A 230,686-nucleotide genomic window follows, 5' to 3' on the forward strand; every position below is an offset into this window, starting at 1 on the left:
AAGCAACCCGCAAGGCGATGGGCCAGATCACCGGCGCGCTGATCGGTATCACGCTGGTGCTGATCGCGGTGTTCATCCCGATGGCGTTCTTCGGCGGTGCGGTGGGTGCGATTTATCGCCAGTTCTCGCTGGCGATGGTGGCCTCGATGGTGTTCTCGGTGCTGATGGCGTTCACCCTGACCCCGGCGCTGTGCGCCACCATCCTGAAACCGGTGGAAAAGGGTCACCACCACGAAAAGTCCGGCTTCTTCGGCTGGTTCAATCGTCGCTTCAACAAGACCGCCGCCGGTTATCAGGGCTTCATCGCCAAGATGCTGGGCAAGGCCGGCCGCTACATGATCCTGTACGTGCTGATCGTGGCGTGCGTGGGTCTGCTGTATGTGCGTCTGCCGGCGTCCTTCCTGCCGAACGAAGACCAGGGCTACATCATCACCAACGTGCAGCTGCCGCCTGGCGCCAGCACCGGTCGTACGCTGGAAGTGATCAAGCGCATCGAAGACTATTACCTCAAGGATCCGGCCGTCGAGCACGTGGTGGCGATTGCCGGCTTCAGCTTCTCGGGTAGCGGTCAGAATGCAGGTCTGGTGTTTACGCCGCTGAAGGACTGGGCTGATCGCGACAAGTCGCAGTCGGCCGATGCCATCGCCGGCAAGGCTTTCGGCGCCTTCTCGCAGATCAAGGATGCGATCGTGTTCCCGCTGAACCCGCCGCCTATCCCTGAACTGGGGAATGCCACCGGCTTCACCTTCCGTCTGCAGGATCGCGCCGGTCTGGGACATGCTGCACTGGTCCAGGCCCGCAATCAGATCCTCGGCATGGCGGCACAGAGCAAGGTGCTCGCAGGCGTCCGTCCGGAAGGTCTGGAAGATGCGCCGCAGCTGCAACTGGATATCGACCGCGACAAGGCCAATGCGCTGGGCGTGCCGTACTCGACCATCAACAGCGTGCTGTCGACAGCGCTGGGCTCGTCTTACGTCAATGACTTCCCGAATCAGGGCCGTCAGCAACGCGTGATCGTGCAGGCCGATGCCAATCGTCGCCTGCAACCGGAAGATCTGACCAACCTGTACGCCAAGAACTCCGGCGGAACCATGGTGCCGTTCTCGGCCTTCACCACCTCCAAGTGGATCAACGGTCCGGTGCAGCTGATTCGCTACAACGGCTATCCGGCGATGAAGATCGCCGGCGGTGCAGCACCGGGCCGCAGTACCGGTGAGGCGATGGACGAGATGGAAGGCTTCGTCGCCAAGCTGCCGGCAGGTTTCGGCTTCGAGTGGACCGGACAGTCGCTGGAAGAAAAGACCTCCGGTTCGCAGGCGCCGGCGCTGTATGCACTGTCGCTGATCGCCGTGTTCCTGGTGCTGGCTGCGCTGTACGAAAGCACTTCGATCCCGCTGGCGGTGATGCTGGTGGTGCCGCTGGGTATTCTCGGCGCGCTGCTGGGCGTGACGCTGCGCGGCATGCCTAACGACGTGTACTTCAAGGTCGGCATGATTGCGGTGGTCGGCTTGTCAGCCAAGAACGCGATTCTGATCATCGAGTTCGCCAAGGACCTGCAAGCACAAGGCATGGGTCTGATCGAAGCGACGCTGGAAGCGGTGCACCTGCGCTTCCGTCCGATCATCATGACTTCGCTGGCCTTCATCCTCGGCGTGCTGCCACTGGCGATCGCCAGCGGCGCCGGCTCCGCCAGCCAACGCGCCATCGGTACCGGCGTGATGGGCGGGATGATTACCGCGACCGTGCTGGCCGTGTTCCTGGTTCCGGTGTTCTTCGTCGTCGTGCGTAAAATTTTCAAAGGCAGCGATCGTCAACGTGAGTTGGACGCAGCCAATCACAAGATCGATGTGGAGGACAAGAATGCTTAATTTTTCAACACTGCGCTTGCGCCATCTGAGTGCAGTCCTGCTGGTGGCCGGCGTCATGTCCGGCTGCACGCTGGCGCCCACCTACGAGCGCCCGGCGGCGCCGGTGGAAACCAGCTATCCGGCAGATGCCGGCGGCAAGGCCGATCTGGATGCGTCCAGTCTCGGCTGGCGCCAGTTCTTCCCAGATCAGCGCCTGCAAGCGCTGATCGCGGCGGCGCTGGAAAACAACCGCGATCTGCGTACCGCCGTGCTGAACATCGAAGAAGCGCGCGCCCAGTACCAGATCACGCGCGCCGACCTGCTGCCCAACCTGAACGTTTCCGGCTCGGCAGCGCGTAGCCGCACTGCGGCCAGCCAGTCGCTGACCGGCCAGCCTTACATCAGCAACAGCTATCAGGTCGGCCTGGCAGTGCCTGCCTTCGAGCTGGACTTCTTCGGCCGCGTACGCAGCCTTAAGGATGCAGCGCTGGCGACCTATCTGTCGACGGAAGAAGCCCGCAAGTCGGCCCAGATCAGCCTGATCGCGCAAGTGGCGCAGGCTTATCTGACCGAGCGCTCTTATGCCGAGCAATTGCTGCTGGCGCAACAGACGCTGGAATCGCGTCAGTCCAACATCGATCTGGCGCAAAAGCGTTTCGACGTCGGCGCTTCATCGGCACTGGATCTGCGCCTGTCGCAAACCTTGGTGGAATCGGCGCGGGTCTCCAAGGCTCAGCTGGAACGCCAGCGCGCACAGGCTGAAAATGCGCTGACGCTGCTGGTCGGCAAGAAGATCAATGAACTGCCGGCGGCGCCCACGCTGTCGCAGGAACAGATCGTCACCGACATCCCGGCCGGCCTGCCGTCCGACCTGCTGACCCGTCGTCCCGACATCCGTTCGGCCGAACAGAGCCTGCTGGCTGCCAACGCCAACATCGGCGCCGCACGCGCAGCCTTCTTTCCGAAGATCTCGCTGACCGGCTCCTTCGGCAGCGCCAGCAGCACGCTGGGCGGCTTGTTCGAATCGGGCTCGGGCGCCTGGAGTTTCGGTCCGCAGCTGTCGCTGCCGATCTTCGACTACGGCCGCAACAGCGCCAATCTCGACCTGGCTGAAGTGCGCAAGAACAAGGCCATCGTGACCTACGAGAAGACGATTCAGACCGCCTTCAAGGAAGTCGCCGATGCCCTGGTGGCACGCGGCAGCCTGGACGAAGAGATCAAGGCGCAGGAAGCCTTCCTCACCGCCCAGCAGGATCGCCTGAAACTGACCGACCTGCGCTTCAAGAACGGCATCGCCTCCTCGCTCGACCAGCTCGACGCGCAACGCGACCTGTTCTCGGCACAGCAAGCACTGATCCAGGCGCGCCAGTTGCGTCTGAACAATGCGATCGATCTGTACAAGGCTTTGGGTGGCGGGCTGAATGAAAATTCTGAGCCCTCTAAAAGCAAGCAATAATTTAGGTATGTCTTGACAGTTAACTGATATGAGTTATAAGAGCAGGCTTCGCGCCTGCTCTTTTTTTAATTAACCTCAATGACAAGACAATCAAACCCGCCAATTCATCTGCAATACCGCCCGGACATCGATGGCTTGAGGGCTGTAGCGGTATTATCAGTGGTAATTTTCCACGCGTTTCCGGAGATGCTGCGGGGAGGATTTGTCGGGGTAGACGTATTTTTCGTCATATCTGGATACCTCATTTCTGCGATCATTTTTGAGAGCTCAAGCAAGGGACACTTTAGCTTTCGTGAGTTCTACATCAGACGAATACGTAGAATTTTTCCTGCCCTGATCCTGGTTATGAGCGCAAGCCTCCTGCTCGGATGGTATGTGTTGCTTAGTGACGAATACAAACAACTCGGGAAACATATCGCTGCCGGGGCGAGTTTTATATCCAACTGGATTCTTTTTGCCGAGACCGGGTATTTTGACAATTCAGCTGACACCAAGCCCTTACTGCATTTATGGAGTCTGGGAATCGAGGAGCAGTTTTATATTATTTGGCCAATACTGGTCTGGTTATTGTGGAAACGCAGAGCATTGTTTTTGGCAGCAGCGGTCTCCGTTCTACTTTTGTCTTTTGCCCTAAATGTTCGGGCAGTCTCGCTCAACCCGGTGGAGGCATTCTATCTACCTCATACGAGATTCTGGGAGTTGCTTGGCGGCGGACTTCTAGCATATTTATCTCGCAACCAGAGTAGTTCATCATTGGCATCGCGGATACGCCAATATGGCTGGGTTCCACCGATAACGGAACCTTCAATCAGGAACATTTGCTCCTTGTTTGGAGCCGTATTGCTGGCATATGGTTTTGAACACATCAATAAAGAGCTGCCATTTCCCGGAAAATGGGCAGCCCTTCCTGTCTTGGCAACCATTCTGCTGATATATGCCGGACCAAACGCCTGGTTCAATCGGACGGTTTTATCAAATCGCCTTGCTGTCTGGATAGGCTCAATCAGTTTTCCCCTTTACCTTTGGCATTGGCCGCTGCTTTCTTTCGCAAGAATTATTGAGAGTAAAACTCCAGAACCTGCCGTTCGCTTGTTTCTGGTCGCAGCCGCAGTATTTTTAGCATGGCTGACCTATCGACTAATTGAACGCCCGATTCGCTTCAAAAGTAGCGGTACCTGGACAGCCGCGGCTTGCGCCATATTGATCACCATGATTGGATGTGCTGGATACGTTACATACCAAAACGAAGGATGGCCATACCGCACATCGATTCGCGACTATGCGAATAACAGGAACGAACTGATAAGAACGGCGGAGATAGATAAACAATGCCTTGAATACGCTGGCGCGACCGGCCCCTTGCTTCCCTATTGCCGGTTTAGCAATATGCGCTCTGCTTCAACATTTGCCATCGTGGGTGACAGCCATGCTCATGTCGCGTTTCCCGGCATCGCAGAGCATCTTCAACTGCGACATATCAATTCGGTATTGCTGGCAAACAGTAGTTGTCCCCCTTTGCTTGGGGTGCCTATTTATGGTCAGACGGAATCAGAAAAGCTTGATTGCGCACGCCGAATTAGGGAATTGATTGATCTTGTCATCGCAAAAAAAGATATTCAGAAAATCTTTCTTATTATGCGTGGCCCCATTTATTTCACTGGAACAGAACCACTTACAGGACCGCTTGATGTATTACACGGCAGAGCCGTTTCGGTTGAAACCTATATGGAAGGCTTGCAGCAAACCATCGATGAATTGAGCAGACACAACAAACAGGTGTTCTTGCTGTTGGAGAATCCGGAATTAGAGCATCCGCCAGAGCTGTGCCTGCCACGTCCTCTCAGGTGGGATACTAAAAATTGCGCTCTTGAGAAATCTGCAGTGATGTTACGTCAACAGTCTTACATCACCTGGGCCCGAAATTTGAAAAATGTCACCCTGATTGAAAGCCTTGATACGTTCTGCCCAAATTCCGAATGCCGGATATTCGATAGCAAGGGAACTCTCATGTACGCAGACGACGATCATCTGTCAGTTGCGGGCAGCAGATTTCAGGTCACCAATTTATTGTCGAAATATCTCGACAATTAGATTCGTGAGTCGTCATGAACACTGAGACAACAAGCATTCAAAGGCAACGATGCTGTCGGAAGATACATGAGTATTTCCAAGTCTCTCATTCAGCCCGGGCCTCTGACGTTTTTGAGATGACGGGAAAGTTGAGGCGTGTACGCTTCAGTTGAGCAGGGTCTTGCATCCTCCGAGAGGGCGAGTAAATCCGGTGGCGGCGCCGATGAGACCATCAGCCTTAATGCGCATTGACGATAGGCCCGTTGACCATTACCAATAACGACAGATGGGCGAAGCATGCCCTACGCTCTTTTTCATACAGATGAAAGAGGAAGATATGAATTAGCCATGGTGAATATTTTGGCAAACTATCGAACCAGCATAGGGGACAGTAATTGCAAGGTCCTGGTTGTCGCCCCCTGATGCTGCTGTGCAAATCCTGCGGCGGCCTTGCTCATGGCAGAGACCAGCGCGAAATCAGTCAACAGCATGTTCGTGCGCGTCAGCATGTCACCGGCGTCCTCTACACGCAAAGCCGCCCCTGCGCCAATCGCGTCCTCGGTCACCATCAGGAAATTGAACGTATGCGGCCCGATCAATACCGGCTTGCCCAGGGCCAAGGCCTCGATCAGATTCTGCCCGCCCAGCGGCAACAAGCTGCCGCCGATAAAGGCAATATCGCAGGCGGCGTAATAGGCGAACATTTCTCCCATGGAGTCGCCTAGCAGAATGTCGGTATCCAGCGGCAAGGTGGCCTCGCCCATGGACGATCGCTGTACCACTTTCAGTCCCCGCGCTTCAGCCAATGCGGCGACTTCGCCAAAGCGCTGCGGATGACGCGGCACCAGCACTGTGAGCCAATTGCGCTGCGTGCTATTTTTCAATGCAGCGAAAATCAATTCTTCTTCACCCTCGCGCGTGCTGGCGCACAAGAGCACTTTCCGCGCACCGATTTGCCGGCGCCAGGTCGCGCCGAGTTCCAGCATCGAAGCCGGCGGCATCACGTCGAATTTCAGGCTGCCGGTGACGTGCACCTCGCGCGCGCCAAATTCGCTCAGGCGCTGCGCATCGGCAGGAGATTGCGCGGCGACGCAATCGATGGCTTCAGCGGCGGGCCGCAGCAGGCTGGCAAAATGCTTGCCGCGCCGTAGCGAGCGCGCCGACAAACGGGCATTGGCCAGCAGCATAGTCACGCCTTGGCGGCGACATTGCGCGACCATATTTGGCCAAACCTCGGTTTCCATCAAGATGCTGATGACGGGCTTGAAGTAGCGCAGAAAGCGCGCGCACATCCAGCCGGTATCGTAGGGAAAGAAGCTTTGGATAACGCGCTCGCCGTGCGTGGCAAAGAGTTGTTTGCCGGTGGCGCGGCCGGTGGCGGTCATGTGTGTCAGCAAGACGTGGTGCTGCGGATATTCCTGCAGCAAGGCATTGATGAGCGGTTCTGCGGCGCGGGTTTCGCCGACGGACACCGCATGCACCCAGATCAGCTTGTTGCGCGCCTGAGGCGGTATCGCATCAAGCTGCCGGTAAAAACCGATCCGTTCCGGAATGTGCTGGCGGTAGCCCGGCTCTTTTCTGCCACGTCGCCAAAGACGCAGCAGAACCAGCGGCAGAGCGATCCACCACAACATCGAATAAAACAGGCGCATCAGCGTCAGACCAGTGGGTGCCCGGCAAGCCGGGTGAGGATGGCCAGCGGGCTGGAGGAAGGATCGTATTGCTTGGCGGCCGCCAGATGCAAGGTCTGCTCCAGCATGTATTGGCCCGACATCACCGAGTGCGAAGCCTGATCCGAAAAACAGACCCAGACCGAGCCGGCGGCGAAGGGCATGGTGATCTGCCCGGCGTTCTTTTGATATTCCAGATCGCCCTTCATGCCGTCATGCAGTTGCAGCATCAGATGATCGTATTCACTGCGCAGCGATTTGGTGACATGCAGCGCTTTCAGCGCACTGGCTTGCCAGCGCGAATAGGGCTTGGCGCGCGGCAGAAATTTGGCCGCCACGGTTTCGAAAGGCTCGCCAACGCGCCACACGCGCGGCACGCCATCAGGGTTGATATTGCAGAACACGCGCAGGATGCGTTCGCCGTAATTGGGACGCGAAGGAAAGGCATCGACATGCAGACGCCGGTCGTCGGCACGCCAGGATTGCGTGCGTGTTTCGACCTGGGTCGGACGATAGCTGGTCGGCGCCAGGCGCAACTGGCCGCGATACTTCGGCAACAGCGAATAAACCAGCGTCTGCGCCTGCTCACGAAAACGTCCGATCATCAGCGCCAGCGCCAGCTGATTGTCAACGCCGGCAGCAGCGCCCTTGAGATGACCGCGTTCATCCAGGCTGATGTTGCGCTTTTTGGGGTCGCGGATTTCCGGCGTCAGGAGAGACAACTCGGACTCCAGCAATTCAAACGCCAGATGCGGGAAATACAAGACCTTGCCGGCTTCGAGGCCGGCAATCCATTCCTGATTGGGTGCATTGACCTGCCAGTCGGCCAGATCGATTTCGATGATTTGGGATTCCATCCCGCTATTATGCCCGCTTGCAGCAGCCGCGTGTATCCATGCGATCTGCCGCAAAAGCCCCTGCGGCAAGGATGTTAAGACTTTATCCGAGCGATTTGATGTGCATCAAGCAAGTGCTCCCGACGGCGTCGAAGCTGGCGACAAAGCTGTCGGAGACTGGCACAAGAGGAATTTCAAATCTGCATCAGGCCAGCACTTGCCCGATGGCTGCGAGCACTTGCGGCACATCCGGCGCAGCGCCGGTGTCGCCCAGATTGACGATGCGCGGAGACCAGTTCCCTTCGGTTTTCCAGCGCGGGGAATCGCAATACAACTCGACCGTGGGGCGGCAATAAGCTGCAGCAATATGAGTTAACCCGGTGTCCAGGCCCACCACCAGATGAGCACGCTGCACCAGCAACACAGCTTCCATCATGCTCAGTTGCGGCAATACGATGGCGCCGGGAATCTGCGTCGCCAGTTCTTGCGCGGCGCTCTTTTCACGCGTGCTTCCCCACGGCAGCAAAACCGGCAAGCCGCGCGCCTGCAAAGCGTTGCCTACTTCCACCCAATTGGCCTGCGGCCACTGCTTGGCGGCGCGTGCGGTGCCGTGAAAGAACACGGCATAGCCTTGATCCGGCAACCATTCGTGAGGAATATCCGCCGGCGGCGCCTGCATAGCAAAGTCGGCTGAGTCGGCATCACCGATCTGATAGCCGAGCGCGACGGCGGCAACCTGGCGCGCGCGCATCACAGCATGCGTATGCAAGCCGACCTTGACGCTTTGCGTATGAAAAATCCGGGACAAAGGCTCATAACCGGAACCTTCGGTGGCATTGGCCAGACCGACACGCTTGCCGCCGGGAGCCAGTCGCGCCATGCGCATCACGATACTGGTCTTGAGCAAGCCCTGCGTATCGAATACAAAGTCGTACTCGAATTCGCGTAGCTGGCGATGGAAGGAAGAAATCTCTGCGCGCGTCGCCGCGCTTGACAAACTTTTACGCCAGCGGCGCAGCGCGATGGGGATGATACGCGCGACATTTGGATTCAACCGTACCAGGCTGGTGTAGGCCTCTTCCACCACCCAGTCGATCTGCGCATCGGGAAAGTGGCGCCGGATGTCCGCCACCATGGGCATGTTATGCACGACGTCCCCCAGCGAGGACACGCGGACGATCAAAATTTTCAAGGCTGACCCACTGTGACTGTTATTGGCTTGTGGGCCAGCATCTTACTCCGATCAGAACGGCAAGACCACATCCGGGCGAGCCGCCAGAATCACGCGCTTGAACTCGGCCTGAATCCGCGCCAGCGCCTCCTCGGTTTCAGCTTCGAAACGCATCACGACCACCGGCGTGGTGTTGGATGACCGCGCCAGACCGAAGCCATCCGCATATTCAACACGCAGACCATCGATGGTGATGATGTCTTTCGCATCGGTAAATTTGGCATCGCTGGCCAGCTTGGCGATCAGTGCAAAATTCTCGCCCTCTTGCAACTGCAACTGCAGCTCAGGCGTGCTGACCGATTCAGGCAAGGCATTGAGCAAGGCCGATGGATCGGCTTCACGGCTCAGCAATTCCAGCATGCGCACGCCGGCGTACAAGCCATCATCAAAGCCGAACCAGCGATCCTTGAAGAAGATATGGCCGCTCATCTCGCCACCCAGCGGCGCACCGGTCTCACGCAGCTTGGCCTTGACCAGCGAATGCCCGGTCTTCCACATCAGCGGCTGACCGCCGCGGGCGCTGATCCACGGCGCCAGATGGCGCGTACATTTGACGTCGTACAGGATCTCCTTGCCGGGATGGCGCGTGAGCACATCGGCGGCAAACAGCATCAACTGGCGATCCGGGAAAATGATCTGACCACCCTTGGTCACCAGACCGAGACGATCGCCGTCGCCATCGAAAGCCAGACCGATTTCATTATCGGTCTCTTGCAGGCAACGGATCAGATCTTGCAGGTTTTCCGGATGTGCCGGATCGGGATGGTGATTCGGGAAAGTACCGTCGACCTCGCAGAACAGCTCAGTCACTTCGCAGCCCATGGCGCGATAGATTTCGGCAGCGAAAGCACCTGCCACGCCGTTGCCGCAGTCGACCGCAATCTTCATCGGCCGCGCCAGCTTGACGTCGCTCAGCATGCGTTTGATGTAGGCGTCCTTGATGTCGTGGGTGCTGTAGCCGCCGCTGCCTTGCGGGAATTCGCCCTTGACGATGGCGTGATATAGCGCCTGAATGGTGTCGCCGTGAATCGCCTCGCCGGCCAGCACCATCTTGAAGCCATTGTAGTCAGGCGGATTGTGGCTACCGGTCACCATGATGCCGGATTGCGAATCGAGCACATTGGTGCCGAAATACACCATGGGCGTCGCCACCATACCCAGATCGATCACGTCAACGCCTACCGATTGCAAGCCTTGCGCCAACGCAGCAGACAACTCCGGGCCGGACAGACGGCCATCGCGTCCGATAACGACCGATTTCTGACCTTTTGCCAGCGCAGCAGCGCCGAAGGCCTGGCCGATCCCACGGGCAACGTCGGCATCCAGCGTTTTGCCGATGATGCCGCGGATGTCGTAGGCTTTGAATATAGATTGGAATATCCCGTTCATATCATCCTTAATAGCGCCAATCGGTTCAATTTTACGTAACTGAAATTAAATATGTCAGCCAACTTCTTGAGTGGCGGCCAAGTATACCCAGTCGACGATGTCTGTCGAAGATACATAACCAGATACTAAGCGCCCGAGAATCTCCCTGATATGAGCAACCTCATTCGCAGCCACAGCCTCAAACAGACGATGCAATGCTGGCTCCAGTTCACTCCACGGCAAATAATCTTCGTGCGCTTTCATGATACGGGGATGAATCGTACGTTGAGGACTTTCGCCGATCAGCAGCTCTTCATAGAGTTTTTCTCCTGGACGCAAACCGGTAATTTCTATTTCAATATCGCCATGAGAATCATGTCCCGCTTCCTTGACCGCCATTCCGGACAATTCGATGACGCGCCGAGCCAGATCCATGATTTTGACTGACTCGCCCATGTCGAGCACAAACACTTCGCCACCTTCCGCCATAGCGGCGGCCTGCACTACCAATTGTGCAGCCTCAGGAATAGTCATGAAGTAGCGTGTAACTTCAGGATCGGTCACCGTTACAGGGCCGCCATCCCTGATCTGCTGCCGAAACAAGGGAACAACGGATCCCGACGATCCCAATACATTACCAAAACGCACCATTGAGAATCTCGTTTTGTTTGACTGTTCTATCCCGTCAGGGTCTTTGCCAATCCCGAATATGGGATTAGGACAAGCTGATAAGGCCTGGAGAATCAATTCGGCAAGCCTCTTGCTGGCACCCATGATATTCGTAGGACGAACTGCCTTGTCTGTGCTGATCAAAACGAAATCGCTCACGCCCTCTTCAACAGCGACACGCGCCAGATTGTAAGTTCCTAGCACATTGTTTCGAATGCCTTCGGCCGGATTGTGTTCCACCATCGGAACATGTTTGTATGCCGCGGCGTGATAAAGCGTTCGAGGCCGCCAGGTCTTGCAGATTTCCTTAATGCGGGGATAGTCACGAACATTTCCCAACAATGGCACAAGTATAACTGGCACTCCATGAAGCTTTGCCTGCCTCAGCAACTCTTCGTGGATGGAATAAAGGCTGAATTCGTTGTGATCAATTAATAAAAGACAAGAAGGACGTGCATCCAATATCTGCCGGCACAATTCGCTGCCAATGCTTCCCCCCGCACCGGTAACCATCACGGTTTTGTCTGTGATGTTACGGCTGATCAGCGCCCAATTGGGCGGCACAGGGTCACGTCCAAGCAAGTCCGCGATATCCAATTCCTTGATATCAGATACTGCGACGCGCCCTCTGACGATATCAGTAAGGTCGGGCAACGAGCGGACATGCACCTGATAGCGGCGCAAATTCGCCAGAATCTGATTTCTGCGAGCGCGCCCGATTGCAGGCAACGCTAGCAAGACATCCGTGATGCCGTAAGAACTAATCAGATTTTCCAGATCGTTCGGAGCATAAACCCTCCGTCCGTTGACGGTCTTTCCTTCTAATTGCGGATCATCATCAAGAAAACCGATAACCGCCCCAGGTTTTTTCTGCTGGAGCGCAGCTGCGACTTGCGCCCCCGCCTCACCCGCACCATATATCACAATGCGCGAAGCATCCTCATGGCGCTCCGGAAGAATATGATTTAACCAGAAGCGCGCTCCAACACGGCTGCCGCCCACTAAAATCAGCAGAAGAAGCGGCTGAAGCACGCCCACAGACCGCGGCACACCTGGAAAATTCAACCAAAGCAGAAGGCAAAAAAAACAGAGGCCATAGGTCCCGATACCCTTGGCAATCGCGAACATCGCAGACATCCCCGTAAACCTGAAGATTGCTCTGTAAAAGCCAAGTCGTACGAAAATAGGAAAGGCAAGCAGTGGCGCAATCTGATAGACATGCCACTGGTACCCCCGAGGCCAGTACCACGTATCAAGTCTCAACGAGAATGCCAGCCATGTGGCCAATAGCGACATCGCTACATCCACAGCGATGACAATTACCTGCTTGATATTTTTTGGCAGACGAATGAGACGACTCTGCATACCCAACTAACTAAATATTTTTATAAAACTGCAAGATCAATTCCTGCATCGATGAATTCGGAAACAAGCCAGTTTCATTTCCGCTTATTGAACACAATACGTCCCAGCTGCAGCATCAGGCCTACGACGGTTCCGATTGCCAGGCCAACGATCAACAACAGCGGTTTACGCGGCTCCACGGGGCGCGACGAAACGTAAATTGGCGTAACGAGTCGGGTATGGTGATTTTTTAGCAAGGCGCTCTCCAGGGTGTCGATTTTTGCGGACAAATTGACGAGTTCGTCACGCTTCGCCAAATACACGGTCTGGTAAAGGCCTGTGCTTTCCATTTTGGCCATGAAGTCGCGATTTTCCTGCAGTCGCTTGCGCAGATTATCAAGACTACGCTTCAGGTTCTCTTCAAACGGAGCAGCAAGCTTTTCCTGTTGAGCTCGGATCATTTCGAACAAGGCATCTGCGCAGCCCTTTGCGACGTCCTGATTGGGCCTTCGAACGGAAAAATCCACAACATTCGTCAATGACCTTGGGGCCTTTGCAACCACGATACTGGCGAGCGTTTCCTGGGCATAAGAACTATCTTGAAAACCGCATTTATCCGCAATGTCCTTTGTATATGCGGAAGGCTGGCGCAACCGTTCTATCAAAAGCGCGGGCGCCTCGACCTCGCCGGTTCTGCCGTCGCTGGTGGTGATCTGCTCCATTTCCACCAGCATACTCGCCTCATACTTTGGCGGAGTAAATGCCGCTACACCCCATGCAGCCACGCCGCCAAGGACGATACAAGATCCGATGACCTTCCAGCCCTTTCTGACAAACTCAATCATATCCCCCAAACGAATTTCATCGTCTTGCTGCGAATGCGGCATGTCGCTCATTCTTTTATTCCTTGCTCATGAAAAAAATTCAGTACGGCTGCCCATCAATGGGATACCCCTTCTCGCAGCACTACCTTAACGGCGGTCAGCCATAAGATTTTCAAATCGAAGTAAAACGAACGCCGCCGCAAGTACTCAACTTCCAAAGCTACCTTCTGTGGAAGCGGCAATTCATCCCGGCCATTCACTTGAGCCCATCCGGTCAAACCGGGAACCAAAAGGTCAACACGATTCTCGGATCGCAATTTAATCAGATCATATTGATTAAACAAGGCTGGCCTTGGGCCGACAAAGCTCATATCCCCTCTAAAAATACTCCAGAGCTGCGGCAACTCGTCCAGACTACTACGTCGCAAAAATGAGCCAATGGAGGTCAAATACATGTCCGGGTCACTGAGCAAATGGGTGGCCACCGCCGGCGTCCCGATTTTCATGCTGCGGAACTTGGGCATTTTAAAGATTCTGTTGTGCCGGCCGACCCGGTCCGACCAGTAAAGCACCGGCCCCGGGGAAGTTACGCGAACCATGAACGCCACCACAAGCAAGGGCAGCAACAAGAAAACTGTTGCTACAGCCGCTAAGCACAAATCAAATATTCTTTTCATTTTTACGACTTAGAAACATGATCAGACGATCCTAGATATGCCCGTGCCGTTTCGTGCAGACCTGCATCCAAACTAAGCGGGGGCACCCACTCCAGCATCGCTCTTGCCTTACCTGAGTCCACCTTCAGCGATGAAAGCAAGCGAACGGAAATATCACGTTTTCCCATTGCAGTTGCGGCTAAATCCAGCATCCGCGGAGGAACAGAGAAAAGTCTGGCAGGTTTGCCCAAGGCCATTCCCAACCTGCGCAACAGATCACTCGTTGAGATATCCTCGCCATCCGCAACCAAAAATGTCTGTCCTCCCGCCTTGGAGTGCGTGACGCACACTTTGATCAGATCAGTCAGATTGTCTAGCCCTACAAACGAACGCCTGTTGTCGACAGCAGCCAAGGGTAACGGAACGCCTCTGTCGAGCCATTTCATCATGATATTGAAATTACCAGGAGCGCCCGGCCCATATATCAAAGGAGGCCGAACAACCACCACGTCCATGCCGCCGCTACTTGAGATTTGGGCCAGTCCTTGCTCTGCTTCCCATTTTGAAATGGCATAAGCGCTAGCAGGAGCCGGAATATCGTTTTCGGTAAATCCCTTGTCAGCTGTTTGCGCTCCATTCACACCTATAGAACTGATGAAAATAAAACGCCGAACACCTGCGCTTTCAGCCTTGCGTGCCAATTGCAAAGAGGCAGCCGTATTCACGATTCTGAATTCTGCCAAGGGATCTGAGGTCTGCTCTCTGAGAACATGAGCACGAGCTGCCAGATGGACCACAACTTCCGCACCAGCCAATATCAAAGTCCAGTCAGTCCCGGCATCAATATTCCCGCACGCACAAACCTCATCGGCAGCAATACCCACCCCGTCCCGATCTGAACGGACGACCGCGACCACAAAATACCCCGTTTCTCTGAGTAATTTGCACAATGCCCTGCCGACAAATCCGTTTGCCCCAGTAACGACAACGCGCATCATTGCTCCAAGGATGCGGCCTTAGGTCGAGAAATAAACTGCCGTCCTCTCGATATCAGCTTGCGGACAGCAAATAGCGTCACGCTGGAGGATAAGTTGTGTTTGCGCAATGCCCGCAATATTTCACCGTTTTGCTTGACGATATTGCTGATGCTCTTATTGGTTGTCCCTCCCAGTCTCATCTTCACAAATACGCCTTCAATATATTGCGACGTGACTGAACGCGCCTCAAGAAAACGCATCATCAGCTCGACATCGGCGGCAATACGATATTCCAGATCGAATCCGCCACATTGATCGTAAACCGTCTTCTTTACAAAGAAGGTCGGGTGAGGAGGGCACCAGCCAAACGAAAACGATCCTTTGCGAAATGATGAAGATCTCCAATAGCGGACAATTGAAGAGGTATCTTCTGTGCGGACGTAACAAAGATCACCGTATACGGCATCAGTATGCCCTCCGGCAAAACCCTCGACCACCTTCTGCACTACGCCGTCATGCGCATAGATATCATCGGCATTAAGAAAACCTACGATATCACCTGATGCCAAGGCAATGCCTTTATTCATGGCATCATAGATTCCCTTGTCGGGCTCCGACACAAGCTTTGTGACATGCGCCTGATTTTCGGCAATGCGTTGAAGCGTCTGGTCCGTCGATTTGCCGTCAATGATGATGTATTCGACATTGTCATAAGTCTGTGCCGCAACCGAACGAATGGTGTCGCAAATCGTGTTCTGATTGTTGAAGACTACAGTGATGATTGATACCTTAGGCCTAAACATTACTTGAGTTTCCATAAATATCTTCTTGCCGCCATCAAGCCGCTAACGACAAATTGTTGCCGGCTACATCTAGAATTCCGACAAAGGTATCGTTGAACTGCACCTGATTCCATTGTGCTGCGTGGTTGAGACCTGCCGCTCGCAATCTTTCACACAGATCATCATCGGTCCACAGAGCCTCCATCGCTGCTGCCATATCATCAGTAGATAGTGGGTCAAAGAGCAAGGCAGCGCCCCGCACCTGCTCGGGCATCGCATAGATGTTTGAAACAGCGGCAGGACAGCCACAGGCGAATGCCTCCAGCGGTGGAATGTTCGTCGGGCCAAAGAAGGTTGGCATCATGAGCGCTCTGGCTCGACGATAAAAACCCGACAGATAGACATCGGGAATGAAACCCGGAAACAACACTCGGCCGCCAAGTCCCAACTCGTCGGCATGAGCCTTAACCTGTTCATACAAATGACGCCGGCCGCCGCTGAAAACGAGATGCAGATCAGAATGCCGTTCCGCCACGCGTGCAGCTGCATCCAGCAAGCGACGATGGTTTTTGTGCTCCCAGAACTGGGCGGGATAGAAAATAAACTTTGCAGGTAGGCGATATTTTTCGGCGAAATCAGCCGGTTCCGGCAATGTGATGTACGTCGGCACGATATACGGCAGGACAAAAATCTTATCGGGATTACCACCGTAAGAATCCAAGACATGCTGCTTGCCCAGTTGCGAATCCACCAAAACCAGCTTGGCCTGCTTCACCAGACTTCCAAAACGATGCTCTCGAATTCTGAACCTACCTGCTTTGGATACTTCGGGGAAGTGCGATTCATAGCGATGCATCAGATCGTGCACGGTGCCAATCGCAGGCAACGGGACCTGATAAGTTAGCGCGTCCTGAGCCGGAAACAACCACATCTCACAATCCAGTGCCACGAGGCCACGAACAACGGGATTGAGAGCAGATAATTTCTTGCAAATCCACGCAGGCATGCCAGACACAAGAAATAAAGTCGCCATGCGCATGCCGACCCTTCCCGACCGCATACGCGATGCACGATACGGATATTGGGCCAAAATGGGTTCCCACAGAGGCTCAACATACGCGACTTCAACTCGTGCACCGCATTGACTATATTGCCGAAGGCCCTCAAGTAAGGATTGCGCGTACTGAAACATTCCTCCGGCGTTAGGAGAGATTCCGAGAAAAATACCAATGGACTTCATTTAGACAATACCGCACAGACACCCCATGTTTGCTCCGATGCCGCTTGACCGGTCATCCATTCACACGATGAGACAAAATTAAGGCCGGCATCACGCGCGAGCATCTCGATTTCCGTAAGGAACAGATACCGCATGCGGTGCGTTTCACTCAACTCTTCCACGAAGGTAGTCTTCTTGTCACGAATAAAAATGTCATAGCGCACGTCCACATAGTTCTCAATCATATTGACTGAAGGAGTTGCCACGCGGGTGACTGCAATTTCATCGGACTCCATTCGTTTCATGCGAACAGATGGCCGTTCGGTTAAGACGGCCGGCCCATGCCAAAAGTCGAATATGAAAGCACCACCATCCTTAAGATGTTGAGCCGCGTTTTGGAACATTGCTCTCAAATCAGCATTGGTCGACTGGTAACTTACAACATGGAATAACGAAATCACGATATCGAACTTGAGGCCCGCTTTATAGGTGCGAACGTTGCCCGAATCAAATGTCAATCGTTCCCGCATTGCCGGTAGCGCTTCTACCCGCTGTTTGGCGGCCGCAAGCATGTCATCACTCAAATCAATGCCGTGGACTGTATATCCCTTTTCCACCAGGCGCTGCGCATGAATTCCGGTACCGCAGCCCATTTCTAAAATACTCTCAGCTCTTGGCACGTGCTTGCGCAGCAACGAGGCAATAAATTCAACCTCACCTGCATAGTCCTTGTCGCGATACAACAAATCGTAGTAACGAGCGTAGGCCCCAAAAACACTCATTTCAAAATCTCCTTGAGCTTCGCAGCCACTTCTTCCATCTGCACCTCGGTCAACGCCATGCCGCTTGGGATATAGAATCCTCGTTCGGCAATGCGCTCTGCGACCGGATAACTCTCCCCTTTGAACAGCCCCATCTTTCTCAACACCGGCTGCAAATGCATAGGATAAAAGAAGGGGCGACAGCCTACTCCCTTTTCTGCGAGCCTGCGCATTCCCTCTATGGCATCAAAACTCACGCTGTCATCGAGTACCACTCCGAATACCCAATAGATGTTTTCTGCATAGCTGGTCCTCGTCAAAGGAAGCTGAATTCCACTCACACCGGAAAGCAGATCAGTGTAAACGGCTCCCATCCGACGCTTACGTAACACGAACTCATCCAGCCGCTCCAACTGAGCCACGCCCAGCGCAGCTTGCATGTTGGTCATACGCATATTCCAGCCAAGGCGCTCGTGTACAAAACGGCGCGGCGGCTCAAAGCATAAGTTACGTAAAGAGCGGATTTCTTTGGCAATTACCTCATCATCGGTCAACACCATGCCACCTTCGCCGGTGGTGATGTGTTTGTTGGGATAAAAGCTGAATACACTGATATCTCCAAAGCTTCCACAGGGCTTGCCGTTATAGGTTTGCCCATGCATTTCCGCTGCATCTTCAATTACAGCGAGGCCTCGATCTTGAGCCAGCGCCAGCAAAGGAGCGACATCGACTGGCAAGCCATAGATATGGACAATCATCAGAGCCTTGGTGCGAGGCCCAACTTTTAGACGTACTTGTTCGACCGTCATGTTCCACGTATCGGGATCGCAATCCACAAGCACGGGTATTGCGCCTCTACGGACGATCTGGCTGATGCAGGAAATAATGGTAAACGTCGGCAGGATTACTTCATCGCCCGGCTGCAGATTCAGTGCTTCAACCGCGAGATCAAGTGCAGCCGTTCCATTGGATACGGCAATAGCAAACTTGCGCCCCATTTTTGCAGCGAATTGCTCTTCAAACTGCTTGATGTAAGGTCCTTCTGAAGATATCCAGCCGGTATCGATGCATTCAGCCAGATATTTCTTTTCGTTGCCGTTTAGCAGCGGTTCATTTACTGGGATCATTATTGTTTGTCCTCAATCAACTTCACTTGATTATGCTCGATAGGTCCGAATCTGGTTTTGTCTCGCTCTCCGGCATATGGCCCCTGCTTGACTTCAATGATTTCTGCTTCTTCAACGACATAGAATCCGTGACCGCCATAGGCCAGTAAAATGACATCTCCGGCATTCAGTTCGGTGCTTTCCAGATACTCCTGAGCTTCGGAATAAAAATCTACTCTCACCTTGCCAGACTTGATGAAGAGGACTTCTTTTGTAAATTGCACTTCGCGCTTCACCGGATTGTGAACGTGCGGTTGAATCACATAGCCCGTTGGCCGCTTCATGTACGCCAGTTGCTGGGAAAAATCATCTGGCGTGAAAAATTCAATGCCGTCTTTTCGATACTGTGTTCGGATGATGATGGCCAACGTCATCGAATCCTTGGTAATGTTCTGAATCATTTTTCAATCCAATAACCGCAATAACAATTTCTATAAGATGAGAACAGGTAGTTCTTCTCTGCCAACACTTCCATATCGCTCAGATCGACTCCACCAATTTCTCAAACGCTCGCCACTGATGTTCTTTTGTGTAGCAATTCTCAATATTCTTGCGACCAGACTCCGCCATTGCAAACCAACCGCCGTAATCGGCAAGAATCATTTCGATCTTCATGATTGCATCATCCGCATCGACATAAGTTTCAAAATCGCGGCCTGCCGTCATCCCTTCGGGATAGATACCCGCATCGGACAACATGAGTGCACCGCATCCCATCGCCTCCCAGCACCGCATATTCCCACGGTACTGGCTCGCCATGTCGATCGCAGCATTAATCACGATCTTGGCATTGCCAAACAACTCGTACAGTGAACGTCCAAATACGGGCGGACGAGTTACCTTACGCAAGTCAGAGTCGATAGCTAAGTCTGAAAATGCGCGGCGAAACAGGAAATTATGATTGACAATTCGCGCGGCCTTTCCGAGAAGGAAATGAAAACGCACATCGTATCGATCTCCAAGTTTCGAGATCCGCTTCAGCAAGTCGTTTCTCTTGACATGATGGCGACTGTAACCACCTGCAAACGCGATATCAACCTGGCGATCGCGCCCTTTGACATATTCCGATGCGGCAGGGTCATGTGCAGGCTCAAACCAAGCGGTTTTGAGTCCCAGCTTTTGCCACTGCTCCAACAATCCCTGGAAATTACAGAGGCAACGGTCATGTGAGCTCAGATCGGCGCCTTTTATCGGAGACGCAATCCAGCAAAGAGATGCCTTGACGGTACCCGGCAAACGACGAATGAACTTAGAATCGTAAGTTATCGGACCATGATTATAAAAAACCTCTGTCCGATGATCTTCAATTTGAGCCAGAACAATTTCTTCCGTAGAAGCACTGACCGGCATGCCCTTTTCTTTAGCCCAAGTGCGCTGAGAGTGCATATCATCGGGAACAGAGATAAATGCCCACTCCTTGCGCTGATCAATAGGCTCCAAAATGTGTGACGACAGAAAACGATCCGACAACAAATGTTGACGGATTTGCTCTGAATCAGCTGACGAAGGCCAGCCGTGCTTTGTAGAAAAGTACTGAAGATAAGCATCGCCGAGAGGCATCAATTGGAATAAACGCATCAACTGACCTCTTTCAAATTCAATACTTTTTGCTGGGCCCCGCTCGTCCAGAACGCCGAACACATGACCAGCACCAGAAAACCACCGGTTAGCAAGGTGGTGAACCAGGATGAGTTCGCCAAATTCACGAGGCTGGGCACTGCAATCACGCACATCAACCTTACGTTGCGCGGCGGCACGACCATATCGAATACTCGAAGGCAAAGTCCTACGATGGCACCAATAAGAATTACACCTAACAGCCCGGCTGCGGCCAACCCATCAGTCGCGAAGAAGTTGGCGTTTGCATTCATGTCCAGGCCCATGAATTGACCGATTACCTGGCCAATCTGCATCGAATACGGATATCCGAAAAGTTTACCCAAAATATTGATATGCGAATAAAGCGTGACTGTGCTTTGGCTGAAAAAATCATAGTAAGCACCGGTAAGTGCTCCCACCATTCCGAAAATTCGCATGTAAACAAGCGCCACGAAGTTTTCATAAAGCACAGAGTCGTCTTCGGTGAGGAAGATGCCCAAGATCAGCGGAGCAATCATCATGACTATGCAAAATAAGGATACTCCGGCAGCGCTTGGTCTTTTCTTGCGGAACACCAGAAAATACATCATAGGAATCACACCTATCGACAACAATACCGACTTGAGCGCAAAGGTGGCGTAAATAAATATCTGGCCTAACACCCCCAACACCAGTAGTGCGTAGCGTCGATGGATAAGTCCTACTCCTATCAGGAATGGATTCAGCGCGCCAGACATGATGCCCGTGACGTAGCCAACCTGCGTTCCCTCCGCTGCAATATCAGCCAAAGCGCGTTGACCGTAGACATCCGTGATGTCGGCCAGCGAAAGGGCATCCCGGAAAACATAAAATACGTAAGCGACCGATACAATATAAGTCAGGATGAACAGCCGAGAAAACCAACGACGCGGCAAACGAATCTCAATGCGGGCGGTAGAGACTCCCGAACAGACAAAGAGCAGCAGCATACTCACGCATAGCGCAGTTGCAAGCAGCAGCATATCCTCCCGATACCCTTGCATCACCGGATATAGCAGTGCCGGTACATAGATAAAGTAATAAACGAACCAAATTACGAAAAGCGACAGGCGGCGGAGCGCCATGGGAAACAGCACCACCGGAATCATTGCCAGGACGAAGCAATAAAGCAATTCGCCGACGTTGTAGTCTCCCAGTGGAAAGCCGAGATAATCCCAACGTCTGAGCTTAAAGACGTAGACGTAATAAAGACAAACAAAATAGATAGCAGATGCCAGGACAACCCCTATCCTAGCCTTCGATATGCTGACATCTGCCACCCGCACGATCCGAATTTCACTGTCGTTCATCCCCGTCCTTTCGCAACGGGGGACAACAATACATACGACAAAGTAATATGTATCAAGTAAAGCAAGGATGAAATCACTCCAAACAAGATGACGGCACTCATCGATCCCAACTTCATCTTGATGATGAAGAGCCACATTAGAGCCAAAGCCGCTAAGCGCGCTATATCCCACAGTAATTGCCATCCTTGCTTACCCATAATTACGAGGGTCATGTTGAAAGGAGTGGTGATGAAGGTAATGTAATACAGAGGCGCCAGAACCTGGACAAAGCGGCCAGCCACTTCCCAATCTTGTCCAAGAATCCACACCACAAGCTTCGGCCCGGCAAACAGGCAAATGATCATCGGAACAAGACCCACGAGGGCATTGAAGCGCGCAATTTCCATCAGTTTCACGCGGGGGGCACCATCTGCATCATTGTTCGCAAGAAAAGACATGAAAGCCTGAGACTGAGCGGTCGCCAGCATTGTGATAGGCGCACCGAGGGCTCGATCAATCAGCGCATAATTTCCAGCCTCTCCAGCGTGAAACACTGCTAGCAGCATGACACTGGTAAATGAGCTTCCGAGGACATTGATCAAGGCGCTCGGCATAGAAAGAAGAGGCAAATGTCTATGTATCCGACAAACTGCCAATGTCCGCCTTCCCATCGCAGGCAAAGCGCGCAAAAAGCGCGCGACCTCCGACTTGACGGAAAAAATCAAAAGCGCAGCCCGTCCGCAGGCATCCGCCACCACGAGACTCAAGGTTGACGGAAGCACCGCTCCTGCGCCTATGCTGACTGCCACGTAGGCACCTGACTGTCCGATTTTTCCATTCGCGATCTTCGATAGGGTCTTCAGCCGCAAGCAGACGTTGTTAACCACTTGTCCCAAACCGGACAATAGCAAGGTCAATGGAATAAGAAATACATAAGCGCCGAACTTCAACACCAGTGCTGGAAACGCAAACCACAGAGCTGTAACAATAACCAGCGAAAGTGCCCCTGTAACGAAACACAGCACCAAACATGCCTTCACGATATGTCTGAGCTGATGTCGTTTCGCCGAAAGAATTGCAATTTCAAACCGCAAGGAAGATCCCACCAGCAACAACGTAACGATGGAAAGCATCGACTGCAAGGTGCCAAAAGCATCCGGAGAATATAAGCGCGACATAACAGGCAGCGCGGCAAAGGCAATGCCTTGCGCTATAATCGCGCCCCTCAGCATGACGGCCGTATTCCTGGAAAATTGAGACACGATATTAGATGCCCGACCGCTGACGAACGGCCTCAATGAAATCGGACGAAATTGTCTGTTGAAAATCAATTTCCGGTTCGAGATCGCTACGCGACGGCGCCCCCAGAACACGTATTTGTCGCTGGCCCGGAAAGCAAATACGAGGAACCTGCCCCAAGAAGCAGCCCCAGATGCTAAAGCCCGACCCAGAGGAGATCAATGCCGTAGCCTGCGCTATAGAAAGCAAATCGGTCACTGCGGCTTGCTTGGGAGCTCTGGCAACATTATTCAACGTCAGCACCGCCTGCAAATCACCATCATCCCCATCCGAATACACCAGTGCAGGTACTTCCCTGCCCAATGCTGAACGCAACTGGAGCAGCATTTCGGCGTACCACTGGACAGGCAGGCGCGTGTTCTTTGAGCCTTCTCGAATCGACGCGTCATTCGATGCCACGCTGAAATCACCTAATCTGATGTGAATCGCAACATGAGCGGCTTCAATAGTTGTTGGCCGATAGCGGGACTTGGTCATTGCGATAAGCGCTTCAAGCAATTCGGGAGAACGACCTTCAATCTCCTTGAAATGCTGCTCGAAGTTGCCGCTGACAAGATTTTCAAACACCACCAATTGGCGCTGCTGGCGATGCACTTTCCCGCTCTCGCCCAACTCGACCGCATTAATCTTCGGCAAGCTTGCAATCAGCCAAGCTCTCCGCAAACCGGTGACGTAATGTGGAAAGTTGAAAAACCTCTGGTATTCGCGCTTATCACGCTCACGGCGGAGATAGGGCCCTATACGCAAATGATTCCAATTGGGGGATAGCATCGGAATCGAATTATCTCGGCACCAGACTTCGCATCTGGCCCAGGCCAGCAGACTGTGCGCCAGACCGAAACGACCTACGAGAGGCAAAGCGAAAGTGCTCGACTCAGTCATTTTCACGGCCGATCAATGTGTGCCAGCACAGAACTCAACCACGGAATCAACAACATATTGCTGTTGCTCAGCCGTCAGTTCCGGAAAGATCGGAAGCGACAAGCAGGTCTCCTGCAAGGCAAAGGCGTTGGGGAAATCGGCATGCTGATGCCCATAGCGTTTGTAAGCAGGCAAAAACGGCAGCGAGACGGGGTAATTGATAACGGTCTGAATTCCTTTTTCGGAAAGGAACTGCGCCAGTTCGTTACGCCGCTGATGACGGATGACATAGAGATGGAACACGTGCTCTCGCTCGGGTGCACACATCGGCAAAGTCAAGCCAGGAATACCCTTGAGCTTCTCATGATAAACGCCAGCCACGCGCTGCCGCGCTTTTGTCCATTGATCCAGATGAGGCAACTTCACATCGAGAATAGCCGCCTGCAAGCCATCCAGCCGGCTATTGATCCCCTCAATTTGATGATCACCTTTACGAACTCCGCCATGACGGGCAAACATTGTCATGTAATGAGCCAAATCAGCATGTGCGGTGACCACAGCACCTGCATCGCCCATCGCACCAAGATTTTTCCCCGGGTAAAACGAAAAACTGCCCGCAACGCCAAACGTACCGACCGTCCGGCCGTTGAAGGTGGCAAGGTGTGCTTGTGCACAATCCTCAAGCACCCACAGATTGTGTTCTTCTGCCAATTTCATGACGCTGGCCATGTCAGCCGGCTGCCCGTATATATGAACAGGAATAATCCCGACCGTACGGCTCGTGAGCTTCTGTTTAATGCAATCAGGATCAATCGTATAAGTATCCTGGTCCACATCGCAAAATACTGGTGTTCCTCCAGCTTGAGTCACGGTCTCACTGGTAGAAATCCAAGACATGGCAGGCACAATGACTTCATCGCCAGCCTTGAGTTTCAAGCCTATCATCGCGATATATAGTGCATCAGTTCCATTGGCGCAGGAAACGCAATGCGGTGAGCCGACGCGACTCGCAAAATTCTTTTCAAAGCTTTCTACCTGAGCTCCGCGGATGAATGAGGAATTCTCAATCACATCAGCAATCGCCTGATCAATTTCTACTTTGATAGTCTGATATTGCGCATGCAGATCCACAAAAGGGACACTTGGATTTTTCATAGAGGCGTAAATAAATCGTTCAAATAGAGGTCTCGGAGAGAGGGCTTCCCTCATCCATTCCGCGAACCAGTTTCGCGGGATTCCCGGCGTATATTCCAGAGATTGAAATATCTTTTGTCACCACGGCTCCTGCGCCGATGACGACGTCGCTGCAAATACTCACAGGAAGGATCGTGGCGTTACTGCCAATGGAGACCCGGTCACCGATTTTCGTGGGTTTCCAGAGTTGCTTATTTCCCCTGGCAGGCCCTCCCGTGGAAAACAGGTCATTGATGAACATGACGCCATGGGCTATCACGCATGCCTCGCCGATGTCGACCAACTCGCAGATAAAACTATGGGACTGTATGCGAGAACCACGCCCAATCCGCACATCTTTCTGAATCTCAACAAACGGGCCGACAAAAACGCCGTCCTCCAAAATGCATCCATATATATTTGCAGGTTGCACAATGGTGACATTCTCACCAAGAATAACGTCGCGAATTGCAACCTCCTTCAGATTGGGTTTCCCCGGCTTGCTCACGAACGTTCTCCAAGCCGGCAGAACTTAGGACGGAATCTGAGAGGAACTTCACGGCCTGACTCAATAGATTCATAAATGGCATTGATCAACTCCAAGCTGCGGCGCCCTTGCAAGCCATCGACCAGATGCTGCCGCTCCCCGCGAATGGCGTCAACGACATGTTCGTAATACGCTTGATGGCCGAAACCATACACATTAGGCGGATTCACCGAATACTTATCCATTACATCTTCATCGCCAGCCTGCGGCTCAACAAAGCTCCAGACCTTCATTTTGTTTACAGCAAAACCGGCGATCTCCACAGAACCACCTTCGCCCAGAATAGAGATAGACCCCTCCAGGTCATTGGGTCGCACCGCAGTCGTCGCCTCAATAATGCCAAGAGCACCGCTTTTGAATTTAAGAACTACAACGGCAGTGTCTTCTGCTTCGATGTTTGCAAGTGCAGTCGCCCCTTTCGCGAAAACACTATCCACATCACCCAGCATCCATTCCAGCATATCGACGTGGTGACTTGCCTGATTGGCAAGAACTCCGCCATCCATTGCCCACGTCCCGCGCCAAGGCGCCTGATCGTAATAAGATTGCGTACGGCACCAACGCACTCGCACGGTACCCAGTGATATCTTGCCGAACCGCCCCTGCTCCAGCGCCTCGCGCAACTTGACAACCGGAACATTGAAGCGATTTTGCTTCACTACGAACAGCTTCACTCCTGCAAAATCGCAAGCCTGAATCATTGCATCAGCATCATCCAAAGTCAGAGCCATCGGCTTCTCGACCACAATGTGCTTGCGGTATTGCGCAAGCTGAACCACGTGCTTGGCGTGACTACCACTTTCGGTCAGAACTACCACGACATCGATATCTGCCGACCGCATCATCTCGTGCATGTCCGCAAAATACGGCACCGAAAACTGTTCTCCAATTTTCTGAGCCTTCGGCAAATCGATATCACATACCGCGGCCAACTCAGCGCCGTAGATTTGCTTCAGCCCGAGCAATTCAGAGTGACGTTTCGCAATGCGTCCGCAGCCGACCAAGGCAAATTTGAGCATTACTACGCTCCTAAAATGAAAGAATGAAAGAGTTTCAAAAACACACGGACAAAATGCTTACCGGCATTACAAGGCTATTCAACACTCACATTGATGCTGTAGCCATGGTGCTTCAGTAAAGCATGTTGCTTCGCCTGCTCCAGATCATGAGTGACCATTTCTGCGCACATTTCCTGCACTGTAATTTCTGGTACCCAGCCGAGCTTTTCTTTTGCCTTTGCAGGATCACCCAACAATGTTTCTACTTCCGTGGGACGGAAATATCTAGGATCAATCCGAACAACGATGTCACCCACTTTAAGTGCAGGAACCTTGTCACCGCTTATAGCGGCCACAACCGCGCATTCTTCGATACCGCTGCCAGTGAACTCCAGGGTGACACCTAATTCCGCAGCGGACCAAGTAATGAATTGACGCACGCTGTACTGAACTCCAGTGGCTATCACGAAGTCCTCAGGAGTATCCTGCTGAAGCATCATCCATTGCATCCGCACATAATCTTTGGCATGCCCCCAATCGCGCAGCGCATCAAGATTCCCCATATACAAGCATTCCTCCAGTCCTTGACCGATGTTAGCCAAGCCCCGGGTAATCTTGCGAGTTACAAAAGTCTCGCCCCGGCGAGGACTTTCGTGATTGAACAAAATGCCGTTACAAGCATAAATACCGTAAGCCTCGCGATAATTCACCGTAATCCAGTAGGCATAAAGCTTGGCGACAGCATACGGACTACGGGGATAGAACGGCGTCGTTTCCTTCTGAGGAATTTCCTGAACCAAGCCATACAGCTCGCTGGTGCTTGCCTGGTAAAAACGGGTTTTCTTCTCAAGACCAAGAATACGAATGGCTTCCAGTATTCGCAAAGTTCCTATTGCATCTGTGTCCGCAGTGTATTCAGGAGACTCAAAACTCACGGCAACATGACTTTGCGCACCGAGGTTATAAATCTCATCAGGCTGCGCCTCCTGAATGATACGAACCAGATTACTGGTGTCGGTCAGGTCGCCATAATGCAGCTTGAGTCGTGCATTCTCAATGTGTGGATCCTGATAAATATGGTCAACTCGCTGCGTGTTAAAAAGACTCGCTCTCCGCTTGATACCGTGGACAACATAGCCCTTATCCAAGAGGAATTCAGCCAAATAAGAACCATCCTGTCCGGTAATCCCGGTAATTAAAGCGACTTTCGGTTGCATTGATGTATCGTCTTTCATTGGTAAATATTTTTCAGAAAATCCTCATACGCCAGCCGCAGCCCGCTCTCAAGAGCAATCGTAGCCCCCCAACCAAGCTGATTCAAACGACCACTATCCATCAGCTTGCGAGGCGTGCCATCTGGCTTACTTGGATCGAACAATATCTCACCGCCATAGACGACAACCTTCGCGATGGTAACCGCCAACTCCTTTATGGTGACGTCGCTGCCACAACCAACGTTGATATGACTCAGCATAGGCTGCGTATGCGCGTCATAACGAGGCTTATCCAGATTCATGATATGGATGCAGGCAGCAGCCATATCGTCCACATATAGAAATTCTCGCATTGGAGTTCCGGTACCCCATATGGTCACAGACGGCGCGTCATTTTGCTTTGCCTCATGAAACCGCCGGATCAGGGCGGGGATGACGTGACTATTTTCAGGATGATAATTATCGCCAGGGCCATACAAATTTGTCGGCATGGCACTCCGATAATCAATGCCATGACTCGCACCGTACTGGCGATTGTAGCTCTCGCAAAGCTTGATACCCGCTATCTTGGCTATGGCGTAGGGCTCATTGGTAGATTCAAGCGGCCCCGTCATCAACGCGTCTTCGCGCATTGGCTGAGAAGCCTCTCTCGGATAGATGCAACTCGACCCCAGAAACAAGAGCTTCCTCGTTCCGCTCCTGAATGCAGCGTCGATAATATTTGCTTCTATCATCAAATTTTCATAGATGAACTCGGCCGGATAGGTATTGTTCGCGTGAATCCCGCCGACTTTTGCAGCAGCCAAATAGACCTGATCCGGACGCTCTTCCTCAAAGAAAGCTTTGACTGCGGCCTGGTTAGTCAGATCAAGGGAATGACGATCCCTAGTGACCAGCTGTGTTGTACCGGCGTCATCGGCCAGCAGTTGACGAGCAATAGCCGAACCCACCATACCGCGGTGCCCGGCAATAAAAATCTTAGGCATTAGAAAAATTCCATCTTTTACTGTTGCTGCTTAGCTCGGAACGGCGGACATACCAGAACCTGACAGATCAATTATCATCAAGTTGATGTGCCACTTGATTTTTACGGACTTCTTTTTTTAAGAGCGCAATTTCTTCTTTTAATAGCTCGTACTCCAATAGTTTCAACCTCAAAAACGAGGCGGTCAAAATAGCTTTTTCAGCAATACCTGCAGGAGTGAGCAGATAAACGTAACCAAGCTTATTCTTGCTGCCTTTAAAATTCTGAATTTTGACGTGCCCTTTTTCGACCAAGGACTTCAAGCAATAATTGACACTCCCCAAACTCACATCTAATTTCTTGGCCAAGTCTCTTTGATTTATTTCGGGGCTATCTTGTAGATTCTTCATTATTCGAAGGCAAATATCTTGCTTCACACGGTCTCGACGATCTGACATATTTGCCCCTCCCAATAAAGCCAAGGTCGCCGGCATTCACCCAAAATAAAGGCAACATTCGTTCAATGAGTGAACGAATTGTGCCATATTCTGGTGCTTACAGTCTATTTACAAGTCGGTTAAAACTCACATATAAAGCGATAACATCTCCAACTACTGGCATATTCTGGCGAACTCAAGCATGACCAATAATCGACCTACTGAATCAGTGACTTTTTTTGCATTAGGAGATTTACAAGGTTGCAACTGTCAACTGAAGCAATTGCTCAAGCGGCTCCCTTCGCCCCCGCACGATCACCTCCTCCTCTTCGCCGGCGACCTCATCAATCGCGGCCCGCAATCCCTGGAAACCCTGCGCACCGTGCGCGACATGGGCGAACGCGCCAACTCCGTGCTTGGCAATCATGATCTGCATCTGCTGGCGGTGGCCAATGGCATACGGCCGGCGCATGCCAGCGATACGCTGGACGATATCCTCAATGCGCCCGATCGGGAGGAGCTGATCGACTGGCTGCGCCATCGGCCGCTGGCAATTCATGAGCAGGGGCATCTGCTGGTGCATGCCGGGGTGTTGCCGCAATGGAGTCTGGATCAGGCGCTGGCGCTGGCGCATGAGGTGGAAACCATGCTGCGCAGCGACGATTGGGTTAACTTCCTGCGTCACATGTACGGCAATCAGCCGGCGCGCTGGTCCGACGATCTGCAAGGCTATGAGCGCCTGCGCTGCATCATCAATGCCTTCACGCGGCTGCGCTTCTGCCAGGGCGACGGCACCATGGATTTCAGCGTGAAGGAAAGCGCCGGCGCGGCGCCGCCGGGCCTGATGCCATGGTTTGAGGTGCCGGGCCGCAAGACCGAGGATGTGACCGTGGTCTTCGGTCACTGGTCGACGCTGGGCCTGATGCTGCGCCCCAATCTGATTGCGCTCGATACCGGCTGCGTCTGGGGCGGCAAGCTTACTGCGGTGCGGCTTGAGGATCGGGCCTTGTTTCAGGTGGATTGCCCGCAGGCGCAGAAACCGGGCTGATCTCTTCTTCCCCCGCATAGCCAAGGCCGCCCGCGACCACGCGGTGCGCGAGCCTGGCCAGCTCGCGCCGATGCGCGCCGGCCGTCGGTATCACTTCCAGCTGCTTCAATTCCGCGGTCATGCCGCGCGACTTCAGAATCGCCAGAATGCTGTCCACGATGGTGGTGTCGCCGATGAAATTGGCGGCCGGGTGCAGATTGCCGTCGCGATCCAGATAGCGCAGCGCGTAAGGCTGCACCGGCACCCTGGCATCGATGGCAGCCTCAAACAGATTCGCATGAAACGGCAGCAGCGTGCCTTGCGCTGAAGTCGTGCCTTCCGGGAAGAAGGCCACATGCTCGCCGCGCCCTATGCTGTCCACCAGATCCTTGAAGATACGTCGCACGTCGCTGGCCTTGCCGCGCGAGATGAAAATCGTACCGGTCTTGGCGCATAACCAACCGATCAGCGGCCAGGCGCGGATGTCCGACTTTGCAACGAAGCGGCAAGGCTGCAGCGAGTTGACGACGAAGATGTCCAGCCAAGAAACGTGATTCGAAATCAGCAAAGAACGCGGAATGGGATGCGGGCTGTCGATGCGGATGTGTATGCCGCAGATACGCAGCAGGCGGCGCGACCAGCGCCGGATATGCGCCTCTTGCCCTTTGGCACTCGTGAACGGAAACAGAAAGGCGCAGATCGCCATGCCGACAAACAGATGCGTCACCAGACGCAACAGGCGCAATACGAACATGAGGCGATCTAAGTTGAGTGGAGGTAAATGAAATTCAGCAAGACGCAATCAGCAGATGCTTTACGACGTCAAAACAGATCGCCGGATGAAGCATCAGACAAGGCGGACGACATCACTGCCCTCCGCCCTGCATGATCAGCGCTCGAAGGCCAGGTGGCCCGAGACCACGGTCGCCTTCACCACACCCGGCAGTTCATAGCCGAGGAAAGGCGTGTGCTTGCCCTGGCTGGCCAGCGCCCGGCCTTCGACCTTCCACATCGCTTGCGGATCGAAGATGCAGATGTCGGCGCTGCTGCCCACGCTCAGATTGCCGGCCTTCAGACCAGCGACCTTGGCGGCGCGATGGGTGATCTTGGCGACGGCCTTGGACAGCGTTTCCTTGCCGTCGCCGCCATCGTTTTCCTGGGCCCACTTGAGCGACAGCGACAGCAGCAATTCCAGTCCTGTTGCGCCCGGTGACGCCTCGCCGAACGGCAGCAACTTCTCGTCATCATCCACCGGCGTGTGATCCGAGCAGACCACGTCGATGGTGCCGTCGGCGAGTGCCGCGCGAATCGCCTCGCGGTCGCGCTGCGAACGCAGCGGCGGGTTCATGCGCGCGTTGGAATCGAAGAAACCGATGTCCAGATCGCACAGGTGAATGTGGTGGGCGCCGACGTCGCAAGTCACCGGCAGGCCTTCGCTCTTGGCCGCGCGCACCAGTTCCAGACCGGCGGCCGACGACATGCGGCACAGGTGCACGCGGGCGCCGGTGGCGCGCATCAGTTCGAAGATGGTGTACAGCGCAATGGTTTCCGACATCACCGGCACGCCGGACAAACCCAGACGCGATGCCGCCGGACCGCTGTGGGCGATGCCGTGGCGGCCCAGATGCGGATCCTGCGGGCGCAGCCAGACCGTGTAGTTGAAGGTCTTCGCATATTGCAGCGCGCTCATCAACACCGTGGTGTCGAGTATCGGTTCATCAGCCTGCGAAAAACCGATACAGCCGGCGTCGGTCAGCTCGGCCATTTCGGTCAGGGCCTTGCCCTTGAGCCCGGCAGTCAGCGCACCCAGCGGATAAACGTGGGCCTGATTGAGCGACTTGGCGCGATGCTTGAGCATCTCCACCAGACCCGGCTCGTCCAGCACCGGATCGGTATCCGGCGGGCACACCAGGCTGGTCACGCCGCCCTGGATTGCGGCCTGCATTTCGGACTCCAGCGTGGCCTTGTATTCGTAACCCGGCTCGCGCAGGCGCGCGCTCAGATCGACCAGCCCGGGGATGACCGCCAGACCGCTGGCGTCGATGGTTTTGTTGGGCGTGAAGTCAGCCGGCGCCTGGCCGATGCCGACGATCTTGCCGGCCGCCACATACACATCCTGCTGAGCATCGATGCCGTTCGCAGGATCGATCAGTCGTCCGTTTTTGATATGAAGTTTCATCAGTTAATCTTTTCTCGCCAAGTCTTTTAGTCTGCGCAACCCACTCAGTTGCCGGCCACAATTCCCATCACCGCCATGCGTACCGCGATGCCGAAGGTCACCTGCGGCAGGATCACCGCCTGCGCACCGTCGGCCACTGCCGAGTCGATTTCGACGCCGCGGTTCATCGGGCCCGGGTGCATCACGATGGCGTCCGGCTTGGCCAGCGCCAGGCGTTCCGGCGTCAGGCCGTAACTCTTGAAGAACTCTTGCGCCGACGGCAGCAAGGCGCCGCTCATGCGCTCGTTCTGCAGGCGCAGCATGATCACCACGTCGACATCCTTCAGGCCTTCTTCCATGTTGTGGAAGACGCGCACGCCCATCTGTTCCAGGCCGCCCGGCAGCAAGGTGCGCGGGCCGATGGCGCGCACTTCAGGCACACCCAGCGTGGTCAGTGCATGGATGTCGGAACGTGCCACGCGGCTGTGCAGGATGTCGCCGACGATGGCCACACGCAGATTGGTGAAGTCCTTCTTGTAGTGCCGGATCGTGTACATGTCGAGCAGACCCTGCGTCGGGTGCGCGTGGCGGCCGTCGCCGGCGTTGATCACGTGTACGTGCGACTGTTTGGTGTCGATCAGGTGCTTGGCGATCAGGAAGGGGGCGCCGGATTGCGCATGGCGCACCACGAACATGTCGGCGTGCATCGCCGCCAGGTTGTCGATGGTGTCCAGCAGCGACTCGCCCTTGCTGGCGCTCGAGGCCGAGATGTTCAGATTGATCACGTCGGCCGACAAGCGCTTGGAAGCAATCTCGAAGGTGGTGCGGGTGCGCGTGGAGTTCTCGAAGAACAGATTGAACACACTCTTGCCGCGCATCAGCGGCACCTTTTTCACTTCACGGTCACCAATGCTGACGAAGGAAGAGGCGGTGTCGAGAATGTGATTCAGAATCGCTTTGGGCAGACCTTCAATGGTCAGCAAGTGTTGCAGTTCGCCGTTTTTGTTCAGTTGTGGATTAAGCATGGACCACCGTCAGGGAAAAGCCGCCGTCATCGGCGCGTTGCAGTTGCAATGATTGTTGTTTGTCGAGCTTGACCGTGCCGGCCAGGAAGTCGGCGGCAATCGGCAGTTCGCGGTCGCCGCGATCCACCAGTGCCGCCAGCAGAATGCGCGCCGGACGGCCGTAGTCGAACAGTTCGTTGATCGCGGCGCGGGTAGTGCGGCCGGTGTACAGCACGTCGTCCACCAGCAGAATGGTGCTGCCTTCGACGTCGAAAGGAATCTGGCTCGGCTTGACGTCCGAACGCAGGCCCTTTTCAGAAAAGTCGTCGCGGTAGAAAGAAACGTCGATGAAACCGAGACGCTCGCTCAGTTGCAACTCGTCTGCCAGACGCTCGGCCAGCCAGGCGCCGCCCGAATGGATGCCGACGATGGCGACGTTGCTTGCGCCTTGCAGCGCGGTTTTGACTTGCTGTGACAGCTTCCGGTACAGCGCTTCGGCGTCCAGCGACGAAGCGTCCAGCAGCGGCTGGTCGGGCGTATTAGAGTGGCTCATGAGTATCGTCAAAGTATTGCTGCAAAATGATGGCGGCGGCTTGATCGTCGATGCGTTCGCCGCGCTGATGCTGGATCACGGCCGACGAGTAACGCTCGTCCACCAGCACCGTGGTGACGCCATAGCGGCCGTGCAGCTGGTTGGCGAAGCGCCGGCAGCGCACCGACATTTCGTGCTCGGCGCCGTCCGGATGCAGCGGCAGGCCGACGATGCAGCGCGCCGGTTGCCATTCCTTGATCAGGGTTTCGATGGCGGCGAATTTGGCGTCATTGGTGGCGGCCGCGATCACCTGCAGCGGCTGCGCCTGCTTGAGGCCGGTGTTGCCGACCGCGACGCCGATGCGTTTGAGTCCGAAGTCGAAAGCCAGCACTGTTTCCACCGTGCCGGCCTCAGGCGCGTCCCGACTGGCCGCTCAGCATCACCGGGTCGATCCCCAGCAGACGCAGCGCGGCAGCGAATCGCTTTTCCACCGGCAGATCGAAGATGATGGAAGGGTCGGCCTTGACCGTCAGCCAGCCGTTGCGGCCGATCTCTTCTTCCAGTTGACCGGCGCTCCAGCCGGAGCAGCCGAGGCTGACCAGCACCTGATCCGGACCATCGCCATGCGCCACCGCTTCCAGCACGTCCTTGGAGGTGGTCAGCGCGATGTCGTCGGTCACCTGCAGCGTGGAAGAAAACTTGTCGGTGGTCGAATGCAGCACGAAGCCGCGCTCCACCTGCACCGGGCCGCCGAACATCACCGGGCGGCGATACATTTCCGGCATCGCTTCAGGCGTATCGGGGATGATTTCCAGCTTCAGATTGATGCGGTCGAACAGCACGTTCATGGTCATGTCGGTCGGCTTGTTGATCACCACACCGAGCGCGCCGTTCTGATTGTGTTCGCACATGTAGACCACGGTGCCGCCGAATATCGGGTCCAGCATGGACGGCATGGCGATCAGGAAGTGATTGGTCAGATCCAGGTCGAGCGGCGTCAGCTCTTCGCTATCGCCTTCAACCGTGATGTCACCCGAGCGGGTCCGCGCCGGCAGATCGCCGGCCAGATCGAAATCGGGCGTAAAAGAGGTAGTGCGTCGCTTAATCATGCGCGACATTTTAGCAGTTTTAGCTTGGGGCCCTGAGCCACGGCGGCGCTAAATAGCGGCGAGTCGCAGTGAATCGGGCCGACGGCCGCGGTGCACGCTTGCCGGAGCATGGCAAAACGACAAGATTGACCCCGGATTTGTTCGCGACCACCTGCGCGGACGCCACGCAGGCTTCAGTGCGCGCCTCAGTTTCCTTTCAGCAATTGAGCGATTGCCTGCCGCGCGCGCCGCCCCAGCTCGGCCAGATCGACGCCGGGGATGGCGTCTTCGCTGACCACCGAGCGGCCACCGACCAGTAGCGCCTTGAGATAAGGCCGGCCGCCGCCGGCCACCGGGCCGATGGCGGGATCATGCAAACCGAAGTAACGCGGATCGTCGAGACGATACAGCGCAATGTCGGCCTGCTGCCCGACCTGCAAGCCGTCCAGCGCATCGAGCCCGAGCACGCGCGCACCGCCGGTTGTGCCCCAGCGGATCACATCTTCCACCGTCGCCGCGTCCGCCCCGCCCTCGAAGCGGCCGCCGCGAAACTGCGGCTGCGCCTGCTGACCGCGCCGGGCACGCTGCATCAGCCAGGCCGCATGCGTCTCCGACAGCATGTCGGCGGCTTCGTTGGAGGCGGCGCCGTCGACGCCGATGGAAATCGGCACGCCTGCTTCTTCCAGCTGCCGGATCGGGGCGATGCCGCTGCCCAGCCGGCCATTGCTTTGCGGGCAATGCGCGATGCCGGTGCCGGTGGCGCCGAGCAGGCGGATTTCTTCCTCATCCAGCTTGACCAGATGCGCGAACCAGACGTCCTTGCCCAGCCAGTCATGCTGAGCCGCGAACGCCACCGGCGAGCAGCCGTGCATGGCTTGCGCACTGTCCTGATAGCCCACCGTTTCCGACAGATGACTGTGCAGTCGTATGCCCTGGCGACGCGCCTCCGCCGCCATCACGCGCAACTCTTCCGGCGCGGCGGAATACAGCGGCGTGGTCGGCGCCATCACCACCCGCCGCATGGCCTGCGGCGCCGGATCGTGGTAACGCTGCACCAGCCGCGTCACATCCTGCAGATAGCCGTCCAGCGTTTCAGGACGCAAGGCGCTCGGCAGTTCCGCCTCCAGCTGCCGGGTGCGGGTGGCGCCGCCGCGGCACAGCACAAAGCGCAGACCCAGCGCCTCGGCTTCTTCGAACAGAATCTCCGAGGTGTCGTAAGGCATGCCGGGGTAGTACAGATAATTGTGATCGGCAATCGTGCCGCAGCCGGAGCGCAGCAATTCGACCATGCCGATGCGCGCCGCCAGCCGGAACAGTTCTGCATCGAAACGCGCGCGATAGCGATACGGTGTCGCCGCCAGCCACGGCGTCAGCGACAGATCAATGCCTTGCGGATCGCCCTTGAGCAGCGACTGAAACAGATGATGATGCGTATTGACCCAGGCCGGATAGGCGATGCAATCGGTGGCGTCGATCTGCTGTTCTCCGGCTTGCGGCGCCAGCTTGCCGATAGCGGCGATCACGCCGTCGACGATGCGCATGTCGGGGCCGGGCGTGCGCGCAGCGTTTCCGGCAAGCCCGGTCATGATGCTGTGGATGTTTCTGATCAGTGTGGTGCGAGTCATGGTTCTCTCGGTTGGATTCGACGAATGATGCGGATGGGTCAGCTCATCTCGCTTTCATGCCAGCCCGCCAGCGCCAGCCGCGACAAGGTGCTCATCATCCAGAACAGCAGAATGCCGGTGACCGTGATCAGAAACAGCGCGGCGAACAGACGCGGGATGTTCAGCTGAAAACCGGCCTGCAGAATCTGATACGCCAGCCCCGAGCCGGTGCCGCCGGTGCCGGCCACGAATTCCGCCACCACCGCGCCGATCAGCGCCAGTCCGCTGGAAATCCGCAGGCCGCCGAAGAAGTAAGGCAAGGCGCTGGGAATGCGCAGACGGCGCAGCGTCTGCCAGCGTGTCGCCTTGTTCAGCTTGAACAGATTCAGCAGCCCCGGGTTGACGCTGCGCAGCCCGAGCGTGGTGTTGGAGATGATGGGAAACAGCGCCATGATGGTGGCGCACACCACCAGCGCCGCCGTGGTGTCCTTGACCCAGATGATGATCAGCGGCGCAATCGCGACAATCGGCGTGACCTGCAAGATGATCGCGTAGGGGAACAGACTGATCTCGACAAAGCGGCTCTGCACGAACATGAAGGCGATCAGCACCCCCAGCGCCACCGCGAAGGCAAAGGCGAGGAAAGTGATCTTCAGCGTCACCAGCAGCGAGTCGAGCAGCAAGCCCCAGTCCGCCGCCAGCGTCTTGGCGATCAGCAGCGGCGTCGGTACCAGATAGGCCGGCACCTCCAGCAGCGTGCAGACCAGTTGCCACGTCAACAGCAGGAACAGACCGATCAGCAAGGGCGCCATCACGCGCCAGAATCCGGGTTTAGTGATCAAGGGCGTCATGACTGCCTCCTCCCTGGTTGGCCAGCGTCAGATAGTCGGACAGCGTCTTGCAGTACTGCATGAACGGCGCCGAAATGCGAAAGGCATCGTCACGCGGGCCGGGCGCATCGATGGCGACATCGGCGATGATGCGGCCGGGGCGCGCCGCCATCACGATCACGCGGCTCGACAAAAACACCGCCTCGTAGATGCTGTGTGTAACGAACACCACGGTCAGATCCTGCTTGCTCCAGATGTCGCGCAAGTCGGCATCGAGCCGGTTGCGGGTGAACTCATCGAGCGCGCCGAAAGGCTCATCCATCAGCAACAGATTGGGTTGCGTCGCCAGCGCCCGCGCTATCGACGCGCGCATCTGCATGCCCCCCGAGAGTTCACGCGGCAAGACCTTGTGGAAATTGTCCAGTCCGACCAGCTTCAAGGCATCGCGCACCCGTGCATCGCTCTCGTTGCGCGCCATGTGTTTCAGATCCAGCGGCAGCCGCACGTTCTGCTCGACCGAGGCCCAGGGCATCAGCGTCGCTTCCTGAAACACCATCGCCAGCGTGTGGCCGGGCGTGCCCACCGTCGCCAGATTTTTGCCCCACCAGCGGATATGGCCGTGCGAAGGCTCTTCCAGTCCGGCGAACATTTTGAGCAAGGTGCTCTTGCCGCAGCCTGACGGCCCCAGCAGAGACACGAACTCGCCGCGCTTGATCTCCAGCTTCACCTCATCCAGCGCGCGCGTGCCGTTGCGATACGTCTTCTCGACACGCTGCGCGCTCAGCACGGCATCGCTGCCGGCCACGCCAGCGTCGGCGCCCTGTTCCAATGCCGCCAGTTGCGGCATTGCCTGATCATCTCGTTTCATCATGGCTCCTTGCCCGGTCATGGTTGGCAATCAATCCTGCCGGCGAAAAACTTCGCTCTCGCCGTGCTCTTCCAGCAATTGCAGCAGCATCTTGCGCATGATCAGCCCCGGCTTGTCGGAGGCCATGTGGAATTCCTGCTTGCGGCGCACGTCGATGCAGGCATCCGGATCGGTGGCTTCGAGAATCTCGCGGTCTTCCACCAGAATCGGCGCATCCCAGGCGATCAGTTCGGCCTCGGGACAGTCTTCTTCGGTGTCGTTGCGATACAGCCATTGCGCCAGCATGATGGAGCCGTCGTCGATCGGCGTGGCGCAGTTGTAGATGATGTGATGCCGGCCCGAAGCCGGATAGGTGCAGCCGAAACGGCGCGCAAACGGCAGATACCAGCGGTTGAACATGTGACGCATGGTGGTGTCGTCGGTGGTGCCGGTGACGCGGAAACTGGCCGGCACGTTCTTGATCGGCACCAGCGTCTCGGCTTCGAAGCCGTAGTCGGTTTCATTGATTTCATACTTCTCCGGCTTGGGCTGGTCGTACAGGCCGAAGGTGGCGCGATGCACGTAACTGAAGTGCGAGTTGTCGAAGGAGTTTTCCATCATGCGCAGCGCGCTGGTGTCCCAGCGTTCATAGAACTGGAAAATGCGGCGATAGCCCGGCGTGGTTTCTTCCGGGAAGAAGGGAATGTCGCGCAGCGGTTTTTCCAGCGCCACCCAGACATAGCCGTAACGCTCTTCGCAATAATAGGATGGCACCATGGCGCCGGCCGGCACCGCGCCATCCGCATTTTGCGGCACGCGCACGCAGGCGCCGGAGCAATCGAAAGTCCAGCCGTGGTAGCCGCACACGATGTTGCCGTTTTCGACAAAGCCCTTGGACAGCCTGGCGGTGCGGTGGCAGCAGCGATCCTGCAAGGCGGCCGGCTTGCCGTCGGCCTTGAGCCAGACCACGATGTTTTCGCCGAGCAGCGTGAAGGGCTTGGGGCCGTCTTCCAGCATGGAGATCGGCATCAGCGCGTACCAGAACTTGCGCAAGACTTTTTGTTTGGTGACCAGCATGTTTCTACTCCCATGACAGATCCGGAGCCAGGCGGCATGCCAGTGAAGTGCAGGCCGCATCAGTCTTCCGGATGTCCGGCCGGCGCGCCAACACGGTCGCCTTCGCCAGATGATTCGATAAACCGCTTAAAACGCTTTCCTGTTGTTGCGCCCGCTTCAGGCAGCCACACCGGCGGCGCCGAAGGTTTCCCGCACCTTGGCCGCCAGGTAATCGCCGATGCTGCAGGGCGCGTAGCGCGCCGGCCGCTCGGCGGAGCAGCAGGTCGGCAGACATTCGATGATCTGGGCCTGATCGCCGTCCTGAAAGAAGGGCAGCGAATAACGCGGCAGCGGCTTGTCGTTAAGCACCCGATGCGGATTGCTGTGATACAAATCGTTGCTCCAGCGCTGCAGCAAGTCGCCGATATTGACGACGAAACTGCCGTGTATCGGCGCGGCGCGCACCCAGTCGCCGTCGGCATTGCAGACTTCGAGGCCGCCGATATCGTCCTGCGCCAGTATCGTGATCAGGCCCCAGTCGGTATGCGCGCCGGCGCCGATCTGGTTATGCGCGGTCTTCGCCGGTTGCGGCGGATAGTGCAGCAGGCGCTGCGTGGCGATCGGCGTGCGCAAGGCCGGCTCGAAGAAGTCCTCCTCCAGATGCAGCGACAGCGCAATGACGGACAGCAGACGATGCGAGAGCTGTCGCAGCGCGTCGTAATAGCGCTGAGCGTGCTCGCGAAAACCCGGCAGATCCTGCGGCCACAGGTTGTGGCCATAGCGCAGACTGCCCTGCTGCACATAGGGATGATCGGCTGCGATGTCGAAGCCGAACTGAAAGCCCTCCTTCAGATCGGCCGGCGAATCCACATCCAGCGCTTGCGCGCCCATGCGTTCATAGCCATAGCCCGAGGGCGAATGCGACATGTCGAGCGCAGCCTTGGACGCAGGCGGCAGGGAAAAGAAGCGGCGCGTCCAGTCGAACTGGCCATCGACCAGTTGCTGCCGCACGCCGTGATTGACCAGATAGAAGAAACCGACGTCGCGCGAGATCTTGTGGATCTCCCAGGCCACCGCTTCGCGTTTTGCCTTATCGGGAGAAAAGGCATCGGCGAAATCGATGACCGGGAGGCGGCTCGCGGTCTTGGGTGGGGCGTACAGAATCATGGCGTCCTCACGCTGTGGCTTCTGTTTTATCGGCGTCCCGCCTGCGCACAAACGCAGGCCGGGCGGCTCAGTTATTCGCGCGTCCGCCTCAGGGCATGACGTGCATGTCCTTGACGAACCTGGTGGTATAGGCCTTGCGATAGTCGGTATCGGCCTTGAGCAGACCGGTCGCGACCATGGTGTCGTAGGTTTTCTTCCAGCGCTCATCGGTCATGGTGCCGATGCCGTATTTCGCCGCATCGCCGCCGGTCACCACCTTCAGCTCCTTGAGCTTGTTGAGCGCGTAAGCCAGTTGCTCGTCGCTCATGTTCTTGTTGTCCTGCTTGATCAGGGCATTGCCCGGGGCCGGATCTTCCAGATAGCTCTTCCAGCCTTCGGCGGTGGCCTGCACGAAGCGCTGCACCAGCTCGGGCTTTTGCGCCACGGTCTTTTGCAGTGTGATGATGGTGGTGCCGTAAGGCGGATAACCGTCGTTGGCGAACAGGAAGAATTTGCTCTTCACGCCGGCCTTGTCGGCCTGAAACAATTCGGACGAGGGGTAGGCCTGCTGCGCGATGTTGGGATCGGCGAAGAAGGGTTGCAGATTGAAGGTATAAGCCTTGGTCTGCGCATCGGTGTAAGCGAACTTCGACTTCAGCCACGGCCACCAGCTCGACTGGCCGGAGCCGGCCACCAGAATGGTCTTGTTCTTCAGCCCGCCGAGGCTGCCGACGTCGTCGTGCGTCATCATGCCCTGCAGGTCCGACTGGAACGAGGTGCCCACCGTCACCAGCGGCAGACCCTGCTCGACGCCCTTCATCACGGTGAAGTCGTAGCCCATGCTGAAATCGGCCTGACCTGCCACCAGAATCTGCATGTTATTGACCTGCGGACCGCCCATCTTGATGCTGACGTCCATGCCGTATTTCTTGTAGATGCCCTTGGCCACGGCCTGATAAAAACCGCCGTGCTCGGCCTGCGCATACCAGTTGCTCAGCAGGGTGACCTTGTCTTCGGCGCGCGCGAGCGAACTCGCCTGCAGGGCCAGCATGCCGAAGATCGCAACGCTCATACGGATCAATGATGTTCGCTTGTTCATAGCCTTCCTTTCCGGTGGGTTTATGTATTTCTGTGACGACCAAATCCTTGCCAACTGCGCTTTTCCGACGCATTCATTTCTAGAGATCCAGCACCAGCCGCGCACTGCTGCAACGCGAGACGCAGGGCAGAATGCAATTGCCGGCGGCGCGCTCGCGACTGCTCAGCACGCTGTCGCGATGCTCGGGCACGCCTTCCAGTACGGTGCTCTGACAACTGCCGCAAAAGCCTTCGCCGCATGAAGTGCCGATCTCCACGCCGGCTTGCGCTGCCGCGTCGACGATGCTTTGGCCCGGCTGCACCTGACAGCGCACGCCGGACTTCTGCAACACCAGCTCGAACACGGAGGAGACCGGCTCATCCGGCGTTGGCGCAGAAAAGGGCGCTGCGGCAAACAGCTCGAAATGAATATCCGCCTCTTCCCAGCCGAGGCTCTCAGCCTGCGCGCGCACCTGCGCGATGAACGGCGCCGGGCCACAGAGATACAGCGGCGTATTGCGGGCCAAGGCTGCAAGCGCCTTGTGTAAAGCCGCGGCCACCGCCTCTGCATCAAGGCCCAGATGCAGCGTGCAATGCGGCGCCATGCCGGGCTGCATCAGTGCGCTGAGAAAGGCGGCATGTTGCAGACTGCGCGCAAAATAATGCAGCTGAACAGAACGGCCGCGATGCAAGAGATCGGCGGCCATCGCATAGATGGGGGTGATGCCGATGCCGGCCGCGAACAGCACCGGCGGCACCTCGGAGGCCTGCAAAGGAAAAGCGTTCTGTGGCGCACCGCTGCTCAGTTGCATGCCGACGCGGGCCTGCTCATGCAGCCAGCCGGAACCGCCGCGTGTCGCGCTTTCGCGCTTGACGGCGATGCGATAGAAGCGGTCTTCGCCGGGCACGTTGCAGAGCGAATAACAACGCTCCAGGCCATTCGGCAGCGACAGTTTCAGATGCGCGCCGGGCGTCCAGGGCGGCAGTGATGCGCCTGCATTTTCAGCCAGGTTTGCGGCGTGCAAATCAAAGACGCGGATACCCTCGCCGTCTTCGCGTATGGCATGGATGCGCAAGGCGATGCGGCCGTCGACCGGCATAGACACAGCGCCAGACTCAGCGACCGAGGCCGCGGCGAAGCGCTTGAGCGCGGCGTTCATCGTGTTCCTCGCATGCCTCGCACGCTGCAAGCGGCGATCATCAGAACCATGCGAGAAGTTACGCAGCGGCGCTGATCGCGAACGAGATCACATGTAAGAAAGGAAGGAAAACCAGCACATGCAGGTGAGCCCAAAAAAGAACTCGATGCGCTGCAAACAGAAGCAGTCCGGATCATTTTCTCGTGTCCTATAAATTCATACAGGGCTACCGGCTGTTCCGGTAGCGTCACGAGCAATGCCCCGCAGACGATGATGTTCAGATCGCTGCTAGCCGCTTCTACTCAGTTCCAAATCTAGCAAACGGCGTGCCAACCCCGCGCCGAGCCCTGCGCCGCATCGTCGAGCCAGAAAATGGATCAAAAAGCAGCAGATCAGCCGCTTTTGTTGAAGGAAAAACAAAAACGGGGATGAAAGTTTTCATCCCCGGTGCAAAGCCTTGATGCAAATCAGTGCATGAACGGATTTATCGTGATCGCCTCGCCCCAAAATTTGGCATGCACCAATTCACTATCGCGCTTCGCAGCATCCTTGGGGGCTTGCCCCCTATATACATAGATAGAGAGGCAAGCCGGCCGGTTTTATACGCCGTGCTTCTTGAACCACTCCACCGCATGCGCCCAGCCGTCCTTGGCGTCCGCCTCGACATAGCTGGGACGATAATCGGCATTGAAGGCGTGGCCGGAATTCGGATAGACGATGAATTCCGATTTGTTGCCGGCTTTCTGCAAGGCATCCTTCATTTTCTCCACGGTATCAACCGGGATGCCATTGTCCTTGCCGCCGTACAGGCCCAGCACCGGCACCTTGAGAGAAGCCGCGATGTCGATCGGCTGTTGCGGCATCAGGGCGCTCTTGTCGCCCACCAGACGGCCGTACCAGGCAGCGCCGGCCTTGATCCTGGGATTGTGCGCGGAGTACAGCCAAACCACCCGACCGCCCCAGCAGAAACCGTTGATGCCCATGCGATTGGCGTCGCCGCCGTTTTCTGCCGCCCATTTGACGAAGGCGTCGAGGTCGGTCATGACCTGCTCGTCGGGCACCTTGGTGATGATCTCCTTCTGCAGTTCGGCGATGGAGGTGTAGGCCGCCGGGTTGCCCTGACGCACGAAAAAGTCCGGCGCGATGGCCAGGTAGCCGAGCTTGGCGAAACGGCGCGCGATGTCGGCGATATGTTCGTGCACGCCGAAGATTTCGGAGATCACGAAAATCACCGGCAAATTGGTCTTGCCTTCCGGCTGGGCGCGATATGCAGGCACGCGCTGGCCGTTGACGGTGACCGAAATTTCACCCGCAGTCAGGCCGCCGGTGTCGGTCTTGATCATGGTCTGCGCGCATACCGGCAAGACGGCGGCGGCAAAACCGGTGCCGATGGCGGTCTTGAGGAAGCTGCGGCGATCCGGGGTATCGGACAGGCTGCTCTGGCCCAGCAAGCTATCGAGGTCTTTGCGAAAATCGTTCATCGTGGTTCTCCGTTTTCAAGGCTGAGTTCAGGACTGATTTCAGGGTTGGCAGAAGGCATGCAAGACATGGCCACCAAGGCCGATGCGATGAGGCCGGGTACGGCTGAAGCGCTAAGCGAATGAAGCAATGAGGCAATGCTGGCTGGCGGCTGTACAAGCAGAGCCAAAAACAAAAAGCGGCCCGCATGCAGGCCGCTTTCGCAGAACAGATTCTGGATCTGATTCAGGGTCCGGCTCGCATCCCACAGCGGATACTAACCGCAAACTGCGATCAGCGCCGCTGTGGAAAGTCACAATCGCGCCGGCCTGAATCAGCAGCCCGGTGCAAGGCTGCCAGTTGACTATCTCATGCCTGCACCGCCAGCACATTGCCGGAAGTACCGTGCGACAGCTCGGGCGCGCCCGGCGTGACATCGATGGTGCGCTCCTCGGCATAGGCGGATGCTGACGGCAAAGCGGTCTGGCTGGCGTCGAGACGGAACACGCTCACCAGTTGCTGCAGATTGCCGGCCTGGTTCTGCAGAGAGCCGGCCGCAGCAGCGGCTTGTTCCACCAGCGCCGCATTTTGCTGGGTCATGTCGTCGATCTGGATGATCGCTTCATTGACCTGCTCGATGCCGCTGCTCTGCTCGCGATTGGCGTGCGTGATTTCCGTCATCACGTCGGTTACGCGCTTGATGCTGCTGACGATGTCGTTCATGGTGCTGCCGGCCTGTTCCACCAGCTTGCTGCCGTTCTCAACCTTGCCCACCGAGTCGCCGATCAACACCTTGATTTCCTTCGCCGCGCTGGCCGAGCGCTGCGCCAGCGAGCGCACTTCCGAAGCCACCACTGCAAAGCCGCGCCCCTGCTCGCCGGCGCGCGCCGCTTCGACCGCCGCGTTCAGCGCCAGGATGTTGGTCTGGAAGGCGATGCCGTCGATCACGCTGACGATGTCGGCCACCTTTTGCGAAGAAGCATTGATCGACTCCATGGTCGCCACCACTTGCGAGACGATGCTGCCGCCCTGCACCGCGACGTCGGAAGCGGCCAGCGCCAGTTCGTTGGCCTGATGCGCATTCTCCGCGTTTTGCTTGACGGTGGAATTGAGCTGCTCCATCGAAGATGCGGTTTCTTCCAGGGCGCCGGCCTGCTGTTCGGTGCGGCCCGACAGATCCAGATTGCCGCGTGCGATTTCGCTGGAGGCGGTGGTGATGGTCTCAGCACCGACCCGCACCTGCGACACAATGGCGGCCAGCTTGTCGCGCATCACCTTCATCGCCACCATCAGACTATCGGTATCCCCGGCGCGGGTTTCGATATGCACCGCCAGATCGCCTTCGGCAATCTGGCCGGCAATCGCAGTTGCATAGTCGGGCTCGCCGCCCAGCTTCTTCAGCAAACTGCGGGTGATCCAGTAGCCGGCCAGAATCGCCGTCACCACGCCGACGGCGCTGATGATCAGCATCAGCAGCCGTGCCTTCTCATAAGCGTTGGCGCCGGCGGCGGCCGACTCCTGATTCAGACGATCTTCCAGCACGCTCAGGGCCTTGAGCTGCACCTGCCAGCTCTTCTGCACCGGCAGATACTGATCCTTCAGAAATTGCGCCAGCTCGTAGGCTTCACGGCGCTGACCGAATTCCACCGCCTGCACGATCAGCTTGTCGGCGATGTCGGCCTGCTCCTTGATCTTCGGCAGCATGGCCTTTTCTTCGTCGGTGGTGCCGGGTGAACTTTCAAACATGGTCTGCAGCTTCTGCGCCGCCATCTTGTACTTGAGCGACTGGCCGTCGATGTATTGCGCTTCGACGTCCACATCTTCAGGTGCAGCCGGCAGCATCAGATTGCGCAGCGAGATCGAACGCTCGGCCACGGTATCCATCATGTCCTTGACCAGCGCACCCTCGGGATTCTTGATGTTGACCACAGTATTGAAGCGACCCTGCACCTGATGCATGTTGTAGATGCCGAACGCGGTGACTACCACCAGCAGCAGCACCACCCCGCCAAATCCGAGCCCGAGTCGCGAGCCCACCTTCATCCCTGTTGCTTTCATTGCCTCCTCCTTGCTTTTAATTTGATGGAGGCTGGCAACGGCTTGCGTGGAAGGGTTAAGCCGAGTGCAGCAATTGCATCACCGGCCGTATTGAATTGACGCAATGGCGCGCCATCCATGCCGATCCCGCAATGCCGATGCGACTCATGTCCCCTGCCCGCTTGCCGCCGTCACAGCCTCTTGCGACGTCATCCAACTTCGCGCAACCAGCGCCTGCGCGCAACACGAACCGCACCCGTGGCTTCGCCATTCTGAGTACGGATCATGCCTCACCGCGACCACGCAAAACGTCAGTTGCAGTGCTGCCGGTTTTACTGCCTGTTAATTTTTATGCTGTGTTTTTGGGTACTGCTTTGTCTCTGCTGCTTTATTGTTGTGTTTGTCTCTGCTCTGTCTTGATTCTTTTATTCGGGCGCTGCCTGCTCCGCCATCTTGTTATTCTTTCTGTTACTGCAATTGCATCGAGCGCCGCTCAGCTTACATTCAATTGCCCGCGACGCCCGACTTTCATCTGCACTTCATGCTCAGCCAACGGGCTTAATGCGCTTCGTCCCAATTCTTACCGATTCCGACCTCTGCTAGCAAGGGAACTTTCAACTCCGCAACATTTTTCATCAATTCAGGCAGCTTTACTTGCACAAGCGCCAACTCTGACTCCGGTACTTCCAGCACCAGTTCATCGTGCACCTGCATGATCATCTTCGATTGCAGGCCGTCTGCTTCGAGCCAGCCCTGCACCGAGATCATTGCCAGTTTGATCAGATCGGCCGCAGTGCCCTGCATCGGCGCATTGATCGCCGCGCGTTCGGCGCCCTGACGACGCGGGCCATTAGGTGAATTGATTTCAGGCAACCACAGACGTCGACCGAACACCGTTTCCACATAGCCGCGCGCCTTGGCCTGCATACGCGTTTCATCCATGTAGCGTTTGACGCCGGAGAAGCGCATGAAATATTTGTCGATATACATCTGCGCCGCCGAGCGCTCGACGCCGAGATTGCCGGCCAGACCGAAGGCGCTCATGCCGTAGATCAGACCGAAGTTGATCACCTTGGCATAGCGGCGCTGCTCGCTGCTGACCTCACCCAGGCCGACCGCAAAGATTTCTGCCGCCGTGGCGCGGTGAATGTCCTCGCCGTCGGCGAAGGCCTTCAACATGTTTTCGTCTTCCGAGATGTGCGCCATGATGCGCAACTCGATCTGCGAATAGTCGGCCGAGACGATCACGCTGCCGGCCGGCGCCACGAAGGCTTCGCGGATGCGGCGCCCCTCGGCGGTGCGGATCGGGATGTTCTGCAGATTGGGATCGTTCGATGCCAGACGTCCGGTCACCGCTACCGCTTGCGCATAGTTGGTGTGTACGCGGCCGGTGGTGGCATCCACCATCTTCGGCAGCTTGTCGGTGTAGGTCGATTTCAGTTTGGACAGGCCGCGATAGTCCAGCAGCACTTTCGGCAGCGGATAATCCTCGGCCAGTTTCTGCAGCACTTCTTCATCGGTGGAGGGCGTGCCGGACGGCGTCTTTTTCACCACCGGCAATTCCAGCTTGCCGAACAGGATTTCGCCGAGCTGCTTGGGTGAATTCAGGTTGAAAGGCTGACCCGCCAGATCGTAGGCCTGCTGTTCGATTTCCAGCATGCGCTTGCCGAGGTCGTTGGATTGCTTCGCCAATTGCTCGCTGTCGATCAGCACGCCGTTGCGCTCGATTTTCTGCAGCACCACCGAGGTCGGCACTTCGATCTTTTCGTAGATATAGAGCAGCTTGCTGTCATGCGCGATCTGCGGCCACATGTTCTCATGCAGCGCCAGCGTGACATCGGCGTCTTCCGCCGCGTATTCGGTGGCGCGTTCTATCGTCACTTCATCGAAGCAGATCTGCGATGCGCCCTTGCCGCAGACTTCGGTGTAGCTGATGGTCTTGCGCTCCAGATGCCGCGCCGCCAGGCTATCCATGTCGTGCGGGCGATGCGATTCGAAGACGTAGGATTCCAGCAGCGTGTCGTGTTTGATGCCGCGCAGCGCAATGCCGTGATTGGCGAATATGTGGCTGTCGTACTTCAGATTCTGGCCCAGCTTGGGCTTGCTGTCGTCTTCCAGCCAGGCCTTCATCTTGCCCAGCACGAAGTCGCGCGCGAGTTGCGGCGGCGCGTCCTGATAACGGTGCGCCACCGGAATGTAGGCGGCTTTGCCGGCCTCACAGCACAGCGAAATGCCCACCAGTTGCGCCTGCATGGTATCGAGCGAAGTGGTTTCGGTATCGACCGCCGTCAGCTCTGCCTCATCAATGGTCTTCAGCCAGCCGTCGAGTTGTGCTTCAGTCAGCACGGTTTCATATTCGACCGGCACGGCGCTGGCGAACAGGCCGCTTTGCGCAGGCTGTCCGGCGGCAGCGATGTTTTCGCCTGCGACTGCACCGGCCTCAGAACCGGCAGCAGGCGATGCGGTTTCTTCGCTGACCTCCTTGAGCCAGGTGCGGAAGTTGTAGCGCGTGAACAGGTCTTTCAGCGTCGCTTTATCTTGCGGCTGCATGCTCAGCGAGCCGAGAATCGACTCCATGTGCGCCGACAGATCGCAGTCGGTTTTCACAGTCACCAGAACTCTTCCCTGCGGCAGCCAGTCCAAAGCCTTGCGCAGGTTTTCACCGACCACGCCGCTGATCTTGTCGGCATTGGCCATCACGCCATCCAGCGAATCGTATTGCGCGAGCCATTTGACGGCCGTCTTCGGACCGCATTTCTCGACGCCCGGCACGTTGTCGACGGTGTCGCCGATCAGGCTCAGGTAATCGACGATGCGCTCGGGCGGCACGCCGAATTTTGCAATCACGGCGTCGCGGTCCAGCGTTTCATTGCTCATGGTATTGACCAGCGTGACGGTGTCGTTGACCAGCTGCGCCATGTCCTTGTCGCCGGTCGAAACGATGGTATTGAGTCCCGCTTCAGTCGCTTGCACCGAGAGCGTGCCGATGACGTCGTCGGCCTCGATGCCTTCGACCATCAGGATAGGCCAGCCCAATGCACGCACTGCAGCATGAATCGGTTCAATCTGCAGCGCCAGATCGTCGGGCATGGATTTGCGGGTGGCCTTGTATTCTGCGTAGAGATCGTCACGGAAAGTTTTCCCCTTGGCGTCGAACACACAAGCCACGTAACTTGCGGGATAATCATTACGCAGTCGGCGCAGCATATTGATGATCCCGTACAACGCACCGGTCGGCGCGCCTTCCGAGTTACGCATATCGGGCAGCGCATGAAAAGCCCGATAGAGATAACTGGAACCATCAACTAACAACAAGGTTTTTTGCATATGGAACTTAGAGGAAAAAATGTCCCGCGACTGCGGGAGGTGAACGATATTGAACGCGCCACTGCGAAGAAGGCGCGCGAGTCGTGGCATGTACTCACGATTATGGCAGAATTTATCGAGTCCACTGAGCGCCTGTCGGAACTGCGACCGGCGGTTTCGATCTTCGGTTCCGCCCGCACCAAACCCGACGATCCGCATTACGCGTTGTGCATCGACATCGCACGCCGCCTGTCCGACGCCGGCTACGCGGTAATTTCCGGCGGCGGCCCCGGCATCATGGAAGCGGCCAACAAGGGCGCTTTCGACGGCGCTTCGCCATCGGTCGGTCTCAACATCGAACTGCCGCACGAGCAGCACGGCAATGCCTGGCAGGACATCTCGCTGTCGTTCCGCCACTTCTTCGCGCGCAAGGTGGCCTTCGTCAAATATGCCGATGCTTACGTGGTGCTGCCGGGCGGTTTCGGCACATTGGATGAGCTGAGCGAGGCCTTGACCCTGATGCAGACCGGCAAGTCGCGGCTGATGCCGGTGATTCTGGTGGGCAGCAAGTTCTGGTCTGGCCTGATGGACTGGATCAGGACCACGCTGGTCAACGATGGCATGATCTCGCCCAAGGACCTGAACCTGCTGCAAGTGATCGACGATCCGGCCGAAGTGGTCGTCGCGATCCAGAAGTTCTACGCGGAACGCGACAAGCCGGTGGAAACAGAAGAGGATGCAGAACGCCAGAGCGGCATGTATCTGTAACGAGACGCCGGTGCGTCAGCTCGTTGATGAAGACCCGCATGCTTCGGCATCGCGGGTTTTTATTTGCCCTCACATTTGCAAGCCGGCCGCTTTTTCTTGCGGCCGCGCTGAACGTTCGTCGTTTTTTTGCGCCGAAGCCAAGAGCACCAAAAAAATCAGCAGCAAAAGCGCGAAGCTCATCTGGAGTTTATTGCCAGAATGACTATTTTCCCGGATGAAACTTGCAGAAGCGGTATCGATGGTTTTGCTACAATGCCCGCTAACGATGTCCAACCTATAAAGAAGAATCATCATGAACTCACCCAAAGTGTGGTCCAAAGAATGCCTCGCTGCCGTGCTGATCAGCATCAGCGCGGGTCTGGCGTCGCCTCTGGCGATGGCGCAAACGCCCGCCGCACCGTCGGCTGCGCCGGCGCCGCCACCACCTGAACTGGAAAAACTGGAAGAAGGCGAACCGCCTGCCGTGACCATTCAGAAACCGGGTGGCGGTGGCGGCAACAACGGCAACAGCATCAACGAACGCCGCGATCATGGCCAGACCAAGGAAATCGAAGTCAAATCAGGTCCCAGCACGTATTACCTGAAACCGCATCAGCAGGTCGGCAGCTCGACCCCGGGCGATGCGCAAAGCGGCCCGCCGACAGCGGCGCAATGGAAGGTCAAGGAATTCGACTGGGGCGGCAGCAAGCAACCGAAGAAGACCGACGCCGATAGCGACGCCAAGTAAGCCGTCAGCAAGAACAGGCAAGACCGAGGGCACTGCGGGTTCGCTCGCAGCAAGACATAACAAGCCCGGCGCAACAGGCCGGGCAAGCTAAAATGCAGCGCCCAGCGCCGATTCATCGGCGCTCAACCTTTTTGATTTTTCCCCATGGCAGTATTTACTCCGGTCAGTCTGGATGATCTATCCGGCTGGATCACACAATTCCCGCTCGGCAAAGCGCTGTCCATCAGAGGCATTTCTTCCGGCATCGAAAACAGCAATTTCTTCATCAATACGGATAGCGGCGAGTATGTGCTGACGCTGTTCGAAAAGCTCGAAGCGGAACAGTTGCCCTTTTATCTGGAACTGATGCGCCATCTGGCTGAGCGCGGCATTCTGGTGCCGGCGCCGGTGGCCAACCGCGACGGAAAAATCCTGCATCAGCTCAACGGCAAGCCGGCCGCCATCGTCAGCAAGCTGGCCGGCGAATCGCAGCTGGCGCCGCAGCCTGTGCATTGCGCCGAACTGGGCGCGATGCTGGCCTGCATGCATATGGCGGCGGAAGACTTTCCGATTCGCCAGCCTAATTTACGCGGTCTGGAGTGGTGGCTGCAAACCACGCCGACAGTGCTGCCCTATCTGCCGCCCGAGTTGCAGCAATTGCTGAGCAGCGAAGTGAAATTTCAGCAGGACTTCGCCGCCGGCCAGGTCTATGCCGAGTTGCCGCTGGGCCCGGTGCATGCCGACCTGTTCCGCAACAATGCGATGTTCGTCGGCGAAAACCTGACCGGCATCTTCGATTTCTATTTCGCCGGTTGCGACACCTGGCTGTTCGATCTGGCCGTCACCGTCAACGACTGGTGCGTGGATCTGGACAGCGGCGCGCTCGATCTGCCGCGCCTGCAAGCCATGCTGGATGCTTACCGCGCGGTGCGACCGTTTACCGCGGCCGAACAACAAGCCTGGCAGCCGATGCTGCGCGCTGCGGCACTGCGCTTCTGGCTGTCGCGCCTGTACGACTTCTACATGCCGCGTGCCGCCGAGATGCTGACGCCGCACGATCCAGGCCATTTCGAACGCATCCTGCGTCTGCGCATCAGCGAAGCTGTTCCGGCGCTGGCGTGACGCAGATGCGCCGCCCCTATTGATGATTTGAAACGCATGCAAAAACTTCCCGCAAAAACAGGCTGGATCTGGGTCAAGGAAGGCTTTGCGCTGTTCCGCAAGCAACCTGCCGAAATCTCGACGCTGTTTCTGGCCTACATGTTCCTGATGCTGGCGCTGGGCATCCTGCCGGTGATCGGCCAGGTGCTGCCGCTGATTCTGGTGCCGGTGTTCGCCATGGCCTTCATGCAGGCCTGCGCCCAGATCGAACAGGGCCAGCGCGTGTATCCGACGCTGCTGATGATCGCTTTCCGCAGCCCGGTGCTCAAGACCTTGCTCAAGCTGGGTCTGCTCTATGTGCTGGCGGCGATGATTGCGGTCGGCGCCTCCAGCCTGGTCGACGGCGGCGTGTTCTGGCGCGCCATGACCGGCCCCGGCCTTGATCCAACGCAGATTGCCGGCAGCAATCTGCAACTGGCGATGATCATGGCCGGCGTGATCTATATTCCGGCAGCCATGACCTTCTGGTACGCCGCGCCGCTGATCATGTGGCAAAACATGACGCTGGGCAAAGCGCTGTTCTACAGCTTCTTCGCCGTGCGCCGCGCCGGCGCCGCCTTTGTGCTTTACGGCCTGGCCTGGTCCGGCCTGGGCGTGGTGGTGCCGATGGTGATCAGCCTGATCGTCGGCCTGCTGATCGGCAATGCCACGATCATGATGTTTATCCTGCTGCCAATCTCGATAATATTGACCGTAGTCATGTACTGCTCTTTTTACCCGACATACACTCACGTCTTCGGCAAGCCTTACGGCAGCGCGAATGGCGTAACACCAGCCTTCGGAAGCGATTCCGACGACACCACCAGGTAACGCAGCACGAGGGAGCACGGCGCATCGGGGCGCCGCCCTCAAGTTCGTTCACGCCAGCATCGCGCCAGCCGCAGCTTTCCGTCGCTTTCTGCAGTACACCGGGAATCACAACACAGCTTCTTTGACAGGGGTAAAAGATGCGCATGAACACGCCCGTCAGCAATGTGGAACGTCCACTGCTCGACGGCAAATCGATCGTCTCCAAGACCGATCTCAAGGGCAATATCACTTACGTCAATCCATACTTCATCGAAGTCAGCGGCTTCAATGAAGAAGAGCTGCTGGGTGCGCCGCAAAATCTGATCCGCCATCCGGACATGCCGGCCGAGGCTTTCGCCGACATGTGGAAGACCATCAAGAGCGGCACGCCGTGGACCGGTCTGGTCAAGAATCGCAGCAAGAGCGGCGACCACTACTGGGTGCGCGCCAACGTCACGCCGATCCGCGAAAACGGTCAGGTGGTCGGCTATATGTCGGTGCGCACCAAGCCCGAACGGCAAGCCGTAGCCGATGCCGAAAAGCTCTATGCCAGCATCCGCAAGGGTCAGGCCAAGGGCATTGCGCTGGAGCGCGGCGAAGTGGTCAGCACCGGCCTTGCCGGGCGTCTGGCGAAACTGGCGCACATCCCGCTGAAGACCCGCATCACCTTGTCGATGTCGCTGCTGTTGCTGATGCAATTGTCGGTGGCGGTCGCCGGCTTTTTCTCGCGTCACGATCTGTGGGTCGGCGGACTGGCGGCGGCCTCGGTGCTGGTCACGCTGTCCTTATGGGCGGCCTTGCACGGTGCACTGGTGCGGCCGCTGCAGCAGGCGCTGGACGTGACCTACGCCATCACCGGCGGCGATCTGTCGAGCCGCATTACTTCCGACCGTCACGATGAAACCGGGCGCCTGCTGCGCGCGCTGCGCCAGATGAACATCAATCTGACCGCGATCATCGGCGACGTCCGCACCAATGTCGAAACCATCAGCGGCGCCACGCGCGAGATCGCGTCCGGCAATCTGGATCTGTCGCGCCGCACTGAAGCGCAGGCCGCCAATCTGGAAGAGACCGCCTCCAGCATGGAGCAACTGGCCTCGACCGTTAAGCAGAACGCGGCCCATGCGCTGCAGGCCAACCAACTGGCAGACTCGGCCTCCTCGATCGCGCTCAAAGGCGGCGACGTGGTGACCAAGACCGGCGCCACCATGAGCGAAATCAGCGAGTCGTCAAAGAAGATCGTCGACATCATCGGCCTGATCGACAGCATCGCCTTCCAGACCAATATTCTGGCGCTCAACGCGGCGGTGGAAGCGGCGCGCGCCGGCGAACAGGGGCGCGGTTTTGCGGTGGTGGCGAGCGAAGTGCGCAGTCTGGCGCAGCGCTCGGCCGGCGCGGCGAAAGAGATCAAGACCCTGATCGACGACTCGGTGGAGAAGGTGGAAATCGGCAATCGTCTGGTCGACAACGCCAGCAGCACCATGTCCGAAATCGTCGACTCGGTGAAGCGCGTAACCGGCATCATGAACGAGATCACCATCTCCAGCCAGCAGCAAAGCCAGGGCATCGATCAGGTGCATGAGGCGGTGACGCACATGGACGAAGCGACGCAGCAGAACGCGGCGCTGGTGGAACAGGCGGCGGCCGCGGCCGGCAGCCTGGAAGATCAGACCATGCGTTTATTGCAGGCGATTTCGGTGTTCAAGTTCAGCGCCAAATAATGACTGAATATTGATATATTGATCGCCTACCCGCCCGCAGCAAACAAAAAGCCGGATGAAATTTCATCCGGCTTTTTTTACTCCGTCGCAGTTCCCGCATCACTGCACATCGACATCGGAAAACAGCGGCGGCCACGCGCGATAAGCGTCGCGATAACGCTGCAGACGAATCTGCAAGGCAGCGTGCCGCGTGGCATTGGGCTCATATACCGTCAGCCGTGGCGGCTTGCTGCAGACTTCCTGCTCCTGACCGCCGGCCGCCAGCCAGGCCAGACGCGCAGCGCCGAGCGCACCGCCGGCTTCGCTGCCGACATGGGTAACGATGCGCACCCGCAGCACATCGGCCAGCAATTGCGCCCAGTAAGTGCTGCGCGCGCCGCCGCCGACCAGCGACAACTCGCTTACTGCGGCGCCCGCCACCCGCAATGCATCGAGACCATCGGCCATGCCGAAACAGACGCCCTCCAGCACCGCATAGCCGAGCGCAGCGCGTTCGTGTTCCGGCGCCAAGCCATGAAAACTGCCCTGCGCATAAGGATCATTGTGCGGCGTGCGCTCGCCCGATAGATACGGCAGAAACAGCGGCGCGTTGTCCAGCTGATCCTGATTCAAGGCTTCGATCTCGCACAGCAGCGTCTTTTCATCAACGCTGCACAAGCGGCAAAACCAGCGCAGACAACTGGCCGCCGACAGCATCACGCTCATCTGATGCCAGCGCTGCGGCAGCGTGTGACAGAAGGCATGAATGGCGCGCGCCGGATTCGGACGAAAGCGATCGTTCACCACGAACAGCACGCCGGACGTGCCGAGCGACAGAAAACCGTCGCCCGGATTCACCGCGCCGATGCCGACCGCACTGGCGGCGCCATCGCCGGCGCCGCCGGCCACGATGACTTGCGCTGACAACCCCCAGGCCTGCGCCACCTGCGGCAGCAAAGTGCCGGCACAGGCGCTGCCGTCGGCCAGGTCCGGCATCTGCGCGCGTTGCATGCCGCCGGCTTCCAGCAATTCATCGGACCAGTCGCGTTTTTCAACATCGAGCCACAAGGTGCCGGCGGCATCCGACGGATCGGAAATCTTCTGTCCGCTCATTTGCAGACGCAACCAATCCTTGGGGAGCAACACGCAGGCGGTCCTGGCAAAAATCTGCGGTTCATGGCGCGCCACCCACAAGAGCTTGGGCGCAGTGAAACCGGGCATCGCCAGATTGCCGGCCAACTGATGCAGGCGCGGCGCGCGGCGCGTCAGTTCGGCACACTCGGCGGTGCTGCGCGCATCGCTCCACAGAATCGCCGGACGCAGCACCCGGTCTTCGCTATCCAGCAGCACCGCGCCATGCATCTGGCCCGACAGGCCGATGGCGCGGATTTCGCCGAACACCGCCTCGCCCAGTTGCGCGCGCAGCGCGGCCACGCTGTCGCAGGCGGCTTGCCACCAATGCTGCGGGTCTTGTTCCGACCAGCGCGGATGCGGACGCGACACGCTCAAGGCCGTGCCGGCCAGCGCCAGCATCTTGCCGCCGCTGTCGATGACCACGGCTTTGACTTCGGACGTGCCCAGGTCTATGCCCAGATACATGGCGCTCCTCGTTGTTTTTATGGGTGGCGCTATTCTAGCGCTTCACTTGTTGCAGCCAGGCATTTATCCGCCCCAGCGCCGGCTTCAGTACGCCGTGCAAGCGCTGGTCGCCGGCCAGCTCGCCCCACAACAGGCGATCGGCGCAAAAGGCTTGCAGCGGATCACTGGAGTCCAGCATGGCGCGCGTGGCTTCATGATCAAAAATGCCGTCCTGATATTCGTAAGGCAATTGCCCCTGATGCCAGCGCTGCAGAAACACGAAGAACAGCGCCGGCAGCATGGCGGTGGCCTGCGGATCGGCGCCGCGCGCGAAGCATTCCTGCAAGGTCGGGCGGATGAAGCCGGGAATCTTGGAAAAGCCGTCGGCCGCGACGCGCTGGTTGGTGTCCTGAATATTCGGATTGCTGAAACGCGTCAGCGTGGTATCGCGATACTGCGCCAGATCGAGCGGATTCGGCGTCAGGCAGGGAATCACATCCTGCGTGATGTAGTCGTAGGCCATGCGATGAATGTCGGCATGCGCCGTACCTTCGTGGATGTAGTTCAGGCCGATCAGCGTGCCGGCCCAGGCGATGCAGCTGTGGCTGGCATTGAGGATGCGGATCTTGGCTTCTTCATACGGCAGCACCGAGGCCACCATCTCGACGCCGACTTTCTCCAGCGCCGGACGGCCTCCCTTGAAGTCATCCTCGATCACCCACTGGATGAAGGATTCGGCCATCAGCGCGCAGGCGTCGTCGACACCGGTGGCCGCCAGCACGCGCTGCCGCACCTCGGCGGTCGGGCGCGGCGTGATCCTGTCCACCATGGAATTGGGGCTCGATACATGCTGCGCCACCCATTGCTGCAGTTCGCTGTCGCCGCGCAGTTGCAGGAACTGCAGCAGGCCATCGCGGAAGCGTTCGCCGTTATGGCGCAGGTTGTCGCAGTTGAGCAGGGTCAGATCGCCGCCGCCGGCCGCCTTGCGCGCCGCCAGCATCGCGGCAATCGCGCCATAAATGGTACGCCGTGCGCCTTCGATGTCGGCGGCCAGATCGGCGTTGGCGCGGTCCAGCTGGTGACGATGATCCAGGTAGTAACCGCCTTCGGTGACCGTGAATGAAATCACGCGCGTGCGCGCGTCGGCGCCGGTGCTGATCAGCTCGCTGAGCTGCAGATCCCAGGGCACGATGCGCTGCACCGAACTGATTTCTTCATAGCTGCGCCGGCCTTCGGGCGTGACGGTTTCCAGCGTATAGCGCCCGTCCTGCGCCTGCAGGGCTTGCAGCAGCGGCGCCATGTCTTCGCGGATATTGGCCAGCGCCAGTTGCCAGCGCAGATCGGCGGCATCGCCCTGCTGCCGCAGGCGATGCAGATAGACCGCCTGGTGTGCGCGGTGAAACGATCCGGCGCCGATGTGCAGCCAGATCAGATTGTCTTGGGATTGCGCCTCGCTCATCTGCGCTCCTTGTAATGGCGTGTGATTCGAATTCGTGCTTGATGCGACGTGCTCATGCCTGCCTTGTTGATCAGTGCGTGGCGCCTGCGCTGTGCGCCGCAGCCGGCACATCCGTCATGCGCGGCAAGGCTCTGCCATCCTGCAGAAACAGATGGCAGCGCGCCGCATCGGCGGCAAAGCCAAGCACGCTGCCGGCCTGCGGATGCACGGTGTCCGGCACGCGCGAGATCAATGGCTCTTCCGACGTCGCGCCGGCGGCATAGAGGTAAGAAAAATCGCCCAGCAATTCCAGCGCGCTGAAGCTGGCGCTCAGCATCGGCGTCTGCTCCGTCACATGCAGATGCTCGGGCCGCACGCCCAGAGTGACCGCTTGCCCGACGATCAGACCGCTACCGTCGACGCGCGCCAGTTGCGTACCGCCGCCCGGCAATTGCAGCAGCACGCCCTCGCTGCTGACGGCCGCCACGCTGCCGTCGATGAAGTTCATCTTCGGCGAGCCGATGAAGCCGGCCACAAAACGATTGGCCGGATGGTGATACAGCTGCTGCGGCGTGCCGACCTGCTCGATGCGGCCCTCCGACAGCACCACGATCTTGTCGGCCAGCGTCATCGCCTCAATCTGATCGTGGGTGACGTAAATCATGGTGGTCTTGAGATCGTCATGCAGCTTGGAAAACTCCAGCCGCATCTTGACGCGCAGGGCGGCATCCAGATTCGACAGCGGTTCGTCGAACAGGAACACGCTGGGCTGACGGGTAATGGCGCGGCCGATGGCAACGCGCTGGCGCTGACCGCCGGACAAGGCGCGCGGCTTGCGATCCAGCAGATGATCGATGTGCAGGATCCTGGCCGCATGCTGCACGGCGCTGTCGATCTCGGCCTTGGATTTGCCGGCGATCTTGAGGCCGAAGGCCATGTTGTCGTACAGGCTCATGTGCGGATACAGCGCATAAGACTGGAACACCATGGCGATGCCGCGCTTGGAGGCCGGCACGTCGTTCATGCGCCGTTCGCCGATGTTGAGGTCGCCGTCGCTGATGTCTTCCAGACCGGCGATCATGCGCAGCAGCGTGGATTTTCCACAGCCGGACGGCCCGACGAAGACGACGAATTCACCGTCGTCGATATCCAGATTGATGTCGCGCATGACTTCGTTGTCGTCGTAGCGCTTGGCCAGATTTCTGATGCTCACGGCTGCCATGGAATGCTCCTTTTTGCGTTGCCCGATAGGGGCTTGTTCAGGGACTGTCTGCTTGCAAACGCTCAGCGCAGCCAGATCAGTTCGGAAATCAGTTGCGGAAACAGGCGCATGTCGTCGAATACCTTGATGGCGCCGGCCGCCTTGAGATTGCGCGCCATCGCCTTGCGGTCATGCGCCACGCCGGTGAAGCCCAGCACGTGCATGCCGGCCGCCACCGCTGCGCGCACGCCGGTGACGCTGTCGTCCACCGCCACGCAGCGGTGCGGATCGACGCCGAAGCCGGCTGCCGCCGCCAGATACACATCGGGCGCCGGTTTCGGCTTGCCTACCTCGTGCGCGCTGTGGATGTGCCCGGCGAATTGCGGCAACAGGCCGCAACGCTGGAGGCCGCGCGCGATGCGATCCGGGCTGCTGTTGCTGGCCACCGCCTTGGGCAGGCGGATCATCTGCAGTGCATCGGCGATGCCGCTCACGGCCTGCGCCTCGTTGCTGCAGGCCAGAGCCACTTCCTGGTTGATGCGTGCGGCCTGCAGTTCATTGAGGCCGAGCGCAAATTCCGCATTGACTTCATCCAGCAGCAGATCGGTGTACATGCCGAGGCGATTGGCGATGGCGCTGTGCAGCAGCGCGCTGCGCGGGTCTTCTTCCCTGTCGCCGGGATCGCCCTGCGCATCCGCGCTGCCGCCGGCATCGGCAACACTGAGCGCCGGCAGCAGCGGCAACAATTCCTGGTGCAGCACGCGCAGCGCAATGCTTTCGCTGTCGAGCAGCACGCCGTCGCAGTCGCAGACGAGATGAGTAATTGCCTGAGCCATCATCATTTCACCGCGCCAAAAGTCAGGCCGCGCACCAGCTGTTTCTGCGCCAGCCAGCCGAGCGCCATGATGGGCGCAATCGCCAGCAGCGAGGCGGCCGACAGCTTGGCCCAGAACAGGCCTTCAGGATTCGAGTACGAGGCGATGAACACCGTCAGCGGCGCCGCGTTGACGCTGGTCAGGTTGAGGCTCCAGAAGGCTTCGTTCCACGACAGGATGATCAGCAGCAGCGCCGTCGATGCCAGACCCGGCATGGCGGTCGGCAACAGCAGATAGATCATTTCCTGCCAGGCATTGGCGCCGTCGATGCGCGCCGCTTCCAGAATTTCCTTGGGCACATCATTGAAGTAGGTGTAGGCCATCCACACCGCAATCGGCAGATTGATCAGGGTGTAGATGATCAGCAGGCCCGATACGCTGTCCAGCAGGCCGGTATTTTTGGCCAGCAGATAGATCGGGATCAGCACGCCCACCGCCGGCATCATCTTGGTCGACAGCATCCACAGCAGCAGCTTCTGCGTGCGGCCGGTCGGGAAGAAGGCCATCGAGTACGCTGCCGGCACCGCCAGCAACAGCGACAGAATGGTCGAACCCAGCGACACGATCAGCGAGTTCCTGACGAAGGCCAGATAGTTGCTGCGCTCGAACACTTCGCGGAAGGTATCCAGCGTCGGCATGAAAATCAGGCTCGGCATGTAAGCCTGATGCTCGGTCTTGAAGGCCGTGATCGCGATCCAGAAAATCGGGAAGAACAACACGATGGCGCAGGCCCAGGCCAGTACGCCCACCCATAGGGGGCTGGTTTTCTTGTCGCTCATTTTTCGTTCACTCCCTTCAGATTCTTCGCCAGCATGCGCACCAGGAAGAAGGACACGATGTTGGCCAGCACCACCGCAAAGATGCCGCCGGCGGAGGCGATGCCGATATCGAATTGCTGCAGGCCGATGGAATAGACCAGGTAAGTCAGGTTGGTGGTTTCGGTGCCGGGGCCGCCGGCGGTGGTGGTGAAGATTTCAGCGAACACCGACAGCAGGAAGATGGTCTCGATCATGATCACCACCGTGATGGCGCGCTTGAGGTGCGGCAGCACGATGTAGAAGAAGATGCGGATCGGACCGGCGCCGTCGAGCTGGGCGGCTTCCTTCTGATCGCCGTCCAGCGATTGCAACGCCGTCAGCAAGATCAGGAAAGCGAAGGGAATCCATTGCCAGGAGACGATGATGATGACCGACAGCATGGGGTATTCGGCAAGCCAGTCGATAGGCTGCAAACCCAGATGGCGCATGACGAAGGCCAGCATGCCGTAGACCGGATGCATGATCATGTTTTTCCAGATCAGCGCGGCCACGGTCGGCATCACGAAGAAGGGGCCGATCACCAGCAGACGCGCGATGCCGCGTCCGCGGAAGGGCTGATCGAACAGCACCGCCAGCAAGGTGCCGCCGATCACGCTGATCACCAGCACCGAGCCGATCAGCAATGCGGTGTTGGCAATCGAGGGCCAGAAAGCCGGATCTTCCAGCAGAAATTGATAGTTTTCCAGACCGACGAAACCGGTCTGGTCGGGCGCCATCAGGTTGTAGCGATTCAGCGAAAAGTAAATCGTCATCGCCAACGGCACGATCATCCATGCCAGCAACAGCAGCACCGAGGGCGCCTGCAGCAGACGCACCGGCGAAAAGCGCGACGGGCCTTGGGAACGGGTGCCGGAGGAAGCGGGTGAGCGCTTCGTCGCGGTTGAATCTGAAGAGCGTTTGGCGCTTGGCATGGTCGGTGGATGCAGCGGATGAATCGATGACATGGCGGCCTCGATGCGGTTCTGGTTCTGAAAATGAGAGCGACGCATTGCGTCGGCTTGATCCGGATGAGGCTGTTGCGGCGCCCGCAAAAGAGGCGGGCGCGCAATCAGGCAGACGATGCCGCGCGTGGAGCCGGCCATCGTCCGCTCTGCAGACCCGGCTTACTTGAAGTAACGCCCTTGCCGCATCATGCGCACGGCCTGTGCTTGCGAGGCTTGCAGTGCAGCGTCGGCGGTGCTTTTGCCGGCCAGCGCACCGGCAATCGCCTGACCGGTCACGGTGCCGATGGACTGGAACTCCGGAATGGTGGCGAACTGGATCCCGGTGTAGGGAACCGGTTTGAGCGTCGGGCTGTTGGCATCTGCGGTCTGAATCGCGTTGAGCACGAAGTCGGCGTAAGGCGATGCCTTCTTGTACTCGGGCGAAGCATAGGTCGACATGCGCGTGCCCGGCGGCACCAGGCTCCAGCCGTTATCCTTGGCGACCAGCTGGATGTATTCCTTGGAGGTGGCCCAGGCGGCGAACTTCTTGGCGGCATCCTGCGACTTGGACGACTTCGGCACCGCCAGCGACCAGATCCACAGCCAGTGCGATCCCTTATCGGTGGCGGCGATCGGCGACGGTGCAAAGGCGGTCTTGTCGGAGACCTTGGAGTCCTTGCCGTGATACAGCATGCCGGCAGCCACCGTGGCATCTATCCACATGCCGCATTTGCCGCTGGAGAACAGCACCAGGTTTTCATTGAAGCCGTTGGAGCTGGCGCCCGGCGGACCGTATCTGCGCATCAGTTCGACGTAGTTGCCGACCGCCTGTTTCCATTCCGGGGTGTTCAATTGCGGCTGCCATTTTTCATCGAACCAGCGGCCGCCGTAGGCGTTCACCATGGTGCCGATCAGCGCCATGTTTTCGCCCCAGCCTGCGCGGCCGCGCAGGCAGATGCCGTACACGCCTTTGGCCGGCTCATGCAGCTGCGCGGCCAGCTTGCCGATGTCGTCCCAGGTCGGTTTTTCCGGCATGGTCAGCTTCTTTTGCGCGAACAGATCCTTGCGGTAATAGGTCATCGAGCTTTCCGCGTAGAACGGCAGCGCATACATCTTGCCGTCGGTGGTCAGCCCTTCGCGCACGGTCTTGATCAGATCGGCTTCGTCGTAATCGGCCGGCAGCCCGGTCATCGGCGCCAGCCATCCCTTCTTGGCCCAGATCGGCGCTTCATAGGCGCCGATGGTCATCAGATCGAACTGGCCGCTATTGGTGGCGATGTCGGTGGTCAGGCGCTGGCGCAACACGCTTTCCTCCATGGTCACCCAGCGCAGCTTGATGTCGGGGTTGGCTTTTTCAAAGTTGGGCGCCAGCTTTTGCAGCTCGATCATGTCGGGGTTATTGATCGAGGCAATGTTGAGCGTGACCTGCTCTGCCTGAGCGGCGCCGCTTGCAAGAGCGGCGAGGGTTCCCAGTGTTCCTAGTGTTGCGAACAGTGCGATCGTGATTGCAGAACGACGTGGTAAAACGCGGGCGTTGGAACGCATGCTTGTCTCCGTTATGCCTGACGACACGCCCTCCCATCGCTGCTGCAGCGGAACACCGTGTTCCGCATCGCGATTTTTCGTGTCTGTCTTCGGCTTTGTTTTGAGCAAATAATATTTTTGTGAGCAAATAATCAGACATCCCAAAAATAAAGTCAAGCATTTGTCTTTTGATTGAGCAAATGCTTAAATTTGGCAATAATGAGACCCATGCAGCACGCAAAACCGGCAAGATCAGCCGCCGCCTTACAATGTGGGATCACGGGATTTTCCCGTTCCTGCATACATAACAGGCGGAATCAGATCACGGGGCGTCCGCAGCAAAAAAGGGAAATCGATGTCATCCAGCCAATCCAAACTCGATCTGGCCGCACGCGCGGCGTGGATGTATTACGTCGCCGGCAACACGCAGAATGAAATCGCCGAACGGCTTGGCATTTCGCGCCAGATGGCGCAGCGCATGGTGGCCTACGCCGGCGCCTCGAATCTGGTCAAGGTGCAGATCACGCATCCGGTGTCGTCCTGCCTGGAACTGGCGCAGGGCCTGCGCCAGCGCTATGGCCTGGAGGTCTGCAGCGTGGTGCCGAATGCAGTCGATCCTGCCGCCGGCGGCGGCGCACATGATGCCAATCCGCGTGAAGCGCAGGAAGTGCAGCAGATGCTGGCGGTCGCCGGCGCCGAAGTGATGGAGCAATATCTCGGCCGCGAAATGCCGCTGATCGTCAATGTCGGCTCCGGCCGCACGCTCAAGGCCGCCATCGAAAAGATCAGCGAAATGGAGCGGCCGCAGCATCAGATCGTGTCGATGATCGGCGCCTTCGCCTCGGACGGTTCGGCCAATCGCTACGACGTCGCCCTGCTGGCCGCGGAAAAACTGCAGGCGCGCTTTTATCTGCTGCCGGCGCCGCGCGTCGCCGAGAATGAGGCCGACCGCAAGCAATGGTGCAATCACCGCGCCTACAAGATCGTGACCGGTCTGGCCGAGAAAGCCGACGTCACTTTCCTCGGCATCGGCACCATCGCGCTGCAGGGCGCGATGCACGAAGACGGCTTCATCGACGATGCCGAAGTGGCGCAGTTGCAGCAGCAAGGCGCGGTCGGCGAAATGATTTGCCACGCTTTCGATGCGCAGGGCAAGCTGCTGCGTTCGTCGCTGTCCTCGCGCATCACCACGCCGCCGCTGAATGCGCGGCCGGACAAGCCGGTCATCGCGCTGGCCGGCGGCAGCAAGAAGGCGGAGGCTGTGCGCGCGGCCTTGCGCGGCGGCTGGCTCACCGGTCTTGTGACCGATGAAGTGTGCGCACGACATGCGCTGCTGGACCAATAAGAATCTAAACATCAACGACGGCACGCGTCTGAAAGCGCCGTCCATGCCAACAATAACGAGCAATCGCAACGGAGACCTTGCATGAGCCACATGCCCGCAGAATTCGTCATCTTCGGCGAAGCCCTGACCGACTTCATCCGCCAGCCCGACGGCCAATGGCGTGCGTTGCCCGGCGGCGCCTGCTGGAACGTGGCGCGCGTCGGCGCCCGCCTGGGCGTGGCGACCGGCTATGCCGGCAGCCTCAGCACCGACGTGTTCGGCCAGGAGCTGTATACCCTCACGCGCGAAGCCGGCCTCGACCTGCGCTTCACCCAGCAAGTCGCCAAAGCGCCGCTGCTGGCGATGGTCACCTCGACCACGCCGCCCGATTATTTCTTCATCGGCGACGACAGCGCCGACCTGCATTTCGACCCGGCGCAATTGCCGGCAGGATGGATGGACGAGGCCAGAGTCTTGCAGTTCGGCTGCATCAGCCTGACGCGTGAACCGCTGGCCTCGCGCCTGCTGGAGATCGCCACCGAAGCGGCAAAGCGCGGCAAGCGCATCGCCTTCGATCCCAACTGGCGCAAGCTGATGGATCAGCCGGCCTACCACGTTCTGATGCGCAAACTGCTGGCGTTGTCGCATTACGTGAAGGTCTCGGATGAAGATCTGGAGAAGCTGTTTCCGGGGGACGAGCATGCTCTGGCCACCTTGCAGCAGCTGGCGCCGCAGGCCGAAATTCTGCTCACGCGCGGCAGTAAAGGCATGCGCTGGATCAAGGGCGGGCAGCAGATCGATCAGCCGGCGTATCGGGTTGAGGTGATCGACACCGTCGGTTGCGGCGACGCCTCCATGGGCGGCTGGATCGCCAGCATTCTGCGGCAGCCGGATGCGCCGGTGCAGGCGCATTTGCAATGCGCGGCGGCCTGCGCGGCCTTGTCCGCTGCGCGGGCGGGGGCGTATGCGGCGACCTGGGAGGAAGTGCAGGCGTTGGCGGGATCACCAGTCCGCAACGCCCCTGCCTGAGGATTGCAGTGATCTGAAGCCTGCATTTGCGCATCAACGAGGGGCCGGCCGGAATGCTCTATCATGAGCTTTCATTCATGAAATTCATTTCCGGAACACTCACCGCCCGGCCATCACATGAGAGACCTTCCTCCCACTGCCAGCTTGCGCGCCTTTGAGGTCGCGACACGGCACGCCACGTTCACCTCTGCCTCGGAAGAATTGCATGTCACCCAAAGCGCGGTCAGCCATCAGCTGAAGCATCTCGAAGAGATCTGGGAATTGCAGCTATTCCAGCGTGGGAAGTCATTGAGTCTGACGCCTGCCGGCGCAGCACTTGCGCCCATCGTGCGTGAATTCCTCATGAAACTGGAAGCCACGCTGTCCGACCTGAGGGAGCAGAACGGCAGAGTCCGGCTTAAGGTCAGCACCACCTATTCCTTCGCCCTGAAATGGCTGCTGCCGAGATTGCCGGGCTTGTCCCGGCAACATCCGGAAATCCTGGTCACCCTGGAAACCACTGACAAAGCCATCAAATTCTCCAGCGCCGAACCGGATGTTGCGATCCGCTTCGGCAATGGGAATTACCCGGGCCTGCACTCCGAATTCATGTTCAGGGAACAGATTTTCCCGGTGGCCAGCCCTGATCTGCTGCAACGCTTCGGCGCGCCGCGCGAGCCTGCCGAATTGCTGCGCTACCCGCTGCTGACGCGCGATGGCGCGGATCTGGTGCCGAAATGGGAGCTCTGGTTTCAGCAAGTGGGCGTCGGCATTTCTTCCTTGCAGGAAAGCGTCAGATTCGCCGACACCAACATGACCATTGAAGCTGCACTGCTGGGTCAGGGAATCGCGCTGGCGCGAAGCGGGCATGTCGAAGCCGAAACAGGCGATGGCAGCCTGGTCAGATTGTTTGACGTGCCGTTCGCGTCTCCCGTCGCCTACTATTTCGTCTGCCCTAAGGGCGTCGAGGCGCAAGCGCACGTTGTCAGCTTCCGCAACTGGCTGCTGGCGGAAGCCGGCAAGGCTGAACAGGCCTACCGCTAGCACATGAGGATTTACTCATGTCGCAATGAAGAGACTTCGCTTTAATCAGAGCGCCGGGCTGCTTAGTATGGGGCATGCCCTTCCACATCGTTTTACTCGTATTGTTTGCGGCCCTCTTGCACGCGGGCTGGAATGCGCTGTTGCGCAGCGGAGTCGACCGCCTCTGGTCCATGACGGTCATGTGCCTGGCGGTAGCGCTCGCCGGCACTGCAATCGCCGTGTTCCTGCCGGCGCCGGCCAAAGCCAGCTGGATATATGCCGCGCTTTCGGCAGGACTGCATGTCGGCTATAACCTGTTTCTGGTCAGAAGCTATCAGGTCGGAGACCTGGGGCAAACCTATCCGATTTCACGCGGTTCTTCTCCCGTATTGGTCACCGCCGCAGCATCTGCCTTCGCCGGAGAGAGTGCAGGCCCGACCACTTTGCTCGGCATCGCGCTGGTGTCGGGCGGGATTATTTCCCTGGCGTTCAGAGGACGCCGGCTGGCCGTTCCCAGCCTGCCGTATGCTCTGGGAACCGGATGTTTCATTGCCGCTTATAGCGTGGCCGACGGCATTGGGGTGCGTCTGTCCGGCGCACCGATGGCCTATACCGCCTGGATGTGCGCCTTGTGGGGTGTCTTGATGCCGGCGGTATATATCGGCCTGCGCGGCACAAGCAGTTTGTTCGCCGTTCGCCCCGGATTCTGGACCGCCTTCATGGGCGGGCTGGTTTCTCTGCTGGCCTATGGCATCGTTATTTACGCCATGTCCGGCGCGCCCATGGGGGCGGTATCGGCATTGCGCGAAACCAGTGTGCTGTTCGCTGCCCTGATCGGCTATTTTTTCCTGGGCGAGTCCCTGACCTTGCGCAAGATGCTGGCATGTACGGTGATTGCCGTCGGCACCTTCCTCATCGGCTGAACGCGACATGGGCAATCCTCCGCACATCAATAGTCTGTCAGCCCTCGGTTCCCGCTCGCCTGAAGGCCCGGTCGCTTAGTCACGATTCCAGCCATTTCCACTCTTCAAACGCATGGAGGTTTACCAAATGAATACACGCTCTCCCGCTCCGCTCATTCTGATCACAGGCGGCAGCCGTGGCGTAGGCGCTGCCACAGCGCGGCTGGCAGCTGCGCAAGGCTACGATGTCGCCATCAGCTTCATCGCCGGCGAATCCGCAGCGCTCGCAGTGATATCCGATATTGAAGCCCTGGGACGCAAGGCATTGGCGATGCGCGCGGACAGCGCGGATCCGGAACAGGTCGCTCAATTGTTCGCCGCCATTGATCAGAAGTTCGGCCGGATGGATGTTCTGGTGAACAATGCTGCGGTGCTGGCACCGCAGTCGCGTCTTGAGAATCTCGGGTTCGAGCGCATGCAGCGCATCTTCGCGGTCAACGCGATCGGCCCCATTCTCTGTGCGCAGCAAGCCGTCAGGCGCATGGCCTATCGTTACAGCGGCCAGGGCGGTTCCATCATCAATATCTCATCGGCATCCGCCCGGCTCGGCAGCCCGAATGAATATGTCGACTATGCAGCGTCGAAGGGGGCGCTTGAAACATTCACGACCGGCTTCGCCAAGGAAGTCGCGCGGGAGGGAATCCGGGTCAATTGCATTCGTCCCGGGCACATCTACACGGAGATGCATGCCAGCGGCGGCGAGCCGGGGCGGGTGGACCGGGTCAAGGACTCGATCCCCATGGGCCGAGGCGGGCAACCGGAAGAAGTGGCGCGGGCCATCCTGTGGCTGGCCAGCAGCGAAGCGTCCTTCATCACCGGCACCTTCCTGGATGTCACCGGCGGTAAATGAGAAACCGCGAGAGACGGCCAAAGCGCCGGTCACAGGCAGCAGCGCAAGCCGGCAAAGAGCTCAGTTGCCAGCCAGAAGAAATACAGGCATCAGCCGACCTTCTCCAGCTTGGCCACACTCAAGTCCAGCAACTTCATCCCGAACTTGCCGAAGTTGATGTGCGCTCGCGTGCTGCCGCCATCGCCCTCGATGTTCACGATCACGCCTTCGCCGAACTTGGCATGTGCCACACCCTGTCCGATGCGCCACTCAGAGCCCTGACGATTGAAGCCTTGCGCAATCTTGTTATTGCCGGACTCGGGCGTTTCCACCCACGCCGCCTTGGGATGCGCGAACCAGCTGTTGGGCTGCTTCACCACCTTGGACGAAAGCCACTTGATCGAGTCCTCAGGCAACTCATCGAAGAAGCGTGAACGCAGGTTGTAGCGGGTCTGACCGTGCAGCATGCGCGTCTGCGAAAACGTCATGTACAGACGCTTGCGCGCGCGCGTGATGGCGACGTACATCAGGCGTCGCTCTTCTTCCACGCCGCCCTCTTCCTTGGCGCTGTTCTCATGCGGGAACAGGCCTTCTTCCAGACCGGTGATGAATACCGCGTCGAACTCCAGGCCCTTGGCCGAGTGCACCGTCATCAGCTGCAGGGCATCCTGACCGGCTTGCGCCTGATTGTCGCCGGCTTCCAGCGAGGCGTGCGAGAGGAAGGCCGACAGCGGCGACATCAATGTCACCAGCGAAGCATCGGCGTCGATGATCTCGATGCCGTCGCCCAGCGTGATGCCGGTACCGGCGCTGGCCAGCGCCTGCGGGCCGAGGAAGGCCGGCGCATCCAGGCCAAAGCCCTCTTCCGACACGAACAGGGTCGCGGCACTGACCAGCTGCTCCAGATTTTCGATGCGGTCGGCGCCTTCTTTTTCGCTTTGATAATGCGTCATCAGCGTGCTGCGCTCCAGCACCAGCTTGACCATTTCCTGCAACGGCATGTGCTGGCTTTCGAAGCGCGCGCCTTCGATCAGCTTGATGAAGGCATTGAGCGAGGAACCGGCCTTGCCGGCCACATATGGCACGGCGGCATACAGCGAACAGTTGTACTGGCGTGCGGCGTCCTGCAGTTGCTCCAGCGCCTTGGCGCCGATGCCGCGCGTGGGGAAATTGACCACGCGCAGGAAGGCCGAATCGTTGTGCAGGTTGTCCATCAGCTGCAGGTAGGCGATCGCGTGCTTGACTTCGGCGCGCTCGAAGAAGCGCTGACCGCCGTAGACGCGATACGGGATCGCCGAGCTGAACAGCGCGTGTTCCAGCACCCGCGATTGCGCATTGGAGCGATACAGAATCGCGATCTCGCTGCGGCCCCAGCCTTCGGCGATCAGATTCTTGACCTGCTCGATGATCCACTGCGCTTCAGCCAGATCGCTGATGGATTCATAGATGCGGACCTGTTCGCCGTGGCCGGCGTCGGTGCGCAGATTCTTGCCGAGGCGCTTGCTGTTGTTGGCGATCAGCTCATTGGCGGTGTCCAGAATGTGGCCGTGCGAGCGGTAGTTCTGCTCCAGCTTGATCAGATTCTCGACCTTGAATTCACGCTCGAAGGCCGACATGTTGCCGACGTTGGCGCCGCGAAAGGCGTAGATGCTCTGATCGTCGTCGCCCACGGCAAACACGGCGCCGTGCGGACCGGCCATCAGCTTCAGCCACTTGTATTGCAGATCGTTGGTGTCCTGAAACTCGTCCACCAGAATGTGGCGGAAGCGCGCCTGATAATGCTCGCGCAGCGGCTGATTGCGCGATAGCAGTTCGTAGGTGCGCAGCAGCAGCTCGGCGAAATCGACCACGCCTTCGCGCTGGCACTGCTGATCGTACAGCTCGTAAAGCTCCACGAACTTGCGGTTGTAGTCGTCGGCGGCATCCACGTCTTTCGCGCGCAGCCCTTGATCCTTGGCGCTGTTGATGAAGTACATCAGATTGCGCGGCGGATATTTTTCATCGTCGACATTGAGCGCCTTGAGCATGCGCTTGATGGCCGACAACTGATCCTGCGAATCCAGAATCTGAAAGGTCTGCGGCAGACCGGCATCCTTGAAATGCGCGCGCAGCAGGCGATTGCAAATGCCGTGGAAGGTACCGATCCACATGCCGCGCGTGTTGATCGGCAGCATGGCGGACAGGCGCGCGGTCATTTCCTTGGCGGCCTTGTTGGTAAAGGTCACGGCCAGAATGCCGGACTGCGAAGTCTGGCCGGTCTGGATCAGCCAGGCGATGCGCGTGGTCAGCACGCGGGTCTTGCCGGAACCGGCGCCGGCCAGGATCAGCGCGGATTGCGCAGGCAGCGTGACGGCAGCCAGCTGTTCTTCATTCAGATTGTGGAGGAGATTTTGCATCCTGCGATTATAAGGCGGCGCGCGTCCGAGAGCCGCCGATTGCCCGCGCAATAATCGCGCAATAATCGCGCGGCCCTGCGCAGACAGCGTCAAAAAGAGTGAAACGCCATGCGCTATACTCCTGCGCTTCAGATTCTGCGCCCGGTTTTCGCCGGCAGAATCGCGATCCATCAGGGGAGATCTTCCTGCCATGTTCATCCGCGCCATCTGGTTTCCGACTGTTCCGCTGCGCCGTCCGCGCGCCATCCTGCATGCGTTGCAGCACCTGATCGCGCTCGGCTGCTGCGCCTTGCTGCTGTCAGCCTGCGCAGGCTTGCGGCCCGGCAGCGTCGATGCGCAGACGCAGGCCGCTCTGCGCCAGTTGCTGGAATTGCAGAAACAAAGGCTGGACGTCGCCACGCCGGTGGCGCGCAGCAAGTGGAATTCGGGTGCGGCGATCGACGATCCGGCGCGCGAGGCGGCGATTCTCAATGAGGTGGCGGCTCAGGCGCAGAAAAGCGGTGTCGATCCGCAATGGAGCCGGCGTTTCTTTCAGGATCAGTTCGATGCCGGCAAGATCGTGCAGCGCGAACTGCATGCGCAATGGCGTGCGCAAGGCTTGCCGCCTTTTGCCGCGCCGCCCGATCTGGCGCGCGAGGTGCGCCCGGTGCTGGATAAGCTGACGCCGGCCTTGCTGCAATCCTTGCTGCGTCTGCAGGGGCGCTGGTGCGAAACCGGCATGCGGGCCGAGCTGGCGGCTTTATCGTCGCGGATTCTGGCAAAGGACTATGACCGCGCCGTGCGGGAGCGCGCACTGGCGTCACTGTTGTGCCCGGATTGATTTGCGTGCCTGAGCTTGAGCTCACTCGCCGCATCTCAGCGAAGGGCATTATCAAAATGCCATCGTCGCGCAAAAACGACTAATTTCGCGCAAAAATCATGCTGGCCTGCAGCATTTTTTCGAGAAGAGTAAAATTCCAGCTTGCTGTTCACGCGCACACTGGCGCGCGCAGCGCCTCTCCCGACTTTCCCCATCATGTCCGACGATTCTTGTAGTCCATCCACTGCGACAGCGGCCCCGCTATCACCGACCGCTGTCACGCTTCAGATTCTTTCCACCGTACTGTTCACCTTCCTGGTGTATCTGGCCATCGGCATCCCGATGGCGGTGCTGCCGGGCTATATCCACCTGGATCTCGGTTACAGCTCGTTTATCGCCGGGCTGGGTATCAGCGTTCAGTATTTCGCCACCTTCGTCAGCCGCGCCAATGCCGGCCGCATGATCGATACCGTCGGCCCCAAGGCCACCGTGATGCGCGGCATGCTGTTCTGCACCGCCAGCGGCGTGGTGCTGTTTCTGGCGTCGCTGGCGCAGACACTGCCCTTCCTCAGCCTGTGCCTGCTGATCGTCAGCCGCACCTTGCTCGGTCTGGGCGAAAGTCTGGTCGGCACCGGCGCCATCATGTGGGGCATCGGCCGCGTCGGCACACACAATACCGCCAAGATGATTTCCTGGAACGGCATCGCTACCTATGCGGCGCTGGCCATCGGCGCTCCGTTGGGCGTGATCCTCGACCGTTCGCTGGGCTTTGCGGTGATCGGTCTGAGTGGTCTGGCGCTGACGACGATCGGCTACCTGCTGGCGCGCTCCAAGCCGGCCGTGGACGTGGTCCAGGGCGAACGCCTGTCGTTCAAGCTGGTGCTGCGCCGCGTGTTCGCCTACGGCATCGGCCTGGCATTCGGCACCATCGGTTTCGGCTCCATCGCCACCTTCATCACGCTGTATTACGCAGACCATCAATGGGGCAACGCGGCTTACTCGCTGACGCTGTTCAGCGCCGCCTTCGTCGGTTCGCGTTTGCTGTTCGCCAATTCGATCAACCGTTTCGGCGGTTATCGCGTGGCGGTGGTGTCCTTCATCACCGAAGCCATAGGCCTGCTGCTGCTGTGGGTGGCGACCGTGCCGGAAGTGGCCATGCTGGGCGCAGCACTGGCCGGGTTCGGTTTTGCGCTGGTGTTTCCGTCACTGGGTGTGGAAGCGGTCAATCTGGTGCCGCCGGCCAATCGCGGCGCCGCGCTGGCGGCTTACTCGGTGTTCCTCGATCTGGCGCTGGGCTTCACCGGCCCGCTGGCAGGGCTAATCGTCGGCCAGTTCGGTTATCCGCAAGTGTTCCTGTTCGCCGCCATCGCTTCGCTCGGCGCAGTGGCCTTGTCGCTCTCGCTGTACCGCAGCGCGCAACGGGCGGCCTGACGCCCGGCGTCATCTCTGCATGCCCATGCAATGGGGCCGATAGCGGCAAGGCTATCGGCCCCATTGGCATTTTTTCGCTTGCGATCAGGAACAATGTCCGCATGTAAGTAATCAGTCACCTGTTGAAACAGGATGGGGAACATGCCCGATTTGGCATAGAATCGCCATGTTGTTTTAAACCGCTTACGAAAAACCGAACACACAAGGAGCGTCAAAATGGCCAAGAAAAATCCTACCCAGATCAACATCGGCATCAACGACAAAGACCGCAAGAAGATTGCGGACGGTCTCAGCAAACTGCTGGCCGACACCTACACGCTGTATCTGAAGACGCACAACTTCCACTGGAACGTGACAGGCCCGATGTTCAACACCCTGCACCTGATGTTCGAAGGTCAGTACAACGAACTGGCGCTGGCCGTCGATCTGATCGCAGAACGTATCCGCGCACTGGGCTATCCGGCACCGGGTTCGTACAAGGAATTCGCCAAGCTGTCGTCGATTCCTGAAGCCGATGGTGCGCCCAACGCGCAGGAAATGATCGCGCAATTGGTGGCCGGCCAGGAAGCCGTCACGCGCACCGCACGCTCGATCTTCCCGGCCGTCGATGCTGCCTCCGATGAACCGACCGCCGACCTGCTGACCCAGCGCATGCAATTGCATGAAAAGAACGCATGGATGCTGCGCAGCCTGCTGGAAGGCTGATAGCATCGAAGCTGTCTGAGCTTGCGGCGCGCTGCCGCAGCTCAAAAAAAATGCCGCCGTGATCGTGAGATACGGCGGCATTTTTCATTGAGGCGCTACTGCAACATTCGCGCGTAGTGATTCAGTGCATCAAAACAAAGCGGCAAATTCCCGCGCCGCCTGCTCCGCATTGCTCTCGGGCCCGTTCATGTAAACACTGCTGATGGCAGCCACCATGTCCGCGCCCTGTGCAATCAACGGCCGGCAATTCTGCTGCGTCATGCCGCCGATCACCACCACCGGCAAGGGAATTTCCTTCTTCGATTCAGCCACGATTTCGGGCGCGGTCACGAAATCATATTTCTTCACGCGCGAGGGATAGAAACCGCCGAAGGCCACATAGCTGGCGCCGGCCGGATACGCATCACGCGCCAGTTGCAAAGTACCGTAGCAGGAGGCGCCGACAATCTTGCCCTTGCCCACTGCCGCGCGCACTTCAGCCACCGAGGCATCGGTGCCGCCGACGTGGATGCCGTCGGCATCCAGCGCCAGACACAGCTCCAGATAGTCGTTGATGACGAAAGGTACGGCATGCTTGCGGCACAGCGCCAGCAAGGCGCCGGCCTGCTCGCGGCGCAAGTCGGCGTTGGCGCTCTTGTGGCGGTATTGCAGCAGCGCCGCGCCCCCCTTCAGCGCCTGCTCCGTGGCGCTGAGCAGCTTGTCGGTGTCATCCCAGTCGGGAGTGACGATGTACAGGCCCTTGAGGCTTTGTGCGAATTTTTCAGTCATGATTTTCTCCTGCCGAAGGCACAACAAAAGCCGGCACGCGATTCGGAATGCGCTGACCGGCGGCAATGGCGTATGAAGTATTCAGCGCGTGCTGCGTGTAGTCCTGCGCGGCGGCGATAGCATTGCGCATCGGCGTGCCTTTGGCGAGCTCGGCCGCGAGTGCCGCCGCCAGCGTACAGCCGCTGCCGTGGAATTCGTCCGGCAGACGCGGCCAGCTCCAGTGTGCGCTTTCTACCGCTTCTTCGACGTGCTCGGATTGAAAGAAGGTGCCGAACCAGCGATTGACCACATCTTCCTGTTGCGGGCCATGCCCGCCCTTGAGCAAGACATGACGGCAACCGCGCGCCATCAGACGCGCCGCCTGTCGCGCCGGCGTCAGGCCGGCGCCGCACAGGCGATTCGCTTCATTCAGATTGGGGGTGATCACAGTCGCCAGCGCATATAGCGGCTCCAGCACCCGGGCGGCATCGTCGTTCGACAGATTGTCTCCCTTGCCGTTGGCCAGCACCGGGTCGAGCACCACCGGCAGATCAGGCTGCGCCACCCTCAGTTGACGGATCAGCGCCGCGATCACTTCGGCATTGGCGCGGCTGCCGGCGATGCCGAGCTTGACTGCCGAGATGCGGAAGCGGTCGATCAGCGCCTGCGCCTGATGCCGCACCAGCTCTGCATCCAGCGGATGCACGGCAAACACGCTGACATTGTCCTGCACCGTCAGCGCGGTCGGCACCGACAGCGGATGGCAGCCGAGCGCGCTGATGGCCGGAATATCCGCCTGCATGCCGGCGCCGCCGCTGGGATCGGAACCGGAAAACACCAGCACGCAAGGCGGCGCGGCGCGATAAGAAGACTCGGCCAAGGTCATGCGATGCGGCCCGCCATCGGCGACGAAGGCGAAGCCGAGAATCGGCGTGCGATGCGGCCCGCCAGATAGGCTTCACGCCCGGCCTGCACGGCTAGTTTCATGGCGCGCGCCATGCGAATCGGGTCGCGCGCGCCGGCGATCGCAGTATTCATCAGCACGCCATCGCAGCCCAGCTCCATCGCAATCGCCGCATCCGACGCCGTGCCGACGCCGGCATCGACCAGCACCGGCACCCTGGCCTGATCGATGATCAGCGACAGATTCCAGGGATTCAGAATGCCCATGCCGGAGCCGATCAGCGAGGCCAGCGGCATCACCGCGACACAGCCGATTTCTTCGAGCATCTTGGCCTGGATAGGATCGTCGCTGCAGTAGACCATCACGTCGAAGCCGTCCCTGACCAGCGTCTCGGCCGCCTTCAGGGTTTCAGGCATGTTGGGGAACAAGGTCTTTTCGTCGCCCAGCACTTCCAGCTTGACCAGCTTGTGACCGTTCAGCAGTTCGCGCGCCAGTTGCAGCGTGTAGACCGCGTCGGCCGCGTTGTAGCAACCGGCGGTATTGGGCAGGATAGTGAACTGCGAAGGCGGCACCGCATCCAGCAGACTGGGCGCATTCGGGTCCTGCCCGATGTTGACGCGGCGGATCGCCACCGTGATGATGTCGGCGCCGCTGGCATCGGTCGCCAGCCGGGTTTCGTTCAGATCCTTGTATTTGCCGCTGCCCACCAGCAGGCGCGAGCGGTAGGTTTTGCCGGCGATGGTCAGCCCGGCATCTTCCTGTATGGAAGGGATGTCGTTCATGTTCATGTCAATTCCTTTGAGAGCGTGGCGATGACGGGAAGATGGCGCGGCTCAGCCGCCGCCGATCGCCCGCACTACATCCACTTTGTCGGTCTCGGCCAGCGCGTGCGCCGCCCATTGCTGGGACGGCACCACCTGCCGATTCACGGCCACCGCCACTGCGCGGCCGGTCAGCTCCAACGCTGCGATCAGTTGCTCCAGCGTGGCGCCGTCCGGCAGCGGGTGCGGCTTTCCGTTCAGTTCGATCTGCATGGTCAATCCTGTTGAAGCGTCAAGTCTTGGAATAGATCTCGGCGCCCATCTTCACGAACTCCACCGATTTCACCTCCATGCCCTGCTTCAGCGCAGCGATTTCCGAGATGCCTTCCTTGGCGGCGTAATCGCGCACCTCCTGCGTGATCTTCATCGAGCAGAAATGCGGGCCGCACATGGAGCAGAAATGCGCCACCTTGGCCGAATCCTTGGGCAGGGTTTCGTCGTGGAATTCACGCGCCTTGTCCGGGTCGAGACCGATGTTGAACTGATCTTCCCAGCGGAATTCGAAGCGTGCTTTCGACAATGCGTTGTCGCGAATCTGCGCGCCCGGATGGCCCTTGGCGAGATCGGCCGCGTGCGCAGCGATCTTGTAGGTGATGATGCCGTCCTTCACATCCACCTTGTTGGGCAGGCCCAGATGTTCCTTGGGCGTGACGTAGCACAGCATCGCCGTGCCGTACCAGCCGATCTGCGCGGCGCCGATGCCGGAGGTGATGTGGTCGTAGCCCGGCGCGATGTCGGTGGTCAAAGGACCCAGCGTGTAGAACGGCGCTTCGTGGCACTGCTCCAGTTGCAGGTCCATGTTTTCCTTGATCAGATGCATGGGCACGTGGCCGGGGCCTTCGATCATGACCTGCACGTCGTGCTTCCACGCGATCTGGGTCAGTTCACCTAGCGTCTTCAGCTCGCCCAGTTGCGCTTCGTCGTTGGCGTCGTAGATCGAACCCGGACGAAGGCCGTCGCCCAGGCTGAAGCTGACGTCGTAGGCCTTCATGATGTCGCAGATGTCTTCGAAGTGCTCGTACAGGAAGGATTCCTTGTGATGCGCCAGACACCATTTCGCCATGATGGAACCGCCGCGCGAGACGATGCCCGTCATGCGCTTGGCGGTCAGCGGCACGTATTGCAGACGCACGCCGGCGTGGATGGTGAAGTAGTCGACGCCTTGCTCGGCCTGCTCGATCAGCGTGTCGCGGAAGATTTCCCAGGTCAGGTCTTCAGCCTTGCCGTTGACCTTTTCCAGCGCCTGATAGATAGGCACGGTGCCGATCGGCACCGGCGAATTGCGGATGATCCATTCACGCGTTTCGTGGATGTTCTTGCCGGTCGACAGATCCATCACGTTGTCGCCGCCCCAGCGGATGGCCCAGGTCATCTTTTCGACTTCTTCGCCGATGGACGAAGTCACCGCCGAGTTGCCGATGTTGGCGTTGATCTTCACCAGGAAGTTGCGGCCGATGATCATCGGTTCGACTTCAGGGTGATTGATGTTGGCGGGGATGATGGCGCGGCCGCGGGCGACTTCGTCGCGCACGAATTCCGGCGTGATGGTGGCGGGAATCGAGGCGCCGAAGGACTGCCCCGGATGCTGGCGGCCCATCAGGTCGGCCAGCTTGTTGCCCATCGGGCCGGAGGCTTTGAGCTGCTCCAGATATTCCTGGCGGCGCAGGTTTTCGCGGATGGCGATGAATTCCATTTCCGGCGTGATGATGCCGCGGCGCGCATAGTGCATCTGCGAAACATTGCCGCCTTCCTTTGCGCGGCGCGGCTTGCGATGCAGGTTGAAGCGCAGCTCGGCCAGCGCCGGATCGTTCAGACGCTGCTGGCCGTATTCGGAGGTCGGACCGTCGAGCTCGTCGGTGTCGTTGCGTTCCAGAATCCACGGCAAACGCGGCGTGGACAGACCGGCGCGGATGTCGATTTTGACATCGGGATCGGTGTAGGGGCCGGAAGTATCGTAGACGTAGATGGCCGGATTCTTTTCCGAACCGAACATCGCCGGCGTGTCGGACTGGCTGATCTCGCGCATCGGCACGCGAATATCAGGGCGCGAACCGGTGACGTAGATCTTGCGGGAATTCGGTAAAGGCTGGACGGCTGCCTCATCGACCGTGGCGGTCGCGGACAGGAATTTCGGATTGGCGTTCATTTTGGCTCCTTTGCGGTTGGCTTTTGGAGCCAGCAAAGGAGGATACGGAGAGGGACGGATTGCCTTGAAGATTGCCTGACATCAAGATGCAATGCGCCGGTTCCGGCAGCTTCCCTTCGCTGGCATTACCCAGATCAGGTTCAAGGGTATTTCTCACCCGTCAACATCCGGCCTTCGCAACTTGCTGCTGTTGCAAAGTCCGTACAAAGACAGGACCCCTAGCGTTTACACGGCGTTGTTTCAAACGTCGTGGGCCGGATTCTACACCTTCAATTGCGCCGCCTGCATTACAAATTTTCAGGAGTTGCCATCGGGGAAACCTGCGCTACGAAGAGCACGCGCGTTCTCTCGGCGTCAGCGATTTTGCGGTGGGGAGCCGCATTCTGCTGCCGCTCCTTTATAATGGACGGTTTCGCAAAAACACACGTCAAATCATGGAATTAGCCAAGTCTTTCGAGCCTGCCGACATTGAAAAATACTGGCGCGAGGAATGGGAAAAGCGCGGGTATTTCGCCGCCACCACCGCGCCGGAAAAGCCATCGTTCAGCATTCAGCTGCCGCCGCCGAATGTGACCGGCACGCTGCACATGGGCCATGCCTTCAATCAGACCATCATGGATGGCCTGACCCGCTACCACCGCATGCGCGGTTTCAATACCGCCTGGATTCCGGGCACCGATCACGCCGGCATCGCCACGCAGATCGTCGTGGAGCGCCAGCTCGATGCACAAAAGATTTCGCGCCATGATCTGGGCCGTGAAAAATTTGTCGAGAAGGTCTGGGAGTGGAAAGAAAAATCCGGTTCCACCATCACCGGCCAGATGCGCCGCATGGGCGCCTCGACCGACTGGGATCGTGAGTACTTCACGATGGATCCGAAGATGTCGACCGCCGTCACCGAAGTGTTCGTGCGCCTGTTCGAGCAAGGCCTGATCTATCGCGGCAAGCGTCTGGTGAACTGGGATCCGGTGCTCGGCACGGCGGTCTCCGATCTGGAAGTGGTGTCGGAAGAAGAAGACGGTTCGATGTGGCACATCAATTATCCGCTGGCCGATGGCAGCGGCCACATCACGGTCGCCACCACGCGCCCCGAAACCATGCTGGGCGACGTCGCCGTAGCGGTCGATCCCACCGATGAGCGTTACGCACACCTGGTCGGCAAGATGCTCAAGCTACCGCTGAGCGATCGCGAAATTCCCATCATCAAGGATGAATACGTCGACAAGGAATTCGGCACCGGCTGCGTGAAGATCACGCCGGCGCACGACTTCAACGATTACGCCGTGGGCGCGCGCCACAATCTGGAAAAGATCAGCATCTTCACACTGGACGCCAAGATCAATGAAAACGGCCCGGCCCAGTATCAGGGCATGGATCGCTTCGACGCGCGCAAGAAGATCGTCGCCGACCTCGAAGCGCTGGGCCTGCTGGATCTGGTCAAGCCGCACAAGCTGATGGTGCCGCGCGGCGACCGGACCAATGTGGTGATCGAGCCGATGCTGACCGACCAATGGTTCGTGGCGATGAGCAAGCCGGCGCCGGAAGGCACTTACTTCCCCGGCAAATCGATTGCCGAAGTGGCGCTGGAAAAGGTCGCCAACGGCGAGATCAAGCTGATTCCGGAAAACTGGAGCAACACCTACAACCAGTGGCTCAACAATATCCAGGACTGGTGCATCTCGCGTCAGTTGTGGTGGGGCCATCAGATCCCGGCCTGGTACGACGAAGACGGCAAGGTCTACGTCGCCCGCACCGAAGAAGAAGCCAGGGCGCAAGCCGGCGGCAAGAACGTGACGCGCGACAACGATGTGCTGGATACCTGGTTCTCGTCGGCGCTGGTGCCTTTCTCCTCGCTGGGCTGGCCGGAGCAGACGCCGGACTACAAACTGTTCCTGCCGTCGTCGGTGCTGGTGACCGGCTTCGACATCATCTTCTTCTGGGTGGCGCGCATGGTCATGATGACCACGCATTTCACCGGACAGGTGCCGTTCAATACGGTGTATGTGCACGGACTGGTGCGCGACGGCAACGGTCAGAAGATGTCCAAGTCCAAGGGCAATACGCTCGACCCTATCGATCTGATCGACGGCATCGGCGTGGATGAACTGGTGGCCAAGCGTACCGTCGGCCTGATGAATCCCAAGCAGGCCGCGAGCATCGAAAAAGCCACGCGCAAGGAATTCGCGGATGGCATCCCGGCCTTCGGCACCGACGCGCTGCGCTTCACGTTTGCCTCGCTGGCGACGCTGGGCCGCAACATCAATTTCGACCTCGGCCGCTGCGAAGGCTATCGCAATTTCTGCAACAAGCTGTGGAACGCCACGCGCTTTGTGCTGATGAACACCGAAGGTCAGGACTGCGGTTTCGACGGTCACGTCAAGGGTGAATGCAACAAGGAAAAACTGCAATTCTCCAAGGCCGACCGCTGGATCGTGTCGCTGCTGCAGCGCGCCGAAGCGGAAGTGGAAAAGGGCTTTGCCGACTACCGCTTCGACAACATCGCGTCGGCCATCTACAAGTTCGTGTGGGATGAGTATTGCGACTGGTATCTGGAAGTCGCCAAGGTGCAGGTTCAGACCGGCAACGAAGCGCAACAGCGCGCCACCCGCCGCACCCTGCTGCGCGTTCTGGAAGCTGTACTGCGCCTGGCGCATCCGGTCTTGCCTTTCGTCACCGAAGCGCTGTGGCAGAGCGTGGCGCCGCTGACCGACAAGCAACTCGACCCGGCCGGCGACTCCATCATGCGTCAGCCTTATCCGCAAGCCGATCTGGAAAAGATCGACGACGAGGCCGAAGCCTGGATGACGCAGCTCAAGACGCTGACCGATGCCTGCCGCAATCTGCGCGGCGAGATGCAATTGTCGCCGGCGCTGCGCGTGCCGCTGATCGTGGAAGCGGCGAATGCAGACGCCGTCACGTCTTTCCTGCCGTATCTGCAATCGCTGGTGAAACTGAGCGAAACCCAGGTCGTGACGCAACTGCCGGAATCCCCGGCGCCAGTTGCCATCGTCGGCGATGTGAAGCTGATGCTGAAGGTGGAAGTGGATATCGCCGCCGAACGCGAACGCATGAGCAAGGAGATCACCCGCATCAGCGGCGAGATCGTCAAGGCCAACGGCAAGCTGTCCAATGAGAGCTTCGTTGCGCGTGCGCCGGAAGCGGTGGTGGCGCAGGAAAAGGAACGCCTGGCCAACTTCACCGCGACGCTGGCCAAGCTGCAGGAGCAATTGGCCAAGCTGAAGTAAGCGTCGTCTGCAGCAAGGAAGCAAAGAAAGCCGCCGCCTCTTCGGAGCCGGCGGCTTTTTCCTGCCTGCAAATTTACTCTCCGGCAAGACTTTCCCCGCTACCGCCATCGTCAACGGCGGCGTGCTTTTATTTGCGCTTGCCCGGCGCCGGCCGCTTGTCTACACTAGGCCGACAAATTAGAACATCCGTGCTTTTAATGGCAAACGGTCAACCATCAACAGGAGACATGATGAAAACCACGACATCGCGCAGCCCCCTTCTTGCAGCGGCGCTGCTTACCGGCCTGCTGGCCTGCACCTCGGCCTGGGCCGATGGCTCGCCGGTCGGCCTATGGAAAAACATAGACGACGCCACCGGCAAACCCAAGGCGCTGATCCGTATCAGCGAAAGCGAGGGCGAGCTCAAGGGCAAGATCGAGAAACTGTTCCGCGCGCCGGAAGAAGATCAGAATCCCAGGTGTGAAAAGTGCGAAGGCGATCTGAAAGATCAACCCATTATCGGCATGACCATCCTCAGCGGGCTCAAGAAAGACGGCGATGACTACAGCGGCGGCCAGATCCTCGACCCGGCCAACGGCAAGCTCTACAAGAGCAAGCTGAGCGTGATCGAAGGCGGCAAGAAGCTCAATGTGCGCGGCTATATCGGCATGCCGATGCTGGGCCGCACGCAAACCTGGGTGCGCGAAGAATAGTGATATTGCGCAGAGTGTTTCTTTGCATAAAGGCAGCCGCGCGCTGCCTTTATTTTTGTCCTTCGCAAGAATTTTCTTGTTCTATAATCAATTCGGCCGTGAGGTCGAATGTTGTGAAAACAATATAAAAAATAAAGTGCGCTGGCGCTGGATACGGATGTGCTCCGATTCATTTCCGCGCAGAAAACTCAGGTTCTGGTAGGGGAGGACGTATGTTTCGCATGTCGTCTGCATCTATTGTTTTCCGCAAAATGGTCGCGCTCGCATTGCTGGCCGTGGCGTTGTTCTATTCCGCCGCACAAGCATGGGCCGCCACCCCGCCACCGCCGGCCAGCATCGTCCTGATCGGTTTCGCTGCGCCGCTCAGCGAATTCAGTGCCAGGCATGGGCGCAACGCCGCACTGCTGGCGATTGAAGAGGCCAATAAAGATAATCCTCGCATCGCCGGCCAGCCGGTGCAGTTTCAATTGCTGGAGCAGGATGACAAATCCGATGTGGTCGTCACGCCCTACGTTGCGCGTACGCTGGTCGCCAGCAAGGTGATCGGCGTCGTCGGCCACTGGAGCAGCGCCACCACCATGGCGGCCGCGCCAGTCTACAGCGATGCCGGGCTGGCACATATTTCACCGACGGCATGGACCCGCGAGCTGACGCAGAAATCGTTCAAGACCATATTCCAGATGGTCGGCAACAATGCCGCCGGCCTCGCCTTTGCCGCCGACTATCTGGTGCGCGATCAAAAACTGAAACACGTTTTCATACTGGATGACGGCGGCTACCTTGGCACCGCCATGGCCGGCTATTTTTATGAGAACGTAAAAACTGCCGGCGGCGAAGTGGTTCATCGCGCTTCAATCAATAGCAAGACCTCGGATTTCAATCCACCGCTGCAAAGGGCGCAACAATTGCAGCCCGATCTGATTTTCTTCAGCGGGCGTACAGTGCAGAGCGGCGTGCTGACCAGCAACCTGCCGCGCTTCCAGATGCAGCCGGCGTTGCTGCTGACCGACAACGTGGTCAACGAGGATTTTCTGCGCAATGTGGCCAAGACCGAAACACCGGTCATGGCCATCGTGCCAGGCACGCCGGTGCAAAGACGGCCGCGCATGGCGGCGCTGGAAAAGAAATATATCGAACGCTACGATGCAGAGATGACGGCCTTCGGCGCCTATGCCTACGACAGCGTGCATCTGCTCATCGCGGCGGCAAAGAAGTCCAATTCGCTGGATCGCGGCAAGATCGTGGAGGCGCTGCGCGAAATCCGGTATGCCGGCGTGACCGGCAACATAGGCTTCGATGCCAGCGGCGCTTTGCTCAGGCCGGACTACACCTTGTACCGTATCGAACAGAAGAAATGGGTACCGGTAAAGGTGTTCGGCGGCAAGTGAAGCACCGCTGCGGCACACCGCAATTCAGTGATCGAGTACGTTAAGCCGCAGGCTTGTGATGCTGCGCGACATAGCGATCAAGCTGGCGCGCAAAGGCGCGGCCGTCGCTCTGGCTGAAGGCGGCCGGGCCGCCGGTTTCGACGCCGCTGCTGCGCAGTTCTTCCATGAAGTTGCGCATCGTCAGATGCTGCTGGATATTGTCGGCGGAGTACATTTCACCGCGCGGATTGAGCACCGCCCCGCCCTTCTCTATCGCCTCTGCCGCCAGCGGAATGTCGGCACTGATGACCAGATCGCCGGGCTGCGTCAGACGCACGATTTCCTTGTCGGCAACGTCGAAGCCGGCCGGCACCACGATGGATTTGATGAAGCGTGAAGGCGGCACCCGCAGCTGGCGATTGGCGACCAGCGTCACCTGGATGCCGGTGCGGTCGGCCACGCGGAACAGCATGTCCTTGATGACGCCGGGACAGGCGTCGGCATCAACCCAGATCTGCATGTGTAACCTTGAAGTGAAAATGCTGCGAGCGCTGCCGAGAATGCCGCGTCGCGCGAGCGTGTGAATCTTGAACCGAATGAAGGTCGGCAAGCGCAGCAAGGCGCCGAACAGGCGGCGCCATGCTGCTCAGCATTCTCACACAAACGATACGGTCAGGCCGGGCAAGGTGACACCGGAAAATGCCGTGACCCAGGTCTGACCAGGTTCGACCGGATAGGCATCGGTCCAGGTGCCGGTGGTGATGATTTCACCGGCCTGCAATTGACGGAACTGCGTCTGCTTTTGCAGCAACTGATGCAGATGCCACAGCGCGTGCAAGGGACTGTCCATTTCGTCGTTGCAGAAACCGGCAGCGCGCAAGGTGCTGCTGGTGTCGGTATTGCAGGACAGTGAAACGCTGGCGCTGGCCAGAATCTGGCTCAGGTGATGACGCGTGCCGTAGGAGAGCACGTGCGGCTCGCCGATGATCAGCGTGCCGTGCAGGCCGAAGGCGGCGATTGAATCGGCCACCGTGAATTCCCAGTTGGCGAACGGACAGGCAACGATCTCGAAGCCATGCGCCATCCACTCCAGGCAATCGGCCATGTCGTCGAGCGTGGCGTCCGGCGCCGGCGTCTTGCCGAGCTTGAAGACGATTTCCGGCTCGATGCGCGGTTGCATCGCGCCGGCCAGCGATTGCAGGCCGTGATTGTCTTCGGCGAAGCGCACCGTGGTATCGAAAATCGGCGCCCAGATGGTGGTGCGGGTATCGTCGGTGACGCCGTAACGACTCCAGGATTTGTGCACCGAGAATCCGATCTTGCGACCGATGGGCTGTTCGCCTTGCGCGACGCGGACATTGCGGATGCAATGCGCGATATCGTAGGCATCCTCCACCGTCAGTTGCTCGGATTTGGAGATCAGGGGGAGCAGGCGAGAATTTGCCCGCGCATCCAGCAGTTGATGCGCGTACCGACTGGCTTGACTCGACATTAGCATGAGGGGCTCACATCGAAAGATAGTGAATAGCTATGCATTGTCGATGACGATTAGTTTTTGCACAAGTAAAAACTCGCCTTTATACGGGCTCAGGCAAAATATTCATGAGAGGCGTTTGGTGATGCCACAGACTTTCTCGCAGAAAATATTGGCAGACCGGCAAAGCCCTTGCGGGTGGCGGATCAGCTAAGCACAGTCTGGATAAGGCTTTACGCCCAGATGTCCAGCATGCAGACAGACGAAAGCCGGGCCCCATGCAAATTCAGCATGAAGCTCGCGATTTGATTGCGCCATTCCGCGTAATGAATAATTTCAATTGGCGCAAGAGCGTGCCGCACGTGCGCCTCCCGTTTTCAGGCATTGAAAGTGAAATTGGCCGACGCAGCCCCCCAGATGATTCGGGACGGCAGTTCAGGCGCCGTTCCACAGATCGCCATTGGGCCCCGTGCGCGGCGCGGTGACGCCGAAGTGTTGATACGCCGCCGGCGTGGCAATGCGGCCGCGCGGTGTGCGCTGGAGATAGCCTTGCTGGATCAGATAAGGCTCCAGCACGTCTTCGATGGTGTCGCGCTCTTCGCCGATGGCGGCGGCCAGATTGTCGAGTCCGACCGGGCCGCCGTTGAACTTGAACAGCACGGCTTCCAGCAGCTTGCGATCCATCACATCGAAACCGACCGGATCGACATCCAGCATGATCAGCGCGGCATCGGCCATCTCGCGCGTGATCCGGCCCTGGCCCTTGACCTCGGCATAGTCGCGCACGCGACGCAGCAGGCGGTTGGCAATACGCGGCGTACCGCGGCTGCGCTTGGCGATTTCCAGTGCGCCTTCTTCGACGATGGGCGCATTCAGCAAGCCGGCGCTGCGCGTGACGATGCGCGCCAGTTCCGGCGGCGTGTAGAACTCCAGCCGCGCCACGATGCCAAAGCGGTCGCGCAGCGGATTGGTGAGCATGCCGGCGCGCGTGGTGGCGCCGACCAGCGTGAACGGCTGCAGATCGAGACGCACGGAACGCGCCGCCGGGCCTTCGCCGATCATGATGTCGATCTGATAATCCTCCAGCGCCGGATAGAGAATTTCTTCCACCACCGGCGACAGGCGATGAATCTCGTCGATGAACAGGACGTCATTCGCTTCGAGATTGGTCAGCAGCGCGGCCAGATCGCCGGCGCGTTCCAGTACCGGGCCGGAAGTCTGGCGCAGATTGACGCCCATTTCGCGCGCGATGATGTGCGCCATGGTGGTCTTGCCCAGGCCCGGCGGACCGAACAGCAGCGTGTGATCCAGTGCCTCCTTGCGCGCGCGCGCGGCGGAGATGAAGATCTCCAGCTGGCCGCGCACTTTTTCCTGCCCCACGTATTCATCGAGCTGCTTGGGGCGCAGCGCGCGCTCGATCGCCTCTTCATTCGGCGAAGCGGGCGTAGCGGCAATGATGCGCTGTTCGGAAAAATCGTCGGTCTGGATACTCATGATGTCTTGATCCCTGAGGAAACTGGCAAGTGCGGCAGGCGCGCTTCAATGCAAATGGCGAACGGCAGATGAAGGACGCGCTGAAAAAGAACGGAGCAGATGAAGCGGCTCAATGAGCCATGCCTCATGGCCGGCTCTCAAGCTCAGCCTTTGGACAAGGCCTTCAAGGCATGCTTGATGCCATCCGATACGCTGGCATCCTTGGGTACCTGCTTCATCGCCAGCACGGCTTCCTTCTCTGAGTAGCCCAGCGCCAGCAAGGCGTTCAGGATATCCGAAGCGGCATCAGAGTGGACCGCGCCGCCGGCCGCGCCCAGATCGGCGCCCAGCTTGCCCTTGAGTTCCAGCAGCAAGCGTTCGGCGGTCTTCTTGCCGATACCCGGCACGCGCGTCAGGCGGCCGGCTTCCTGCAGCGTGACCGCCTGCGCCAGATCTGCCACCGACATGCCGGACAGGATCGCCAGCGCGGTGCGTGCGCCGACGCCGGAAATCTTGATCAATTCCTTGAACGTATTGCGCTCTTCGGCACTCCCAAAGCCGAACAATACGTGCGCGTCTTCGCGAATCGCCAGATGCGTCAGCAGCACCACTTTCTCGCCGAGGCCCGGCAGATTGTAGAAAGTGCTCATCGGCACGCCGACTTCATAACCGACGCCGTTGCAGTCGACCAGCAGGTTCGGAGGATTTTTTTCGAGCAGGATTCCGGAGAGGCGACCGATCATGATGTACTTGGCTTTGCGTTTGCAAGGGCTTCAAAGATAATGGCGGAATGATACAGCACTGTTCGGATGAACAGTATTACTCCGGCGCCGCCAATCTGTTTTGCCAGCGACAAAAGATGGCAAAAGCTGCCGGCGCAATCAAATGCGTCGGCAGCAACTCAACAAAACCAACAAGGATAAACATGGCGGGTAGCAGCTTTTTTGCATTGATCGACGACATTGCCAGCATTCTGGATGACGTGTCCCTGATGACCAAGGTCGCGGCCAAGAAGACCGCCGGCGTGCTGGGCGACGATCTGGCGCTGAACGCGCAGCAGGTCACCGGCGTCAAGGCCGATCGCGAGCTGCCGGTGGTGTGGGCGGTCGCCAAGGGCTCGCTGAAGAACAAGGCGATTCTGGTGCCGGCGGCCCTGGCCATCAGCGCCTTCGCGCCCTGGGCGGTCACACCGCTGCTGATGCTGGGCGGCGCCTTTCTGTGCTTCGAAGGCTTCGAGAAGCTGGCGCATAAATTCCTGCATGGCAAGGAGGATGGGCAACCGGATGAAACCCCTGCCGCTGGCGTCGAACGCAGCGACAGCGAGCGCCAGACCTATGAGCAGGACAAGATCAAAGGCGCAATCCGCACCGACTTCATTCTGTCGGCGGAGATCATCGCCATCACGCTGGGTACCGTCGCCGGCGCACCTTTGCAGCAACAGATCACGGTGCTGGTCGGCATTGCGCTGATCATGACGGCCGGCGTCTATGGCATCGTGGCCGGCATCGTCAAACTGGATGACGGCGGCCTGTATCTGCTGCGCACCGCAACCGCCAGCGGCTTCGGTCAGATCAAAAAGAAAGTCGGCCGCGCGATTCTGGTGGCGGCGCCTTACATGATGAAGAGCCTGTCGGTGATCGGCACGATCGCCATGTTCATGGTCGGCGGCGGGATTCTGACGCATGGCATTGCAGCCGCGCATCACTGGATCGAAGGCGCAGCAGCGGCGCTGGGAACGACACCGGCAGTGGGCGGCTTGCTGGCGGTCATTGCGCCCTCCGTGCTCAACGCCATTTTCGGCGTGATCGCCGGCGGCGTGGTACTGCTGCTGGTGGAGGCAGTGAAACGCGCGATTGCGCTGCTCAAAAAATAAACCGGCTTAGGAGTAAAGGAGGCTTCAGCAGACTGCAGCGACTGTGACCAAGGCGTCGCCGAGTTTTGCAGCTAGCCGACCAGTCGTCCGCCGCGCACGCGCAAGCCCTTCTTCGCCAGCGCCGGCGCCAGTGCGCCCAGGGCGCTCAAGGCATCGCCGCTGTGTGCATGGCAGATCGCCACACCGAGTGCATCGGCGGCATCGGTGCCGGGCAAACCCGGCAATTTCAGCAAACGCTGCACCATGTCCTGCACCTGCTGTTTCTGTGCGCGGCCATGCCCGGCCACCGCCTGCTTGATCTGCAGCGCGGTGTACTCCGCCACCATCAGGTCGGCCTGCACCAGCGCGCAAATCGCTGCACCGCGCGCCTGCCCCAGCAATAGCGTGGATTGCGGATTGACGTTGACGAACACCTTTTCAATCGCCGCACAGTCGGGCGTGTAGGTTTTGATCACCTCGGAAACGCTGGCCAGGATGACCTTGAGCCGTTGCGGCAGATCGGCATCCGGAGTCTTGATGGTGCCGGATGCGATGTAGCTGAGCTTGCTACCCTGCTTGTCGATGATGCCGAAGCCGGTGGTGCGCAGGCCGGGGTCAATGCCGAGAATTTTCATGGAAGGCAGTCTATACGATAGGGCTCATTCCGGTATCGGAAAAAAACCGGACGAATTTTCAGACAGCGCCCTATCAGCGACGCCATCAGGAGACCGACATGCGCCCAGACTGGGCCTGCTGCAGCCATTGCTGCACCGATGGACGTTGCCATTGCAGCTGCGCATAGCGCAGCATGGTTTCCGGCAGCGCATCGCCATGCAGGGCCAGCCGGTTGATCATCAGAGCCAGATCGGTATCGGCGATGCACCACTCGCCGAACAGGTTGTCGCCATTCCGCACATTCCCCAGCAAGCCGTCGCAGGCCGACACCAGTTTCTCCACGGCCGCTTGCGCCGCGTCGGAAAGCGGCGCAAAACCTTCCTGATAAAAGACCACTTCAGTCGGCCGCTCCTGACGGATCGGCATCAGATCGCTGCGTAACCAGGCTTGAATTTCACGCGCCTTGGCCTTTTGGGCGGGTGCGGCCGGATACACCGCACGATGGCCCGGGGCTGGAAAAAGCTCTTCCAGATATTCAGAAATCGCGGACGATTCGGACAAGAAAAACTCGCCATCGGCCAATGTCGGCACGCGCCGCGTGAGCGATACGCCGCGATATTCCTGCTGCTGATTCTGGCGCGTCGCCAGATCGATCGCCATCGTATCGAAAGACAGTCCTTTTTCCGTCAGCGCCACGAAGGCGGACATGGCGTAGGGACTGATGAACTGGGCATCAATGTAGAGCTTGAAACGCGGGTTGTTCACAGCACGCTCCCTGAATGTTGCCGGGCATGGCCCGGCCAAAGCAGACATCATAAACCGGCGGCACAAAAAAATTGCGCGGATGACGCAAAGCGTCAGCGCGCAACTTCAGAGGCAATCCGGACTTGCCGGGCAGACGCCCGGCAATGATCATGCGATCAGTGACGGAAATGACGCGTGCCGGTCAGCAGCATCACCACATCACGCTCATTGGCGGCATCGATCACCTCCTGATCGCGCATCGAACCGCCCGGATGGATCACGCAAGTCGCGCCTGCATCGACCACCACATCCAGACCGTCGCGGAACGGGAAGAAGGCATCCGACGCCACAGCCGAACCGGCCAGCGTCAGGCCGGCGTTCTGCGCCTTGATCGAAGCGATGCGCGCGGAGTCGATGCGGCTCATCTGGCCGGCGCCGACGCCCAGCGTCATGCCGTTGCCGCAGAACACGATCGCGTTGGACTTGACGAACTTGGCGACGCGCCAGGCGAACATCAGATCCTGCAATTGTTGCTGAGTCGGCTGCTTCTTGCTGACCACCTTGACGTCTTCCAGCAGCACGTTCTTGGCATCCGGCGACTGCACCAGCAGACCGCCGCCGACGCGCTTGAAGTCATAGGCGTTGAGGCCATTGCCGAGAGGGATTTCGAGCAGACGCACGTTTTGCTTGGCGGCGAAAATCTTTTTGGCTTCGGCGCTGAACGATGGTGCGATCAGCACTTCGACGAATTGCTTGGCGACCGCTTCAGCGGCGGCGCCGTCCAGTTCGCGGTTGAAGGCGATGATGCCGCCGAAGGCCGAAGTCGGATCGGTTTGCAGGGCCTTGCTGTAGGACTCCAGCGGATTGGCGCCAACCGCCACGCCGCATGGATTGGCATGCTTGATGATGACGCAGGCGGCGGTGTCGGCGGCGTCGAAAGTCTTGACGCATTCCCACGCTGCATCGGCATCGGCGATGTTGTTGAACGACAGTTCCTTGCCTTGCAGCTGGGTGTAGTTGGCCAGCGCGCCGTCGCTCTTCTTGACGTCGCGGTAGAAAGCGGCCGACTGATGCGGGTTTTCGCCGTAACGCATGTCCTGCACTTTTTCGAAATGCAGGTTCAGCGTTTCCGGATAGGCGCTGCGCGTGGCGTGTTGCTTGTCTTCGCCCAGCGAGGTGAAATAGTTGGTGATGGCGCCGTCGTATTGTGCGGTGTGCGCGAATACTTTCTTGGCCAGCGCAAAGCGTTTCTCATACGGCAGATCGCCATTGGCCTGCAGTTCGGCCAGCACGCCGACGTAGTCGCTCGGGTCGCAGATGACCACCACATCCTTGTGGTTCTTGGCCGAGGAACGCAGCATGGCCGGGCCGCCGATGTCGATGTTTTCGATGGCGTCTTCCAGTGCGCATTCATCCTTGGCGACGGTCTGCTGGAACGGGTAGAGATTCACCACCACCATGTCGATGGTCGGAATGCCATGCGCTTCCAGCGCGGCGACGTGCTCAGGAAAATCGCGGCGCGCCAGAATCCCGCCGTGCACTTTCGGATGCAGCGTCTTGACGCGGCCGTCCAGCATTTCCGGGAAGCCGGTGTAGTCCGCCACTTCCGTTACCTTGACACCGTTGTCGGCCAGCAGCTTGGCGGTGCCGCCGGTGGACAAAATGTTGACGCCCATGGCCGAAAGCGCGCGCGCGAAGTCGAGCACGCCGGCCTTGTCGGAAACGGAGATGAGTGCTTGTTTGATCATGGTAGACAGGACTGTGAGAAATGCATGGAAATGAAAGGATGGATTCCGGTACGGCTACAGATAAGGCCAGCGCCGACGCCGGACTATAAAGCAGACTGGGCTAGAGCAGCCCGTGCTGCTGCAATTTCTTGCGCAGCGTATTGCGGTTGATGCCGAGGATTTCGGCGGCCTGGGACTGATTGCCTTCGGCGCGCGCCATCACGGTCTCGAAGATCGGTTTTTCAACCGTGGCGAGCACCATGTCGTAGACATTCGTTGGCAGTTGTTCGCCCAGATCCCGGAAATATTTTTCCAGGCTTTTCTTGACGACATCCTCAATACTTTCTTTACTCATTACTTGATGTTTCTTTTTTTATCGGACACTGTCGCGGTCTTCCGCATCGCCCATGGCGCGCCGTATCGTGTACATCATGTACGTCATGCGCTGCTGTGCCTGCGGGAAGTGTGTTGCGACAGTCTCTGTCTGTTGATCAATTGCGGCCGATCGGCCGCGTCAAACTGCTTTACTGCACCGCGCCGGACTAGGCGGCAAGCGGCTGATCGGCAAACCCGTATTGTAACCGCTCACCATAGGCCAACTGCGATTCGAAGAAGGCCTGCACCGCCTGCAACTGCAGCCGGCAATCTTCCAGCCGGTTCATGCGCTGGCGGAACTCCTCGCCGCCGGGCAGATCGCGCACATACCAGCCGATGTGTTTGCGCGCCGTGCGCACCCCCAGATAATCGCCATAAAACGCGTAGTGCGCCTGCAGGTGTTCATCCATCAATTGCGCAACTTCACTCACCAGCGGCGCCGGCAGATAAGTGCCGGTGCGCAGGAAGTGATCGATCTCGCGGAAGATCCACGGGCGGCCTTGCGCAGCGCGGCCTATCATCACCGCATCGGCGCCGGTCTGCTGCAAGACCTCGCGCGCCTTCAGCGGCGTGGTGATGTCGCCGTTGGCCACCACCGGGATCCGCACCGCCGCCTTGACTGCTGCGATGGTCTGGTACTCGGCGTCGCCGCTGTAGCCGTCGGCGCGTGTGCGGCCGTGCAGCGTCAGCATGGCGATGCCGCTCTGCTCGGCCAGCGCGGCGATCGCCAGCGCGTTCTTGTTGGCGCGATTCCAGCCGGTGCGAAACTTCAATGTCACCGGCACATCGACCGCGCCCACCACCGCTTCCAGAATGCGGCCGACCAGCGCCTCATCCTGCAGCAGCGCCGAACCGCACCAGCTGTTGCAGACCTTCTTCACCGGACAACCCATGTTGATGTCGATGATCTGCGCACCGCGATCCACGTTGTACTTCGCGCAATCGGCCAGCATGGCGGGATCGGCCCCGGCGATCTGCACCGCCTTGGGCTCCATCTCGCCATCGTGGTTGATGCGGCGCGAAGTCTTTTCGCTCTGCCACAGACGCGGATCCGATGCCGCCATTTCTGACACGGCGTAACCTGCGCCCAGCTGCTTGCACAACTGGCGGAAAGGACGATCGGTCACGCCAGCCATAGGCGCGACAAACACGTTATTTCGCAGGGAATACGGGCCTATGTTCACGGATCGAATGTGGGGAAATGCAGAGGAAGGGCGCTATTTTAGCGCGATTGCGAGCCCTGCCCAACAAGATTTGAGCTTGGTTACAAAGCGTTGCCGACAAATAAACGCAGTTGCCGTATCGACAAGCAGAAGGTCTCCGGCATGCGCGATTGCTGCCGCAAGCTTTCGCGCAAAAACATGAAACGCGAGCCGGATGAAAGTATCAGCATCCGCATCGGTCGCCATTCACTGTATCCGGAATGCTTCGGGAACACTCTTGGCAACTCTGAAATACGAGGAAAATCTTGCCTTCCGGAAAAGGAAACGGCGCCCGCAGGCGCCGCCTTCAAATGCGAACGAGCACAAACTATCAGCGATCAACCTCGTCCAGCGTCTCGCGCGAGAGATGGCCGATCTCGCCCCAGGAGCGCAGATGCGCGCGCTCGCCGTCCCAGTGCAGGCGATTGATGCTGGCGTTGTAGATATCAAACGTGCGCGGCTGGGCAAAGTGGGTCTGACTGGACCAGTGGTGCATGCATTCCAGCACCCCGCCATGGGTGACGATGGCGATGCGCTGATAGTTGCCGCTGGTCACCAGCCGCTGCACTGCATCGACCGAGCGCTGATAAAACTCGCGCATGGTTTCCGCAATACGTTCGCCGGCCGGATAACGGGCATCCGGCTCGCGCGCCTTCCAGACCCGGTAAGCCTCGGGGTAACGCGCTTCGATATCCACATGGCGCAGGCCTTCGAATGCGCCATAGCAACGTTCACGCAAGCCCAGGTCGGTCTGCACCTGCAGGCCGGCCACTTCGGCCACCCCCAGCGCAGTGTCGCGCGCGCGCTGCAGGTCGCTGGCGAAGATCGCATCCAGCGGCTCCTGCGCCAGCGCTGCGCTCAGCGCCTGCACCTGGCGTACACCTGCGGCGTTGAGGGGAATGTCGATATGGCCTTGCAGCCGCTTGTCCACATTCCAGTCGGTTTCGCCGTGGCGAATCAGCAAGATTTCAGTCATTCACTCGTCCGTGTGTGTCGCAGTTTTGGTGGTGAAGCACTCAGATCTTGACCGCCGGATTGAGCGTGTACAAACCGCTGATGCTGGCCTGAGCGAGCACGTGATCGCGCAAGGCGGTGACCACCACCGAGCCTTCCAGCTTGCCGCTGACCGGCAGTTGCTCGATATCCAGCGCATACAGCGTGAAGATGTAGCGGTGCACGATCGCATCGTTCCACGGCGGACATGGGCCGTCGTAGCCGAAGTAATCGCCGCTCATGTCGCCGTCGCCGGCAAACCAGCCGGTGTAATCATTGAGGCCCTGGCGTGCACCGGGCAATACATTGCCGGCAATCACCGGACCGGCCTTGCCGCGCGCCTTGACGCCGTCGCTGAACTGGCCCTCGGCAATCGCTGCGGTGGCGGCCGGAATGTCGACCAGCGTCCAGTGGTAGAAGTCCACGCGCGGCAGATCGGCCGGGACGGTCTTGCCTTCCTGATTCACATCGTCGCCGCGTGAAGGCACGTCGGGATCGTGGCAGACCAGCGCCAGCGATTTGGTGCCGGCCGGCAGCTCGCTCCAGGCCAGATGCGGATTACGGTTGGCCGACAGCGCCACATGGGTTTTGGGGTCGATCACGGCAAAGGCAAACTGGCCCGGTATCGCTGCGCCGTCCTTGAAAGATTCGCTCCAGAGTTTCATCGGTCCTCCTGCAAAATGTTGCCCGGCCGGCGAGTTTGCCGGCCACGGCCATGCCATAAAAACAATAATCTCAACAATATCGGACTGATGCCGCTTGCATGCAGATCGGCGCTATCTGCGGATTTTCAATGCTGCGATGCCGCCGCCGACATCGCGCTAGGCGATGAGCCTGCGCTGTGCCGCTCAATGCTTGCCGACAGCACCAGCAGCAGCCGGTTTGACCTGCAACCACAAGGTCACCGGCCCGTCATTGATCAGCGAGACCTTCATGTCGGCGCCGAAGCGGCCGGTTTCGACCGGCGCCTGCACATGCCGCACGCGCGCACGCGCCACGAAATGATCGAACAGTTGACGCCCCAGCTCGGGCGCCGCCGCCGGTGTGAACGAGGGCCGCGTACCGGAGTTGGTGTCGGCCGCCAGCGTGAACTGCGGCACCAGCAGCAGACCGCCGCCGACATCGGTGACGCTGCGATTCATCTTGCCGGCCTCATCAGAAAATACACGATACGCCAGCAGTTTGCCGAGCAGGGCGTCCGCCTCGGCCACGGTGTCGCCGCGCTCGGCGCACACCAGCACCATCAGGCCGCCGGCTATGGCGCCGATCTGCACGCCTTCCACTACGACCGCAGCCTGCGTGACTCGTTGCAACAAAGCGATCATGTCGCGATCAGGACAATGTCACGCGCGCAAACTTGCGCTTGCCGACCTGGATCACGAACTGGCCGGCCTCAAGCTTCAGCCCCTTGTCGCTGATCACTGCGCCGTCGATACGCACGCCGCCCTGCTCCACCATGCGCAGCGCTTCCGAGGTGGACGCGCACAGATTGGTTTGCTTGAGCAACTGGCCGATGCCCAGCGGCGCACCGCTCAGGCTGACTTCCGGCACATCGTCCGGAATGCCGCCCTTGGAGCGGTTGACGAAATCGGCCAGCGCATCTTCGGCCGCCTGTTGCGAATGGAAACGCGCCACGATTTCTTGCGCCAGTGCAACCTTGATGTCGCGCGGATTCTTGCCGCCTTCGACCTCGACCTTGAAGCCGGCGATGTCGGTCATCGAACGGAACGACAGCAGCTCGTAGTAACGCCACATCATGACGTCGGAAATGCTCATCACCTTGGCGAACATGGTGTTGGCCGGTTCGGTGATGCCGATGTAATTGTTCTTCGACTTCGACATCTTCTCGACGCCGTCCAGACCTTCCAGCAGCGGCATGGTCAGAATGCACTGCGGCTCCTGGCCGTAATCCTTTTGCAATTCGCGGCCGACCAGCAGATTGAATTTCTGATCGGTGCCGCCCAGCTCCAGATCCGACTTCAAGGCCACCGAGTCGTAACCCTGCATCAGCGGATAGAGGAATTCATGCACCGAAATCGGCGTGCCTTCCTTGAAGCGCTTGGTGAAATCGTCGCGTTCCATCATGCGCGCCACGGTGTAGCGCGACGCCAGCTGAATCATGCCGCGGCTGCCCAGCGGATCGCACCATTCGGAGTTGTAACGGATCTCGGTGCGTTCCGGGTCCAGCACCAGACTGGCCTGGGCGAAATAGGTCTTGGCATTGAGTTCGATCTGCTCGCGCGTGAGCGGCGGGCGCGTGGCGTTGCGGCCGGACGGATCGCCGATCATCGAGGTGAAATCGCCGATCAGGAAGATCACGTTGTGCCCCAGATTCTGCAACTGACGCATCTTGTTGAGCACCACCGTGTGGCCCAGGTGCAGGTCGGGCGCGGTCGGGTCGAGGCCGAGCTTGATGCGTAGCGGCTGCCCGCTTTTTTCGGAGCGCGCCAGCTTTTGTGCGAACTCGCTTTCGATCAGCAATTCGTCGACGCCGCGCTTGGCGACGGCCAGCGCCTCTTGCACTTTATCGGACAGCGGCAAGGCTGTGGATGAGTTTACCTTGGAGCTGCTTTGTTGGGATGTGGGCTGGTCTGAGTTCATCGATATAACTAAAAAATTGACTTTTGTAGGACAGTGCCTGAAATCGAGTTGCTATAATTCCGACTTTCGTTTTTCTGCTGAGCATCTGTATAAAGCCTCAAGAGCACAGTCAGCGGAGAATTTGCATTCATCATCTGTTCGGGATCTTTCGCAGGCGCAACGTTGGCGGGGGACCATAACGCAGCGTTTCATTTCATTGCCTGGCTCAATTACATAGCGGCAATGACGCAGCGGGATCCGGGGCAGAAAACGTCAGATTTTAACGTATTGCATGTTCCCACAAGATAAATTCACACGCATCACGTCCCGATGCCGCTCTGCCCTCCATTCCTGCCATCTGCGATTCACAGGTTTGTCCCGCAAGACTCAGATCGTCTCCGCTGTGGCGCTGTTTCTCGGCGCCTTCACTTTGGGCGCCGCCGGTTTCGCGCCGGCCGAACCTGACATGAGCGATGCGCCGGTCAATCCGGTATCGATCACGCTGGCCTTGCCAAACCTGCAACAGCAGGTCGGCGAGCTGGAGCAAAATTCCCAGTACTACGTTAACGAAGAGAAGGTGCGTTCCGGCGACACGCTGGCGACGCTGCTCAATCGTCTCGGCGTGGATGATGCCGAAGCGACCGACTTCATCAAATCGGACACGCTGGCGCGTTCGGTCATGCAGTTGCGCGCCGGCAAGCGCGTGGTGGCGCAGACTGACGACGAAGGCGAACTGATCCGTCTGAGCGCCACGCTGGAAGACGGCCGCGACCAACCGCTGCGCAATCTGGTGATCAGCCGCGAAGGCAATGGTTTCAAGGCAGAAGCGCAACCGGCCACGCTGGAGCGCCGCGTTGAAATGCGTTCCGGCCTGATCTACTCCTCGCTGTTCGCCGCGACCGATGCGGCGCAGATTCCCGACGCCATTTCGATGCAGATGGTCGACATGTTCTCGACCAACATCAACTTTGCCGCCGACCTGCGCCGCGGCGACCGTTTCAATGTCGTGTATGAAACATTCTGGCAAAACGGCGAACTGTTGCGCACCGGCCGCGTGCTGGCAGGCGAATTCAACAATGCCGGCAATCGCTATCAGGCGGTCTGGTTCGATGAGCCGGGCAGCAAGGTCGGCGGCGGGTACTACGCCTTCGACGGCAAGTCGCTGAAGAAAGCCTTCCTCAAATCGCCGCTGGCCTTCACGCGGATTTCCTCCGGCTTCTCGATGCGCCTGCATCCGATTCTGGGCAAGTGGAAGCAGCACACCGGCGTCGACTTCGCCGCGCCGACCGGCACGCCGATTCACGCTTCGGCCGATGGCCAGGTTGAATTCGTCGGCCAGCAGAACGGTTACGGCAACATCGTCGTGATCAAGCACTGGAGCGGTTATTCCACCGCCTACGGTCACATGAGCCGCTTTGCTGCGGGCCTGAAAAAGGGCATGAAGATCAGCCAGAACGACGTCATCGGCTATGTCGGCATGACCGGCTGGGCCACCGGCCCGCACCTGCATTACGAATTCCGCGTCAACAATGTGCCGCGCAATCCGCTGTCGGTGGATGTGCCGAACAATATGGCGCTGACCGCACCGCAGATGCAACGCTTCCGCGCCGTGGCGAGCGCCATGGATCATCGCCTGGAACTGCTGCGCGCGCCGGCGGCGATCAATGACGGCGTGAAACTGGCCTCCAAGTAATGCCGAAGTAATACCATCCTGAGCCGGTTCACCCGAGTGAACCAGACTCACAGAAAAGGCAGTCGCTGTAGAATTGGCGACTGCCTTTTTTCATGGGCGCACGCCGTTGAAATCAAGCCATAGAGAGCCGCATTTCCACGCATCTGCACTTCGCCCCATCAAGCTTTGCATCGAAACATCAGGAACATCACATGGCCACTGCTCCCTCTTCCACCGACACTTCGTCGCCCTCGCTGTATATCGGTCTGATGTCGGGCACCAGCCTGGACGGTGTTGACGGCGCGCTGGCCGCTTTCGGCGTCGATGGCGGCATGGCGACGCTGGCGACCGCCTACGTCCCTTTTCCCGATGAGTTGCGCGCCAGTCTGATGGCCCTGCAGGCCGGCGGCGAAAATGAAATCGAACGCGAGGCGCTGGCCGCCAATGCGCTGGCGGTGCGCTACGCGCAATGCGTGACAGCGTTGCTGGAGCAAGCCGGGCTGGGCCCGGAGCAAGTGCACATGGTCGGCGTGCATGGCCAGACCATACGCCATCGTCCGGAACTGGGCTTCACGCGCCAGACCAATAACCCGGCCTTGCTGGCCGAATTGAGCGGCATCGACGTGGTGGCCGACTTCCGCAGTCGCGACGTCGCTGCCGGCGGTCAGGGCGCGCCGCTGGTGCCGGCCTTTCACCGTGCGGTGTTCGGCGATGAATGGCAATCGCGAGTGGTGGTCAACATCGGCGGCATTTCCAACATCAGCATTCTCCCGGCCGGCAGCGGGCAAGCGACCAGCGGCTTCGATACAGGCCCGGGCAACGTCCTGATGGATGCGTGGATCAATCGCCATCAAGGCAAGCACTACGATGCCGACGGCGCCTGGGGCGCAGCGGGCCAGGTGCATGCCGGCCTGCTGGCGCAATTGAGCACTGAAGAATTCTTTCGCCTGCCGCCGCCCAAAAGCTCGGGACGCGATCTGTTCCATCTCGGCTGGTTGCAACAGGCACTGTCAAGAATCGGCGCCGATATCGCGCCGCAAGATGTACAGGCCACATTGACGGCACTGACCGCGAGCAGCATCGCCGATGCCATTGCCGCTCATGCGCCGGGCACGGATACTGTCTATGTCTGCGGCGGCGGTGCGGATAACGGCTATCTGATGCGTCTGTTGCAGGAGCGTCTGGCCATGCGCTCCGCTGAAAAACACATCGCCGTGAAATCGACCGCAGCACTGGGCATCGCGCCCAACCACGTCGAGGCGCTGGCCTTTGCCTGGCTGGCCTGGCGTTTCGATCAACGCCTGCCCGGCAACCTGCCGGCGGTGACCGGCGCACGCGGCTTGCGGATACTGGGCGCCCTTTATCCGGCCTGATGCAGCGCCCGGAATATCGAGAGCATAAAAAAGCCCCGGCATGCCGAGGCTTTTCTTTTGCAGCACGCGCGCGTCAATCACGCGCAATGCGGCCATTGTCGATGCGCACCCGATCGCCCACGCGCAAATCAGTCCCGTTTTCCTGAGCGAAACTCTGCATCGAACCATCGCTCATGCGCACGCGCACGCTGGTCACCTCGGTGCCAGCCGAATTGTTGCGCTGTATCTGGTTGCCCGCATAGGCGCCGCCGGCCGCGCCGGCAACTGTCGCAACCGTACGTCCGGTGCCGCCGCCGACGGCATTGCCGACCAGCGCGCCTGCGACGCCACCGATCACTGTGCCAGCCACGCCGTTGCTTTCCTTGCGCGTCACTTCCACCGCTTCCACCACGCCGGTAGCGGAATACGATGAGGATTGATAGCTCGGCGATTGCGAGACATTGCTTTGCGGGCTGGCGCAACCGATCAGGATGCCGGCGAAGCTGAGGCTCACCACCGCGAGCGATACATAATGATGGCGGATATGACGCATGACTTTCTCCTGTTTGCTGTCTGACACCACCGAGACGCTGCTGCAGTGCCGCCCTGCTTGCTTTAGCGGTACGTGTGCCGACTGCTCGGTGGATCTTGATCAATTTTCCGCATCGCTGATTCGAACGGTGCATGCATTTTGCTTTGCAAACGGCTGCCGCCAGAATCGGAAAAGAACGTGAATCGGCGTCAGACAAGCGACCACGTCGCCATTCCGCGACAGCTGAGGGATGAGAGATTTATCCGACCCATGCGGGCGGTGTCGGCATCATGCCGGCGCGCAGAAAGAAACTGAATCACATAAAAACAAAACGGGCGCATGCATCAGCATGCGCCCGTCACCTTGACTTAAAAAAGCAGACTTAGTTGAGCCAGCCGCGCCGACGGAAATACCAGAAGGGCGCAATCGCCGAGCCTATCATCATCATGATGGCCAGCGGATAGCCTATGCCCCACTCCAGCTCGGGCATCCATTTGAAATTCATGCCGTAAATACTGGCGATCAGCGTCGGCGGCAGGAAGGCGACCGAGGCCACCGAGAAAATCTTGATGATCTTGTTCTGGTTGATGTTGATGAAACCGACGGTGGCATCCATCAGGAAGTTGATCTTGTCGAACAGGAAAGCCGTGTGTCCGTCCAGCGATTCGATGTCGCGCAGAATCTGGCGCGCGTCTTCGAACTGCTCGGAGCTGAGCAGACGGCCGCGCATCAGGAAACTGACTGCGCGGCGGGTATCCATCATGTTGCGACGGATGCGGCCGTTCAAGTCTTCCTCGTGGGCGATGGTGTTGAGCACATGGGCGGCGTCCTGGTCGCTCAGGCTTTTCTTGAGCACGCTGGTGCTGACCGCTTCCAGCTTCTGATAGATGCCTTCCAGCGCGTCCGCCGAATATTCGGCATCGGTCTCATACAGATCGAGCAGCACGTCGCGGTAGTCGCCGATGGAACCCGGCCGCGAGCGTGCACGCATGCGCACCAGGCGGAACACCGGCAGGTCTTCGGAATGCACCGAGAACAAAATATTGCGTGCGAGGATGAAGGCCACGGTCATGGTGGACGAGGTATCGTCGTCGCCTTCAAACAGAAAATCGGTACGCAGATGCAGGTCGCCGTTTTCCGCTTCGAAGTAACGCGCGGAGGCTTCGATGTCGCTGAACTCGTCTTCGTCCGGCAGCGTCACGCCGTAGATGCTTTTGACCCAGGCGCGCTCTTCGTCATCCGGCTCCGTCAGATCGACCCAGATCGGCGTGGCTTGCTCCAGATCGGAACGGCTTTCGATGTTGACCTGATTGAGTCGACCATTCTGCAACACGAATACATTAATCATGGAATCTCACTGGCAAGCAAAAATCGGCGGTCGGATCAACCGGGGTATCAAGGATGGCGTCGCCGGCGGTCTCGTAGCCACAATTCAGAAAGCGGAAACGGAAGCCCGGCAAAACAGGCCGCCGCCAAGGCTGCAAGCAATAGCACATGCGGATGACTGCGGCATGACGACCTGGCCTTTGCGCCCCTCAGGCTCGCGCTCGCGAGGATGATCGCAAGCGCAGAACGAGCGCAAGTGTACGTTCATCGATAGCCGCAGGCAAGCGCCAATACAGCGGCAAACCGCTCAGGGAGGCGGCGCTGCGACACGCGGCGCGGACTTGCTACTTGTGCGTAGGCGGCAAGGCCGCAGCGCCCATGCGGCGCAGGATCAGGCTGCTGCGATTGGCCAGATAGGCCGAGCTGCGATTCTTGTCATAGAAGCGCGGACGCGGCAGCATCACCGCCAGCCGCGCCGCCTGCTCCGCGCCCAGATTGGCGGCCGTGGTGCGGTAATAATGCTGGGCTGCAGCCTCGGCGCCGAACACGCCGTTGCCCCATTCGACCACGTTCAGATAGATTTCAAAGATGCGCTGCTTGTCCATCAGGAATTCAAGCATGAAGGTGATGATGAATTCCTGGCCCTTGCGCAGATAGCTGCGCTCGCCCGACAGAAACAGATTTTTGGCCAATTGCTGGGTGATGGTGGAGCCGCCGGCCACCACCTTGCCCTTCTTTTCGTTCTTTTCGTAAGCGCGCTCCAGCGCGTCCCAGTCTATGCCTTCATGCACCGAGAAATTGGAATCCTCGGAGGCGATGATGGCGCGCTTGAGATTGCTGGAAATGCGGTTGTACGGCACCCATTTGAATTGCAGCTCGGCGTCCGGATTCTTTTCGCGCAGCAGGGAACGCTGCTGGCGCATGAAACTGGTCGAGTCCGGATTGTGATCCACCCACCACCAGATCTGGACGAAGAAGTAGGCTTGCAGCAACAGCACACAGGCTATCGGCAACAGGATCAACCACATAATCAGCTTGCGCAGAGACTTCATGGAAAGGCGGGATGAATTTCGGTTTACCAAGGATTGCTCAGTTTTCTGAAGCGCTCATTCGCTCAGCTGGCGGCGCAGCGTGGCGAACACTTCCGAAGTCTCCGGACGCACCCCGCGCCACAACGCAAAGGCTTCCGCCGCCTGCTCCACCAGCATGCCTAGACCGTCGCGCGCCAGCGCCCCCTGCTGCTGCGCAAACTGCATGAACACGGTCGGCTGGCGGCCGTACATCATGTCGTAGGCCAGCGTGCCGCTATTGAAACAGGCGGCCGGCAAAGGCGGCAGCTCGGCGCCCAGGCTGGCCGAAGTGGCGTTGACGATGAGATCGAAAGAGCCGTCCAGCGCTGCGTAGTCGCAACTGGCGACCGGGCCGTATTCAGTGAATTGCTGCGCCAGTTCCTCGGCCTTGGCGGCCGTGCGATTGGCCAGCAGCAATTGCGCCGGCTGCTGTTGCAACAAAGGCAGCAAGGCGCCGCGCGAAGCGCCGCCGGCGCCCAGCAGCAGAATCCGTTTGCCTTGCAAGGCCAGCCCGGCATTGATGCAGATGTCTTGCACCAGACCGGCGCCGTCGGTGTTGTCGCCAACAATCCGGCCCTGCTCGAACTTGAGTGTATTCACTGCGCCGGCCAGACGCGCGCGTTCGCTCAGGCGATCTGCCAGCGCATGCGCTTCGAGCTTGAAGGGAAGTGTGACATTGGCGCCCTTGCCGCCCTTGCGCATGAATACCTGGACGCTGGCCCTGAACCCCTGGAGCGGCGCCAGCAGACGCTCATAACTGAGCTGCTGGCCGGTCTGGGCGGCGAACTGGGCGTGAATCTCGGGAGACTTGCTGTGGGCAATCGGGTTGCCGATGACGACGTATGCATCCATGGTGAAGTCTGCCTTTTCTAGTTCTGTGCGTGGCCGGCGCCGAGCCGGCCGGCGTTTGCATTGCCGTAACCGATTGCATGTGCATCAATATCTGCCATCACCCTCTGCCGCCGACCTCCTGCATCAAGGCCTGCCTGCGGTCAATTTCAGTTGACGCCGACCTGGGTCTGCAGCGTCTGCTCGCGGGTGAACTTGAAACGGGTAATGATTTCCCAGACATCGTCCTTGCCGGTGGTGCGCATGTTTTCAGGAAAGCGTCCGAACGGCGCCGAGCGTCGCACGATCGCCAGCGCCGCCTGATCCAGCGCCGGGTTGCCGGAGCTGCTGCGCACCTGCACACCGCCGTCGCGCTCGTAGATCGAGCCGTCCTGAAACACCGGGATCAGCAGCAGCAATTCGCCGTACAGCTTCTTGCCGTCCTGCTGCGGAAAATTCAGGGTGCCGACCTTTTCGATCTTGTCCTGCATGGTCTTGTAATACTGCGCATAGCCGACCGCGCGCGTGCTCGGCGTAATCTGCGTTTTCTTGGGGCGCTTGTTGTAGTCCTCGATGTTCTTGGACACCTCGGCTTCCATGCGCGCCATCGCCTTGGCCGTCTCTATCATGTCGCGCGCATTGAGCTGCGGCGTTTCCTTCGGCTTCTGCGGCTCGGTCACCGGCGCCACCGGCTGCGTCTTTTGCTTCATTTGCGCCAGCACCTTCTGCTGCTGCGCTTCCAGTTCCGCGACGCGACGTTGGGCGGCCTTCACGCTGTCGCCCTCGGCCTGGCGCTGCAGGTCCGGCAGCGGCGATTTGGCACGGCCCTTGTCGGCATTGCCGCCGCCATCCAGATTGGCCTGCGCCACGGCGTCGGCGTTGACCGGCTTCTTGTCGTGCTTGGCGTTGACCAGAATCACTTCCAGCCCCGGGTCGGCCGGCTTGAACTTGAACGCATCGGGCGGCGCGAAATGAATGGCCAGCAGCACGCCGTGCAGCAACAGCGAAACGCCGATGGCAATACTCAGCAAGCGATGACGAAAAAACAGATCCACGGCGACGACGAAGGTTGGAAAAGACGCAATTCTACGCCAAAGGCGGCATCATTCCGCAGCCGTTTCGGACTTGATGTGCGGTTCATCTGCTGCCGCCGCATTCGGTGCAGCGTCCACCTGTCGGGCGTCGTGCCCGCTGGCAATTTCGGCGCCGGGTTCGCTCGCGGATTCAGTCTCAGATTCCCCGGCGGCGGCATCCGCGCCACCCTCTTCATCCGCCTCGTCCAACTCTTCGAGCTCCTGATCGGCGGCAGGCGCCGCACCGGCCGCCACTTCCAGCAGACGCGCCTCGACCGACAGATCGACTTCATCCCAACGCAGCAGATCGAGCTTGACCTGCACCCCGCGCGCCAGTTGCGGCATGCCGGGCATGCGCAGCACCAGCGGGATTTCGGTCAGGCGCAGGATTTCATCCTTGAGCACCACGGCATCGACCACGCGTGCGTTTTCCTGCGCCAGCCAGCGCAGGCACCAGTAGCGCTCCATGCCGGACTGGAAGTCGGCATAGCCGGAATAGGCTGCATCGAAGGCCGAAACGATCGCGAACAGGTCGGCGTCGCGTGGTTTGAACGGCGCCACCAGCGGCGCGGTCACGCCATGCTCGATGCAGGCCAGAATCTGCCATTGATTGACCAGATCGGTATAACGACGCAGCGGCGAGGTGCTCCACGCATATTGATCCACACCCAGGCCCTGATGCGGCGCGGCGTGGGTCACCATGCGCACCTGCATCTTGGCGGCCCAGCCGCCGGCGCCACCGCCTTGCGCCCGGTAAATGCCCGGCACGCCATGGTCGGCCATCAGCTTGCCCCAGGTGCTGTTGGCGAAAATCATCAGCTCCGCCACGATCTTGTCGAGCGGGGCGCCGCGCTTGCGACGCACAATGCTGACCACGTCGTTCTCGACGTAGAAGTTGAAGTCGACGCGATTGTTCTGCTCCGGCCGCAGACCGAAGCTTTCACGCTTGGCCATGCGGCCCTGTTCCAGCATCTGCACCCATTGCCACAGCAAGGCGATTTCATCCTTGTGCGGATAGTCGCCCAGATTTTCGGCCAGCGCCTCTTCGGTCACCAGCTGATCAAGATCGTTGTGGCGCAGATTGGCAGCGATGTGCACGCGTTCGGCGCGGGTCTCGGTGGCGAGCACTTCCCAGGTCTGCGGATCGAGCGTGGCGTACAGCGACAGCGCCGGGCAATCCTTGCCGGCGTCCAGCGTGAAGGCGGCGACCAGCTCGTCCGGCAGCATGGTGATCTTTTCACCCGGCATGTAGACGGTGGACATGCGCTGACGCGCCATGGCGTCGATCGCGTCGTCGCGCTTGATGCCCAGGCCCGGAGCGGCGATGTGAATGCCGACGCGCAGCTTGCCGTCCGGCAAACGTGTGACCGACAAGGCATCGTCGATTTCGGTGGTGGTGACGTCGTCGATGGAGAAGGCCTGCACCTCGGCGAGAGGCAATTCAGGCGTAGCCGGAATCGCCACCGGCGGGAAGCCGACGCCCTTCGGGAAAAATTCGAACAAAAACTTGGCGTAGTGCAGATCCTTGGGCGAAGCAATGCCGCCGGTAGCCAGCATCAGGCGTTGCGGCGTGGTCTGCAACTCCTTGCAGGCGGCGTCCAGCGCCTTGAATTCGATACCGTTCTTGTCCGGCTTGAACAGCAATTGCAGCGCCAGCGGCTTGAAATTGTCCGGCAGGCGATTGGCCTTGAGCTCGTCCACGTATTGCGCCTGCACCAGCGCCAGTTGCTTCTTCTTTTCGACGCCGGCCAGCGCAGCCTGCAAGGAAGCCTGCGGCGCCGCCTTGTAGCGGCCCTTGCCCTTCTTGTAGAAATAGATGGGCGCGGTATGCAGGCGCAGCAGCAGACCGGCGGCTTCCACCGGCAAGGGTGCATGACCGAAATACTCGGCGCCCAGCTCAGTGAAGCCGAACTCTTCTTCGCCCGCGACTTCCCACAGGAAATCCAGATCGATTTCGTCGGAGATGAGCCTGGCCTGTTCCAGCAATTCCAGCGGCGCCGGCGTTGCGAACTGCAACAGTCCGTCTTTGGCCTTGACCTTGCTGCGTTTGCCGGAGGCCATCTCGACCTGATACGACTCGCCCTGCTGAGTCATGATGGAGCCAGCCTTGAAGTCGCCGGATTCTTCGAACAATAAATTCATGTCGTGCTTTGCTTGTTTGCCATCAGCGTGTGGATGGCGGGTAAGAAAATATCGGTCACCAGCATGATGCCGCCCTTGCGCAGGAAGAGCGAGCGGCGCGCATGCAGCGGACCGGGAATATGTTGCCAGGCCAGCGCGCGCGCAATGCGCCGCACCAGCGGATGTTCTGGGTGCAGACGCGCATATTGCAGCGTCCCGCGCCGCACCAGCGGATCGGCGAACAGGGTGGCGCCCAGCGGACGCTCGCCCAGGCCGCCGAAAAACGGCCAGTCCGAAGTCACGGCGCCGGCCGGAATCACAGTGTGGCCGAACACCACCGGCTGCCCATCGCCATACAGAATGACATCGCGCTCGGCCACCCGCGCTTTGGACGGCAGCGCCAGCGGTGCGCGTTCATCGGCCAGGATTGACGCATGCTTCTGCTGCACACGCTGCACCGAAAACTGCCGCGTGCGCGCCATCAGCTTGAAGGTCATCGAGCCGGGATCGCTGAGCCAGGCTTTCAGTTGCGGGGATTCCAGAGACTGCGCCGCATGCGGATGATGCATCCACTGCGCATAACGAAGCGAACGCGACATCAGTGATCTGCCTTGCCCTGAACGCCCGCATCGATACCGCAAAAACTCAGCACGGCGTCGGCATAATCGGCGAACACATCAATACCGTGGTCACTGCCCTGAATCACGGTCTGCTGCGCGCCGGGATAATGCGCAACCATTTCGCGCCAGTCCAGCACTTCGTCGCCGGTGGCGGCGATCAGGAAATAACGTTGCGGATCGCTGATGCGCTCGACGCTGAGCGCACGCAATTCGGCGATGTACTCGTGCTTGAATTCGAACGGCTCGTCCGAATGATATTGCGTGGTGACGCCGACATAGGACTCCAGATCGCGCGGCGGCTTCACTGCCGGATTGAGCAGCACCGCGCGGCAACCCAGCTGTTCCGCCAGCCAGGTGGCGTAAAAGCCGCCAAGCGAAGAACCGACGATGCTCAGCTGCGCCGGATCGGCATCGTGTACCAACTCTTGCGCCAGAGCGATGGCGGCGGCCGGCGAGGCCGGCAACTGCGGGCACAGATATTCGTCGGCGCGCCCCAGCGCCTGCATGCGCCGGCCGAGGTAATGCGCCTTGAAGGATTGCGGCGAGGAACGAAAACCGTGCAGATACAAAATCATGCCAGCGCGTCCAGAAGCTTTTGATGGACGCCGCCGAAACCGCCGTTGCTCATGACCAGCACCTGATCGCCCGGCTGCGCCACCGCCTTGACCTGCTGCACCAGCAACTCCAGATCGTCGAAGGCTTGCGCGCGCGCGCCCAGCGGCGCCAGCGCCTCGGCCAGATTCCAGCCCAAGGCGTCCTTGCCGCTGCCCTTGGCGCCGTAGCCGAACACCAGATCGGCGTCGCTCAGGCTGCCCGGCAGCGCATCTTTCATGGTGCCCAGCTTCATGGTGTTGGAGCGCGGCTCCAGCACGGCCAGAATGCGTGCCGCGCCGACCTTCTTACGCAGGCCGGCGACGGTGGTGGCGATCGCGGTCGGATGGTGGGCGAAGTCGTCGTACACGGCGATGTCGCGCACGGTGCCGCGCAGCTCCATGCGGCGCTTGACGCTTTCAAACCGGCCCAGCGCAGCAATCGCCTGGGCCGGCGCAATGCCGACATGACGCGCGGCAGCGATGGCGGCCAGGGCATTCATGCGATTGTGTTCACCGCTCAGCGCCCAGTCCACAGTGCCTTCCGGCCGGCCCTTGAAGAAAACGTCGAAGCGGCCGTCATCATGCGTCTGCAAGGCCCAGCCTTCGGTGCCGCCGGTGGCGACGCCGAAATCTTCGTGTTCGCTCCAGCAGCCGCGCGCGATCACGCGCTTGAGCGCATCTTCGCGACCATTCACCAGCAGCCGGCCGATGCCGGGCACGGTGCGCACCAGATGGTGGAACTGGGTCTCGATGGCCGCCAGATCGGGGAAGATGTCGGCGTGATCGTATTCCAGATTGTTCAGAATGGCAGTGCGGGCGCGGTAGTGCACAAACTTGCTGCGTTTGTCGAAGAAGGCGGTGTCGTATTCGTCGGCTTCGATCACGAAGAAGGTTGATTCGTCAGCGCGCGTGGCCTCACCTGAAATGGGGGTCTTGCCGCCCAGCCGGGCCGAGATGCCGAAGTTCATGGGCACGCCGCCGATCAGAAAGCCCGGCGCGTAACCGGCGCATTCCAGAATCCAGGCCAGCATGGCCGAGGTGGTGGTCTTGCCATGGGTGCCGGCCACGGCCAGCACCCATTTGTCTTGCAGAATATGGCGGCCTATCCATTCCGGGCCGGAAACATAGGCCAGCCCGCGATTGAGGATTTCTTCCATCAGCGGGTTGCCGCGCGAGACGACGTTGCCGATCACGAACAGATCGGGTTTCAGCTCGACCTGCGCCGGATCGAAGCCCTGGATCAGGGCTATGCCTTGCGCTTCAAGCTGGGTGCTCATCGGCGGATAGACATTGGCATCGCAGCCGGTCACCTTGTGGCCGGCTTCTTTGGCCAGCACGGCCAGACCGCCCATGAAGGTGCCGCAAATGCCGAGGATGTGGATATGCATAGAGAATCTTGATAAGGAATCCCGAGATTTTACCTGAGCCGACGCATCGCAGCCCGGGTTCGCCCATGCCCGGACTGTGGAAAAACGCTGAAAACCGGCATAAAGATGTCCGATACAGGCCATCGCCATCCATAAAGAAGGGGCAGCGAAGGAACCGGCATGTTCGCTCACACCCGCCGCCCCGTTTAAGCAGGGCAGGGAAAATGGCGAATCAGGAGACGGATAGCAGGACATGTCTGCTGTTACCGACTTTTGACCGATCCGCCGGCGGCGCCCGGCCATGTCACTTTGGGCGAGCCTGCAGGCCTCGGGGTATCATGTCGCCCATGCCAGACTTCTATCAAAGTGAAACCGAACAGCTGCGCGCCGAAATCGCCGGCCTCGCGGCGCGCCTGATCGCCGAAGACGGCGCCGATTACGGCACCGCCAAGCGCAAGGCCGCCAAGCAGATCCTGGGTAACAACAAAATTCGCGGCGAAGTGATGCCGGATAACGCCCAGATCGAAGACGAAGTGCGCCTGTATAACGAATTGTTTTTCGGCGACACCCAGCCGGCGCGCCTGAAGCATCTGCGCCAGGTGGCCTTGCAAGTGATGCAGGAACTGGAGCGCTTTTCGCCCTATGTCGTCGGCGCGGTGCTCAACGGCACGGCCGGCGACCACTCCGACATCCACTTGCAACTGTTCGCCTCCAGCCCCAAGGACGTGGAAATTTATCTGCTGAACAAGAACGTCAACTTCGAAGTCAGCGAAACACCGCATTTCAGGGGTGGTTCGCAGATGATGGAAACGCTTAGCTTCCTGCTGCCGCAACGCGGCGCCGATCCGGAAGGCGTGCATCTGACGCTCTACGACATCGACGATCTGCGCGGCAGTGCGCGCAGCGGCCCGGGCAAACGCGCCGAGCGGGCCGATGCCGCTGCGCTGCGGCGGCTCATGGAGGAAGAAGAGGCGCGCGCCGGACAACCCCATTCAGAAGAAAATTCATGACGAAGATTCGCAATATCGCTTTGCTGGCAGTGTTTGCCGCGATCTGCGCCGGCATCGGTTTTTATGTGAGCCACCGCAATACGCTGCCGCAATCGCCCGAAACCAAGGCCCTGACCAGTCTGCTGAGCCAGAGTCTGCCTGACGTGAACGGCAAGCCGCAGCCCTTGTCGCAATGGCAAGGCAAGCCGCTGATCCTTAATTTCTGGGCCACCTGGTGCGGCCCCTGCGTCGAGGAAATGCCTGAGCTGATGGCGCTGCAGAAGGAAATTGCTCCGGTGCAAATTCTGGGAATCGGTATCGATTCTCAGGAAAATATCGCTAAATTTGCAGAAAAATTGCATATCCAGTATCCTCTGTTCGTTGCCGGAACCGGCGCCACCGATTTGCTCAGGCAATTCGGCAATCAGGCGGGCGGTCTTCCCTTCACCGTTCTGGTAGGAAAAGACGGCAATGTCAAAAAGGTCTATCTGGGCCGACTGAAGTTCGATGAGCTGCGCAGCGATCTGGCTTCCCTGAAAAACATGTAAAGAAAGTTCTACTTGCCAAATGGAGTCATTTGACGGCAAAATGCGCCCATCGTCGTCAAACGGAGCCTAATCTCCATGGCAAAAAACCTTCTCCTGCTCAATGGACCGAACCTGAATCTGCTCGGGACCAGAGAGCCGGACGTCTACGGATCCACTACCCTGGCCGATGTCGAAGACCGGGCCGCAGCGCAAGCCAGCGCTGGCGGAGCAACGCTGAAGTGTTTTCAAAGCAATCACGAAGGCGCACTGATCGACCGTATTCAGCAGGCCCGCAAGGAAGGGGTGGACGCCATCGTGATCAATCCGGGCGGACTGACCCATACCAGCGTGGCGCTGCGCGATGCGCTGGCCGGGGTCGCGATCCCGTTTGTGGAAGTGCATATTTCAAATATTCATCAACGCGAGGAATTTCGTCACTTTTCCTACCTGTCCGGCATTGCGCGGGCAGTCATGTGCGGCTTCGGCGTCGACGGCTATCGTCTGGCGGTCGATTACTGGCTGCAACAATCTTGAGCGCGCACGCATCATTGAGCGGCCGCCGCCCGAGCATGCATTTTTCTCCAGTCTCTCATCGCATTTACTAATTTTTACCCGACTTAATTTCATAGCGCCGGCGCCAACGCAGTGCCGGCGATTTAATCAACTCTGCTCTACTTATTACATTCCGAGGAATTCAAATGGATTTACGAAAACTCAAAACACTGATCGATCTGGTTGCTGAATCGGCCATCGAAGAGCTGGAAGTCACCGAAGGCGAGAGCAAGGTCAGGATCGTAAAATCCTCCCCGAACGCGCAGAACCAGGTCGTGATGATGCAACCGCAAGCCGGTTACGCGCCGATGCAGCAAGCTGCAGCAGCGCCGGTCGCCGCTGCCCCGGCAGTCGCTGCCGCGCCCGCCGCGCCCGAAGGCCACATCGTCAAGTCGCCGATGGTCGGTACTTTCTACCGTTCCTCGGCGCCGGGCGCTCCGGCGTTTGCTGAAGTCGGCAAGGAAGTCAAGGAAGGCGAGACCCTGTGCATCATCGAAGCGATGAAGCTGTTGAACGAGATCGATGCCGACAAGTCCGGCGTGATCAAGCAAATCCTGGTCGAAAACGGCCAACCGGTCGAGTTCGGCCAACCGCTGTTCGTGATCGGCTAATCTGTCATCCCGGCACTACCGGAACTTTGCCGGCGTAGTGCCGGCGGACGAAGAAGGGGCTGTTGCCTGCATTGCACGCAACGGCCCGGTTTCCGGTTTACATTCAACGCTTGACCTTAGCGACGCCTCATTCCTCTTATGTTTGAAAAAATCCTGATCGCCAATCGTGGCGAAATTGCTCTACGCATCCAGCGCGCCTGCCGCGAGATGGGCATCAAGACCGTGGTCGTGCACTCCGAAGCCGATCGCGAAGCCAAATACGTGAAGCTGGCCGACGAATCGGTATGTATCGGCCCGGCGCCGTCCGCACTGAGCTATCTGAACATGCCGGCCATCATCAGCGCTGCTGAAGTGACCGACGCGCAAGCGATCCACCCGGGCTACGGCTTCCTGTCGGAGAACGCCGACTTCGCCGAGCGCGTGGAAAAATCCGGCTTCGTCTTCATCGGCCCGCGTCCGGAAAACATCCGCATGATGGGCGACAAGGTCTCGGCCAAGCAGGCCATGATCCGCGCCGGTGTGCCGTGCGTGCCCGGCTCGGAAGGCGCATTGCCCGACAATCCCAAGGAAATCGTGCAGATTGCACGCAAGATCGGCTACCCGGTCATCATCAAGGCAGCCGGCGGCGGCGGTGGCCGCGGCATGCGCGTGGTGCATACCGAAGCAGCGCTGATCAATGCCGTGACCATGACCAAGACGGAAGCCGGCGCCGCATTCGGCAATCCGGAAGTGTATATGGAGAAATACCTGGAAAATCCGCGTCACGTGGAAATCCAGATTCTGGCCGACGAGCACAAGCAAGCCATCTGGCTGGGCGAGCGCGACTGCTCCATGCAGCGCCGTCACCAGAAGGTGATCGAGGAAGCACCGGCGCCGGGCATCCCGCGCAAGATCATCGAGAAGATCGGTGAGCGCTGCTCCGAAGCCTGCCGCAAGATGAACTACCGCGGCGCCGGCACCTTCGAATTCCTCTATGAAAACGAAGAGTTCTACTTCATCGAAATGAACACCCGCGTGCAGGTGGAACACCCGGTCACAGAAATGATTACCGGCGTCGACATCGTGCAGGAGCAGATCCGCATCGCGGCCGGCGAAAAGCTGCGTTATCGCCAGCGCGACATCGAACTCAAGGGCCACGCCATCGAGTGCCGCATCAATGCGGAAGATCCGTTCAAGTTCACGCCGTCGCCGGGCCGCATCACTTCCTGGCACGTGCCGGGCGGTCCCGGCATCCGCGTCGATTCGCATGCTTACGCCGGTTATTTCGTGCCGCCGAACTACGATTCGATGGTCGGCAAGGTGATTTCCTACGGCGCAACGCGCGAGCAGGCCATCCGCCGCATGCAGATCGCGCTGTCGGAAATGGTGGTCGAAGGCATTTCGACCAATATCCCGCTGCACCGCGAACTGATGGTGGATGCGCGCTTCTACGAAGGCGGAACCAATATCCACTATCTGGAACATAAACTGTCAGAACGTCCGGCTTCGACGCCGGTGGCCGACAAATCCGTGAAGAAGTGAATATGGGCTGGACTGAAATCGTCATCGAAGTCGCACGCGACCAGGCCGAGGCATTGTCCGACGCCTTGATGGAAGCCGGCGCGCTGTCGGTGTCGGTGGAAGACGCCGATGAAGGCACCGAGGCCGAGCAGCCGCTGTTCGGCGAGCCCGGCATGGTGCCCGAGCAATCGGCGTGGGAACGCAGCCGCGTGGTGGCGCTGGCCGGAGTCGACTCCGATCACGCCACCATCGTTGCCGATGCGGCCCTGGCCATCGGTCTGGATTACGCCTTGCCGTTCGCGCTGCGCGCGGTGGAAGAGCAGGACTGGGTGCGCCTGACGCAATCCCAATTCGAGCCCATCCACATCGGCCAACGCATCTGGGTGGTGCCGAGCTGGCACGACGCGCCGGACGACAAGGATGCACTGGTGCTGGAACTGGATCCCGGTCTGGCGTTCGGCACCGGCAGCCATCCGACTACCCGTCTGTGCATGGAGTGGCTGGAAGGCCACGCCGCTTCGGCGCAAACCCTGCTCGACTACGGCTGCGGCTCCGGCATTCTGGCGCTGGTGGCCGGCAAGCTGGGCGTGCCGCAAGTCATTGGGGTGGACATCGACCCGCAAGCGCTGGAAGCAGCACGCTACAACTCGACCCGCAATCATTGCGAGATCGCCTACCACCTGCCGGAGGAATTCGCGCAGACGCATCCGGAAGGCGAGCGTTTCGATGTGGTGGTCGCCAACATTCTGGCCGGCCCCTTGCAATTAATGGCGCCGATGCTGTCAGGCCGCGTTGCAGCGGGCGGCGCGCTGGTGCTGTCGGGCGTGCTGGATCGTCAGGCGCAGGAGGTGATTGCCGCCTACGCACCGTTCATCGCACTGGAAGTCTGGGCCGAGCACGAAGGCTGGGTGGCGCTGGCAGGCCGTCTGCCGGAGTAAGCGCATGGCGCTGGCAACCCAATGTCCGCATTGCTTTACCTCGTTCCGGGTCGCCAGTGACCAACTCAAATTGCGTGGCGGCCTGGTCCGCTGCGGCAATTGCAAGCAAGTCTTCAATGGCAATGACTACCTGATCGATCCGGCCGTGGCCGACGCCCAGGTTCAGGCAGCGCCATCTTCGCCGGCAGCACCCACGCCCCCGAAGTCGGAAGGCAAGGCTGTAGCCTCGGCCGCGCCGGCGACGCCCTCGCCTTTTTCCGGCCTGGCCTTTTCCGAACGTCCTGCGATGCCGCCGCCAGGGCAGAATTTTGCACCTCAGCCTGTGCCGCCTTCGCGCATTCCTTTGCCTGCAGCCGGCCCCGGCGTCGCCAACGCACCGGCGAACGCGGTACCGGCGCAGGTCACGCCGAACGTATTTCGCAGCGGCGCCAGTCATGAATATCTGGATGCGGCTGCAGAAGCGGAAGCATCCGATGCCGCCGCCATCCCCGACCTGGACAGCGAACTGACGCGCGGCAATCAGGCGTTCGCCTACGTCTCGCCTCAGGATCCGGCCTTTGCGCTGCCGAAGACGCGTTCCATCGACTTCAATATTCCGGAGCATGGCGCCAATGCCGGGCTTGCGGAGGCCGCTGGCACTATGCCGGTGCGCACGGCGATCAAAGACGCAGGAGCCGAATCCGAAACATGGCGCGATGAAGCCAGTGCCGGGCATGGACAAAACGACTCCGCCGGCAGCATGCATGCTGAAGAGGCCATCGCCGCTACTGCGATTGATGCAGCTCAAGCACATCCGGAAGATGACCATGAAGACGCCGGGCACGATGACGCGCATGCGCCTGACCAAGCCGATGAGCCCGATGAGCCCGCCTTCGTCAAAAAAGCCGAACGGCGCGAAAAGCTGGGCCGCATTGCCCGCGCAGTCATGATCGTGCTGGCCTGCGTGCTGGCGCCGGCGCTGCTGCTGCAAGCCACTTATTACTGGCGCAACCAGATCGCCGCCACCGTACCCGCATTGCGGCCGCTGCTGGCTGCCGCCTGCGCCGGACTGCATTGCACGGTCGGTCTGCCGACCGAAGTGGAAAAGCTGTCGCTGGAATCGAGTGAGCTGCAACTGGTGCCGCCCAACACCAATATCTATACGCTCAGCGTGGTGCTGCGCAATCGCGGCGCCAGCGCCCAGGCCTGGCCGCACATCGAGCTGACGCTCAACAACGACGATGAGAAAGCGGTGGTGCGACGTGCCTTCCGTCCGCGCGAATATCTGTCGCAAGCCCAGATCGACAACGGCATCCCCGGCGACAGCGAGCAGCAGCTCAAACTGACCTTCGAACTGAGCAACGCGGCGCCGTCGGGCTATCGCATTTATCTTTTCTATCCCTGAGCAGTCCTTGAGCGATTTCCCTGAAGGCGGCAGCGCTTTCTTCTACAATGCTGCATCGCTGTTCCATTCAACACCTCTTCACTCCTACATAAAATCATGAGTTCACTGATCTGCGGCTCCCTCGCGTACGACAACATCATGCAATACGACGGCCGCTTCGCTGATGCGCTGCTGGCGGATCAATTGCACAAGATCAATGTCTCCTTCCTGGTGCCGAGCATGCGCCGCGAGTTCGGCGGCTGTGCCGGCAACATCGCCTACAACCTGAAACTGCTGGGCGGCGAGCCGGTCATCATGGCCACCGTCGGTCTCGACAGCGCACCGTATCTGGAGCGCTTCGCGGAACTCGGCATTTCGGCCAAATGCATACGCGTGATCGACGCCTCGTTCACCGCGCAATGCTTCATCACCACCGATGCCGGCGGCAATCAGATCACCGCCTTCCACCCGGGTGCGATGACTTACTCGCATGAGAACAAGGTCGCCGATGCCGGCGCCGTGAAGTTCTCCATCGTGGCGCCGGATGGCCGCGACGGCATGCTGCAGCACGCAGAACAAAGCGCCAGCCTGAACATCCCGCTGATCTTCGATCCGGGCCAGGGCATGCCGATGTTCAACGGCGATGAGCTGAAGCATTTCATTGATCTGGCGACCTATGTCGCGGTCAACGATTACGAAGCCGAATTGCTGACGGCCCGCACCGGCCTGTCGCTGGATCAGATCGCACAACGCGTGTCGGCACTGATCGTGACGCGGGGCGAACTGGGTGCCGAAATCTATGCCGACGGCAAGAAGATCGACATCCCTTGTGTACCGGCCGCGCAGATCGCCGATCCCACCGGTTGCGGCGACGCCTTCCGCGCCGGCATGCTGCACGGTTTGACCAATGACTTCGACTGGGCCACCACCGGTCGTCTGGCCAGCCTGATGGGCTCGATCAAGATCGCTTCGCAAGGTCCGCAAAACCACGCACCGTCCAAAGCGGAAATCGAAGAGCAATTCCATCAAGCTTTCGGCTATCGCTTCGGCTGATTGGGCCGTCCGGCTGATTTTTCAGTTCCAGGGCGACAGGATGCCGTGAGCGATTTCCTTCACGGCATTCATCCGCAGCAGCATCGGCGCTATTCCAGGCCTTACCGACTGAGAGGAAACATCATGCGACATCTGCTGCCCCTGGCGAAAGCATCCGCCCTCGTACTGAGCGCCATGCTGGTGATCGCGCCCGCGCTGGCCGCCCTCAAACCCGGCGACAAGGCGCCCGACTTCAAGGCGCAGGCATCGCTGGGCGGGCAGGTATCGACCTTCTCGCTGGACGCCGCACTGAAGAAAGGCCCGGTGGTCTTGTACTTCTATCCGGCCGCGTTCACCTCGGGCTGCACGGTTGAGGCACATCTGTTCGCCGAGGCCATCGATCGCTACAAGGCCTTGGGCGCCACCGTGATCGGCGTGTCGAACGACAAGATCGAGACGCTGAACAAGTTCTCGGTCAGCGAGTGTCGCAGCAAGTTTGCAGTCGCCGCCGACACCGACCAGAAAATCATGAAAGCCTACGATGCAGTGCTGATGTTCAGTTCAGCCAGCCGCACCTCCTACGTGATCGCGCCCGACCACACGATCATCTACGAATACAGCGACCTGAGTCCGGACAAGCACGTGGAAAATACCCTGCAGGCTTTACAGCAATGGAGCGGCAAGCAAAAGAAATAAGATGGGAGTTGGCGCGGGCCGCCATTCCGACAAGGGGTGCGGCATAGCGTGCATGCAGGCCGCTGGAACGAGCCGGCAGGAAGACAGGCAAGCCAAGGATGCAGGAAGAAAAAAGCAAAAGGCCGGAGCGATCCGGCCTTTTCTCATTCACACATGCCCGCAAAGCGCAGCCGATACGGAGCGCTGATCAACGGCGCTTCTTCATGCCAGCGACAGCAGCAAGGTGCTCACCAGACGCACGGCTATCTGCAACAGAATCAACACCACCAGCGGCGACAGGTCGACCCCACCGATCAGCGGCATCACGCGGCGCAGAGGACGCAGCAACGGCTCGTTCAACGCGCGCACGAAGGGCGCCAGCGGCGCATGCGGGTTGACCCAGCTGAAGATGGCCTCAATAATGAGCGTCGCCATGAAGCCGTAGAAAATCCATTGGAAGAAACGCACCAGCGACAACAGGATGATGGTGCGGAAATCGAAACCTGACTCGATCCCGACTGCGGCGATGATAGACAGCACGATGATCAGGAAGGCGCCGATCAGGCTGGCCCAGTCGTAACTGCTGCCCGGCATGATGCGCCGCAAAGGTTTGACCAGCCAGTCCGACAGCTGGAACACGAATTGCCCGACCGATTGCGGCGGACGCACGCGCACCACCTGCACCCAGAAACGCAGCAGCATGACGCCGGCGAGAATGCTGGCGACCGCATCAACGATCAACATGAAAATACTATGCAGCACGAAGCTTCTCCATAAGTGAGGAATTGAACGCGACCCATCAACACGATAGCGCAGTAGTCAGAATGGACTACGCTTGCAAAGAAAGAACGGATGATACTGAGCTGATTTCATCCGATGCCGCCAGACTGCCGAGGAATAGCTTTTCTGCCCCCCGCAGAAGAATAGCCCGTACATTGTGCCATCTCAGCGGTTTTTATAGTGCGCTCGGAGAATAAATTGCCGCCGGCCGGCCTGCGCATGCAGACAAGGTATCAACGATGCGGCAATCGCAGCGCATCCGGCACAGCTTTCGCCGTGAAGCCTGATGAGCCTGAGACAGGCTCGCCATCTTTACGCAAGCAAATCATCTCGCACGGCAGCGACCACGCTCCTGACAACCAGTCCGGCGCAGAAGTCATACGAATCAAACACTTATTCCTCATTTTGCTTCGCAACTATTTTGTTTAAGGCCTCGCCGGGTCTTATTTGGCGCTGCTCGTTCAACAATTCCGGAGCGGAATCTTCTTCGCCACAGGTGAATTCTTGCAACAGTTCCCGATGGCGACAATCGGCAGAAACGGGCATGCGTTCGAATACGCCAAATCCTTCCCGCCAGTTACCTGGATTGCGCCCCTGATGATCGACAAGCCACTGTGCGGCGTTCGGCGAGACTCTTTAGGTCTCGCCTGTTTTTTGTGGAGACACCCCACTACAGGATCACGCGATGAAGCATCGGCGGCAAATGAGGCTGTTTCATGCCTGGATCCCGGCGACGCACCCATGCCCCGCCAGCCGAGAATGCATGCACCCGGCTGTGCGCCGTTTCATTTGAAATAAAGACCTGTCTGTTCTGAAATACGATGGAAAGGGCCTGCTCTTACAGTCTTGCTACACGGTGCGGCAGATGGCAGCAGTCGCCTCCAGACATGTCGCCCCCCCCCCCGCTTTAGAACGCCGAGCTTCAGAAGCGACCATGACTCTTTCCGGGACATGAGGCTGCTCCGGGGGCGACGACTTCATGCTCGCATCACGATTTGCCGACGGCGGCGCATCCCGGCCCTAAATCGGCATCCCTTTTTACTTTTGCAGGAGAACCGTTTGTCTCTTCCCAAGACCCGCAGCCTTTTGACTGCCATATTGTTGAGCCTGGCAACGCTGTCGCTGACGACCGCATCAACCCAGGCGCACGCCGCTAACCCGGCATCGGCCAAGCCGGCGCCATCTTCTGTAACGCTTGCCTTACCCGCCGGCGTCAGCCTGGGCCCTTCCGCCGAAGGGATCACCGAGTACCGTTTCGCCAATGGCTTTCGGCTGTTGCTGCTGCCTGATGATTCACAGCCGACCGTGACCACCAATCTTTCCTACCTGGTGGGTTCGCGCCATGAAAACTATGGTGAAACCGGCATGGCGCATCTGCTTGAACACCTGTTGTTCAAGGGCACCCCGCGCCATCCTGCGATCACGGAGCAATTCAGCCGGCGCGGCATGATGGTCAATGCCGCGACCTGGGTCGATAGCACGAACTATCACGAAAGCTTCGTCTACAGCGACGACAACCTGCGTTGGGTCATCGAGATGGAAGCCGACCGCATGGTGAATTCCCGCATCGCCAAGAAAGACCTCGATACCGAAATGACGGTGGTGCGCAACGAGTTCGAGAACGGCGAGAATTCACCTGCGGATGTCATGCTCAAACGCATGCAGGGCGTCGCACTCGATTGGCATGCCTATGGCCGCCCTACCATTGGCAACCGCAGCGATATCGAGAACGTGAAGATCGAGAATCTGCGGGCCTTCTACAAGACCTACTACCAGCCGGATAACGCGGTGCTGGTCATTGCCGGCAAATTCGATGCTGCCAAGGCACTGCGCTGGGTTCATCACAGTTTCGGCAAGCTGCCCAAGCCTGGCCGCAAGCTGCCGGTATTCTGGACGGTCGAACCGACACAGGATGGCGAACGTCAGTTCTACATTCGTCGCCAGGGCGATGTTCAGCTGGTATCGGTGGCCTACAAGATCCCGGGCCAATTGCATCCGGACGCCAAGGTGCTTGAGCTGGCCGGGGCCATCCTGACCAACCCGGCTGATGGCCGTCTGCAGAAGTCTCTGGTAGAGACCGGCCTGGCGGCAAGCGTCGGGCAACAGCAACTTGGCGCGGTGGCGCCAGGCCTGCAGATGATGACAGTGACGGTGAAGAAGGACGGAGATCTGGAAGCCGCGAAACGCGGCCTCATCGCCGGCATCGAATCCCTGGCCGCGCAACCGCCTTCGGAGGACGAACTGGCGAGGGCCAAGCTGGCGCAGACCAATCTCTACGAGCGGCTGGAGAGTAATCCGCAAATGATGGCGATGGTGCTCAACGAATCCATCTTGCTGGGCGACTGGCGTCAGCTCTTCGCGCAGCGCGATCAGGTCGCGACGATCAGTGCCGGGCAGGTCGCCGCGGCGGCGGGCAAGTACTATCGCCGCGACAACCGTAGCGTTGGCATGTTCGTCCCGGAGGAAAATCCGCAGCGCACCGATGTACCGGCATCGCCTCCGATGGCCGCAGTGCTGGCGCATTATCAGCCGCGCACGGCGCTTGATCGCGGCGAAAACTTCGACATCTCGCCTGCCAATATCGCCTTGCGTACCCACGTGCTGCAACCCCGGCGGGATCAGCAGACGCTGTTGAAGATAGCGCTGCTGCCCAAGAAGACCCGGGGCAGCGTGGTGACGGTAGGCCTGAGCATGGACTTCGGCGATGAGCGCAGCTTGTTCGGCAAGCAGGCCTTGAGCAAGATGACTATGCTGATGCTGCAACGTGGCACCACCTCCATGACCCGCCAGCAACTGGCGGACGCTTCGCAGCGCCTGAAGATGAGCGGCGATCTGCTGCAATTCCAGACCACCAGCGACAACCTGGTGCCTGCGCTGCAACTGATGGCGGATGTCTTGCGCCATCCCCGTTTTGACATAGCGGAGTTCGAGCAAATGCGCAATGAACTGCTGGTATCGCTGGAAGCCTCGCGCGGCGATCCGCAGGCGATTGCCAATGAAGTGCTGGCACGCCACTTCAACGCCTATCCCGCTGGCGACATGCGCTCGGCCCTGTCGCTGGAGGAGCAGATCGCTCAGGTCAAGAGCGTCAGCCTGGATCAGGTCCGCCAGTTCTACAAGGACTATTACGGCATTGCCAACGGCAGGCTGGCCATCATCGGCGAATTCGATCCGACGGCGGCGCGCAAGGCTCTGGACGAAAGCCTGGGCAACTGGGCCAGCCCGGCGCCCTACCAGCGCATCCTGTCATCCTGGCACGAGGTCGCCCCAATGCATAAGGTGATCGATACGCCGGACAAAGAGAACGGTGTTTTCATGGCGCGCCAGAACATACGGCTACGCGATACCGATGACGATTATGTGGCCATGCAAGCGGTCAACTATCTGATCGGCGGCGCTACCAAGACCCGGTTGAACGACAGGGTGCGCCAAAGCGATGGCTTGTCTTATACCGTCTTGTCCGTCGTGAATACGGAAGAAATGTCCGATGACGCCAATTTCTCGGTGATGGCCATCGCCGCTCCGCAGAACCTGGACAAGGTCGAGACCGGCGTGCGCGAGGAATTGGCCCGTGTGCTGAAGGACGGTTTCACCATGGAAGAACTGGAACGCGCCAGGTCAGGCATGCTGTTGATGCGGCAGCAAAGCCGCGCCGACGACTTCAGCCTGGCTGCGCAATGGCAGAACCTGCTGGACCGCGACCTCAACCCGGAATGGATGGAACAGCAGGACAAGCGTGTCGCCGCGCTCACGCTCGAGCAGCTCAATGCCGCTGCGCGCAGGCATCTCGATCCGACCAAGCTCAGCGTGGTCATTGCCCGCGACGCCGCCAAGGCAAAGGCGGGCGCGCCAAAGTAAGGCGGGGTGTTCCACTATGGCGGCTTGACGTTTCTCCTTCTGGCAAACGGGAGAAATGGGGGATTGCCGCACGAAGCGGACGATATGCATTGGTGGTGAGCACCTGCTTACAAGGCAGGTGCGCGCAGACAGACAGACGAAAAAAAACCGCTGCATGACATTGCCACGCAGCGGAGTTTCTTGCCCGATTTTCATCGGGCGACAGAGCGATCCGAATTACGGACGGCTGGTGCCTGTCGGGAACGGCCATGCAGCAGCCGGGTTCAGCACAGTCTTCACTGCAGGTGCTGCTGCAGCTGGCTTAGCGGCCGCTGCCTTTTTTGCAGGAGCCTTCTTGGCTGCTGCCGGCTTTGCCGCTGCCTTGACGGCAGGCTTAGCTGCTGGCTTAGCCGCAGCCTTGACTGCTGGCTTCGCTGCTGCCTTGACGGCAGGCTTAGCTGCTGGCTTCTTCGCTGCAACGGCCTTCTTAGGCGCTGCTGCTTTCTTCGCCACTGGCTTCGCTGCCGCCTTGACTGCTGGCTTCTTGGCGGCGACTGGCTTCTTAGCTGCCACTGCCTTTTTCGCTGCGACCGGCTTCTTCGCTGCAACTGCCTTCTTCGCTACCGGCTTTGCGGCTGCCTTCTTCGCTGCGACTGGCTTCTTCGCTGCAACAACCTTCTTCGCTGCGACTGGCTTCTTGGCGGCGACTGGCTTCTTAGCTGCCACTGCCTTTTTCGCTGCGACTGGCTTCTTCGCTGCAACGGCCTTCTTCGCTACCGGCTTTGCTGCTGCCTTCTTAGCGACTGGCTTGGCTGCTGCCGGCTTCTTGGCGGCGACTGCCTTCTTCGCTACTGGCTTTGCTGCTGCCTTGACGACTGGCTTCTTAGCTGCAACGGCCTTCTTCGGAGCTGCGGCTGCCTTGGCGACGACTGGTTTCTTTGCAGCGGGCTTCTTGGCCGCTGGTTTCTTTGCTGCTGTTGCCATTTTGTTTCTCCTTCTTCACGTGATGGAAAAAATCAAGCTTGATATAAGAAACCCTCCTGCGACATCGCGATGACGCAGGCGGATTATTCATCGGCACAAGCATGGTTCTGCTTGCGCTAATGAATTCGGCACCAGCTGAACTGCTGCATCCCCTCAACTATGCAGCACTTCAGCTATCTTGGTCGGGGCCTCCCCGCACACCAGGCGGCTCAGAGGCAAAGGCCTGCATGCAGGCGCGAACGACCAAAAAAAACGCCGGCGATCAAACGCCAGCGTCGGAATAGCAACTCCGGAACACCCTCAGGTTTTCCAAAGGAAAAGCCGCCTGACCCGACACGATGGGGTTAAGCGGCGATAACAGAGAAGATCGATTCGGTCTTTTACTGTTCATTAAATTTGGCGATTGCCTTTCAGTTTCGACGTCCTGCATCTTGCAAGCTGCAGGATCGCCGTTGTGCTTTATGGTCTTGTTGAAGAGCACTTACAAGACAGCACATCATTCCCAATTCAGAGCGCCTCCGGTTTGGTATTCGATGACCCGTGTTTCGAAGAAGTTGCGCTCCTTCTTCAAATCGATCATCTCGCTCATCCACGGAAACGGATTTTCTTCTTGCGCGAACAATGGATCAAGTCCGATCTGTTGTGCGCGACGATTAGCAATGAATCGTAAGTAGCCTTTGAACATCGGCGCATTCAATCCAAGCACGCCTCGCGGCATTGTATCCTCTGCGTAACGATATTCCAACTCTACCGCGCTTAAAAACAACGATTTGATTTCGTTGCGGAACTCCGCTGTCCACAAATGCGGGTTCTCCATCTTCACGGTGTTGATCAGATCGATTCCGAAATTGCAGTGCATCGATTCGTCGCGCAGGATGTACTGATACTGCTCTGCCGCACCCATCATTTTGTTCTGACGACCGAGCGCCAGAATCTGTGTGAAGCCAACGTAGAAGAACAGACCTTCCATGATGCAGGCGAAGACGATCAGCGACTTCAGCAGCTTCTGATCATTCTCGGTAGTACCGGTCTTGAACTCGGGATCGGTCAGCGTATTGATGAACGGGATCAGGAATTCGTCCTTGTCGCGGATCGATTTGACTTCGTGATACGCGTTGAAAATCTCGGCTTCATCCAGACCCAGCGACTCGACGATGTACTGGTAAGCGTGGGTGTGAATCGCTTCTTCGAACGCCTGGCGCAGCAGGTACTGGCGGCATTCCGGCGCGGTGATGTGGCGATAGGTGCCGAGCACGATGTTGTTGGCGGCCAGCGAATCGGCGGTCACGAAGAAACCCAGATTGCGCTTGACCAGACGGCGCTCATCTTCGGTCAGACCATTCGGATTCTTCCACAGCTCAATGTCGCGCTGCATGTTGATTTCCTGCGGCATCCAGTGATTGGCGCAACCTGCCAGATACTTGTCCCAAGCCCATTTGTACTTGAACGGCACCAGCTGATTGACGTCGGTGTGGCCGTTGATGATGCGCTTGTCGGCGGCATTCACACGCTTGGTGACATCTACCTGTCCTTCGTCTTTGGTGACCAGGGCCGGGTTCAGTGCAACGTCCGAAAACTGTTGACGCGCAGCCTGTTGATGGGCTGCCGTTTGCAACTGAGGTTGAGGCGTTTGCGGAGCGCGCGACGCTGGCGTCGATTTCGCGTTCACTTCATCATCCCAAGAAAGCATGTTTGATCCTTTAAATTATTGACGTACCTGACTGCTGATTGTGCTCATTCACGGTCACCGATTGTGCGCCGCAGGACATCTGCCTTGCGTCGTCCGAGATCGATACTGACCGCGCCGTTTGTCTCATCGAGACCTGAGCTTGCTTGCTGCAGTATGAATTCTTTTGCGCATCCTCCAGGCCATGTCGCCTGAAGTCGTGCCGCAGCTTTGCTGGCGCTGATGGCCATGGCGCCGTTGGCCATGATGTTACCCCGCTGGCGCCACCGGCGATGGACCGCTTTCACAGTCACACCGCCGGTGTCCGGACCTTGCTGATCTGACGATGCATCAAGGCCCCCGTTACTTCTGTCTCTGCTTCTACTGCCGCTACCTCTACTGCGTCTGCTTATGACTGGCCGGGATTACTGGCAAGCTTCGCATTCTTCAAAGCCGGCGTCGCCTGGACGCATGGTGCACACCGGACCATCGGCTTCGAGCGCAGCGCCCGGGCTCGGCATTGCATAGGCAGCCGGCGCCGAGGCTGTGGCCGCAGCTGCTGCAGCCGATGCCGATACGCCGCCATCCACTGCCACCGCGTTCAGTGCGCCGGTCTTGGAAGTCGACTTCTCGGTATGGGTCGCGCCGATGGTGCGGAGATAGTAGGTGGTCTTCAGACCGCGCAACCATGCCAGCTTGTAGGTGTCATCCAGACGCTTGCCCGACGCGCCGGCCATGTAGATGTTCAGCGATTGCGCCTGATCGATCCACTTCTGACGACGCGATGCAGCTTCCACCAGCCACGACGGCTCGACTTCGAACGCAGTCGCGTAGATGTCGCGCAGGTCTTGCGGGATGCGGTCGATCTTGGCCAGGCTGCCGTCGAAATACTTGAGGTCGGAAATCATGACTTCGTCCCACAGGCCGCGCGCCTTCAGGTCACGCACCAGGTATTCGTTGATTTCAGTGAATTCGCCCGACAGGTTCGACTTCACATACAGGTTCTGGTAAGTCGGTTCGATGCAAGCCGACACGCCGATGATGTTGGAAATCGTCGCCGTCGGTGCAATCGCCACGCAGTTCGAATTGCGCATGCCGAATTCCTTGATACGCGCCCGCAGTTCGGTCCAGTCCATGGTTTCGGAGCTATCGGTTTCCAGATAGCCGCCGCGTTCTTCGGCCAGCAGCTTCAGGGAATCCTGTGGCAGGATGCCGCGATCCCACAGCGAACCGCGATAGGAACTGTAACGGCCGCGCTCTTCGGCCAGTTCGGTCGATGCCCAGTATGCGTAGTAGCAAACGGCCTCCATCGAACGGTCGGCAAACTCGACCGCATCCATCGAAGCATATGGCACGCGCTTCATGTGCAGGCAATCCTGGAAGCCCATGATGCCCATGCCCACCGGACGGTGGCGCAGGTTCGAATCACGTGCTTTCTTGACTGCGTAATAGTTGATGTCGATCACGTTGTCCAGCATGCGCATGGCGGTGCGGACGGTCTTTTGCAGCTTGACGTGGTCGATCTCGCCATTGACCAGGTGGGCCGGCATGTTGACCGAACCCAGATTGCAGACGGCGATTTCGGATTCGTTGGTATTCAGTGTGATTTCGGTGCACAGGTTGGAACTGTGAACCACGCCCACGTGCTGCTGCGGCGAACGGATGTTGCAAGGATCCTTGAAGGTGATCCATGGGTGGCCGGTTTCAAACAGCATCGACAGCATCTTGCGCCACAGGTCCAGCGCCTGAATCTTCTTGAACAGCTTCAACTCGCCGCGCGCCGCCTTGGCTTCATAGCCGAGGTAGGCTTCTTCGAAGGCACGGCCGAACTTGTCGTGCAGATCAGGCGTGTCGGATGGCGAGAACAGGGTCCACTCGCCCTTTTCCATCACGCGCTTCATGAACATGTCGGGAATCCAGTTCGCGGTGTTCATGTCGTGCGTACGGCGGCGATCGTCGCCGGTGTTCTTGCGCAGCTCGAGGAATTCCTCGATGTCCATGTGCCAGGTTTCCAGGTAGGCGCAGACCGCGCCCTTGCGCTTGCCGCCCTGGTTGACCGCGACGGCAGTGTCGTTAACCACTTTCAGGAACGGAACCACGCCTTGCGACTTGCCGTTGGTGCCCTTGATGTGCGCGCCCAGCGAACGCACCGGAGTCCAGTCGTTGCCGAGACCGCCCGCGTATTTGGCCAGCAGCGCGTTTTCCTTGATGGCTTCGTAGATGCCGTCCAGATCGTCGGCCACAGTGGTCAGATAGCAGGACGACAATTGCGAACGCAGGGTGCCCGAGTTGAACAGCGTCGGGGTCGAGCTCATGAAGTCGAACGAGGACAGCAGGTCGTAGAACTCGATGGTGCGTGCTTCGCGATTGATTTCGTTGAGTGCCAGACCCATCGCCACGCGCATGTAGAACGCCTGCGGCATTTCGATGCGGGTGCCCTGGATGTGCAGGAAATAGCGGTCATACAGAGTCTGCAGGCCGAGGTAACCGAATTGCAGATCGCGCTCAGGCTTGATGGCGTCGGCCAGCTTGGCCAGATCGAACTGCGCCAGCTTGGGATCGAGCAGCTCGGCGTCGATCCCCTTCTTGATATAGCGCGGGAAATATTCCAGATATTCGGCCGGCGCGTCGGCTTGCGCCACTTCCTTGCCGAACACTTCCTTGCGCACGGTGTGCATCAGCAGACGTGCGGTGACCTGACTGTAGGCCGGATCTTTTTCCATCAGCGCGCGCGCTGCCAGAATCGAGGACTTGTGCAGCTCTTCCACCGGCACGCCGTCGTACAGATTCTTGACGGTCTCGGCCAGGATGGCTTGCGCGTCGACATGCTTTTCCAGACCTTCGCACGCGGCGTTGATCAGGGTACGGACTTCGTTGAGATCCAGCAGGCGGCTCTTGCCATCTTCCACCACGTGCAGTTGCGGCGCGACGATATCGGCAGCAGCGCTGCTGCCTTGAGCGCGTTCTTCCATGCGCTTGGCGCGATACAGCACGTAAGCGCGGGCGACATCGTGTTCACCGGAGCGCATCAGCGCCAGCTCAACCTGATCCTGGATGTCTTCAATATGAAAGGTGCCGCCGGTCGGCTGACGACGCACCAGCGCCGATACGACATTGGTGGTCAGTTGTTCGACCATTTCGCGCACACGCGCGGAAGCTGCGCCCTGCCCGCCATTGACCGCCAGAAAAGCCTTGGTCACGGCGATCGAAATCTTGGACGGCTCGAAACCGACCACTGCGCCGTTGCGGCGGATGATGCGGTATTCGCCCAGACCGGTTGCCGCCTTGATCGCTGGCGCCACGGTTTCGGACGAAAAGCCGGAGCCCGGATTGATGCCAAACTCAGCTGGGGATTTGACGGAAATTTCTTGAGTAGAGCGCACTTAGCCTCCTAAAGCATAAACGGGCAGTCAGACTGCCCTTGTTACCGATTAGAACTCTCGATAGACGAGAGATTCGCGAAAATAGCGCAAGCGTCCGACAATGAATCCTGCGCAAAGCAGTTCCACTGCTGACGAATACTTGCTTGAACAACCGAAGATATTGAGAAGAGAAGAGACGGCGAGACGTTGTAGGACTTGATTACTGCCTCACGAACCTTGCACTTTCACTGAAGCGTTGCCAGACCCTGCAAACTTACCAAAACACTATATCTAGTTCAGAAAGAACGATTGAGACTAATTCTAGTAGCGACGCCTGAGAGATGCAACCGCTATTTCTTCATATTTTTACGCCTGCCCTGCTTGACATCCTTCTAGGCCAGCAGGGAAGCGCAGTTGCGCCGCTTCAATTTTTTCAGCCAATTCCTCGCGATAGCGCGACCAATCAAAAAATGGACCCGGATCGGTTTTACGACCAGGCGCAATATGTTCGTGCCCGGCAACGTCGGCCAGCGCATAGCGGCGACGCAGCGCAGCCGTCAGCGACGTCAGCCGCTGATACTGAGGTGCAGTGAAGACTTCGAAGTCGGTGCCCTCAAGCTCGATGCCGATGGAAAAGTCGTTGCAGCGCTCGCGCCCCTGGAAGCTGGAGACGCCCGCATGCCAGGCGCGCTGGTTGGCAGAGACGAACTGGATGATGGCGCCGTCGCGCCGGATCAGAAAATGCGCCGACACCCGCAGCGGCCGCAACTGATCGAAGTAAGGATGCTGATCGCAGTCGAGCCGGTTGAGAAACAGGTCTTCTATATAGGGGCCGCCGAATTCGCCGGGCGGCAGGCTGATGTTATGCACCACCAGCAATTCGGCGATGCTGCCGTCGGGCCGCTCGTCGCAGTTGGGCGAAGCCAGGCGCTGCGCGCCATGGCACCAGCCGGCGCCGTCGATTTCCAGATCAAGGGCGCCGCCATCTTGGTGAACAGAGGACATGGCGTCAGAACGAGGCGAGGCGGCGGTGCTCTTCCGAGCAGTAGTGCGCGCCGGAGGCATGGGTGACCGCCTCCGAGATCGGGAAGTGGATGCCGCAATGGGCGCATTGCACCATCGGTTCGACATCGCTGTCGACCGAACGCATGCTACCCGGCTCCGGGCTCTTCGGCCTCGGCTTGCTCGCATTCGCGCTTTCGGCGCCGGCCAGCATGGATTTTCTGGCGCGGTGGAACCAGACGAACACGGCCAGCGCCACCACCAGCCAAATCAGATATTTCATATCAGTACCCGATGCAGCACGACTTCAAGTACGAACCGGCTGCCCACATATGCCAATAAAAGAATCGCAAAACCGGCCAGCGTAAAACTCAACGCCGTCCGTCCGCGCCATCCCTGCCAGCGGCGTCCGGCCAGCAACAGCCCGAACAGCACCCACGACAGCAGGGTAAAAATCGTTTTGTGATCCCAGCGAAAAGCGGTGCCGAACAACTTCTCAGAAAACACCACGCCCGACAACACCGTCAGCGTCAGCAAGAGGAAGCCGAAGGCGATCAGGCGGAACAGCAATTTTTCCATCGTCAGCAAGGCCGGCAATCGGTCCAGCGCCATCGCGAACCAGCCGCCGCTGCGCGCCATGGCGCCCGGCCGGGTATGCAGACGCGACTCCTGCAACACCATCAGCACCGCGTGAAAAGCGGCGATGGTCAGCGTGCTGTAGGCCAGAATCGAAATCGCGATATGCCACAGAAACCAGTCCGACTTGCCGGTCAGAAGCACCATGTTGCCGGGAAACACCGCCGGCAGAATCACCGCCACAGCTGCCACCGGCAGCACCATCACGCGCATGCTGTCGAGCGAGAAATTGCGATTTTCCAGCCAGTAGGCCGCCACCGAAATCCAGAGCGTAGCGGACAACATGACTGCAAACCCGACCCGCACCGACTCCGGCGCGAACATGTCTGCGGTCAGCGCACCGCCGTGCAAAATCCAGCCCAGCATCGTACCCAGCGAAATCGGCAGGCGCCGCTCGGAAGGCAGAAAAGCACAGCCGATGTACAGCAGCGCAGCCAGGATGAATAAATAAGTTTGCATCGGATAAGTTTACACTATGTCGGCCGCCTGCTGACCTTCCGTCCCTTGCACCAAGGCGCTGAGCGGAGGATGGCGCATGGCGATTTCGATGCAGCGATGCGATCAGACCTTCAAGGCGGGCGCCTGCGGATTATTTATATGAGGCCGAAACGCCGGAACAAAAGCAAAATCCGCGTAAAGGCGAACGATTGCTTGTAAGCAAATGCCGCGCCAGCGCTACGCTGAACATGAGGCGCCCCTTGCTCCACAAGCAAATCCGCGACACAGGCTGCCATGAGAAACGGCAGGCGCATCGCAACCTGCCGTTCCTCACCTCCCCCATGTTTTGCTGATGCGTTGCAGATTCCTGATCAAGCAAATCTGCGGCCTGCATCGCATCCGCTTCCGCGGCTCCAATTTTTGCACGACAAACTCTCGCACTATATATAAGGCAGTACGGCCGAATGCACTCGGCGACGGACTTCAGTCCACCGCCGCCGCACGCATTTCGGCATTGTGATGGCGTTGCTGCTCTTCCATCACCAACTGGCCGAGTTCGCGCTTGAGGGCATTGAACTCGGGATCGGCCGGATCGCGCAGACGCGGCAGCGTCACCGTGATGTCGCGTTTGATGGTGCCGGGGCGATAGGTCATGACCACAATGCGGTCGGCCAGATAGATCGCCTCTTCGATACTGTGCGTGACGAACACGATGGTTTTCTTGAACTCGTCCCAGATACGCAGCAGCTCGTCCTGCAGATTGCGCCGGGTCAGCGCATCCAGCGCGCCAAAGGGTTCATCCATCAGCATGATCGGCGAATCCAGCGCCAGCACGCGCGCAATCGCCACGCGCTGACGCATGCCGCCCGACAGATCCTTGGGGAAACGGCTGCGGAAATCGATCAGACCCAGCTTGTCCAGCAGTTGGGTCACGCGCGTCTGAATGTCGGCCTTCTTGACGCCTTTGATTTCAAGTCCAAAGGCAACGTTCTGCTCCACCGTCATCCAGGGAAACAGCGCGTACTCCTGAAACACCATGCCGCGATCGGGGCCGGGCTCGCTCACCAGCTGACCGCCGGTCGTGATCTGGCCCGATGACGGCAGGGCGAAACCGGCAATCGCATTGAGCAGCGTCGACTTGCCGCAGCCCGAAGGGCCGAGCAGGCAGACGAACTGGCCATCGGGAATATCCAGATTGATATCCTTGAGCGCCACCACTTCGCGCTCGTCCGACTTGAAAACCTTGTTGACGCCGGTGATCCGGATCTGAGGTGTGGAATTCAACATGTTCATCTCAGTTCTCCAGACCGCGGTGCCAGCGCAGCATATAGTTGTTGAGGCGGCTCATGCCGAGGTCGATCGCCAGACCCAGCAGGCCGATGGTGATCATGCCGGCGATGATCTTGTCCGACCAGAAATACTCGCGCGCTTCCATGATGCGAAAGCCCAGACCGTTGCTGACCGCAATCATCTCGGCCACGATCACCACGATGAAGGCGGTGCCGATACCGATGCGCACGCCCGACAGAATGTAAGGTACCGACGCCGGCAGCATCACCCGCAAAAACAGTGTGCTCTGGCTGGCGCCGAGATTGCGCGCCGCACGCAGATAGATGCTGTCGACCTGGCGCACGCCGGCGATGGTATTCATCAGCACCGGGAAAAACGCGCCCAGCGAGATCAGGAACAAGGCCGGCGGATTGCCCAGCCCGAACCACAGAATCGCCAGCGGAATATAGGCGATCGGCGGAATCGGGCGGATCACCTGCACCGTCAGATTCATCAGTCCGTAGATGCGCTGACTGGAGCCCATCAGCAGACCCAGCGGCAAGGCCAGGCCGGCGCCGATCAGGAAACCGGCCACCACCCGATACAGACTGCCGATGGCATCAGTGATCAGCTCGCCGGAAAACACCCAGGCCAGCCAGCTGCCATCCGCCGGATCGTAAGCCTTGGTCGGCGAAATGTACTCGAACCACTTGTGCACCACCGCCCAGGGCGATGGCAGCACCAGCGGATTGATCCAGCCCAGCGAGGACGCACCCTGCCAGATGGCGATCACCAGCACCGGCACGATGAGCCCCTGCAGGACTCCCCCATTTTTTTGTTTGGCCATGGCCCTTACCTTTAGCTGATGGATGAATGGCTCGTTTACTTGAGATTCATGCTCTTCTTGGCCTGCTCCAGCAGATCGGTCTTCACCCAATCCTTGGCGACCGGCGGCTTGGCCATCTTGCCGGTACCGTACTTGGCCATGGTGTCGGTGGTGACCTGGATGTGCTCGACGGTGATGTCATACGCATAAGGCGAATTGCCGATGGCGTCGTAGAAATCTTCCTTGGTGATCTGGTTCTTGAAGATCACTTCGCGCACATACTTTTCAGCCGTTTCCTTGTTGTCGATGAAGGTCTTGGTGGCTTCCAGGAAGCAGCGCATGAACTTCTCGGCCAGCGGACGCTTCTCTTTGTAGAACTTCTCGGTCATCACCATGGTGCGGTAAGGCTCACCGATCGGCGTGTCATAAGGCTTCATGACTTCCACGCCGAAGCCCTTGTTGATGGCCTGCGAAGACTGCGGCTCGCTCTGCATCATGGCATCGATATTCTTGCCCAACAGCGCCTGATTCAGATCGGCAAAAGCCAGATAGACGATGGTCACATCCTTGGCGCTCAGACCGTTCTGGCCCAGTTCGGCATCCAGCAGCACTTCATGGATACCGCCCCGCGTCACGCCGACCTTCTTGCCTTTCAGATCCTTGACCGACTTGATGCCGGAATCCTTGCCCGCCACCAGCCGTGCGCCGCCCTTGGCGAAACCGGCCACGACGTAGATCGGTGCACCGTTGGCGCGGCCCGAAATCGCCGCCTCGGACGCGGTAGTACCGACATCGAGCTCACCGGCCAGAATGCCCTGCATCACGTCCGGGCCCTTGGCGAATACCTTTTCATCAACCTTGATGCCGCATTTCGGTGCAATTTCCTTGATATAGGACACCGCGCCGTAATGCGCAAACTTCAGATTACCCAGGCGGATCACATCATCTGCAGCCTGGCTGGTGGTGGCGATGGCAGCGCTGGCCGCGATCAATGCAATGCCGATCAGTTTTGTGGACATCTCTCTCTCCTTGTCTTTAGTTGTTGAAACAGGCCGGTGCGCGCCGGTTATCTGCATTTTTTTATTTTGAATGTTCCCTGGTGGGGATTGCGCTTACGCAACCTCGCCATGTATACACAATTCGCCGGAGCAGGACAAGATGGGAATTATGCTTAACGGCGGTCAAGACCGCGTCCTCCGCCTCCAGCAAGCCGCGCCGATCAGGTAAAATGCCCGATTCTTCCGCAGTCAGCGCGCCGGCCCCGCGCCATGTTTGAACGCTGCTGCCGCCTCATTTTTCAAGGTAATCCGCCATGCTAGACAATCTGACCCAACGCCTCGCCAAAGTCGTCAAGACCATGCGCGGGGAAGCGCGCCTGACCGAAACCAATACCGCCGACATGCTGCGTGAAGTGCGCCTGGCCTTGCTGGAGGCCGACGTTGCCTTGCCGGCCGTGCGCGAATTCATCGCCAAGGTCAAGGAAAAAGCGGTCGGCGAAGAAGTCATCGGCTCGCTGACGCCAGGGCAGGCGCTGGTCGGTGTGGTGCAACGCGAACTGGCCAGCCTGATGGGCGCCGATCTCGGTCCTGAAGCCTCGCAACTGAACTTCGCCACCCAGCCGCCGGCGATTATCCTGATGGCAGGTCTGCAGGGCGCCGGTAAAACCACCACCGTCGGCAAGCTGGCGAAATACCTGCGTGAAAACAAGAAGAAAAAGGTGCTGACGGTTTCCGCCGACGTCTACCGTCCGGCCGCGATCGGCCAGTTGCAGACCGTAACCGGCCAGGCCGGCGCCGACTTCTTCCCGACTCTGCCGACCGACAAGCCGGTCGAGATCGCACTGGCGGCGCTGGATTACGCCAAGAAGCATCACCATGAAGTCCTGATCATCGACACCGCCGGCCGCCTCGGCATCGACGAAGCGATGATGCAGGAAATCCGCGCAGTGCATGCCGCCGTCAAGCCGATCGAAACCCTGTTCGTGGTCGACGCCATGCTTGGCCAGGACGCCATCAATACCGCCAAAGCCTTCAGCGACGCGCTGCCGCTGACCGGCATCGTACTGACCAAGCTGGATGGTGATTCACGCGGCGGCGCCGCGCTGTCGGTGCGTCACATTACCGGCAAGCCGATCAAGTTCGCCGGCGTTGCCGAGAAACTGGACGGCCTGGAGGCCTTCGACCCGAGCCGCATGGCCAACCGGATTCTGGGCATGGGCGACATCCTGGCGCTGGTCGAGGAAGCCAAAAAAGGCGTCGACATGGCGGCCGCGCAGGATCTGGCGCACAAGATCAAGGGCGGCGGCAAGTTCGATCTGAACGACTTCAAGGCGCAGCTGGGCCAGATGAAAAAGATGGGCGGCCTGTCCAGCCTGCTCGACAAATTGCCGGCGCAGATGCAGCAGGCCGCCGGCAACGCCAACATGGATCAGGCCGAAAAACAGGTACGCCGCATGGAAGGCATCATCAATGCCATGACCGCGCAGGAGCGCGCAAAGCCAGAGCTGATCAAGGCTTCGCGCAAACGCCGCATCGCCACGGGAGCCGGCGTGCAGGTGCAGGAAGTCAATCGCATGCTGTCACAATTCGACCAGATGCAGACCATGATGAAGAAGCTCAAAGGCGGCGGCATGATGAAGATGATGCGCAACATGAAAGGCATGATGCCGGGCATGCGCTGAGGTCTTTGAGAGGCACGTTTCCCGGCCTTTGCGAATCGCCGCGATCCCTTTACCGGCGCGGCTCGACAAGGATTACGCAAAGGTCGTTGTTTCCCTGCTGATTCACTCCAAAAACCCGTAAAAAATACTTGCATGGCTGCTCAAAGCGCACCACTATTAGCGGTGCGTAATTGAACGCATCCAACTCATTCCTTGTCGAGGAGTCTTTCAGATGGCCACAGCGAAAAAACCAGCAGCCGCAGCAAAGAAGCCAGTAAGCAAAGCAGCCGCTCCAAAACCAGCCGCAAAGAAACCAGCCGTGAAGGCTGCTCCGAAGGCTGCACCCAAAGCGGCCGCAAAACCTGCCGCCAAACCAGCGGCGAAAGCAGCTGCCAAACCAGCAGTAAAAGCAGCACCAAAGGCAGCCGCCAAGCCCGCAGCGAAGAAACCGGCAGTCAAGAAAGCCGCAGCACCACGTACCCCCAACGCCGCCTTCATGAAGCCGCTGACACCGTCGGCCGAGCTGGCACTGGTCGTCGGCGCCAAGCCTCTGCCACGCACTGAAGTCACGAAGAAGGTCTGGGAATACATCAAGAAGAACAATCTGCAAAACGCCGAGAACAAACGCAACATCGACGCCGACGACAAGCTGAAAGCCGTCTTCGCCGGCAAGAAGCAAGTCACGATGTTCGAAATGACCAAGCTGATTTCCGCCCATCTGAAATAAGGCGACAACATCGGTTTGCACATCGGTGCAAAACAAAAACGCCCGCAACTTGCGGGCGTTTTTGTTTGTGGCGGCGCTTGTGCCAATCGCCCTATGGTACGCAGTTCAATGTGACTTCGCCGGCACGCCATTCTTCTGTCTCGATTGAACAGGGCAAGATGATCACACTGGTCGAGCGCCGGACGCGTTGCCGGCCACGCCGCAAACGATGAAGTTCGCGTCAGACAATCACTCTATATACATCAAGCAAACCAGAGCTGATCCATTCGGATTCAAGCGTGCCGCCCCCTGCATCCGGGCTACAGGCGATGCCCGTGACTTGCTGATGACAACAGCTTCCATCCAGCATTGAATTTCCGACAAGTAAGCCCAGAAACTTCGTGCCGCTGCTGGAGTCTAGCCTCAGTGATTTTCAAGAAGCCCCGCCACAGACACTTGTCTGCATTGAAGAATTGATAAAAGAAGGAGATGACAATGCCAACATTTCAACCTCGCTCAACAGCTCGTTTCAGCACGCTCGTCGGCAGTCTCTTGCTCACTGCCTGTGCGTTCATATCGATCAATCCGGCCTCGGCCGCCGATGCCCAACCCGGCTCGAACTATGAGAAAGAACGCGCCGCCTGTCTCAACGGCAGCTCGAATCAGGATCGCGCAACCTGCCTGAAAGAGGCTGGAGCGGCGCGTGAAGAAGCCGCGCGCGGCAAGCTGAACGATCCGGCCCAGACGCAGTATCGGCAGAACGCACTTACGCGCTGCAAGGCGCTGCCTGATGCGGATCGCATTGAATGCGAAAAGCGTATCGACGGCTCCGGCGTAACCCAGGGCAACCCCATGGATGGCGGCGTGCTGCGCGAAAACGTGACGATCGTGCCGGGCACACTGAGCAAGTAGGCGACCAGGCGAGCACTCATGCGGCGAAGGGGCGGATGTAAAAAGACCAAGGGCCCGCATGATGCAAACATGCAGGCCCTTGGTCTTGGTTATTGCCTGTTACCTATTTCAAGATCGCGGCGTCAATACGACTCCGTCTTGCAGATGGAGCCGAACGGAGTTTCACCGTCGACGCTTAGTCCTTCAGCTTGGACTGAATGAAGCTCAGCGCTTCTTGCAGCGGCACCGCGGTTGCAGCGGTGTCGCGGCGACCCTGATATTCGATCTGGCCATCCTTCAGACCACGGTCGCCGATGACGATGCGATGCGGCACGCCGATCAGTTCCCAGTCCGCAAACATCGCGCCCGGACGCTCTCCGCGATCATCCAGAATCACGTCGACGCCGGCGTTTTGCAGTTCAGCGTAGAGCTTGTCGATTTCGGCCTTGACCGCTTCGCTGCGGTCGTAACCCATCGGGCACAGCACCACGGCGAACGGCGCCAGCGAGGCCGGCCAGATGATGCCCTTGTCGTCGAAATTCTGCTCGATGGCGGCGCCCAGAATGCGCGTCACGCCGATACCGTAGCAGCCCATCATCAATGCCTGCGGCTTGCCGTTTTCGTCCAGGTAAGTCGCCTTCATCGCTTCAGAATACGCGGTGCCGAGCTGGAACACGTGACCGACTTCGATGCCGCGCTGAATCGCCAGCACGCCCTTGCCGTCCGGCGAAGCATCGCCTTCGACCACATTACGGATATCGGCGACTTCAGGTTCAGGCAAATCACGGCCCCAGTTGACGCCGGTGTAATGGAAGTCGGCTTCATTGGCGCCGCAGACGAAATCGCTCATGTTGGCGACGGTACGATCGGCCACTACCTTGACCGGCTTCTTGGTGCCGATGGGACCGAGGTAGCCCGGCGGCGTGCCGAAGCTTTCGACGATCTCGGCTTCGTTGGCAAAACGGTATCCGCCGAGTCCGGCGATCTTGCCGGCCTTGACTTCATTCAGCTCGTGATCGCCGCGCAGCAGCAGCAACCAGATCTGTTTCTTGGACGCGTCCTCTTCATTGTCCACGGCCAGCACAATGGACTTGACGGTGCGTTGCAGCGGCAACTGCAGCAACTCGGCCACGGCTTCGCACTTGGCCTTGCCCGGCGTCGCGGTCTTTTGCAGCGCTTCCTTGGCGGCTGCGCGGCTGGTGTCGACGGCAATTGCTTCGGCGGCTTCCATGTTGGCGGCGTAATCGGAAGTCGGGCAGTACACCAGCGCGTCTTCGCCGGTGGCGGCGATCACGTGGAACTCATGCGAACCGGAACCGCCGATGGCACCGTTGTCGGCAGCCACTGCGCGAAACTGCAGACCGAAGCGGGTGAAAATGCGCACGTAGGCGTCATACATGATCTGGTAGGACTTCTTCAGCCCATCCAGGTCGCGGTCGAAAGAGTAAGCATCCTTCATGGTGAATTCGCGGCCGCGCATCAGGCCGAAACGCGGACGGCGCTCGTCACGGAACTTGGTCTGGATGTGATAGAAGTTAACCGGCAATTGCTTGTAGCTGCGCAGTTCGGTGCGCGCCACATCGGTCACCACCTCTTCCGAAGTCGGCTGGATCGCGAAGTCGCGGCCATGGCGATCCTTCACGCGCATCAGCTCGGCGCCCATCTTGTCCCAGCGGCCGGTTTCCTGCCACAGCTCAGCCGGCTGCACCACCGGCATCAGCAATTCGACAGCGCCGGAGCGATTCATTTCTTCACGCACGATGGCTTCGACTTTGCGAATAACGCGCAATCCCATCGGCATGTAAGTGTAGATACCGGAACCCAGACGCTTGATCATGCCGGCCCGCATCATCAGTTTATGGCTGACGATTTCGGCATCGGACGGAGCTTCTTTCAGGGTGGAAATAAAAAAACGGGAGGCGCGCATGACGATCGGTTCTTTTTAAAAGAGGAGGGTTATAATCGTTGTAATTTTAAAGGATTAGCTGGCTGATGCACCCACTCTTTGCACAATTGCTCCTTGCTTCAATGACATCCGCTAACAACAGATGTGATTGCTCCTGACGCAGGCCACTGCCGCTCGCGCGCTTCATGCCAATCGCGCGGCAAACTGCCCGAGCACGCCTGAGAGGAACGTCCGCCGCAGAAAGTTTTGAGGTACACCATGCTGGATCGAGAAGGCTTCCGCCCGAACGTCGGCATCATTCTGCTCAATGCCCACAACGAGGTATGGTGGGGCAAACGGGTGCGCGAGCATTCGTGGCAGTTTCCGCAGGGCGGAATCAAACACGGCGAAACACCTGAACAAGCCATGTTCCGTGAGCTGGAAGAAGAAATCGGCCTGAAGGCCGAACATGTCAAGATCATCGGACGTACGCGCGACTGGTTGCGCTACGAAGTCCCGGATCATTTCATCAAACGCGAAGTTCGCGGCCATTATCGCGGCCAGAAACAAATCTGGTTTCTGCTGCGCATGGTCGGGCGCGACTGCGACGTCAATCTGCGACTGACTTCGCATCCGGAATTCGATGCATGGCGTTGGCACGATTACTGGGTGCCGCTGGACGTCGTGATCGAGTTCAAGCGCGAAGTCTATCAACAAGCCCTGCAGGAATTGTCGCGCTTTCTGGCGCGGCCTGCGCATGGCCAGCGGCGTGGCGACGCGATTGCCGGGCCGGCTGCGACAGTGCCGCAAGCTCATCAGGCCGATGTTCCGAATGCCGCGCCGGCGCAGCTTAGCCCTGTCGCGACCACGCCCCATAACAAGTGAAGCTCATGCCATCTCCATTGAAGAATCAAGGCCAGACCCGTTCCAGCGCATTCGCCCGATTCAATCTCAACGCGCGCGCTCTGCGCCGTGCAGCTTTGGCCTGCATGCTACTGGCGGCGAGCGCCGTCAGTATTGCGCAGCAACTCGGCAATAACAACTTCGACGAAGATTTCGACGACGAAGAAAAGCCCTGGCAGGAAATCGCGGTGCAATTGCCGGCCGCTCCGCAAGAAGCCAATCTGGCCGAGTTTTATCTGAGCCCGAACGCCACCATGAAGGCCTATGTCGATCTGAAATCGGTCTCCATCGGCACCGACAAGGTGGTGCGCTACACCGTGGTGACCAAGACCAATGGCGGCGCCGTGAATGTTTCGTATGAAGGCATGCGCTGCGAAACCTTCGAAAAGAAGAGCTACGCCTTCGGCCACCCTGATGGCAAATGGGCACGCTCACGTCGCGACAAGTGGCAACAGTTGCGCGACGTCGGCGCCAATCGCATCGATGGCGCACTGTTCAAGGATTACTTCTGCGAAGGCCGCATCGTGGCCGACAACGGTAACGTGACCTCGATCGTGGACCGTCTGCGCAAGCAGCAAGCGATCGATCCGGTGCGTCGTTAAGCAAGACCATTCAAGCCCATCCTTCGGCCTTGAGCAAGAAACGGGCAACAAAAAAGCGCGGCATGCCGCGCTTTTTTAATACCTGCGAATCTGAGTCAGCTCACAGCAAGACCAGATTGTCGCGATGAATCAGTTCAGGCTCTTCGACGAAACCAAGAATCGCCTCAATCTCCGACGATGAATGACGGATGATGCGGCGCGCATCAGAGCTGGCATAGTTGCTCATGCCGCGCGCAATCGCCTTGCCCGATTCATCGGTGCAAGTGATTACATCGCCGCGACCGAACTCACCAGACACTTCGACCACGCCGATCGGCAACAGCGACTTGCCTTCCAGACTCAGCTTCTGCACCGCGCCGGCGTCCAGCACCACGCGCCCGGCGGTCTGCAAATGATCGGCCATCCACTGCTTGCGCGCGGTCAGTTGCGCGGTCTGCGCATTCAATTGGGTGCCGATGGTTTCGCCCTCGGCCAGACGCGTCAACACCTTGTCTTCACGCCCCCAGGCAATCACGGTGTGCGCGCCGGAAGTGGCTGCACGCTTGGCCGCCAGAATCTTGGTCAGCATACCGCCGCGACCAATGCCGGTGCCGGTGCCGCCGGCGATCAGTTCCAGCGCCGGATCACCAGCCTTGGCGTCGGTGATCAAAGTCGCGCTCGGATCCTTGCGCGGATCGGCGGTAAACAGGCCTGGCTGATCGGTCAGAATGATCAGCGCATCGGCCTCGATCAGATTGGCGACCAGCGCGCCCAGCGTGTCGTTGTCGCCGAACTTGATTTCATCGGTGACGACCGTGTCGTTTTCATTGATGACGGGGATCACGCCCAGTTGCAGCAGCGTGAACAAGGTCGAACGCGCATTCAGATAACGCTCGCGATCTGCGAGGTCGGCGTGCGTCAGCAAGACCTGCGCGCTGTGCAACTCATGCGCGCGAAAACTGCTTTCATAGATTTGCGCCAGGCCCATCTGACCCACTGCGGCGCAGGCCTGCAGATGGTGAATGCCGGTCGGACGCTTGTCGAAGCCGAGGCGCTGCATGCCTTCCGCCACGGCGCCGGAACTGACCAGCACCACTTCCTTGCCCATCTGACGCAATTGCGCAATCTGCTCCGCCCAGCGGGCGATGGCAGCGCTGTCGAGACCCTTGCCGTCGTTGGTGACCAGCGAGGAGCCTACTTTGATGATCAGCCGTTTGGCGCTTTGAATGACCGAATGCATATTCTTATCTGAGGAAACACGGCGAATGTGAAAGCAGGATGATAGCCGGAACGGCTGGGATGCGCTGAGGCGATGATGCTGAATGACACTGAATTTCGGTGAATGCGCAGAGCGACTGCTTCGACTTGATTCACATCGGCTTCACATCGAAGCCGCCATGGCGCTTGAAGCCGGACCGGCGTGCGATCTGAATATCGCAACGCCGGCGCTAAGCTTCAGAACTCAATCAGTCGAGCACTTTGAAGCGAGGATCGTCCGGATCGATAGAGGAAATATTGCGCGCCTCTTCGGTCATCTGGGTTTCTTCGGCGCGGTGCTCCTGATCGCGCTTGGTTTCCAGATAGCTGTAGATTTCAGTGATCAGATCTTCGCAGCCGTCGCGGTTCAATGCGGAAATCTCGAACACCGGACCCTTCCAGCCGAAGCGTTTGACGAAGTCCTTCACGCGCTTGACGCGATCCGCCTCCGGCACCACGTCCAGCTTGTTGAGCACCAGCCAGCGCGGCTTGTCGAACAAGGACTGATCGTACTTTTTCAGTTCCTTGACGATGGCCTTGGCTTCCTTGACCGGATCAACGGTGTTTTCAAACGGCGCCAGATCGACGATGTGCAACAACAGACCGGTGCGTTGCAAATGGCGCAGGAACTGCACGCCCAAGCCGGCGCCGTCAGCGGCGCCTTCGATCAGACCCGGAATGTCGGCGATCACGAAACTCTTTTCGTGACTCACGCGCACCACGCCCAGATTAGGATGCAGCGTCGTAAACGGATAGTCGGCGATCTTCGGACGGGCGTTGGATACCGCGGTGATGAAAGTCGACTTGCCGGCATTCGGCATGCCCAGCAAGCCTACATCAGCCAGCACCTTGAGCTCCAGGCGCAATTCACGGCGTTCGCCTTCCTTGCCCTCGGTCTTCTGACGCGGCGCACGGTTGGTCGATGTCTTGAAGTGGATATTGCCCCAGCCGCCTTCGCCGCCTTTGGCCAGCAAGACGGTTTCTTCGTGGTGCGTGAGGTCGGCCAGATGCTCGCCGGTATTGGCGTCGACAATCAGGGTGCCGACCGGCATGCGCAGGAAAATGTCATCCGCGCCCTTGCCGTAGCAATCCGAGCCGCGACCGTTTTCGCCATGGCGACCACGGTGCAGCTTGGCATAGCGATAATCGATCAGCGTATTGACGTTACGGTCGGCTACAGCCCAGATGCTGCCGCCCTTACCGCCGTCGCCGCCGTCCGGTCCACCGAACGGGCGGAATTTTTCGCGGCAAAAACTAGCAACACCGTTGCCGCCATCGCCAGCAACGACCTCGATTTTTGCTTCGTCTATAAATTTCATGTTTTTTGCCGCTTTAAAAACTAAAAGGCTCTACCAGCGGCAGAGCCTTTTATTTCGCGCAATCCAGCGGAATGAACCGCCGGGATAGCTGAAGACGCTTAAGCCGTAACGACTGTCACGTATTGACGTTGCTGCAAGCCCTTGACAACGAACTTGACCTTGCCGTCGACCAGTGCGAACAAGGTGTGATCCTTGCCCAGACCGACGTTTTCACCTGGGTGAACGCGTGTGCCGCGTTGACGAACGATGATGCCGCCGGCATTGATTGCCTGACCGCCGTAAACCTTGACGCCGAGTCGCTTCGACTCTGAATCACGGCCGTTGCGCGTAGTGCCGCCGCCTTTTTTGTGTGCCATTTAAGGACTCCTTGATCTAAGTGTAATCTACGCAGTATTAAGCGTTGATCGAGACGATTTGCAGTTCGGTGTAGTTCTGACGATGGCCTTGACGCTTCTGATAATGCTTACGACGACGCATTTTGAAGATCTTGACCTTGTCATGACGACCTTGCGCTACTACAGTAGCCAGCACCGTTGCACCCTCGACCAATGGCGCACCGAATTTAACGGTTTCGCCAGCGCCCACTGCGAGCACTTGATCCAGCGTGATTTCGGAGCCAATGTCTGCAGGTATCTGTTCTACTTTAAGTTTTTCACCAGCAGCAACTTTATATTGTTTGCCGCCGGTTTTTATGACCGCGTACATGTGAAACCTCATCGAATAATTAATGAACGATTTTCTTCCTGAAAGCCGAAACTGCTAGACAATTCGGGAAAACCTCCAATTATACATAGACTTAGCACCTCGGTCAAAAGCGCCGTGCGGTTTCGCGACCGCACTGCAACACAGTTTCCCGACAGACAATCTTTTACCCGGCTTTACCCTGTGGAAAAGGCCCTTTAGGCTGAGTCGGCCTTGTCATCGTATAATCCCGTATCTAACCGCAATCACCTTCTTTCACAGGTTTCGTCTTGTCTGCTGCCGTTCATACCGCCTCGCAAAACACCATCATGCAACCGATCGCTACCGACATGGAAGCGGTCAACGCTGTTATCCGGCGGCAACTTTACTCCGAAGTGCCGCTGGTCAATCAGGTTGCCGAATACATCATCAGCGCCGGCGGCAAGCGTCTGCGCCCGGTGCTGGTGCTGCTGATTGCCAATGCCTTCGGCTATCGCGGCGAACAGCATCACTCGCTCGCTGCCGTGATCGAGTTCATCCATACCGCCACCCTGCTGCACGACGACGTGGTCGATGAGTCCTCGCTGCGCCGCGGCAAGCAGACCGCCAATGCGCTGTTCGGCAACGCCGCCTCGGTGCTGGTCGGCGACTTCCTGTATTCGCGCGCCTTCCAGATGATGGTCGGCGTCGGCAATGCCCGCGTGATGGAAATCGTGGCCGATGCCACCAACGTCATCGCCGAAGGCGAAGTGCTGCAATTGCTGAACATGCACAACCCGGATGTCGACGAATCCGATTATCTGCAGGTGATACGCTCCAAGACCGCCAAGCTGTTCGAAGCCGCCAGCCAGATCGGCGCGCTGATCGCCGGCGCCGATGAAGCGGGCATCGAAGCCGCCGGCGAATACGGCCGCTCGATCGGCACCGCCTTCCAGCTGATCGACGACGTGCTGGACTACTCCGGCAACAGCGCCGAGATCGGCAAGAACGTCGGCGACGACCTGCGCGAAGGCAAGCCCACGCTGCCGCTGATTTACCTCATGCAAAACGGCACGCCGGCCGAACGCGAACTGGTGCGCAGTTGTATCGAAAACGGCGATGAGCAGCACTTCGACCAGATCCTTGCTGCGATCACCAACTCCGGCGCACTGGCGTATACAAGAGAGCAGGCCGAGATCGCAGCACGCCGCGCGTCCGACGCAATCGCCGGGCTGCCGGATAGTCAGTACAAAAAATCCTTGCTAGAATTATCGGTGTTCGCGGTAGACCGAAATCACTGATTCACCAGCACCGAATCGTTGATGTTTCGACTACCCGGCCAGTGTTTGAATCTAGCGGGGTGTAGCTTAGCCTGGTAGAGCGCTACGTTCGGGACGTAGAGGCCGGAGGTTCGAATCCTCTCACCCCGACCAGAGAATTTCTGAGCCAGACTCGATTCTCGGGTGAATCAAAATAGATACAACACATGACAACATGCGGCGGATAAAACTGTCGTACACAAACTGTCGCACCAAGCAAAAAACCGGATCAGTCGATCCGGTTTTTTCTTTTTGGGGCCGGACAGATTTTCTCGTCCACCTCGTTTTTGTCTCCCCCGCCCTCGCTGCCGCTCTGCTTCTTCTGCCCCACTCATTTCAGCGCGCGCCGCCTGCGACGATCAAGGCAGCGGGAAACCTTTGACGGCCAACATTGCACCCGTTCGAGTGAAATGATCCCGATCCGAAAAATTCGGTGCGTCCTCGCTTTCCAGTTTGCAGATCCGCGCGTTGCACAGATTGTCGAATGAAGAAAAATAGGTCGCGCCCTTGGAAAAGATCGACTTGAATTCGTCATGCAGTTGCACTCGCTCACCTCTGAACACCAGATGCGACAACTCGATATTGAGCACCTTCTGATACACCAGCAACTGCGGCACCGCGACGAAATACTCAGGAGAAGGACCATACACGATGACGCGCTTTCCCATCTGACTCAGCAGCAAGACGGTACGCCGTAAATTATCTACATCGCCCTTCTCCCATCGCGCCGCAATCACCACGGTGTCGACGCCTGCGCCGGAATCAGGCAGCCACTTCCGCAGCACGTGCTCGATCAAGCTGCGGCAATAAAGCGGGCCGCCGGTGTCCAGCGTCGGCTTGCAACCCACCGCCGTCGCCTGCAATATCTTCACCGAAGGATGCTGAGCCGAGAGCGCCGGAACAATGTTCGCGGCATGACTATCACCGATGACCAGCGCCGATTTGACGCCGGGCGCCTGCCCCAGACATGCGCCTGAATCGAAGAAGCTCATATCCGGATATTTCTGTGTAAGGAAGCACTTTCCGGTGTTGAACAAGCTCACGTCGGCTTCCATCGCCGCAGCGTATTTCAGCGCATCCGGCGAACTCTGCCACAGCGCCAGACTGCCCAACTGAAGGCCCATGAAATAGGGAAACAGACCGACGCAAGCGACGCCGAACGCCAGCATGATTTTGTGTGCCGGAAATCGCTCGGCCATTGCGCGAAACGGCTTTTCCACGAAACGCCAGCTCAACCATGCGAGCAACAAGCTCAGCATCAGCAACAACCATTTGACCGGCCGCGGATACAGCGACACCGTCAATCCCGCCAGACACGTCAGGGGCCAATGCACCAGATACAGCGAATAGGAAATCTTGCCTATCCAACGCATGGGCGACAATCGCAATATCCAGTTGGCAATGCTGTTGCTGCCCACGCCCGCCAGAATGCCGGCCGCCCCCATCACCGGCAGCAACGCCGACATACCGGGGAACACCATCTTCTCGTTGTAGAGAAAACATGCAGCCACAATCACCGCCAGACCAACGTTCGACAGCAAACTCCAGATGCGCTCGGACAAATAAGTTGAATGCATCGCAGCCAGCAAGGATCCGGCAAGCAGCTCCCAGGAGCGCAGCCACGGAAAATAGAACGCCTTGTATTGACTGACCGGCGTCACGATGGCCGCGGCAACGAAAGACACGAAAAACAGCAGCAGCAGGATCAAAATCAGGCGCCGGCGATTGCTCTTGCCGATGGCCAGCAGCAAGAGCGGGAAGACCAGATAGAACTGTTCCTCGACCGCCAGTGACCAGGTGTGCAAAACCGGGTTGGTCGAATCGTTGGCGAAGTAATCGGTCGTCGTATAGAACCAGAAATTGGAATACGAAAACGCCGCGGCAGAAAGAGAATTCAGCAGACTGCCGGACAATCCGGGCGGCAGCAGCATGAAAAAAACCAGAGCCGTCACGATCAGCATGGCATAGAGCGCCGGCGCGATACGCAGAATCCGCCGCGCATAGAAACGTGCCAGCGACTGCCGCCCGCTGTCTTTTGCGGCAAGCAAGATGCCGGTAATCAGATAGCCCGAAATCACGAAGAACACATCAACACCGACAAAGCCGCCCGAGATTGATGTGAAGCCGACGTGATACAGCAACACGGCCATCACTGCGACGGCGCGCAGTCCGTCGATCTCGCCTATGTGGGCTTTTGTTGCGGGCGCGGCCGTGGTTTGCAGCTTGTCAGCCGGGTATGAAGATCTGTCGATTGAGATCATGGGAGAGCGCCTCGATCCATAAGTGCTGAACGGAAAAACGTGCGTAGCGACACAGCCGAGGCGCCATCAGCAACTCACGCCGGCGTGCGCAAAAGCAAGTGGCCTGAGAGCGGCCATGCGATGAGATATTTAGGGGCTGCCGATCACGGCGCCTGGCCGCTGGCGCAGCGACGCAGCAAGGCCTGCGCAAAGCGGAATGTCCGCATGGCAATCAGGACGCGCCGCATGGGCGCAACGAGTGCAATGAGCACGATGGGCGCAGCACGCGGGCTGGCATGGCAGGCAGCGAATGAAAGCATTTTTCCCCGGATTCTTTTTGTGATGCTTTGTGTTTTTTATAAGAAGAATCATAGGCAGAAAAAAAAAGGAAAGCCTCATCCGTTTGGATGAGAAGCCTCAATCATTCGAAAATAAAATGCATGCCGGCTGCACGGCATGCAACAAGGCAGTGCGCATCAATGCCGCTGCGCGTGAAATGTGTCGGCAGGAGGAGGTCGATGGCTCACGGTGCGAACCGAAACCAAGAGCGAATGGCGGGCAGCACACTGCTTACGCGATTTGTGTTTGCGTGCCTTGTATGCCTTGCGTGGATTTATGCACTACCTGCCAGGCAAGCAGTTCATCAGGCAATGAAGTCGGAAGAGACCGGTACCAACGGCCCCGGCTGAGTTGCCAGCAACAAGCGCATCAGGTCGGGTTGCCGCCTGACGCCGGTCTTGGCAAACAGACTGGCCAGATGCGTGCGAGCGGTGTTGCGGCTGATCCCCTGTTTTTCGGAATAGCTCTGCAGCGTTTCCTCCTGCAACAATGCCACCGCCAGCTTCGCTTCGGCCTGCGTCAGCTTGAACGTGGCCTGCAACATATTGGTCGGCGGCAATTTCGGGGTAATACTATGTTCCATCAGAATTGCGGCGGCGGCGGAGTTCTCCGTCGCGTCCAGACTGTCGCGCGTGCCGAAGGGAATCGCTGACACAGTCAGGACGCCCGATGTTCGCCGCAGTCTCATCCATGAAGCGCGAGGCGCCGAAGCGGAAAGCGCGCCCTGCAGCAGACGCGCAAGATTGTCGCGGTCGTCGGGCTCACGCGCCACCAGACTATCGCGAAGAATACCGATGCCATCGCCGGCCGACAGCAATGCCGAAGCCGCCGCATTCATCGAAACCAGCTTGCCGGCCGCCGACAAATAAACGATACCGACGTTTGCGGCCAGATTTTCCACCAGCACCCGCTCCTGCTGCAGCAGCAGATTTTGCTGCTGCAACTTGCCGCGCAATGCAGCGGCCCGGTTCAGATGCGGCGACAGGCGCTGCAGGAATTGCACGTGCTCCTCCTGATAAAACGGCGCATCCGCGTGCCTCAGAAAACCCAGGACTTCCCGCTCTTTGCCGCCCCCGCCCAGATGACAGGCGGCAATGTGGCGAACGCCATTACGTCCGAGAAAATCATTGTAGAACTCGCTGTCCCGGATGAATGTTTCATCGAACCGGGTCTGATCCAGACGCCACTCGCCGGCCTCACCCGCATTCAACCAGGCCAGCCTCGGATCGATACGCGAATAGTAGGCGGCATATTCCGCCTCGCCCCCAGCATAAGACTCATGCGTAATGAGGGAGGATGAAACCGCCCCGCAGTCCAGATCCATGCGCACGTAATGCCCCGCCGCCGCACCGATCCCGGTGCATATTTTTTGCATGACCGGCACCAATAGCCTGGTGTCATGGACCGACTCGTAGATCAAGCCAAGCAGTTCCTCGAAACTTGCGTCAGCTACCCCCATGCCCCACCCCCATTCCCTATTCCCTGCATCCCGGATTGCGACGCCGTGTCTCAGGTCTGCCTGCTTACAGCGGCAGCCTGATATTTTTTGCATCGCAATATGCTGAAAATTATCAGACCCGCAGGCAATATGAAATGAAGAAAATCAGTCTTGGGCCAAATTTTTTTCAGCAAACAAAAGAATGATTCCGTCCGTCAATAAATTCATCGGTCGATGATGTTTTCCTTCCGGCATCTTTTACTCCCTCCCAAAATGGCAGTTAAAAAAGGGCGAAAAAAAAGCGCCGCCAAAAGGCAGCGCTCAAGCCCGGAACAAGCCACTAGGTATAAATCAACGCTCGATAGTGCGGTTCCAGCGCGTATTCCATACCGCGCGATTCTTGTTGATTTCATCCCAGTCCACGGCACGCGAATTCTTCAGGAATTCATTCATGCGCTTTTGCTCGGCAGCGGCCGGGCCGGTGACCTGCACCTTGGTGTTGGTCGGGTTGAAGCTGCCGTTTTCCAGCGCCTTGCCTTGCGCTTCCGGGCTCAGCAGATAGGCGGCCAGTTCTTGCGCCAGTTGCGGCTCGCTGTTGTTGGCGATCACGCATTGCGCCACCATCAGCACCACCGCGCCTTCTTTCGGTTGCACGTATTCGACCGGGATACCCTTGCTTTTCAGAATCGTGACCTGGGTCGGCGTGTAGGGAAACAAGGCGGCTTCGCCGGTCTGCGCCATTTCAGAAATCTTGGCCGAGCTGGCGATGTATTCCACCACGTTGGGACCGATGGTCTTGGGCCAGGCGCTGAAACCCGGCTCGACGTTGCTGTCGGTGCCGCCCTTGAGCTTGTTGAAGGCGAGGAAGGCATGCAGGCCGAAGGTCGAGGACGACAGCGACTGGAACACCAGCTTGCCCTTGAGTTTGGGGTCGGCCATGTCCAGCCACGAGGTCGGCGGCGCCCAGCCCTTGTCGGCATAGACCTTGGTGTTGTAAGCCAGGCCCGTCATGCTGATGGTGACGCCGGTCGCCATGTCGTCCTTGATGTGCGCCACCGGCAGCAGGCCGGCCAGGCCCGGATTCGGCTTCTGCTTTTCGCACAGGCCCATGCCGATGGCGCGATACATCACGCCGTCATCGAGAAACATCACGTGCATCTGCGGCTTGTCCTTAGCGGCCTGGGCCTTGGCCAGAATGTCGGACGAGCCGCCCGGCACCACCACCACCTTGACGTTGTTCTTCTGCTCGAAAGGGCCGAACACGAACTGGGTGTAGGTCTTTTCCATGTTGCCGCCGTTCATGCCGATGTACAGCGTCTTGGTCTGGGCATGCGCGGCGAAGCTGGCGGTCGTCAATACGGCAAGCGCAGCGGTACAGGCCAGCAGACGCGAAGGCTGGCGGAACGAGGGTCGGGCAAATGCTGGCGGGCGTGAAGGCGACATCATTGAATTTTCCTTTCAGGGACGGAAGTGAAATCAGCAACAGGCGTGGACGATGCCACAGGAAGAGCCACAGGTGAAAATCGATCGATTGCAAATGCATCCAGCGGAATATCGCTATGCCCCTGGCAAATCAGTTCGGACAACACTTCGCCGGCCGCCGGACCGATCTGAAAACCGGCGCCGCAGAAACCGAAACCGTGAAACAGGCCGGCCTGCTTGCGGCTGGCGCCCAGCACCGGCTGGCGATCCGGCAGATAGCCTTCGACTCCGCTCCAGGTGCGGATGATGTGGACGTTACGCAGCGCCGGCAATAATTCCACCGCCTGCGGCAACAAGGCCAGAATCGCATCATGCGACGCTCGCGCGCGCGAATCATCCTGCGCGTAGCCGCGACCGCCGCCCAGCACTACGTTACCGCGCGCCACCTGGCGGCAATAGATGGAGCCGCCTTCGACGCCCAGACTCCAGGGCAGAAAATGCCGGATCGGCTCGGTCACCGCCATGTTGGGATGGCCGCTGAACATCGGCACGGCTTCGCCGAATGCTTCAGCCAGCTTGCCGGCCCAGGCGCCGGCGCAATTGATCAGCACCTCGGCGCGCACTTGCAAGGTTTCGTCCCCCTGGCGCGCCTGCAAGCGAAAGGCTGCGCCGTCGTGCAGCGCATCCAGCACCTCGCAGCGCTCGATGATTTCGGCACCGGCACGCTGCGCCGCACGCGCAAAGGCCGGCGATACCAGACGCGGATTGGCCTGGCCGTCGTCCGGGCACAGCGAACCGCCGACCGCCGCACCGCCCAGCCATGGACACATCTCGCGCAGCCGTTCGCCGCTGATCAGTTCGATACCGAGGCCGAAAGGGCGGCTGATCTCGGCGTAGTGTTCCAGCGCCTGCATGTCGGCCGCGCTGCGCGCCAGTTTGAAATGGCCGCTGCGCACATATTCGCCATCGATACCGATCAGCTCCTGCAAGCCGGCCCAGATGCGATGCGCGCGCTGCGACAAGGGCAGTTGCGAGAGCGAACGCCCCTGACGCCGCACACCGCCGTAGTTGATGCCGCTGGAGCGCGAGCCGCAGAGGTCGCGCTCCAGCAGAATCACCTTGCGCCCGGCCTTGGCCAGGGCCAGCGCTGCCGAACTGCCGACAATGCCGCCGCCGACGATAACGACTTCGGTGGAGAGCTGCTTCATGATTCCTCTCCCAACTCTTCCGACATCACCGGCTGCATCGCAATGACATTCGGCGAGATGGCCGCCTTGGCAGCCACAGCAATATGCATGCCGATCGGCACCGGCTTGAGCGGCGCCTGGCCGCGCAAGCGCCCGACCTGCGCCAGCGGCACGCCGGCTGCCTGCGCCAGAATTTCGGTGGCGGCGGCGCCGCACATGCGGCCCTGGCAACGCCCCATGCCGATGCGCGTGAGCGCCTTCAGGCGATTCATTTCCTGCGCGCCGCAAGTGCGCGCCGCTTGCCGCAAGTCGCCGGCGCTGATCTGTTCGCAACGGCAAATGATGACGCTGTCGTCGGTGGTCTCGGCCCAGCGCTGAGGAAACGGAAACGCGCGCTCCAGCCCTTTGCGAAAGGCCGCGATGCCGGCCAGCTTTTGTTCCAGCATCTGCTCGCGCGCCGGCGCAATCTTTACCCCGCGATCTTTCAGCAAGGCCAGCGCCGCACGTTCACCGGCCAGTTCCGCCGCATCTGCGCCCATGATGCCGGCGCCGTCGCCTGCAAGATACACGCCGGCCACGCTGCTGCGTCCGGCCGCATCGCGCTCGGGCAGATGCGCGCGCTGCAGCGGATCGAAGGCAAAGCGGCAACCGAGCAGATCGGCCAGCTGCGTTTCAGAGCGCAGCGTGTAGCCGAAACCCAGGGCGTCGCATGCAAGGCGATACTCGGGCGCGGGATTGGCGTCCGGCGCCGCCATGTTTTCACGACGCCAGATCACGGCATCAACTTGTTCGCCGCCCTCCACCCGCAACAGCCGCGCATGGCTGTGCAGGGGAATGCCATGCGCCAGCAGCCAGCCCAGGTAATACATCCCCTTAAGCAATACCGACGGCATGCGCAGCATCACAGGCAAGGCGGCGATGCGATCCATCAGACTACTGCTGTCGAGCACCGCCATGACTTGCGCGCCGGCCCTGGCGTATTGATAGGCCACCAGATACAGCAGCGGCCCGGTGCCGGCCAGCACCACGCGGCGGCCGATGGCGCAGCCCTGAAATTTCAAGGCCACCTGCGCTCCGCCCAGGGTGTAGACGCCGGGCGTGGTCCAGCCGGGAAACGGCAACACGCGATCGGTGGCGCCGGTGGCGACGATGATGTCTTGCCATTCCACGCTGTCGGCGCTCAGGGTATTGCCGTCGAGGATGTCGATCAGGCCCGGCTGCGCGTTCCACACCAGCGTCTGCGGACGATAGTCGAGCTGCTTCTGCAGATCGGCGAAGGTCTGATGCAAGGCATGGGCGCGGCTTGCTTCAAATCCATACAAGCTCTGTTTGCTGCGCTGAAAACCGGCCGGCGGCTGGCGGTAAATCTGGCCGCCGGCGCGCGGCGCTTCATCCAGCACGATGGGCCGCAGACCATGCTGCACCAGCGTCTGCGCGGCGCGTATGCCGGCCGGCCCGGCGCCGACGATCACCGGCGGTCGTTTGTGATCAGTCATGCGCGGCCTCCGCCTGCATCCGCGCGATCACATCGGTTTCCAGCTGCATGCCGGCGCGGATGAAGGTCGAGCAGGCGCGCAGACGTTCGCCGACGGCGGTGCGCACCCAGCAATCCTGGCAGGCGCCCATCATGCAGAAACCGGCGCGCGGCTGGCCGCTGAATTCATTGCGGCGCACGCGTGCGGTGTGCAGCAGAATCGCCGTGAGCACGGTGTCACCCTCGAGCGCGGTGGCCGGCTCACCGTCCAGCATGAAGCTCACCGGCGCCCGCCCGGCTTCGGCCACGCGGAAGAATTGCGGGCGTGAGGAAGACTTGTCCGGCGCATTCATGAGCGCCCCACCAGTACGCGATCCAGACCGTAGACGCGATCCAGAATGATCATGGCGCCGGCGGTGATCGCCACCATCAGCGCCGACACCGCCGCCATCATCGGATCGATGGATTCAGTGGCGTACATATACATGCGCACCGGCAGCGTCACGGTCGACGGCGAGGTCACGAAGATCGACATCGTCACTTCATCGAAGCTATTGATGAAGGCCAGCAGCCAGCCGCCGGTAATGCCGGGCAAGATCATCGGCAAGGTGATGCGCAGGAACACCGTGGTCTTGCTGGCGCCCAGCGACTGCGCCGCCTGCTCTGCGCTGCGGTCGAAACCGATCAGCGCCGACATCACCAGGCGCATAGTGTAGGGAGTGACGATCAGCGCGTGCGCCAGAATCAGCCAGCCGAAACTGCCGGCGCCGCCGACCAGCGTGAACAGGCGCAGCAGCGCCACGCCCAGCACCAGATGCGGGATGATCAGCGGCGACAGGAACAAGCCCTGCAACAGGCCCGACCAGCGATTCGGATAGCGGATCAGCGCCATGCCGGCCGGCACTGCAATCGCGGTGGAAATGGTGGCGGCGGACAGGCCCAGCCACAGGCTGTTCCAGAACGAGCTGACGAAATCGGGATACTCGAACACGGCCTTGAACCAGCGCAGCGAGAGTTGCGGGCCATGAATCGTGAGCGTGTTTTCCGGGGTGAAGGCGATCACGCAGACCACCAGAATCGGCGCCAGCATGAAGCTGATCACCAGCGCATTGAACAACAGGGCGAAAGGTCCGTTCTTGTTCATGGCTCAGCCCAGCGCTTTCTTGTAACGACGTTCGATCATGCGGTTCCAGCCCAGCATCACCACCAGATTCGCCAGCAGCAAGAGCAGGGCGATGGCGGCGCCGAGCGGCCAGTTGAGTTCGTGCAGGTATTCGTCATAGATCAGCGTGGCCATCATTTTCAGACGGCGGCCGCCGAGCAGGCCGGGGATGGCAAACGAGCTGGCCGACAGGCCGAACACGATCAGGCTGCCCGACAGAATGCCGGGCATGATCTGCGGCAGCACGATGCGGCGCAAGGCAGTGGTCGGCGAAGCGCTGAGCGACAGCGCGGCGTTGACCACGCCGGCATCGATCTTTTGCAGCGAGGTCCAGACCGGGATCACCATGAACGGCAGCATCACGTGCACCAGCGCCACCACCACCGCGATTTCGGTGTACAGCATCTTGAACGGACCGATGCCGAACATCGCCAGCGCGCCGTTGATCAGACCTTCCGGCCCCAGCAGCATGCTCCAGCCGAAGGCGCGCACCACCACCGAAATCATCAGCGGCGCCAGCACCACCAGCAGCATGATGGAGCGCCACGGCTTCTTCATGCGATTGAGCACATAGGCCTCGGGCGCACCGACCACGATGCAGATCAAAGTCACCAGGCCCGAGATCCAGAAGGTGCGCCAGAAGACCGCGTAGTAATACGGATCGCCCAGCACCGCACGGTAATGCTCCAGCGTGAAAGTGCCGGCCTTGGGACCGGTGTCGGCGTCAAAGACGTTGAAGGACAGAATCACCGTCAGCAGCAGCGGCACCAGCAGCATCACGCCGCACAGCAGAATCGCCGGCGCCGACATGAACCAGGGCAGGCTGCGCGCAGCGCGGGCGCTGGCGGCGGCCGAGGCTGCCGTGGCGGCATTGGCTGAATCGGAAGGCAGGGCGGCGGAGCGGCTCATGATGCGACCTCTTCAGCGGCCTGCGCTGCACCGTTGCGGCTGGAAGAAATCAGACGCAGATTGTGGTCGTTCCACAATACGCCCACGGTCTGGCCGGTCTCCAGCATCGGCGCGCCGTCGTTGGCGGCCAGCACCGTCAGCTCGCCGAGCGGCGTGACAATGCTGTACATCCACTGGCTGCCGAGGAAAAAGCGTTGTCTGACCAGACCGTCGCAACGGCCCTGCCCCGGCGCCACGCATTTGAGCTTCTCGGGACGCAGACCCAGCACCACCTGCGCGCCGGCGCGCAAGCCGCTGTCGGCCGCTTCCAGCGTCAGCCCGATGCCGCCGACGTTGATATCGGCGTGATCGCCGGCCTGACGCAGCACAGTGCCGTCCAGCAGATTGGCCTTGCCGACGAAGGTCGAGATGAAGCGGTTGGCCGGATGCTCATACACGCTGAGCGGGCGATCGACCTGCGTCACGTGGCCGGCTTCCATCACCACCACGCGGTCGCTGATGGACATCGCTTCGCTCTGATCGTGGGTGACCATGATGGTGGTGGTGCCGACCTTGCGTTGAATGTCGCGCAGCTCGAACTGCATTTCTTCGCGCAGCTTGGCGTCCAGATTGGACAGCGGCTCATCCAGCAACAGCACCGGCGGTGCGATCACCAGCGCGCGCGCCAGCGCCACGCGTTGCCGCTGGCCGCCCGACATTTCGCGCGGATAGCGTTTGCCGTGCTGCTCCAGATGCACCAGCGCCAGAGCCTGCGCCACACGTTCGCGCTTTTCGGCAGCCGGGCATTTGCGCATCTCCAGACCGAAGGCCACGTTCTGCTCCACCGTCATGTGCGGGAACAGCGCATAGGTCTGAAACACGATGCCGAGGCCGCGCGTATTCGGCTTGGCGTGCGTGATGTCGCGGCCATCGAGTTCGATGCGGCCGCCGCTCACGCTTTCGAAACCGGCAATCATCTGCAGCGTAGTGGTCTTGCCGCAGCCTGAGGGGCCGAGCAGCGAAATGAACTCGCCCTTTTCAACGCTGAGATTGAAAGACGATACCGCCTGAGTATCTCCGTAGAACTTACTGACATTGGTCAGCGTGAGGAACGACATGGCAAGTCCTTTGCGTAAGGGGCGATCGCGGCGGGCCTGAATAAGTGCAGATTCCGCAAGATCGTTTTAACTGTGGAAGTTATTACAGCCTTCATGCAATTTCCTTGCCAATTCTGATATCGTATTTCACAGAACAGGATATTTTTTTAAATTATTCCACTCAATGAAATTTAAACTCAGATCAACCAACAGCAATTCCATCCAGCAGACATGAGCGCCGAATCCCCCGAGCCGAATCTTCCCGCCAATGGCGTCCAGCGCACTTTTGCGGTTCTGCGTGCGCTGGCCGATGCACCGGCACAAGGCATGCGCGTGACGCAAATCGCCAAAAGCATAGGCTTGACGCAAGGCACTACCCACCGCCTGCTGCAATCGCTGGTCAACGAGGGCATGGTCGAGCAGGATGAGCGCAGCAAGCTGTATCGGCTGGGCATGGACCTGTTCAGCCTGGCGGCGCGCGCCGGCAACGGCTGGGATCTGCGCAATCTGTGCCGGCCGGCGCTGCTGCGCCTGTGCGGCAGTCTGGGCGACACGGTTTTTCTGCTGGTGCGTTCGCGCTTCGATGCGGTGTGTGTGGACAGAGTCGACGGCCCGTTCCCGATCCGCGCCTTCACCGGCGACATCGGCGGCCGCGTGGCGCTGGGCGTGGGTCAGGGCGCGCTGGCGATTCTGGCCTTCCTGCCGGAAGAAGAAAGAGATGAAGTGATCCGCTACAACCTGCCGCGCATCGGCGAGTTCGGCGTGTTCGACGAAGTCTATCTGCGCACCGAAATCGAGAAGATCCGTCACAGCGGCTACGCCGCGCGCAACGCCGGCCTGCTGGACGGCATGGCCGGGCTGGCGGTGCCGATTTTCGATTGCGGCGGCCGCATCGTGGCGGCGCTCAGCGTCGGCACGCTCACCTCGCGCCTGACCGAAGATCGCATGCCCACCGTGGTGCAGATGCTCAAGCGCGAAGCCGATGCCCTGAGCAAGCGCATCAATCCTTTCGACCCGGCGCTGCGGCGGCCCATGCATCAGGCCGCCGGCACCGAGCCCGCATGAATTCACAACAGATAAACAGGAAACTCCCATGACGAGCGATACAAGCCGCCGCCCCTTGCTACTGATCAAATCCGGCGGCGCTGCCGCCTTGCCCGACTGGCGCGACGCCTTTGCCGAGTTCGCCCCGGAAGTCGAGGTGCGCGAATGGAACGATCCGGCAGTCGATGCCAATGCCGTCGACTATGCACTGGTGTGGCAACCGGACGCCGGGCGCCTTGGCCGCTATCCGAATCTGAAAGCCATTCTCAGCAGCGCCGCCGGCGTCGATCACATTCTGGCCGATCCGCAATTGCCGGCCGACTTGCCTATCCTGCGCATGGTCACTGCCGAAACGGTGCAGCGCATGGCCGAATTCACCGTCATGAGCAGTCTGATGCTGTTGAAAGACATGCCGCGCATCATCGCCCAGCAGGCGGCCAGCGACTGGACCGAGTTCGCCACGCCGCGCACCGCGCGCGAAACGCGCATCGGCATCATGGGGCTGGGCGCGCTGGGCCTGGAAAGCGCGCGCATGCATGCGCAGCTGGGCTTCATCACCGCCGGCTGGGCGCGTTCGCCGCGCACGCTGGAGGGCGTTGAATGCTACGCCGGGCCGGAGCAGTTCGGGGCCTTTCTGGCGCGCACCGATATCCTGATCTGCCTGCTGCCGGAGACCGAAGACACGCGTCACATCATCGATCGCCCCCTGCTGCAGCAATTGCCGGCCGGCGCCTGCGTGATCAATGTCGGCCGCGGCTCGCATCTGCAATCGGAGCATCTGCTGGCCGCGCTGGACAGCGGCCATATCGCTTCGGCGCTGCTGGATGTCTTCGATCAGGAGCCCTTGCCGGCCAGTGCGCCGTTCTGGCGCCATCCGCGCATCATCGTCACACCGCATGGCGCCGCCACGCCCTCGCGTCGCGAACGCGCACGGCAGGCGGCCCTCACAATCCGCGCCATGGAAAGCGGCGCGCCGCTGCAGCATGTCTACGATCGCCAGCGCGGATACTGAAACGAGCCGGCATCATGCTCGCATAAACGCCCGCCTGGCATCAGGCCGGGCGGCTTGCAGGAACATGCGCCATCGACTAGACTTTGCGGCTTCGTGGCCTCGCCGCAGATGCTTGCCGCTGACCAACATCAGCAGCACCGGTAATACCGGCAACATCGCAGCGCCGCCGTGCTCCTCGAATGAGGCAACCTACCTTACGGTGACCTTTGGATACCGTGCCCTTATGGGTGCAAATTCTTGCACTTTGCATCCTGATTCTGCTCTCGGCCTTCTTTTCCATGACCGAGACGGCACTGATGGCCGCCAATCGCCATCGTCTGCGACATCTCGCCAAGCAGGGCAACCGCCGCGCCATCACCATTCTGTGGCTGCTTGAGCGCACCGAACGCCTGCTCTCCCTGATCCTGATCGCCAACACGCTCATCAATGCGCTGGCCACCGCATTGGTCACGGCCATTGCGATCAACACCTTCGGCAATCATCAGCGCGTGATCACGGTGGCGACCGCCTGCGTGGCCGGCCTGCTGATCATTTTTGCGGAGATCGTGCCCAAGGTCATCGGCGCCACCTATCCGGAACGCATCTCGCTGTTCACCAGCTTCATCCTGAAGCCGCTGATGCGGATCGCCAAGCCGCTGATCTGGTTCGTCAATATCTTCGTCTCCAACATCCTCAAGCTGCTGCGCATCAAGGCCAGTGCGCGCGCCCAGGAACAGCGCCTGTCGCCCGACGAGTTGCGCTCCATCGTGCTGGAAGGCGGCAGTTTCATCCCGCAAAAACACAAGAGCATCCTGCTGAACCTCTTCGATCTGGAAAAAATCTCGGTGGAAGACGTGATGACGCCGCGCCATCAGGTGGAAGCGCTGGATCTGACCGAACCCATCCGCGAAATCCGTCAGCAACTGGCGACCTGCTATCACAACAAGCTGCCGGTGTACGAAGGCGAGATCAATCGCATCGCCGGCATCCTGCATGTGCGCAAAACCGTGGCGCTGTTCAATCAGGAAGAAGAAATCACCCATGACGATCTGCGCGGCCTGCTCAGCACGCCCTATTTCGTACCGGTGGAAACCGATGTCTTCACGCAGTTGCAATACTTCCAGGAAAACCACGAACGACTCGGCGTGGTGGTCGATGAATACGGCGAGGTGCAAGGCCTGGTGACGCTGGAGGACATCATCGAAGAGATGATCGGCGAATTCACCACCTCGGTGCCGGGCAGCTCGCGCGCCGACAGCGTCGGCTGGGACAAGGAAGGCAGTTGCCTGGTCGAAGGCAGCGCCACGCTGCGCGATCTGAACAAGCGTCTGGGCCTGCAGTTTCCGCTGGACGGCCCGAAAACGCTGAACGGGCTGCTGCTGGAATATCTGCAGGATATTCCCGAGGCCAACGTGGCCCTCAAGATCGCCGGCTGCGTGATCGAAATCGTGCAGGTGCAGAACCAGTCGATCAAGATGGTCAAACTGATCGCACCGGCGCAGACCACCGGCGGCGACGGCAGCAGCAGCAATGGCAAGGGCAAGGGCCTCGAATAAAGCCCAGATCGCGGCATTTTCACGGCAGGCAGGACTGAGCACCGATCCCGGCGGGCGATACTTTTCGCCTTCCGGTTCAGCCCGCCAAAGCGCCATGAACCGGCCCCTGCGCCTGCAACTCCGCCGGCGCGCTCGCCGGAGTCCTGCATGCCCAGCCTCATTCCCTCCTCTTCCGCTTCTTTTCCGGCGTCCTTTCCTGCGCCCAATGGCGGCGATCTTGCCGCCGGCAGCGAGGACGCGCCGGTAGTCCGCTTCCTGCAAAAACTGTTCAGCGACGCCATCGCCATGGGCGCCTCCGATCTGCATTTCGAACCCTTCGAACACTTCTACCGCATCCGCTTTCGCATCGACGGCGTGTTGCATGAAATGGCGCGGCCGCCGCTGTCGCTGAAAGACAAGCTGAGCACCCGCATCAAGGTGATCGCACAGATGGACATCTCGGAAAAACGCGTGCCGCAGGATGGCAAGCTGAAGCTGGCGGTGAACCGCGAGCATGTGGTGGATTTCCGCGTCTCGACCTTGCCTACGCTGTTCGGCGAAAAGATCGTGATGCGGATTCTGGATGGCAGCCAGGTGCAGATGCGCATTGAGGCGCTCGGCTACGAAGCGGCGCAGCAGCAGACCCTGCTCGACGCCATCCGCCGCCCGCACGGCATGGTGCTGATGACCGGGCCGACCGGCTCCGGCAAGACGGTGTCGCTGTATGCCTGCCTGAATGTGCTGAACCAGCCCGGCGTGAACATCGCCAGCGCAGAAGACCCGGCGGAAATCAATATGCCGGGCATCAATCAGGTCAGCATCAATGAACGCGTCGGCCTGAGCTTTCCGGTGGCCTTGCGCGCCTTCCTGCGCCAGGATCCGGACGTGCTGATGGTCGGCGAGATCCGCGATCCGGACACCGCCGACATCGCGATCAAGGCGGCCCAGACCGGCCACATGGTGTTTTCCACGCTGCACACCAACGACGCGCCGTCGACGCTGACGCGGCTGCTCAACATGGGTGTGCCGGCCTTCAACATCGCCTCCTCGGTGATCCTGATCGCGGCGCAGCGCCTGGTGCGCAAACTGTGCGAATGCAAGCAGCCGCAGCGCCTCGCTCCCGCGCTCCTGCTGCAGGCAGGGTTCAGCGAAGCGGAACTGGACGGCGACTGGTGCTGCTATGCCCCGGCCGGCTGCACGCAATGCCATCAGCGCGGCTATCGCGGCCGGATCGGGATTTATCAATTGATGCCGATCAGCCAGGCGCAGGAAGCGCTGATTCTGGCGCACGCCAACACCCAGGACATTGCCCGGCAGGCACGCAGCGAAGGCGTGAGCGATCTGCGCCGCGCGGGGCTGAACAAGGTCAGGCTGGGCGTGACCAGTCTGGATGAAGTGCTGGCTTGCACCAATCTGTGAGGAGACAGAACATGCAAAACGCCGCGCCCAGCAAACATCCGCCCCAAGAGAGGCAGAACACAGGTCACCTATTCGTCTGGCGCGGCCGCGATCGTTCAGGCAAACCCATGCAGGGCGAGTTGCAGGCCGCCGGACCGGCGCAGGCGCGCGCTGCCTTGCGCCGGCAAGGCTTGGAGATCGACAGTATTCATGCGGCCGGCAGCGGCGCCAATGCCCGCCGTTTGCAGAAGCAGCACAGCGCCCGCATCAGCGATAAGCAGATCACCATGTTCACACGCCAACTGGCGACCATGCTGCAATCCGGCGTGGCGCTGCTGCAGGCTTTCGACATTGCCTTGCGCGGCGAAAGCAATCCGGCGCTGGCGCAGATTCTGGCGACGGTGCGCGCCGACGTCGAACAGGGCGAGGGCTTGCATCAGGCCTTTCGCAAACATCCTCAGCATTTCGATACGCTGTTCTGCAATCTGCTGGAATCCGCCGAGCAGGCCGGCATGCTTGATGACATGCTGACACGGCTGGCCGAGCACAAGGAAAAGTCGCTGGCCCTGAAACGCCGCATCCGCGCGGCGCTGACCTATCCGGCCGCGGTGGTCGCGGTAGCGATGGCGATCACCGCCATCATCATGTTGTGGGTGGTGCCGGCCTTCAAACAGATCTTCGCCAGCTTCGGCGCCGAGCTGCCTTTGCTGACCAAACTGGTGATGGGCTTGTCGACCTTCATGCTGGCGCACTGGCTGGTGCTGTTGTACGGCATGGGTGCGGCGGCATTCGGCGCCATGCATGCCTGGCGCACGCTGCCCGGACTGCGCGGCCGCTTCCAGCGCGCGAGTCTGCGCCTGCCCCTGTTCGGCGCGCTGCTGCGCCAGGCCGCCATCGCCCGCTGGAGCCGCACGCTGGCAACACTCATCGCTGCCGGCGTGCCGCTGATCGACGCGCTGCAGTCGGTGACAGGTGCGGCCGGCAATGTGCTGTATGCGGACGGCACCCAGCTTATCCGGCGCCGGGTGAAAGACGGCGACAGCCTGCACGCTGCGATGGCCGCCAGCGCCCTGTTTCCAGCGCTGGCGACGCAAATGGTGGCGATCGGCGAAGAGTCCGGCGCGCTCGACCACATGCTGAGCAAGGTTGCCGAGTTGCATGAAGCGGAAGTGGATGCGGCAGTTTCCGCCCTCACCAGCCTGATGGAACCGATTATCATGGCGGTGCTCGGCCTGTTGATCGGCGGCCTGGTGCTTGCCATGTACTTGCCGATCTTTCAAATGGGGTCGGTGGTCTGATGCACGGTAGTCTGACGCAAATACTGGAGTTGCTTTCCCAGCCTGGCAATGGCGCCCTCAGCCTGATGGCCGGCGTGCTGGGCTTGCTGATCGGCAGTTTTCTGAACGTGGTGATCTACCGCCTGCCGCGCATGATGCAACGCGCCACCGATAATTTCATCGCGCAGGAAAGTGGACAGGATCTGCCGCATCCGCAGCGCTACAACCTGCTGCTGCCGCGCTCCTGTTGCCCCCGATGCGAACAGGCCGTGCAGCCGCAGCACAACATCCCGGTGCTTGGCTATCTGCTGCTGCGCGGTCGCTGCGGCCAGTGCCGCCAGCCGATTTCGCTCACCTATCCCCTGGTCGAAACGTTCAGCGCACTGCTGTCGGCCTTGCTGGTGTGGCGCTTCGGAGCGGGCATGGAGGGTGTGGCGGCGCTACTGTTTGCCTATTTCCTGTTAAGCATGAGCATCATCGATGCACAGACCCAACTGTTGCCGGACGACCTCAGTCTGCCGCTGATGTGGCTGGGCTTGCTGGTCAATCTGGGCCACACCTTCGCGCCGCTGCAGGACGCTGTAATCGGTGCTGCCGCCGGTTATGGCATGCTGTGGCTGATTTTCTGGGCTTTCAAGCTGGCCACCGGCAAGGACGGTCTGGGCTATGGCGATTTCAAGCTGCTGGCGGCGCTCGGCGCCTGGCTGGGCTGGCAGGCGCTGCCCTTTATCCTGCTGATGGCGTCGGCGCTGGGTGCGGTGGTCGGCATTGCGCTGGTGGTTTTCCGCAAACAGGCGCTCGACCAGCCGATTCCCTTCGGCCCATATCTGGCGATTGCCGGTATGCTGGCGCTTTTGCATGGCAAGGATTGGCTGACGGGAATCTTTTACGCTTATTGAGAAGGCTCAGGTATTTTGAATTCCTTCGTGAGCCACAGGCCATCAGCCGGCAGCAACCCCCATCGCGGCAAACCCGCTTTCTCGCGACACAAGACATGAACTCTCCCGCTTTCTGGCACGCATCGACCACCCCGCCCTTCTCCGTCGGACTGACCGGCGGCATCGGCAGCGGCAAGACCACGGTCGCCGACATGTTCGGCGAACTGGGCGCATCCCTGATCGATACCGATGCCATTGCCCATCAACTGAGCGCACCGGGCGGGCGCGCAATCGCCGCGATCCGGAACAGCTTCGGCACAGAGTTCATCACTGAAGCCGGCGCCATGGACCGCGTGCGCATGCGCGCCCATGTGTTTGCCCAGCCGCCGGCGCGCAAACAGCTGGAAGCCATCCTGCATCCGCTCATCCGTAGCGAAACTGCGCGCGCGGCGCAAGAGGCCAAGGGCGCGTATCTGATCTTCGTGGTGCCGCTGCTGGTGGAGTCTGGCAACTGGCAGTCACAGACCGCGCGCGTACTGGTGGTGGATTGCGAAGAAGAAATCCAGATCGCCCGCGTGATGCGGCGAAACAATCTGACCCGTGCCGAAGTCGAGGCCATCATGGCCGCGCAAGCCAGCCGCCAGGCCAGACTGGCTGCGGCTGACGACGTGCTGGAGAACAATGGCGACGCCGCCGCGCTGATGCCGCGCGTGCAGCAATTGCACAGCCAATATCTGGCGCTGGCGGCAGCCGGCTGAGCGCCGCATTCGTGCTAACTTCAAATACTCAGGAACGCTTTGCACGGCCGAGGTTCGAAAGCTCAATCGCGTGTTTGCCGACGCATTGCGCATCGCGCCCATGCTCTGACCGACGAATAAACGTCAATCCGGCCGAATAAGGCGAAATCACTGCGAATTCAGTGCCGACGGCATTTGTAATTTTCCTTCGCATCGTTCAGAATCACGTAAAAATGTAACTCGCTCTCTCGGCGTCGTTCGATTTGCGGATTCATCGAATTTCTCGGCGCCTTGTCGACTCCGGTTCAACCAATAAAGGGAAGCAGCTTTGATCGTTTACGAATACCCTTTCAACGAGCGTATTCGCACGCTGTTGCGACTGGAAGACCTGTACGAGAAGTTTGTCTTCTTCCTGCATCAGGAAAGTCCGCTGCAACATCACGTTGCGCTCTCGACCATTTTTGAAATGCTGGAAGTGGCGGGACGTGCCGACCTCAAATCCGATCTGCTGCAAGAACTGGAACGCCAAAAGCAGATCCTGCTGGCCTATCAGTCCAATCCCAATGTCGAGCCGGACATGCTCAACGCGATCCTGGCGGAGGTCGATGCGGCCAGTGCCGCCCTGGCGGCCTCGCAAGGCAAGACCGGCCAGAACATCCGCGACAATGAATGGCTGATGAGCATTCGCGGCCGCACCATTATCCCGGGCGGCGCCTGCGAATTCGACTTGCCGTCTTACCATGCCTGGCAACAGCATGGCTTCGAGCGCCGTTTCAATGATATTTCCAACTGGTTTGCACCGCTGATCCCGCTGTGCGACGCCATCGCCATCGTGATGCGTCTGCTGCGTGAATCCGGACATGCGGTCAAGATCAACGCTGAAGGCGGCAGTTATCAGCAAATGCTGCAAGGCAAGGTGTATCAGATGCTGAGACTGTCGCTGGACATCGATTTGGGTGCGATTCCCGAGATTTCTGCTAACAAATACATGCTGTGGGTGCGTTTTACCTCACAGGATGGTGACATGAAGCCCAAGGCTTTCGAAGGTGAAGTGCCGTTCGAACTGGCTTTGTGTGGATTCTGAGGTAAACCATGGCAACTTTTGTCGATTGCCCGACCTGCGGCACCAAAGTCGAGTGGGCTGAAAAAAACAAATTCCGACCGTTCTGCTCGGAGCGCTGCAAACAGATCGATCTGGGCGCCTGGGCGGAAGAGAAATACGCCATTCCGGCAGTCAATCTGCCGCAGGAATCGGACGACAACACGCCGCTGCAGTAAGCCGGCGCACGCGATGCAGGCCTGCCCTGCATCAACTTCCTCTGCAACAACTCCATTTGACCGATCCACGATCAACCGCCGGATCGCGAGCGACGCGCAGGCCTGGCACGCGCGCGGGAATCGTCGCGCCCGCCCGCATTGAACGCAATCCGGCGCAGAAATGCAAAAGCCGCCGATACTGCCGGCGGCCTTGCCTGCCATACTCTGCAGGACGCTTTAACCCGGCCCTCTGCCTTGGGGCTTCAGGCCTCGTAGCGCAACCTGTCCAGCCATTCAATCAGCGGAATCGTCGCGGGCAGCAGCGGCTCGACGCCGACACTGCCTTGCCAGGCGAAAGCCTGCCCTTCCAGACTTTGCGGCTCGCCGCTCCACGCGCGGCTGATGTAGAAATGCAGGCGTACATGCGCATGCGGATACACATGCTGCACGCCGCACCAGGCTTCGGCACTCAGAATCTCGATGCCCAGCTCTTCCATGAACTCGCGCTTGAGCGCATCAAAGATGGCTTCGCCGGCCTCGACCTTGCCGCCCGGGAACTCCCAGTAGCCGGCATAAGGCTTGCCTTCGGGGCGCTGCCCCAGCAACACGTCGCCGTTGGGCTTCATCAGAATGCCGACCGCCACATCGATAGGCGCAGCCAGGACTTCATCAGCCATCAGCCGCGCGCCTTTCCTGCGTAATCCTTGGCAAATTGCCAAGCCACCCGCCCCGAACGCGAACTGCGTTGCAGCGCCCAGCGCAGGGCATCGGCGCGTGCTTCTGCAATCTGCGCATCGTTGCAGCCGAAATGGCGCAGCCAGTGAGCGACGATGTCGAGGAAGTCGTCCTGCTTGAACGGATAGAAGGTGACCCACAGACCGAAGCGCTCGGACAGCGAGATCTTTTCTTCCACCGTTTCGCCGGGATGCAGATCGCCGTCATCGTTGTGGGTGTAGGTGCTGTTGTCGGACATGCGTTCCGGCATCAGATGGCGGCGGTTGGAGGTGGCGTAGATCAGCACATTGTCCGATTGCGCGGCGATGCTGCCGTCCAGCGCCACCTTCAGCGCCTTGTAGCCGCCCTCACCCTCCTCGAAAGACAGATCGTCGCAGAACACGATGAAGCGCTCCTTGCGCGCCGATACCAGCTCGACGATGTCTTGCAGATCGTGCAGGTCGTCCTTGTCGACTTCGATCAGGCGCAGGCCCTGCGCCGCGTATTGATTCAGGCAAGCCTTGATCAGCGAGGACTTGCCGGTGCCGCGCGCGCCGGTCAGCAGCACGTTGTTGGCCGGACGGCCTTCCACGAATTGCCGGGTGTTCTGATCAATCTGCTCTTTCTGCGGGCCAATGTTATGCAGGTCCGACAGGCCGATGTGCGAGATATGGCCCACCGATTGCAGATAACCCGGACGCTGGCCCTGGGCGCCGCGCCAGCGGAAGGCGATGCCGCCGTCCCAGTCCGGAGTTTTAGTGGCAGGTGGAAGAATGGATTCGACGCGGGCCAGCAAGGCCTCGGCGCGTTGCAAAAATTGATCTAACTGAGTCATGATGATCTGCTTGGGAATGGTGGTTGGCGCCATTGTGGCGCAATGCGGCTGGAAGCTGGATGAAAAAATTTCCGAGGGCGCCAAGCATTCATGTTGCCACCACCACCACGGGACCACGTTCGCGACCGGTCGGCGCAACGCTGTCATGTCTTACAGCACAGCAAAGAACCCTGCTTGTTGCTCTTTAAATTGCTCGCCTCGCGGACGTCGGCCGGATGCTATCGGAGATGAGATGCAAGGCGCAAGACGCAAGACGCAATACGCAGCCAGACTGGAGTCTGGCGAGGCTTTGCAACGCCGCAGATCGCTCCGATAGCGCCCGGCCGCCGTTCACGAACGGTAATCGGCGTTGATCGACACGTAGTCGTGCGACAGATCGCAGGTCCAGATGGTCGAAGCCGCCGCGCCGCGCGCCAGCTTCACGCGCACGGTGATTTCGCTTTGCTTCATCACGCGCTGGCCGTCTTCTTCGCGGTAGTCCGGATTACGGCCGCCATCCTTGGCCACCCACACATCATCCAGATACAGATTGATCTTCGACACATCCAGATCGTCGACGCCGGCGTAGCCGATGGCGGCCAGAATGCGGCCCAGATTCGGATCGGAAGCAAAGAACGCCGTCTTCACCAGCGGCGAATGGCCGATCGAATACGCGATCTTGCGGCACTCCTCGATGCTCTTGCCCTCTTCCACGGTCACCGCGATGAACTTGGTCGCGCCTTCGCCGTCGCGAATGATCTGATGCGCCAGATTCTGCGACAGCTCGGTCACCGCGGCTGCCAGCTGCTTGTATTCGGCGCTGTCGTCACTGGTGATTTCCAGCTCGCCGGCGCCGGTGGCGATCAGCATGAAGGAGTCATTGGTCGAGGTGTCGCCGTCGATGGTGATGCAGTTGAAGGAGTGATCAGCGGCATCCTTGACCAGCTGGTTCAACAGCGCCTGCGGAACCTTAGCATCGAACGCCAGGAAGCCCAGCATGGTCGCCATGTTCGGCTTGATCATGCCGGCGCCCTTGCTGATGCCGGTCATCACCACCTGCTTGCCGCCGATGCTCAGCGTGCGCGAGGCGGCCTTGGGCTGGGTGTCGGTGGTCATGATGGATTCGGCGGCGTTGAACCAGTTGTCGCTCTGCAGATTGGCGATGGCTTGCGGCAGGCCGGCGGTGATGCGATCGACCGGTAGCGGCTCCAGAATCACACCGGTGGAAAATGGCAGAATCTGCGCGGCGCTCACGCCCAGCAATCCGGCCAGCGCCTCACAGGTCGCATTGGCGCGCGCCAGACCTTCTTCGCCGGTGCCGGCGTTGGCGTTGCCGGTGTTGATCACCAGCGCGCGGATCGGCGCGTCAGCGCTGACCTGCGCCAGATGCGCCTTGCACACCTGCACCGGTGCCGCGCAAAAACGGTTGAGCGTAAACACGCCGGCCACGGTGGCCGTCGGCGCCAGCTTCAGCACCAGCAAATCCTTGCGATTGGCCTTGCGCACACCCGCCTCGGCATGGCCGAGTTCGATGCCGGCGACGGCTTTCAGGTCAGAAGAAACGGGGAGCGGGGAATTGACGGCCATGGCGTGCTTTCAGCAAAAATCAAAGGGTCTATTTTAAACACTTTCGATCACGGCCAGATGACAAGGCGCACGGCCCCGCGCAAATCCGGATCGAATCCTGAGCGATGGCAGCCCGACAACAGAACTTCAACTCATCGCTCGCAGGCAAAACTCAGGGCAGCAGATTCTTCACCACCGCCAGCCACGGCCGCTGCGCAATCGGAATCGCACGCGATTGCGCGTCGATCGGAATCAACGACTCCGATACCGAATTGAAGACGTTGCCGCCGATCACGCCGGCCCAGCCTTGTTGCGGGTGGACTTCGAACACCATGTCGCAATGTCCGGCCAGGCCGGGTCGGATGTCGTCCAGCGTAGCGGCGTCGTTGCTGCCGCGCGGCGCGCACAGCAAGTCGCCCGGCGCGATCGGTTCGCTGGCGGCGGGACGCAGGACGAATTGCGGCGCAGGCAGATTCTGGCGTTGCCTGAGGAAGCTGAGATAGTTGAAATGCGTTTCGCTGGGCGCGAAATCCTGGGGCGCAACATTGCTGCTCACCATCAGATAGGAAATGAAGGCCGCCGACCAGGCCTGCTGGCAATCGGCGCCGGTCAGGTCGCGGCCGACCGCATGCCAGTACTCCGCCACTCTCCCGACCGCTTCGCCTTCATCTTCCAGCAAACCCAGACGCGGCGCGCTGAACGGTTCGCGCCGCATGTCAATCTGCTGGCCGCCGAAGAACTGCCATTCGGCATTGGCGGCAGCCAGCAAGGCAGCCCGGGTCGGCGGCGCAGTGCTGATCCTGACCGGCGGCACGGCACGCGTGGTGGATGCCGCAACGCGCGCGGGCTGTGCTGACGAGGACGAATCCGAGGCGCAGGCCGACAGCAGCAAGGGCAACAAGGGCAGCAGCGCCCATGCGGCCAGGCGCGGCAAGCCCGAAGAACTGATTGAGACGGAAGCAAGGAAACGAGAAGCGCCGCCGGCATTCGCCGGTGCAGGGAAAATGCCGGGGAGGCGCATGGATTTACTCCGGGGAGACCAGTTTAAGGCCGATGATGCCGGCCACAATCATCAGCAGACAGAGCAGGCGCGCCGTCGATGCCGATTCGTTGAACAGCACGATGCCGAGAATGACGGCGCCGACCGCGCCGATGCCGGTCCAGATGGCGTAGGCCGTGCTGAGCGGCAAGGTCTTCACCGCCAACGCCAGCAGGACGATGCTGACCACCATCGCGCCGGCGGTGGCGAGACTCGGCCACAAGCGGGTAAAGCCCTCGGTATATTTCAGGCCGACGGCCCACGCGATTTCAAACAGACCAGCCAGTACGAGAATGATCCAGGCCATTGCGTCCTCTTCAAAATGATGGGGTCGTCCCCGTTGATATCGGAAGCCGCGCTTCCCACATGCAAGGTCGTCCCCGCACGCTTTTTCTTCATTCCAAACAGGAGCAAGGCCGCAGCATCGCGTCGAAACTCGACGCAAGGCTGCGGCCCGCTGCAGCGAGCGCGGCGTCTCAACTGAAGACGCTGCGCTGCTGTATTGCTAACTTTTTGCTGCTAGCTTTGGCACTGCTTGCCTGGCGATCTGCGATCAGGCCAGCTTGCCGTGGCATTGCTTGTACTTCTTGCCGCTGCCGCATGGGCAAGGATCGTTGCGCCCCACCTTGGGATACTCGTCGGAGGCATCGCCGCTTTCGCTGCTGGCGGTAGGCGCCAGCAGTTCTTCCGGCGCGGCTTCGGCATCGAAGTCAGCATGCTGGTAATGCACGTTTTCCAGCTGCGGCGCTGCCATGCCTTCTTCGGCCGCTTCGATCTCTTCGCGACTTTGGATGCGCACGGTCATGACGATCTTGACCACTTCGTTCTTGATCAGATCGAGCATCTGGCCGAACAGCTCAAAGGCTTCGCGCTTGTATTCCTGCTTCGGATTCTTCTGCGCATAGCCGCGCAGGTGAATGCCCTGACGCAGGTGATCCAGCGCGGCCAGGTGTTCGCGCCAGTGATTGTCGATGCTCTGCAGCATGACGCTGCGCTCGAAACCGCTGAAGGCTTCCTGGCTGACCACGGCGACCTTGGCTTCGTAGGTGGCGGCCGCAGCCGCCAGCACGCGTTCCAGAATCTCTTCGTCGGTCAGATCGGGCTCGGCTTCCAGCATGGCTTGCAGCGAGAGATCCAGTTGCCATTCGTTCTTCAGCGCGGCGTCCAGCGACGGAATGTCCCATTGCTCTTCAACCGACTCCGCCGGCACGTACTGGCGGAACAGTTCGGTGAACACGCCTTCGCGCAGCGAAGTGATCATCTCCGACATTTCGGCGGCTTCCAGCAACTCGTTACGCTGCTGATAGATCACCTTGCGCTGGTCGTTGGCAACGTCGTCGTATTCCAGCAATTGCTTGCGGATGTCGAAGTTGCGCGCTTCCACCTTGCGCTGCGCCGATTCGATCGAACGCGAGACGATACCGGCTTCGATCGGTTCGCCTTCCGGCATCTTCAGACGATCCATGATGGCGCGTACGCGGTCGCCGGCGAAGATGCGCAGCAGCGCGTCGTCCAGCGACAGATAAAAGCGCGAGGAACCCGGATCGCCCTGACGGCCGGAACGGCCGCGCAGCTGATTGTCGACGCGACGCGATTCGTGACGCTCGGTGCCGATGATGTGCAGGCCGCCGGCGTTCACCACGTGGTCGTGCAGCGATTGCCATTCGCCGCGCAATTGCGTGGCGCGCGATTGCTTGTCGGCGTCGGCGATGGCGTCGTCGGCTTCGATGATCTGGATCTGCTTTTCAACATTGCCGCCCAGCACGATGTCGGTACCGCGACCGGCCATGTTGGTGGCGATGGTGATCATCTTGGGACGACCAGCCTGCGCCACGATTTCCGCTTCGCGTGCGTGCTGTTTGGCGTTGAGCACGTTGTGCGGCAGCTTGGCCTGATTCAGAATGCCGGACAGCAGTTCGGAATTTTCAATCGAGGTAGTGCCGACCAGCACCGGCTGACCACGCTCGTAGCAATCCTGAATATCCTTCAGCATCGCCATGTATTTTTCCTGCGCGGTCTTGTAGACCTGATCCTGCCTGTCCTTGCGCGCATTCGGGCGGTTCGGCGGAATCACCACGGTTTCCAGGTGATAGATTTCCTGGAATTCGTAGGCTTCGGTGTCGGCGGTGCCGGTCATGCCGGACAGCTTGCCGTACATCCGGAAGTAGTTCTGGAAGGTGATCGAGGCCAGGGTCTGGTTCTCGTTCTGGATCTTCACGCCTTCCTTGGCTTCCACCGCCTGGTGCAAACCGTCGGACCAGCGGCGGCCGGTCATCAGACGGCCGGTGAATTCGTCGACGATGGTGACTTCGCCGTTCTGCACCACGTAATGCTGATCCTTGTAATACAGGGTATGCGCGCGCAGGGCGGCATACAGATGGTGGATCAGCGTGATGTTGGCGGCGTCGTACAGCGATGCGCCTTCGGCCAGCAAGCCCATCCTGGTCAGGATCTCTTCGGCCTTGTCGTGACCGGCTTCGGTCAGCAGCACCTGATGACTTTTCTCATCCTTGGTGTAGTCGCCCGGCACTTCGACCTTGCCCTTGCCGTCCGGCGTTTCTTCGCCGACCTGCAAGGTCAGCAGCGGCGGCACGGAATTGATCTTGTGGTACAGATCGGTGTGATTTTCAGCCTGACCGGAAATGATCAGCGGAGTACGCGCTTCATCGATCAGGATCGAATCGACTTCATCGACGATGGCGAAATTCAGCGCGCGCTGAACGCGGTCGTCGCTGTCGAACACCATGTTGTCGCGCAGGTAGTCGAAACCGAATTCGTTGTTGGTGCCGTAGGTGATGTCGGAGGCATAGGCCTCCTGCTTCATGTCGTGTTCCATCTGCGACAGATTGACACCGGTGGAAAGACCGAGCCAGCTGTACAGACGCGACATGTCGTCGGCGTCGCGCTGGGCCAGGTAATCATTCACCGTCACCACGTGCACGCCCTTGCCGGACAAGGCATTCAGATAGGCCGGCAGCGTCGCCATCAGCGTCTTGCCTTCACCGGTGCGCATTTCAGCGATCTTGCCGAAGTGCAGCGCCATGCCGCCCATCAGCTGAACGTCGAAGTGGCGCATCTTCATCACGCGGCGGCTGGCTTCGCGGCACACCGCAAAGGCTTCCGGCAACAGGTCGTCAAGCTTTTCGCCATTGGCGATTCTCTGTTTGAATTCCGGCGTCTTCGCTTGCAGTTCGGTGTCGCTCAGCTTTTCGATGCCGGCTTCGAGCGCGTTGATATCGCGAACGATTTTTTGATATTGCTTGAGCAACCGCTGGTTACGGCTACCGAAAATCTTGGTCAGTAATGACATGCTTGGATTCTAAAAAAGAGCCGAAAAAGAGGACCCCGGCGCGGCAATCGCCCCGCATTGAGCCGGAATCAGGCTGAAACACGTCCCATCGGCAATGATGAATGAGTTTCGATAAACCTTGGATTCTAGCACGCAGGCCCCGCGGCGTTGAGCAAGCAGCGCGCAGGCTTCAATGCTATGGGTGCAAACCGGATTATTGTTATGCGGAAAACATGACGGACGACGCGATTCTTCCCCGCCGCCGGCTAGGGCCATAGATCAGGATCATGTGCAAAGATTCAATAGCCGGAGGCGGCGCAACGGAAGTAAAGACCGGCGCCGGCCGGCTTCGTGCCGCCGCGCGCATCATGCGTCCGGCCTTCGCACAAGGCAGCCCCTTTACTTTCCGGCAACAAAAACCGGCAGCGCCTTGGGCTGATTGCCGCCGGTAGCGCCCAGCGCCAGGAACTTGCGCGGATCCTGAGCGATGCCGCGGATGCGGACTTCGAAGTGCAGATGTGAACCGGTCGAACGGCCGGTGGAACCGACATCGGCCACATGCTGCCCGCGCTTGACGATGTCGCCGACCTTCACGTACAGCTGCGAGGCATGCGCATAACGCGTGATGATGTTGTTGCCGTGATCGATTTCCAGCATGTTGCCGAACTGATAATGGTATTCCGAAGCGATCACCACGCCGGCTGCCGCCGCCACGATTCTGGTGCCGACCGGCGCCGGAAAATCCAGGCCTTCATGAAAGGCGTTATGCCCGGAAAACGGATCGAGACGCCAGCCGAAGCTCGATGAATTGTAGGCAACGTTGACGGGTTGATTGGTCGGCAACAGACGCGACTTGATCTTGTCGCTCATCAGCGCCGACTCTACCGCATTCATGTAATCGGAGCGATGCACCACATCGTTGGACAAGGCATCCAGCATCTTCTGCAGCTCGCTGAAACCGACTTCGCGGCCGGCGCCGCCTATGCTGGAAATTTCAGCGCCGCCGCGCCCCGGCAGCTCCTTGAAATTGAATTCTTCCGGACGGATCCCGGCCAGCCCCTGCACCCGTTCGCCCAGCGCATCCAGACGCATCAGCTGCGCCTGCATCTCGCCCAGCTTGACCGCCATCACGGCCAGATTTTCCTTCAGGTATTTTTCCTTGCGATCGTCTTCCTGCTGGGTCATGGACATCATCAGCTTGTGCATCGCCGGCGAAGCTTCGCTGTCGGAAGCGTGGCGCAGCACGAGGTAGGAAATCAGCACGGAACTGGCGGCGACGGCGGCCACCAACAACAGCAACATCAACAGCAGGTGTCTTGAAGTCAGCGTCACCGAACGCGCGCGCGTGAAGCGCGGGTGCAGCAGGATAATTTGCATCTTTACTCCCTAGACTGCGGCTGCCGCCCTGGCGGATGTGATAAGGTTTTGCAGATGAAGCATGCATCTACATTCAAGCCCTATCGCGCCCCGTTGAACAGTACTCAACGTGCGGCGAGAAACACGAAAGGCGCAGCGGATTTTTTACGCACCGACACATCGATGGCGGCATTGTTGCCAGCCCTTGCGCGCATGTCTGCGCTGCAACGAGCCTGTGCAGCAAGCCTGCCTGCGATGTTCAATACTTGCGAAATATTGCAGTTCGAATCGGGCCAGATGGTATTGAGTACGCCCAATGCAGCACTGGCAGCCAGACTCAAGCAACAGCTCCCCAGGCTGCAAGACCGCTTGCAGAAAGATGGCTGGCAGGTTAATTCAATCCGAATCAAAGTGCAAGTTACCCGGATCACCCCGCCGGAGCCGCCCCGGCGCGGCCTGGATTTGCCCAAGACCGCCGTTTCTTCGTTTGCGGAGCTCAGCGAATCGCTCGAAGACAGCCCGCGCAATCAGGCTTTGAAGCTCGCGATCGATTCCATGGTACGCCGTCGCCGGTCGCAGCCATAAGCCGAACAGGCAAAGAAAAACATTTTTATTTCCGCCAGGCAAAGCGCGCAATATTGATTATTTGCAATCCTTTACGCCTGCGCGCATCCCGATATTCCCGCGGGCGCCATGTGATATTGAAAAACAGTATTGCAAAATAAAAATGGCGAGACGCTTGCACGTCTCGCCAAACATTCAGAGATTCAAATCAGCTGAATCAGTTGAGCGCCCACTCCTGCTCGGCCTGCATCACGTAAGTCGGCGGCGCTGTTTCCAGCGTGTCGAAAGTGACGATCTCATAGGCATCAGGCTGTTCCAGCAAGGCGCGCAGCAATTGATTGTTGAGTCCGTGGCCGGACTTGTGGGCGTCGTAGCTGGCCAGCAGCGGATGACCGATCAGATACAGATCGCCGATCGCATCCAGAATCTTGTGACGCACGAACTCATTGTCGTAGCGCAAACCGTCTGCGTTCAGAATCCGGTATTCATCCATCACGATCGCATTCTCGAACGAACCGCCGCGCGCCAGCCCCATGCCGCGCAAGGTTTCCACATCCTGCATGAAACCGAAGGTGCGCGCGCGGGCAATTTCCTTGACGTAAGAATCGATGCCGAAATCGACTTCCGCGATCTGGCCGGTGCCGTCCACGGCGGGGTGATTGAATTCGATGAAAAACTTCAGGCGAAAACCATTGTAGGGCTCAAGACGCGCCCACTTTTCCTTGTCGCCCGAGCCTTCGCGCACTTCCACCGGCTTCTTGACGCGAATGAATTTCTTGGCGGCGCTCTGTTCCAGCAAGCCCGCTTGCTGCAGCAGAAATACGAAGGAGGAAGCCGAGCCATCCATGATGGGAATTTCTTCGGCGGTCAGATCAATGTAGAGATTGTCGATGCCGAGGCCGGCGCAGGCCGATAACAGATGCTCGACCGTGGAAACCTTGGCGCCGTCCTTGGTCAGGGTCGAGGCCATGCGCGTGTCGCCGACGCCGGTCGCGGTCATCGGCATTTCGACCACCGGGTCCAGATCGATACGACGGAAGATGATGCCGGTGTCCGCAGCGGCCGGCCGCAAAGTGAGTTCCACCTTGGTTCCGGAGTGCAGGCCGACGCCGATGGTCTTGACCAGATTCTTGATTGTGCGCTGTTTCAACATCCCGCCATTATAGCCAAGAAGGTCTGGCGTCGCCGTGGCCAAACCAGTTTGTTGCAAATCGGACGCGGCTGTAAAGAGCCACGCCATGCACTGGATGAAGCAGGCCTTGCGCTTGAACCCGGGCAATGAAAAACGGCATGTTCCACAGGAACATGCCGTTTCTTTTGCGACAGATGCGCTGATGATGCACTGAAGAATTCACCAGCGGTTCGGTAACCGCAGCCAGCTCGTCAGGAGCGCATCAACGCAACTGAAGCGCGATCTCAGCCCAACTGACCCAGCAGCGTTTCAGCGTTCGAGACTTCGAACTTGCCTGGCGCTTCCAGATTCAATTGCTTGACCACGCCGTCTTCGATCAGCATCGAATAACGCTGCGAGCGGATGCCCATGCCCTTTTCGGTCAGGTCGAATTCCATGCCCAGCGCCTTGGTGAGAATGGCGCTGCCATCGCCCAGCATGCGCACGATGCCGGTGGCTTTTTGCTCGCGGCCCCAGGCGCCCATGACGAAAGGATCGTTCACCGACAGGCACCAGATTTCATCGACGCCCTTGGCCTTGAACTGATCCGCGTGCGCGATGTAACCCGGCACATGCTTGGCCGAACAGGTAGGCGTAAATGCGCCCGGCAGCGCGAACAGCGCGATCTTCTTGCCCTTGACCAGATCCGAGACCTTGAAAGTGTTGGGGCCGAGCGCGCAACCTTCGGTTTCGGTCTCGATGAATTCAGCCAGATTGCCTTCAGACAGGCGGTCGCCGACTTTGATTGTCATGGTCATTTCCTTATTGTTGATGAACGTGATGAATTGGATGAACTGGATAAGTGCTTGCAAGACGGCTGCAACAATTGCCGAAAAACAAACGCCGCGCACAGGGCGCGGCGTGCAGGCGATAGTATGCCTTGTTTATGACGGCGTCGTGTTCCGCGAACTTGACCGGAACCCGGCGCCGTCGTACTTCCTTCTACCCGGACAGCTTAGTCGGCTTGCTTGCGCAGGAAAGCCGGAATGTCATAGGTTTCCATGCCATTCTTTTCCAGTGCGCGCACGGTGTCGGAAGCCGACTCGCGACGCCATACCGCCGGCGCCTTCAGGCCGCCGAAAGTCGGTGCCGGCTGCGCCATGCCGCCTTGCAGCGTGCCGGTGCCGGCCATCATCGGCTCGTTGTGCGTACCGGTACGCAGCATCGGCGTCTGCACCAGTTGCACCGTCTTGCGTGCACGGCCCAGACCGGTCGCCACCACGGTGACGCGGATCTCGTCGCCCATGGTGTCGTCGTAGGCGATACCTTGCGCGATCGATGCATCTGCTGCAGCGAAAGCGCGCACGGTCGACATGACTTCCTTGATTTCCTTACCCTTCAGGCTGCGGCTGGCAGTAACGTTGACCAGCACGCCGCGCGCGCCGGACAGGTCGATGCCGTCCAGCAGCGGCGAAGCCACGGCCTGCTCGGCTGCCACGCGTGCGCGGTCGACGCCGGATGCAGTCGCTGTGCCCATCATGGCCTTGCCCTGCTCGCCCATGATGGTCTTGACGTCGTTGAAGTCGACGTTGATATGGCCCGGCACGTTGATGATTTCCGCGATACCGGCGACGGCGTTGTTCAGCACGTCATCGGCGTGCGACAGCCATTCGATCATGCTGTCGTCTTCGTAGATTTCTTCCAGCTTCTCGTTGAGGATGATGATCAGCGAGTCGACGTGTTGCGCCAGCTCTTCCAGACCCGCGTCCGCGATGTCCATGCACTTCTGGCCTTCGTAGGAAAACGGCTTGGAGACCACGGCCACGGTCAGCGCGCCCTGTTCCTTGGCCACTTTTGCCACTACCGGTGCAGCACCGGTGCCGGTGCCGCCGCCCATGCCTGCGGCGATGAACACCATGTGTGCGCCGCGCAGTGCATCTTCGATGCGCGAACGGGTTTCTTCCGCCAGTTGACGACCGACTTCAGGCTTCATCCCTGCGCCCAGACCGGTATCGCCGATCTGAATCACATTGTTGGCCTTGGACTGCTTCAATGCCTGCGCATCGGTGTTGGCGGTGATGAACTCAACGCCGGAAACGCCCTTGTTGATCATGTGCTGCACAGCATTGCCGCCTGCACCGCCCACGCCCACCACCTTGATGATGGTGCCGAGTGTCGCATTGTCGACCATATCGATTTCCATGATGACTCCTTAGATCCTTAAATATATGTGTGTGCAGCTAGCAGTTGATAGGCATCACGCGATGTGACGACTAGCAACTGAGAACTGCGTGTCTGTTCTTTAACCAAAACAAAAGCTGAAACCAAAAACCAAAACTAAACCTGCTGACCCTGAAACTGAACTACCGAAACCGTAACGCCATTGACCTTGAACCACTTAACTTTTTACATCCTGATGCATCTCAGAAATTGCCGAGGAACCACTCCTTCATCCGCTGCCATACCGCCTTTACCGACCCTTCCTGACGCGTCACGATGTAACCGCGCAGGTATTGCTTTTTCGCTTCCAGCAACAGACCCAGCACCGTCGAATAGCGCGGACTGCGCACCACGTCGGCCAGTTGACCGCTGTACTCCGGCGTCCCCATGCGCGCCGGCTTGAGGAAGATGTCTTCGGCCAGTTCGATCATGCCCGGCATCAGCGAAGAGCCGCCGGTCAGCACGATGCCCGAGGACAGCACTTCTTCGTAACCCGACTCGCGCACGACCTGATGCACCAGCGCAAACAATTCTTCGACACGCGGTTCGATCACTGCCGCCAGCGCCTGACGCGACAGCGTGCGCGGATTGCGATCGCCGAGGCCCGGCACTTCCAGCGTTTCGGTCGGATCGGCCAGAATCTGCTTGGCCACGCCGTAACGCAGTTTGATTTCTTCCGCTTCCAGCGTCGGTGTGCGCAGCGCCATTGCGATGTCGTTGGTGATCTGATCGCCGGCAATCGGAATCACCGCCGTGTGACGAATCGCGCCTTCGGTAAACACCGCCACGTCGGTAGTGCCGCCGCCGATATCCACCAGCACCACACCCAGCTCACGTTCATCCGGGGTCAGCACCGAATCGGCCGAGGCCATCGGCTGCAGAATCAGATCCGACACTTCCAGACCGCAACGGCGCACGCATTTCACGATGTTCTGCACCGCCGACACGGCGCCGGTGACGATATGCACTTTGACTTCCAGACGGATGCCGCTCATACCGATCGGTTCGCGCACGTCTTCCTGGTTGTCGACGATGAATTCCTGCGGCACGGTATGCAGCAGTTGCTGGTCGGTGGGAATGTTGACGGCCTTGGCGGTTTCGATCACGCGTGACACGTCGGCCGCCGTTACTTCCTTATCCTTGATCGCCACCATGCCGCTCGAATTGAAGCTGCGGATATGGCTGCCGGCAATGCCGGTATAGACGTTTCTGATCTTGCAGTCGGCCATTAGTTCAGCCTCTTCCAGCGCGCGCTGGATGGACTCGACCGTGGCTTCGATATTGACCACCACGCCCTTCTTGAGCCCCTTCGATTCGGACTGTCCGAGGCCGATCACTTCATGTCGTCCGTCCGACAACACTTCGGCCACCACCGCCACCACTTTCGAGGTGCCGATGTCGAGTCCGACGATCAGGTTTTTTGCGTCTTTTGTCATATCGTTCCGCTTATTTTTTCTTTCCGTTCAATGCTGCCAGCACCAGTCCGTCGGCCTTCAATGCCAGACCGTTCGGATAGCGCATGTCGACGCTTTCAATCTTTTTACCGCTCAGGCGTTCCGACAACTGCGGATACGCCGCCACCAGCCGGTCGATGCGATCCTTGAGCACCGCATCGCCCTGTTCGCGGCCCAGCTCCACCGTCATGCCGTTATCCAGTCGCACCGTCCACGCATAGCGATTCGACAACTGCACCGACTCCGGCTCCAGCCTGATGGGCGCAAACCATTGCTGAAACTGCTGATAGCGCGCCACCACTTCTTTCTCGCTGCCGTCCGGCCCTTCAAATTCCAGCAGATCGCCGTCGTCTTCGGCCTCGGCCAGGTTGGCGGTAAACACATCGCCCTTCACCGACAGCAATCTTCCTTCGTCGCCCCAGGTGCCCAGCGCCCGGTGCTCTTCAATCTTGACTACCAGCTTGTCCGGCCATTCACGCCGCACCATCGCCTTGCGCACCCACGGCACCGCTTCGAAGGCCGAGCGCACCGCGCTCAGATCAGTGGTAAAAAAATTACCCCTGATCCGCGGCACCGCCGTCGCCCTCACCGTCAGCGCATTGACGCGCGACAAGGGCAGCTCGGTCGCGCTTTCGATGCGGATCGCGTGCAGCGTAAACATCGGCCGCTGCGCCAGCCACCACAGCCCGGATGCCATCAACGCAACCAGCGCCAGCGCCACCAGCGCGCTGCTGACCGCATTGAGCATCTTGACGTCTTGCCACATAGTGCTACTCGCTCTCCGTTCGCTATCTCTACTGCGACGCCTGCGGCGTCCAGTCTTTCGAAGGCGTCATGTCGAGCGCCGCCAGTTGCAGAATCTCGCAGCACAAATCTTCGTAACTCATACCGGTCGCCTTGGCCGCCATCGGCACCAGCGAGTGCCCGGTCATACCAGGCGAGGTGTTGATTTCCAGCAGATACGGTTCCTGAGTACCGTCGGCCGCTTCGCGCAGCATGAAGTCGACGCGCGACCAGCCGCGGCAACCGAGCGCATTGAAAGCCTGCACCGCCAGTTGCTGCACGCGCTGCGTGAGCGCCGCATCGATAGGCGCCGGACACAGATACTTGGTGTCGTCGGTGAAATACTTGTGCTGATAGTCGTAATTGCCTTCCGGCGCGCGGATCTCGATCACCGGCAGCGCGCGTGCATCGCGACCGCTGCCCAGCACCGGCACCGTCAGTTCGCGGCCACGGATGAACTCTTCGGCCAGCACCACATCGTCGTATTTCGCGCACAGCGCAAAACCTTCCTGCATGTCGGAATAGCCGTTGACCTTGCTGATGCCGATGGTCGAACCTTCATGCGGCGCCTTCAGCATCAATGGCAAGCCCAGCACATCCGGCACCTGGCGCAATTGCTCGGGCGTCGATGCGTGTGCGTCCAGCACCAGGAAGCGCGGTGTCGGCAAATCATGCCCGAGCCAGATACGCTTGGTCATGATCTTGTCCATCGCGATCGACGAGGCCATCACGCCCGGGCCGGTGTAGGGCAGACCCATCTGCTCCAGCGCACCTTGCAGCGTGCCGTCTTCGCCGTAACGGCCGTGCAGCGCGATGAACACGCGGTCGAATTTTTCGGCTTCCAGCTCGCCCAGACTGCGTTCGGCCGGGTCGAAAGCATGTGCGTCCACGCCCTTGCTGCGCAAGGCCTGCAACACGCCGTTGCCCGACATGATCGACACTTCACGCTCGGCGGAACGACCGCCGAACAATACGCCGACCTTGCCGAAGCGCGCTTTATTGTCCTGGCTCATGCTGCCCCCTGCCCGGTCTGCTGACCGGAAGCCTGCGCGGTCAACCTGGCCGGCACGCCGCTGATCGATCCGGCGCCCATGGTCATCACCACATCGCCGTCGCGCACTACATTGAGAATCGTGGCCGGCATATCGCCGATCTCTTCCACGAACACCGGCTCCACCTTGCCCGCCACGCGCAAGGCGTGCGACAGCGAGCGGCCGTCGGCGGCGACGATCGGCGCTTCGCCGGCCGAATACACTTCGCCCAGCACCAGCACGTCGGGCGCCGACAAGACCTTGACGAAATCTTCGAACAGATCGCGCGTGCGGGTGTAGCGATGCGGCTGGAACGCCAGCACCAGACGACGGCCCGGATAGGCGCCGCGCGCCGCCGAGATGGTCGCGGCAGTCTCCACCGGGTGATGGCCGTAATCGTCCACCAGGGTGTAATGCCCGGCCGGCTTGCCGGCGGCGTCGAACAGCGGCACCTCGCCGTAGCGGGTGAAGCGGCGGCCGACGCCGTTGAATTCGGTCAGCGCCTTTTGAATCGCAGCATCGTCCACGTCCAGCTCGCGCGCAATCGCAATTGCGGCGCAGGCGTTCTGCACGTTGTGCATGCCGGGCTGATTCAGGCTGATCTTCATCGGCGCATAGCCTTCCTGCACCACGGTGAATTCCATGTGCCCGTCGACTGCCTTGGCGTCAATGGCGCGGATGTCCGCGTCTTCACGGAAGCCGTAAGTCAGGATGGGCTTGGAAATCATCGGCATGATTTCGCGCACATGGGCGTCGTCGATGCACAGCACCGCCACGCCGTAGAACGGCAGGCGCTGGGTGAACTCGACGAAGGCCTGTTTCAGCTTGGCGAAGTCATGGTTGTAGGTTTCCATGTGATCGGCGTCGATGTTGGTAATCACCTCGATCACCGGCGTCAGATTCAGGAAGGAGGCATCGGACTCATCGGCCTCGGCCACGATGAATTCACCGGTGCCGAGCTTGGCATTGGCGCCGGCGCTGGTCAGCCGCCCGCCGATCACGAAAGTCGGGTCCAGCCCGCCTTGCGCCAGCACGCTCGCCACCAGGCTGGTGGTGGTGGTCTTGCCGTGGGTGCCGGCAATCGCGATGCCCTTCTTCAGACGCATCAGTTCGCCCAGCATCACCGCGCGCGGGACGATTGGGATGTGTTTCTTGCGCGCCGCCAGCACTTCCGGGTTGTCGCCCTTGACCGCGGTCGAGGTCACGATGGCGTCGGCGCCTTCGATGTTTTCCGCGGCATGGCCGTAACGGATGCAGGCGCCCAGTTGCGCCAGTCGCTGAGTCGCTGCATTGCTGCCGAGATCCGAGCCGGACACGCCGTAGCCCAGATTGAGCAATACCTCGGCGATGCCGCTCATGCCTGAGCCGCCAATGCCGACGAAATGAATGTTTTTGACCCGATGTTTCATTGCCTTACCAATCCTTCCAGCACGCGCGCGATTGCCTCATTGGCATCGCGCCGGCCTTGTTCATATGCAGCCTGAGCCATCTGCAGGCATTGCGCCCGGTCCAGCTGCTGCAGCAATGCCGCCAGACTGTCCGGGTTCAGTTCGTTTTGCGGCAAATGAATTGCCGCCTGGTTCGCCGCCATCCATTTGGCGTTGTCGCGCTGATGCGAGGTGGTCGATACCGTCAGCGGCACCAGCACGCTGGCCACGCCGGCAGCCGTCAGCTCCGACACCGTGATCGCACCGGCACGGCAGATCACCAGATCGGCCTCGGCGTAGCGACGCGGCATGTCGTCGATGAAGGCCAGCACCTCCGCCTGCACCTGCGCCTGCGCGTAAGCTGCTCTCAACGCATCGATATGTTGCTTGCCCGACTGATGCGTCACCAGCGGCCGCTGTTCCGGCGGCAATTTTGCCAGCGCCGCCGGCACGCAATCGTTCAATACCTTGGCGCCCAGACTGCCGCCCACCACCAGAATCCGCAGCGGGCCGCTGTGCGCGGCATAACGCGGCGCCGGTTGCGGCAGCGCGATGATTTCCTTGCGCACCGGATTGCCGGTGACTTCAGCCTTGCCGGCGGCCTTGCCGAAATCGGCCGGGAAGCCGAACAGCACCTTGTCCGCCCACGGCGCCAGGGTCTTGTTCGACAGCAGCAGCGCCGCATCGGCATTCACCAGCACCAGCGGCTTGCCGCGCAGACGCGCCATGAAACCGCCAGGCACGGTCACGTATCCGCCCATGCCCAGCACCACATCCGGCTGACGCCGGCCGATGATGCTGAAGCAGCGCGCGAAACCGGCGACCATCCGGCCTATGCCTTTGATCGTATGCGCCAGACCTTTACCGCGCAGTCCGGAAAACACGATGCTGTCCATCTCTATGTTCTGCCTGGGCACCAGATCGCGCTCCATGCCGTGCGTGGTACCCAGCCATGAAACCTGCCAGCCGCGTGCGCGCATGGTGTCGGCAATCGCCAGTCCCGGGAAGATATGGCCGCCGGTGCCGGCCGCCATGATCAGCAGCTTGCCGGGACGCTTCATCAATGCGCTCATAGCCGGCCTCCGCGCATCAGCATGCGATTTTCATAATCGATGCGCAGCAGAATCGCCAGACCGACGCAGTTGAGCAGCACGCCCGAGCCACCGTAACTCATCAGCGGCAGAGTCAGCCCCTTGGTCGGCAACAGACCCAGATTCACGCCCATGTTGATGAAGGCTTGTACGCCGATCCAGATGCCGATGCCCTTGGCCACCAGTCCGGCGAAGGTCAGGTCCAGCGCAATCGCCTGACGGCCGATTTCAAACGCATGCTTGACCAGCCAGTAGAACAGCAGCACCACCACCAGCACGCCGACAAACCCGAGCTCTTCGCCGATCACCGCCAGCAGGAAGTCGGTATGCGCTTCCGGCAAGTAATGCAATTTCTCCACGCTGCTGCCGAGGCCGACGCCGAACAGCTCGCCACGCCCGAAGGCGATCAGCGAGTGCGACAACTGATACGCCTTGCCCAGCGCGTTCTCTTCTTCCCATGGGTTCAGATACGCGAAAATCCGTTCGCGTCGCCACGGCGACAACACGATCACCATCGAAAACACGCCGACCAGCGTGGCGCCGATGCCGCCGAACCAGACACCGTTGATACCACCCAGAAACAGAATCCCCATGGCGATGCAGACGATCACGCCGAAGGCGCCGAGATCGGGCTCCAGCAGCAGCAGCAGGCCGACCACGCCGACCGCCAGCGTCATCGGCGCAAAGCCTTTGACCAGCTTGTGCATCACCGCCTGCTTGCGCACTGTGTAGTCGGCGGCGTACAGCACCACGAACAGCTTCATCAGCTCCGATGGCTGCAGATTGAATACCTTGAATGACAACCAGCGCTTGGCGCCGTTGACGCCCTTGCCGATGCCGGGAATCAGGACCAGCGCCAGCAGGATCAGCGTGCCCGCAAACAGATAGGGCGCCCAGCGCTGCCAGGTTTCAATGCGCACCCGGAACACGATCAGGCCGGCCACAATCGAGATCACGATGAAGATCGCCTGGCGCACCAGGAAGTGATAGTTCGAATACGCCGCGTACTTGGGCGAATCAGGCAGCGCCACCGAGGCCGAATACACCATCACCATGCCGAACAGCATCAGCAGCAGCACCACCCAGATCAGCGGCTGATCGTATTCCATCATGCGCGAGCGCTGTTCGATACCGCCCACGCCGCCCAGCCCGCCAGCGCCGGGCTTGTTGAGCCGGCCCTTGATGGCAGTGGCCGGCGCGCCTTCGACTACGCTGCCGATCAGATTGCGGATGGAGGGCATGCTCAGTTTCATGCGATCACCTCGCCGCGCGAGAGTGCGAACTCGCGCACCGAATCAACGAAGACCTCGGCGCGATGCGCGTAATTGCGGAACATGTCGAGACTGGCGCAGGCCGGCGAGAGCAGGACGATATCGCCGGCGCGCGCCATTTCGGCGGCAAGCGCCACGGCTTGTTCCAGCGTCTGGCAATCGATCAGTTCGATGCCGCTGTCGCCGGATCCAAAGCCGGACTGATCCGACACCGCCGCGCGGATGGCCGGCGCATCGCGCCCGATCAGGAACACGGCGCGACCGTATTTTTGCAGCGGCGCAGCCAGCGGCGTGAAATCCTGACCCTTGCCATCGCCGCCGGCAATCAGCAGGATCCGGTTCGGGCGTCCGCCATGGCCGAGGCCGTTCAGCGCGGCGACAGTGGCGCCGACATTGGTGCCCTTGCTGTCGTCATAGAATTCGATGTCCTGCACCACGCTCACCAGTTCGACCCGATGCGGTTCGCCGGCATATTCACGCAGACCGTGCAGCAGCGGCGCCATCGGCAGATCGGCGGCGCGGCACAGGGCCAGCGCGGCCAGCGCGTTCATGGCGTTGTGCAGACCGCGAATCTTCAGCGCATCGACCGGCATCAGACGTTTTTGCGTGACCTGCGGAATCAGTTCGACCTGATTCTTGCGGCGGCGCTTGCCTTCCGGCCGTTCGTCTTCTTCCTGCACGAAGGCATAGCCCAGCCAGGCCATGGCGTTGTCATCGATCAGGCCAAAGCTTTCCGGTGAAGTCGGCGCATCGCTGCCGAAACTCATCAGCGGCGCGCTCGGCTCGGACATGCGCATTACCAGCGCATCGTCGCGATTGAGCACGCGTACGGTACGCTCGCCGAAGATGCGCGCCTTGTCGGCGGCGTAGGCGTCCATGCTACCGTGCCAGTCGAGGTGATCCTGCGTCAGGTTCAGCACGGTGGCGGCGTCGGCCTGCAGGCTGTACGTCGTGTGCAACTGGAAGCTGGACAACTCCAGCACCCAGGCCTGCGGCAGCGTGCCGCGATACACCGGCACCGGCGGCGGAGGCGGCGGCACAGCGATCAGCGGCGCATCCATGTCTTCGACGGCGAGGATAGCGGGAGCGATCGCTTCTGTGTCTGCGGCGTCTGCCGTTTCTATTGCCTCGCTATCTTGTTCAGCTTCGGCAGCGTCCCGGGATACCGAAGCATCTGAAGTCAGCTGAGCTTCGGACTCCTGGGCATCCACCGAAGCGATATTCTCGGCCCCGACCTCGGTCGCTGCTTCAGCGGCATCGATTACATCCGGCGGCGTCGCCAATGATGTCTCAAGGCCAGCTTCAGCAAGCGGTTCAAGTTCTGAGGACTGCGCTGTTTCCGCGACCGGATTCAGCGGCGATTCACTTGCACTGCCTTCTACGGAGAGATTTTCTTCGTCAGGCGCGGCAGCCTGGCCGCCGTCATCCGCTGCGACTACCGGCTCAGCACTCTTGCTCGCATCGCTTTCCGCCGGGGCATCAGCAGCATCCAGCGAATCCGGCTGTGCCTGTGCCGGCGGAGCAACCGCCACGCTGCTCTGCGCCGGCGCATTCTCTGTTGCTATCAGTGCGGCGGCAGCCTTGTTCGCCCTGGCTTGCTGCCTTGCCAATTTTGCAGCTTCCGCCTGGGCTTCGATTTCTGCCGCTGCGGCAAGCGCTTCGGCCTCTGCCTGAGCCTGCGCCGCCGCCAATGCGTCAACCTGCGCCTGCTCTGCCGCCAGCACGGCTGCGGCCTCGGCAGCTGCGGCAGCTTCCACTGCGGCTTGCGCTTCATCGATCGCGCGCTGCCTCTGGAATTCGGCGTCGATGATCAGCGCTTCGCGCAAGACATCCAGCGCGGCCGGGCTGATATTGCCGGCGACCTTGGTGCTCAGGCCGGCGCGCTGGCACAGCATGCCGGTCAGGCTGGTGACCGTGGTCTTGCCGTTGGTGCCGGTAATGGCCAGCACCTTGGGCTGATACAACTGCTCTTCGCGCAGCACGGCCAGCGCCTGCGCGAACAATTCGATCTCACCCCACAGCGGAATATTCTTTTCAGCGGCGAGCGGCGTCAGTGGCGCCAGATCGCCATGCGGCGTGAGGCCGGGGCTGACGGCAACGAAATCGATGTCATCCAGCAAGGCCGGCGTCAGCGGCTGACCGCTCACGACCTCGGCATCGGGCGCAGCTTCGCGCAGCGCCGCCAGCCGTGCGGCCAGCGCGCTTTCCTCGCGGGTATCGGCAACGCGCACGCGGGCGCCGCAGTGGACCAGCCACCGCGCCATCGCCAGGCCGGACTCACCGAGCCCGAGCACCAGTACGTGTTTGCCTGAATAGTTCATCGATATCCTGCTCAATTCCACAATCTCAATCCGACCAATCTGCTTGTTGCTTTTCCATCCGACTTCATTTACGCGCCTGTATCAACGCAGCTTCAGCGTCGACAGGCCGAACAGCACCAGCACCATGGTAATAATCCAGAAACGCACCACCACCTGCGTTTCTTTCCAGCCCTTCTGTTCGTAGTGATGGTGCAGCGGCGCCATCAGCAGCACGCGCTTGCCGGTGCCGAAGCGCTTCTTCGTATATTTGAAGTAAGCCACCTGGATCATCACCGACAGGGTTTCCACCACGAAGATGCCGCCCATGATGAACAGTACGATTTCCTGACGCACGATCACGGCGATGGTGCCGAGCGCGCCGCCCAGCGCCAGCGCACCGACGTCGCCCATGAACACCTGGGCCGGATAGGCGTTGTACCAGAGGAAGGCCAGACCGGCGCCGCCCATGGCGCCGCAGAAAATCAGCAGCTCGCCGGCGCCCGGAATATGCGGAATGAACAGATACCGAGCATAGCTGGCGCTACCGGTGAGGTAGGCGAACAGGCCCAGGCCGGCGCCGACCAGCACGGTCGGCATGATCGCCAGGCCGTCCAGACCATCGGTCAGATTTACCGCATTGCTGGTGCCGACGATAACGAAATAGGTCAGCGCGATGAAGCCCCACACACCCAGCGGATAGCTGATGCTCTTGAAGAAAGGCACGATCAGATCGGCCTTGGGCGGCAGATCCAGGCTGAAGCCGGAACGCACCCAGGCCACGAACAGATCCAGCACCTTCATGTTGCTGACTTCGGACACCGAAAACGCCAGATAGAAGGCTGCCACCAGACCGATCAGCGACTGCCAGAAATATTTTTCGCGTGAACGCATGCCTTCCGGGTCGCGATGCACCACCTTGCGGTAATCGTCGACCCAGCCGACCGCGCCGAAACCCAGCGTCACGATCAGCACGATCCAGACGAAACGATTGCTGAGATCGGCCCACAGCAAAGTCGAAATGCCGATGCCGATCAAAATCAGCACGCCGCCCATGGTCGGGGTGCCGGATTTGATCAGATGCGTTTGCGGACCGTCGGTGCGCACCGCCTGGCCGACCTTCATGCGTGTGAGCATGCGGATCACGGACGGGCCTGCGATCAGGCCGATCAGCAGCGCCGTCAGCGTGGCGAACACGGCGCGGAAGGTGATGAAATTGAAGACCCGCAGAAAACTCAGATCCTGTTGAAATAATTGCGCCAGCCAGAGCAGCATGTTAATGGGCCTCCTGTTGATGTTGCGAGTCCGAATCAACACTGACCAGATGCTGCACAACGCGCTCCATTTTCATGAAGCGTGATCCTTTTACCAAAACCGTGGCGCCGGCCGGTGCGGCTTGCGCCGTCGCCTGCTGCAGCGTTTCCACGTCGTCAAAATGCCGGGCCTGTATAGCATCCTTGCCGGCGGCGGCATTGTAGGCCGTCACCGCATGCTGCATCAGTTCGCCCAGCCCGAAGAAATGCGCGATGCCGCGCTCCTGCGCGTAGGCGCCGATCTCTTCGTGAAATTTTCTGCCTTCATTGCCGACTTCGCCCATGTCGCCCAGCACCAGCAAGCGTGGCTCGGCGACCTGCGCCAGCACATCAATGGCGGCGCGCACCGAATCCGGATTGGCGTTGTAGGTGTCGTCGATCACCAGCGCGCCGTTCGCTGCGGTCTTGCGCTGCAAACGCCCATTGACCGGCGCGAAGGCTTGCAAGCCGCGCACCACTGCCGCTACCGGCACGCCGATGCCGAGCGCGCAGGCGGTCGCCGCCAGCGCATTGCGCACATTGTGTTCGCCGACTGCGGCCAGCTGCAGCGAGAATGTGCCGTCAGCCTCAGCGCCTGCGCCGTGCACACTGACCTGCAGTTCACTGCCGAATTGCTGCGCCTGATAGCTGGCGCTGACGTTGGCCTGCGGCGTCAGGCCGAAGCTCAGCACACGACGCGCGCCGGCTTCTTCGCGCCACAGCGGCGTGAAGACATCGCCTTCCGGGAATACCGCCACGCCGTCCTGCGGCAGGTGACGGATCACCGCGCCGTTTTCGCGCGCCACAGCTTCGACGTTGACCATGAATTCCTGATGCTCGCGCTGAGCGTTGTTGACCAGGCCCAGCGTCGGCTCGGCGATGCGCGACAGCAGCGCGATTTCGCCCGGATGATTCATGCCCAGTTCGATCACGGCGGCGCGATGCGCCGGCGCCATGCGGAACAGCGTGAGCGGCACGCCGATCTCGTTATTGAAATTGCCGCGCGTGCCGAGATAGCCTTCGCTGCCATAGGCGGCGTCGAGTATGGCGGCGATCATTTCCTTGACCGTGGTCTTGCCGTTGCTGCCGGTGACGCCGATCAGCGGCAACTGGAACTGGCGCCGCCAGCCATGGCCGATCTGACCCAGCGCGATGCGGGTGTCAGCCACCACGATCACCGGCACCTGCGGATCGGCCGGCGCCTTTTCCGCCACGATGACGGCGGCGCCTTGCTGCATCACCGATTCAATGAAGTCGTGCGCATCGAAACGCTCGCCGCGCAGCGCCACGAAAACAGTTCCGGCGCTCGCGCTGCGGCTGTCGGTGACGACGCCTTGCAGCGCCGTCAGGGTCGCAGCGGATTCTTCTGCACTGACGGGGTGAACCACCTGCGCGCCCGGCAGCCATTGCTGCAATTGTTCGAAGGAGAACCGCATCACGCGCCTCCCATCATGGTGGAACGCGCCGCCAGCGCCAGCGCGACGTGATCGGCATCGAGGAAAGGCAGCTTCTTGCCGCCCACTTCCTGATATGCCTCATGCCCCTTGCCGGCCAGCAGCACGACATCTTGTTTAGTGGCGTGACGGATCGCCCACAGAATCGCGCCGGCGCGATCTGGCAATACCTGCGGCTCGACACGGCTGATGCCGGCACGGATTTCGTCGATGATCTTTTTCGGATCTTCGCTACGCGGGTTGTCGCTGGTCAGGATCACGTGATCCGCCTGCTCCGAAACCTGACCCATCTGCGGCCGCTTGCCCGGATCGCGATCGCCGCCGCAACCGAACACGCACCACAGCTGGCCGTTGCGTTGCGTTGCGACCTGCCGCAGGGTGGACAGGGTCTTGTCCAGCGCGTCCGGCGTGTGCGCGTAGTCGATCACGATCAGCGGCACATCAGGTCCGCCGAATTGCTGCATGCGACCGGGTGCAGGGGTGAGCGCGGCCGCTGCTGCGACCACGGCTTCCCATGATTGCCCCTTGGCCAGCAGCACGCCCATGATGCCCAGCACATTGCTGACATTGAAACGTCCCACCAGCTGCGTCTTGATCTGGCCATGTCCGAAGGGCGAATCGACGTGGAATACGGTGCCGCTGTGGCTGCTGCGAATCTGGCTGGCGCGCAGCGCCGGCACACCGGCGGCGATGGCCGGCAATTCTTCATCCAGCGCGTAGCCGATGATGGGTACCTGGCGCGCCTGCACCAGCGGCAGCAGACGCTGGCCCATGCCATCGTCCAGATTGATCACCGCGTGCTGCAGGCCGTCCCATTCGAACAGTTTCTGCTTGGCGGTTTCGTAGCCGATCATGTCGCCGTGGTAATCCAGATGATCGCGCGTGAAATTGGTAAACAGTGCGACATTGATGTGCATGCCGTTCATGCGGCCTTGTTCAAGTCCGATGGAAGAAGCTTCTATCGCCAGCGAAGCCGCCCTGGATTTGCGCAGATCGGCCAGCTTGCGCTGCAGCAGCACGGCGTCCGGCGTGGTGTAGCCGGTTACGTCAAAGGCATGCGCCGCGCCGTTCTGGAACAGGCCGACGCCCAGGGTCCCGACCACCGCCGCCGGGCCATTGCCCAGAATTCGCGACAAGGCCTGGCCCAGCCAGTAGCTGCACGAAGTTTTGCCGTTGGTGCCGGTGACGGCGACGGTAAACATGGCGGCGTCGGGGTGCTGATACCATCCGCTGGCGATGTCGCCGGAGATACGGCGCAGATCCGGCACGGCCAGATGCGCCACGGCTTGCTCGCCGTCCCACTCAAAATCGCTTGCCTCGAAGACCACCGCACGCGCACCGCGCTCGATCGCGTCCGCAATATAGGCGCGGCCGTCCGCATCATCCCCCGGATAGGCGAAGAACACATCGCCGGCGCCGATACGGCGCGAGTCGGATGACAATTGCGCGTCTGAGCCGACTGCGGTCTGCAGCCAGCTCAGAATGGCGTTCACGCTGAGAGCCTGATTCGTCACTACATGCTCTCCTCAAGCGCATCCTTGGGGATGATGATATTGGTCACGCTGGAATCCGGCGGCACGTTCAACGCCCGCAAGGCATTCGCGGCGACGTTGGCAAACACCGGGCCGGCCACCGGGCCGCCGTAGTGCTGGCCGTTGCTCGGCTCGTCGATCATGACTGCAATGATCAGGCGCGGGTCGGACATCGGCGCGATGCCGGTGAACGAGGCCACATATTTGCGCACATACTTGCCGCCTTCGATCTTGTAAGCGGTGCCGGTCTTGCCGCCCACCCGGTAGCCGGGCACCTGCGCCTGCGGCGCGGTGCCGCCGGGCGCGACCACGGTTTCCAGCATGCGGCGCATCTGCAGCGCAGTGTTTTCCGAAATCACGCGATGGCCGATCGGCGAGTCGTTCACCTTCTGGAACGACAGCGGAATGATGTCGCCGTTGCGGGCGAAGATCAGATAAGCATGCGCCAGCTGAATCAGCGACACCGAGATGCCGTGACCGTAGCTCATGGTGGCCTGCTCGATCGGGCGCCATGACTTATAGGGACGCACACGACCGGCAACCGCACCGGGGAAGCCGAACTTGGGCTGCTGACCGAGGCCGACGTTGGTGAACATCTCCCACATTTCTTCAGGCGGCATCTGCAGCGCGATCTTGGCGGTGCCAATGTTGGACGATTTTTCAATGATCTGCGCCACCGTCAGCGGACCGTGCGCGTGCGAGTCGCCGATGGTCGCGGTGCCGATGGTCATCTTGCCGGGCGAGGTCTGGAACACGGTGCTCGGCGTGACGCGATGGGTATCCAGCGACAGCGCCACGGTAAATGGCTTGAGCGTCGAACCCGGTTCGAAGGTATCGGTCAGCACCCGGTTGCGCAGCTGGGCGCCAGTCAGCACCGAGCGGTCGTTGGGGTTATAGGTCGGCATGTTGGCCAGCGCCAGCACTTCGCCGGTCTTGGCGTCAACCACGATGATGCCGCCGGCCTTGGCCTTGTGCTTTTCGACCGCTTCTTTCAGTTGAGTGAAGGCGATGTACTGGATCTTGCTGTCGATGGACAGCGTCAGATCCTTGCCGTCATGCGGTTCGCGGATGGATTCGATGTCTTCAACGATGCGGCCGAGGCGATCCTTGATCACGCGCCGGCTACCGGTCACGCCGGCCAGTGTCTTTTGTGCGCCCAGCTCCATGCCATCCTGGCCTGCATCTTCGACGTTGGTGAAGCCGACCACGTGCGCCATCACTTCACCTTCAGGATAGAAGCGCTTGTACTCCTTGCGGGTTTCGATGCCGGGGATGCCGAGCTTGACGATCTTGTCGCTGGCTTCCTGCTCGACCTGGCGCTTCAGGTAGACGAAGCTGCGGTCGGAGTCGAGCTTCTTGCGCAGGTCGGCGTCGCTCATGTCCAGCAGCCTGGCCAGCTCGCGCAACTTCTCGGGCGGCGCCGCCTGCACGTCTTCCGGGATGGCCCAGATCGCCTTGACCGGCACCGAGGACGCCAGCACCTGGCCGTTGCGGTCGGTGATCTTGCCGCGCGTGGCCGGCAATTCCAGCGTACGCGCATAGCGCGAAGCGCCCTGCTTCTGCAGGAAATCGGTCGATACGCCCTGCAGCCACAAGGCGCGCACGATCAGCGCCGCGAAGGCCACGAACAGCACGAACAGCACCACGCGCGAACGCCAGGCCGGCAGTTTCACCTGCAGGATGGGATTCGACGAAAAAGCCACGCCCTTGGAGGCGGCTACGCGTGCGCCGGCGATGTTGGTGCGGGGCGGCATGCGCGTCATTTGACCCCCACATTCAGGTATTGGGTGCGGGCCGCGGTCAGCGCTTCCATATTAAGGTCGCGCCGCGCCAGTGCTTCGATGCGGGAATTCTTGCCGAGAGTGGATTGATCCAGCTGCAATTGCGCCCAGTCGATATCCAGCTGGCGGGCCGCCGTCTGCGCGCGCTCCAGCTCAATGAACAGGCTGCGCGCTTTATATTGCGCATTCACCACCGACAGCGCGCACGCCACCAGCAGCACGGTCAGCAGCAGGCTGAGACGGCCGGTCATGGCGTTGCTCCGGGAGCGGTGATGGGCATGCGTTCCAGACCTCTCATGACGGCCGAACGGGCGCGCGGATTGCCTTCGACTTCCGCGTCGCCGGGCTTGACGCGACCCAGCAGCAGGCCTTCCGGCTGCGGCAGATCGACGGCGCGGATCGGCAGGCGGCGGTCAGGCTGCGGCGCATGGGCTTTGGATGCCATGAACTGCTTGACGATGCGATCTTCCAGCGAGTGAAAGCTGATCACAACCAATCTCCCGTGCTGCGCCATCTGCCTGAATGCCTTTGCCAGACCTATCTCGAGTTCTTCAAGCTCTTGATTGACGAAAATCCGTACAGCCTGAAAGGTACGAGTGGCCGGGTCTTTGCCTTTCTCGCGGGTTTTGACGGCTTGTGCCACGAGCGCGGCAAGCTGTCGTGTGGTTGAAATTGACTCGACTGCCCGGCCAGCAACAATCTTCTTTGCAATCTGAACAGCAAACCGTTCTTCCCCATAATCTCGTATCACCTTTGCTATCGTCTGTTCGTCCGCCGTTGCCAGCCATTCCGCTGCGGACATGCCGCGCGTCGTGTCCATGCGCATGTCGAGCGGGCCGTCCTGCCTGAAACTGAAACCACGGGCCGCATCATCAACCTGCGGCGACGAAATACCCAAATCCATCAACACCCCGTCGACCTCAGCAATGCCGCGTTCGGCCAATGCCTGATCCAGCGTTGCGAAACTGTCGTGCACGATCTCGAACCGCGGGTCCTCGATCTGCTGCGCCGTCGCAATCGCCAACGGGTCCTTATCAAATCCAATCAATCTGCCTTTGGGGCCGAGTCTGGCCAGAATCGCGCGGCTGTGTCCGCCGCGACCGAAAGTGCCGTCCAGGTAAATACCGTCGGCGCGTACGCCTTCAATCGCCAGCATGTTGACCGCTTCATCCAACAGCACGGTGCGGTGCTGCAATTCGGGCACCGATTGCAAAGTCATCTCGTCAGGCCGTCAGAATGAAAAAGTACTCAACACGTCGGGCATGCCAGACGCAACTGCCTGCGCCTCGCTCTCGGCCAGCTTGGCGGCATCCCATATCTCGAAGTGGCTGCCCATACCCAGCAACATCACGTCGCGTTCCAGACCTACGGCCGCGCGCAACTCAGGCGCAATCAGGATGCGGCCGGCCGAGTCGAGCTCGACGTCGGAGGCATTGCCCAGAAAAATACGCTGCCACGCGCGTGCCGACATGGGCCATGCAGCGATCTGTTCGCGATGGCTTTCCCAGGTAGGACGCGGGAAGAACAGCAGACAACCGTGCGGATGGCGCGTCAGCGTGACGCGTCCTTCGCACTGCACGGTCAGGGCGTCACGATGCTTGGCCGGAATGGTCATCCGTCCTTTGGCATCGAGATTGAGTGATGAGGCGCCCTGAAACACGTTGTTTGTCCTGTTGATCCTAGCGAGTGGCACTGCTGGAAAAGTCCGTTTTGCGCAGAGAGATGTAAATTTCCCCCACAAAAAAACACTTTTTCACACTGCCGCCCACTTTAGAGGATGCACTATTACAGGTCAAGCGGTATACCGAGGAAAAAAGAAGGATTTTGTAATAAAGTCAAAGACTTAGCGCACTTCCTTAAAACCGTTCCACAAGCGCTTTTTCAAAGAAATGAAGGACTTAGCAGATACACTGAATGTGCAACCTTAGCTATACACATGTGTTTGGCGACTCAATTGAGCAACCACGCGGATTTGCGCGAGGGTCTCACTGCCAAAAACAGGAAGTCGCTGCCTTAAATCGGGGCAGATTTGCAGAGGGTGCTCTCGACGTGCTGGCGAAGAAAACTCAAACAGATTCGATTCCGCCCCTGAGGTTTCCTTGCATTTGATTTTGTCGCCACGCGCGCCAAGCTGAGGTAAATTTCGGATTCCCGATTTTTGTCGCAAGCGAAAATTCGGGTGAACAAATTCTGTTTTCTTGCATCGATATTTTTCAACCCACCGCTGTCCGATCAGGACAAATCGCCCTAAAACACAGATAGGGCTTGCTGATACGCGGTATTCCAGTGCTAAAATCTCGGCACCTTAACAGTGAAAGGAAGTTTAAAGTGAACAAATCTGAATTGGTTGACGTCATCGCTGCTGATACTGAAATCTCCAAGGCTGCCGCTCAGCGCGCTCTGGACTCGGTTATCGAGAACATCATCAAGGCCGTTACCAAGGGCGACACAGTGCAATTGGTTGGTTTTGGTTCGTTCTCGACTGGCAAGCGCGCTGCACGTACCGGCCGTAACCCGCAGACTGGCGAAGAAATCAAGATCGCCGCTGCCACCACGGTGAAGTTCTCCGCTGGTAAAGCGTTCAAAGAAGCAGTGAACAAGAAGAAGAAATAATTTCGACATTTGAATGCCGCGACCTGGGTGTCGCGGCATTCAAATTGATTGTTCCGCCATACTCCGCCCCGCTCCAGCCCCCCCCTCAGCAGCTCCGCAACGCCTCCTCGTACACCCTGCATTTCAAGCTTCACTATCTCTTTGCGCTGACCCGGCTCGTTTTGGCCCCGCGTATCCACGCGCTCTTCCCGGCCAGACATCCGCTCCGGCTGCTGCAATGCATCAGGCAGCCATGTTGCACGCGCTTTGCCGCGCTGAATCGCCCCCCGCTCAGATGAATTCTCCTCATCTGCCGCCGCCGACACCGCCGCTTTGCAACATCCCGGGCAAGCAACACAGCCAGGCGCAGCCGCGAAGAGTACAGCTGCGGCTTTACCGCCAGCCCCTAGCCCACGGCGCTTTCAACCTCTATGATGTATTTGTACCGAGCAGTACAAACTCACTCACCGCGACAGGACACTGCACATGAACACTCAAAACGCCCGCCCGCCACTTCCGCCATTCAGCCGCGAAACCGCGATCCAGAAGGTCCGCGCCGCTGAAGACGGCTGGAACTCCCGCAATGCCGAACGCGTCTCGCTGGCTTATACCGAAGACAGCTGGTGGCGCAATCGCTCGGATTTCCTGCAGGGTCGTCCGGCCATCGTCGCCTTTCTCGCCAACAAGTGGACGCGCGAGCAGGAATATCGCCTGATCAAGGAGCTGTGGGCCTTTGAAAACAATCGCATCGCCGTGCGCTTCGCCTATGAGTGGCATGACGCTGCGGGCAACTGGTTCCGCTCCTACGGCAATGAGAACTGGGAATTCGATGAACACGGCCTGATGCGTTTCCGCCATGCGTCCATCAACGATGTCGCCATCAGCGCTGCCGATCGCAAGTTCCACTGGGATCGTTCGGGCCCGCGTCCGGCCGACCATCCCGGCCTGAGCGACCTGGGACTGTAAGCCCATGCGCAGTACATCAAGAAATGGAGAGGGCAGCGCCGCCAACGATGATCGCAGCGAAGTGATCGCGCAACTGGCGGAAGTATTCCGCACCTACGGCTACGAAGGCGCCAGCCTGACCCGCATCACCCAGGGCACCGGCCTCGGCAAGGGCAGCCTGTATCACCTGTTCCCGGGCGGCAAAGATGAAATGGCGCAGGCGGTGCTGGCACATATCGATCTGTGGTTTGAACTGAATGTGTTTGCACCGTTGCGTGAGAATGCTGCTGAAGCCGATGACGACTATCCTCAGCGCATCGCACACATGTTCGATGCATGCGGGCGCTATTTCTTGTCCGGCCGCAAAGTCTGCCTGGTCGGCGCGTTTGCACTGGACAGCACGCGCGACCGCTTTGCCGACGCCGTACGCGGCTATTTCGTGCGCTGGGCCGAAGCCTTGCATGCGGCGCTGCTGCGCGCCGGCCATCCGTCACACGAAGCGGCGGCGCTGACCGAGGATATTCTGGGCGGGATTCAGGGCGCGCTGGTACTGGCAAGAGCGGTGAATCAGGCGGATATCTTCACACGCACGCTGGAGCGGCTGCAGGAACGCGTGAAACGGGCTGCGGCTGCCCACGCCGGACAGAAGAGAAATAAAACTTGAGCAGCGGCGCAGGCAGCCTGACGAAGCAGTCATGCATTCAATGAAGCTGAGGCGTCACATCCCCGCACAGAAAACAAAATGGCGACCCGCAGGCCGCCATTTTTCCATTCTGCGCATGCCTCAGGCCAGATCCGCCAGAGGGTGATTCTCACGCGTCCACGGGCTGGCGAAAAATCCCTCCACCCAGTCGGCATCGACCTGTTCCAGCGTCGCATGCTTCCATTTCGGCTTCTGGTCCTTTTCGATGATCAGGGCGCGCACGCCTTCCGAAAAATCAGGGCGCGCCGCACATTGCAGCGACACGCCGAACTCCAGCCGGAACACTTCGGCCAGCGACATATGCCGCACCTTCTTTTGCAACGCATAACCCAGCCAGGCAGAAGCCGGCGCACCGGCGCGCAAGGTGGCAACGGCTTTCCTGAGCCAGGCGTCTTCGACTTCCAGCGCCAGAATCGCGCTGACGATTTCCGGCAGCGTCGGCTTGCCGCATAGCGCATTGATCAGATCCTGATGCGCGCGCAATTGCGAAGCTGCGAAAACAATAGGCTCGGCGGCAGGCTCGGCAACAGATGCGCCGTCGTCCTGCGCCTGCAGCAGCAGACCGTCCAGCGCCGCGTGATCGTCGCCGCTATCCCAGCGCTGCGCCAGCAACTGATCGATCAGCGCCTGCTTATGCTGCTGTCCGATGGTGTAATCCGCGAGTCCGGCATAGATGGCGTCGTTGGCGTTCATCAGTGCGCCGGTCAGCGCCAGAAACACGCCGGTCTTGCCCGGCATGCGGCTGAGAAACCAGCTGCCGCCGACATCGGGATACAGGCCGATGGTGATTTCAGGCATCGCCAGACGCGACTTTTCGGTCACCACGCGATGACTGCAACCGGCCATCAGGCCGATGCCGCCACCCATCACAATGCCATGGCCCCAGCACAGTATCGGCTTGGAGTAGGTGTGGATAAGATAGTCGAGCCGGTATTCATGCTCGAAAAATTCGACCGCATAGGGATTGCCGCGGATGTCTTCGCGATCCGGTGCAGCATGATGTTCCAGCATGGTTTTGTAGAGTTGCTGCAGATCGCCGCCGGCGCAAAAGGCTTTTTCGCCCTGGGCCTGCAGGATCACCATGGCGATGGCCGGATCGGCCTGCCACTTGCGCAACTGCGGGGTCAGCAGATTGACCATGTCCAGCGACAGTGCGTTGAGCGTCTTTTCCGACGCCAGCGTCGCCACGCCGATACGACGTCCGCCTTGCGCGGACCATTCTTCAAATGCGACCGGATTGCTGTTTTGAGTCATCGGGGCTCCTGACTTGTCTCATGCGGCCCGTCGCCGGTGGCCTCGCTTGCCGGCAAGCCCGCAGGAAACACCGGAGTGCGCCGCTTTGTTGTGGATGGTGTGGAATTCAATGAAGCAAGCCGATAGGCCGGATTCTGTTACGACGGTTGCCCGTTATGACAGCCATTCCTCTAGGCGCTGGATTGCTCCAGCACTCAAGCTCTCTACCCGCACGCTCCGCGAGCAACATCAACGCGTGCCTATTTGAGATTGCTCCGAGTGGAGGTTACCGCGTTTCACCGTAACTAAATACGCTCGTCTCTGTGGCCCTGTTCCTCGCCTTATACCGGCTTGCACCGGCTTTCGGCGGACGGCCGTTAACCGTCACCCTGCTCTATGGAGTCCGGACCTTCCTCCCGCCGCCCCTTGAGAGGGCAGCCAGCGGCTGTCTGGCTTGCTTCGGGCGCTATTGTAACGCAGCAAACAGCCGCGCCAGGGAATGCGATGCAGCAAAGCGATTTTGCAGCATCGCACAAAGCTCCCTGAGAAATGCAGCACGGGCCCATGAAATGCAGGTATCTGGAGTGAGCACAGCCATAAAACAGGCGCTTTTACAGGCTTTTTCCACGGTTTTGGCGGCAAGCCCGGCCGCTAAACTGATTTTCCAAGCTCATTCGATGCGCAAACTGAAAAATCGCGCAATTCCTCACCCGGCAATGACACTAAGGCGCTCAGATAAGCAACCGCGCCGCATGGCTTGCACACAGAAGGGAAGCAGCATGGCCGACGCCTTCAACACTTATCGCCCCCATCGCCGACGCCGGCATGCCGTATTGGCATCGCTATCGGCATCGTTGATGGTCGTCGCTTTCAGCCTGCTGCCAGGGACGGGGCATGCTCAGGAAGATACCCAGACCGTGTTGCTCGGCTTCGCCGGCCCGCTCAGCGGCAGCTCGGCCAAGGTAGGCAAAGGCCAGCAGCAGGCGGTGGAACTGGCGATTGCCGACGCCAACGCACATCCCTTCAAGATCGACGGCAAGAAAATCCAGTTCAAGCTGCTGGCGCAAGACGATCGCGGCGACGCCCGCACCGCCACGCTGGTGGCGGATTATCTGGTCAAGGCCGGTGTCGTGGCGGTGATCGGCCACTGGAATACCGCCGCCAGCCTGAGCGCCGCGCCGATTTATGCCAGAGCCAATCTGGCCCAGATCGCACCGGGTTCGACCGGTCGCCAATACACGCAAGGCGGCTCGAACAGCAGCTTTCGCATCGTCGGCCATGACGATGAAGGCGGCATCTATGCCGGCAATTACGCGGTGCGCACACTCAACGCCAGGCGCATCGCGGTGATCGACGACGACACCGTGTTCGGGCGCAACCTGGCTACGCAATTCATCGCCAGCCTGCGCGACAACGGCGAAACGGCAGTCGCGCGCGAAAGCATCAACAGCAAGACTTCCGACTTCAACGCCGCGCTCAGCGCCATCAAGAGCAAGAACCCCGATCTGATTTTCTTCGGCGGCCTCGGTGCGCAAGCGGCCACGCTGACGCGCAGCATCGCCCGCATGCAGATGACAGTGCCGCTGATGGCGGCCGACGGCACGGTCGGGCCGCTGTTCATCGAACTGGCCGGCGCCGACGGCAACGGGACGCTGGCGCTGGCGCCCGGCCTGCCGCAAGAAAAGATGAATGGCTGGAAGGCCTTCGAAAAGAAATACAGGAACGGCGCCGACGGCGACATCGACTTCTTCGCGCCGTTTGCCTATGACGCCGCGCAGGTGCTGATCGCCGCCATCCGCCAGAACAATTCGCTGGATCCGCAGCGCATCGCCGCCACTTTGCACGGCATCAGGTTTGCCGGACTGAGCGCAGCGATCTCCTTCGATGCCGAAGGCAATCTGAACAATGCCGGCTACACCATGTATCAGTTGAAGAACCAGAAATGGCAGGCGCTCAAGACCTTCGGCGGCGGCGGCCGCTGAGGCCATTCTGAAGCAGCGCGAGCGCCGGAAATCAGCGCCGACGCAATGCAAAATAGGCATAGGACAGCCCGTGCGCTCTCACTTATAGTAGCGCTCTGCTGCGTCCTGCGGCACCGATCGTCCGTGCCATGCAGGCAGGTCCGGAACTTGCTCAAGCTGATGACGAATCTGCCGATTCGGAACGCCAGGTTCAGGATCGCTCCCGCCGGTTTCCCGGTTTTGTTGCACACAGGATTTCCATGCATATCTGCGTATTAGGCGCCGGCGTGATCGGCGTGACTTCGGCGTATCGCCTGCTGCAAGACGGCCATCAGGTGACACTGATCGAGGGCCGCGAGGCGCCCGGCATCGGCACCAGCCTCGGCAACGGCGCTCAGTTGAGCTACTCGTATGTGGCGCCGCTGGCCGATCCTTCGGTCTGGAGCAACTGGGCCTATTACATGTTCAGCCCCAGCTCGCCGATGACGCTCAGGCCGACGCTCGATCCGGCGCAATACCGCTGGCTGATCAAGTTCCTCGGCGCCTGCAATGCCGACCGCGTCAAGCGCACCACCATCGAGCTGCTGCAACTGGCGTTTTTCAGTCGTGACCAGCTCAAGCAGTGGAACGACAGCCTCAATCTCGATTTCAGCTATCGCACCGCCGGCAAACTGGTGATGTTTACCGATCCTTCCGGGCTTGATGCGGCGCGCCGCCAGGTCGCCTTCCAGGCGCAATATGGCTGCGAGCAGCAAGTCATCAGCGCCGAGCGCTGCCTGCAACTGGAGCCGGCGCTGGCTGCTTCCGACCGCAAATGGGCAGGCGGCGTTTATACGCCGAGCGAAGAAGCCGGTGATTGCGCACAGTTCTGCCAGGCGCTGGTGCGCGAGATGCAAAACAATCCGCAATTCCGTTTCATGCCCGCCACCAGGGTCGGCAAGGCGCGCATGCAAGGCGGCGCGCTGCGTGCGGTGCAAGCCGGCGCGGAGTGGGTGGAGGCAGAGAATTTCGTGCTGGCGCTGGGACCGGAAAGCCCGGAATTCGCACGCCAGGTCGGTCTGACGCTGCCGCTGTATCCGCTCAAGGGATACAGCATCACAGTGCCGCTCCTGGACGAGGCAGCGCAAAAGGCGGCGCCACAGGTATCGATCACCGACATCTCGCGCAAGATCGTCTATGCGCGCCTGGGCGAACGCCTGCGCGTGGCCGGCCGGGTCGAGCTGGTCGGCATGGATCGCAGCATTCCTCAGCGCGCCATCGACGAACTCAAGCTAGGCGTGCGCGAGCTGTTCCCGGCCAGCAGCGACCTGAGCAATGACGCCAGCCTGGCGCCGTGGTCGGGCTTCCGTCCGGCTACGCCGAGCGGCGTGCCTATCGTCGGCGCCTCGCCGGTGAAAAACCTGTATCTCAATCTGGGCCAGGGTGCGCTCGGCTGGACGCTGGCCTGCGGCAGCGCCACGCTGCTGAGCGATCAGATCGGCGGCCGCAAGTCGCAGATCGACGTCAGCCCCTTCCGCTTCGGCGCCTGAGCGCCAGACCCTGAAGCAATCGAACGGCGCATATCCGTACACATGGAGATGCGCCGTTTTCACATGCGCGCTGTTCCGGTCTTCGCGGCCATGCTCTGCAAGATCCCCGCATTGCGTCTACCATAGTGCGACAACAAAGCGGTGCCATGCTGTGCTGGCACTGAACAAGAAACACGAGACCTCAAACAAGACTAAGCATCCGCCGGATGCATCACCATGGAGACTTCAATGCGGGAAAATCGACTGCGTACCCTGTTCGCCGACAAAAAACTGGCCCTCAACGGCTGGGTGTCAATGGGCAATTCACTGCTGGCCGAAGTGCTGTCGCACAGCGGCTATGACGCGGTCACGGTCGATCTGCAGCACGGTCTGTTCTCGATCGAAGCGGCGGTGTCCATCCTGCAGGCGATCTCCACCACCGGCGCCGTGCCGCTGGCGCGCTGCTCCGAAAACAGCCTGGGCGAAATCAACAAGCTGCTGGACGCCGGCGCCTACGGCATCATCTGCCCGCTGGTCAATACACGTGAGGACGCCGAACAATTCGTGCGTGCCTGTCATTACTCGCCACGCGGCGGCCGCAGCTACGGCCCGGCGCGCGGCGTGCTGTATGGCGGCGCCGATTATTTCACGCATGCCAACCGCACCGTGCTGACGCTGGCGATGATAGAAACCAAGCTGGGTCTGGCCAATGCCGAGGCCATCATGTCGGTGCCGGATCTGGACGGCATCTTCATCGGCCCGGCCGATCTGGCGATCGACATGGGACTGGCGCCGGACAACTGGAAAGACAAGCAGGTCACCGATGCCATCCAGTCGCTGGTGGCGCTGGGTGCACAACTGGGCAAATACATCGGCATCTTCGCCGGTACCGTCGAGATGGCGCAGCGCATGAAGGAATACGGGCTCGACATGGTGGCCCCGGGCACCGATATCCAATTGCTGCGCGCAGAGGCCCAGGCCAGAATTGCCGCGCTACGCTGATGCCGAATAAAAGCGATGGCGCAGCAATGCCTTCGCGACATCCTCATAAAGTTATTTTGAGAATAGTCCTATATCAAGCACGGCTGTCGATTCGGATAATTTGCCTTACCCGATAGGGATTGAGGCAGCCGCAAGATCGCTCCCCTTCCCGCTGCGGGCCACCAAGGGGAGTCGATCATGCCAGCATCCAGTACCTGCACGACCAGCGCGACCAACGCATCAACACCAGCAATCCCGTCAGTCACGGCCTCGCGGCGCACACTGAAATGCAGTCTCACATATATCCTCACCGGCGGCACTTTCCTGCTCGGCGCCTGCAGCCCGGCCCCAAGCAATCTTGACGCATCGGCCTTGCCGACTACGCCTCTGCCTGGCGACCAATTCTCCGCGGCAGCAGGACTTCCGCACACGCTGAACGCCGAACAACTGTATCTGGCCTGCGCACGTGAAGCCGCCGAACACGGGATCAGGGTCAAACCGTTTCCCTCCACGCAAGCATCAGCCAAAAACGGAGGTAAAGAAAGGAAAGCGGATGCCGACGCGCCCGCCATCGACGTCATGGACATGAGTGTGGAAAACGGTTGTGAAGCGCGCCCCGGCACAGCGCGCAATACCGCCCCCGGAAGCACGCAGCCATTCTCCGCCTATCAGGAAATCCGGGAAATCCGGGACAGCGGGAAGCGCCTGAAAATTACGCAGCAGATGCCGGCAGAGCGGCTGCAAGTCGAGCTGGGCGAGCAGACGCCAATGGCCGACGGCGCCCGGAACAAAGCAGATGAAACCATGATGGACGGCAGCAAGCCCTTGAAGAACGCGCCGAACGCGCCGCGCTGGGCTTGCAGCGCCGGGCGCGACATGTCCATGCAAAGCCATTTCATGCTGCTCAATCTGTGCCTGCACGACACGACCCCGGCGCAGGCCGAAGCGCAAACCCAGAGCTACAACCCGCAGCACAAAAAGAAAACGCGCGTCATCATGCGGCTAGCCACCTGATGACACGCGTACAAAACTGAGCCGCACTGTCTGCATTCAGGTCGCCCGCACAATAAAGCGGGCGCCTGAAAAACCGCGAAGCACTGATTACTTCACTGTCAGCCGCCCGAAAAACGGATAGCTCGGATCGTTGTAACCCGGCGTCGATGCATGGCCCGGCGTGACCAGACTATCCACCAGCTCCTCCTCTTCCGCCGTGATCTTCAGATCCACCGCCGCGTAATAATCTTCCATCTGCGCCAGCGTGCGCGGGCCGGCGATCACGCTGCTGATGGCCGAATTGGCGAGCACCCAGGCGGTCGCAAATTGCCCCAGCTTGACCCCGCGCGCTTCGCAGTGCTGCTGCAGACGCTCGGCGATTTGCAGGGATTCATCGCGGAACTCGGTTTCCATCATGCGCTTGTCGCCGCGTCCGGCACGGGTGCCTTCCGGCGGTTTCTGGCCCGGCTTGTATTTGCCGGTCAACACACCGCGCGCGATCGGGCTGTACGGCACCACACCCAGACCGTAGTTGGCGCAGGCCGGCAGGATTTCCACTTCCGGGCCGCGATTGAGCAGGTTGTAATACGGCTGGCACACCAGCGGCAGCGGCACATTGTTCTTTTCGCACAGACGCGCGATTTCTGCGATGCGCCAGCCGCGGAAGTTGGACACGCCGAAGCCGCGAATCTTGCCATTGCGGATCAGATCGCCCAGCGCCTGAATCGCCTCTTCCAGATTTTCATCCTGATAATCGCGATGCATGTAGAGGATGTCGAGATAGTCGGTATCCAGCCGCTTCAGGATATTGTCGGTCTCGCGCACGATCCAGTTGCGCGAATAATGCGACTGATTCGGCGCCGCGCTCATCGCATTGCCGAGCTTGCTGGCCAGCACCCAGTCATGGCGCTGACCGCGCAGCAACTGGCCCACCAGCTCTTCCGACTTGCCCTTGGTGTAGACATCGGCGGTGTCGATGAAATTGACGCCATGCTCGCGCGCCGAGGCGACGATGCGGCCGGCCTCGTCGATGTCGGTCTGATCGCCGAACATCATGCTGCCCAGACACAGGGCCGATACCTTGAGATTGCTCTTGCCGAGACGTCGATATTGCATGCTGTGCTCCTTAGCTTTTATCTTGGGGGATGCCGCCGCCCTCATGCAACAGCGCGAGGCCGGGAAAATGAGGATGAGTCGAATGCCGCGCACCGCCCTCAGCCAGGGACGACGCGCACGCAACAGGGAAGATTCTAGCGGCTTATGGAAAACGCGGCTTGACGCGCCGCGCACGCGGGCTGGATCAATTCCGCAGCGACTGCGGACAGGGGTGGAAACTCAAGAACTGAGTGCCTCTTCTTCCAGCCAGCGCCGCTTGTCGCGCAAAGGCGGCGCGCCGAACAGGCGGCTGTATTCGCGGCTGAATTGCGAGGTGCTTTCATAACCCACCAGATGCGCCGCCATGGTGACGCCGGCATCGGTGGAAATGATCAGGCGCCGCGCCTCCTGCAGGCGCAGATTCTTTTGATACTGCAGCGGGCTCATGGCGGTCACCACCTTGAAATGATGGTGCAGCGAAGACACGCTCATGTGCACATCGCGCGCGATGTCATCGATACGCAGCGGCTGCGCAAAACCCTCGCGCAACATGCGGATGGCCTTGGCGACACGGTTCATCTGGCTATCGTGCAGCACAGTCTGGCGCAGCATCGCGCCCTCGCCGTTCATCAGCAGGCGATAGACGATCTCGCGCTTGATCAGCGGCGCCAGAATCGGAATGTCGCGCGGCGCATCGAGCAGTCGCAGCAGGCGCAAGGTGGCATCCAGCAAAGTGCTGTCGAGGCGATTGACGTGCATGCCGCGCGAAGGGTCGGCCGGGGCAATCGGCGGCAGCTTGTCGTCGCCGATCAGCTCGCCGATTTCAGTGCTCGGCAGATCCAGCCGCAGGCCCATGTAAGGCTCTTCCGGGCTGTGGATGATGACCTTGCCGCACACCGGCAGATCGACCGAGGCCACCATGTAATCCATGGGATGGCATTCATAAGTCTCGTCGCCGACCAGCAGACGTTTGGAGCCTTGTCCTATCACTGCAAACATGGCGTGCTGAATCGCATGCTGGGGGCCGCCCGGCCTGGTGATGCGATGCACGAAGAAACCGGGGATCGCGGTATCGCGCGAACCTTCCTGATCCGCGGTATGGCGCGTCAGCAGCGCAATCAGTTCGCGCCGGCCGGCTTCCAAGGCCTGTTGCTCGGCACTGTTGTCCGCGCTCGGCAGCGGTGGCAAAGAGGCCGGAGCCGAAAAGAAGGCTTCAGGAGATTGATGCGTGGGATGGGTGTCGCTGGACTCGATGAGCTGCATGCGGCCCTCGTGATAAGAAATGAGAGGAAGAAACGGAAGACAGTCGGACAGCTTAATGCAAAGAAGCGGACTGCCTGATTCTCCACCCATGATTTTGCAGGAATAGGCAATTTTCCCGGACAATCAGGTCAATCAAGGCCTGACATCCCTTTTTAATCAGGGCCATCAGAGCGCCCTTTGCAGAAAAAACAAACCTGAACGGCACAGGCACAAACTGCCTGATTTTCCGGCACTGCGGACGATCAGGCAAAAAATTGGCAGCTTTCGGCAACTTTTTTTTGCTGCGCCGCCAGATAATCCTTCTCGACTCCTGGTCCGACCGCCCTGCCGTTTCAGCGCAGCGCGACGGCGTTCCGACACCCATCCCGCACTCCCCGATTGAAGCCGCCGGCCAAGCCGTCGCGGCAGGCATCGGGGTCTGCATTTTCCTGAGGACTGCCGCATGCAACAAATCTGCCCGCAGAAAACCGAAGGCGCCAAGCCGGCAGATCATGTCTGCCCGGCGGGCGCCCTGGATGAAGCATGCAGCGAAATCAGTCCGCTCTCAGAACACGCTTTCGGCGATGTTGTGCTGTTCGATGACCGTGCGCACGGTGGTGTGGGGATCGGCCTCGGTGACGAATTTGCATTCGCCGGCGTCCTTCATGCCCATGGTGCAAGCCTTGTGCAGCGGGCAGGTGGCGAACAGTTCGGCCACCCAGTCGACGAAGGCACGCACCTTGGGCGACAGATGGCGGTTATGCAGATACACCACCGAAATCGGCATCGGCACCGGCTTCCATTGCGCCAGCATTTCCACCAGACGACCGTCATCCAGATAGTTCTGAACCATGTACAGCGGCGCCTGCACCATGCCGAAACCCTGCAGCGCGCAAGCGACGTAGGCGTCGCCGTCGTTGACCGAAAGCTTGCCGTTCATCTTTATTTCGGTCGGCACGCCGTTGACCATGAAGTCCCAGTCGATGGTGCGACCGGTGCGGCTGGAAAAGTAATGCACCGCCTGATGGCTCTGCAGATCTTCCAGCGTGTGCGGCACGCCATGCCGTTCGAGGTAGATGGGCGAGGCGCAGGTCACGCTCTGGAAAGTGCCGACGCGGCGCGCCACCATCGAGGAATCCTGCAGTTCGCCGACGCGGATCACGCAATCGACCGCCTCCTGCACCATGTCCACCGGCCTGTCGCTCATGCCCATCACCAGCTCGATGTCCGGGTACTTGGTGTAGAAGTCGCACAAATGGGGCAGCATCAGCAGGCGGCCGATGGAGGCCGGCACGTCAATGCGCAGCCGGCCTTGCGGGCCGCGCGTGACATTGCGGAAGGAAGCTTCGGTCTCGTCGACATCGGCCAGGATGCGGATGCAGCGCTCGTAGTAGGCGGCGCCGTCCGGCGTCAGGCTGATGCGGCGTGTGGTGCGATTGAGCAGGCGCACCTGCAACATGCCTTCCAGACCCTGGATGATGGTGGTGACGGTGGTGCGCGGCAGATCCAGATTGTCTGCTGCTCGCGTGAAACTGTTGGCATCCACCACAGCGGTGAACACTTGCATCGCCTGAAAACGATCCATGTCGATCTCCTTTCGTTCAGTGCCGGCCGGGCCGGACTGATTCAAACGCGGGGCGCTCACCGAAGTCTGCGGCGGCTGGCGCAGCCCCTTGCCAGCCGGCCTGAAAACAAGGAAGCCGCACTTTGGCAACTCCGCTCTTTTGCATCCAAATTACAACAAATTTCCCTCAAAACAAGAGCAGACCTGAATCCCGTCCATCTGCAAAACCTGCGAATGAAGCCACAAACGGGCCATGAAACAGCCTGTTTTGCAGAGGAGGCGGCAGCGGAAAAGACTACGCTGAGCCGTATTCTGACGAACTATTGCTCGTCGATTGTTCGGTCCGGGCGAATAGTGTTGTTGAATTATAGGCGTTTATTTGGGGCCGTGCTGTGGCGCACAATCCGCTTCATTCTCCGACAAAGGTCATTTGACCGCGACACCATCATGCCAGGCTCGCACCCGCTCGATATCCGCAATTTCTTCGTCCCCGGCCCGCTCGGACGCATTCCGGTGCGCCTGTACACGCCGGCGCAGGAAGCCGGCACCCGCAAGAAAATGCCGCTGGTGATGTATTTCCACGGCGGCGGCTTCGTCGGCGGCTCGCTCGACGACGCCGATGCCACTGCCGGCTTCATCGCCCGCTACAGCAGCAGCGTGGTGCTGTCGGTCGGTTACGCGCTGGCGCCGGCCAAACCCTTCCCGGCGGCGCCCGAAGATGCCTACGCCGCCGCAGTCTGGGCCTGCACGCATGCCGACGAAATCCGCGCCGATGTCAGCCGCATGGTGGTGGCCGGCGACGATGCCGGCGGCAGCCTGGCCGCCAGCCTGACCATGATGACCCGCGACCGTTGCGGCAAGCCGCTGGCGGCGCAGGTGCTGATCAGCCCCATGCTGGATCCCAGCATGCGCCTGCTGGGTGATGCCAACCACCTGAAATCCGACCTGACGGCCGAGAAATGCGCGGCCAGCTATCGCCAGTATCTGCCACAGACCATGCAGCGCATGCACCCCTACGCGGCGCCGCTGGAAGTGAGCCGGCTGGCAGGTTTGCCGGCCGCCTTCATCGCCACCGCCGAGCGCGACGTGCTGTGCCAGGAGGCAGAAAAGTATGCCGCCGCACTGATACGCGCCGGCGTGCCGACCCAGGTATCGCGCTTTGCCGGCATCACCCATGGCGCGCTGCGCACGCATCTGCCGCTGCTCAAGGAAATCGTGAACTTCCTGCGCTGCCGCTTTGCCCGCGCCCTGGGCGACGACCACAACAACACCGACTACATCCCTTTTGCTTTTCAACCTTCTCTCTGAGGTCAATAACATGAACACACCTACAACTCTGCGCAAGCGCTTCGCTCTTACCGCCACCGTGCTGGCGGTGATCGCCCTGACCGTCGGCGGCGCCATTTCCGCCATCGGCATCTCGGCCAACGCCAGCACACCGCCGGCCGCGCCGCCGGCCGCCGGAGTCGATGTTGCGGCCGTCGTCGGCAAGAAGATCATTGACTGGCAAAGCTATTCCGGCCGTATCGAAGCCGTCGACCGGGTTGAAATCCGGCCGCTGGTCTCGGGCACGCTGACCGCCGTCCACTTCAAGGACGGCGCACTGGTCAAAAAGGGTGAAGTGCTGTTCACCATCGATCCGCGCCCTTACGCCGCCGAAGTGGCACGCGCCGAAGCGCAACTGGCCGGCGCCGAAGCACGCGCCGGCTACACCTCGACCGACGTCGCACGCGGCCAGCGTCTGCTGAGCGACAACGCCATCGCCCGTCGCGACTATGAAGAAAAGCAGAACGCCGCCCGCGAAGCCGCCGCCAATGTGCAAGCCGCCAAGGCGGCACTGCGCGTGGCCCGCCTGAATCTGGAATACACCCAGATCGTGGCGCCGGTGGCCGGCCGCATCTCGCGCGCTGAAGTCACGGTCGGCAACGTCGTGACTGCGGGCGCCGGCACCGTGCCGCTGACCACGCTGGTGTCGGTGGCCAAGGTCTACGCCTCCTTCGACGTCGATGAACAAAGCTTCCTGCGTTACGTGAATCCGGCGCGCGCCGCCGGCACCTCGGTGCCGGTGTATCTGGGCCTGGCCAATGAAGACGGCTATTCGCGCCAGGGCAAGGTCGGTTCGGTGGATAACCGTCTCGACGCCACCTCCGGCACCATCCGCGTGCGCGCCGTGTTCGACAACGCCGACGGCCAGTTGCTGCCGGGTCTGTATGCCCGCATTCATCTGGGCGGCGGTGCACCGCGCGAAGCCGTGCTGGTCGCGGAAAAAGCGCTCGGCACCGATCAGGACAAACGTTTCGTGCTGGTCGCCGATCAGACCAATCATGCGGTCTACCGCCAGGTGCGCGTCGGTTCGGCGCAGGACGGTCTGGTGGTGGTCGAAAGCGGTCTGAAGTCGGGTGAGCGCATCGTCGTCAACGGCCTGCAACGGATTCGTCCGGGCGACGCCATCACGCCGACCGAAGTACCGATGCTGCCGGTCGCCGACAAGGCTGCCGCCAACGACGCCGATGCCAAGGCCAAGCCGGCGGCCTGAGGCAGGAATCGTCAGGGCATAGCGCCAACTCAATAGCAAAAACAGGGAAGTCCGGAATGCGGCGACGCCACGCTGGCATGGCGCGGCCGCCGCATCCGGAAAGCTGAACAGGGAACCCCAATGAACATCTCAAAATTCTTCATCGACCGCCCGATTTTCGCGGGTGTGCTGTCGATACTGCTGCTACTGGCCGGCGTGCTGGCCATGTTTCAGCTGCCGATTTCGGAATATCCGGAAGTAGTGCCGCCTTCGGTGGTGGTAAAGGCCCAGTATCCGGGCGCCAACCCCAAAGTCATCGCCGAAACCGTGGCCTCGCCGCTGGAAGAGCAGATCAACGGCGTGGAAAACATGCTGTACATGCAGTCGCAGGCCAACAGCGACGGCAATCTGACCATCACCGTCAACTTCCGCCTCGGGGTTGATCCCGACAAGGCGCAGCAACTGGTGCAGAACCGCGTGGCGCAAGCCTTGCCGCGTCTGCCGGAAGACGTGCAGCGGCTGGGCGTGACGACCATCAAGTCGTCGCCGACGCTGACCATGGTGGTCCACCTGATCTCGCCGGACAACCGCTACGACACCACCTATCTGCGCAACTACGCGGTGCTCAACATCAAGGATCGCCTGGCGCGGATTCAGGGCGTGGGCGAAGTCGGCCTGTTCGGTTCGGGCAACTACGCCATGCGCGTCTGGCTCGACCCCAACAAGGTGGCGCAACGCGGCCTGACCGCCAGCGACGTGATCAAGTCGATCCGCGAGCAGAACGTGCAAGTGGCGGCCGGCGTGATCGGCGCCTCGCCCAGCTCGCCTGACGTGCCGGTGCAATTGTCGGTCAACGCGCAAGGCCGTCTGAAAACCGAAGAAGACTTCCGTGAAATCATTCTGAAGAGCGACGCCGGCGGCGCCATCACCAAGCTGGGCGATGTGGCCCGGGTCGAGCTGGCGGCGTCCGAATACGGCCTGCGCTCGCTGCTGGACAACAAACCGGCGGTGGCGATTCCTATCTTCCAGGCGCCGGGTTCGAATGCGCTGGATGTGTCCACCCAAGTGCGCGCGGCGATGAAGGATCTGGCCAAGGATTTCCCGGCCTCGGTCGAATACCGCATCGTGTATGACCCGACCCAGTTCGTGCGCGCTTCCATCGAAGCCGTGGTGCACACCCTGCTGGAAGCGATTCTGCTGGTGGTGATCGTGGTGATCGTGTTCCTGCAGACCTGGCGCGCCTCCATCATTCCGCTGCTCGCGGTACCGGTATCGATCATCGGTACCTTCTCCCTGATGCTGGGCTTCGGCTACACCATCAACGCGCTGTCGCTGTTCGGCATGGTGCTGGCGATCGGGATTGTGGTGGACGATGCCATCGTGGTGGTGGAAAACGTCGAGCGCAATATCTCGGCCGGGCTGTCGCCGCGTGAAGCAACCTACCGCGCCATGCAGGAAGTCTCGGGCCCGATCATCGCGATTGCGCTGACGCTGGTGGCGGTGTTCGTGCCGCTGGCCTTCATGACCGGCCTCACCGGCCAGTTCTACAAACAGTTCGCGATGACGATTGCGATCTCGACCGTGATTTCGGCCTTCAACTCACTGACGCTGTCGCCGGCGCTGGCGGCCCTGCTGCTGAAGGATCATCACGCCAAGCCGGACTGGCTGACGCGCATGATGGATCGTTTCCTCGGCGGTTTCTTCGTGCGCTTCAACCGCTTCTTCAACCGCGCTTCCGACGGCTACGGCCGCGGCGTGACCGGCGTGATCAAGCGCAAGGGCAGCACCATGGCGGTGTATGCAGTGCTGCTGGCGGCCACCGTGGGTATCGGCTATCTGGTGCCGGGCGGTTTCGTGCCGGGCCAGGACAAGCAATATCTGGTGGCCTTTGCGCAGTTGCCCAACGGCGCTTCGATCGACCGCAGCGAAGACGTGATGCGCAAGATGAGCGACATCATGCTGAAAGAACCGGGCGTGGATAGCGCGATTGCCTTCCCCGGCCTGTCGATCAACGGCTTCACCAACAGTTCCTCCGCCGGTATCGTGTTCGTCGGCCTGAAGCCCTTCGAAGAGCGCAAGAGCAAGGAACTGTCGGGCAATGCCATCGCCATGTCGCTGAACAAGAAATTCGGCGGCATCAAGGAAGCCTTCACCGCCGTCTTCCCGCCGCCACCGGTGATGGGTCTGGGCACGCTGGGCGGCTTCAAGATGCAGATCGAAGATCATGGCGCAGTCGGTTACGCCGAACTCGACGCCGCAGCGCAAGCCTTCATCAAGGCCGCCGCCAAGGAACCGGCGCTGGGCCCGATGTTCTCCAGCTATCAGATCAACGTGCCGCAACTGGACGTCGACCTTGATCGCGTGAAGGCCAAGCAGCTCGGCATTCCGGTGACCGATGTATTCAACACCATGCAGATCTATCTGGGCTCGCTGTACGTCAATGACTTCAACCGCTTTGGCCGCGTGTATCAGGTGCGGGCTCAGGCTGATGCGCCGTTCCGCGCCACCGCCGACGACATCGGTCAGCTGAAGACACGCAATGCCGCCGGCGACATGGTGCCGCTGTCTTCGGTGGTCAAGGTCAAGCAGACCTTCGGCCCTGAAATGGTGGTGCGCTACAACGGCTTCACTGCGGCCGACATCAACGGCGGCCCGGCGCCCGGCTACTCGTCGGATCAGGCTGAAAAAGCTGCAGAACGTGTGGCGGCTGCCACTCTGCCGCGCGGCGTGCGCTTTGAATGGACCGACCTGACGTATCAGAAAATCCTGGCAGGCAATGCCGGCGTGTGGGTGTTCCCGATCAGCGTGCTGCTGGTGTTCCTGGTGCTGGCTGCGCTGTATGAAAGCCTGACCCTGCCGCTGGCCGTGATCCTGATCGTGCCGATGAGCATTCTGGCGGCCCTCACCGGCGTCTGGCTGACCAAGGGCGACAACAATATCTTCACGCAGATCGGCCTGATGGTGCTGGTCGGCCTGTCAGCGAAGAATGCGATCCTGATCGTGGAATTCGCCCGTGAACTGGAAATGCAGGGCAGCACCCCGATCCGCGCTGCGATCGATGCCAGCCGCCTGCGTCTGCGTCCTATCCTGATGACTTCGATCGCCTTCATCATGGGTGTGGTGCCGCTGATCACCTCGTCCGGCGCCGGTTCGGAAATGCGTTATGCGATGGGTATCGCGGTGTTCTTCGGCATGCTGGGCGTGACCCTGTTCGGTCTGTTCCTGACGCCGGTGTTCTACGTGTTGCTGCGCACGCTGGGCGGCAGCAAGAAGCTGCACTCGGCCTCGCAGCACGCAGCGCCGCTGACCGCTGGCACGCATGTCGAAAGCCATGCCCTGCCCGGCCCGCAGGACAACCGCTGAACCACGCCAAGCCGACTCAATCTGGAGTAAGAAAATGAATTTCGACAATACGAATGCACATGGCGCCCAGGCCCTTCTGGGCAAGCTGGTCCGCCCTGCACGCATCAGCTCGGCTTTGCTGGCGGCGCTGCTGGTGCTGGCCGGCTGCTCGGTGGCGCCGACCTACGAACGGCCGGCGGTAGATACGCCGGCCGCCTTCAAGGAAGCCGCAGCGCCACAGACCGGCGAAAACGGCAGCCAATGGAAGGCCGCACAACCCGCTGAAGACATCGCCCGCGGCGAATGGTGGAAGATCTTCAACGACGACAGCCTGAATGCGCTGGAAGATCGTGCCCAGCAAGCCAATCAGGATCTGAAGGCGGCTGCGGCCCGGCTCGGCCAGGCGCGGGCGCTGACGCGCGATGCGCGCTCGGGTTATTTCCCGCAGGTGGACGCCGGCATCGGCGCCACCCGTCAACGCACCTCGCCGGCCTCGCAAGGTCTGCCGGCCGACGCCAACACCTCGCCCACCACGCTGTACCGGGCGCAGGTCGGCGTCTCGTATGAAGTGGATCTGTTCGGTCGCGTCTCGTCCACAGTCGATGCCGCCACCGCCGACGCCCAGCGCAGCGAAGCGCTGTTCCACTCGGTGCTGCTGGCCTTGCAGGCCGACGTCGCGCAACAGTATTTCCAGCTGCGCGAACTGGATGCGGCGCTGGAGTTGTATCGCGGCACGGTCGAGCTGCGTTCGCAATCGCTGAAGCTGGTGCAGCGCCGTTTCGATGAAGGCGACATCAGCGAAGTGGATGTGGCGCGCGCCAAATCCGAACTGGCCTCGGCCCAATCCGAGGCGCTGGGCATTGCGCGCAGCCGCGCCACCGCCGAGCACGCGCTGGCGGTGCTGCTGGGACAAACCCCGGCCGAATTCAATTTCGCGCCGCGTCCGCTGACCCGCCTGTCGCTCAACGTCCCGGCCGGCCTGCCCTCGGCGCTGCTGGAACGCAGGCCCGACATCGCCGCTGCCGAGCGTTCGATGGCGGCGGCCAACGCCCGCGTCGGCGTTGCCAAATCGGCCTTCTTCCCCAGCCTCAACCTGACCGGCGGTTTCGGCTATGAATCGGCGCAACTGGGCGATCTGTTCAACTGGTCCAGCCGCACCTTCCTGCTGGGCCCGCTGGTCGGTACCGCCCTGAGCATGCCGCTGTTCGACGGCGGCCGCCGCCAGGCCGGCGTCGACCGCGCCCGCGCCAGCTACGAAGAACAAGTCGCCACCTACCGCGGCACGGTGCTCAACGCCTTCCGCGAAGTGGAAGACAACCTCGCCAACCTGCGCATCCTGGGCGACCAGACCAAGGCCCAGGACGACGCGGTACAAGCCTCAGCCCGCGCCGCCAAGCTCTCGCACGTGCAATACCGCGAAGGCTCGGTCAGCTTCTTCAACGTCATCGACGCCGACCGCACCGTCCTGCAACAGCAACGCGCAGCAGTCCAGCTCGACGGTGAACGCGCCCGTTCCACCGTCAACCTGATCCGCGCACTGGGCGGCGGATGGGGCAACGCGCAGGCAACCACGCAAGTGTCGTCGGCAGAGTAACGAGCAAACATTGATGTAGCAAAGCCGCAGGCGAGCAAAAATCCCGAAGCCGAAGGCGAGGCGGTTAAAAGAAGTCCCCTTGTGGGCCAGCCGGCGGCGCGGTGTAAAAAATGGATCAGAAGGGAAACTTGTCTGAGCGCAGCGAGTTTGTTTCCCTTCCCATTTTTTACAGCGTGACGACGGGAATCCCCGGCAACTGAGCCCGTCCGAAGAAAAAACAGCATCGCCAACACGCAACGCAAAAAACAAACAGAGAACCCAACATAGAAAAGGCCAACATCATGTCCATCACCCTCCACCAAACCAGCATCCCCGTCCTCATCCACGGCCTGCAAACCCTCTCCACCCTGCTCGACAAAGCCGAACAGCACGCCGACGAACACAAGCTCGATCCGCAACAACTGATCGGCGCCCGCCTGTACGAAGACATGTTCCCGCTCTCGGGCCAGATCCAGCGCGCCAGCGACACCGCCAAGGCCACTGCAACCAGACTGTCCGGCGCCGCCGCCCCCAGCTTCGCCGATGAAGAAGTCAGCTTCGACGACCTGCAGCAGCGCATCAACAAGACCATCGTGTTTCTGGAAAGCGTCACTGCCGATCAGGTCGACGGCCAGGAACAGCGTGAAGTGAAAATGAAGCTGCGCGGCGAAGAGCGCGTGATGACAGGCCAGGACTATCTGCTGCAATTCGGCCTGCCGAATTTCCTGTTCCACGTCACCACCGCCTACGGCATCCTGCGCAATCAGGGCGTGAAGCTGGGCAAAATGGATTTTCTGGGACTGTAAGTTCCGGCCGCAAGCGCTTCAGGCAAAGAAAAAGCCGCCACTGCCAAGGCAAGGCGGCGCTTCCTGAAGTGACGAAGATTTCCCCCGTGGTTTTTCAGCCCGCTTCGGCGGGCTTTTTTTCGTCCTGCGAATACAGCATGCGAAACACCGTGGCGCGTTCGTCTTCCGGCAGATTGTTGACGGCCTGCAGATAGGCCACCGTGGCATTGCAGGTGGCAACCGGATTGCCCACGCGCGCGGCCGGCGAGGACAGCAGTTTCAACTCATCGCGCGAGAGACTGCTCAGCGCCTTGCGCAGCGCGGCGGCTTTTTCGCGCTGGGTAAAACGGCGCGCATTGAGCGGATCGCTGTCGCTGATCAGCGTCATCGTGACCTTCATTTCACGCGCAGCGAAATCCGGCGGCAGCAAGGCTTGCGGCCCGGCGCCGCTGTTGCTGGCACGCGCGCCGGGGAAGATCAGTTCGGTGCAGGCGGTCGCACTCTTGATGCGCAGGGCTTCGGCCTGATCCAGCACCAGTTGCTGGAATTCCGCCAGTGCGCGGTCGGAGGCAATCGGCAGCAGACGGCGCGTGACCATGCCCAGCTGCTCGCGGCTGGCGGCCAGGATTTCATTGTCGGTGGCAGAGGCCTGCGCGCGCGTCCAGGCCAGATCGACAATGCGCTTGAATTCCAGCGGATAGTGTCTGGCCAGCAGATTGAACAAGGCGCTCTTGCGGAATTCATTGGCCAGATCCTCGCGGGTGGCGGCCATGGTGGCCAGCACCGTGGTCTCGCCGCCGGCGCTGATGCGGGTCAGCACAGTGGCGCGCAACATCTCGGGAATGGTCGGATACCAGCTGCCGCTCTGCGGCGTGTCAGCGATGCGTTCGATGAAATCGTAGGGCAGGCCGAAGTGGGAATAAGTCTGCTGCGTCAGCGCGCGATCGAAGGGCTTGTTGATGCGGTCATCGCCGCCGACGGTATAGAGCGTATGGAAACCCAGCCGTGCATGCGGATCGATGGCGCGATCGCGGCCGGCCAGAAAAGCCAGCGTGCAGGCCGAGGAACATTCCTGTTCGACATAGGTGTTGAGGCCGCGACCGGCAATCACATCGGCCACCAGTTTGCCCTCGCGCACCCAGCCGCCGGCCGAGTACAGCACCACGGTAGTGACCTCGGGCGCAGCATCCAGCGCGCGCGCCAGTCCGTCGGCCGCGCCATCGTTCATGCCGCCTTGCAGCAGGATGGATTTGCCGCCGGCGCGCACCTGATAAGTAACCGGCGGGCCGAGCTGCTTGCCGCGCGCGATCTCCAGCATTTCGCGGAAAGAGCCGGTGGCGTGCCAGCTGCTGGAGCCCAGACTGAAGGCGCCGAACACGATCATCAGCTTGGCCATGATCACGGCCCAGCGACGACCGCCGCGCGCGACATGGCGATTGGCGGAACGCCAGCAACCGACCACGCCCCACAACCAGCTGATGTAACTGAAGCCGGCGATGACCAGCACCCCGGTCACGCCATAGCGCGCCGGCATGTTGTTGGTCAGCCGCGCCAGCAGCGAAATCGTGAACGCCGGCATCAGCGATGCCAGCAGCACAGTGTGAAGCCAATACGAGCGTCCCAGCGAATAATCGCCGCGCCAATGTTTGCCGATGAACCAGCCTTTGCTGGATTTGGATGCTGCCGCTACCACCAGATGCGTTCCCTCCGTCGCGTCCTGAATGTATTTCTGTCTGCCGTCGCAAGACGCCGGCCGACCGCCTGACTGAGCGCTCAAACGCGTCAGCGAATCCGGCATCATGCTTCGACCAACCGGTCCGGATCAAGCTGCAGCCGCGCACGTTGCGCGAAAGCGACATTGTACGCGGCCTTCACCAGCGTGGGATCACGCGCGGGATGAATCGCCGGATCAGCCCTGCCGCATGCGGCTCTTGTCGCTGCTGCAAGGCCCGCTTTCAAGGCCTGCAAGCATGCACTCCTGTACAAAAATCGCCTGACATGGGTATTTGCAGCACATGCCGGGCTTGCTCCTTTTCCGGTTCTTTGTTTGCCTTGCCGTCCGGGCCAACACTATAATCGAGAATTATTCTCAATATTATTTGAGGGACTTCTAGAATTTCCCTCCAGCGGCCATGCCCATCGTCGACGCGCCCAGCCAAGCCATCGAAAGCCTCTACAAAGACCACAGCAACTGGTTGCGGGGCTGGTTGCGCGCGCGGCTGGGCAATGCCTGGGACGCGGCCGATCTGGCGCATGACACCTATGCACGCATCCTGCACAAGGGCACGCAGCCGGCGGCCGAGGATTCGCGCCGCTATCTGACCCAGATCGCCAGCGGTCTGATGATCGACCTGTTCCGGCGGCGCGGCATCGAGCGCGCCTATCTGGACGCGCTGGCTTTATTGCCCGAGGCGCAGGCGCCTTCCGAAGAAACGCGGGCGCTGGCGATTGAAGCCCTGCTGGAATTGGATCGCATCCTGAACGGACTGGCCCCCAAGGTGCGGCGCGCCTTTCTGTTATGCAAACTGGATGGCCTGAGTTACGGCGAGATTGCGCGCGAACTGAGCGTGTCGCTCTCATCGGTCGAGAAATACATGGTGACGGCGCTGCAAGCCTGCTATCTGGCGCTGTACGAAAGCAGCCCGTGAGCCATCGCGAAACTGGCGCCATCGGACAGTTCGAAGAAACTGCGCAACGAACCGGCCAGACCTCCAGACAGGCCATTGATCAAGCCATCGTGCAGCAGGCGGCGCGCTGGATGGCGCGCCTGTGGTCGGACGATGTCAGCGCGGCCGACACCGCAGCCTGCGCGCACTGGCGCCAGCAACATCCAGAACATGAACGCGCCTGGCAAAGACTGCAGAGCATGGAGCAGAAGTTTTCCGCCATGCCCGATCCGGCGGCGCGCCATGCGCTGAAATCGGCGCCTGAAAAAATCATGCTGACGCGCCGCAAGAGCCTGCAGATGCTCGGGCTGGCGCTGGCCGCCGGCGGCAGCACCCAGTTGATCCGGCGCAGCGACACCTGGCGCCTGCTGTCTTCGGATTACGCCAGCGCAGTCGGCGAAATCCGCAACCTCAGCCTGCCCGACGGCACCCAGGTGGTGCTCAATACCAACAGCGCCATCGACATCGATTACACGAGCAGTGAGCGCCGCATTCTGCTGCGCGCCGGCGAGATTCTGGTGAGCACTGCGCCCGACAACGCGGCGCAGTACCGGCCCTTGTCGGTGCACGCGCGCGACGGCGGCATCCGCGCGCTCGGCACCCGCTTCGTGGTGCGCCAGCAAGATCAGCAAACCAGCGTTGCCGTGCTGCAGGACGCGGTGGAGATACGCCCGCGCCAACACCCGGATCAGCTCATCCGCCTCGATGCCGGCCAGCGTCTCGACTTTTCGGCGGCGCTGAGCGGGCCGATCGAAACGCTGGGCGAAAACACGGCGAGCTGGTCGCGCGGCGTGCTGGTGGCGGAGCAGATGCCGATCCAGGCCTTTATCGACGAGCTGGGACGCTATCGTCCGGGCATCCTGCGCTGTGCGCCGGAGATCGCCGACATGAAAGTCAGCGGCGTGTTTTCGCTGCGCGACACCGACCGCTCGCTGCAAAACCTGACGCTGGGTCTGCCGCTGCAGCTGAGCTATCGCACCCGCTATTGGGTCACGGTATTGCCGCGCTGAAACCATCCCCATTTTTAAAATATTTTTGCTCCGCGATTGAGGGTTTCGCTTTCTCGTTCGGAAACAACAAGAACGAACACGCAAATATCCTTAAACGAAAGGGCAGGACAACATGGGGCAGGGGAAAATCACCGCGCGCTACGGCCACGCACAAATAACGGGCAGCAGCATCGATCATGCAGGGACAAGGCCATCGGGCTTGAACCGGCCCCGGGCCGTTGTGATCGCCGCCAGAACATTGATCTGTCTGGGCCTGGCGACCGGCATCGCCGGCACGCTCAATATTCAGGACGCCTATGCGCAAACTGCCGCAGCCGCCACCCGCTATGAACTGCAACTGCCGCCGGGATCGCTGGATCAGACCCTGAACCGCTTCGCCGGCGCCACCGGCATCGAACTGTCGATGGACGGCGCACTCACCGCCGGCAAGAACAGTCCGGGCCTGAAAGGCAATTTCAGCATCGACGAAGGCTTTGCCGAAATCCTCAAGGGTCAGGGACTGAGCCCGGTGCGCGGCAGCAATGGCGCTTACTCGCTGCGCCGCATCGAAGCGGCAGCGCAGGAGGCATCGCAATCGCTGCCGACGGTCAACGTCAGCGGCGAAGCGGAACGCACTGCCACCACCGAGCAGAGCGGCTCCTACACCACGCGCGCCGTGAGCATCGGCAAGATGAACCAATCCCTGCGCGAAACGCCGCAATCGGTCACGGTAGTGACGCGCCAGCAGATGGATGACCAGAATCTGGTGCAGCTGGATCAGGTGCTGGCGCAGGCGACCGGCTTTACCAAGTCGCAGCGCAATTTCGGTTCGCACACCTTCATGGTGCGCGGCTTCGCCCTGAGCAACTATCTGCAGGATGGCATTCCCGGCACCGCCTACGATCCGACCGGCTGGTTCCCGATGGACACGGCGATCTATGACCGTGTCGAAATCCTGCGCGGCGCAGCCGGCCTGATCGTCGGCGCGGCCGATCCCAGCGGCGCGGTAAATCTGGTGCGCAAGCGCCCGCGCGCGGAAAGACATTTCGACGTCACCACCAGCATCGGCTCCTTTGATAACTACCGTACCGAAGTCGATGCCGGCGGCCCGATCAATGCCGAAGGCACGCTGCGCGGACGCGTGGTCGCGGCCTATCAGGATCGCAAGTATTTCTACGACGTCACGCATTCGCGTGAACCCTTGCTGTACGGCGTTCTGGAAGCGGATCTGAGCCGCGACACCAGACTGGCGGTAGGTTTCCGCCATCAGGAAAACACCATCGACGGTCTGTGGCTGTTCGGCCTGCCGCGCTACAGCAACGGCAACGCGCTGGATGTCTCACGCTCCACCGCGCTGGTGCAGGACTGGAACCGCCAGACCACCAACGTGAATGAATTCTTCGGCGACGTCGAACACAAACTGGGCGGCGACTGGAAGGCCAAGCTTTCATACAACCACTCCGAAGGCAGCCTCAATCAGAAGCTGGCCCTTCCGCGTGGCGCGGTTGATCCGGTCACACTGTCCGGCGCGCGCTTCTACAGCCTGTACTACAAGCAACTGACGGTCATCAGCGACAGCGTCGACGCCAATGTCACCGGGAGCTTCCAGGCGCTGGGCGGAACCCATCAACTGATGGTCGGCGCCGACATGTCGAAAGTGCGCAGCAACTCCAAGAGTGCGTCGCGCAGCAGCACCACGGCCATCAATGTCTTCGATACCAATCACTCCGCTATCGCCGAACCAACTGCGGCACCGGTCTGGAGCGATGACTCCGATACGCGCGACGAGCGCTACAGCGTGTATGGCAGCACCCGCCTGCAACTGGCAGAGCCGCTGCATCTGCTGCTGGGCGGGCGTCTGAGCTGGGTGAAGTATCAGGCGGTCAGCCGCCTCACCGGCAACAAGACCAGTGATTACAAGCAGGACAGCGAATTCACGCCTTACGCCGGGCTGGTCTATGACCTGAACAAGCAGTGGTCGGTGTATGCCAGCTATACCGATACCTTCCAGCCGCAGAGCTCTTACCAGACCGCATCCGGCGCAGCACTCAAGCCGGCGGTAGGCTCCAATATCGAAGCCGGCGTCAAGGGCGAGTTCTATGACGGCCGTCTGAATTTCTCGGCCGCCGTCTTCAGCGTGAAGAAGGACAACATCGCGGTGATCGACAACGCCAATCTCGGCAACTGTCCCAACTCGCTGGCCTCCACCGATTGCTACATCAACGGCAGCACCTATCGCAGCCATGGTTTCGAAACTGAAATCAGCGGTGAGCTGACGCGCGGCTGGAACGTCGCCGCCGGCTACACTTTCGTGGTCAGCCGCAATGACGCCGGGCAGAGCATCAGTGCGGAAACGCCGCATCATCTGCTGCGCCTGTCGACCAACTACAAGCTGCAGGGCGATCTGAGCGGCTGGTCCGTGGGCGGCGGCGTTTCGGCGCAAACCGGCTACGCCTTTCCGGCGGAGGACAATACCAGCGTCATGATGGGCGAAGGCGGACGTGCAGTCTGGGATCTGAATACGGCTTACCGCATCAACAAGAACTGGAGCGCGTCACTCAACATCACCAACCTGTTCGACAAGCGCTACTACAGCATGCTCGGCACGCTCGCGCGCGGCAATTACTACGGCGAATCGCGCGCCGCAACACTGACGCTGCGCGGCAACTTCTGAGCATGAGTTGCAAGCGCAGGGCCTGCGCCACATCGAAAGAGGCGGCGCAGGCGGATCATGCAGGGAGAGCGGCGTGAAGGACAGCTTCCGGCAAAGCATGTCCTGGCTGCACACCTGGTGCGGCCTGACTTGCGGCTGGCTGCTGTGCGCCATCTTCCTGGCCGGCACCCTGAGCGTGTTTCGTGAGCCGATCACGCGCTGGATGGAAGCGCGTCCGGCACTGCCGGCTGCGCACTCCGGGCCTGCCTCATCTGCCACTTCATCTACAACCACAGCGGATCCGCTGGCGCCGGCAGTGCATTACCTGGCACAACATGCTGCGCAGGCGCGCGCGTGGATCATCACCCTGCCCGCGCAGAGCGGCGACGCCGTGCTGCTGTCGTGGCGCGCCGCGAACGCCGGCGGCGGTGGTAAAGCCGGCATGCAGCAGGCCGCGCTCGATCCCGCCAGCGGTGCGGTGCTGCCCTCGCCCTGGGGTCGCGCGACCGAAGGCGGCCGCCATTTCATGTCCTTCCACTACATGCTGCATGCCGGCATTCCCGGCTTCTGGGTGGTCGGCTGGGTCGCCATGTGCGCGCTGGTAGCGCTGATCTCGGGCGTGGTGGTGCACAAGCGCATCTTCAAGGACTTCTTCACCTTCCGTCCCGGCAAGGGACAGCGTTCCTGGCTGGACGCACACAACGTCAGCGCGGTGCTGGCGCTGCCCTTCCTGTTCATGATCGTCTACACCGGCCTCAGCTATTTCTACAGCAGCTATGTGCCCTTGCCGCTGCGCGCGGTCTACGGCGACGATACTCAGGCATATCAACGATTCCAGAATGAACTGACGCATGCTGACGCTGCAAATGCCGCGGCTGCTGCGACCGGCAAGACCGGCAATGTGAGCAGCGTCGCGCCGACCTCAGCTCAGCGGCCCGATCTGACGCCGCTGTTGCAGCAGGCGCGCGCACTCACCGGCGGCGAGATCCGCCGCATCGTTGTCGAACAGGCAGGCAAGCCCGGCATGAAGATACGCCTGCTGGGCGACGGCACGGATCACGACAGCACAGCCATCCTCAATCAAAACGGCGTGCTGCTGCTTGAAGCGGCCAGCGGCAAGATTGTGCAATTGCAGAAATCCGGTCCACCCGAAAAATTTTCCAGCGAACACATCCATGGCGTCCTGGAGCGCCTGCACATCGCCAGCTTCGGCGGCTGGGGCATCAAGTGGCTGTACTTCCTGAGCGGCCTGATGGGCAGTGTGATGATCGCCACCGGCACGCTGCTGTTCGCGATCAAACGGCAAAAGAAAAGCCTGATGGAATTCGGCGCCGGCACGGCCTTGGTCTATCGCTGCGTCGACGTGCTGAACATCGCCGCGATCATCGGAACCTGCCTGGCCTGCGTCGGCTATTTCTACGCCAACCGTCTGATCCCCGCCGACCTCGCCGGCCGCGCCCAGCTTGAAATCAGCGCCTTCTTCTATGTGTGGCTGGCCAGCCTGCTGCATGCCGCGCTGCGGCCTGCCGGCAAAGCATGGATCGAACAACTGGCGGCCACCGCCGCGCTCTGTCTGGCGCTGCCGCTGCTCAACTGGCTGAGCACCGGACAACAGCTCGGCTTCTATCTGTTGCAGGGCGACTGGCAACGCGCCGGCGTCGAACTGACGGCACTGGGCTTCGGCCTGCTGTTCCTGCTGATCTTGCGCAGACTCACCACCAGAACCGCGATGAATGAAAAAGCGCAGACGGCGCGCAGCGCACGGGAGGGGAATGCATGAGCGGCACCAGCAACAGCGGCGGAAAAAATCGCGGCCGGCATTATCGCTGGGAAATTGTCGGACGCATGCTCGCCGCCATCGCCGGCGGCTATCTGCTGGCCGCCATGACGGCAGCGCTGCTGGCGATCGCGATTCCGGCGATCTCGCCGCTGACGCGGGCAGAGGGCGTGCTGATCGCCACCCTGCTCAGCTTTCTGTTCTACGCGTTGTTTGCGATGTGGGTGTTCAGCATGCGCAGCGCCGGCAGGATGTGGACCTGTCTGATGCTGCTGGCGGCGCTATTGGCGGGCTTGCTCGCGGTGTTTTCGGACACGCTCTGAGCCTGTGCCACGGCAGGAGATGCCGACCTCTGAAATGGCGATCAAGCCGGACCGGGCGCCGCCCCCCCCTTATTCAGGCCTGCTTGCTCTCCAGCAGCCTGACCAGCGTATGCATCACGCGATTGACCGGCGTCGCCACGCCCAGCGCTTCGCCGCGACGCAGAATGAAGCCGTTCAGATGATCGATTTCACTGCGCTTGCCGCGCGCCAGATCCTGCGCCGTCGATGAGAATTGCGTCGGCATGGTGGCGGCGATCTTGCGCACTGCGCCGTCGATATCCGGCGGCAGAATCACCCCTTCCGCCTGCGCCACCGCCGTGCATTCGCTGACCAGCGAAGCGATCACATCCTTGACGCCTTCGCCCTGCACGATCCTGCCGTAAGGCAGTTGCGTGATGGCGGACAAGGCGTTGTAGGCGCAGTTCAGAATCAGCTTGGCCCACAGCGCGCCGCGCACATTATCGGAAACTTCGGTCGGCACGCCGGCCGCAATCAGCGTCTGCGCCACCGCCGCGCTCGCACTTGAGGGCTCGATCACCAGTTCGCCGCGACCATGATGTCTGACGTGGCCGGGGCCGGCCATTTCGGTGGCGACATACACCACCGCCGCCGCCACTTCCTGCGGCACCACGGTGCGCAGACGATCGGCATTGTCGGTGCCGTTCTGCAGCGTCAGCAGCAAGGTCTGCGGCGTCAGAAACGGCAAGAGTTGCGCACCGGCCGCTTCGGTGTCGGTGGACTTCACGCAGAACAGCACCAGCTCGGCGCCTCGCACAGCAGCCGGCCCGGTGCTGGCCGACAGCATGACCCGTTCGTCAAAGCTCTGGGCTTCCAGCCGCAAGCCATCTCGCTGCACCGCCTCCACGTGTTGCGGCCGGCCGATCAGCACCACCTCGTGGCCGGCGCGCGCCAGCATGCCGCCGTAATAGCAACCGACTGCGCCTGCGCCCATCACTGCAACTTTCATGTTTTCCCCTTGGTCTCTGTGGCCGCGAGCGGCACGTACTTTTTGTCAGACAACCGTCACCATGCGCGGCCGTCCTGCATTTCAGCGTCCGAGATTAGCACAAGGAAAAGATCGATTCAGAAGCGGAACACGGGATCAGGAAGACGCGACCGCTTCAATGCGGCCGCATCGGCTTGAAGGCATGATCGTCAGATCAAGCCTCAGCGTCAGATGAAGAGATGGATCAAGCAGCCGCTCAGCGCTCCAGCTTGAAGAAGGACACCGCGCGTGAAAGTCGCGTGGCCTGATCCTGCATCGAGGCCGCTGCGGCCGCCGCTTGCTCCACCAGCGCCGCATTTTGCTGCGTCACTTCATCCATCTGCACCACCGCCTGATTGACCTGCTCGATGCCGGTGCTCTGCTCCTGACTGGAGGCGGAAATCTCGGCCACGATGTCGGTGACCCGGCGCACACTGGCGACCACGTCGGACATCGTCGTGCCAGCCTGTTCCACCAGTTTGCTGCCGGTGTCCACATTCGCCACCGAATCGTCGATCAGGGTCTTGATCTCTTTGGCGGCCGAGGCGGAACGCTGCGCCAGCGAACGCACTTCCGAAGCCACCACCGCAAAGCCGCGCCCCTGTTCGCCGGCGCGCGCCGCTTCGACTGCGGCGTTGAGCGCGAGGATGTTGGTCTGGAAGGCAATGCCGTCGATCACACTGATGATTTCAACGATCTTCCTGGACGAGGCGTTGATCAGTTGCATGGTGTCGATCACCTCGCCCACCACGCTGCCGCCCTTGATCGCGGTGTCCGAAGCGGACTCCGCCAGCTGGTTGGCCTGGCGCGCATTTTCGGCATTCTGTTTGACGGTGGAGGTCAGTTCTTCCATCGCCGCTGCGGTCTCTTCCAGCGAGCTGGCCTGTTCTTCGGTGCGCGAAGACAAATCCAGATTGCCGGTGGCGATTTCGTTGGCGGCCGTGGTGATGGTGTCGGTGCCGCTGCGCACTTGCGACACGATCTTGAGCAGACTTTGGTTCATGGCCTGCAAGGCCTTCATCAGTTGTCCGGTTTCGTCATTGCCGGCCGCCTCGAAACTGACCGCCAGATCGCCGCCGGCGATACGTTCCGCCACCGTCACCGCAGAATTGAGCGGCCGTGAAATCAGGCGCGCAATCCACATCGACAACACCAGCGCGAACACCACACAGGCCGCCAGCAAGGCGAAGATGCCGACGCGCGCGCTGCTGTAAGTGGTATCTGCCAGGATATTCGATTGCTGGGCGCCCGCGTCATTGAGCGCCACCGCCTTTTCGATGGAAGCCAGCGCCTTCTGATAGTCCGCGGAGGAGGCGACGTTGACTTCCTGCGCCTCGTCCTTCTTGCCATCCTGCGATAGCGAGACGATCTTTCTGTGCACGACGAAGAACTGTTCTACGTTCGCCACGATGTCGGCGTAAATTCTTTTCTCCTCTTCGCTGGAAATTTCCGCTTCATAGTCCTTCTGCAGCTTCTTGAGCGTCACGATCAGGCCATCCGAACCTTTGGAGTTGGCGGCCATTTTTTCGGGATCCTTGAGCAGAATGTTCTGCGCTTCGCTGCCGCGTATGCGCGCCATCAGCAATTGAATCTGCGACAGGCTGCGAATCTTGGGCAGCCAGTTGGTGGCGATGTCGCCCGAGGCATTGTTTACCTTGGACAACTGGAACACCGCGAGGAAACCGAGCGCAAAGACCAGCAGGATGACGGCAAAAAATGTGGCGATGAGCTTTTTGGCGATCTTCAAGTTGTAGAACCAGCTCATGAACATGTCTCCTGAAATGATGAAATGAAATGGCACGGGCGCCCCGCCTGTTACTGCAAGGAAATCGCCTGAATCAACTGACCATGTTGCGCGGCTCGTTTTTCTATTCTGCGCCGGCCTTTGTGGTGCGCTGCTTCACTACTTAACGACCACGCAAGACGCGATCTTTACCTGCAGGCGTGTAAATATTTGATGACGGGCACAGGCGATCAGGGAGGAACCCAATGCGAGCATGCATGTACATTCTGAGCGGCATAACAAGCAGCTTCGCGCTGAGGTCCATGGTTGCAGTCGACAAGCGTTCGACATTCCCCGGCGCCAATGAAAAATGCCGTTCAGCTTTTCAGCTGAACGGCATTGTCTTTGCGATCGACACTGAGCACGCGCTCAGGGCACGAAGCCCGGAATCTTGCTGTGATCGACTTCATCGATCTGGCTCGGCTTCATGAACTTTTCGGCGTAGCGCTGATACACCTTGCTGCGCACGAAGACGTCGAACAGGTCGGGGTCGATGTGGTCACGGGTGCGGAAACCGCCCAGAATTTCCAGCGCCTCGCTCAGCGTATTGCCTCGCTTGTAAGGACGGTCGGCGGCGGTCAGCGCTTCGAAGATATCGGCAATCGCCATCATGCGCGCCTGCAGCGACATCTCATCGCGCTTGAGCCCCTTCGGATAACCCTTGCCATCCATGCGCTCGTGGTGGCCGCCGGCATATTCGGTGACGTTGCGCAACTGCTTGGGCCACGGCAGCGACTCCAGCATCTTGATCGTGACCACGATGTGATTGTTGATGATCTGACGTTCGGCGTCGTTCAGCGTGCCGGCGCGAATGCGCAGGTTTTCCGTTTCATCAGCGGTCAGCAGATTCTGCATCTCGCCGGCCGGTCCGCGCCACTGACGACTTGCAATGTCCAGCACGCGCTGCTGGTCGTCCGGCTTCATGCCTTCGCTGCCGACATTGCTCTTGCGCAGCAGATTGCGCTCCTCATCGAGCAAGGCACATTCCTGCTGAAATTGCTGATCCAGCTCGGCGGCTTTCTCAGCGGTCAGCGCGGCGCCCAGAGCGCATTTCTCCTTGAGGATGCGAATCTCGGCATCGCGCTTGAGTACTTCAAAACGGGTGTCGACCATCTCGATGCGGTCAAAGATGGTCTGCAGTTTGGTGGCCTTTTCCACCACGTGATCGGGCGTGGTGATCTTGCCGCAATCATGCAGCAGGCCGGCCACCCACAACTCGCGGCGGTCGCGTTCGCTCATGCTGAAACCGGCCAGCGGTCCTGCGCTGGTTTCATGCGTGGCCTCGGCCAGCATCATCGCCAGTTCCGGCACGTGCTCGCAATGGCGGCCGGTGTGCGGCGACTTTTCATCGATGCCGAGGTTGATCAGCTTGATGAAATGCTCGAACAGATTTTCCAGGCGGAAGATCAGTTGCTGGTTGGTGATGGCGATCGCCGCCTGCGAGGCCAGCGCTTCGATGAAGTGCTGATCGGTTTCGGAAAACGGATGCGGCTTGCCGGTGTAGGGATCAATCGCATTGATCAGTTGCAGCACGCCGACCAGCTCGCCTTCATGATCCTGCATCGGCACGGTCAGAAAGGATTCCGAATGGTAGTCGTACTTCTGGTCGAACAAGCGCATGCCGGAGAAATTGAATTCATTGACCTGATACACGTCCGGAATATTCACCGAGCGCCGCGTATTCGCAGCGTAGGCAGCCACTGCACTCAGGTTGGGTTCGCCGCCGGCCAGTTGCAGCGGGATGTTGGGAATGCTGATCTTCTCCGCGCTGCTGCCGCCCTGATGCATCTGCAGCGAGTCGTTGATCGAGATGTAGAAGGCCAGACTGTTGTCGTCTTCGTCAATCCGGTACAAGGTGCCGCCGTCGGCCAGCGTGATGTTCTTTGCCGTTTGCAGGATATGTTCCAGCAGCAGCGGAATATTGCGGTTGTTGCTCAAGGCAACACTGAGCTCTGTCAGCTTTTCCAGCCGATAGGCGATGTCGATGTGATGCGTTTCCATTATGTGTGACCGCGCGCAGAAAGTGGATGAGGAAGAGCAACGGCGAGAACAGGCGCAAGGACGCCGCCGGCCTGGACGACGTGAATCCGGGCATGAGTCCGCGCCTGAAGCCGGACACGAATCGCGGTGCAAATCGCAGCGCGAACCACAGTGCAAATCACAGCGCGAATCAGCGCGCGAATTGCACCGTGACTGGCGTCATGCCTCAAGCCATGAATCGCAAGATTCAAGGCGCTGATGACGAGCGGCATGATCCGGTTTCCGGAGCGGTGGCTGCAGCCTTCCCTGCTGACTGACGTGCGCATCTTTTCCCTGATAAAGATGTACTGCTGGTTGACGTGTTGGCGTGCGTTATCGGTATATTTGTCTGTGCATGTTTCATGCCACGTAGCGCAGGCACCCCTGCCGTTCGCTCGCGTTTTTATTCTTTCCTGCTGGCTGTCGATGCTGGCAAGCGGCCTGAGGCTCGCATCCTGCTGCGGCGATGTTTTGTTTGCCGACAGCCAACCTGCTCATTATCTCCAAGCCGCGTCATTTGGTGCAACTTATTTAAGTTGCCACACAGAAGCTGCGCGACGGAACAACAGCCATGCTCGCCGGCGCGCTGCGGCAAGGGTGTTTTGATTGATTTAGGCTGACGGATCGCTTACCATCGAAGCTCGTTGCAATAATTACCACACCACCCGCAAAGCCTTGTCCAGCGGCAATTTCAGACTGGTCATGCAGAGCGGGCAACGACAGGGGAAGCACGGAGATGGTCGCGATGCGAACAATTACTCGGCAAGTGCATCGAACTCGATACGACCAGAATACTCATCAATAACAAGCTCAAGATGCGCGTAGAAATTCTCGGATGCAGCGGCGGTATCGGTGGCAACACCATGCGAACCACTTCGATGCTGATCGATCAGGACATCCTGATCGACGCCGGCACCGGCGTCAGCGACCTTCCCTTGGTGGCGCTGGCCGCCATCGACCACGTCTTCATCACGCATTCGCATCTGGATCACATCGCCTGCCTGCCCTTCATCCTCGACAGTGTGGGCGACATGCGCAACACGCCGCTGACCATGCATGCAACGCAGGCGACGCAGGACATCATCCGCAGGCATATTTTCAACTGGCAGATCTGGCCGGATTTCAGTGAAATCCCGTCGCCGGAAAATCCTTTCCTGCGCTTCAACACCATCGAAGTCGGCAAGTCGCTGCGCATCGGCCATCGCAGCATTACCGCGTTGCCGGCCAACCATACCGTACCGGCGGTCGGCTATCAGCTGGAAGATTTGCGCAGCCATGCCAGTCTGGTGTTCAGCGGCGACACCACCAGTTGCGACGCTTTATGGAAAATGGTCAACGAGATCCCGAATCTGCGTTACCTGATTCTGGAAGCAGCCTTCCCCGACAAGCTGCGCGAACTGGCGATGATGTCTAAGCACCTGTGCCCTAGCCTGCTGCTGGAAGAACTGGAGAAGCTGCAGAGCGATCCGGAAATTCTGGTCACGCATGCCAAACCCGGCCAGTCCGATCAGATCGAAAAAGAACTGCGGGCAGGCGCCGGCCAACGCAGGATCAAGATGCTGGCCATGGAGTCGGTGCTCACCTTGTAAAGCAGCGGCAGCGCATTCAAGGCCTTGTGCAGCTGCCGCTCCGCGCCCCCCTCTTCAACGCCCCCTCTGCCTCAACTCACTGAACGACGCAATCGATAGAACTTGTTCTGCTGGTGGTCAAGGCGGGCACATTCTGGCTGATCGATGGCGGCATCGTCACCGGCACACCTTGCGCCGGCGGTATGAGCACCGGCGGTGCA

The 230,686-nt window shown here is 60.0% G+C and carries 202 protein-coding genes, 1 tRNA gene, 1 other RNA gene and 2 pseudogenes (2 of these 206 running past the window's edge); 71 read left to right on the forward strand and 135 right to left on the reverse strand.

What is annotated here, in order from left to right:
- The 3 genes from PQR62_RS09915 to PQR62_RS09925 all read left to right on the forward strand — a co-directional run.
- Positions 1 to 1,868 carry the 3' portion of an efflux RND transporter permease subunit gene (locus tag PQR62_RS09915; RefSeq protein WP_408157363.1) on the forward strand. 1,285 nt of this gene lie to the left of the window's left edge, so only the last 1,868 of its 3,153 coding nucleotides appear in the window; its start codon lies beyond the left edge, outside the window; the stop codon is at positions 1,866 to 1,868.
- A complete protein-coding gene (gene adeC, locus PQR62_RS09920; RefSeq protein WP_408157365.1) occupies positions 1,861 to 3,303 on the forward strand; it encodes an AdeC/AdeK/OprM family multidrug efflux complex outer membrane factor in 1,443 nt (480 codons plus the stop codon). Before PQR62_RS09915 ends, adeC begins: the two co-directional genes overlap by 8 nt.
- 78 nt (positions 3,304 to 3,381) lie before the next feature.
- Complete coding sequence (locus PQR62_RS09925) at positions 3,382 to 5,394, forward strand: acyltransferase family protein (protein ID WP_408157367.1); 2,013 nt, start codon at positions 3,382 to 3,384, stop codon at positions 5,392 to 5,394.
- Between the two features lie 347 nt (positions 5,395 to 5,741).
- On the opposite strand, the gene waaA is transcribed toward PQR62_RS09925, so the two are convergent.
- The 23 genes from waaA to PQR62_RS10040 all read right to left on the reverse strand — a co-directional run bounded on the left by waaA (position 5,742) and on the right by PQR62_RS10040 (position 29,332).
- A complete protein-coding gene (gene waaA / locus PQR62_RS09930) occupies positions 5,742 to 7,025 on the reverse strand; it encodes a lipid IV(A) 3-deoxy-D-manno-octulosonic acid transferase (protein ID WP_408157369.1) in 1,284 nt (427 codons plus the stop codon).
- 5 nt (positions 7,026 to 7,030) lie between these two features.
- Positions 7,031 to 7,900 carry a Kdo hydroxylase KdoO gene (gene kdoO, locus PQR62_RS09935; RefSeq protein WP_408157371.1) on the reverse strand — a complete coding sequence of 290 codons (870 nt, stop codon included), beginning with the start codon at positions 7,898 to 7,900 and terminating at the stop codon, positions 7,031 to 7,033.
- A 184-nt stretch (positions 7,901 to 8,084) separates the two neighbouring features.
- On the reverse strand, positions 8,085 to 9,071 hold the full coding sequence (gene waaC, locus PQR62_RS09940) for a lipopolysaccharide heptosyltransferase I (protein WP_408157373.1): 987 nt from the start codon (positions 9,069 to 9,071) through the stop codon (positions 8,085 to 8,087).
- 51 nt (positions 9,072 to 9,122) lie between these two features.
- The gene (locus tag PQR62_RS09945) at positions 9,123 to 10,499 is read right to left on the reverse strand and encodes a phosphomannomutase/phosphoglucomutase (protein WP_408157375.1); all 1,377 of its coding nucleotides are present in this window, start codon (positions 10,497 to 10,499) and stop codon (positions 9,123 to 9,125) included.
- 54 nt (positions 10,500 to 10,553) lie between these two features.
- Positions 10,554 to 12,512, reverse strand: a complete 1,959-nt coding sequence (locus PQR62_RS09950) for a polysaccharide biosynthesis protein (protein WP_408157377.1) — start codon at positions 12,510 to 12,512, stop codon at positions 10,554 to 10,556.
- 74 nt (positions 12,513 to 12,586) lie between these two features.
- Complete coding sequence (locus tag PQR62_RS09955) at positions 12,587 to 13,387, reverse strand: Wzz/FepE/Etk N-terminal domain-containing protein (protein ID WP_408157379.1); 801 nt, start codon at positions 13,385 to 13,387, stop codon at positions 12,587 to 12,589.
- A gap of 44 nt (positions 13,388 to 13,431) precedes the next feature.
- The gene (locus PQR62_RS09960) at positions 13,432 to 13,992 is read right to left on the reverse strand and encodes a sugar transferase (protein WP_408157381.1); all 561 of its coding nucleotides are present in this window, start codon (positions 13,990 to 13,992) and stop codon (positions 13,432 to 13,434) included.
- A 2-nt stretch (positions 13,993 to 13,994) separates the two neighbouring features.
- On the reverse strand, positions 13,995 to 14,969 hold the full coding sequence (locus PQR62_RS09965; protein ID WP_408157383.1) for a UDP-glucose 4-epimerase family protein: 975 nt from the start codon (positions 14,967 to 14,969) through the stop codon (positions 13,995 to 13,997).
- Positions 14,966 to 15,766: a glycosyltransferase family 2 protein gene (locus tag PQR62_RS09970; protein WP_408157385.1), complete on the reverse strand. Its 801-nt coding sequence runs from the start codon at positions 15,764 to 15,766 to the stop codon at positions 14,966 to 14,968. The genes PQR62_RS09965 and PQR62_RS09970 overlap by 4 nt, the downstream gene beginning before the upstream one ends.
- A gap of 19 nt (positions 15,767 to 15,785) precedes the next feature.
- Positions 15,786 to 16,763: a glycosyltransferase family 4 protein gene (locus PQR62_RS09975; protein WP_408157387.1), complete on the reverse strand. Its 978-nt coding sequence runs from the start codon at positions 16,761 to 16,763 to the stop codon at positions 15,786 to 15,788.
- 203 nt (positions 16,764 to 16,966) lie between these two features.
- Entirely contained in the window at positions 16,967 to 17,731 is a 765-nt protein-coding gene (locus PQR62_RS09980; RefSeq protein WP_408157389.1) for a class I SAM-dependent DNA methyltransferase, read from the reverse strand.
- Positions 17,728 to 18,837 (reverse strand): DegT/DnrJ/EryC1/StrS family aminotransferase, encoded by a 1,110-nt coding sequence (locus PQR62_RS09985; RefSeq protein ID WP_408157391.1) that lies wholly within the window; start codon positions 18,835 to 18,837, stop codon positions 17,728 to 17,730. The genes PQR62_RS09980 and PQR62_RS09985 overlap by 4 nt, the downstream gene beginning before the upstream one ends.
- Positions 18,837 to 19,277, reverse strand: coding sequence for a cupin domain-containing protein (locus PQR62_RS09990; RefSeq protein WP_408157393.1), 441 nt, complete (start codon positions 19,275 to 19,277; stop codon positions 18,837 to 18,839). Before PQR62_RS09990 ends, PQR62_RS09985 begins: the two co-directional genes overlap by 1 nt.
- A 79-nt stretch (positions 19,278 to 19,356) precedes the next feature.
- The gene (locus PQR62_RS09995) at positions 19,357 to 20,454 is read right to left on the reverse strand and encodes a glycosyltransferase family protein (protein ID WP_408157395.1); all 1,098 of its coding nucleotides are present in this window, start codon (positions 20,452 to 20,454) and stop codon (positions 19,357 to 19,359) included.
- Entirely contained in the window at positions 20,454 to 21,803 is a 1,350-nt protein-coding gene (locus tag PQR62_RS10000; RefSeq protein WP_408157397.1) for a hypothetical protein, read from the reverse strand. Before PQR62_RS10000 ends, PQR62_RS09995 begins: the two co-directional genes overlap by 1 nt.
- The gene (locus tag PQR62_RS10005; protein ID WP_408157399.1) at positions 21,800 to 23,014 is read right to left on the reverse strand and encodes a lipopolysaccharide biosynthesis protein; all 1,215 of its coding nucleotides are present in this window, start codon (positions 23,012 to 23,014) and stop codon (positions 21,800 to 21,802) included. Before PQR62_RS10005 ends, PQR62_RS10000 begins: the two co-directional genes overlap by 4 nt.
- A 34-nt stretch (positions 23,015 to 23,048) precedes the next feature.
- Positions 23,049 to 23,969 carry a hypothetical protein gene (locus PQR62_RS10010; RefSeq protein WP_408157401.1) on the reverse strand — a complete coding sequence of 307 codons (921 nt, stop codon included), beginning with the start codon at positions 23,967 to 23,969 and terminating at the stop codon, positions 23,049 to 23,051.
- Positions 23,970 to 23,975: 6 nt separating this feature from the next.
- Positions 23,976 to 25,097, reverse strand: a complete 1,122-nt coding sequence (locus tag PQR62_RS10015) for a DegT/DnrJ/EryC1/StrS family aminotransferase (RefSeq protein ID WP_408157402.1) — start codon at positions 25,095 to 25,097, stop codon at positions 23,976 to 23,978.
- Positions 25,098 to 25,116: 19 nt separating this feature from the next.
- Positions 25,117 to 25,623, reverse strand: a complete 507-nt coding sequence (locus tag PQR62_RS10020; protein WP_408157404.1) for an acyltransferase — start codon at positions 25,621 to 25,623, stop codon at positions 25,117 to 25,119.
- Complete coding sequence (locus PQR62_RS10025) at positions 25,620 to 26,681, reverse strand: Gfo/Idh/MocA family protein (RefSeq protein WP_408157406.1); 1,062 nt, start codon at positions 26,679 to 26,681, stop codon at positions 25,620 to 25,622. The genes PQR62_RS10020 and PQR62_RS10025 overlap by 4 nt, the downstream gene beginning before the upstream one ends.
- 74 nt (positions 26,682 to 26,755) lie before the next feature.
- Positions 26,756 to 27,895: a GDP-mannose 4,6-dehydratase gene (gmd, locus tag PQR62_RS10030; protein ID WP_408157408.1), complete on the reverse strand. Its 1,140-nt coding sequence runs from the start codon at positions 27,893 to 27,895 to the stop codon at positions 26,756 to 26,758.
- Positions 27,892 to 28,860, reverse strand: a complete 969-nt coding sequence (fcl, locus tag PQR62_RS10035; protein ID WP_408157410.1) for a GDP-L-fucose synthase — start codon at positions 28,858 to 28,860, stop codon at positions 27,892 to 27,894. Before fcl ends, gmd begins: the two co-directional genes overlap by 4 nt.
- Positions 28,861 to 28,927: 67 nt before the next feature.
- Positions 28,928 to 29,332 (reverse strand): MarR family EPS-associated transcriptional regulator, encoded by a 405-nt coding sequence (locus PQR62_RS10040; protein ID WP_408157412.1) that lies wholly within the window; start codon positions 29,330 to 29,332, stop codon positions 28,928 to 28,930.
- 145 nt (positions 29,333 to 29,477) lie between these two features.
- Here PQR62_RS10040 and PQR62_RS10045 point away from each other — a divergent pair, with 145 nt between their 5' ends.
- On the forward strand, positions 29,478 to 30,323 hold the full coding sequence (locus PQR62_RS10045; protein WP_408157413.1) for a symmetrical bis(5'-nucleosyl)-tetraphosphatase: 846 nt from the start codon (positions 29,478 to 29,480) through the stop codon (positions 30,321 to 30,323).
- On the opposite strand, the gene PQR62_RS10050 is transcribed toward PQR62_RS10045, so the two are convergent.
- The 16 genes from PQR62_RS10050 to polA form a co-directional block, all read right to left on the reverse strand.
- On the reverse strand, positions 30,253 to 31,056 hold the full coding sequence (locus PQR62_RS10050) for a lysophospholipid acyltransferase family protein (protein WP_408157415.1): 804 nt from the start codon (positions 31,054 to 31,056) through the stop codon (positions 30,253 to 30,255). The two genes, PQR62_RS10045 and PQR62_RS10050, sit on opposite strands and share 71 nt — an antisense overlap.
- A 135-nt stretch (positions 31,057 to 31,191) precedes the next feature.
- Positions 31,192 to 32,481 carry a dihydroorotase gene (locus PQR62_RS10055; RefSeq protein ID WP_408157417.1) on the reverse strand — a complete coding sequence of 430 codons (1,290 nt, stop codon included), beginning with the start codon at positions 32,479 to 32,481 and terminating at the stop codon, positions 31,192 to 31,194.
- Positions 32,482 to 32,525: 44 nt separating this feature from the next.
- Positions 32,526 to 33,485, reverse strand: a complete 960-nt coding sequence (locus tag PQR62_RS10060) for an aspartate carbamoyltransferase catalytic subunit (protein ID WP_408157419.1) — start codon at positions 33,483 to 33,485, stop codon at positions 32,526 to 32,528.
- The gene (gene pyrR / locus PQR62_RS10065) at positions 33,478 to 34,017 is read right to left on the reverse strand and encodes a bifunctional pyr operon transcriptional regulator/uracil phosphoribosyltransferase PyrR (RefSeq protein ID WP_408157421.1); all 540 of its coding nucleotides are present in this window, start codon (positions 34,015 to 34,017) and stop codon (positions 33,478 to 33,480) included. Before pyrR ends, PQR62_RS10060 begins: the two co-directional genes overlap by 8 nt.
- Positions 34,004 to 34,396, reverse strand: a complete 393-nt coding sequence (gene ruvX, locus PQR62_RS10070; RefSeq protein ID WP_408157423.1) for a Holliday junction resolvase RuvX — start codon at positions 34,394 to 34,396, stop codon at positions 34,004 to 34,006. The genes pyrR and ruvX overlap by 14 nt, the downstream gene beginning before the upstream one ends.
- A gap of 10 nt (positions 34,397 to 34,406) precedes the next feature.
- Positions 34,407 to 34,952, reverse strand: coding sequence for a YqgE/AlgH family protein (locus PQR62_RS10075; protein WP_408157883.1), 546 nt, complete (start codon positions 34,950 to 34,952; stop codon positions 34,407 to 34,409).
- A gap of 338 nt (positions 34,953 to 35,290) precedes the next feature.
- On the reverse strand, positions 35,291 to 36,709 hold the full coding sequence (locus tag PQR62_RS10080; protein ID WP_408157425.1) for an amidohydrolase family protein: 1,419 nt from the start codon (positions 36,707 to 36,709) through the stop codon (positions 35,291 to 35,293).
- A 38-nt stretch (positions 36,710 to 36,747) separates the two neighbouring features.
- Positions 36,748 to 37,539 (reverse strand): ABC transporter permease, encoded by a 792-nt coding sequence (locus PQR62_RS10085; protein WP_408157427.1) that lies wholly within the window; start codon positions 37,537 to 37,539, stop codon positions 36,748 to 36,750.
- Positions 37,520 to 38,386, reverse strand: a complete 867-nt coding sequence (locus PQR62_RS10090) for an ABC transporter ATP-binding protein (RefSeq protein ID WP_408157885.1) — start codon at positions 38,384 to 38,386, stop codon at positions 37,520 to 37,522. Before PQR62_RS10090 ends, PQR62_RS10085 begins: the two co-directional genes overlap by 20 nt.
- A gap of 30 nt (positions 38,387 to 38,416) precedes the next feature.
- Positions 38,417 to 39,442: an aromatic ring-hydroxylating dioxygenase subunit alpha gene (locus PQR62_RS10095; RefSeq protein WP_408157429.1), complete on the reverse strand. Its 1,026-nt coding sequence runs from the start codon at positions 39,440 to 39,442 to the stop codon at positions 38,417 to 38,419.
- A 156-nt stretch (positions 39,443 to 39,598) separates the two neighbouring features.
- Complete coding sequence (locus PQR62_RS10100; RefSeq protein ID WP_408157431.1) at positions 39,599 to 40,588, reverse strand: isopenicillin N synthase family dioxygenase; 990 nt, start codon at positions 40,586 to 40,588, stop codon at positions 39,599 to 39,601.
- Positions 40,589 to 40,676: 88 nt separating this feature from the next.
- Positions 40,677 to 41,666 (reverse strand): ABC transporter substrate-binding protein, encoded by a 990-nt coding sequence (locus PQR62_RS10105; RefSeq protein ID WP_408157433.1) that lies wholly within the window; start codon positions 41,664 to 41,666, stop codon positions 40,677 to 40,679.
- Positions 41,667 to 41,745: 79 nt separating this feature from the next.
- Complete coding sequence (locus tag PQR62_RS10110; protein WP_408157435.1) at positions 41,746 to 42,804, reverse strand: PDR/VanB family oxidoreductase; 1,059 nt, start codon at positions 42,802 to 42,804, stop codon at positions 41,746 to 41,748.
- 578 nt (positions 42,805 to 43,382) lie between these two features.
- Positions 43,383 to 44,264, reverse strand: a complete 882-nt coding sequence (locus PQR62_RS10115) for a dienelactone hydrolase family protein (RefSeq protein ID WP_408157437.1) — start codon at positions 44,262 to 44,264, stop codon at positions 43,383 to 43,385.
- A 346-nt stretch (positions 44,265 to 44,610) separates the two neighbouring features.
- A complete protein-coding gene (locus tag PQR62_RS10120) occupies positions 44,611 to 46,299 on the reverse strand; it encodes a methyl-accepting chemotaxis protein (protein ID WP_408157439.1) in 1,689 nt (562 codons plus the stop codon).
- A 537-nt stretch (positions 46,300 to 46,836) separates the two neighbouring features.
- The gene (polA, locus tag PQR62_RS10125) at positions 46,837 to 49,605 is read right to left on the reverse strand and encodes a DNA polymerase I (protein WP_408157441.1); all 2,769 of its coding nucleotides are present in this window, start codon (positions 49,603 to 49,605) and stop codon (positions 46,837 to 46,839) included.
- On the opposite strand from polA, the gene PQR62_RS10130 reads away from it, so the two are divergent.
- Entirely contained in the window at positions 49,606 to 50,352 is a 747-nt protein-coding gene (locus tag PQR62_RS10130) for an LOG family protein (RefSeq protein ID WP_408157443.1), read from the forward strand.
- A 69-nt stretch (positions 50,353 to 50,421) separates the two neighbouring features.
- On the opposite strand, the gene PQR62_RS10135 is transcribed toward PQR62_RS10130, so the two are convergent.
- Complete coding sequence (locus PQR62_RS10135) at positions 50,422 to 50,646, reverse strand: hypothetical protein (RefSeq protein ID WP_408157445.1); 225 nt, start codon at positions 50,644 to 50,646, stop codon at positions 50,422 to 50,424.
- Between PQR62_RS10135 and PQR62_RS10140 the strand changes: the two genes are divergently transcribed.
- The 4 genes from PQR62_RS10140 (at position 50,645) to PQR62_RS10155 (ending at position 54,729) form a co-directional block, all read left to right on the forward strand.
- Positions 50,645 to 51,079 carry a hypothetical protein gene (locus tag PQR62_RS10140; RefSeq protein ID WP_408157447.1) on the forward strand — a complete coding sequence of 145 codons (435 nt, stop codon included), beginning with the start codon at positions 50,645 to 50,647 and terminating at the stop codon, positions 51,077 to 51,079. The genes PQR62_RS10135 and PQR62_RS10140 overlap by 2 nt on opposite strands.
- 144 nt (positions 51,080 to 51,223) lie before the next feature.
- Positions 51,224 to 52,180 carry a homoserine kinase gene (locus PQR62_RS10145; RefSeq protein WP_408157449.1) on the forward strand — a complete coding sequence of 319 codons (957 nt, stop codon included), beginning with the start codon at positions 51,224 to 51,226 and terminating at the stop codon, positions 52,178 to 52,180.
- A 36-nt stretch (positions 52,181 to 52,216) separates the two neighbouring features.
- Positions 52,217 to 53,029: a BPSS1780 family membrane protein gene (locus PQR62_RS10150; protein ID WP_408157451.1), complete on the forward strand. Its 813-nt coding sequence runs from the start codon at positions 52,217 to 52,219 to the stop codon at positions 53,027 to 53,029.
- Positions 53,030 to 53,166: 137 nt separating this feature from the next.
- Positions 53,167 to 54,729, forward strand: coding sequence for a methyl-accepting chemotaxis protein (locus PQR62_RS10155; RefSeq protein ID WP_408157453.1), 1,563 nt, complete (start codon positions 53,167 to 53,169; stop codon positions 54,727 to 54,729).
- Between the two features lie 99 nt (positions 54,730 to 54,828).
- Here PQR62_RS10155 and xylB read toward each other — a convergent pair whose 3' ends face one another.
- From xylB to PQR62_RS10190, 7 genes and pseudogenes are all read right to left on the reverse strand, one after another.
- A complete protein-coding gene (xylB, locus tag PQR62_RS10160; RefSeq protein ID WP_408157455.1) occupies positions 54,829 to 56,307 on the reverse strand; it encodes a xylulokinase in 1,479 nt (492 codons plus the stop codon).
- A gap of 34 nt (positions 56,308 to 56,341) precedes the next feature.
- On the reverse strand, positions 56,342 to 57,745 hold the full coding sequence (gene dalD, locus PQR62_RS10165) for a D-arabinitol 4-dehydrogenase (protein WP_408157457.1): 1,404 nt from the start codon (positions 57,743 to 57,745) through the stop codon (positions 56,342 to 56,344).
- Between the two features lie 70 nt (positions 57,746 to 57,815).
- Positions 57,816 to 58,946: an ABC transporter ATP-binding protein gene (locus tag PQR62_RS10170; RefSeq protein WP_408157459.1), complete on the reverse strand. Its 1,131-nt coding sequence runs from the start codon at positions 58,944 to 58,946 to the stop codon at positions 57,816 to 57,818.
- Positions 58,947 to 59,008: 62 nt separating this feature from the next.
- A complete protein-coding gene (locus PQR62_RS10175; protein WP_408157461.1) occupies positions 59,009 to 59,767 on the reverse strand; it encodes an HAD family hydrolase in 759 nt (252 codons plus the stop codon).
- Positions 59,764 to 60,546, reverse strand: a pseudogene (locus PQR62_RS10180) (carbohydrate ABC transporter permease); the annotation flags it as partial. The pseudogene PQR62_RS10180 and the gene PQR62_RS10175, both read right to left, overlap by 4 nt.
- A 29-nt stretch (positions 60,547 to 60,575) precedes the next feature.
- Positions 60,576 to 61,607 (reverse strand): carbohydrate ABC transporter permease, encoded by a 1,032-nt coding sequence (locus PQR62_RS10185; RefSeq protein WP_408157463.1) that lies wholly within the window; start codon positions 61,605 to 61,607, stop codon positions 60,576 to 60,578.
- Between the two features lie 114 nt (positions 61,608 to 61,721).
- Positions 61,722 to 63,086: an ABC transporter substrate-binding protein gene (locus PQR62_RS10190; protein ID WP_408157464.1), complete on the reverse strand. Its 1,365-nt coding sequence runs from the start codon at positions 63,084 to 63,086 to the stop codon at positions 61,722 to 61,724.
- Between the two features lie 334 nt (positions 63,087 to 63,420).
- On the opposite strand from PQR62_RS10190, the gene PQR62_RS10195 reads away from it, so the two are divergent.
- The 5 genes from PQR62_RS10195 to PQR62_RS10215 all read left to right on the forward strand — a co-directional run bounded on the left by PQR62_RS10195 (position 63,421) and on the right by PQR62_RS10215 (position 68,232).
- On the forward strand, positions 63,421 to 64,410 hold the full coding sequence (locus PQR62_RS10195) for a sugar-binding transcriptional regulator (RefSeq protein WP_408157466.1): 990 nt from the start codon (positions 63,421 to 63,423) through the stop codon (positions 64,408 to 64,410).
- An 81-nt stretch (positions 64,411 to 64,491) separates the two neighbouring features.
- On the forward strand, positions 64,492 to 65,418 hold the full coding sequence (locus tag PQR62_RS10200; RefSeq protein WP_408157468.1) for a carbohydrate kinase family protein: 927 nt from the start codon (positions 64,492 to 64,494) through the stop codon (positions 65,416 to 65,418).
- A 117-nt stretch (positions 65,419 to 65,535) separates the two neighbouring features.
- Complete coding sequence (gcvA, locus tag PQR62_RS10205) at positions 65,536 to 66,441, forward strand: transcriptional regulator GcvA (protein ID WP_408157470.1); 906 nt, start codon at positions 65,536 to 65,538, stop codon at positions 66,439 to 66,441.
- Between the two features lie 74 nt (positions 66,442 to 66,515).
- Entirely contained in the window at positions 66,516 to 67,343 is an 828-nt protein-coding gene (locus tag PQR62_RS10210; RefSeq protein ID WP_408157472.1) for an EamA family transporter, read from the forward strand.
- 127 nt (positions 67,344 to 67,470) lie between these two features.
- Positions 67,471 to 68,232, forward strand: coding sequence for an SDR family oxidoreductase (locus PQR62_RS10215; protein ID WP_408157474.1), 762 nt, complete (start codon positions 67,471 to 67,473; stop codon positions 68,230 to 68,232).
- An 89-nt stretch (positions 68,233 to 68,321) separates the two neighbouring features.
- Here the strand turns inward: PQR62_RS10215 and PQR62_RS10220 are convergent, their stop codons facing one another.
- A complete protein-coding gene (locus PQR62_RS10220) occupies positions 68,322 to 70,607 on the reverse strand; it encodes a UvrD-helicase domain-containing protein (protein ID WP_408157476.1) in 2,286 nt (761 codons plus the stop codon).
- A 190-nt stretch (positions 70,608 to 70,797) separates the two neighbouring features.
- Here PQR62_RS10220 and aroQ (PQR62_RS10225) point away from each other — a divergent pair, with 190 nt between their 5' ends.
- The 3 genes from aroQ (PQR62_RS10225) (at position 70,798) to PQR62_RS10235 (ending at position 73,542) form a co-directional block, all read left to right on the forward strand.
- On the forward strand, positions 70,798 to 71,427 hold the full coding sequence (gene aroQ / locus PQR62_RS10225; protein ID WP_408157478.1) for a gamma subclass chorismate mutase AroQ: 630 nt from the start codon (positions 70,798 to 70,800) through the stop codon (positions 71,425 to 71,427).
- A gap of 195 nt (positions 71,428 to 71,622) precedes the next feature.
- Positions 71,623 to 72,837: an MFS transporter gene (locus PQR62_RS10230; protein WP_408157480.1), complete on the forward strand. Its 1,215-nt coding sequence runs from the start codon at positions 71,623 to 71,625 to the stop codon at positions 72,835 to 72,837.
- Between the two features lie 216 nt (positions 72,838 to 73,053).
- A complete protein-coding gene (locus tag PQR62_RS10235; RefSeq protein WP_408157482.1) occupies positions 73,054 to 73,542 on the forward strand; it encodes a Dps family protein in 489 nt (162 codons plus the stop codon).
- 129 nt (positions 73,543 to 73,671) lie between these two features.
- On the opposite strand, the gene thiE is transcribed toward PQR62_RS10235, so the two are convergent.
- From thiE to thiC, 5 genes are read right to left on the reverse strand one after another with little or no spacing between them, the layout of a single operon-like run.
- Positions 73,672 to 74,310 carry a thiamine phosphate synthase gene (gene thiE, locus PQR62_RS10240; RefSeq protein ID WP_408157484.1) on the reverse strand — a complete coding sequence of 213 codons (639 nt, stop codon included), beginning with the start codon at positions 74,308 to 74,310 and terminating at the stop codon, positions 73,672 to 73,674.
- Positions 74,303 to 75,175, reverse strand: coding sequence for a bifunctional hydroxymethylpyrimidine kinase/phosphomethylpyrimidine kinase (thiD, locus tag PQR62_RS10245; RefSeq protein WP_408157486.1), 873 nt, complete (start codon positions 75,173 to 75,175; stop codon positions 74,303 to 74,305). Before thiD ends, thiE begins: the two co-directional genes overlap by 8 nt.
- Positions 75,172 to 75,981, reverse strand: coding sequence for a thiazole synthase (locus PQR62_RS10250; protein WP_408157488.1), 810 nt, complete (start codon positions 75,979 to 75,981; stop codon positions 75,172 to 75,174). Before PQR62_RS10250 ends, thiD begins: the two co-directional genes overlap by 4 nt.
- Positions 75,982 to 76,026: 45 nt before the next feature.
- Positions 76,027 to 76,227, reverse strand: coding sequence for a sulfur carrier protein ThiS (thiS, locus tag PQR62_RS10255; RefSeq protein ID WP_408157490.1), 201 nt, complete (start codon positions 76,225 to 76,227; stop codon positions 76,027 to 76,029).
- Between the two features lie 19 nt (positions 76,228 to 76,246).
- Positions 76,247 to 78,160 carry a phosphomethylpyrimidine synthase ThiC gene (gene thiC / locus PQR62_RS10260; RefSeq protein WP_408157492.1) on the reverse strand — a complete coding sequence of 638 codons (1,914 nt, stop codon included), beginning with the start codon at positions 78,158 to 78,160 and terminating at the stop codon, positions 76,247 to 76,249.
- A gap of 434 nt (positions 78,161 to 78,594) precedes the next feature.
- Here thiC and PQR62_RS10265 point away from each other — a divergent pair, with 434 nt between their 5' ends.
- The 3 genes from PQR62_RS10265 to PQR62_RS10275 all read left to right on the forward strand — a co-directional run bounded on the left by PQR62_RS10265 (position 78,595) and on the right by PQR62_RS10275 (position 83,485).
- On the forward strand, positions 78,595 to 81,405 hold the full coding sequence (locus PQR62_RS10265) for a valine--tRNA ligase (RefSeq protein WP_408157494.1): 2,811 nt from the start codon (positions 78,595 to 78,597) through the stop codon (positions 81,403 to 81,405).
- A gap of 230 nt (positions 81,406 to 81,635) precedes the next feature.
- Positions 81,636 to 82,097 carry a DUF2147 domain-containing protein gene (locus tag PQR62_RS10270; RefSeq protein ID WP_408157496.1) on the forward strand — a complete coding sequence of 154 codons (462 nt, stop codon included), beginning with the start codon at positions 81,636 to 81,638 and terminating at the stop codon, positions 82,095 to 82,097.
- 251 nt (positions 82,098 to 82,348) lie between these two features.
- A complete protein-coding gene (locus PQR62_RS10275) occupies positions 82,349 to 83,485 on the forward strand; it encodes a branched-chain amino acid ABC transporter substrate-binding protein (protein WP_408157498.1) in 1,137 nt (378 codons plus the stop codon).
- 40 nt (positions 83,486 to 83,525) lie between these two features.
- Here the strand turns inward: PQR62_RS10275 and PQR62_RS10280 are convergent, their stop codons facing one another.
- The 4 genes from PQR62_RS10280 to ruvA form a co-directional block, all read right to left on the reverse strand.
- The gene (locus PQR62_RS10280) at positions 83,526 to 83,984 is read right to left on the reverse strand and encodes a YaiI/YqxD family protein (protein ID WP_408157499.1); all 459 of its coding nucleotides are present in this window, start codon (positions 83,982 to 83,984) and stop codon (positions 83,526 to 83,528) included.
- Positions 83,985 to 84,119: 135 nt separating this feature from the next.
- A complete protein-coding gene (locus PQR62_RS10285; RefSeq protein ID WP_408157500.1) occupies positions 84,120 to 84,962 on the reverse strand; it encodes a 2-keto-4-pentenoate hydratase in 843 nt (280 codons plus the stop codon).
- 411 nt (positions 84,963 to 85,373) lie between these two features.
- Positions 85,374 to 86,432, reverse strand: coding sequence for a Holliday junction branch migration DNA helicase RuvB (gene ruvB / locus PQR62_RS10290; protein WP_408157502.1), 1,059 nt, complete (start codon positions 86,430 to 86,432; stop codon positions 85,374 to 85,376).
- Positions 86,433 to 86,575: 143 nt separating this feature from the next.
- Positions 86,576 to 87,154: a Holliday junction branch migration protein RuvA gene (gene ruvA / locus PQR62_RS10295; protein ID WP_408157504.1), complete on the reverse strand. Its 579-nt coding sequence runs from the start codon at positions 87,152 to 87,154 to the stop codon at positions 86,576 to 86,578.
- Between the two features lie 182 nt (positions 87,155 to 87,336).
- Here ruvA and PQR62_RS10300 point away from each other — a divergent pair, with 182 nt between their 5' ends.
- Positions 87,337 to 88,284: a DUF808 domain-containing protein gene (locus tag PQR62_RS10300; RefSeq protein WP_408157506.1), complete on the forward strand. Its 948-nt coding sequence runs from the start codon at positions 87,337 to 87,339 to the stop codon at positions 88,282 to 88,284.
- A 71-nt stretch (positions 88,285 to 88,355) separates the two neighbouring features.
- Here PQR62_RS10300 and ruvC read toward each other — a convergent pair whose 3' ends face one another.
- The 10 genes from ruvC to tyrS form a co-directional block, all read right to left on the reverse strand.
- Complete coding sequence (ruvC, locus tag PQR62_RS10305) at positions 88,356 to 88,898, reverse strand: crossover junction endodeoxyribonuclease RuvC (protein WP_408157508.1); 543 nt, start codon at positions 88,896 to 88,898, stop codon at positions 88,356 to 88,358.
- Between the two features lie 85 nt (positions 88,899 to 88,983).
- Entirely contained in the window at positions 88,984 to 89,643 is a 660-nt protein-coding gene (yfcF, locus tag PQR62_RS10310; RefSeq protein WP_408157510.1) for a glutathione transferase, read from the reverse strand.
- A gap of 155 nt (positions 89,644 to 89,798) precedes the next feature.
- Positions 89,799 to 91,370 (reverse strand): bifunctional phosphoribosylaminoimidazolecarboxamide formyltransferase/IMP cyclohydrolase, encoded by a 1,572-nt coding sequence (gene purH / locus PQR62_RS10315; RefSeq protein ID WP_408157511.1) that lies wholly within the window; start codon positions 91,368 to 91,370, stop codon positions 89,799 to 89,801.
- A 100-nt stretch (positions 91,371 to 91,470) separates the two neighbouring features.
- The gene (locus tag PQR62_RS10320; RefSeq protein ID WP_408157513.1) at positions 91,471 to 91,704 is read right to left on the reverse strand and encodes a Fis family transcriptional regulator; all 234 of its coding nucleotides are present in this window, start codon (positions 91,702 to 91,704) and stop codon (positions 91,471 to 91,473) included.
- A 187-nt stretch (positions 91,705 to 91,891) separates the two neighbouring features.
- Positions 91,892 to 92,908, reverse strand: a complete 1,017-nt coding sequence (dusB, locus tag PQR62_RS10325; RefSeq protein ID WP_408157515.1) for a tRNA dihydrouridine synthase DusB — start codon at positions 92,906 to 92,908, stop codon at positions 91,892 to 91,894.
- A 33-nt stretch (positions 92,909 to 92,941) separates the two neighbouring features.
- On the reverse strand, positions 92,942 to 93,133 hold the full coding sequence (locus PQR62_RS10330; RefSeq protein ID WP_408157516.1) for a hypothetical protein: 192 nt from the start codon (positions 93,131 to 93,133) through the stop codon (positions 92,942 to 92,944).
- A 124-nt stretch (positions 93,134 to 93,257) separates the two neighbouring features.
- On the reverse strand, positions 93,258 to 93,902 hold the full coding sequence (locus PQR62_RS10335; RefSeq protein WP_408157517.1) for a histidine phosphatase family protein: 645 nt from the start codon (positions 93,900 to 93,902) through the stop codon (positions 93,258 to 93,260).
- 40 nt (positions 93,903 to 93,942) lie between these two features.
- Positions 93,943 to 94,584, reverse strand: coding sequence for a YbhB/YbcL family Raf kinase inhibitor-like protein (locus PQR62_RS10340; RefSeq protein ID WP_408157519.1), 642 nt, complete (start codon positions 94,582 to 94,584; stop codon positions 93,943 to 93,945).
- A gap of 183 nt (positions 94,585 to 94,767) precedes the next feature.
- Positions 94,768 to 95,244 (reverse strand): D-aminoacyl-tRNA deacylase, encoded by a 477-nt coding sequence (gene dtd / locus PQR62_RS10345; protein WP_408157521.1) that lies wholly within the window; start codon positions 95,242 to 95,244, stop codon positions 94,768 to 94,770.
- A gap of 7 nt (positions 95,245 to 95,251) precedes the next feature.
- The gene (gene tyrS, locus PQR62_RS10350; RefSeq protein WP_408157523.1) at positions 95,252 to 96,520 is read right to left on the reverse strand and encodes a tyrosine--tRNA ligase; all 1,269 of its coding nucleotides are present in this window, start codon (positions 96,518 to 96,520) and stop codon (positions 95,252 to 95,254) included.
- 271 nt (positions 96,521 to 96,791) lie between these two features.
- On the opposite strand from tyrS, the gene PQR62_RS10355 reads away from it, so the two are divergent.
- Positions 96,792 to 98,192 carry a peptidoglycan DD-metalloendopeptidase family protein gene (locus PQR62_RS10355; RefSeq protein ID WP_408157525.1) on the forward strand — a complete coding sequence of 467 codons (1,401 nt, stop codon included), beginning with the start codon at positions 96,792 to 96,794 and terminating at the stop codon, positions 98,190 to 98,192.
- Between the two features lie 191 nt (positions 98,193 to 98,383).
- Positions 98,384 to 99,544, forward strand: a complete 1,161-nt coding sequence (locus PQR62_RS10360) for an anhydro-N-acetylmuramic acid kinase (protein ID WP_408157527.1) — start codon at positions 98,384 to 98,386, stop codon at positions 99,542 to 99,544.
- A gap of 73 nt (positions 99,545 to 99,617) precedes the next feature.
- Here PQR62_RS10360 and PQR62_RS10365 read toward each other — a convergent pair whose 3' ends face one another.
- The 9 genes from PQR62_RS10365 to mpl form a co-directional block, all read right to left on the reverse strand.
- Complete coding sequence (locus PQR62_RS10365) at positions 99,618 to 100,076, reverse strand: glycine zipper 2TM domain-containing protein (RefSeq protein WP_408157529.1); 459 nt, start codon at positions 100,074 to 100,076, stop codon at positions 99,618 to 99,620.
- A 361-nt stretch (positions 100,077 to 100,437) separates the two neighbouring features.
- On the reverse strand, positions 100,438 to 101,403 hold the full coding sequence (gene corA / locus PQR62_RS10370; RefSeq protein ID WP_408157531.1) for a magnesium/cobalt transporter CorA: 966 nt from the start codon (positions 101,401 to 101,403) through the stop codon (positions 100,438 to 100,440).
- A gap of 322 nt (positions 101,404 to 101,725) precedes the next feature.
- Positions 101,726 to 102,433, reverse strand: a complete 708-nt coding sequence (gene mtgA, locus PQR62_RS10375) for a monofunctional biosynthetic peptidoglycan transglycosylase (protein WP_408157533.1) — start codon at positions 102,431 to 102,433, stop codon at positions 101,726 to 101,728.
- 54 nt (positions 102,434 to 102,487) lie between these two features.
- The gene (gene aroE / locus PQR62_RS10380; RefSeq protein WP_408157535.1) at positions 102,488 to 103,303 is read right to left on the reverse strand and encodes a shikimate dehydrogenase; all 816 of its coding nucleotides are present in this window, start codon (positions 103,301 to 103,303) and stop codon (positions 102,488 to 102,490) included.
- Positions 103,304 to 103,449: 146 nt separating this feature from the next.
- Entirely contained in the window at positions 103,450 to 104,334 is an 885-nt protein-coding gene (gene tolA / locus PQR62_RS10385) for a cell envelope integrity protein TolA (RefSeq protein ID WP_408157537.1), read from the reverse strand.
- A gap of 48 nt (positions 104,335 to 104,382) precedes the next feature.
- Complete coding sequence (locus PQR62_RS10390; protein WP_408157539.1) at positions 104,383 to 106,494, reverse strand: ribonuclease catalytic domain-containing protein; 2,112 nt, start codon at positions 106,492 to 106,494, stop codon at positions 104,383 to 104,385.
- Positions 106,491 to 107,072 (reverse strand): chorismate--pyruvate lyase family protein, encoded by a 582-nt coding sequence (locus PQR62_RS10395; RefSeq protein ID WP_408157541.1) that lies wholly within the window; start codon positions 107,070 to 107,072, stop codon positions 106,491 to 106,493. Before PQR62_RS10395 ends, PQR62_RS10390 begins: the two co-directional genes overlap by 4 nt.
- Positions 107,072 to 107,668, reverse strand: coding sequence for a YqiA/YcfP family alpha/beta fold hydrolase (locus PQR62_RS10400; RefSeq protein WP_408157543.1), 597 nt, complete (start codon positions 107,666 to 107,668; stop codon positions 107,072 to 107,074). Before PQR62_RS10400 ends, PQR62_RS10395 begins: the two co-directional genes overlap by 1 nt.
- Entirely contained in the window at positions 107,665 to 109,074 is a 1,410-nt protein-coding gene (gene mpl / locus PQR62_RS10405; protein ID WP_408157545.1) for a UDP-N-acetylmuramate:L-alanyl-gamma-D-glutamyl-meso-diaminopimelate ligase, read from the reverse strand. The genes PQR62_RS10400 and mpl overlap by 4 nt, the downstream gene beginning before the upstream one ends.
- A 317-nt stretch (positions 109,075 to 109,391) precedes the next feature.
- On the opposite strand from mpl, the gene PQR62_RS10410 reads away from it, so the two are divergent.
- The 9 genes from PQR62_RS10410 to PQR62_RS10450 all read left to right on the forward strand — a co-directional run bounded on the left by PQR62_RS10410 (position 109,392) and on the right by PQR62_RS10450 (position 117,261).
- Positions 109,392 to 110,063, forward strand: a complete 672-nt coding sequence (locus tag PQR62_RS10410) for a hypothetical protein (protein ID WP_408157547.1) — start codon at positions 109,392 to 109,394, stop codon at positions 110,061 to 110,063.
- Complete coding sequence (locus PQR62_RS10415) at positions 110,060 to 110,590, forward strand: TlpA family protein disulfide reductase (protein WP_408157549.1); 531 nt, start codon at positions 110,060 to 110,062, stop codon at positions 110,588 to 110,590. Before PQR62_RS10410 ends, PQR62_RS10415 begins: the two co-directional genes overlap by 4 nt.
- 75 nt (positions 110,591 to 110,665) lie before the next feature.
- Positions 110,666 to 111,103 carry a type II 3-dehydroquinate dehydratase gene (gene aroQ / locus PQR62_RS10420; protein ID WP_408157551.1) on the forward strand — a complete coding sequence of 146 codons (438 nt, stop codon included), beginning with the start codon at positions 110,666 to 110,668 and terminating at the stop codon, positions 111,101 to 111,103.
- Positions 111,104 to 111,267: 164 nt separating this feature from the next.
- Complete coding sequence (accB, locus tag PQR62_RS10425) at positions 111,268 to 111,732, forward strand: acetyl-CoA carboxylase biotin carboxyl carrier protein (protein WP_408157553.1); 465 nt, start codon at positions 111,268 to 111,270, stop codon at positions 111,730 to 111,732.
- Positions 111,733 to 111,870: 138 nt separating this feature from the next.
- Positions 111,871 to 113,253, forward strand: coding sequence for an acetyl-CoA carboxylase biotin carboxylase subunit (gene accC / locus PQR62_RS10430; RefSeq protein ID WP_408157555.1), 1,383 nt, complete (start codon positions 111,871 to 111,873; stop codon positions 113,251 to 113,253).
- Between the two features lie 2 nt (positions 113,254 to 113,255).
- On the forward strand, positions 113,256 to 114,170 hold the full coding sequence (gene prmA / locus PQR62_RS10435; protein ID WP_408157557.1) for a 50S ribosomal protein L11 methyltransferase: 915 nt from the start codon (positions 113,256 to 113,258) through the stop codon (positions 114,168 to 114,170).
- 4 nt (positions 114,171 to 114,174) lie between these two features.
- Entirely contained in the window at positions 114,175 to 115,554 is a 1,380-nt protein-coding gene (locus tag PQR62_RS10440) for a DUF3426 domain-containing protein (protein WP_408157559.1), read from the forward strand.
- Between the two features lie 96 nt (positions 115,555 to 115,650).
- Positions 115,651 to 116,586, forward strand: coding sequence for a carbohydrate kinase family protein (locus tag PQR62_RS10445; protein ID WP_408157561.1), 936 nt, complete (start codon positions 115,651 to 115,653; stop codon positions 116,584 to 116,586).
- A 123-nt stretch (positions 116,587 to 116,709) separates the two neighbouring features.
- Entirely contained in the window at positions 116,710 to 117,261 is a 552-nt protein-coding gene (locus PQR62_RS10450) for a peroxiredoxin (protein WP_408157563.1), read from the forward strand.
- A gap of 201 nt (positions 117,262 to 117,462) precedes the next feature.
- On the opposite strand, the gene PQR62_RS10455 is transcribed toward PQR62_RS10450, so the two are convergent.
- Positions 117,463 to 118,002 (reverse strand): YggT family protein, encoded by a 540-nt coding sequence (locus PQR62_RS10455; RefSeq protein WP_408157565.1) that lies wholly within the window; start codon positions 118,000 to 118,002, stop codon positions 117,463 to 117,465.
- A 1,077-nt stretch (positions 118,003 to 119,079) separates the two neighbouring features.
- Between PQR62_RS10455 and PQR62_RS10460 the strand changes: the two genes are divergently transcribed.
- Positions 119,080 to 121,878, forward strand: coding sequence for a M16 family metallopeptidase (locus PQR62_RS10460; protein WP_408157567.1), 2,799 nt, complete (start codon positions 119,080 to 119,082; stop codon positions 121,876 to 121,878).
- Positions 121,879 to 122,094: 216 nt separating this feature from the next.
- Here PQR62_RS10460 and PQR62_RS10465 read toward each other — a convergent pair whose 3' ends face one another.
- The 10 genes from PQR62_RS10465 to PQR62_RS10510 all read right to left on the reverse strand — a co-directional run bounded on the left by PQR62_RS10465 (position 122,095) and on the right by PQR62_RS10510 (position 133,059).
- Positions 122,095 to 122,841: a histone gene (locus tag PQR62_RS10465; RefSeq protein ID WP_408157569.1), complete on the reverse strand. Its 747-nt coding sequence runs from the start codon at positions 122,839 to 122,841 to the stop codon at positions 122,095 to 122,097.
- 496 nt (positions 122,842 to 123,337) lie between these two features.
- Entirely contained in the window at positions 123,338 to 124,531 is a 1,194-nt protein-coding gene (locus PQR62_RS10470) for a ribonucleotide-diphosphate reductase subunit beta (protein WP_408157571.1), read from the reverse strand.
- A gap of 44 nt (positions 124,532 to 124,575) precedes the next feature.
- On the reverse strand, positions 124,576 to 124,773 hold the full coding sequence (locus PQR62_RS10475; RefSeq protein ID WP_408157573.1) for a hypothetical protein: 198 nt from the start codon (positions 124,771 to 124,773) through the stop codon (positions 124,576 to 124,578).
- 159 nt (positions 124,774 to 124,932) lie between these two features.
- Positions 124,933 to 127,890, reverse strand: coding sequence for a ribonucleoside-diphosphate reductase subunit alpha (locus PQR62_RS10480; RefSeq protein WP_408157574.1), 2,958 nt, complete (start codon positions 127,888 to 127,890; stop codon positions 124,933 to 124,935).
- Positions 127,891 to 128,235: 345 nt separating this feature from the next.
- Complete coding sequence (gene ampD, locus PQR62_RS10485) at positions 128,236 to 128,874, reverse strand: 1,6-anhydro-N-acetylmuramyl-L-alanine amidase AmpD (RefSeq protein WP_408157576.1); 639 nt, start codon at positions 128,872 to 128,874, stop codon at positions 128,236 to 128,238.
- 4 nt (positions 128,875 to 128,878) lie between these two features.
- Positions 128,879 to 129,154, reverse strand: a complete 276-nt coding sequence (locus PQR62_RS10490) for a PP0621 family protein (protein ID WP_408157578.1) — start codon at positions 129,152 to 129,154, stop codon at positions 128,879 to 128,881.
- Positions 129,151 to 129,966 (reverse strand): cytochrome C assembly family protein, encoded by an 816-nt coding sequence (locus tag PQR62_RS10495; RefSeq protein WP_408157580.1) that lies wholly within the window; start codon positions 129,964 to 129,966, stop codon positions 129,151 to 129,153. The genes PQR62_RS10490 and PQR62_RS10495 overlap by 4 nt, the downstream gene beginning before the upstream one ends.
- A gap of 462 nt (positions 129,967 to 130,428) precedes the next feature.
- Positions 130,429 to 131,238 (reverse strand): ABC transporter ATP-binding protein, encoded by an 810-nt coding sequence (locus PQR62_RS10500; RefSeq protein WP_408157582.1) that lies wholly within the window; start codon positions 131,236 to 131,238, stop codon positions 130,429 to 130,431.
- Between the two features lies 1 nt (position 131,239).
- On the reverse strand, positions 131,240 to 132,061 hold the full coding sequence (locus PQR62_RS10505) for an ABC transporter permease (RefSeq protein ID WP_408157584.1): 822 nt from the start codon (positions 132,059 to 132,061) through the stop codon (positions 131,240 to 131,242).
- A 35-nt stretch (positions 132,062 to 132,096) separates the two neighbouring features.
- Positions 132,097 to 133,059 (reverse strand): ABC transporter substrate-binding protein, encoded by a 963-nt coding sequence (locus PQR62_RS10510; RefSeq protein ID WP_408157586.1) that lies wholly within the window; start codon positions 133,057 to 133,059, stop codon positions 132,097 to 132,099.
- 293 nt (positions 133,060 to 133,352) lie between these two features.
- Between PQR62_RS10510 and ffh the strand changes: the two genes are divergently transcribed.
- The 3 genes from ffh to PQR62_RS10525 all read left to right on the forward strand — a co-directional run bounded on the left by ffh (position 133,353) and on the right by PQR62_RS10525 (position 136,317).
- Positions 133,353 to 134,720 carry a signal recognition particle protein gene (gene ffh / locus PQR62_RS10515; protein ID WP_408157588.1) on the forward strand — a complete coding sequence of 456 codons (1,368 nt, stop codon included), beginning with the start codon at positions 133,353 to 133,355 and terminating at the stop codon, positions 134,718 to 134,720.
- A gap of 211 nt (positions 134,721 to 134,931) precedes the next feature.
- A complete protein-coding gene (locus PQR62_RS10520) occupies positions 134,932 to 135,426 on the forward strand; it encodes an SWIB/MDM2 domain-containing protein (RefSeq protein ID WP_408157590.1) in 495 nt (164 codons plus the stop codon).
- Between the two features lie 474 nt (positions 135,427 to 135,900).
- Positions 135,901 to 136,317, forward strand: a complete 417-nt coding sequence (locus tag PQR62_RS10525; protein WP_408157592.1) for a hypothetical protein — start codon at positions 135,901 to 135,903, stop codon at positions 136,315 to 136,317.
- Between the two features lie 175 nt (positions 136,318 to 136,492).
- On the opposite strand, the gene PQR62_RS10530 is transcribed toward PQR62_RS10525, so the two are convergent.
- Positions 136,493 to 138,223, reverse strand: coding sequence for a proline--tRNA ligase (locus PQR62_RS10530; RefSeq protein WP_408157594.1), 1,731 nt, complete (start codon positions 138,221 to 138,223; stop codon positions 136,493 to 136,495).
- Positions 138,224 to 138,460: 237 nt separating this feature from the next.
- Between PQR62_RS10530 and PQR62_RS10535 the strand changes: the two genes are divergently transcribed.
- On the forward strand, positions 138,461 to 139,066 hold the full coding sequence (locus PQR62_RS10535; RefSeq protein WP_408157596.1) for an RNA pyrophosphohydrolase: 606 nt from the start codon (positions 138,461 to 138,463) through the stop codon (positions 139,064 to 139,066).
- A gap of 104 nt (positions 139,067 to 139,170) precedes the next feature.
- Positions 139,171 to 139,686: a CNP1-like family protein gene (locus PQR62_RS10540; protein WP_408157887.1), complete on the forward strand. Its 516-nt coding sequence runs from the start codon at positions 139,171 to 139,173 to the stop codon at positions 139,684 to 139,686.
- A 100-nt stretch (positions 139,687 to 139,786) separates the two neighbouring features.
- Here PQR62_RS10540 and proB read toward each other — a convergent pair whose 3' ends face one another.
- The 4 genes from proB to rplU all read right to left on the reverse strand — a co-directional run bounded on the left by proB (position 139,787) and on the right by rplU (position 142,946).
- Positions 139,787 to 140,905, reverse strand: a complete 1,119-nt coding sequence (proB, locus tag PQR62_RS10545; RefSeq protein ID WP_408157598.1) for a glutamate 5-kinase — start codon at positions 140,903 to 140,905, stop codon at positions 139,787 to 139,789.
- Between the two features lie 226 nt (positions 140,906 to 141,131).
- Positions 141,132 to 142,241, reverse strand: coding sequence for an Obg family GTPase CgtA (cgtA, locus tag PQR62_RS10550; RefSeq protein WP_408157600.1), 1,110 nt, complete (start codon positions 142,239 to 142,241; stop codon positions 141,132 to 141,134).
- A gap of 98 nt (positions 142,242 to 142,339) precedes the next feature.
- A complete protein-coding gene (gene rpmA / locus PQR62_RS10555; protein ID WP_408157602.1) occupies positions 142,340 to 142,597 on the reverse strand; it encodes a 50S ribosomal protein L27 in 258 nt (85 codons plus the stop codon).
- A gap of 37 nt (positions 142,598 to 142,634) precedes the next feature.
- Positions 142,635 to 142,946 (reverse strand): 50S ribosomal protein L21, encoded by a 312-nt coding sequence (gene rplU / locus PQR62_RS10560; protein WP_408157604.1) that lies wholly within the window; start codon positions 142,944 to 142,946, stop codon positions 142,635 to 142,637.
- A gap of 305 nt (positions 142,947 to 143,251) precedes the next feature.
- Here rplU and ispB point away from each other — a divergent pair, with 305 nt between their 5' ends.
- Together ispB and PQR62_RS10570 are read left to right on the forward strand one after the other, a co-directional pair.
- Entirely contained in the window at positions 143,252 to 144,202 is a 951-nt protein-coding gene (ispB, locus tag PQR62_RS10565) for an octaprenyl diphosphate synthase (protein WP_408157606.1), read from the forward strand.
- A gap of 55 nt (positions 144,203 to 144,257) precedes the next feature.
- Positions 144,258 to 144,334, forward strand: a tRNA-Pro gene (locus PQR62_RS10570).
- Positions 144,335 to 144,579: 245 nt separating this feature from the next.
- Here PQR62_RS10570 and PQR62_RS10575 read toward each other — a convergent pair.
- Positions 144,580 to 146,481, reverse strand: a complete 1,902-nt coding sequence (locus tag PQR62_RS10575; protein WP_408157608.1) for an acyltransferase family protein — start codon at positions 146,479 to 146,481, stop codon at positions 144,580 to 144,582.
- A 39-nt stretch (positions 146,482 to 146,520) separates the two neighbouring features.
- Here PQR62_RS10575 and PQR62_RS10580 point away from each other — a divergent pair, with 39 nt between their 5' ends.
- Entirely contained in the window at positions 146,521 to 146,871 is a 351-nt protein-coding gene (locus PQR62_RS10580) for a hypothetical protein (protein ID WP_408157610.1), read from the forward strand.
- Between the two features lie 232 nt (positions 146,872 to 147,103).
- Here PQR62_RS10580 and PQR62_RS10585 read toward each other — a convergent pair whose 3' ends face one another.
- The 8 genes from PQR62_RS10585 to PQR62_RS10620 form a co-directional block, all read right to left on the reverse strand.
- The gene (locus PQR62_RS10585) at positions 147,104 to 148,351 is read right to left on the reverse strand and encodes a helix-turn-helix transcriptional regulator (protein WP_408157612.1); all 1,248 of its coding nucleotides are present in this window, start codon (positions 148,349 to 148,351) and stop codon (positions 147,104 to 147,106) included.
- Between the two features lie 237 nt (positions 148,352 to 148,588).
- The gene (locus tag PQR62_RS10590; RefSeq protein WP_408157889.1) at positions 148,589 to 149,680 is read right to left on the reverse strand and encodes an extracellular solute-binding protein; all 1,092 of its coding nucleotides are present in this window, start codon (positions 149,678 to 149,680) and stop codon (positions 148,589 to 148,591) included.
- Positions 149,680 to 150,867 (reverse strand): NAD(P)/FAD-dependent oxidoreductase, encoded by a 1,188-nt coding sequence (locus tag PQR62_RS10595; protein WP_408157614.1) that lies wholly within the window; start codon positions 150,865 to 150,867, stop codon positions 149,680 to 149,682. The genes PQR62_RS10590 and PQR62_RS10595 overlap by 1 nt, the downstream gene beginning before the upstream one ends.
- Complete coding sequence (locus tag PQR62_RS10600; RefSeq protein ID WP_408157616.1) at positions 150,864 to 152,342, reverse strand: FAD-dependent oxidoreductase; 1,479 nt, start codon at positions 152,340 to 152,342, stop codon at positions 150,864 to 150,866. The genes PQR62_RS10595 and PQR62_RS10600 overlap by 4 nt, the downstream gene beginning before the upstream one ends.
- Positions 152,335 to 152,673, reverse strand: coding sequence for a (2Fe-2S)-binding protein (locus tag PQR62_RS10605; protein WP_408157618.1), 339 nt, complete (start codon positions 152,671 to 152,673; stop codon positions 152,335 to 152,337). Before PQR62_RS10605 ends, PQR62_RS10600 begins: the two co-directional genes overlap by 8 nt.
- Positions 152,670 to 153,464 (reverse strand): ABC transporter permease, encoded by a 795-nt coding sequence (locus PQR62_RS10610; protein ID WP_408157620.1) that lies wholly within the window; start codon positions 153,462 to 153,464, stop codon positions 152,670 to 152,672. Before PQR62_RS10610 ends, PQR62_RS10605 begins: the two co-directional genes overlap by 4 nt.
- Positions 153,465 to 153,467: 3 nt before the next feature.
- Entirely contained in the window at positions 153,468 to 154,391 is a 924-nt protein-coding gene (locus PQR62_RS10615) for an ABC transporter permease (protein ID WP_408157622.1), read from the reverse strand.
- Positions 154,388 to 155,488 carry an ABC transporter ATP-binding protein gene (locus tag PQR62_RS10620; protein WP_408157624.1) on the reverse strand — a complete coding sequence of 367 codons (1,101 nt, stop codon included), beginning with the start codon at positions 155,486 to 155,488 and terminating at the stop codon, positions 154,388 to 154,390. The genes PQR62_RS10615 and PQR62_RS10620 overlap by 4 nt, the downstream gene beginning before the upstream one ends.
- 210 nt (positions 155,489 to 155,698) lie before the next feature.
- Here PQR62_RS10620 and PQR62_RS10625 point away from each other — a divergent pair, with 210 nt between their 5' ends.
- From PQR62_RS10625 to yacG, 9 genes and pseudogenes are all read left to right on the forward strand, one after another.
- Positions 155,699 to 156,532, forward strand: a complete 834-nt coding sequence (locus PQR62_RS10625) for an IclR family transcriptional regulator (RefSeq protein ID WP_408157626.1) — start codon at positions 155,699 to 155,701, stop codon at positions 156,530 to 156,532.
- 28 nt (positions 156,533 to 156,560) lie between these two features.
- The gene (locus PQR62_RS10630; protein WP_408157628.1) at positions 156,561 to 157,523 is read left to right on the forward strand and encodes a 2-hydroxyacid dehydrogenase; all 963 of its coding nucleotides are present in this window, start codon (positions 156,561 to 156,563) and stop codon (positions 157,521 to 157,523) included.
- A 206-nt stretch (positions 157,524 to 157,729) separates the two neighbouring features.
- Positions 157,730 to 159,058, forward strand: coding sequence for an HlyC/CorC family transporter (locus PQR62_RS10635; RefSeq protein WP_408157630.1), 1,329 nt, complete (start codon positions 157,730 to 157,732; stop codon positions 159,056 to 159,058).
- 153 nt (positions 159,059 to 159,211) lie between these two features.
- Positions 159,212 to 160,456, forward strand: a pseudogene (locus PQR62_RS10640) (ATPase, T2SS/T4P/T4SS family); the annotation flags it as partial.
- Between the two features lie 11 nt (positions 160,457 to 160,467).
- Entirely contained in the window at positions 160,468 to 161,733 is a 1,266-nt protein-coding gene (locus PQR62_RS10645; RefSeq protein ID WP_408157632.1) for a type II secretion system F family protein, read from the forward strand.
- Positions 161,733 to 162,611, forward strand: coding sequence for a prepilin peptidase (locus PQR62_RS10650; RefSeq protein ID WP_408157634.1), 879 nt, complete (start codon positions 161,733 to 161,735; stop codon positions 162,609 to 162,611). Before PQR62_RS10645 ends, PQR62_RS10650 begins: the two co-directional genes overlap by 1 nt.
- A gap of 95 nt (positions 162,612 to 162,706) precedes the next feature.
- Positions 162,707 to 163,348: a dephospho-CoA kinase gene (gene coaE / locus PQR62_RS10655; protein ID WP_408157636.1), complete on the forward strand. Its 642-nt coding sequence runs from the start codon at positions 162,707 to 162,709 to the stop codon at positions 163,346 to 163,348.
- A 307-nt stretch (positions 163,349 to 163,655) separates the two neighbouring features.
- A complete protein-coding gene (gene zapD, locus PQR62_RS10660) occupies positions 163,656 to 164,411 on the forward strand; it encodes a cell division protein ZapD (RefSeq protein ID WP_408157638.1) in 756 nt (251 codons plus the stop codon).
- Positions 164,412 to 164,419: 8 nt separating this feature from the next.
- The gene (yacG, locus tag PQR62_RS10665; protein ID WP_408157640.1) at positions 164,420 to 164,605 is read left to right on the forward strand and encodes a DNA gyrase inhibitor YacG; all 186 of its coding nucleotides are present in this window, start codon (positions 164,420 to 164,422) and stop codon (positions 164,603 to 164,605) included.
- 242 nt (positions 164,606 to 164,847) lie between these two features.
- Here yacG and PQR62_RS10670 read toward each other — a convergent pair whose 3' ends face one another.
- The 7 genes from PQR62_RS10670 to PQR62_RS10700 all read right to left on the reverse strand — a co-directional run bounded on the left by PQR62_RS10670 (position 164,848) and on the right by PQR62_RS10700 (position 173,383).
- Positions 164,848 to 165,261 (reverse strand): NUDIX domain-containing protein, encoded by a 414-nt coding sequence (locus PQR62_RS10670; RefSeq protein WP_408157642.1) that lies wholly within the window; start codon positions 165,259 to 165,261, stop codon positions 164,848 to 164,850.
- Positions 165,261 to 166,133, reverse strand: coding sequence for an ATP-binding protein (locus PQR62_RS10675; RefSeq protein ID WP_408157644.1), 873 nt, complete (start codon positions 166,131 to 166,133; stop codon positions 165,261 to 165,263). Before PQR62_RS10675 ends, PQR62_RS10670 begins: the two co-directional genes overlap by 1 nt.
- A 330-nt stretch (positions 166,134 to 166,463) precedes the next feature.
- The gene (argJ, locus tag PQR62_RS10680; RefSeq protein WP_408157646.1) at positions 166,464 to 167,699 is read right to left on the reverse strand and encodes a bifunctional glutamate N-acetyltransferase/amino-acid acetyltransferase ArgJ; all 1,236 of its coding nucleotides are present in this window, start codon (positions 167,697 to 167,699) and stop codon (positions 166,464 to 166,466) included.
- Between the two features lie 151 nt (positions 167,700 to 167,850).
- The gene (locus tag PQR62_RS10685; RefSeq protein ID WP_408157648.1) at positions 167,851 to 168,699 is read right to left on the reverse strand and encodes a DUF2272 domain-containing protein; all 849 of its coding nucleotides are present in this window, start codon (positions 168,697 to 168,699) and stop codon (positions 167,851 to 167,853) included.
- Between the two features lie 4 nt (positions 168,700 to 168,703).
- The gene (gene sugE / locus PQR62_RS10690) at positions 168,704 to 169,024 is read right to left on the reverse strand and encodes a quaternary ammonium compound efflux SMR transporter SugE (RefSeq protein WP_408157650.1); all 321 of its coding nucleotides are present in this window, start codon (positions 169,022 to 169,024) and stop codon (positions 168,704 to 168,706) included.
- A gap of 246 nt (positions 169,025 to 169,270) precedes the next feature.
- Entirely contained in the window at positions 169,271 to 172,027 is a 2,757-nt protein-coding gene (secA, locus tag PQR62_RS10695; RefSeq protein WP_408157652.1) for a preprotein translocase subunit SecA, read from the reverse strand.
- A 378-nt stretch (positions 172,028 to 172,405) separates the two neighbouring features.
- The gene (locus PQR62_RS10700) at positions 172,406 to 173,383 is read right to left on the reverse strand and encodes a peptidoglycan DD-metalloendopeptidase family protein (protein WP_408157654.1); all 978 of its coding nucleotides are present in this window, start codon (positions 173,381 to 173,383) and stop codon (positions 172,406 to 172,408) included.
- A gap of 54 nt (positions 173,384 to 173,437) precedes the next feature.
- On the opposite strand from PQR62_RS10700, the gene PQR62_RS10705 reads away from it, so the two are divergent.
- Entirely contained in the window at positions 173,438 to 173,947 is a 510-nt protein-coding gene (locus PQR62_RS10705) for a DciA family protein (RefSeq protein WP_408157656.1), read from the forward strand.
- A gap of 196 nt (positions 173,948 to 174,143) precedes the next feature.
- Here the strand turns inward: PQR62_RS10705 and lpxC are convergent, their stop codons facing one another.
- The gene (lpxC, locus tag PQR62_RS10710; RefSeq protein ID WP_408157658.1) at positions 174,144 to 175,079 is read right to left on the reverse strand and encodes a UDP-3-O-acyl-N-acetylglucosamine deacetylase; all 936 of its coding nucleotides are present in this window, start codon (positions 175,077 to 175,079) and stop codon (positions 174,144 to 174,146) included.
- 34 nt (positions 175,080 to 175,113) lie between these two features.
- Between lpxC and PQR62_RS10715 the strand changes: the two genes are divergently transcribed.
- Complete coding sequence (locus tag PQR62_RS10715; RefSeq protein ID WP_408157660.1) at positions 175,114 to 175,272, forward strand: hypothetical protein; 159 nt, start codon at positions 175,114 to 175,116, stop codon at positions 175,270 to 175,272.
- 70 nt (positions 175,273 to 175,342) lie between these two features.
- On the opposite strand, the gene PQR62_RS10720 is transcribed toward PQR62_RS10715, so the two are convergent.
- From PQR62_RS10720 to mraZ, 16 genes are all read right to left on the reverse strand, one after another.
- Positions 175,343 to 175,849, reverse strand: coding sequence for a peroxiredoxin (locus PQR62_RS10720; RefSeq protein WP_408157662.1), 507 nt, complete (start codon positions 175,847 to 175,849; stop codon positions 175,343 to 175,345).
- Positions 175,850 to 176,052: 203 nt separating this feature from the next.
- Positions 176,053 to 177,240 carry a cell division protein FtsZ gene (gene ftsZ, locus PQR62_RS10725; protein WP_408157664.1) on the reverse strand — a complete coding sequence of 396 codons (1,188 nt, stop codon included), beginning with the start codon at positions 177,238 to 177,240 and terminating at the stop codon, positions 176,053 to 176,055.
- Positions 177,241 to 177,460: 220 nt separating this feature from the next.
- Positions 177,461 to 178,693 (reverse strand): cell division protein FtsA, encoded by a 1,233-nt coding sequence (gene ftsA, locus PQR62_RS10730; RefSeq protein WP_408157666.1) that lies wholly within the window; start codon positions 178,691 to 178,693, stop codon positions 177,461 to 177,463.
- 10 nt (positions 178,694 to 178,703) lie between these two features.
- Positions 178,704 to 179,477, reverse strand: a complete 774-nt coding sequence (locus PQR62_RS10735) for a cell division protein FtsQ/DivIB (protein ID WP_408157667.1) — start codon at positions 179,475 to 179,477, stop codon at positions 178,704 to 178,706.
- A 28-nt stretch (positions 179,478 to 179,505) separates the two neighbouring features.
- Complete coding sequence (locus tag PQR62_RS10740; RefSeq protein WP_408157669.1) at positions 179,506 to 180,507, reverse strand: D-alanine--D-alanine ligase; 1,002 nt, start codon at positions 180,505 to 180,507, stop codon at positions 179,506 to 179,508.
- On the reverse strand, positions 180,504 to 181,934 hold the full coding sequence (gene murC, locus PQR62_RS10745) for a UDP-N-acetylmuramate--L-alanine ligase (protein WP_408157671.1): 1,431 nt from the start codon (positions 181,932 to 181,934) through the stop codon (positions 180,504 to 180,506). Before murC ends, PQR62_RS10740 begins: the two co-directional genes overlap by 4 nt.
- Positions 181,931 to 183,013 (reverse strand): undecaprenyldiphospho-muramoylpentapeptide beta-N-acetylglucosaminyltransferase, encoded by a 1,083-nt coding sequence (murG, locus tag PQR62_RS10750; protein ID WP_408157891.1) that lies wholly within the window; start codon positions 183,011 to 183,013, stop codon positions 181,931 to 181,933. Before murG ends, murC begins: the two co-directional genes overlap by 4 nt.
- 8 nt (positions 183,014 to 183,021) lie before the next feature.
- A complete protein-coding gene (gene ftsW / locus PQR62_RS10755) occupies positions 183,022 to 184,296 on the reverse strand; it encodes a putative lipid II flippase FtsW (protein ID WP_408157673.1) in 1,275 nt (424 codons plus the stop codon).
- Positions 184,293 to 186,635, reverse strand: coding sequence for a UDP-N-acetylmuramoyl-L-alanine--D-glutamate ligase (murD, locus tag PQR62_RS10760; RefSeq protein WP_408157674.1), 2,343 nt, complete (start codon positions 186,633 to 186,635; stop codon positions 184,293 to 184,295). The genes ftsW and murD overlap by 4 nt, the downstream gene beginning before the upstream one ends.
- A gap of 81 nt (positions 186,636 to 186,716) precedes the next feature.
- Complete coding sequence (gene mraY / locus PQR62_RS10765) at positions 186,717 to 187,886, reverse strand: phospho-N-acetylmuramoyl-pentapeptide-transferase (RefSeq protein ID WP_408157675.1); 1,170 nt, start codon at positions 187,884 to 187,886, stop codon at positions 186,717 to 186,719.
- 1 nt (position 187,887) lies between these two features.
- The gene (locus PQR62_RS10770) at positions 187,888 to 189,339 is read right to left on the reverse strand and encodes a UDP-N-acetylmuramoyl-tripeptide--D-alanyl-D-alanine ligase (RefSeq protein ID WP_408157677.1); all 1,452 of its coding nucleotides are present in this window, start codon (positions 189,337 to 189,339) and stop codon (positions 187,888 to 187,890) included.
- Positions 189,339 to 190,871, reverse strand: a complete 1,533-nt coding sequence (locus PQR62_RS10775; RefSeq protein ID WP_408157679.1) for a UDP-N-acetylmuramoyl-L-alanyl-D-glutamate--2,6-diaminopimelate ligase — start codon at positions 190,869 to 190,871, stop codon at positions 189,339 to 189,341. Before PQR62_RS10775 ends, PQR62_RS10770 begins: the two co-directional genes overlap by 1 nt.
- Positions 190,871 to 192,652 (reverse strand): peptidoglycan D,D-transpeptidase FtsI family protein, encoded by a 1,782-nt coding sequence (locus PQR62_RS10780; RefSeq protein WP_408157680.1) that lies wholly within the window; start codon positions 192,650 to 192,652, stop codon positions 190,871 to 190,873. Before PQR62_RS10780 ends, PQR62_RS10775 begins: the two co-directional genes overlap by 1 nt.
- The gene (gene ftsL, locus PQR62_RS10785) at positions 192,649 to 192,921 is read right to left on the reverse strand and encodes a cell division protein FtsL (RefSeq protein WP_408157682.1); all 273 of its coding nucleotides are present in this window, start codon (positions 192,919 to 192,921) and stop codon (positions 192,649 to 192,651) included. Before ftsL ends, PQR62_RS10780 begins: the two co-directional genes overlap by 4 nt.
- Complete coding sequence (gene rsmH / locus PQR62_RS10790; RefSeq protein WP_408157684.1) at positions 192,918 to 193,889, reverse strand: 16S rRNA (cytosine(1402)-N(4))-methyltransferase RsmH; 972 nt, start codon at positions 193,887 to 193,889, stop codon at positions 192,918 to 192,920. Before rsmH ends, ftsL begins: the two co-directional genes overlap by 4 nt.
- Before the next feature lie 12 nt (positions 193,890 to 193,901).
- The gene (gene mraZ / locus PQR62_RS10795) at positions 193,902 to 194,330 is read right to left on the reverse strand and encodes a division/cell wall cluster transcriptional repressor MraZ (protein WP_408157686.1); all 429 of its coding nucleotides are present in this window, start codon (positions 194,328 to 194,330) and stop codon (positions 193,902 to 193,904) included.
- Positions 194,331 to 194,998: 668 nt separating this feature from the next.
- Here mraZ and PQR62_RS10800 point away from each other — a divergent pair.
- From PQR62_RS10800 to PQR62_RS10810, 3 genes are all read left to right on the forward strand, one after another.
- Positions 194,999 to 195,283 carry an HU family DNA-binding protein gene (locus PQR62_RS10800; protein WP_006465510.1) on the forward strand — a complete coding sequence of 95 codons (285 nt, stop codon included), beginning with the start codon at positions 194,999 to 195,001 and terminating at the stop codon, positions 195,281 to 195,283.
- A 465-nt stretch (positions 195,284 to 195,748) separates the two neighbouring features.
- Positions 195,749 to 196,228, forward strand: a complete 480-nt coding sequence (locus PQR62_RS10805; protein WP_408157688.1) for a nuclear transport factor 2 family protein — start codon at positions 195,749 to 195,751, stop codon at positions 196,226 to 196,228.
- Positions 196,229 to 196,232: 4 nt separating this feature from the next.
- Positions 196,233 to 196,871, forward strand: coding sequence for a TetR/AcrR family transcriptional regulator (locus PQR62_RS10810; protein WP_408157690.1), 639 nt, complete (start codon positions 196,233 to 196,235; stop codon positions 196,869 to 196,871).
- Positions 196,872 to 196,991: 120 nt separating this feature from the next.
- Here PQR62_RS10810 and PQR62_RS10815 read toward each other — a convergent pair whose 3' ends face one another.
- Both PQR62_RS10815 and rnpB read right to left on the reverse strand, forming a co-directional pair.
- Positions 196,992 to 198,164 carry an enoyl-CoA hydratase/isomerase family protein gene (locus PQR62_RS10815; RefSeq protein WP_408157692.1) on the reverse strand — a complete coding sequence of 391 codons (1,173 nt, stop codon included), beginning with the start codon at positions 198,162 to 198,164 and terminating at the stop codon, positions 196,992 to 196,994.
- A 107-nt stretch (positions 198,165 to 198,271) separates the two neighbouring features.
- Positions 198,272 to 198,604: RNase P RNA component class A (gene rnpB / locus PQR62_RS10820), an RNA gene on the reverse strand.
- A 291-nt stretch (positions 198,605 to 198,895) separates the two neighbouring features.
- Here rnpB and PQR62_RS10825 point away from each other — a divergent pair.
- From PQR62_RS10825 to PQR62_RS10840, 4 genes are all read left to right on the forward strand, one after another.
- On the forward strand, positions 198,896 to 200,125 hold the full coding sequence (locus PQR62_RS10825) for a branched-chain amino acid ABC transporter substrate-binding protein (protein WP_408157694.1): 1,230 nt from the start codon (positions 198,896 to 198,898) through the stop codon (positions 200,123 to 200,125).
- Positions 200,126 to 200,364: 239 nt separating this feature from the next.
- Positions 200,365 to 201,633: a D-amino acid dehydrogenase gene (locus PQR62_RS10830; protein ID WP_408157696.1), complete on the forward strand. Its 1,269-nt coding sequence runs from the start codon at positions 200,365 to 200,367 to the stop codon at positions 201,631 to 201,633.
- A 228-nt stretch (positions 201,634 to 201,861) separates the two neighbouring features.
- Positions 201,862 to 202,614, forward strand: coding sequence for an HpcH/HpaI aldolase family protein (locus PQR62_RS10835; protein WP_408157698.1), 753 nt, complete (start codon positions 201,862 to 201,864; stop codon positions 202,612 to 202,614).
- 177 nt (positions 202,615 to 202,791) lie between these two features.
- On the forward strand, positions 202,792 to 203,607 hold the full coding sequence (locus PQR62_RS10840) for a hypothetical protein (protein ID WP_408157700.1): 816 nt from the start codon (positions 202,792 to 202,794) through the stop codon (positions 203,605 to 203,607).
- 87 nt (positions 203,608 to 203,694) lie between these two features.
- Here PQR62_RS10840 and PQR62_RS10845 read toward each other — a convergent pair whose 3' ends face one another.
- The 3 genes from PQR62_RS10845 to PQR62_RS10855 form a co-directional block, all read right to left on the reverse strand.
- Positions 203,695 to 204,702, reverse strand: coding sequence for an aldo/keto reductase (locus PQR62_RS10845; RefSeq protein ID WP_408157702.1), 1,008 nt, complete (start codon positions 204,700 to 204,702; stop codon positions 203,695 to 203,697).
- A 219-nt stretch (positions 204,703 to 204,921) separates the two neighbouring features.
- Positions 204,922 to 205,944, reverse strand: a complete 1,023-nt coding sequence (locus tag PQR62_RS10850; protein ID WP_408157703.1) for an AraC family transcriptional regulator — start codon at positions 205,942 to 205,944, stop codon at positions 204,922 to 204,924.
- A 544-nt stretch (positions 205,945 to 206,488) separates the two neighbouring features.
- Positions 206,489 to 207,508, reverse strand: a complete 1,020-nt coding sequence (locus PQR62_RS10855; protein WP_408157705.1) for a LysR family transcriptional regulator — start codon at positions 207,506 to 207,508, stop codon at positions 206,489 to 206,491.
- A gap of 426 nt (positions 207,509 to 207,934) precedes the next feature.
- On the opposite strand from PQR62_RS10855, the gene PQR62_RS10860 reads away from it, so the two are divergent.
- The 5 genes from PQR62_RS10860 to PQR62_RS10880 all read left to right on the forward strand — a co-directional run bounded on the left by PQR62_RS10860 (position 207,935) and on the right by PQR62_RS10880 (position 215,723).
- The gene (locus PQR62_RS10860) at positions 207,935 to 208,795 is read left to right on the forward strand and encodes an alpha/beta hydrolase fold domain-containing protein (protein ID WP_408157707.1); all 861 of its coding nucleotides are present in this window, start codon (positions 207,935 to 207,937) and stop codon (positions 208,793 to 208,795) included.
- A 10-nt stretch (positions 208,796 to 208,805) separates the two neighbouring features.
- Entirely contained in the window at positions 208,806 to 210,023 is a 1,218-nt protein-coding gene (locus tag PQR62_RS10865) for an efflux RND transporter periplasmic adaptor subunit (protein WP_408157709.1), read from the forward strand.
- A gap of 120 nt (positions 210,024 to 210,143) precedes the next feature.
- A complete protein-coding gene (locus PQR62_RS10870) occupies positions 210,144 to 213,365 on the forward strand; it encodes an efflux RND transporter permease subunit (protein ID WP_408157711.1) in 3,222 nt (1,073 codons plus the stop codon).
- A gap of 34 nt (positions 213,366 to 213,399) precedes the next feature.
- Positions 213,400 to 214,938, forward strand: coding sequence for an efflux transporter outer membrane subunit (locus tag PQR62_RS10875; protein WP_408157713.1), 1,539 nt, complete (start codon positions 213,400 to 213,402; stop codon positions 214,936 to 214,938).
- A gap of 281 nt (positions 214,939 to 215,219) precedes the next feature.
- On the forward strand, positions 215,220 to 215,723 hold the full coding sequence (locus PQR62_RS10880; protein ID WP_408157715.1) for a DUF1993 domain-containing protein: 504 nt from the start codon (positions 215,220 to 215,222) through the stop codon (positions 215,721 to 215,723).
- Between the two features lie 94 nt (positions 215,724 to 215,817).
- Here PQR62_RS10880 and PQR62_RS10885 read toward each other — a convergent pair whose 3' ends face one another.
- Positions 215,818 to 217,479, reverse strand: a complete 1,662-nt coding sequence (locus tag PQR62_RS10885; RefSeq protein ID WP_408157717.1) for a COG3904 family protein — start codon at positions 217,477 to 217,479, stop codon at positions 215,818 to 215,820.
- Between the two features lie 355 nt (positions 217,480 to 217,834).
- Here PQR62_RS10885 and PQR62_RS10890 point away from each other — a divergent pair, with 355 nt between their 5' ends.
- From PQR62_RS10890 to PQR62_RS10910, 5 genes are all read left to right on the forward strand, one after another.
- Positions 217,835 to 218,350, forward strand: coding sequence for a sigma-70 family RNA polymerase sigma factor (locus PQR62_RS10890; protein ID WP_408157719.1), 516 nt, complete (start codon positions 217,835 to 217,837; stop codon positions 218,348 to 218,350).
- Positions 218,347 to 219,378 carry a FecR domain-containing protein gene (locus tag PQR62_RS10895; RefSeq protein WP_408157721.1) on the forward strand — a complete coding sequence of 344 codons (1,032 nt, stop codon included), beginning with the start codon at positions 218,347 to 218,349 and terminating at the stop codon, positions 219,376 to 219,378. The genes PQR62_RS10890 and PQR62_RS10895 overlap by 4 nt, the downstream gene beginning before the upstream one ends.
- 199 nt (positions 219,379 to 219,577) lie before the next feature.
- Positions 219,578 to 222,031, forward strand: a complete 2,454-nt coding sequence (locus PQR62_RS10900; protein ID WP_408157723.1) for a TonB-dependent siderophore receptor — start codon at positions 219,578 to 219,580, stop codon at positions 222,029 to 222,031.
- A 97-nt stretch (positions 222,032 to 222,128) separates the two neighbouring features.
- Positions 222,129 to 223,790, forward strand: coding sequence for a PepSY-associated TM helix domain-containing protein (locus PQR62_RS10905; RefSeq protein WP_408157725.1), 1,662 nt, complete (start codon positions 222,129 to 222,131; stop codon positions 223,788 to 223,790).
- Positions 223,787 to 224,110, forward strand: coding sequence for an iron transporter (locus PQR62_RS10910; protein ID WP_408157727.1), 324 nt, complete (start codon positions 223,787 to 223,789; stop codon positions 224,108 to 224,110). The genes PQR62_RS10905 and PQR62_RS10910 overlap by 4 nt, the downstream gene beginning before the upstream one ends.
- Before the next feature lie 73 nt (positions 224,111 to 224,183).
- On the opposite strand, the gene PQR62_RS10915 is transcribed toward PQR62_RS10910, so the two are convergent.
- From PQR62_RS10915 to PQR62_RS10925, 3 genes are all read right to left on the reverse strand, one after another.
- Complete coding sequence (locus tag PQR62_RS10915; protein WP_408157728.1) at positions 224,184 to 225,077, reverse strand: ketopantoate reductase family protein; 894 nt, start codon at positions 225,075 to 225,077, stop codon at positions 224,184 to 224,186.
- 235 nt (positions 225,078 to 225,312) lie between these two features.
- Positions 225,313 to 226,860 (reverse strand): methyl-accepting chemotaxis protein, encoded by a 1,548-nt coding sequence (locus PQR62_RS10920; protein WP_408157730.1) that lies wholly within the window; start codon positions 226,858 to 226,860, stop codon positions 225,313 to 225,315.
- A 387-nt stretch (positions 226,861 to 227,247) separates the two neighbouring features.
- Positions 227,248 to 228,879 (reverse strand): HD domain-containing phosphohydrolase, encoded by a 1,632-nt coding sequence (locus PQR62_RS10925; RefSeq protein ID WP_408157731.1) that lies wholly within the window; start codon positions 228,877 to 228,879, stop codon positions 227,248 to 227,250.
- A gap of 26 nt (positions 228,880 to 228,905) precedes the next feature.
- Here PQR62_RS10925 and PQR62_RS10930 point away from each other — a divergent pair, with 26 nt between their 5' ends.
- Together PQR62_RS10930 and PQR62_RS10935 are read left to right on the forward strand one after the other, a co-directional pair.
- Complete coding sequence (locus PQR62_RS10930) at positions 228,906 to 229,175, forward strand: hypothetical protein (protein WP_408157733.1); 270 nt, start codon at positions 228,906 to 228,908, stop codon at positions 229,173 to 229,175.
- 537 nt (positions 229,176 to 229,712) lie between these two features.
- Positions 229,713 to 230,486, forward strand: a complete 774-nt coding sequence (locus PQR62_RS10935; protein WP_408157735.1) for a 3',5'-cyclic-nucleotide phosphodiesterase — start codon at positions 229,713 to 229,715, stop codon at positions 230,484 to 230,486.
- 76 nt (positions 230,487 to 230,562) lie between these two features.
- Here the strand turns inward: PQR62_RS10935 and PQR62_RS10940 are convergent, their stop codons facing one another.
- Positions 230,563 to 230,686, reverse strand: the 3' end of a protein-coding gene (locus tag PQR62_RS10940; protein WP_408157737.1) for a FecR family protein. Its footprint extends 638 nt past the window's final position; 124 of the gene's 762 nt are visible here — the last part of the coding sequence; its start codon lies off the right edge, out of view — the gene reads right to left on this strand; its stop codon occupies positions 230,563 to 230,565.

This window comes from Herbaspirillum lusitanum (assembly GCF_046025995.1).
Classification (GTDB): domain Bacteria; phylum Pseudomonadota; class Gammaproteobacteria; order Burkholderiales; family Burkholderiaceae_D; genus Herbaspirillum; species Herbaspirillum lusitanum_A.

Coding starts and splice junctions, on each gene's coding strand:
- adeC (WP_408157365.1), top strand. CDS start 1,861: ATGCTTAATTTTTCAACACTGCGCTTGCGCCATCTGAGTGCAGTCCTG.
- PQR62_RS09925 (WP_408157367.1), top strand. CDS start 3,382: ATGACAAGACAATCAAACCCGCCAATTCATCTGCAATACCGCCCGGAC.
- waaA (WP_408157369.1), bottom strand. CDS start 7,025: ATGCGCCTGTTTTATTCGATGTTGTGGTGGATCGCTCTGCCGCTGGTT.
- kdoO (WP_408157371.1), bottom strand. CDS start 7,900: ATGGAATCCCAAATCATCGAAATCGATCTGGCCGACTGGCAGGTCAAT.
- PQR62_RS09945 (WP_408157375.1), bottom strand. CDS start 10,499: ATGAACGGGATATTCCAATCTATATTCAAAGCCTACGACATCCGCGGC.
- PQR62_RS09950 (WP_408157377.1), bottom strand. CDS start 12,512: ATGCAGAGTCGTCTCATTCGTCTGCCAAAAAATATCAAGCAGGTAATT.
- PQR62_RS09955 (WP_408157379.1), bottom strand. CDS start 13,387: ATGAGCGACATGCCGCATTCGCAGCAAGACGATGAAATTCGTTTGGGG.
- PQR62_RS09960 (WP_408157381.1), bottom strand. CDS start 13,992: ATGAAAAGAATATTTGATTTGTGCTTAGCGGCTGTAGCAACAGTTTTC.
- PQR62_RS09965 (WP_408157383.1), bottom strand. CDS start 14,969: ATGATGCGCGTTGTCGTTACTGGGGCAAACGGATTTGTCGGCAGGGCA.
- PQR62_RS09970 (WP_408157385.1), bottom strand. CDS start 15,766: ATGGAAACTCAAGTAATGTTTAGGCCTAAGGTATCAATCATCACTGTA.
- PQR62_RS09975 (WP_408157387.1), bottom strand. CDS start 16,763: ATGGCGACTTTATTTCTTGTGTCTGGCATGCCTGCGTGGATTTGCAAG.
- PQR62_RS09980 (WP_408157389.1), bottom strand. CDS start 17,731: ATGAGTGTTTTTGGGGCCTACGCTCGTTACTACGATTTGTTGTATCGC.
- PQR62_RS09985 (WP_408157391.1), bottom strand. CDS start 18,837: ATGATCCCAGTAAATGAACCGCTGCTAAACGGCAACGAAAAGAAATAT.
- PQR62_RS09990 (WP_408157393.1), bottom strand. CDS start 19,277: ATGATTCAGAACATTACCAAGGATTCGATGACGTTGGCCATCATCATC.
- PQR62_RS09995 (WP_408157395.1), bottom strand. CDS start 20,454: ATGCGTTTATTCCAATTGATGCCTCTCGGCGATGCTTATCTTCAGTAC.
- PQR62_RS10000 (WP_408157397.1), bottom strand. CDS start 21,803: ATGAACGACAGTGAAATTCGGATCGTGCGGGTGGCAGATGTCAGCATA.
- PQR62_RS10005 (WP_408157399.1), bottom strand. CDS start 23,014: ATGCTGAGGGGCGCGATTATAGCGCAAGGCATTGCCTTTGCCGCGCTG.
- PQR62_RS10015 (WP_408157402.1), bottom strand. CDS start 25,097: ATGAAAAATCCAAGTGTCCCTTTTGTGGATCTGCATGCGCAATATCAG.
- PQR62_RS10025 (WP_408157406.1), bottom strand. CDS start 26,681: ATGCTCAAATTTGCCTTGGTCGGCTGCGGACGCATTGCGAAACGTCAC.
- gmd (WP_408157408.1), bottom strand. CDS start 27,895: ATGAAAGACGATACATCAATGCAACCGAAAGTCGCTTTAATTACCGGG.
- fcl (WP_408157410.1), bottom strand. CDS start 28,860: ATGCCTAAGATTTTTATTGCCGGGCACCGCGGTATGGTGGGTTCGGCT.
- PQR62_RS10040 (WP_408157412.1), bottom strand. CDS start 29,332: ATGCCGGCGACCTTGGCTTTATTGGGAGGGGCAAATATGTCAGATCGT.
- PQR62_RS10045 (WP_408157413.1), top strand. CDS start 29,478: ATGACCAATAATCGACCTACTGAATCAGTGACTTTTTTTGCATTAGGA.
- PQR62_RS10050 (WP_408157415.1), bottom strand. CDS start 31,056: ATGTTCGTATTGCGCCTGTTGCGTCTGGTGACGCATCTGTTTGTCGGC.
- PQR62_RS10055 (WP_408157417.1), bottom strand. CDS start 32,481: ATGAAACTTCATATCAAAAACGGACGACTGATCGATCCTGCGAACGGC.
- PQR62_RS10060 (WP_408157419.1), bottom strand. CDS start 33,485: ATGCTTAATCCACAACTGAACAAAAACGGCGAACTGCAACACTTGCTG.
- pyrR (WP_408157421.1), bottom strand. CDS start 34,017: ATGAGCCACTCTAATACGCCCGACCAGCCGCTGCTGGACGCTTCGTCG.
- PQR62_RS10075 (WP_408157883.1), bottom strand. CDS start 34,952: ATGCCGTCCATGCTGGACCCGATATTCGGCGGCACCGTGGTCTACATG.
- PQR62_RS10080 (WP_408157425.1), bottom strand. CDS start 36,709: ATGACTCGCACCACACTGATCAGAAACATCCACAGCATCATGACCGGG.
- PQR62_RS10085 (WP_408157427.1), bottom strand. CDS start 37,539: ATGACGCCCTTGATCACTAAACCCGGATTCTGGCGCGTGATGGCGCCC.
- PQR62_RS10090 (WP_408157885.1), bottom strand. CDS start 38,386: ATGAAACGAGATGATCAGGCAATGCCGCAACTGGCGGCATTGGAACAG.
- PQR62_RS10095 (WP_408157429.1), bottom strand. CDS start 39,442: ATGCTGGTCACCAAACAAAAAGTCTTGCGCAAGTTCTGGTACGCGCTG.
- PQR62_RS10100 (WP_408157431.1), bottom strand. CDS start 40,588: ATGATTCTGTACGCCCCACCCAAGACCGCGAGCCGCCTCCCGGTCATC.
- PQR62_RS10105 (WP_408157433.1), bottom strand. CDS start 41,666: ATGAACAAGCGAACATCATTGATCCGTATGAGCGTTGCGATCTTCGGC.
- PQR62_RS10110 (WP_408157435.1), bottom strand. CDS start 42,804: ATGAACGCCGCGCTCAAGCGCTTCGCCGCGGCCTCGGTCGCTGAGTCT.
- PQR62_RS10115 (WP_408157437.1), bottom strand. CDS start 44,264: ATGAACGATTTTCGCAAAGACCTCGATAGCTTGCTGGGCCAGAGCAGC.
- PQR62_RS10120 (WP_408157439.1), bottom strand. CDS start 46,299: ATGAAAGCAACAGGGATGAAGGTGGGCTCGCGACTCGGGCTCGGATTT.
- polA (WP_408157441.1), bottom strand. CDS start 49,605: ATGCAAAAAACCTTGTTGTTAGTTGATGGTTCCAGTTATCTCTATCGG.
- PQR62_RS10130 (WP_408157443.1), top strand. CDS start 49,606: ATGGAACTTAGAGGAAAAAATGTCCCGCGACTGCGGGAGGTGAACGAT.
- PQR62_RS10140 (WP_408157447.1), top strand. CDS start 50,645: ATGAACTCACCCAAAGTGTGGTCCAAAGAATGCCTCGCTGCCGTGCTG.
- PQR62_RS10135 (WP_408157445.1), bottom strand. CDS start 50,646: ATGATGATTCTTCTTTATAGGTTGGACATCGTTAGCGGGCATTGTAGC.
- PQR62_RS10145 (WP_408157449.1), top strand. CDS start 51,224: ATGGCAGTATTTACTCCGGTCAGTCTGGATGATCTATCCGGCTGGATC.
- PQR62_RS10150 (WP_408157451.1), top strand. CDS start 52,217: ATGCAAAAACTTCCCGCAAAAACAGGCTGGATCTGGGTCAAGGAAGGC.
- PQR62_RS10155 (WP_408157453.1), top strand. CDS start 53,167: ATGCGCATGAACACGCCCGTCAGCAATGTGGAACGTCCACTGCTCGAC.
- xylB (WP_408157455.1), bottom strand. CDS start 56,307: ATGTATCTGGGCATAGACCTGGGCACGTCCGAAGTCAAAGCCGTGGTC.
- dalD (WP_408157457.1), bottom strand. CDS start 57,745: ATGAGCGAGGCGCAATCCCAAGACAATCTGATCTGGCTGCACATCGGC.
- PQR62_RS10170 (WP_408157459.1), bottom strand. CDS start 58,946: ATGGCAGCCGTGAGCATCAGAAATCTGGCCAAGCGCTACGACGACAAC.
- PQR62_RS10175 (WP_408157461.1), bottom strand. CDS start 59,767: ATGATGATGGCTCAGGCAATTACTCATCTCGTCTGCGACTGCGACGGC.
- PQR62_RS10185 (WP_408157463.1), bottom strand. CDS start 61,607: ATGCGTCGCTCTCATTTTCAGAACCAGAACCGCATCGAGGCCGCCATG.
- PQR62_RS10190 (WP_408157464.1), bottom strand. CDS start 63,086: ATGCGTTCCAACGCCCGCGTTTTACCACGTCGTTCTGCAATCACGATC.
- PQR62_RS10195 (WP_408157466.1), top strand. CDS start 63,421: ATGTCATCCAGCCAATCCAAACTCGATCTGGCCGCACGCGCGGCGTGG.
- PQR62_RS10200 (WP_408157468.1), top strand. CDS start 64,492: ATGAGCCACATGCCCGCAGAATTCGTCATCTTCGGCGAAGCCCTGACC.
- gcvA (WP_408157470.1), top strand. CDS start 65,536: ATGAGAGACCTTCCTCCCACTGCCAGCTTGCGCGCCTTTGAGGTCGCG.
- PQR62_RS10210 (WP_408157472.1), top strand. CDS start 66,516: ATGCCCTTCCACATCGTTTTACTCGTATTGTTTGCGGCCCTCTTGCAC.
- PQR62_RS10215 (WP_408157474.1), top strand. CDS start 67,471: ATGAATACACGCTCTCCCGCTCCGCTCATTCTGATCACAGGCGGCAGC.
- PQR62_RS10220 (WP_408157476.1), bottom strand. CDS start 70,607: ATGCAAAATCTCCTCCACAATCTGAATGAAGAACAGCTGGCTGCCGTC.
- aroQ (WP_408157478.1), top strand. CDS start 70,798: ATGTTCATCCGCGCCATCTGGTTTCCGACTGTTCCGCTGCGCCGTCCG.
- PQR62_RS10230 (WP_408157480.1), top strand. CDS start 71,623: ATGTCCGACGATTCTTGTAGTCCATCCACTGCGACAGCGGCCCCGCTA.
- PQR62_RS10235 (WP_408157482.1), top strand. CDS start 73,054: ATGGCCAAGAAAAATCCTACCCAGATCAACATCGGCATCAACGACAAA.
- thiE (WP_408157484.1), bottom strand. CDS start 74,310: ATGACTGAAAAATTCGCACAAAGCCTCAAGGGCCTGTACATCGTCACT.
- thiD (WP_408157486.1), bottom strand. CDS start 75,175: ATGACCTTGGCCGAGTCTTCTTATCGCGCCGCGCCGCCTTGCGTGCTG.
- PQR62_RS10250 (WP_408157488.1), bottom strand. CDS start 75,981: ATGAACATGAACGACATCCCTTCCATACAGGAAGATGCCGGGCTGACC.
- thiS (WP_408157490.1), bottom strand. CDS start 76,227: ATGCAGATCGAACTGAACGGAAAGCCGCACCCGCTGCCGGACGGCGCC.
- thiC (WP_408157492.1), bottom strand. CDS start 78,160: ATGAACGCCAATCCGAAATTCCTGTCCGCGACCGCCACGGTCGATGAG.
- PQR62_RS10265 (WP_408157494.1), top strand. CDS start 78,595: ATGGAATTAGCCAAGTCTTTCGAGCCTGCCGACATTGAAAAATACTGG.
- PQR62_RS10270 (WP_408157496.1), top strand. CDS start 81,636: ATGAAAACCACGACATCGCGCAGCCCCCTTCTTGCAGCGGCGCTGCTT.
- PQR62_RS10275 (WP_408157498.1), top strand. CDS start 82,349: ATGGTCGCGCTCGCATTGCTGGCCGTGGCGTTGTTCTATTCCGCCGCA.
- PQR62_RS10280 (WP_408157499.1), bottom strand. CDS start 83,984: ATGCAGATCTGGGTTGATGCCGACGCCTGTCCCGGCGTCATCAAGGAC.
- PQR62_RS10285 (WP_408157500.1), bottom strand. CDS start 84,962: ATGCTAATGTCGAGTCAAGCCAGTCGGTACGCGCATCAACTGCTGGAT.
- ruvB (WP_408157502.1), bottom strand. CDS start 86,432: ATGAGTATCCAGACCGACGATTTTTCCGAACAGCGCATCATTGCCGCT.
- ruvA (WP_408157504.1), bottom strand. CDS start 87,154: ATGATCGGTCGCCTCTCCGGAATCCTGCTCGAAAAAAATCCTCCGAAC.
- PQR62_RS10300 (WP_408157506.1), top strand. CDS start 87,337: ATGGCGGGTAGCAGCTTTTTTGCATTGATCGACGACATTGCCAGCATT.
- ruvC (WP_408157508.1), bottom strand. CDS start 88,898: ATGAAAATTCTCGGCATTGACCCCGGCCTGCGCACCACCGGCTTCGGC.
- purH (WP_408157511.1), bottom strand. CDS start 91,370: ATGATCAAACAAGCACTCATCTCCGTTTCCGACAAGGCCGGCGTGCTC.
- PQR62_RS10320 (WP_408157513.1), bottom strand. CDS start 91,704: ATGAGTAAAGAAAGTATTGAGGATGTCGTCAAGAAAAGCCTGGAAAAA.
- PQR62_RS10330 (WP_408157516.1), bottom strand. CDS start 93,133: ATGGCGACCGATGCGGATGCTGATACTTTCATCCGGCTCGCGTTTCAT.
- PQR62_RS10335 (WP_408157517.1), bottom strand. CDS start 93,902: ATGACTGAAATCTTGCTGATTCGCCACGGCGAAACCGACTGGAATGTG.
- PQR62_RS10340 (WP_408157519.1), bottom strand. CDS start 94,584: ATGAAACTCTGGAGCGAATCTTTCAAGGACGGCGCAGCGATACCGGGC.
- dtd (WP_408157521.1), bottom strand. CDS start 95,244: ATGATCGCTTTGTTGCAACGAGTCACGCAGGCTGCGGTCGTAGTGGAA.
- tyrS (WP_408157523.1), bottom strand. CDS start 96,520: ATGAACTCAGACCAGCCCACATCCCAACAAAGCAGCTCCAAGGTAAAC.
- PQR62_RS10355 (WP_408157525.1), top strand. CDS start 96,792: ATGTTCCCACAAGATAAATTCACACGCATCACGTCCCGATGCCGCTCT.
- PQR62_RS10360 (WP_408157527.1), top strand. CDS start 98,384: ATGGCCACTGCTCCCTCTTCCACCGACACTTCGTCGCCCTCGCTGTAT.
- PQR62_RS10365 (WP_408157529.1), bottom strand. CDS start 100,076: ATGCGTCATATCCGCCATCATTATGTATCGCTCGCGGTGGTGAGCCTC.
- corA (WP_408157531.1), bottom strand. CDS start 101,403: ATGATTAATGTATTCGTGTTGCAGAATGGTCGACTCAATCAGGTCAAC.
- mtgA (WP_408157533.1), bottom strand. CDS start 102,433: ATGAAGTCTCTGCGCAAGCTGATTATGTGGTTGATCCTGTTGCCGATA.
- aroE (WP_408157535.1), bottom strand. CDS start 103,303: ATGGATGCATACGTCGTCATCGGCAACCCGATTGCCCACAGCAAGTCT.
- PQR62_RS10390 (WP_408157539.1), bottom strand. CDS start 106,494: ATGAATTTATTGTTCGAAGAATCCGGCGACTTCAAGGCTGGCTCCATC.
- PQR62_RS10395 (WP_408157541.1), bottom strand. CDS start 107,072: ATGTCGCGTTCGCTTCGTTATGCGCAGTGGATGCATCATCCGCATGCG.
- PQR62_RS10400 (WP_408157543.1), bottom strand. CDS start 107,668: ATGATTTTGTATCTGCACGGTTTTCGTTCCTCGCCGCAATCCTTCAAG.
- mpl (WP_408157545.1), bottom strand. CDS start 109,074: ATGCATATCCACATCCTCGGCATTTGCGGCACCTTCATGGGCGGTCTG.
- PQR62_RS10410 (WP_408157547.1), top strand. CDS start 109,392: ATGTCGCCCATGCCAGACTTCTATCAAAGTGAAACCGAACAGCTGCGC.
- PQR62_RS10415 (WP_408157549.1), top strand. CDS start 110,060: ATGACGAAGATTCGCAATATCGCTTTGCTGGCAGTGTTTGCCGCGATC.
- aroQ (WP_408157551.1), top strand. CDS start 110,666: ATGGCAAAAAACCTTCTCCTGCTCAATGGACCGAACCTGAATCTGCTC.
- accB (WP_408157553.1), top strand. CDS start 111,268: ATGGATTTACGAAAACTCAAAACACTGATCGATCTGGTTGCTGAATCG.
- accC (WP_408157555.1), top strand. CDS start 111,871: ATGTTTGAAAAAATCCTGATCGCCAATCGTGGCGAAATTGCTCTACGC.
- prmA (WP_408157557.1), top strand. CDS start 113,256: ATGGGCTGGACTGAAATCGTCATCGAAGTCGCACGCGACCAGGCCGAG.
- PQR62_RS10440 (WP_408157559.1), top strand. CDS start 114,175: ATGGCGCTGGCAACCCAATGTCCGCATTGCTTTACCTCGTTCCGGGTC.
- PQR62_RS10445 (WP_408157561.1), top strand. CDS start 115,651: ATGAGTTCACTGATCTGCGGCTCCCTCGCGTACGACAACATCATGCAA.
- PQR62_RS10450 (WP_408157563.1), top strand. CDS start 116,710: ATGCGACATCTGCTGCCCCTGGCGAAAGCATCCGCCCTCGTACTGAGC.
- PQR62_RS10465 (WP_408157569.1), bottom strand. CDS start 122,841: ATGGCAACAGCAGCAAAGAAACCAGCGGCCAAGAAGCCCGCTGCAAAG.
- PQR62_RS10470 (WP_408157571.1), bottom strand. CDS start 124,531: ATGCTTTCTTGGGATGATGAAGTGAACGCGAAATCGACGCCAGCGTCG.
- PQR62_RS10475 (WP_408157573.1), bottom strand. CDS start 124,773: ATGGCCAACGGCGCCATGGCCATCAGCGCCAGCAAAGCTGCGGCACGA.
- ampD (WP_408157576.1), bottom strand. CDS start 128,874: ATGTCCTCTGTTCACCAAGATGGCGGCGCCCTTGATCTGGAAATCGAC.
- PQR62_RS10490 (WP_408157578.1), bottom strand. CDS start 129,154: ATGAAATATCTGATTTGGCTGGTGGTGGCGCTGGCCGTGTTCGTCTGG.
- PQR62_RS10495 (WP_408157580.1), bottom strand. CDS start 129,966: ATGCAAACTTATTTATTCATCCTGGCTGCGCTGCTGTACATCGGCTGT.
- PQR62_RS10500 (WP_408157582.1), bottom strand. CDS start 131,238: ATGAACATGTTGAATTCCACACCTCAGATCCGGATCACCGGCGTCAAC.
- PQR62_RS10505 (WP_408157584.1), bottom strand. CDS start 132,061: ATGGCCAAACAAAAAAATGGGGGAGTCCTGCAGGGGCTCATCGTGCCG.
- PQR62_RS10510 (WP_408157586.1), bottom strand. CDS start 133,059: ATGTCCACAAAACTGATCGGCATTGCATTGATCGCGGCCAGCGCTGCC.
- ffh (WP_408157588.1), top strand. CDS start 133,353: ATGCTAGACAATCTGACCCAACGCCTCGCCAAAGTCGTCAAGACCATG.
- PQR62_RS10520 (WP_408157590.1), top strand. CDS start 134,932: ATGGCCACAGCGAAAAAACCAGCAGCCGCAGCAAAGAAGCCAGTAAGC.
- PQR62_RS10525 (WP_408157592.1), top strand. CDS start 135,901: ATGCCAACATTTCAACCTCGCTCAACAGCTCGTTTCAGCACGCTCGTC.
- PQR62_RS10530 (WP_408157594.1), bottom strand. CDS start 138,223: ATGCGCGCCTCCCGTTTTTTTATTTCCACCCTGAAAGAAGCTCCGTCC.
- PQR62_RS10535 (WP_408157596.1), top strand. CDS start 138,461: ATGCTGGATCGAGAAGGCTTCCGCCCGAACGTCGGCATCATTCTGCTC.
- PQR62_RS10540 (WP_408157887.1), top strand. CDS start 139,171: ATGCTACTGGCGGCGAGCGCCGTCAGTATTGCGCAGCAACTCGGCAAT.
- proB (WP_408157598.1), bottom strand. CDS start 140,905: ATGCATTCGGTCATTCAAAGCGCCAAACGGCTGATCATCAAAGTAGGC.
- cgtA (WP_408157600.1), bottom strand. CDS start 142,241: ATGAAATTTATAGACGAAGCAAAAATCGAGGTCGTTGCTGGCGATGGC.
- rpmA (WP_408157602.1), bottom strand. CDS start 142,597: ATGGCACACAAAAAAGGCGGCGGCACTACGCGCAACGGCCGTGATTCA.
- rplU (WP_408157604.1), bottom strand. CDS start 142,946: ATGTACGCGGTCATAAAAACCGGCGGCAAACAATATAAAGTTGCTGCT.
- ispB (WP_408157606.1), top strand. CDS start 143,252: ATGCAACCGATCGCTACCGACATGGAAGCGGTCAACGCTGTTATCCGG.
- PQR62_RS10575 (WP_408157608.1), bottom strand. CDS start 146,481: ATGATCTCAATCGACAGATCTTCATACCCGGCTGACAAGCTGCAAACC.
- PQR62_RS10585 (WP_408157612.1), bottom strand. CDS start 148,351: ATGCAAAAAATATCAGGCTGCCGCTGTAAGCAGGCAGACCTGAGACAC.
- PQR62_RS10590 (WP_408157889.1), bottom strand. CDS start 149,680: ATGTCGCCTTCACGCCCGCCAGCATTTGCCCGACCCTCGTTCCGCCAG.
- PQR62_RS10595 (WP_408157614.1), bottom strand. CDS start 150,867: ATGAAGCAGCTCTCCACCGAAGTCGTTATCGTCGGCGGCGGCATTGTC.
- PQR62_RS10600 (WP_408157616.1), bottom strand. CDS start 152,342: ATGACTGATCACAAACGACCGCCGGTGATCGTCGGCGCCGGGCCGGCC.
- PQR62_RS10605 (WP_408157618.1), bottom strand. CDS start 152,673: ATGAATGCGCCGGACAAGTCTTCCTCACGCCCGCAATTCTTCCGCGTG.
- PQR62_RS10610 (WP_408157620.1), bottom strand. CDS start 153,464: ATGAACAAGAACGGACCTTTCGCCCTGTTGTTCAATGCGCTGGTGATC.
- PQR62_RS10615 (WP_408157622.1), bottom strand. CDS start 154,391: ATGAGCCGCTCCGCCGCCCTGCCTTCCGATTCAGCCAATGCCGCCACG.
- PQR62_RS10620 (WP_408157624.1), bottom strand. CDS start 155,488: ATGTCGTTCCTCACGCTGACCAATGTCAGTAAGTTCTACGGAGATACT.
- PQR62_RS10625 (WP_408157626.1), top strand. CDS start 155,699: ATGAGCGCCGAATCCCCCGAGCCGAATCTTCCCGCCAATGGCGTCCAG.
- PQR62_RS10630 (WP_408157628.1), top strand. CDS start 156,561: ATGACGAGCGATACAAGCCGCCGCCCCTTGCTACTGATCAAATCCGGC.
- PQR62_RS10645 (WP_408157632.1), top strand. CDS start 160,468: ATGCAAAACGCCGCGCCCAGCAAACATCCGCCCCAAGAGAGGCAGAAC.
- PQR62_RS10650 (WP_408157634.1), top strand. CDS start 161,733: ATGCACGGTAGTCTGACGCAAATACTGGAGTTGCTTTCCCAGCCTGGC.
- coaE (WP_408157636.1), top strand. CDS start 162,707: ATGAACTCTCCCGCTTTCTGGCACGCATCGACCACCCCGCCCTTCTCC.
- yacG (WP_408157640.1), top strand. CDS start 164,420: ATGGCAACTTTTGTCGATTGCCCGACCTGCGGCACCAAAGTCGAGTGG.
- PQR62_RS10670 (WP_408157642.1), bottom strand. CDS start 165,261: ATGGCTGATGAAGTCCTGGCTGCGCCTATCGATGTGGCGGTCGGCATT.
- PQR62_RS10675 (WP_408157644.1), bottom strand. CDS start 166,133: ATGACTCAGTTAGATCAATTTTTGCAACGCGCCGAGGCCTTGCTGGCC.
- argJ (WP_408157646.1), bottom strand. CDS start 167,699: ATGGCCGTCAATTCCCCGCTCCCCGTTTCTTCTGACCTGAAAGCCGTC.
- PQR62_RS10685 (WP_408157648.1), bottom strand. CDS start 168,699: ATGCGCCTCCCCGGCATTTTCCCTGCACCGGCGAATGCCGGCGGCGCT.
- sugE (WP_408157650.1), bottom strand. CDS start 169,024: ATGGCCTGGATCATTCTCGTACTGGCTGGTCTGTTTGAAATCGCGTGG.
- secA (WP_408157652.1), bottom strand. CDS start 172,027: ATGTCATTACTGACCAAGATTTTCGGTAGCCGTAACCAGCGGTTGCTC.
- PQR62_RS10700 (WP_408157654.1), bottom strand. CDS start 173,383: ATGCAAATTATCCTGCTGCACCCGCGCTTCACGCGCGCGCGTTCGGTG.
- PQR62_RS10705 (WP_408157656.1), top strand. CDS start 173,438: ATGAAGCATGCATCTACATTCAAGCCCTATCGCGCCCCGTTGAACAGT.
- lpxC (WP_408157658.1), bottom strand. CDS start 175,079: ATGTTGAAACAGCGCACAATCAAGAATCTGGTCAAGACCATCGGCGTC.
- PQR62_RS10720 (WP_408157662.1), bottom strand. CDS start 175,849: ATGACAATCAAAGTCGGCGACCGCCTGTCTGAAGGCAATCTGGCTGAA.
- ftsZ (WP_408157664.1), bottom strand. CDS start 177,240: ATGGAAATCGATATGGTCGACAATGCGACACTCGGCACCATCATCAAG.
- ftsA (WP_408157666.1), bottom strand. CDS start 178,693: ATGACAAAAGACGCAAAAAACCTGATCGTCGGACTCGACATCGGCACC.
- PQR62_RS10735 (WP_408157667.1), bottom strand. CDS start 179,477: ATGTGGCAAGACGTCAAGATGCTCAATGCGGTCAGCAGCGCGCTGGTG.
- PQR62_RS10740 (WP_408157669.1), bottom strand. CDS start 180,507: ATGAGCCAGGACAATAAAGCGCGCTTCGGCAAGGTCGGCGTATTGTTC.
- murC (WP_408157671.1), bottom strand. CDS start 181,934: ATGAAACATCGGGTCAAAAACATTCATTTCGTCGGCATTGGCGGCTCA.
- murG (WP_408157891.1), bottom strand. CDS start 183,013: ATGAAGCGTCCCGGCAAGCTGCTGATCATGGCGGCCGGCACCGGCGGC.
- ftsW (WP_408157673.1), bottom strand. CDS start 184,296: ATGAAACTGAGCATGCCCTCCATCCGCAATCTGATCGGCAGCGTAGTC.
- murD (WP_408157674.1), bottom strand. CDS start 186,635: ATGAACTATTCAGGCAAACACGTACTGGTGCTCGGGCTCGGTGAGTCC.
- mraY (WP_408157675.1), bottom strand. CDS start 187,886: ATGCTGCTCTGGCTGGCGCAATTATTTCAACAGGATCTGAGTTTTCTG.
- PQR62_RS10770 (WP_408157677.1), bottom strand. CDS start 189,339: ATGCGGTTCTCCTTCGAACAATTGCAGCAATGGCTGCCGGGCGCGCAG.
- PQR62_RS10780 (WP_408157680.1), bottom strand. CDS start 192,652: ATGACGCGCATGCCGCCCCGCACCAACATCGCCGGCGCACGCGTAGCC.
- ftsL (WP_408157682.1), bottom strand. CDS start 192,921: ATGACCGGCCGTCTCAGCCTGCTGCTGACCGTGCTGCTGGTGGCGTGC.
- rsmH (WP_408157684.1), bottom strand. CDS start 193,889: ATGACTTTGCAATCGGTGCCCGAATTGCAGCACCGCACCGTGCTGTTG.
- PQR62_RS10805 (WP_408157688.1), top strand. CDS start 195,749: ATGAACACTCAAAACGCCCGCCCGCCACTTCCGCCATTCAGCCGCGAA.
- PQR62_RS10810 (WP_408157690.1), top strand. CDS start 196,233: ATGCGCAGTACATCAAGAAATGGAGAGGGCAGCGCCGCCAACGATGAT.
- PQR62_RS10815 (WP_408157692.1), bottom strand. CDS start 198,164: ATGACTCAAAACAGCAATCCGGTCGCATTTGAAGAATGGTCCGCGCAA.
- PQR62_RS10825 (WP_408157694.1), top strand. CDS start 198,896: ATGGCTTGCACACAGAAGGGAAGCAGCATGGCCGACGCCTTCAACACT.
- PQR62_RS10830 (WP_408157696.1), top strand. CDS start 200,365: ATGCATATCTGCGTATTAGGCGCCGGCGTGATCGGCGTGACTTCGGCG.
- PQR62_RS10835 (WP_408157698.1), top strand. CDS start 201,862: ATGCGGGAAAATCGACTGCGTACCCTGTTCGCCGACAAAAAACTGGCC.
- PQR62_RS10840 (WP_408157700.1), top strand. CDS start 202,792: ATGCCAGCATCCAGTACCTGCACGACCAGCGCGACCAACGCATCAACA.
- PQR62_RS10845 (WP_408157702.1), bottom strand. CDS start 204,702: ATGCAATATCGACGTCTCGGCAAGAGCAATCTCAAGGTATCGGCCCTG.
- PQR62_RS10850 (WP_408157703.1), bottom strand. CDS start 205,944: ATGCAGCTCATCGAGTCCAGCGACACCCATCCCACGCATCAATCTCCT.
- PQR62_RS10855 (WP_408157705.1), bottom strand. CDS start 207,508: ATGGATCGTTTTCAGGCGATGCAAGTGTTCACCGCTGTGGTGGATGCC.
- PQR62_RS10860 (WP_408157707.1), top strand. CDS start 207,935: ATGCCAGGCTCGCACCCGCTCGATATCCGCAATTTCTTCGTCCCCGGC.
- PQR62_RS10865 (WP_408157709.1), top strand. CDS start 208,806: ATGAACACACCTACAACTCTGCGCAAGCGCTTCGCTCTTACCGCCACC.
- PQR62_RS10870 (WP_408157711.1), top strand. CDS start 210,144: ATGAACATCTCAAAATTCTTCATCGACCGCCCGATTTTCGCGGGTGTG.
- PQR62_RS10875 (WP_408157713.1), top strand. CDS start 213,400: ATGAATTTCGACAATACGAATGCACATGGCGCCCAGGCCCTTCTGGGC.
- PQR62_RS10880 (WP_408157715.1), top strand. CDS start 215,220: ATGTCCATCACCCTCCACCAAACCAGCATCCCCGTCCTCATCCACGGC.
- PQR62_RS10890 (WP_408157719.1), top strand. CDS start 217,835: ATGCCCATCGTCGACGCGCCCAGCCAAGCCATCGAAAGCCTCTACAAA.
- PQR62_RS10905 (WP_408157725.1), top strand. CDS start 222,129: ATGTCCTGGCTGCACACCTGGTGCGGCCTGACTTGCGGCTGGCTGCTG.
- PQR62_RS10910 (WP_408157727.1), top strand. CDS start 223,787: ATGAGCGGCACCAGCAACAGCGGCGGAAAAAATCGCGGCCGGCATTAT.
- PQR62_RS10915 (WP_408157728.1), bottom strand. CDS start 225,077: ATGAAAGTTGCAGTGATGGGCGCAGGCGCAGTCGGTTGCTATTACGGC.
- PQR62_RS10920 (WP_408157730.1), bottom strand. CDS start 226,860: ATGAGCTGGTTCTACAACTTGAAGATCGCCAAAAAGCTCATCGCCACA.
- PQR62_RS10925 (WP_408157731.1), bottom strand. CDS start 228,879: ATGGAAACGCATCACATCGACATCGCCTATCGGCTGGAAAAGCTGACA.
- PQR62_RS10930 (WP_408157733.1), top strand. CDS start 228,906: ATGAGGAAGAGCAACGGCGAGAACAGGCGCAAGGACGCCGCCGGCCTG.
- PQR62_RS10935 (WP_408157735.1), top strand. CDS start 229,713: ATGCGCGTAGAAATTCTCGGATGCAGCGGCGGTATCGGTGGCAACACC.